206 protein-coding genes, 3 tRNA genes, 1 other RNA gene, 3 pseudogenes and 2 riboswitches (2 of these 215 cut by a window edge) are annotated in these 228,257 nt (G+C 61.8%); of the genes and pseudogenes, 124 read left to right on the forward strand and 89 right to left on the reverse strand.

Features of this window, described 5'->3' with window-relative positions; translation table 11 throughout:
- The 15 genes from rph to ACYQ47_RS32425 form a co-directional block, all read left to right on the forward strand.
- Positions 1 to 548: the 3' portion of a ribonuclease PH gene (gene rph, locus ACYQ47_RS32355; RefSeq protein WP_244827351.1), read on the forward strand. Its footprint begins 211 nt before the window's first position; only the last 548 of its 759 coding nucleotides appear in the window; its start codon lies off the left edge, out of view; it ends in the stop codon at positions 546 to 548.
- On the forward strand, positions 541 to 1,158 hold the full coding sequence (gene rdgB / locus ACYQ47_RS32360) for an RdgB/HAM1 family non-canonical purine NTP pyrophosphatase (RefSeq protein WP_250508702.1): 618 nt from the start codon (positions 541 to 543) through the stop codon (positions 1,156 to 1,158). Before rph ends, rdgB begins: the two co-directional genes overlap by 8 nt.
- Entirely contained in the window at positions 1,155 to 2,378 is a 1,224-nt protein-coding gene (gene hemW / locus ACYQ47_RS32365; protein ID WP_459908862.1) for a radical SAM family heme chaperone HemW, read from the forward strand. The genes rdgB and hemW overlap by 4 nt, the downstream gene beginning before the upstream one ends.
- 29 nt (positions 2,379 to 2,407) lie before the next feature.
- A complete protein-coding gene (locus tag ACYQ47_RS32370; RefSeq protein WP_250492020.1) occupies positions 2,408 to 3,598 on the forward strand; it encodes an MFS transporter in 1,191 nt (396 codons plus the stop codon).
- A 44-nt stretch (positions 3,599 to 3,642) separates the two neighbouring features.
- Positions 3,643 to 3,732 (forward strand) — tRNA-Ser (locus ACYQ47_RS32375).
- 241 nt (positions 3,733 to 3,973) lie between these two features.
- On the forward strand, positions 3,974 to 5,218 hold the full coding sequence (locus ACYQ47_RS32380) for a tyrosine-type recombinase/integrase (RefSeq protein WP_459908864.1): 1,245 nt from the start codon (positions 3,974 to 3,976) through the stop codon (positions 5,216 to 5,218).
- Positions 5,219 to 5,309: 91 nt separating this feature from the next.
- Positions 5,310 to 6,095 (forward strand): hypothetical protein, encoded by a 786-nt coding sequence (locus ACYQ47_RS32385; protein ID WP_044041218.1) that lies wholly within the window; start codon positions 5,310 to 5,312, stop codon positions 6,093 to 6,095.
- A gap of 135 nt (positions 6,096 to 6,230) precedes the next feature.
- A complete protein-coding gene (locus ACYQ47_RS32390) occupies positions 6,231 to 6,440 on the forward strand; it encodes a helix-turn-helix transcriptional regulator (RefSeq protein ID WP_044041217.1) in 210 nt (69 codons plus the stop codon).
- Positions 6,441 to 6,962: 522 nt separating this feature from the next.
- Positions 6,963 to 7,391, forward strand: coding sequence for a hypothetical protein (locus ACYQ47_RS32395; RefSeq protein WP_459908867.1), 429 nt, complete (start codon positions 6,963 to 6,965; stop codon positions 7,389 to 7,391).
- On the forward strand, positions 7,384 to 7,614 hold the full coding sequence (locus ACYQ47_RS32400; protein WP_044041214.1) for a hypothetical protein: 231 nt from the start codon (positions 7,384 to 7,386) through the stop codon (positions 7,612 to 7,614). Before ACYQ47_RS32395 ends, ACYQ47_RS32400 begins: the two co-directional genes overlap by 8 nt.
- Positions 7,611 to 7,841 carry a transcriptional coactivator p15/PC4 family protein gene (locus tag ACYQ47_RS32405; RefSeq protein ID WP_016344659.1) on the forward strand — a complete coding sequence of 77 codons (231 nt, stop codon included), beginning with the start codon at positions 7,611 to 7,613 and terminating at the stop codon, positions 7,839 to 7,841. The genes ACYQ47_RS32400 and ACYQ47_RS32405 overlap by 4 nt, the downstream gene beginning before the upstream one ends.
- Positions 7,838 to 8,173 (forward strand): hypothetical protein, encoded by a 336-nt coding sequence (locus ACYQ47_RS32410; protein ID WP_459908870.1) that lies wholly within the window; start codon positions 7,838 to 7,840, stop codon positions 8,171 to 8,173. Before ACYQ47_RS32405 ends, ACYQ47_RS32410 begins: the two co-directional genes overlap by 4 nt.
- Positions 8,170 to 10,965 (forward strand): DUF927 domain-containing protein, encoded by a 2,796-nt coding sequence (locus ACYQ47_RS32415; protein ID WP_459908872.1) that lies wholly within the window; start codon positions 8,170 to 8,172, stop codon positions 10,963 to 10,965. Before ACYQ47_RS32410 ends, ACYQ47_RS32415 begins: the two co-directional genes overlap by 4 nt.
- 659 nt (positions 10,966 to 11,624) lie before the next feature.
- Positions 11,625 to 12,200, forward strand: coding sequence for a LuxR C-terminal-related transcriptional regulator (locus tag ACYQ47_RS32420; protein ID WP_459908873.1), 576 nt, complete (start codon positions 11,625 to 11,627; stop codon positions 12,198 to 12,200).
- A gap of 666 nt (positions 12,201 to 12,866) precedes the next feature.
- Positions 12,867 to 14,567, forward strand: coding sequence for a DUF4435 domain-containing protein (locus tag ACYQ47_RS32425; RefSeq protein WP_459908875.1), 1,701 nt, complete (start codon positions 12,867 to 12,869; stop codon positions 14,565 to 14,567).
- Between the two features lie 415 nt (positions 14,568 to 14,982).
- Here the strand turns inward: ACYQ47_RS32425 and ACYQ47_RS32430 are convergent, their stop codons facing one another.
- The 4 genes from ACYQ47_RS32430 to ACYQ47_RS32445 all read right to left on the reverse strand — a co-directional run bounded on the left by ACYQ47_RS32430 (position 14,983) and on the right by ACYQ47_RS32445 (position 19,066).
- Positions 14,983 to 16,461 (reverse strand): YncE family protein, encoded by a 1,479-nt coding sequence (locus ACYQ47_RS32430; RefSeq protein WP_016344650.1) that lies wholly within the window; start codon positions 16,459 to 16,461, stop codon positions 14,983 to 14,985.
- Entirely contained in the window at positions 16,458 to 16,949 is a 492-nt protein-coding gene (locus ACYQ47_RS32435; protein WP_084675719.1) for a DUF305 domain-containing protein, read from the reverse strand. The genes ACYQ47_RS32430 and ACYQ47_RS32435 overlap by 4 nt, the downstream gene beginning before the upstream one ends.
- A gap of 135 nt (positions 16,950 to 17,084) precedes the next feature.
- The gene (locus ACYQ47_RS32440; protein ID WP_459908878.1) at positions 17,085 to 17,720 is read right to left on the reverse strand and encodes a uracil-DNA glycosylase; all 636 of its coding nucleotides are present in this window, start codon (positions 17,718 to 17,720) and stop codon (positions 17,085 to 17,087) included.
- Positions 17,721 to 17,815: 95 nt separating this feature from the next.
- Positions 17,816 to 19,066 (reverse strand): TDT family transporter, encoded by a 1,251-nt coding sequence (locus tag ACYQ47_RS32445; protein ID WP_459908880.1) that lies wholly within the window; start codon positions 19,064 to 19,066, stop codon positions 17,816 to 17,818.
- 11 nt (positions 19,067 to 19,077) lie between these two features.
- On the opposite strand from ACYQ47_RS32445, the gene ACYQ47_RS32450 reads away from it, so the two are divergent.
- On the forward strand, positions 19,078 to 19,986 hold the full coding sequence (locus ACYQ47_RS32450) for a LysR family transcriptional regulator (protein ID WP_044041205.1): 909 nt from the start codon (positions 19,078 to 19,080) through the stop codon (positions 19,984 to 19,986).
- Here the strand turns inward: ACYQ47_RS32450 and ACYQ47_RS32455 are convergent.
- The gene (locus ACYQ47_RS32455) at positions 19,973 to 21,055 is read right to left on the reverse strand and encodes a molybdopterin-dependent oxidoreductase (protein ID WP_044041204.1); all 1,083 of its coding nucleotides are present in this window, start codon (positions 21,053 to 21,055) and stop codon (positions 19,973 to 19,975) included. The two genes, ACYQ47_RS32450 and ACYQ47_RS32455, sit on opposite strands and share 14 nt — an antisense overlap.
- 117 nt (positions 21,056 to 21,172) lie before the next feature.
- Positions 21,173 to 21,289: riboswitch (Fluoride riboswitch) on the forward strand.
- Positions 21,290 to 21,379: 90 nt separating this feature from the next.
- Here ACYQ47_RS32455 and ACYQ47_RS32460 point away from each other — a divergent pair.
- Positions 21,380 to 22,684: a voltage-gated chloride channel family protein gene (locus ACYQ47_RS32460; RefSeq protein ID WP_459908883.1), complete on the forward strand. Its 1,305-nt coding sequence runs from the start codon at positions 21,380 to 21,382 to the stop codon at positions 22,682 to 22,684.
- Between the two features lie 462 nt (positions 22,685 to 23,146).
- Positions 23,147 to 23,374: a hypothetical protein gene (locus ACYQ47_RS32465; RefSeq protein ID WP_016344643.1), complete on the forward strand. Its 228-nt coding sequence runs from the start codon at positions 23,147 to 23,149 to the stop codon at positions 23,372 to 23,374.
- A 205-nt stretch (positions 23,375 to 23,579) separates the two neighbouring features.
- On the opposite strand, the gene ACYQ47_RS32470 is transcribed toward ACYQ47_RS32465, so the two are convergent.
- Genes ACYQ47_RS32470 through ACYQ47_RS32490 form a run of 5 tightly spaced genes read right to left on the reverse strand, consistent with a single transcriptional unit; the run spans position 23,580 to position 27,077 of the window.
- Entirely contained in the window at positions 23,580 to 24,026 is a 447-nt protein-coding gene (locus ACYQ47_RS32470; protein ID WP_044041202.1) for a YeeE/YedE family protein, read from the reverse strand.
- Position 24,027: 1 nt separating this feature from the next.
- Complete coding sequence (locus tag ACYQ47_RS32475) at positions 24,028 to 24,462, reverse strand: YeeE/YedE family protein (RefSeq protein WP_044041201.1); 435 nt, start codon at positions 24,460 to 24,462, stop codon at positions 24,028 to 24,030.
- 41 nt (positions 24,463 to 24,503) lie between these two features.
- A complete protein-coding gene (locus ACYQ47_RS32480) occupies positions 24,504 to 24,938 on the reverse strand; it encodes a protein tyrosine phosphatase family protein (RefSeq protein ID WP_084675718.1) in 435 nt (144 codons plus the stop codon).
- Between the two features lie 42 nt (positions 24,939 to 24,980).
- A complete protein-coding gene (gene ctaD, locus ACYQ47_RS32485) occupies positions 24,981 to 26,579 on the reverse strand; it encodes a cytochrome c oxidase subunit I (protein WP_044041200.1) in 1,599 nt (532 codons plus the stop codon).
- Between the two features lie 51 nt (positions 26,580 to 26,630).
- Positions 26,631 to 27,077, reverse strand: coding sequence for an FAD-dependent oxidoreductase (locus ACYQ47_RS32490; protein ID WP_232519193.1), 447 nt, complete (start codon positions 27,075 to 27,077; stop codon positions 26,631 to 26,633).
- Between the two features lie 101 nt (positions 27,078 to 27,178).
- Between ACYQ47_RS32490 and ACYQ47_RS32495 the strand changes: the two genes are divergently transcribed.
- From ACYQ47_RS32495 to ACYQ47_RS32515, 5 genes are all read left to right on the forward strand, one after another.
- On the forward strand, positions 27,179 to 27,883 hold the full coding sequence (locus ACYQ47_RS32495; protein ID WP_459908887.1) for an MBL fold metallo-hydrolase: 705 nt from the start codon (positions 27,179 to 27,181) through the stop codon (positions 27,881 to 27,883).
- A 177-nt stretch (positions 27,884 to 28,060) separates the two neighbouring features.
- Positions 28,061 to 28,399, forward strand: a complete 339-nt coding sequence (locus ACYQ47_RS32500; protein ID WP_051180293.1) for a hypothetical protein — start codon at positions 28,061 to 28,063, stop codon at positions 28,397 to 28,399.
- A gap of 1,806 nt (positions 28,400 to 30,205) precedes the next feature.
- The gene (locus ACYQ47_RS32505; RefSeq protein ID WP_459908890.1) at positions 30,206 to 30,985 is read left to right on the forward strand and encodes a YoaK family protein; all 780 of its coding nucleotides are present in this window, start codon (positions 30,206 to 30,208) and stop codon (positions 30,983 to 30,985) included.
- A gap of 528 nt (positions 30,986 to 31,513) precedes the next feature.
- Positions 31,514 to 32,101, forward strand: a complete 588-nt coding sequence (locus ACYQ47_RS32510; RefSeq protein WP_459908892.1) for a glutathione S-transferase family protein — start codon at positions 31,514 to 31,516, stop codon at positions 32,099 to 32,101.
- A gap of 200 nt (positions 32,102 to 32,301) precedes the next feature.
- Entirely contained in the window at positions 32,302 to 32,994 is a 693-nt protein-coding gene (locus tag ACYQ47_RS32515) for an SDR family NAD(P)-dependent oxidoreductase (protein WP_459908894.1), read from the forward strand.
- Positions 32,995 to 33,757: 763 nt separating this feature from the next.
- Here the strand turns inward: ACYQ47_RS32515 and ACYQ47_RS32520 are convergent.
- Together ACYQ47_RS32520 and ACYQ47_RS32525 are read right to left on the reverse strand one after the other, a co-directional pair.
- Positions 33,758 to 35,194, reverse strand: coding sequence for an MFS transporter (locus ACYQ47_RS32520; protein WP_459908896.1), 1,437 nt, complete (start codon positions 35,192 to 35,194; stop codon positions 33,758 to 33,760).
- A gap of 23 nt (positions 35,195 to 35,217) precedes the next feature.
- Positions 35,218 to 35,691, reverse strand: coding sequence for a nuclear transport factor 2 family protein (locus tag ACYQ47_RS32525; RefSeq protein WP_459908898.1), 474 nt, complete (start codon positions 35,689 to 35,691; stop codon positions 35,218 to 35,220).
- A 229-nt stretch (positions 35,692 to 35,920) separates the two neighbouring features.
- On the opposite strand from ACYQ47_RS32525, the gene ACYQ47_RS32530 reads away from it, so the two are divergent.
- Positions 35,921 to 36,547: a TetR/AcrR family transcriptional regulator gene (locus ACYQ47_RS32530; protein WP_459908900.1), complete on the forward strand. Its 627-nt coding sequence runs from the start codon at positions 35,921 to 35,923 to the stop codon at positions 36,545 to 36,547.
- 124 nt (positions 36,548 to 36,671) lie between these two features.
- Here the strand turns inward: ACYQ47_RS32530 and ACYQ47_RS32535 are convergent, their stop codons facing one another.
- Genes ACYQ47_RS32535 through ACYQ47_RS32550 form a run of 4 tightly spaced genes read right to left on the reverse strand, consistent with a single transcriptional unit; the run spans position 36,672 to position 41,759 of the window.
- Positions 36,672 to 37,160: a (2Fe-2S)-binding protein gene (locus tag ACYQ47_RS32535; protein ID WP_459908902.1), complete on the reverse strand. Its 489-nt coding sequence runs from the start codon at positions 37,158 to 37,160 to the stop codon at positions 36,672 to 36,674.
- Positions 37,157 to 38,017 carry an FAD binding domain-containing protein gene (locus ACYQ47_RS32540; RefSeq protein WP_459908904.1) on the reverse strand — a complete coding sequence of 287 codons (861 nt, stop codon included), beginning with the start codon at positions 38,015 to 38,017 and terminating at the stop codon, positions 37,157 to 37,159. The genes ACYQ47_RS32535 and ACYQ47_RS32540 overlap by 4 nt, the downstream gene beginning before the upstream one ends.
- Complete coding sequence (locus ACYQ47_RS32545) at positions 38,014 to 40,401, reverse strand: xanthine dehydrogenase family protein molybdopterin-binding subunit (protein ID WP_459908906.1); 2,388 nt, start codon at positions 40,399 to 40,401, stop codon at positions 38,014 to 38,016. Before ACYQ47_RS32545 ends, ACYQ47_RS32540 begins: the two co-directional genes overlap by 4 nt.
- A 50-nt stretch (positions 40,402 to 40,451) precedes the next feature.
- Positions 40,452 to 41,759 carry an MFS transporter gene (locus ACYQ47_RS32550; RefSeq protein ID WP_459908908.1) on the reverse strand — a complete coding sequence of 436 codons (1,308 nt, stop codon included), beginning with the start codon at positions 41,757 to 41,759 and terminating at the stop codon, positions 40,452 to 40,454.
- A 380-nt stretch (positions 41,760 to 42,139) separates the two neighbouring features.
- Here ACYQ47_RS32550 and ACYQ47_RS32555 point away from each other — a divergent pair, with 380 nt between their 5' ends.
- From ACYQ47_RS32555 to ACYQ47_RS32575, 5 genes are all read left to right on the forward strand, one after another.
- Positions 42,140 to 42,904: an enoyl-CoA hydratase/isomerase family protein gene (locus tag ACYQ47_RS32555; RefSeq protein ID WP_459908910.1), complete on the forward strand. Its 765-nt coding sequence runs from the start codon at positions 42,140 to 42,142 to the stop codon at positions 42,902 to 42,904.
- 52 nt (positions 42,905 to 42,956) lie between these two features.
- Positions 42,957 to 43,868 carry an SMP-30/gluconolactonase/LRE family protein gene (locus ACYQ47_RS32560; RefSeq protein WP_459908913.1) on the forward strand — a complete coding sequence of 304 codons (912 nt, stop codon included), beginning with the start codon at positions 42,957 to 42,959 and terminating at the stop codon, positions 43,866 to 43,868.
- Between the two features lie 96 nt (positions 43,869 to 43,964).
- Positions 43,965 to 44,792 carry a TetR/AcrR family transcriptional regulator gene (locus ACYQ47_RS32565; protein ID WP_459908915.1) on the forward strand — a complete coding sequence of 276 codons (828 nt, stop codon included), beginning with the start codon at positions 43,965 to 43,967 and terminating at the stop codon, positions 44,790 to 44,792.
- Positions 44,782 to 45,225, forward strand: coding sequence for a VOC family protein (locus ACYQ47_RS32570; protein ID WP_459908917.1), 444 nt, complete (start codon positions 44,782 to 44,784; stop codon positions 45,223 to 45,225). Before ACYQ47_RS32565 ends, ACYQ47_RS32570 begins: the two co-directional genes overlap by 11 nt.
- A 1,927-nt stretch (positions 45,226 to 47,152) precedes the next feature.
- Complete coding sequence (locus ACYQ47_RS32575; protein ID WP_250463694.1) at positions 47,153 to 47,425, forward strand: hypothetical protein; 273 nt, start codon at positions 47,153 to 47,155, stop codon at positions 47,423 to 47,425.
- Here ACYQ47_RS32575 and ACYQ47_RS32580 read toward each other — a convergent pair whose 3' ends face one another.
- Complete coding sequence (locus ACYQ47_RS32580; RefSeq protein WP_244827345.1) at positions 47,426 to 47,581, reverse strand: hypothetical protein; 156 nt, start codon at positions 47,579 to 47,581, stop codon at positions 47,426 to 47,428.
- Between the two features lie 147 nt (positions 47,582 to 47,728).
- Here ACYQ47_RS32580 and ACYQ47_RS32585 point away from each other — a divergent pair, with 147 nt between their 5' ends.
- Together ACYQ47_RS32585 and ACYQ47_RS32590 are read left to right on the forward strand one after the other, a co-directional pair.
- Positions 47,729 to 48,214: a TonB family protein gene (locus tag ACYQ47_RS32585; protein ID WP_250508699.1), complete on the forward strand. Its 486-nt coding sequence runs from the start codon at positions 47,729 to 47,731 to the stop codon at positions 48,212 to 48,214.
- 258 nt (positions 48,215 to 48,472) lie between these two features.
- Positions 48,473 to 49,777 carry an MFS transporter gene (locus ACYQ47_RS32590; protein ID WP_244827343.1) on the forward strand — a complete coding sequence of 435 codons (1,305 nt, stop codon included), beginning with the start codon at positions 48,473 to 48,475 and terminating at the stop codon, positions 49,775 to 49,777.
- A 34-nt stretch (positions 49,778 to 49,811) separates the two neighbouring features.
- Here ACYQ47_RS32590 and ACYQ47_RS32595 read toward each other — a convergent pair whose 3' ends face one another.
- Positions 49,812 to 50,963 (reverse strand): OpgC domain-containing protein, encoded by a 1,152-nt coding sequence (locus tag ACYQ47_RS32595; protein WP_250491970.1) that lies wholly within the window; start codon positions 50,961 to 50,963, stop codon positions 49,812 to 49,814.
- 252 nt (positions 50,964 to 51,215) lie between these two features.
- Here ACYQ47_RS32595 and ACYQ47_RS32600 point away from each other — a divergent pair, with 252 nt between their 5' ends.
- Positions 51,216 to 51,395, forward strand: a complete 180-nt coding sequence (locus ACYQ47_RS32600; RefSeq protein WP_244827341.1) for a hypothetical protein — start codon at positions 51,216 to 51,218, stop codon at positions 51,393 to 51,395.
- Between the two features lie 257 nt (positions 51,396 to 51,652).
- Entirely contained in the window at positions 51,653 to 53,029 is a 1,377-nt protein-coding gene (locus tag ACYQ47_RS32605) for a chloride channel protein (RefSeq protein WP_459908922.1), read from the forward strand.
- A gap of 17 nt (positions 53,030 to 53,046) precedes the next feature.
- Here the strand turns inward: ACYQ47_RS32605 and ACYQ47_RS32610 are convergent, their stop codons facing one another.
- The 6 genes from ACYQ47_RS32610 to map form a co-directional block, all read right to left on the reverse strand.
- Positions 53,047 to 53,355: a YXWGXW repeat-containing protein gene (locus ACYQ47_RS32610; protein ID WP_250491967.1), complete on the reverse strand. Its 309-nt coding sequence runs from the start codon at positions 53,353 to 53,355 to the stop codon at positions 53,047 to 53,049.
- A 268-nt stretch (positions 53,356 to 53,623) separates the two neighbouring features.
- Positions 53,624 to 53,878, reverse strand: a complete 255-nt coding sequence (gene minE, locus ACYQ47_RS32615; RefSeq protein WP_244827338.1) for a cell division topological specificity factor MinE — start codon at positions 53,876 to 53,878, stop codon at positions 53,624 to 53,626.
- Positions 53,879 to 53,887: 9 nt separating this feature from the next.
- On the reverse strand, positions 53,888 to 54,703 hold the full coding sequence (gene minD / locus ACYQ47_RS32620; protein WP_244827337.1) for a septum site-determining protein MinD: 816 nt from the start codon (positions 54,701 to 54,703) through the stop codon (positions 53,888 to 53,890).
- Between the two features lie 79 nt (positions 54,704 to 54,782).
- Complete coding sequence (gene minC, locus ACYQ47_RS32625; protein WP_244827336.1) at positions 54,783 to 55,565, reverse strand: septum site-determining protein MinC; 783 nt, start codon at positions 55,563 to 55,565, stop codon at positions 54,783 to 54,785.
- Between the two features lie 118 nt (positions 55,566 to 55,683).
- Entirely contained in the window at positions 55,684 to 56,208 is a 525-nt protein-coding gene (locus ACYQ47_RS32630) for a GNAT family N-acetyltransferase (RefSeq protein WP_244827335.1), read from the reverse strand.
- Between the two features lie 217 nt (positions 56,209 to 56,425).
- A complete protein-coding gene (map, locus tag ACYQ47_RS32635; protein WP_459909411.1) occupies positions 56,426 to 57,208 on the reverse strand; it encodes a type I methionyl aminopeptidase in 783 nt (260 codons plus the stop codon).
- Positions 57,209 to 57,452: 244 nt separating this feature from the next.
- Here map and ACYQ47_RS32640 point away from each other — a divergent pair, with 244 nt between their 5' ends.
- Positions 57,453 to 57,839: a hypothetical protein gene (locus ACYQ47_RS32640; protein WP_459908926.1), complete on the forward strand. Its 387-nt coding sequence runs from the start codon at positions 57,453 to 57,455 to the stop codon at positions 57,837 to 57,839.
- A gap of 87 nt (positions 57,840 to 57,926) precedes the next feature.
- Here ACYQ47_RS32640 and ACYQ47_RS32645 read toward each other — a convergent pair.
- The 3 genes from ACYQ47_RS32645 to ACYQ47_RS32655 all read right to left on the reverse strand — a co-directional run bounded on the left by ACYQ47_RS32645 (position 57,927) and on the right by ACYQ47_RS32655 (position 60,987).
- Positions 57,927 to 58,017, reverse strand: a tRNA-Ser gene (locus ACYQ47_RS32645).
- Positions 58,018 to 58,137: 120 nt separating this feature from the next.
- The gene (gene serS / locus ACYQ47_RS32650; RefSeq protein WP_250491964.1) at positions 58,138 to 59,436 is read right to left on the reverse strand and encodes a serine--tRNA ligase; all 1,299 of its coding nucleotides are present in this window, start codon (positions 59,434 to 59,436) and stop codon (positions 58,138 to 58,140) included.
- 234 nt (positions 59,437 to 59,670) lie between these two features.
- Positions 59,671 to 60,987, reverse strand: a complete 1,317-nt coding sequence (locus ACYQ47_RS32655) for a replication-associated recombination protein A (protein ID WP_250508696.1) — start codon at positions 60,985 to 60,987, stop codon at positions 59,671 to 59,673.
- Between the two features lie 186 nt (positions 60,988 to 61,173).
- Here ACYQ47_RS32655 and cytX point away from each other — a divergent pair, with 186 nt between their 5' ends.
- Positions 61,174 to 62,478, forward strand: coding sequence for a putative hydroxymethylpyrimidine transporter CytX (gene cytX, locus ACYQ47_RS32660; RefSeq protein ID WP_459908929.1), 1,305 nt, complete (start codon positions 61,174 to 61,176; stop codon positions 62,476 to 62,478).
- A 13-nt stretch (positions 62,479 to 62,491) separates the two neighbouring features.
- Here the strand turns inward: cytX and speB are convergent, their stop codons facing one another.
- Positions 62,492 to 63,481 carry an agmatinase gene (gene speB, locus ACYQ47_RS32665; protein WP_250463667.1) on the reverse strand — a complete coding sequence of 330 codons (990 nt, stop codon included), beginning with the start codon at positions 63,479 to 63,481 and terminating at the stop codon, positions 62,492 to 62,494.
- A 117-nt stretch (positions 63,482 to 63,598) separates the two neighbouring features.
- Between speB and ACYQ47_RS32670 the strand changes: the two genes are divergently transcribed.
- Together ACYQ47_RS32670 and ACYQ47_RS32675 are read left to right on the forward strand one after the other, a co-directional pair.
- Positions 63,599 to 64,513 carry a LysR family transcriptional regulator gene (locus tag ACYQ47_RS32670; RefSeq protein ID WP_459908932.1) on the forward strand — a complete coding sequence of 305 codons (915 nt, stop codon included), beginning with the start codon at positions 63,599 to 63,601 and terminating at the stop codon, positions 64,511 to 64,513.
- Between the two features lie 194 nt (positions 64,514 to 64,707).
- Entirely contained in the window at positions 64,708 to 65,133 is a 426-nt protein-coding gene (locus ACYQ47_RS32675; protein ID WP_250463660.1) for a hypothetical protein, read from the forward strand.
- Positions 65,134 to 65,148: 15 nt separating this feature from the next.
- Here ACYQ47_RS32675 and lolA read toward each other — a convergent pair whose 3' ends face one another.
- Together lolA and ACYQ47_RS32685 are read right to left on the reverse strand one after the other, a co-directional pair.
- Positions 65,149 to 65,820 carry an outer membrane lipoprotein chaperone LolA gene (gene lolA / locus ACYQ47_RS32680; protein ID WP_250508693.1) on the reverse strand — a complete coding sequence of 224 codons (672 nt, stop codon included), beginning with the start codon at positions 65,818 to 65,820 and terminating at the stop codon, positions 65,149 to 65,151.
- A 32-nt stretch (positions 65,821 to 65,852) separates the two neighbouring features.
- The gene (locus tag ACYQ47_RS32685; protein WP_250463655.1) at positions 65,853 to 68,162 is read right to left on the reverse strand and encodes a DNA translocase FtsK; all 2,310 of its coding nucleotides are present in this window, start codon (positions 68,160 to 68,162) and stop codon (positions 65,853 to 65,855) included.
- A gap of 372 nt (positions 68,163 to 68,534) precedes the next feature.
- On the opposite strand from ACYQ47_RS32685, the gene trxB reads away from it, so the two are divergent.
- From trxB to ACYQ47_RS32710, 5 genes are all read left to right on the forward strand, one after another.
- Positions 68,535 to 69,530, forward strand: a complete 996-nt coding sequence (gene trxB, locus ACYQ47_RS32690) for a thioredoxin-disulfide reductase (protein ID WP_250463652.1) — start codon at positions 68,535 to 68,537, stop codon at positions 69,528 to 69,530.
- 227 nt (positions 69,531 to 69,757) lie between these two features.
- Positions 69,758 to 70,549 carry a Smr/MutS family protein gene (locus tag ACYQ47_RS32695; protein ID WP_250525526.1) on the forward strand — a complete coding sequence of 264 codons (792 nt, stop codon included), beginning with the start codon at positions 69,758 to 69,760 and terminating at the stop codon, positions 70,547 to 70,549.
- Positions 70,550 to 70,552: 3 nt separating this feature from the next.
- Complete coding sequence (locus ACYQ47_RS32700) at positions 70,553 to 71,173, forward strand: trimeric intracellular cation channel family protein (protein WP_244827323.1); 621 nt, start codon at positions 70,553 to 70,555, stop codon at positions 71,171 to 71,173.
- 171 nt (positions 71,174 to 71,344) lie between these two features.
- Positions 71,345 to 71,998 (forward strand): protein-L-isoaspartate O-methyltransferase family protein, encoded by a 654-nt coding sequence (locus tag ACYQ47_RS32705; protein WP_244827322.1) that lies wholly within the window; start codon positions 71,345 to 71,347, stop codon positions 71,996 to 71,998.
- A gap of 57 nt (positions 71,999 to 72,055) precedes the next feature.
- Complete coding sequence (locus ACYQ47_RS32710) at positions 72,056 to 72,379, forward strand: rhodanese-like domain-containing protein (protein ID WP_244827321.1); 324 nt, start codon at positions 72,056 to 72,058, stop codon at positions 72,377 to 72,379.
- 91 nt (positions 72,380 to 72,470) lie between these two features.
- On the opposite strand, the gene ACYQ47_RS32715 is transcribed toward ACYQ47_RS32710, so the two are convergent.
- From ACYQ47_RS32715 to hemC, 3 genes are read right to left on the reverse strand one after another with little or no spacing between them, the layout of a single operon-like run.
- Positions 72,471 to 73,664: a heme biosynthesis protein HemY gene (locus tag ACYQ47_RS32715; protein ID WP_244827980.1), complete on the reverse strand. Its 1,194-nt coding sequence runs from the start codon at positions 73,662 to 73,664 to the stop codon at positions 72,471 to 72,473.
- A complete protein-coding gene (gene hemDX, locus ACYQ47_RS32720) occupies positions 73,664 to 75,733 on the reverse strand; it encodes a fused uroporphyrinogen-III synthase HemD/membrane protein HemX (protein WP_459908937.1) in 2,070 nt (689 codons plus the stop codon). The genes ACYQ47_RS32715 and hemDX overlap by 1 nt, the downstream gene beginning before the upstream one ends.
- Positions 75,733 to 76,779 (reverse strand): hydroxymethylbilane synthase, encoded by a 1,047-nt coding sequence (gene hemC, locus ACYQ47_RS32725; protein WP_459908939.1) that lies wholly within the window; start codon positions 76,777 to 76,779, stop codon positions 75,733 to 75,735. The genes hemDX and hemC overlap by 1 nt, the downstream gene beginning before the upstream one ends.
- A 272-nt stretch (positions 76,780 to 77,051) precedes the next feature.
- Between hemC and ppc the strand changes: the two genes are divergently transcribed.
- Complete coding sequence (gene ppc / locus ACYQ47_RS32730) at positions 77,052 to 80,132, forward strand: phosphoenolpyruvate carboxylase (RefSeq protein ID WP_459908941.1); 3,081 nt, start codon at positions 77,052 to 77,054, stop codon at positions 80,130 to 80,132.
- Between the two features lie 104 nt (positions 80,133 to 80,236).
- On the opposite strand, the gene ACYQ47_RS32735 is transcribed toward ppc, so the two are convergent.
- Positions 80,237 to 81,001 carry a class I SAM-dependent methyltransferase gene (locus tag ACYQ47_RS32735; protein ID WP_250463642.1) on the reverse strand — a complete coding sequence of 255 codons (765 nt, stop codon included), beginning with the start codon at positions 80,999 to 81,001 and terminating at the stop codon, positions 80,237 to 80,239.
- Positions 81,002 to 81,135: 134 nt separating this feature from the next.
- Between ACYQ47_RS32735 and ACYQ47_RS32740 the strand changes: the two genes are divergently transcribed.
- The 19 genes and pseudogenes from ACYQ47_RS32740 (at position 81,136) to ACYQ47_RS32830 (ending at position 97,980) form a co-directional block, all read left to right on the forward strand.
- Positions 81,136 to 81,948 (forward strand): helix-turn-helix transcriptional regulator, encoded by an 813-nt coding sequence (locus tag ACYQ47_RS32740; RefSeq protein ID WP_250508688.1) that lies wholly within the window; start codon positions 81,136 to 81,138, stop codon positions 81,946 to 81,948.
- An 86-nt stretch (positions 81,949 to 82,034) separates the two neighbouring features.
- Positions 82,035 to 83,441, forward strand: coding sequence for an argininosuccinate lyase (gene argH / locus ACYQ47_RS32745; RefSeq protein WP_244827315.1), 1,407 nt, complete (start codon positions 82,035 to 82,037; stop codon positions 83,439 to 83,441).
- A 187-nt stretch (positions 83,442 to 83,628) separates the two neighbouring features.
- Complete coding sequence (locus tag ACYQ47_RS32750; protein ID WP_459908944.1) at positions 83,629 to 84,051, forward strand: hypothetical protein; 423 nt, start codon at positions 83,629 to 83,631, stop codon at positions 84,049 to 84,051.
- A 573-nt stretch (positions 84,052 to 84,624) separates the two neighbouring features.
- A pseudogene (locus ACYQ47_RS32755) lies at positions 84,625 to 85,092 on the forward strand (carbohydrate-binding protein); the annotation flags it as partial.
- 26 nt (positions 85,093 to 85,118) lie between these two features.
- Positions 85,119 to 85,364 carry a hypothetical protein gene (locus ACYQ47_RS32760; RefSeq protein ID WP_459909444.1) on the forward strand — a complete coding sequence of 82 codons (246 nt, stop codon included), beginning with the start codon at positions 85,119 to 85,121 and terminating at the stop codon, positions 85,362 to 85,364.
- Positions 85,303 to 86,679 (forward strand): glycoside hydrolase family 18 protein, encoded by a 1,377-nt coding sequence (locus tag ACYQ47_RS32765; RefSeq protein WP_459909414.1) that lies wholly within the window; start codon positions 85,303 to 85,305, stop codon positions 86,677 to 86,679. Before ACYQ47_RS32760 ends, ACYQ47_RS32765 begins: the two co-directional genes overlap by 62 nt.
- 73 nt (positions 86,680 to 86,752) lie before the next feature.
- On the forward strand, positions 86,753 to 87,238 hold the full coding sequence (gene gspG, locus ACYQ47_RS32770; RefSeq protein ID WP_459908946.1) for a type II secretion system major pseudopilin GspG: 486 nt from the start codon (positions 86,753 to 86,755) through the stop codon (positions 87,236 to 87,238).
- A gap of 17 nt (positions 87,239 to 87,255) precedes the next feature.
- Positions 87,256 to 88,440 carry a type II secretion system F family protein gene (locus ACYQ47_RS32775; RefSeq protein WP_250508685.1) on the forward strand — a complete coding sequence of 395 codons (1,185 nt, stop codon included), beginning with the start codon at positions 87,256 to 87,258 and terminating at the stop codon, positions 88,438 to 88,440.
- A gap of 3 nt (positions 88,441 to 88,443) precedes the next feature.
- Complete coding sequence (locus tag ACYQ47_RS32780) at positions 88,444 to 90,108, forward strand: GspE/PulE family protein (RefSeq protein ID WP_250491944.1); 1,665 nt, start codon at positions 88,444 to 88,446, stop codon at positions 90,106 to 90,108.
- Between the two features lie 12 nt (positions 90,109 to 90,120).
- Positions 90,121 to 90,942, forward strand: a complete 822-nt coding sequence (locus tag ACYQ47_RS32785; protein ID WP_250463620.1) for a hypothetical protein — start codon at positions 90,121 to 90,123, stop codon at positions 90,940 to 90,942.
- Positions 90,939 to 91,520, forward strand: a complete 582-nt coding sequence (locus ACYQ47_RS32790; RefSeq protein ID WP_244827308.1) for a hypothetical protein — start codon at positions 90,939 to 90,941, stop codon at positions 91,518 to 91,520. The genes ACYQ47_RS32785 and ACYQ47_RS32790 overlap by 4 nt, the downstream gene beginning before the upstream one ends.
- A complete protein-coding gene (locus tag ACYQ47_RS32795; RefSeq protein WP_244827307.1) occupies positions 91,517 to 92,038 on the forward strand; it encodes a hypothetical protein in 522 nt (173 codons plus the stop codon). The genes ACYQ47_RS32790 and ACYQ47_RS32795 overlap by 4 nt, the downstream gene beginning before the upstream one ends.
- Positions 92,035 to 92,592: a hypothetical protein gene (locus ACYQ47_RS32800; RefSeq protein ID WP_309841819.1), complete on the forward strand. Its 558-nt coding sequence runs from the start codon at positions 92,035 to 92,037 to the stop codon at positions 92,590 to 92,592. Before ACYQ47_RS32795 ends, ACYQ47_RS32800 begins: the two co-directional genes overlap by 4 nt.
- Positions 92,589 to 94,517 carry a secretin N-terminal domain-containing protein gene (locus ACYQ47_RS32805; protein WP_250463613.1) on the forward strand — a complete coding sequence of 643 codons (1,929 nt, stop codon included), beginning with the start codon at positions 92,589 to 92,591 and terminating at the stop codon, positions 94,515 to 94,517. Before ACYQ47_RS32800 ends, ACYQ47_RS32805 begins: the two co-directional genes overlap by 4 nt.
- 22 nt (positions 94,518 to 94,539) lie before the next feature.
- Positions 94,540 to 95,007, forward strand: a complete 468-nt coding sequence (locus ACYQ47_RS32810) for a type II secretion system protein (protein WP_244827304.1) — start codon at positions 94,540 to 94,542, stop codon at positions 95,005 to 95,007.
- A gap of 5 nt (positions 95,008 to 95,012) precedes the next feature.
- The gene (locus ACYQ47_RS32815) at positions 95,013 to 95,390 is read left to right on the forward strand and encodes a type II secretion system protein (RefSeq protein WP_244827303.1); all 378 of its coding nucleotides are present in this window, start codon (positions 95,013 to 95,015) and stop codon (positions 95,388 to 95,390) included.
- Entirely contained in the window at positions 95,365 to 95,901 is a 537-nt protein-coding gene (locus ACYQ47_RS32820) for a type II secretion system protein (protein ID WP_250463611.1), read from the forward strand. The genes ACYQ47_RS32815 and ACYQ47_RS32820 overlap by 26 nt, the downstream gene beginning before the upstream one ends.
- Before the next feature lie 87 nt (positions 95,902 to 95,988).
- Positions 95,989 to 96,162 (forward strand): annotated as a pseudogene (locus ACYQ47_RS32825) (carbohydrate-binding protein); the annotation flags it as partial.
- A 222-nt stretch (positions 96,163 to 96,384) separates the two neighbouring features.
- Positions 96,385 to 97,980, forward strand: coding sequence for a glycoside hydrolase family 19 protein (locus ACYQ47_RS32830; RefSeq protein ID WP_459909416.1), 1,596 nt, complete (start codon positions 96,385 to 96,387; stop codon positions 97,978 to 97,980).
- Between the two features lie 97 nt (positions 97,981 to 98,077).
- Here ACYQ47_RS32830 and ACYQ47_RS32835 read toward each other — a convergent pair whose 3' ends face one another.
- Positions 98,078 to 98,851, reverse strand: coding sequence for a lytic transglycosylase domain-containing protein (locus tag ACYQ47_RS32835; protein WP_459908952.1), 774 nt, complete (start codon positions 98,849 to 98,851; stop codon positions 98,078 to 98,080).
- A 384-nt stretch (positions 98,852 to 99,235) separates the two neighbouring features.
- Between ACYQ47_RS32835 and ACYQ47_RS32840 the strand changes: the two genes are divergently transcribed.
- On the forward strand, positions 99,236 to 100,096 hold the full coding sequence (locus ACYQ47_RS32840) for a 2OG-Fe(II) oxygenase (protein ID WP_250508679.1): 861 nt from the start codon (positions 99,236 to 99,238) through the stop codon (positions 100,094 to 100,096).
- Positions 100,097 to 100,166: 70 nt separating this feature from the next.
- On the opposite strand, the gene ACYQ47_RS32845 is transcribed toward ACYQ47_RS32840, so the two are convergent.
- Positions 100,167 to 101,639, reverse strand: coding sequence for a lytic polysaccharide monooxygenase (locus ACYQ47_RS32845; protein ID WP_310395165.1), 1,473 nt, complete (start codon positions 101,637 to 101,639; stop codon positions 100,167 to 100,169).
- Between the two features lie 595 nt (positions 101,640 to 102,234).
- On the opposite strand from ACYQ47_RS32845, the gene ACYQ47_RS32850 reads away from it, so the two are divergent.
- The 7 genes from ACYQ47_RS32850 (at position 102,235) to ACYQ47_RS32880 (ending at position 109,637) form a co-directional block, all read left to right on the forward strand.
- A complete protein-coding gene (locus ACYQ47_RS32850; protein ID WP_250463598.1) occupies positions 102,235 to 103,164 on the forward strand; it encodes a bestrophin family protein in 930 nt (309 codons plus the stop codon).
- Positions 103,165 to 103,246: 82 nt separating this feature from the next.
- Positions 103,247 to 103,852 (forward strand): glutathione transferase GstA, encoded by a 606-nt coding sequence (gene gstA / locus ACYQ47_RS32855; protein ID WP_250491935.1) that lies wholly within the window; start codon positions 103,247 to 103,249, stop codon positions 103,850 to 103,852.
- Positions 103,853 to 104,117: 265 nt separating this feature from the next.
- Positions 104,118 to 104,624 carry a Csu type fimbrial protein gene (locus ACYQ47_RS32860; protein ID WP_244827295.1) on the forward strand — a complete coding sequence of 169 codons (507 nt, stop codon included), beginning with the start codon at positions 104,118 to 104,120 and terminating at the stop codon, positions 104,622 to 104,624.
- A gap of 256 nt (positions 104,625 to 104,880) precedes the next feature.
- Positions 104,881 to 105,387, forward strand: a complete 507-nt coding sequence (locus tag ACYQ47_RS32865) for a Csu type fimbrial protein (RefSeq protein WP_244827294.1) — start codon at positions 104,881 to 104,883, stop codon at positions 105,385 to 105,387.
- Positions 105,388 to 105,478: 91 nt separating this feature from the next.
- Entirely contained in the window at positions 105,479 to 106,204 is a 726-nt protein-coding gene (locus ACYQ47_RS32870) for a fimbrial biogenesis chaperone (RefSeq protein ID WP_250491933.1), read from the forward strand.
- A gap of 36 nt (positions 106,205 to 106,240) precedes the next feature.
- Positions 106,241 to 108,661, forward strand: coding sequence for a fimbria/pilus outer membrane usher protein (locus tag ACYQ47_RS32875; protein WP_459908957.1), 2,421 nt, complete (start codon positions 106,241 to 106,243; stop codon positions 108,659 to 108,661).
- A gap of 1 nt (position 108,662) precedes the next feature.
- Positions 108,663 to 109,637, forward strand: a complete 975-nt coding sequence (locus ACYQ47_RS32880) for a Csu type fimbrial protein (protein WP_244827290.1) — start codon at positions 108,663 to 108,665, stop codon at positions 109,635 to 109,637.
- Positions 109,638 to 109,665: 28 nt separating this feature from the next.
- Here the strand turns inward: ACYQ47_RS32880 and ACYQ47_RS32885 are convergent, their stop codons facing one another.
- The 4 genes from ACYQ47_RS32885 to apbC form a co-directional block, all read right to left on the reverse strand.
- Positions 109,666 to 111,951 carry an arginine/lysine/ornithine decarboxylase gene (locus ACYQ47_RS32885; protein WP_244827289.1) on the reverse strand — a complete coding sequence of 762 codons (2,286 nt, stop codon included), beginning with the start codon at positions 111,949 to 111,951 and terminating at the stop codon, positions 109,666 to 109,668.
- Positions 111,952 to 112,057: 106 nt separating this feature from the next.
- Entirely contained in the window at positions 112,058 to 112,627 is a 570-nt protein-coding gene (gene dcd / locus ACYQ47_RS32890; RefSeq protein WP_086972352.1) for a dCTP deaminase, read from the reverse strand.
- 192 nt (positions 112,628 to 112,819) lie between these two features.
- Entirely contained in the window at positions 112,820 to 113,359 is a 540-nt protein-coding gene (locus tag ACYQ47_RS32895; protein WP_250491930.1) for a superoxide dismutase family protein, read from the reverse strand.
- A 120-nt stretch (positions 113,360 to 113,479) separates the two neighbouring features.
- Positions 113,480 to 114,568, reverse strand: a complete 1,089-nt coding sequence (gene apbC, locus ACYQ47_RS32900) for an iron-sulfur cluster carrier protein ApbC (protein ID WP_244827287.1) — start codon at positions 114,566 to 114,568, stop codon at positions 113,480 to 113,482.
- 266 nt (positions 114,569 to 114,834) lie between these two features.
- Here apbC and ACYQ47_RS32905 point away from each other — a divergent pair, with 266 nt between their 5' ends.
- Both ACYQ47_RS32905 and metG read left to right on the forward strand, forming a co-directional pair.
- Positions 114,835 to 115,491: an OmpA family protein gene (locus ACYQ47_RS32905; protein WP_244827286.1), complete on the forward strand. Its 657-nt coding sequence runs from the start codon at positions 114,835 to 114,837 to the stop codon at positions 115,489 to 115,491.
- A gap of 328 nt (positions 115,492 to 115,819) precedes the next feature.
- Positions 115,820 to 117,976, forward strand: coding sequence for a methionine--tRNA ligase (gene metG / locus ACYQ47_RS32910; protein ID WP_459908962.1), 2,157 nt, complete (start codon positions 115,820 to 115,822; stop codon positions 117,974 to 117,976).
- A 103-nt stretch (positions 117,977 to 118,079) separates the two neighbouring features.
- On the opposite strand, the gene ACYQ47_RS32915 is transcribed toward metG, so the two are convergent.
- The 7 genes from ACYQ47_RS32915 to ACYQ47_RS32945 form a co-directional block, all read right to left on the reverse strand.
- Entirely contained in the window at positions 118,080 to 119,150 is a 1,071-nt protein-coding gene (locus ACYQ47_RS32915; RefSeq protein ID WP_459908964.1) for a fimbrial protein, read from the reverse strand.
- Positions 119,151 to 119,189: 39 nt separating this feature from the next.
- Positions 119,190 to 119,726, reverse strand: coding sequence for a fimbrial protein (locus ACYQ47_RS32920; protein WP_250491926.1), 537 nt, complete (start codon positions 119,724 to 119,726; stop codon positions 119,190 to 119,192).
- A gap of 73 nt (positions 119,727 to 119,799) precedes the next feature.
- Complete coding sequence (locus ACYQ47_RS32925) at positions 119,800 to 122,505, reverse strand: fimbria/pilus outer membrane usher protein (protein ID WP_459908967.1); 2,706 nt, start codon at positions 122,503 to 122,505, stop codon at positions 119,800 to 119,802.
- Positions 122,506 to 122,721: 216 nt separating this feature from the next.
- The gene (locus ACYQ47_RS32930; protein WP_459908969.1) at positions 122,722 to 123,465 is read right to left on the reverse strand and encodes a fimbrial biogenesis chaperone; all 744 of its coding nucleotides are present in this window, start codon (positions 123,463 to 123,465) and stop codon (positions 122,722 to 122,724) included.
- Positions 123,466 to 123,565: 100 nt separating this feature from the next.
- The gene (locus ACYQ47_RS32935; RefSeq protein WP_250508669.1) at positions 123,566 to 124,114 is read right to left on the reverse strand and encodes a fimbrial protein; all 549 of its coding nucleotides are present in this window, start codon (positions 124,112 to 124,114) and stop codon (positions 123,566 to 123,568) included.
- 354 nt (positions 124,115 to 124,468) lie between these two features.
- On the reverse strand, positions 124,469 to 128,659 hold the full coding sequence (locus tag ACYQ47_RS32940; RefSeq protein ID WP_459908972.1) for a translocation/assembly module TamB domain-containing protein: 4,191 nt from the start codon (positions 128,657 to 128,659) through the stop codon (positions 124,469 to 124,471).
- A gap of 15 nt (positions 128,660 to 128,674) precedes the next feature.
- Positions 128,675 to 130,417: an autotransporter assembly complex protein TamA gene (locus ACYQ47_RS32945; RefSeq protein WP_459909418.1), complete on the reverse strand. Its 1,743-nt coding sequence runs from the start codon at positions 130,415 to 130,417 to the stop codon at positions 128,675 to 128,677.
- Between the two features lie 488 nt (positions 130,418 to 130,905).
- On the opposite strand from ACYQ47_RS32945, the gene ACYQ47_RS32950 reads away from it, so the two are divergent.
- The 4 genes from ACYQ47_RS32950 (at position 130,906) to panD (ending at position 133,304) form a co-directional block, all read left to right on the forward strand.
- The gene (locus ACYQ47_RS32950; protein ID WP_244827978.1) at positions 130,906 to 131,094 is read left to right on the forward strand and encodes a DUF3460 family protein; all 189 of its coding nucleotides are present in this window, start codon (positions 130,906 to 130,908) and stop codon (positions 131,092 to 131,094) included.
- Positions 131,095 to 131,210: 116 nt separating this feature from the next.
- Positions 131,211 to 131,996, forward strand: a complete 786-nt coding sequence (locus tag ACYQ47_RS32955; RefSeq protein WP_309845153.1) for a segregation and condensation protein A — start codon at positions 131,211 to 131,213, stop codon at positions 131,994 to 131,996.
- Positions 131,997 to 132,062: 66 nt separating this feature from the next.
- Positions 132,063 to 132,896: a pantoate--beta-alanine ligase gene (gene panC, locus ACYQ47_RS32960; RefSeq protein WP_244827278.1), complete on the forward strand. Its 834-nt coding sequence runs from the start codon at positions 132,063 to 132,065 to the stop codon at positions 132,894 to 132,896.
- Between the two features lie 21 nt (positions 132,897 to 132,917).
- Complete coding sequence (panD, locus tag ACYQ47_RS32965) at positions 132,918 to 133,304, forward strand: aspartate 1-decarboxylase (protein ID WP_244827277.1); 387 nt, start codon at positions 132,918 to 132,920, stop codon at positions 133,302 to 133,304.
- A 51-nt stretch (positions 133,305 to 133,355) separates the two neighbouring features.
- Here the strand turns inward: panD and ACYQ47_RS32970 are convergent, their stop codons facing one another.
- The gene (locus ACYQ47_RS32970; protein ID WP_250525503.1) at positions 133,356 to 133,982 is read right to left on the reverse strand and encodes a ParA family protein; all 627 of its coding nucleotides are present in this window, start codon (positions 133,980 to 133,982) and stop codon (positions 133,356 to 133,358) included.
- Positions 133,983 to 134,175: 193 nt separating this feature from the next.
- On the opposite strand from ACYQ47_RS32970, the gene ACYQ47_RS32975 reads away from it, so the two are divergent.
- Entirely contained in the window at positions 134,176 to 134,592 is a 417-nt protein-coding gene (locus ACYQ47_RS32975) for a PaaI family thioesterase (RefSeq protein ID WP_250491921.1), read from the forward strand.
- A gap of 47 nt (positions 134,593 to 134,639) precedes the next feature.
- Here the strand turns inward: ACYQ47_RS32975 and ACYQ47_RS32980 are convergent, their stop codons facing one another.
- The 3 genes from ACYQ47_RS32980 to ACYQ47_RS32990 form a co-directional block, all read right to left on the reverse strand.
- Positions 134,640 to 136,850 (reverse strand): TonB-dependent receptor, encoded by a 2,211-nt coding sequence (locus tag ACYQ47_RS32980; protein ID WP_459908976.1) that lies wholly within the window; start codon positions 136,848 to 136,850, stop codon positions 134,640 to 134,642.
- A gap of 238 nt (positions 136,851 to 137,088) precedes the next feature.
- Positions 137,089 to 137,862: a hypothetical protein gene (locus ACYQ47_RS32985; protein WP_459908978.1), complete on the reverse strand. Its 774-nt coding sequence runs from the start codon at positions 137,860 to 137,862 to the stop codon at positions 137,089 to 137,091.
- A gap of 125 nt (positions 137,863 to 137,987) precedes the next feature.
- Positions 137,988 to 139,460 (reverse strand): cobyric acid synthase, encoded by a 1,473-nt coding sequence (locus ACYQ47_RS32990; protein ID WP_459908980.1) that lies wholly within the window; start codon positions 139,458 to 139,460, stop codon positions 137,988 to 137,990.
- A gap of 55 nt (positions 139,461 to 139,515) precedes the next feature.
- Between ACYQ47_RS32990 and cobU the strand changes: the two genes are divergently transcribed.
- From cobU to ACYQ47_RS33010, 4 genes are all read left to right on the forward strand, one after another.
- Positions 139,516 to 140,082, forward strand: a complete 567-nt coding sequence (gene cobU / locus ACYQ47_RS32995) for a bifunctional adenosylcobinamide kinase/adenosylcobinamide-phosphate guanylyltransferase (RefSeq protein WP_459908982.1) — start codon at positions 139,516 to 139,518, stop codon at positions 140,080 to 140,082.
- 6 nt (positions 140,083 to 140,088) lie between these two features.
- Complete coding sequence (cbiB, locus tag ACYQ47_RS33000) at positions 140,089 to 141,030, forward strand: adenosylcobinamide-phosphate synthase CbiB (protein WP_250463543.1); 942 nt, start codon at positions 140,089 to 140,091, stop codon at positions 141,028 to 141,030.
- Between the two features lie 53 nt (positions 141,031 to 141,083).
- Positions 141,084 to 142,088 carry a threonine-phosphate decarboxylase CobD gene (gene cobD, locus ACYQ47_RS33005; RefSeq protein WP_459908984.1) on the forward strand — a complete coding sequence of 335 codons (1,005 nt, stop codon included), beginning with the start codon at positions 141,084 to 141,086 and terminating at the stop codon, positions 142,086 to 142,088.
- A 172-nt stretch (positions 142,089 to 142,260) separates the two neighbouring features.
- Positions 142,261 to 143,190, forward strand: a complete 930-nt coding sequence (locus ACYQ47_RS33010; RefSeq protein ID WP_459909421.1) for a cobalamin-binding protein — start codon at positions 142,261 to 142,263, stop codon at positions 143,188 to 143,190.
- Positions 143,191 to 143,207: 17 nt separating this feature from the next.
- On the opposite strand, the gene cobC is transcribed toward ACYQ47_RS33010, so the two are convergent.
- The 6 genes from cobC to ACYQ47_RS33040 form a co-directional block, all read right to left on the reverse strand.
- Positions 143,208 to 143,783, reverse strand: a complete 576-nt coding sequence (cobC, locus tag ACYQ47_RS33015) for an alpha-ribazole phosphatase family protein (protein ID WP_459908986.1) — start codon at positions 143,781 to 143,783, stop codon at positions 143,208 to 143,210.
- Positions 143,768 to 144,529: an adenosylcobinamide-GDP ribazoletransferase gene (locus ACYQ47_RS33020; RefSeq protein WP_459909423.1), complete on the reverse strand. Its 762-nt coding sequence runs from the start codon at positions 144,527 to 144,529 to the stop codon at positions 143,768 to 143,770. The genes cobC and ACYQ47_RS33020 overlap by 16 nt, the downstream gene beginning before the upstream one ends.
- An 88-nt stretch (positions 144,530 to 144,617) precedes the next feature.
- On the reverse strand, positions 144,618 to 145,670 hold the full coding sequence (cobT, locus tag ACYQ47_RS33025; protein WP_250508662.1) for a nicotinate-nucleotide--dimethylbenzimidazole phosphoribosyltransferase: 1,053 nt from the start codon (positions 145,668 to 145,670) through the stop codon (positions 144,618 to 144,620).
- 10 nt (positions 145,671 to 145,680) lie between these two features.
- Positions 145,681 to 146,463, reverse strand: a complete 783-nt coding sequence (locus tag ACYQ47_RS33030; protein ID WP_459908989.1) for an ABC transporter ATP-binding protein — start codon at positions 146,461 to 146,463, stop codon at positions 145,681 to 145,683.
- A complete protein-coding gene (locus ACYQ47_RS33035) occupies positions 146,460 to 147,458 on the reverse strand; it encodes a FecCD family ABC transporter permease (RefSeq protein WP_244827975.1) in 999 nt (332 codons plus the stop codon). The genes ACYQ47_RS33030 and ACYQ47_RS33035 overlap by 4 nt, the downstream gene beginning before the upstream one ends.
- A gap of 26 nt (positions 147,459 to 147,484) precedes the next feature.
- Positions 147,485 to 149,362 carry a TonB-dependent receptor domain-containing protein gene (locus tag ACYQ47_RS33040; RefSeq protein ID WP_459908991.1) on the reverse strand — a complete coding sequence of 626 codons (1,878 nt, stop codon included), beginning with the start codon at positions 149,360 to 149,362 and terminating at the stop codon, positions 147,485 to 147,487.
- Between the two features lie 86 nt (positions 149,363 to 149,448).
- Positions 149,449 to 149,772, reverse strand: a riboswitch (cobalamin riboswitch).
- 236 nt (positions 149,773 to 150,008) lie between these two features.
- On the opposite strand from ACYQ47_RS33040, the gene ACYQ47_RS33045 reads away from it, so the two are divergent.
- The 5 genes from ACYQ47_RS33045 to ACYQ47_RS33065 all read left to right on the forward strand — a co-directional run bounded on the left by ACYQ47_RS33045 (position 150,009) and on the right by ACYQ47_RS33065 (position 152,372).
- A complete protein-coding gene (locus tag ACYQ47_RS33045; protein ID WP_244827263.1) occupies positions 150,009 to 150,395 on the forward strand; it encodes an ATPase in 387 nt (128 codons plus the stop codon).
- The gene (locus ACYQ47_RS33050) at positions 150,392 to 150,706 is read left to right on the forward strand and encodes a cell division protein ZapA (protein WP_244827262.1); all 315 of its coding nucleotides are present in this window, start codon (positions 150,392 to 150,394) and stop codon (positions 150,704 to 150,706) included. Before ACYQ47_RS33045 ends, ACYQ47_RS33050 begins: the two co-directional genes overlap by 4 nt.
- A 122-nt stretch (positions 150,707 to 150,828) precedes the next feature.
- Positions 150,829 to 151,011, forward strand: a non-coding RNA gene (gene ssrS, locus ACYQ47_RS33055) — 6S RNA.
- A 77-nt stretch (positions 151,012 to 151,088) separates the two neighbouring features.
- A complete protein-coding gene (locus ACYQ47_RS33060) occupies positions 151,089 to 151,547 on the forward strand; it encodes an EVE domain-containing protein (protein ID WP_459908994.1) in 459 nt (152 codons plus the stop codon).
- Between the two features lie 93 nt (positions 151,548 to 151,640).
- Positions 151,641 to 152,372 carry an SIMPL domain-containing protein gene (locus ACYQ47_RS33065; protein ID WP_459908996.1) on the forward strand — a complete coding sequence of 244 codons (732 nt, stop codon included), beginning with the start codon at positions 151,641 to 151,643 and terminating at the stop codon, positions 152,370 to 152,372.
- Between the two features lie 27 nt (positions 152,373 to 152,399).
- On the opposite strand, the gene lgt is transcribed toward ACYQ47_RS33065, so the two are convergent.
- The gene (gene lgt / locus ACYQ47_RS33070) at positions 152,400 to 153,296 is read right to left on the reverse strand and encodes a prolipoprotein diacylglyceryl transferase (protein WP_250525494.1); all 897 of its coding nucleotides are present in this window, start codon (positions 153,294 to 153,296) and stop codon (positions 152,400 to 152,402) included.
- 37 nt (positions 153,297 to 153,333) lie between these two features.
- A complete protein-coding gene (locus ACYQ47_RS33075; protein ID WP_459908998.1) occupies positions 153,334 to 154,269 on the reverse strand; it encodes a LysR family transcriptional regulator in 936 nt (311 codons plus the stop codon).
- A gap of 112 nt (positions 154,270 to 154,381) precedes the next feature.
- On the opposite strand from ACYQ47_RS33075, the gene ilvD reads away from it, so the two are divergent.
- The gene (gene ilvD / locus ACYQ47_RS33080; protein ID WP_459909000.1) at positions 154,382 to 156,055 is read left to right on the forward strand and encodes a dihydroxy-acid dehydratase; all 1,674 of its coding nucleotides are present in this window, start codon (positions 154,382 to 154,384) and stop codon (positions 156,053 to 156,055) included.
- Between the two features lie 100 nt (positions 156,056 to 156,155).
- On the opposite strand, the gene ACYQ47_RS33085 is transcribed toward ilvD, so the two are convergent.
- The 3 genes from ACYQ47_RS33085 to ACYQ47_RS33095 all read right to left on the reverse strand — a co-directional run bounded on the left by ACYQ47_RS33085 (position 156,156) and on the right by ACYQ47_RS33095 (position 158,533).
- Positions 156,156 to 156,494, reverse strand: coding sequence for a DUF2486 family protein (locus ACYQ47_RS33085; RefSeq protein ID WP_244827256.1), 339 nt, complete (start codon positions 156,492 to 156,494; stop codon positions 156,156 to 156,158).
- A 76-nt stretch (positions 156,495 to 156,570) separates the two neighbouring features.
- Positions 156,571 to 156,987, reverse strand: coding sequence for a DNA polymerase III subunit chi (locus ACYQ47_RS33090; protein ID WP_244827255.1), 417 nt, complete (start codon positions 156,985 to 156,987; stop codon positions 156,571 to 156,573).
- Between the two features lie 10 nt (positions 156,988 to 156,997).
- Positions 156,998 to 158,533, reverse strand: coding sequence for a leucyl aminopeptidase (locus ACYQ47_RS33095; RefSeq protein ID WP_244827254.1), 1,536 nt, complete (start codon positions 158,531 to 158,533; stop codon positions 156,998 to 157,000).
- 197 nt (positions 158,534 to 158,730) lie between these two features.
- On the opposite strand from ACYQ47_RS33095, the gene lptF reads away from it, so the two are divergent.
- From lptF to ACYQ47_RS33120, 5 genes are all read left to right on the forward strand, one after another.
- Positions 158,731 to 159,828, forward strand: a complete 1,098-nt coding sequence (gene lptF / locus ACYQ47_RS33100) for an LPS export ABC transporter permease LptF (RefSeq protein WP_244827253.1) — start codon at positions 158,731 to 158,733, stop codon at positions 159,826 to 159,828.
- A 4-nt stretch (positions 159,829 to 159,832) separates the two neighbouring features.
- Positions 159,833 to 160,981, forward strand: coding sequence for an LPS export ABC transporter permease LptG (gene lptG, locus ACYQ47_RS33105; protein WP_244827252.1), 1,149 nt, complete (start codon positions 159,833 to 159,835; stop codon positions 160,979 to 160,981).
- A 19-nt stretch (positions 160,982 to 161,000) separates the two neighbouring features.
- Positions 161,001 to 161,366, forward strand: a complete 366-nt coding sequence (locus tag ACYQ47_RS33110; protein ID WP_244827974.1) for a sirohydrochlorin chelatase — start codon at positions 161,001 to 161,003, stop codon at positions 161,364 to 161,366.
- Between the two features lie 127 nt (positions 161,367 to 161,493).
- Positions 161,494 to 162,042: a hypothetical protein gene (locus tag ACYQ47_RS33115; RefSeq protein ID WP_459909004.1), complete on the forward strand. Its 549-nt coding sequence runs from the start codon at positions 161,494 to 161,496 to the stop codon at positions 162,040 to 162,042.
- A complete protein-coding gene (locus tag ACYQ47_RS33120) occupies positions 162,039 to 162,440 on the forward strand; it encodes a hypothetical protein (protein ID WP_244827250.1) in 402 nt (133 codons plus the stop codon). The genes ACYQ47_RS33115 and ACYQ47_RS33120 overlap by 4 nt, the downstream gene beginning before the upstream one ends.
- A 78-nt stretch (positions 162,441 to 162,518) precedes the next feature.
- Here the strand turns inward: ACYQ47_RS33120 and cobA are convergent, their stop codons facing one another.
- From cobA to ACYQ47_RS33150, 6 genes are all read right to left on the reverse strand, one after another.
- On the reverse strand, positions 162,519 to 163,277 hold the full coding sequence (cobA, locus tag ACYQ47_RS33125; RefSeq protein WP_250525635.1) for a uroporphyrinogen-III C-methyltransferase: 759 nt from the start codon (positions 163,275 to 163,277) through the stop codon (positions 162,519 to 162,521).
- 10 nt (positions 163,278 to 163,287) lie between these two features.
- Positions 163,288 to 164,613, reverse strand: coding sequence for a sulfate adenylyltransferase subunit 1 (locus ACYQ47_RS33130; RefSeq protein ID WP_244827249.1), 1,326 nt, complete (start codon positions 164,611 to 164,613; stop codon positions 163,288 to 163,290).
- Positions 164,614 to 164,639: 26 nt separating this feature from the next.
- Positions 164,640 to 165,602 (reverse strand): sulfate adenylyltransferase subunit CysD, encoded by a 963-nt coding sequence (cysD, locus tag ACYQ47_RS33135; protein WP_244827248.1) that lies wholly within the window; start codon positions 165,600 to 165,602, stop codon positions 164,640 to 164,642.
- A 105-nt stretch (positions 165,603 to 165,707) separates the two neighbouring features.
- Positions 165,708 to 166,430, reverse strand: a complete 723-nt coding sequence (locus tag ACYQ47_RS33140) for a phosphoadenylyl-sulfate reductase (protein WP_459909006.1) — start codon at positions 166,428 to 166,430, stop codon at positions 165,708 to 165,710.
- Between the two features lie 3 nt (positions 166,431 to 166,433).
- Positions 166,434 to 166,973 (reverse strand): DUF934 domain-containing protein, encoded by a 540-nt coding sequence (locus ACYQ47_RS33145; protein ID WP_244827246.1) that lies wholly within the window; start codon positions 166,971 to 166,973, stop codon positions 166,434 to 166,436.
- A gap of 27 nt (positions 166,974 to 167,000) precedes the next feature.
- Positions 167,001 to 168,677, reverse strand: a complete 1,677-nt coding sequence (locus ACYQ47_RS33150; RefSeq protein ID WP_250463503.1) for a nitrite/sulfite reductase — start codon at positions 168,675 to 168,677, stop codon at positions 167,001 to 167,003.
- 254 nt (positions 168,678 to 168,931) lie between these two features.
- Here ACYQ47_RS33150 and ACYQ47_RS33155 point away from each other — a divergent pair, with 254 nt between their 5' ends.
- The 3 genes from ACYQ47_RS33155 to ACYQ47_RS33165 all read left to right on the forward strand — a co-directional run bounded on the left by ACYQ47_RS33155 (position 168,932) and on the right by ACYQ47_RS33165 (position 171,286).
- On the forward strand, positions 168,932 to 169,873 hold the full coding sequence (locus tag ACYQ47_RS33155; protein WP_250463500.1) for a CysB family HTH-type transcriptional regulator: 942 nt from the start codon (positions 168,932 to 168,934) through the stop codon (positions 169,871 to 169,873).
- A 63-nt stretch (positions 169,874 to 169,936) separates the two neighbouring features.
- Positions 169,937 to 171,097 (forward strand): ABC transporter substrate-binding protein, encoded by a 1,161-nt coding sequence (locus ACYQ47_RS33160; protein ID WP_244827243.1) that lies wholly within the window; start codon positions 169,937 to 169,939, stop codon positions 171,095 to 171,097.
- A gap of 104 nt (positions 171,098 to 171,201) precedes the next feature.
- Positions 171,202 to 171,286: transfer RNA gene (locus tag ACYQ47_RS33165), tRNA-Leu, on the forward strand.
- 210 nt (positions 171,287 to 171,496) lie between these two features.
- On the opposite strand, the gene ACYQ47_RS33170 is transcribed toward ACYQ47_RS33165, so the two are convergent.
- Positions 171,497 to 172,012, reverse strand: a complete 516-nt coding sequence (locus tag ACYQ47_RS33170) for a hypothetical protein (protein WP_459909009.1) — start codon at positions 172,010 to 172,012, stop codon at positions 171,497 to 171,499.
- 278 nt (positions 172,013 to 172,290) lie between these two features.
- On the opposite strand from ACYQ47_RS33170, the gene ACYQ47_RS33175 reads away from it, so the two are divergent.
- The 4 genes from ACYQ47_RS33175 to ACYQ47_RS33190 all read left to right on the forward strand — a co-directional run bounded on the left by ACYQ47_RS33175 (position 172,291) and on the right by ACYQ47_RS33190 (position 176,630).
- The gene (locus tag ACYQ47_RS33175) at positions 172,291 to 174,645 is read left to right on the forward strand and encodes a hypothetical protein (RefSeq protein ID WP_459909011.1); all 2,355 of its coding nucleotides are present in this window, start codon (positions 172,291 to 172,293) and stop codon (positions 174,643 to 174,645) included.
- Between the two features lie 71 nt (positions 174,646 to 174,716).
- The gene (locus tag ACYQ47_RS33180; protein WP_459909013.1) at positions 174,717 to 175,433 is read left to right on the forward strand and encodes a pseudouridine synthase; all 717 of its coding nucleotides are present in this window, start codon (positions 174,717 to 174,719) and stop codon (positions 175,431 to 175,433) included.
- A gap of 40 nt (positions 175,434 to 175,473) precedes the next feature.
- Complete coding sequence (locus ACYQ47_RS33185; RefSeq protein WP_459909015.1) at positions 175,474 to 176,331, forward strand: alpha/beta hydrolase; 858 nt, start codon at positions 175,474 to 175,476, stop codon at positions 176,329 to 176,331.
- A gap of 122 nt (positions 176,332 to 176,453) precedes the next feature.
- The gene (locus ACYQ47_RS33190; RefSeq protein WP_244827238.1) at positions 176,454 to 176,630 is read left to right on the forward strand and encodes a hypothetical protein; all 177 of its coding nucleotides are present in this window, start codon (positions 176,454 to 176,456) and stop codon (positions 176,628 to 176,630) included.
- Here the strand turns inward: ACYQ47_RS33190 and ACYQ47_RS33195 are convergent.
- A complete protein-coding gene (locus ACYQ47_RS33195) occupies positions 176,627 to 177,622 on the reverse strand; it encodes an NAD-dependent epimerase/dehydratase family protein (protein WP_459909426.1) in 996 nt (331 codons plus the stop codon). The two genes, ACYQ47_RS33190 and ACYQ47_RS33195, sit on opposite strands and share 4 nt — an antisense overlap.
- A 95-nt stretch (positions 177,623 to 177,717) precedes the next feature.
- On the opposite strand from ACYQ47_RS33195, the gene ACYQ47_RS33200 reads away from it, so the two are divergent.
- The 3 genes from ACYQ47_RS33200 (at position 177,718) to ACYQ47_RS33210 (ending at position 180,660) form a co-directional block, all read left to right on the forward strand.
- A complete protein-coding gene (locus tag ACYQ47_RS33200) occupies positions 177,718 to 178,749 on the forward strand; it encodes a CDP-6-deoxy-delta-3,4-glucoseen reductase (RefSeq protein ID WP_244827237.1) in 1,032 nt (343 codons plus the stop codon).
- Positions 178,750 to 179,056: 307 nt separating this feature from the next.
- Complete coding sequence (locus ACYQ47_RS33205; RefSeq protein WP_244827236.1) at positions 179,057 to 180,241, forward strand: acetylornithine transaminase; 1,185 nt, start codon at positions 179,057 to 179,059, stop codon at positions 180,239 to 180,241.
- Positions 180,238 to 180,660: a GNAT family acetyltransferase gene (locus ACYQ47_RS33210; protein WP_250463480.1), complete on the forward strand. Its 423-nt coding sequence runs from the start codon at positions 180,238 to 180,240 to the stop codon at positions 180,658 to 180,660. Before ACYQ47_RS33205 ends, ACYQ47_RS33210 begins: the two co-directional genes overlap by 4 nt.
- A gap of 69 nt (positions 180,661 to 180,729) precedes the next feature.
- On the opposite strand, the gene ACYQ47_RS33215 is transcribed toward ACYQ47_RS33210, so the two are convergent.
- From ACYQ47_RS33215 to ACYQ47_RS33245, 7 genes are all read right to left on the reverse strand, one after another.
- The gene (locus ACYQ47_RS33215; protein WP_409014923.1) at positions 180,730 to 181,434 is read right to left on the reverse strand and encodes an ABC transporter ATP-binding protein; all 705 of its coding nucleotides are present in this window, start codon (positions 181,432 to 181,434) and stop codon (positions 180,730 to 180,732) included.
- Positions 181,435 to 181,451: 17 nt separating this feature from the next.
- Complete coding sequence (locus tag ACYQ47_RS33220; protein WP_244827233.1) at positions 181,452 to 182,228, reverse strand: ABC transporter ATP-binding protein; 777 nt, start codon at positions 182,226 to 182,228, stop codon at positions 181,452 to 181,454.
- Between the two features lie 15 nt (positions 182,229 to 182,243).
- Entirely contained in the window at positions 182,244 to 183,413 is a 1,170-nt protein-coding gene (locus tag ACYQ47_RS33225; RefSeq protein ID WP_244827232.1) for an ABC transporter permease subunit, read from the reverse strand.
- 24 nt (positions 183,414 to 183,437) lie between these two features.
- Positions 183,438 to 184,388: a branched-chain amino acid ABC transporter permease gene (locus ACYQ47_RS33230; RefSeq protein ID WP_244827231.1), complete on the reverse strand. Its 951-nt coding sequence runs from the start codon at positions 184,386 to 184,388 to the stop codon at positions 183,438 to 183,440.
- Positions 184,389 to 184,642: 254 nt separating this feature from the next.
- Positions 184,643 to 185,872 (reverse strand): branched-chain amino acid ABC transporter substrate-binding protein, encoded by a 1,230-nt coding sequence (locus tag ACYQ47_RS33235; protein WP_309841694.1) that lies wholly within the window; start codon positions 185,870 to 185,872, stop codon positions 184,643 to 184,645.
- Between the two features lie 418 nt (positions 185,873 to 186,290).
- Positions 186,291 to 187,259: a 4-hydroxy-3-methylbut-2-enyl diphosphate reductase gene (gene ispH / locus ACYQ47_RS33240; protein WP_244827229.1), complete on the reverse strand. Its 969-nt coding sequence runs from the start codon at positions 187,257 to 187,259 to the stop codon at positions 186,291 to 186,293.
- A 2-nt stretch (positions 187,260 to 187,261) separates the two neighbouring features.
- Positions 187,262 to 187,717 (reverse strand): FKBP-type peptidyl-prolyl cis-trans isomerase, encoded by a 456-nt coding sequence (locus ACYQ47_RS33245; RefSeq protein ID WP_244827228.1) that lies wholly within the window; start codon positions 187,715 to 187,717, stop codon positions 187,262 to 187,264.
- A gap of 194 nt (positions 187,718 to 187,911) precedes the next feature.
- Here ACYQ47_RS33245 and radC point away from each other — a divergent pair, with 194 nt between their 5' ends.
- From radC to nadB, 4 genes are all read left to right on the forward strand, one after another.
- Complete coding sequence (radC, locus tag ACYQ47_RS33250) at positions 187,912 to 188,658, forward strand: RadC family protein (RefSeq protein WP_459909022.1); 747 nt, start codon at positions 187,912 to 187,914, stop codon at positions 188,656 to 188,658.
- A gap of 269 nt (positions 188,659 to 188,927) precedes the next feature.
- Positions 188,928 to 189,161: a 50S ribosomal protein L28 gene (rpmB, locus tag ACYQ47_RS33255; protein WP_008351171.1), complete on the forward strand. Its 234-nt coding sequence runs from the start codon at positions 188,928 to 188,930 to the stop codon at positions 189,159 to 189,161.
- A gap of 11 nt (positions 189,162 to 189,172) precedes the next feature.
- Positions 189,173 to 189,340: a 50S ribosomal protein L33 gene (gene rpmG / locus ACYQ47_RS33260; protein ID WP_007180630.1), complete on the forward strand. Its 168-nt coding sequence runs from the start codon at positions 189,173 to 189,175 to the stop codon at positions 189,338 to 189,340.
- A 191-nt stretch (positions 189,341 to 189,531) separates the two neighbouring features.
- The gene (nadB, locus tag ACYQ47_RS33265) at positions 189,532 to 191,130 is read left to right on the forward strand and encodes an L-aspartate oxidase (protein ID WP_250491898.1); all 1,599 of its coding nucleotides are present in this window, start codon (positions 189,532 to 189,534) and stop codon (positions 191,128 to 191,130) included.
- Between the two features lie 19 nt (positions 191,131 to 191,149).
- Here nadB and nadC read toward each other — a convergent pair whose 3' ends face one another.
- The 6 genes and pseudogenes from nadC to purN all read right to left on the reverse strand — a co-directional run bounded on the left by nadC (position 191,150) and on the right by purN (position 198,093).
- Complete coding sequence (gene nadC, locus ACYQ47_RS33270) at positions 191,150 to 192,031, reverse strand: carboxylating nicotinate-nucleotide diphosphorylase (protein WP_459909026.1); 882 nt, start codon at positions 192,029 to 192,031, stop codon at positions 191,150 to 191,152.
- A complete protein-coding gene (nadA, locus tag ACYQ47_RS33275) occupies positions 192,028 to 193,155 on the reverse strand; it encodes a quinolinate synthase NadA (RefSeq protein ID WP_459909028.1) in 1,128 nt (375 codons plus the stop codon). The genes nadC and nadA overlap by 4 nt, the downstream gene beginning before the upstream one ends.
- Positions 193,156 to 193,333: 178 nt before the next feature.
- Complete coding sequence (locus tag ACYQ47_RS33280) at positions 193,334 to 194,530, reverse strand: DesA family fatty acid desaturase (protein WP_244827223.1); 1,197 nt, start codon at positions 194,528 to 194,530, stop codon at positions 193,334 to 193,336.
- A 253-nt stretch (positions 194,531 to 194,783) separates the two neighbouring features.
- Positions 194,784 to 196,133 (reverse strand): annotated as a pseudogene (locus ACYQ47_RS33285) (mechanosensitive ion channel family protein); the annotation flags it as partial.
- Positions 196,133 to 197,446: an RsmB/NOP family class I SAM-dependent RNA methyltransferase gene (locus ACYQ47_RS33290; RefSeq protein ID WP_244827221.1), complete on the reverse strand. Its 1,314-nt coding sequence runs from the start codon at positions 197,444 to 197,446 to the stop codon at positions 196,133 to 196,135. The pseudogene ACYQ47_RS33285 and the gene ACYQ47_RS33290, both read right to left, overlap by 1 nt.
- Positions 197,443 to 198,093: a phosphoribosylglycinamide formyltransferase gene (gene purN / locus ACYQ47_RS33295; RefSeq protein ID WP_459909031.1), complete on the reverse strand. Its 651-nt coding sequence runs from the start codon at positions 198,091 to 198,093 to the stop codon at positions 197,443 to 197,445. Before purN ends, ACYQ47_RS33290 begins: the two co-directional genes overlap by 4 nt.
- Before the next feature lie 150 nt (positions 198,094 to 198,243).
- Here purN and ACYQ47_RS33300 point away from each other — a divergent pair, with 150 nt between their 5' ends.
- From ACYQ47_RS33300 to ACYQ47_RS33330, 7 genes are all read left to right on the forward strand, one after another.
- Entirely contained in the window at positions 198,244 to 199,239 is a 996-nt protein-coding gene (locus ACYQ47_RS33300; RefSeq protein WP_459909033.1) for a bifunctional riboflavin kinase/FAD synthetase, read from the forward strand.
- Between the two features lie 90 nt (positions 199,240 to 199,329).
- Positions 199,330 to 202,161 (forward strand): isoleucine--tRNA ligase, encoded by a 2,832-nt coding sequence (gene ileS, locus ACYQ47_RS33305; protein WP_250525479.1) that lies wholly within the window; start codon positions 199,330 to 199,332, stop codon positions 202,159 to 202,161.
- Positions 202,161 to 202,667 (forward strand): signal peptidase II, encoded by a 507-nt coding sequence (lspA, locus tag ACYQ47_RS33310; RefSeq protein ID WP_244827217.1) that lies wholly within the window; start codon positions 202,161 to 202,163, stop codon positions 202,665 to 202,667. Before ileS ends, lspA begins: the two co-directional genes overlap by 1 nt.
- Positions 202,668 to 202,721: 54 nt before the next feature.
- The gene (coaBC, locus tag ACYQ47_RS33315; RefSeq protein ID WP_459909036.1) at positions 202,722 to 203,939 is read left to right on the forward strand and encodes a bifunctional phosphopantothenoylcysteine decarboxylase/phosphopantothenate--cysteine ligase CoaBC; all 1,218 of its coding nucleotides are present in this window, start codon (positions 202,722 to 202,724) and stop codon (positions 203,937 to 203,939) included.
- Positions 203,940 to 203,943: 4 nt separating this feature from the next.
- A complete protein-coding gene (locus tag ACYQ47_RS33320) occupies positions 203,944 to 204,963 on the forward strand; it encodes an LLM class flavin-dependent oxidoreductase (protein WP_459909038.1) in 1,020 nt (339 codons plus the stop codon).
- Positions 204,960 to 205,406 carry a dUTP diphosphatase gene (gene dut, locus ACYQ47_RS33325; RefSeq protein WP_250463450.1) on the forward strand — a complete coding sequence of 149 codons (447 nt, stop codon included), beginning with the start codon at positions 204,960 to 204,962 and terminating at the stop codon, positions 205,404 to 205,406. Before ACYQ47_RS33320 ends, dut begins: the two co-directional genes overlap by 4 nt.
- Before the next feature lie 356 nt (positions 205,407 to 205,762).
- The gene (locus ACYQ47_RS33330) at positions 205,763 to 208,273 is read left to right on the forward strand and encodes a hypothetical protein (RefSeq protein ID WP_309841665.1); all 2,511 of its coding nucleotides are present in this window, start codon (positions 205,763 to 205,765) and stop codon (positions 208,271 to 208,273) included.
- A gap of 74 nt (positions 208,274 to 208,347) precedes the next feature.
- Here the strand turns inward: ACYQ47_RS33330 and clpA are convergent, their stop codons facing one another.
- Together clpA and clpS are read right to left on the reverse strand one after the other, a co-directional pair.
- A complete protein-coding gene (clpA, locus tag ACYQ47_RS33335) occupies positions 208,348 to 210,651 on the reverse strand; it encodes an ATP-dependent Clp protease ATP-binding subunit ClpA (protein WP_244827212.1) in 2,304 nt (767 codons plus the stop codon).
- The gene (gene clpS, locus ACYQ47_RS33340; RefSeq protein ID WP_244827211.1) at positions 210,648 to 210,962 is read right to left on the reverse strand and encodes an ATP-dependent Clp protease adapter ClpS; all 315 of its coding nucleotides are present in this window, start codon (positions 210,960 to 210,962) and stop codon (positions 210,648 to 210,650) included. Before clpS ends, clpA begins: the two co-directional genes overlap by 4 nt.
- Before the next feature lie 522 nt (positions 210,963 to 211,484).
- Between clpS and ACYQ47_RS33345 the strand changes: the two genes are divergently transcribed.
- Complete coding sequence (locus ACYQ47_RS33345) at positions 211,485 to 211,691, forward strand: cold-shock protein (protein WP_244827210.1); 207 nt, start codon at positions 211,485 to 211,487, stop codon at positions 211,689 to 211,691.
- A 160-nt stretch (positions 211,692 to 211,851) separates the two neighbouring features.
- On the opposite strand, the gene icd is transcribed toward ACYQ47_RS33345, so the two are convergent.
- Positions 211,852 to 213,108, reverse strand: coding sequence for an NADP-dependent isocitrate dehydrogenase (icd, locus tag ACYQ47_RS33350; protein ID WP_244827209.1), 1,257 nt, complete (start codon positions 213,106 to 213,108; stop codon positions 211,852 to 211,854).
- A gap of 238 nt (positions 213,109 to 213,346) precedes the next feature.
- On the opposite strand from icd, the gene ACYQ47_RS33355 reads away from it, so the two are divergent.
- From ACYQ47_RS33355 to ACYQ47_RS33400, 10 genes are all read left to right on the forward strand, one after another.
- The gene (locus tag ACYQ47_RS33355; protein WP_244827971.1) at positions 213,347 to 213,919 is read left to right on the forward strand and encodes a pseudouridine synthase; all 573 of its coding nucleotides are present in this window, start codon (positions 213,347 to 213,349) and stop codon (positions 213,917 to 213,919) included.
- 358 nt (positions 213,920 to 214,277) lie between these two features.
- Complete coding sequence (locus ACYQ47_RS33360; protein ID WP_244827208.1) at positions 214,278 to 214,481, forward strand: hypothetical protein; 204 nt, start codon at positions 214,278 to 214,280, stop codon at positions 214,479 to 214,481.
- A gap of 235 nt (positions 214,482 to 214,716) precedes the next feature.
- Positions 214,717 to 215,259, forward strand: a complete 543-nt coding sequence (locus ACYQ47_RS33365; protein ID WP_370652125.1) for a DUF192 domain-containing protein — start codon at positions 214,717 to 214,719, stop codon at positions 215,257 to 215,259.
- A 259-nt stretch (positions 215,260 to 215,518) separates the two neighbouring features.
- Entirely contained in the window at positions 215,519 to 217,624 is a 2,106-nt protein-coding gene (fusA, locus tag ACYQ47_RS33370) for an elongation factor G (protein WP_250463444.1), read from the forward strand.
- Between the two features lie 127 nt (positions 217,625 to 217,751).
- Positions 217,752 to 218,231, forward strand: a complete 480-nt coding sequence (locus ACYQ47_RS33375; RefSeq protein WP_244827205.1) for a cupin domain-containing protein — start codon at positions 217,752 to 217,754, stop codon at positions 218,229 to 218,231.
- Between the two features lie 115 nt (positions 218,232 to 218,346).
- A complete protein-coding gene (locus tag ACYQ47_RS33380; RefSeq protein ID WP_309961383.1) occupies positions 218,347 to 220,017 on the forward strand; it encodes an ABC transporter substrate-binding protein in 1,671 nt (556 codons plus the stop codon).
- Between the two features lie 15 nt (positions 220,018 to 220,032).
- Positions 220,033 to 221,064 (forward strand): ABC transporter permease, encoded by a 1,032-nt coding sequence (locus ACYQ47_RS33385; protein WP_459909043.1) that lies wholly within the window; start codon positions 220,033 to 220,035, stop codon positions 221,062 to 221,064.
- Complete coding sequence (locus ACYQ47_RS33390) at positions 221,061 to 221,918, forward strand: ABC transporter permease (protein WP_244827202.1); 858 nt, start codon at positions 221,061 to 221,063, stop codon at positions 221,916 to 221,918. The genes ACYQ47_RS33385 and ACYQ47_RS33390 overlap by 4 nt, the downstream gene beginning before the upstream one ends.
- Positions 221,915 to 224,002 carry an ABC transporter ATP-binding protein gene (locus tag ACYQ47_RS33395; protein ID WP_459909046.1) on the forward strand — a complete coding sequence of 696 codons (2,088 nt, stop codon included), beginning with the start codon at positions 221,915 to 221,917 and terminating at the stop codon, positions 224,000 to 224,002. Before ACYQ47_RS33390 ends, ACYQ47_RS33395 begins: the two co-directional genes overlap by 4 nt.
- Before the next feature lie 76 nt (positions 224,003 to 224,078).
- On the forward strand, positions 224,079 to 224,486 hold the full coding sequence (locus tag ACYQ47_RS33400; RefSeq protein WP_250491885.1) for a hypothetical protein: 408 nt from the start codon (positions 224,079 to 224,081) through the stop codon (positions 224,484 to 224,486).
- A 28-nt stretch (positions 224,487 to 224,514) separates the two neighbouring features.
- Here the strand turns inward: ACYQ47_RS33400 and ACYQ47_RS33405 are convergent, their stop codons facing one another.
- The 3 genes in view from ACYQ47_RS33405 to aspT (ACYQ47_RS33415) are tightly spaced (at most 57 nt apart) and all read right to left on the reverse strand, a layout consistent with a single transcriptional unit that may run on beyond the window.
- Positions 224,515 to 225,360, reverse strand: coding sequence for an aldo/keto reductase (locus ACYQ47_RS33405; RefSeq protein WP_459909048.1), 846 nt, complete (start codon positions 225,358 to 225,360; stop codon positions 224,515 to 224,517).
- 57 nt (positions 225,361 to 225,417) lie between these two features.
- Positions 225,418 to 227,115 (reverse strand): aspartate-alanine antiporter, encoded by a 1,698-nt coding sequence (aspT, locus tag ACYQ47_RS33410; protein ID WP_459909050.1) that lies wholly within the window; start codon positions 227,113 to 227,115, stop codon positions 225,418 to 225,420.
- Between the two features lie 13 nt (positions 227,116 to 227,128).
- Positions 227,129 to 228,257 carry the 3' portion of an aspartate-alanine antiporter gene (aspT, locus tag ACYQ47_RS33415; RefSeq protein WP_459909052.1) on the reverse strand. 554 nt of this gene lie beyond the right edge of the window, so the window shows 1,129 of its 1,683 coding nt (coding positions 555–1,683); the start codon falls outside the window, past its right edge; it ends in the stop codon at positions 227,129 to 227,131.

Here is a 228,257-nt window from a genome sequence, read left to right on the forward strand (position 1 = left end):
CCGCCGAATACGGCATGCTGCCGCGCGCCACGCATACGCGCAACGACCGCGAAGCCGCGCGCGGCAAGCAGACCGGCCGCACGCAGGAGATCCAGCGGTTGATCGGCCGCGCGCTGCGCTCCGTATTCGATCTGAACGCGCTCGGTCCGCGCACGCTGAATATCGACTGCGATGTCATCCAGGCCGACGGCGGCACGCGCACGGCGAGCATCACGGGCGCGTTCGTCGCCGCGCATGATGCCGTTACGAAGCTCGTCGCGAATGGCCGTATCGCGCAATCGCCGATCAAGGATTTCGTCGCGGCCATTTCCGTCGGCATCTATCAGGGCGCGCCCGTGCTCGACCTCGACTACGAGGAAGACTCGCAGTGCGACACCGACATGAACGTCGTGATGACGGGCGCGGGCGGTTTCGTCGAAGTTCAGGGCACGGCGGAAGGCGCACCATTTTCGCGCGACGAAATGAACGCGCTGCTCGACCTCGCGGACAGCGGCATAAAAGGCCTGATCGCGAAGCAGAAAGCTGCACTGGGGATAGAAGGTGTCTGATACGGCAACACTCGGACGCGTGGTGCTCGCGTCGAACAATGCGGGCAAGCTGCGCGAATTCGCATCGCTGCTGGATGCGGCGGGCATCGAATTGATCGCGCAGGGCGAACTCGGCGTGCCGGAAGCCGAAGAACCGCACGCCACTTTCGTCGAAAACGCGCTGGCCAAGGCGCGCCACGCCGCGACGCTCACCGGCCTGCCCGCTTTGGCCGATGACTCCGGCCTTTGCGTACGCGCGCTGAACGGCGCGCCCGGCGTGTATTCGGCGCGTTTCGCCTCGATGCACGGCGGCGTGAAAAGCGATGCGGCCAACAACGCGCACCTCGTCTCCGAACTCGCCGACAAAGCCGACCGCCGCGCCTATTACTTCTGCGTGCTCGTGCTCGTGCGTCACGCGAACGATCCGGAACCGCTCATCGCCGAAGGCCGCTGGCATGGAGAAGTCATCGACACGCCGCGCGGCGCACATGGCTTCGGCTACGATCCGCACTTCTTTTTGCCGACGCTCAACGCGACGGCTGCCGAACTCGATCCGGCACGCAAGAACGCGCTTTCGCATCGGGCGCTGGCGCTGCGTGAATTGCTGCAACATCTCAAGGAACTTGCGTGAGTTCCGGTCCGAAGACAATCAATGTCGTGCAGGCATTCACATCGCCGGGCAGCATCCGGCTCAAGTCGTTGCCGCCGCTCGCGCTTTACGTGCATTTCCCGTGGTGCGTGCGCAAGTGTCCGTATTGCGATTTCAACTCGCATGAGTGGAACGGCGATGCGTTCCCCGAGGACCGTTACCTCGACGCCTTGCGTGCCGATCTCGAAAGCGCGCTGCCGCTCGTGTGGGGACGGCAGGTACACACCATTTTCATCGGCGGCGGCACGCCGAGCCTTTTGTCCGCGAAAGGACTCGACCGGCTGCTCTCGGACGCGCGCGCCTTGTTGCCCATCGACGCCGACGCCGAGATCACGCTCGAAGCCAATCCCGGCACATTCGAAGCCGCGAAGTTCGCGCAGTTTCGCGCGAGCGGCGTGAACCGCTTGTCGATCGGCATTCAGAGTTTCGACGAAACGCATCTGAAGGCGCTCGGCCGCATTCACGATGCAACGCAGGCGCGCAAAGCCGTGGAGATCGCGTCGAAACACTTCGACAATTTCAATCTCGACCTGATGTTCGCGTTGCCGAAGCAGACGCTCGACGAATGCCGCCGCGATATCGACACCGCGATCGGCTTTGCACCGCCGCATTTGTCGCTGTATCACCTGACCATGGAGCCGAACACGCTCTTCGCGAAATACCCGCCTGCGCTGCCCGACGACGATGCCGCCGCCGACATGCAGGACTGGATTCACGAACGCACGCGCGATGCCGGCTACGAGCATTACGAAGTATCGGCGTATGCGAAGCCGCATCGGCAAAGCAAACATAACCTGAATTACTGGCGTTTCGGCGATTACCTTGGAATCGGCGCGGGCGCGCATACCAAGCTCTCGTTTCCGCAAAAAATCTTGCGGCAGGCGCGCTTCAAGCATCCGGCGACATTCATGGACCAGGCGCTTTCGCCCGGCCAGAGCGCGATTCAGGAAGAGCGCGAAGTCGGACCGCGCGATCTGCCGTTCGAATTCATGCTCAACACGCTGCGTCTGGTCGAAGGCTTTCCGGTGCATTCGTTCATCGAGCGCACGGGCTTGTCGATGTCGGCTATCGAACCCGCGCTCGTCGAAGCGGAGAAGCGCGGACTCATCACGCGCGACTTCGAACGCATTGCGCCGACCGAGTTCGGCCAGCGCTTTCTCAACGATCTACAGGAGCTGTTCTTGAAGGATTCGCAAAATTGAGCGCGCCCACGTTGGGATCGGACTCGGTGATGCGGCATCGTCCGTTTGCGCTTTTCTGGAGCGCGCGGGTGATGTCGTCGGTGGCATTTCAGATGATGTCGGTGGCGATCGGATGGCAGGTTTATTCGATCACGCATAGCGCGTTCGCGCTGGGGCTTGTCGGACTCGCGCAGTTCCTGCCGATGTTCGTGCTCACGCTCGTCGTCGGCCATGTGGCGGATCGTTACGACAGGCGCACGATCGCGTGGGTTTGTCAGGGCATCGAGGGCGTCGCGGCGCTCTGTCTGTGCGCGGGCGCGTGGCATGGCTGGCAAAGCGTTGCGCCCATTTACGCGATCGCGGCGATCACGGGCGCGGCGCGCGCGTTCGAATCGCCATCGATGGCGGCGTTGCTGCCCAATCTCGTCCAGCGTTCGCAATTGCAGCACGCGACGGCGTGGTCCACCTCGGCAAATCAGACGGCGCAGATTCTCGGCCCGGCGATGGGCGGCCTCCTCTACGGCCTCGGCGCGTTGACGGTGTATGGCGCGGTAGCCGTCGCGTTTCTCGGCGCGGCGTTTGCCGTGGCGGCGATCAGGATCGATGAAGCCGTCCGCATGCGCGCGCCGCTGTCGTTCGAGGCGCTGTTTTCGGGCATCGCCTTCATCCGCAAGAAGCCGGTGATTCTTGGCGCGTTGTCGCTCGATTTGTTCGCGGTGCTGCTCGGCGGCGCGACCGCCCTCTTGCCGGTGTTCGCGCGCGACATCCTGCATACCGGACCTTGGGGCTTGGGTGTCTTGCGCGCGGCGCCGGCCGTGGGTGCTCTTACCGGCTCGATCTGGTTGGCGCATTTTCCGTTGCGGCAGCGTGCGGGCACGGCGCTTTTCGGTGGCGTGATTGCGTTCGGCATTGCGACGATCGTGTTCGGCTTGTCGCGCAACATTTATTTGTCGCTGGTGGCGCTCGCGGCGCTGGGCGCATCGGATGTGATCAGCGTGGTCGTGCGCATGTCGCTCGTGCAGTTGCAGACGCCCGATGAGATGCGCGGACGCGTCGGCGCGATCAATTCATTGTTCATCGGGACGTCGAATCAGCTCGGCGAATTCGAATCGGGGATGACGGCGGGTTTGTTCGGCGCGGTGCCGGCGGTGCTGATCGGCGGACTCGGAACGATTGCCGTGGCGCTTCTATGGATGCAACTATTTCCCGCCTTGAAAGCGACGCGCTCGCTCGAAGGCTGATGGTTCCGAAGCGCGTTTGAGTGCGCTACAATACGCGCCTTGCTGGAGGTGTGGCCGAGCGGTTTAAGGCACCGGTCTTGAAAACCGGCGAAGGAGTGATCCTTCCGTGAGTTCGAATCTCACCGCCTCCGCCACCCCGCCTGTTTTTTCTCGTCTCGTTTCGTCGCGCTTGATCGCGCAAATCCCCGTCCAGCAAGACTTCCAGCCCAATTCAGCTCCGTCGGAGCGTCTCGACTCATTGCGTTTCGACGCGTTCAGTCGTAAATTTTATGGTGGATGGGATGGTGGAGGGCTGATGGTGGAGGGGCTGGTGGGTAGATTGCTCGCGGCTCCATCTAAGGCTCTCACAGCTTGTGGAAACTTCGACGATCGGCGATGCCAAAGAAAGCGAAGGAACTTGGACCGTTGGCGGTCAGCAGACTGAAGGAACCAGGCCGATACGCGGTGGGGGGCGTCGCTGGCTTGTACCTTGACGTCTCGGACACTGGGGCGGGCTACTGGGTGCTTCGCGTGGTTGTCGCCGGCAAGCGTCGCGAGATTGGCATCGAGGCCTACTCGCAGAAGGGGATGGGCGTCGCCGAAGCGCGCGAGAAGGCCCTCGCCCTCCGGGAGGACATCAAGCGCGGTATCGACCCTGTGATGCAGCGGAAGGAAGCGGCGAGCCAACTGCGCGCGGGCCACGCGCTGGAGATGACCTTCGAGAAGACCGCAGAGCGGTACATCGCTGCGAAGGAAGTCGAGTGGCGCAACCTTAAGCACGGCGCGCAGTGGACATATACCCTCGCCGAGTACGCTCACCCGGTCATCGGCAAAATGCAAATCCGCCATGTGACGCGCTCTCACGTACTAGAGATCCTTGAACCCATTTGGCAGTCCAAGACCGAAACTGCTAGCCGCCTGCGCGGCCGGATTGAGGCCATTCTCGACTATGCGCGCGTGAAGGGTTTCCGGGATGAAGGTGTCAACCCGGCCGCGTGGCGGGGCAACCTCGACAAGCTATTGAGCGCCCCGAAGAAGACCAAGCGCGTTCGCAATCACCCCGCCTTGTCGATCGCACAGATGGGCGCGTTTATGAAAAGGTTGCGCGCCATTGAAGGCATTAGCGCGCGGTGCCTGGAGTTCTCGATATTGACCGCGGCGCGATCCGGGGAAGCGCGGGCTGCTGACTGGCGCGAGATAGACCTCGAAAAACGTATTTGGACGGTGCCGGCCGAGAAGATGAAGGCACGGAAGGAACATCGCGTGCCCCTGCCCACGGCGGCCGTGCGGCTGCTGAAGGCAATCAAGCGCCAAGACGATGTCTGTCTCGTGTTTCCCAGCCCGCGGGCGAGCGGCGCGCTGTCTGATATGTCTCTGCTTGCGATCATGCGCCGGCAAGGTTTGGAGGCCACGCCGCACGGCTTCCGATCGACGTTCAGGGATTGGGCGAGCGAGTACACAAACTATCCTCGCGAGCTGGCCGAGGTAGCGCTCGCACATATCAAGGGCGATGCGACCGAGGCGGCCTACTGGCGCTCCGACGTGCTGCAAAAGCGCCGACGGCTGATGGATGACTGGGCCGCGTTCTGTGACAAGGTCATTGATGAAGGGACAGTCATCCCGATGAACAATCAGGCGTGAAAGTTTGCCGTGCCTAGCCCGACGAGGCGAAAACCGGGTGCCCTTCCCGGCTGGCACGTCTCCCAAATAGGGCTCTGCAACAGGGCGAGCAATGTTTGAAATCATCGGGGAGTTCGACGACCCAGACGATCGTCGGGCCGCAGATCTTGGGCTAACCGGTTTCGTTGAGAACGCGAGGAAATGGTGTTTTCCGCGCTGGCACGGGTATGCGGGCGCCGCGAACGTAAGCGAGATATTCGCGCTCTCGAAAGTGGTGGAAACGGTCGAGGATCGATGGAATTCCTTGGGCCAACAAGAAGCCGTGGAGCACGGCTGGACATATACGCCAGAGCATGGCGTCACTTCCCTCTTGCTATCTCAGATCAGGGAAGGCGATCTAGACGAGCTTCCGTCTCCATTCAGAGGCTGCACCGATCCAGTGACGGCCTTCCTTCATCAGCCGGCTGTTTTGATGATGCTGGCCGCGCAGGCATTATCAGAGATAGACCGTGCCGGCGCATGTCTCCGACAAGGCGAAGTCACGAAAGCGCTTAAGCATCTATCGAATTCGAATAGCAGCCTCGTGGTCGCGAGTGAGGCGGCTGGGCGCGAGTATGCCGCCCAAAAGGCACGCGAAGCAGCCCGGGTAGATCTGCTGGAGCGTTCGTCGAATGGGGGATTTGCCCGCGCAGAGCGTTACCAGCCAATCAAGAATTGGCTCCGTGACCAACTCGATACGGGCGCGTGGGACGGCAAGTCTTCTCGACAAACGGCAAAAGCTCTCGAGGCCTGCGCACTAGAAATTAACCTTCGACACCGATGCGGCCTGAGCGAAGACAGAGCATCCACGACCATTTATGAATGGGTCCTCGATCTGCGTAAAGAAAGGTCTGCCTAGTAGGTTTGCTTGGCAGGCGTATACGACGAGCGACTACGCGGTTACGCGCAGTCGGCGGGCGGCTATTTTCTTAGACTCTTGGGGTATTTAATCCGTACCGACCCGTGCAATTCCGCACGCTTTCGAGTCGATACGATGCTCAACATTGAAGTCCGCAACTTCGACAGCCTGCCCGCTGCGGCAGGCGTCAGAGTTCAAACCGTTGCTGCGCTCTGCTCCTGCAGCGTCTCTGCCGTCTGGAATCGTTCCAAGCGCGGCGACCTCCCGAAACCCCGCAACATCGGCGGCCACGCCTTGTGGAACGTCGGCGAGCTGCGTGCGGTCCTGCTCGGAGAGTCCGCATGACAGATAAGAAAATAGCTGGCTCGACGGCCATTCAATCAAACAACCCAAATAGAGATGCTAGATCGGAGCGCTTACAGGCGCCATCGGTTAGGTACGATTTCGCGAACAACTTGACGGACGGCGAATTGCTCGACTATCCTCCGGGAACGGTGCTCAAAACACCTCTACAAGCGGTCAAGCCACCCCGTCAGTCTGTGGCTTTTGTTTCGCCTATTGGTTTTGCGCCTATGGGCGGGAGTGCGGCTAATAAAAGACCCGCAAGGGGAATATGCCCGCCGTCTTGTAGCGGTTTTGAGCTCCTGCCCACCCGTCTCAAAAACGGGCCTAGTCTCACTACAAGGAGCAAAGCCATGCATGGCACTACTCTCGCTCGTCCTGAGCAAACGCAATCTCCGCTTCAACTTCAGATCATCAATCGCGCCCTGCGCGACGCAGCGCTCGCGCCGAGCGCGAACGACGCGCTTGACTGCTGCGCAGATGCACTCCTCGAGCTTGCCGAGCTCGCCCGTGCGGAGGTGCGCCATGACTAAGACAACACGCACCGCTATCCATCAAACACCGTCGGCAGCCGGCTTGCTCGCGTTTTTCGCAGAGCGCTTCGACATGGCGAACGCCTCGGACAGCGAACTGCAATTCCTCGCGGACTGCCTAACCGTGGCGGGCGATTCCGCGTCGTCGTTAGCCACCGTCGTATCAGCCATCGGATGCTTGATCACCAATGACCGAAGCCCTGAACTCAAACCAGTGCGCTCCGGCGCGTTACAGGAAGCCGAACACCCTCTTTTGCTCTATCGCATCGCCAGTGAAATCGAGCTCATCGGTCAGATCGTCGAGACCGCGTCTGAGGCCGAGTGCGTCCTTCGACAGCGATTGATCGACCGTCTCAAATTAGAGCGCTCTAGTCGTGCTCACAGCGATGAGTACTCCTTACAGGAGGGAAACCATGGTTAGGCACCTCGAGATGGCGGCGAAGGTTCAGCAGTTCCACGATGTCTTGCAGATGTTGCTGATCGCCATTGCAGACCTTCCTGTGAGCGACGACCACCCTGTTTACGGTGTCGTTCGCATGTTGATCGATCAGTCTGCTGGCGTCGCAGAACAGTTGCATGAATACGTGGACGCAGATTGCGTACGCCACGGTCAGTGCGCGATCGGTTCGAAGGAGGATGTATGAGTACGGTCGATCAGGACAAGGTGGTGATGGATATCCAGAAGAGCGCGACGCAGCGCATCCGGATCATTCATCGTTGGTACAAAGGCCGCGAGTACGTCGATGTCCGGCTTGTGGTCGCCAATGCAGCGGGTGAGTTCGTGCCGACGCAGAAGGGCATCATGCTGCGCCCGGAACTACTGCCGCAGATCATTCAGGGGCTGACGCTGGCCGCGCGGGAGGTCGTATGAACGAGAACTACAAACTCGGCATCCCAATCGCTGAAGGCGAGTACGCGAGCCCGACTGAGTGCGTTCTCATGTGCGGCTTCCTTGTGTTTCATGCAAAGAAGGCTGATCCCGATGTGCGCCAGTTCGCGCGCCGCGTGCTCGACGTGGTGTTTGCCGCTGCCGCCGAGAAGGGGTTTCGCCGTACCGATCTGCTTGAAACGATGATGGCGAAGGGTGTCCGATCGCCGCGCGTGGGCGTTCTCGCGGGGCAAGCGACGGCGGCGATCGGCGACAACCTTGCCTTCGCTCGTGTGATTGCCCGAGCAGGCTCGATTGCAGGAGGTAAGCAATGAGCACCGTCTTTGATGATCATCAGCGGATCCTTGAAGCACTCTCGTACATTCCGCCGGACGTTGAGCGCGACGTATGGTTTCGTGTCGCTGCATCGCTCAAGCATAGCGAGGGCGAAGCTGGCTTTGTGATGTTTGACAACTGGAGTCAGGGAAGCCCGAACTACGTGGCGGCTGACGTTCGGGATACGTGGCGCTCAATTCGTCCCGACGCCGGTATCACCATCGGCACGCTGTTCGCGATCGCGAAGAAGTACGGCTACAAGCCGCGTTCGACCGCCGCAACGGTTATCGACCCGGCAGAGGTCGAGCGCCGTCGTGTCGAGCGCGACGCACGCACGGAACAAGAGGCGCAGAAACGAACGAAGGCCCGTAAGCACGCGGCCTCGCTTGCCATCGCCGTCATTGAGAAAGCTCACCCCGCTCGCGACGATCATCCGTACCTGATGCGCAAGGGTGTCAGTGCGGTTGACACCCTGCGCGAAATGGACGCCGCGAAGCTTCAGAAGCTGATCGGCTACCGGCCGCAGTCGGGCGGCGCGCAGCTCGAGGGGCGCGTTCTCATCGCACCTGTGCAGGTCGAAAGCAGCGTCACCACCATCGAGATGATCGATGAACAGGGGCGTAAGTCGGCCTTGGCTAACGGCGAGAAGGCGGGCGGTTGTTGGTTTACCTCGTGCGCGCTCGAGCAGTGCAAGCGCATCATCATCGCCGAAGGCGTCGCCACGGCATTATCCGCTCATCTTTGCACGGGTGATGCCGCAGTGGCGGCGCTCTCGGCGGGCAACCTCACGAAGGTCGCGCAGACGATGCGCGCTGCCTATCCCGATGCTGAGATCACGGTACTGGCGGACCTCGGTAATGGACAGCAGAAGGCGGTGGAGGCGGCGCGATCCGTCGGTGGCGCCGTTGCCCTCCCGGAGTTCGGCGACAAGCGTGGTGACGACGAAACGGACTTCAACGACATGCACACACGTTTTGGAGCGGCCGCGGTGGCCAGGCAGATCTGGAAGGCTGCGAAGCCGGATGGCGGCGATGAGCCGAACCGTAGCGGTGCAGGAGCGACAACTGCCGGCGCAGGCGAACTAGAAGCGTATTACGAGCGCCGTCAAGACGGCTTGTACTTCGTGGGCGTGAAAGTCGATCGCGACAGCGGCAAGACCGTCTATCTCGCGCCTCGATGGCTTTGTGACTCGCTGGAGGCGTTGGGAAGCGGCCGCGACAGCTCAGGCCGTCAGATGCGCGTGTTGCGCTGGCGGCGCGCGGGTTGCGGCGAAGAGGTAATCGAAGCCATGCCCAATGCAGAGATTGGGGAGCGCGACGGTTGGGCGCGATTGCGTAGCGGCGGGCTGGCGGTCGCAACCGATCGCGCGGCTCGTGAGCGACTTGCGTACTGGCTTCAGACCGAGAACCGCGACGCGTGGTATGAGATCGTCAGCATGACCGGTTGGCAGCACGGCGCTTTCGTATTGCCGACCGGGGAAGTCGTTGGGCAACCCAATGCTCGCATGCACTTTAACGGCAAACCGGACAATCCGAGCGCCTATAAGGCGCGTGGCACGCTTGGCGATTGGCGAGAGCAGGTAGGTCGTCTGACACAAGGCAATGCCCTCGCTATGACGAGCGTGGCATGCGCGCTGGCCGGGCCGCTGCTTTCCATTGCCGGAGAGAAGGACGGCATTGGTTTGCATCTCTATACCAACTCGACAGCGGGTAAGAGCACCTGCGGCGATGTGGCTGCTAGCGTCTGGGGAGATCCAGACCGCAGCAAGGCGAGCTGGAATGGTACGTCCCTAGGTCTGGCGTTGATGTCGGAGTCAGCCAACGATCGCTTGTTATATCTGGACGAGATCGGCTCGGGCGATGCGCGCAAAATCGGCCCGGCGATCTACCAGATGCTCAATGGCATTTCGAAGGTACAAGGAGCGCGTGACGGCGGCACCGTCGCTTCTCGGTCGTGGAGGTTGACGCTCATTTCGACGGGCGAAGTCGCGATGAGTCAGTATCTCGCCGAAGGCGGTCTAAAGCCGCGTGGCGGGCAGGAGGTGCGCTTGCTTGATGTGCCCGCCGACGCGGGCCTGCATCGCGCATTTGACGAACTGCACGGCTACGCGAGCGCCGAAGCTTTCTCTGACGCACTGACGGCTGCTGGTCGCGCACAGCATGGCACGCTTGGGCCCGCGTTCGTGGAATGGCTTCTGCCAAGGTGGAGTGACGCGCGCGAGACGATCGCGTGCGAGCGTATCCGTATGGCGGCGATGGTGCCGCCGGATGCCGCGCCACCCGTGCGGCGCGCGACACGCAAGTTCGCCCTGCTAGCCGCTGCCTTGGTGTTGGCATCGCAGGCGGGCTTGACGGGGTGGACCGCCGAAGAATCGCAGCAGGCGGTCGATACCGTCTGGCGGCGGTGGCTTGATGTGTTCGGGACGGGCGACCGCGACGATGAGCGTTTGATCGAGCAGGTCGAAGGTCTCATCGAGCAGCATGAGCACTCGAGATTCGTTCGCCTGCCGCTTACTGAAAACATGCCCGTGGTGCATAACTCGCTGGGCTTCATCCGGGCCGACGCCGACGGCAAGATCACCGTGTACGTGCCGCCCGCAACCTTCAAAGGGGTGTTCGTCGTCGGTTATGACCTGAAGCACGCCTGCAAGGCCCTTCACAAAGCTCGCATCCTATTGCGTCCCACAGGGCGCAAGGGCTGGACGAGAAACGGTGGGCGTGGCTTGGGGCAGGTCTACGTGCTCTACCCACGTAAAAATCACGCTGATTGGAAAGCTGACGACGATCAGTAGCAGCACGCCGCGCTTCTATCTTTTGACCTCGCCACCGCGCGAGGTTTTTTTATGGCCAAACGGAACACATGAACATGAAAGCTTTGTCAGGATCACGTTAAACGCTTTCTAATGGCTTTCGACTGATTCCTCTGCCTTCACAAAATTCCCGTGTAGGGAAATCTCACTGCCAACACTGCCAACTGCCAACTACCCTATTCAAAACCTTACGTTATATAGCTTTTGCTGTTGGCAGTGTGTTGGCAGTGTTGGCAGTGTTTCGCATGACGGAATCCCTGATAGCGGGGTGTGGGCAGTCGACTGCCAACAATTGGCATCAAAGCGCTGCCCACTGCCAACAGCGAAACCCTTACCCAGTAAGGGTTTGAGGCCGCTGTTGGCAGTTTGGCAGTGTTGGCAGTGAGTTTTGTGTACCTATAGAGTGGGGGAAAACTCGACTCGATATCGACGACAGCTTATTGAAAGCAATTGCGACGGCTGTCTGAAGATCGCCTGTTCGTATCCATCCGATTGTCCGAGGCCCACGCCCTCGGTAGGCTCGTTGCTTCGTATCTATCTGCGAGGTCACGATGTCGTTAAGGGTTGTTTGCGCTGGTAGCCATCTCATAAGCGCACTGGGTACCGAGGCGGCCGTTAGGCAATGCGCAGGGGTCACAACCGTGGCCACGACCTGCTGCGGTGATACGCTGGCCAAGCTCGCGAGTGAGTGTGATGTGATTGTCGCGGACCTGCAGAGCGTCTCGTCGAGGCAAAACTCCGCTCGCGAACCTTTGTTGACCCGCATACGGGCGGGACATATTGACGTGGGTCTGGTGCTGCATTCGTGTATCAAGAATCCCGCTTACCTCGCCACGCTGTCGGCCCTGAGCGCCGTTCACGCAGTGCTGGACCGGGATGAAGTCGGCGAGCATCTGAAGTCAGCGATCGATGCCGCGTACGCCCGCCAAAAATTTGTATCGTCCACGCTTGCCAAGTACGCGGCGACGCTGCCTAGACGCGGCCAGAGTTTTCAGCCTCTAAGCGCGTGCGAAATTGACGTTCTCAAGGCGACGCTAGCCGGTCAGTCGCTAAAGGAGATCGCGTTCGCGCGCCACCGCTCTAAGCAAACCATCTGCACGCACAAAACGAACGCGATGCTTAAGCTAGGCGTGGCATCGACCGCTGAACTTTTTCGCTTATTCTCAGAAGAGGATGTCTGCATCCTCCATGACAGAGTATTGCAATCGACGGCTTAGTGGGATGTTGAACGCTTAATCCCGTGCGAGTCGGTGTAAGCGGAAAGCTTATGCAGTCACGGCGTGGCTGGAACTTATTGAAAATACGGCTAATGACGCGCTCCATGCATTTAGATGGTCGCCCAGCGGCTCGTAGATATTCTGATATTCCGCATCGTCTCAACGGGCATACCGCATAAGCCGCAACTTCTATTGATTTTGTACCCTTCAAATATCTCAAGTCGACCCTGCGGTCACACGGTCGCCTCTGAAGTGGTCAGTCGGATCGACGTTGCGCGAGTTGCAGTGCCATAAAGCGGTCGTTGGCGACCTCACCTGATCGGCCAGGAGCCGCCGGTCGAGGTCGACATCCAGTTCGACTAGCCAAGCTCTCGTTTCCTGTCGCTCAATGGCCGCTTTGCGGCGAGCAAATCACCGAGGGCACAGCCTCAATCCGGCCATGAAGAGTCGTTCACCTTCGCCGTTGCTAAGTCGCTCGTGGGACTGCTCCTTCTCAGAAACCAGCCATTCATTTTGCAGGCTGGAGGAAAATCGCCTCTTTGAGCTTTCTCGATTTGCTGATTCCATTGGGAAATCGGTAATAGGTTACGATGCCTCCGTTACAGGAAACTAAATTGATGCCCCAGAGTTTTCCTGCCCATGCGAAACAGCACAGAGGAGATACGGATGCAATCGCGGACGTTCGTCTTGCCGAAAGCCGGTGTGGCGTTTGACCAAAACAGTGAATGGCCTGCCGATAAGTGCACGGCCCTTGACGTACAAAAGTCGGTGGTGATTGTAGGCGCGAACGGTAGCGGGAAGACCCGTTTGGGCACGTGGATTGATCTATATTCGCCGCAGAAGGAATCAACGCTTCGTATGTCTGCACAAAGATCGTTGACCATGCCCGATAGCTCGCAGCTTATTTCTCTCTCGATTGCTGAGTCCGATTTAATCTACGGGTTTGGCAAGGCGACGGAGAACCAAAATCCCGCAGCATACAAATTGGTCAACCGCTGGGGCAGCAGTGGGCCGGTTCACATGCTCAACGACTTCCCTAAATTGATGGTTTACCTGTTTTCCGAGCAGGCCGACGTGAGCGCAAAGTACCTAGCTGACTCACGGCTATCTGAGAAACGAATACCCCCGCCAGTTACGAAGCTTGAACAGATCAAAAATTTGTGGGAGACGCTTTTACCCCATCGCGAACTGGTGCTTGGCGGAGCAGAACTACATACCAAGGTCGCAAACTCTGACGGCACGCCTTACAAAGCTTCTCAGATGAGCGACGGCGAGCGCGTTCTTTTCTATTTGGTTGGTCAATGTTTGGCAGCTCCAAAGAACGGAATCATCATCGTAGACGAGCCGGAAGTTCATCTGCATAAATCGCTGCAGTCGCCCTTATGGAATGCGATTGAAAACTTGCGGGCAGATTGTCTTTTCGTTTATATAACACACGACGTTGACTTTGCTGCTTCGCAGGTTGCGGCAACGAAGCTCTGGCTGAAAGGCTTCGACGGCGCGTCTTGGGACTGGGCCACAATCGACGACGTTGACGACATGCCGGAAGACCTGCTACTTGAGATCATGGGAAGTCGCAAACCGGTCGTGTTCGTCGAAGGCGACAACGGCAGCCACGACGTTGCTCTGTATCGTGCGCTTCTACCTGAGTGCCTTGTGATGCCACGAGGCAGTTGCAGTGCAGTTATCGCAGGCGTCCGTGCGCTTCGAGATAACAAGCAATTTCATCACCTCGACATAGTAGGCGTTGTAGACCGTGACCGGCGAGGCGATGAAGAAATACAGGCACTTGGAAAGGACGGCATCCATGTGCTCGACGTGGCCGAAGTCGAAAATCTCTTTTGCACCCGTGAAGTCTTAGCGCTCTGCTCGAAGCGCTTGGCAAGAGACGCACAGATCGATTTCAGTAAGATCGCCAAACTCGCCTTCGAACGTCTGAACTCGGAACTCGAGACGCAGGTTTCGATGCGCGTCGCCGCCGAGATCAAATATCGTTTGAATCTTTTCGACGTTAAGGCGAAGGGCCCGGGTTCCCTTGACAACGCGCTCAAGCAGACGGTAGCGGACATTGATGTTTCCGTTCTATATTCCGAAACAGAGGGATTGTTTGTTTCGTTGATTTCCCAAAACGACTACAACGGATTACTCAAATATTACAATCGAAAATCGTTGGCCTCGCAAATCGGAGCCACGATTGGCCTTGCAAATAAGGAGCTTCCGGCGCTCGTGTTGCGAATGGCGAGCGGTGATGGCGTGCACGCGATTCGGGAAGCCGTGCGACCGTACTTCGGCGATTTTAAGGACAAGATACCTGTGAAGCCGACTGAAGACCCTGCGGTCGTGGAGCCTTCGAGCGCAACCGTCTGACAGGAGCCCACTGCTTGGCCGACGCTACTTGCGTGCGTCCTCACGGGCTGACAGGTAGCAGACGAGACGCGCGGTCGGACGTCTCATACTAACTTGTGAGCGGCCGCTGCTGGTGCAGTGATCTGAATGGCGGCTTAGGGTCGAGAGTTCGCGTTGACGACCAGCCGTTACCGGGCAGCCAAATATTAGTGGCCGCTTTACGGCGATGAGTTCGGAGCTCGGATTGGCTCACCCCGACCCGAAGCGGACGATCAATGAGCCGTAGTATGTCTGGCGGTTTTCAAGGTGCAACGGCCATTCCCATAGTTGCCGGGATGATTTTGAACACCATTTACGCAGGGCTGGCGCGCTACCATTAATGACGATAGCGGTTGTTGCACCGCCTGCATTTGCTTGATCCGAATAGCTTCGACTTTTAATTCGACTGCACTTGAACGGCGGTGCCGATTTTTTCTGCGCCGCGCGGGGCAACGACCAGATATCTTTGCGTGCTCGTGGCACTGTTCGCTTCTGGCCGGACGATCTGACGGATTTGCCCGATCGCGTTGACGATCGCTGAACCCGCCGGGTTGCTCATGAAGTTCGCCAACGGTTCCAACTCGCCGCTTCCATCAGGGTGGTCTGAAAGCGCAATAACATAGGGTTTCTTTGGCTCCAACCCCGTGACCGACGCTTGCAATACCTGAACTAAGCCCTGATCAAACAGTGACACGCTCGTTGGCTCGGTTGTGCTTGCTGACGTAGACGAATCTCCCACCGCCATCATCGTCAGATGTGCCGCTTTGCCTGCCACACCGAGTGGCTGCGTATTCTGGGTGCCATCACCCATTCGAACGGCATTCGGTACATAGGTAACCGCTTGTGGCGCTTGTCCGATTGGCACAGTGGCAATCACCTGGTTCGTCAACGTGTCGATCGCAGTCATCGCATCGGCGTTTTCAAGACCGACGTACATGCGTGTGCCGTCGCCTGATGGCCAGATGCCGTGCGGAAGTTTTCCGACGGAGATCGTCGCGACCTGGGAGAAGTCATCAGTTTTAAACACCTTGACTTCATTGGTACCGCCAATCGTCACGTAGGCAAAAGAGCCGTTGCTATTGTGTGCGAAGTTGACGTGATTGCTGATCGGACCGGTATCGATCGTCTTGAGGATATTGAACGGTGGTCTGGCGTTAAATACCTGCGTCTTGCCAGTATCCTTCAAAGTGAACCACACCTGCTTGCCATCAGGTGTGGCCGCGATGTTCGGACAAAATGGACTGGCCTGCGTAACGTGGCCGACTATCTTATGACTCGCGACATCGATCACGACGGTCTGCGGATTAAACGACGAGCAGACATACCCGTATTTCCCGTCAGTCGAGAAGATCTGCATGCCGGGTCCTGCTGGCACGACAATGCGAGATTTCTCTTCGTAGGTCGAACCATCCAGCACGGCGATGTAATTTTCACCTCGCACCGTAACCCAAACCTCCTTGCCGTTGGGCGTGAAGAACGCCTCGTGCGGGGACCGTCCGACATACGTCACATGCTTGAGCGCGTTGGTCTCGGTATCGATGAACGAGACTGAATTGGAGCCGATCGAGACCACCGCGATCGTCTTGTGGTCCGGCGAAAAGCCCATGCCATGAACCAGCACCTGGCCTTTGTAGAGCGGGCTGAAATTGCCGGGCGACGGATCGCCGAGCTTGATCAAGCCGACTAGCGTATTACTGGCAGGATCGATGACGGAGACGGTATTAGAAAACTGCTCGGCGGCGTAGACGCGATCCTGATGGCTGATGGGTATGTCGGCGGCAGAAGCCTTTCCAGGTGCCTGCCCTGCGAGGGCAACCGGCGCAAAGACGAGCGCGACCAGGGCTGAAAGCGTCGAGACTGCGGGCATGCGGTTCATTGTGACTCCTGGTTCATTTTCATGGACATGCTGTCATGTTTAGGGGACTGCATTTTTCCTTGTGCAATATCGGACGCCCGGTCTGCGCTACCAGCTGTGCCAGTCGCTGAAGTTGATACGCTCGAACCGATCGCCAGATGCATCGCAACGATCTCTTGCTGCTGCTCAACCACAATCTCTTGCGCGATGCGGCGCAACTGCTCGTTCTTTCCATATTGCAGTTCGGCGCGCGCCATATCGATAGCGCCCTGGTGGTGCGGCGCCATCATCGCCACGAAATCATTGTCGATATTCCCACTCGGCTTGACTGCCATGTTCGCCATCATGGTCGACATCGCCGTATCGTTTTCGGATAGAAATGAAGCCTCCGCGGATGAAGCATCCGACGGTGCGTCGCCCGCAAAAGCGACAACGCTTGCGGGCAGAAAAATGAGGGCGCCAGCTAACGACAGTGTGGCGGCTAGCCAGTCCGGGGAATTCGAAGCCATCGTGCATGTTCCTGATTAGGTAAGTGGCAACGGGCGAACGCCGTTTATGGGCCGTTTATTCCCGGATATTTTCAAACAAAGGGTTTACCACTTGTGGCAAGACAAACGTCTGCGCCAGCACCGCTTGCAGCATTATCAGGACGCGGCTACGCGCGCGGCCCGCTCGAGCGTTTCGACTATGTTTGTTGCAACGTTCCGGAACCGGCACACGGCGAGAGGACTTGGATGAGGCATCGTAAGAATCACAGGAGAGCCCGGCAACTGTTTGAGCATAGAGAACGCACGTTGAGCTTTGCGACCTGCCAATACGATCACGCGCAAATCAGGCAACAGTCCGACCAACGATGGCAATTCGCCGATCCCCCGCTCAATCTCACCGATCGTCAAAGTTGCGCGTGGCCCGTCTGACGCCGGTAGCCATGGGAACACGTTCCACAACACACTCTGGCGACGAGCCAATCCCGCTTCATCGAAGAAGCGCTTGAGGTTCCGTTGCGCGGGCACCGGACTGTCCAGCGATACAAACCGCGGCCGGGATGCAAGTCTTGCCGGAGACTCGAGAAGCACAAGCACCTTGGCCTGGCAGCCGCCGTCAAGCGGATCGATATAAGGGACTTCACTGCTTCGCGCGGACAGCTCTTCGGCGAATCGGGTCAAGGGTATGATATGCGGTTGATCGAGGAGCGCGATCCGTCGCTGAAGCGCCTCCGAGTCTCGGAGCAGATCGCATGCTTCTGAAAGCGCCTTAGATCCTTCGTCGGAATCGTTCATGGAGCGCCAATGGGTGCTGGAGTCATGGAGTAAACCGAGTCGTTGAAGATCATCGCCCTGCTCCGGCTCACTCTGATCCACCCGGGACAACCGTTTCATTTCCTGGGCGTAGCAAGGCAAGGTGCTTGAAAGAGGTTGCCGTGCCACATTCCCTTGAGCGTCTTGCTCACCACGATCAGCCAGAACCCGATCAGCGCGACTGTAAGCGCCGTACCGATGACTGCAAATGGAAAGAACTGCGTGAGCCGATACAGCGCGAAGGTCGTAGCGGTGTACACGCCGATCGGAAACGTGAACCCCCACCATCCCATGTTGAACGTCATGCCTTCGCGCTGATACCGCACAGTCAGGATGACAGCGATCACGAGCCACCACACGCCCACGCCCCACAGAAGCAGGCCGCCCAGCAGTCCGAAGTCCCTAGCCACGATTGCCACTTGTTCGAGCACCGTGCCGGCGAATGCGGCAGGCGCAGCTTGACCGAGCAGCAGCAGACCAAGGCTTCCGGTCCCGATCGGACCCAGCGTGAGCCACGACGACGCCGCCATGTCACGATGCGGAAGCTTGTGAAGCGCGAGGCGCAAAAACACGATTGTCAGGATCGAAAATGCAAGAGGTACGGAAATCGCCCAAAGCACATAACCCGTTCCGACAAGCAACTGCGCGGCACTGTGCGAAAGATGCGGTGCGAGCACGCCGGCACTGGACGCAGTCACCTCAGGTGCAACGATTGGCAACAGCCAGACGGCAGTCATCTGTTCGGTCGAATGCTGCTGTGTCGTGAACATGCGATACGGCACGAGACACGCAATCGATACCGCCAAGCCTGCGTCGATCCACCACAACGCGTGCGCTACGCTCAGTGCTGCCGGGCCGAAAAGCTCGGGGCCAAACACGCTTAGACCATTCACGATGGGAATCAGCCCCATCGGGATCGCGCCCAAGAACATCGATTGCACCGGATGGTCGAGCATGGGCTTGAACGTTTCCGGAAACCGGACCAGGCGCGCCATAAAAAGAATCGAAAAAACAGTGAAGAACACGATGTCGATCATCCACAACGCCTCCGCAACCGTGTGTTGACCGGCCAAACGAAATGGCGCGGCGAGAAGGACAAGAAAGACGATCCCGGTTCCCATCGTCAACGCGAACCAGTTAGGCGTGAATTGGCGAACTATTTCACGGTGGCGAGTGACGTGCTTGAACGGTTTGAGAGCATCAAATCGTGCTATTTCCGGTGTTTTCACCTGCGTTTCGTCCATCTTGGTTGACTCCTCGTTAATCTGTATGTCAAGAATAACAAGATTGCAGATATACTTAAAATACATATAAAGCATCTTCTCCATATCAAATAGGCATGAATTTCACCCACTTACTGGCCTTTTACGAAGTCGCGCGCGCAGGCTCAATCAGCGCTGGCGCACAACGTCTGCACGTCAGTCAGCCAGCTGTAACTCGCGAGATCAGGGAGCTCGAGGAGCGTCTGGGCGTGACCCTATTCGACCGGTTGCCACGAGGCGTTGCGCTCACTCAAGTGGGCAATACGCTGCTGGAATATGCGACCCGGATATTCGCGTTGTCGGAAGCAGCGGAACGCGAGTTGACCGAACTGGCGGGATTAACTGCGGGTCAGTTGTTGATCGGGGCGAGTGCGACCGTCGGTGTTTATCTGGTGCCCGCAGTGATCGCGCAGTTTAATGTCCTTTTTCCCAAGGTAACCGTGGAGCTGACGGTGGCTAATACCGAACAGGTCGAACAGGGACTCCTGGCACACGCTTTCGGACTGGGTTTCATCGAAGGTCCCTACGATGCCGCCGTTTTCGATGCCAACGTCATCGGTGCAGATGAAATCATTGCGGTGGCTGCAGTCGGGCATCCATTGGCGAAGCGCAGATTTGCCGCACGCGAACTGGCCGACAAAGCCGTGATCCTGCGCGAACCGGGCTCCGGAACGCGGGCTGCCGTGGAAGACGCGTATAAACGAGCAGGCTTGTCGATGACGCCACTCATGTCGGTCAGCCATACCGAGGCCATCAAGCGGATGCTGTTATCAGGCCAAGCCATCGCCTATGTTTCCTCACTGAGCGTCGCCGAAGAAATCGCGCGCGGAGATCTTGTCAGGCTAAAGGTCATCGGCGTCGATATCACGCGCTTGCTGCACGTCGTGTGGTTGAAAGGCAGATCGTTTGCGCCCAGCACGGAGGCTTTCGTCAAACTATTTGATGAACAATTTCCCCCCCGCTTCAGCTCTGTTATTGTGCGGTGACGGTAATCCGATGCCACGCTGTACTTAGATAGCCTTTGAAATTCCATACATCGGCTACTTGCGATACCTGAGTCTGTCCCGCCGAGTCCCATGCGCGCACTGAGAGTTCATGCGTGCCCTCCGGCAGCGCCAGTTCGACGGTCCAGAGCGTCCAGCTCCACGGGGTGCTAGGCTCGACGTTGAGTGCGGCTTGTGTCCACGTCACACCGTCATCTGACGACACTTCCACGCGCGCTACTGATGTTCCCGTCGCCACAGCGTATCCGGCGACCCGGACAGGACCTGCGCACAATGTCGCTCCGTCGTTCGGTTCGCAAATGGCCGAGTTCAGCGGCATATCGTTGATCGTCGTCCCGTTCTCCCAATCCGCGCTGGCTTCATCGACGGAAGCGGGGAACAATTTGTACTCGCGTTGCTGCATGTGATTGTCCGAAGGTTTGTCGCGCACCTCAATCGATGCCAGCCACTTCGGACTACGCACGCCCGCGTATCCTGGAACCACTACGCGCAATGGATACCCATGCTCCGGGCTCAACACTTCGCCGTTCATTTCATAGGCAAGCAGCACATCGCCTGATAGCGCTTTGCTCGCAGGAATTGAAACACCATAGCGGAAGCGTTTGCCTTCTGCTTCGCAGTCATCGCACGCTGCAAATACCACGTGCGTTTCTCCAACGCACATGATGCCAGCCGATTCGAGCACGTCCTTGAGCCTAACGCCGGTCCAAACCGCATTGCCGATCGCCCCCGGCGCCCATGGGTCACCCGAGACGGGTTTCACCGAGAACAAATCAGCACGCCGGTTTCCAGCGCATTGCATGACCGCACTGACGGAAACGCGCTCAAAGCGGCTTTTGAGATCGTTCAGTGAGAGGCTGATCGGACGGCTTACCTGGCCTGAGACCGAAATCCGGTGGAGCGTCTCGTCAATCACCGGCACATTGCCGTGGTTGCGAACGTAGAAGTCGTCTTGAGTCGTGTGCATGCCGGCGATCAAGCGCTTGAGTTCTGGCTCTGCGTTGAGCGGCGATGTGGAATGGATCCGCTTGTCGAGCGCAGCTGGTGTCATTCGTATCTCCGGCGTTGAGTCTGCGTTTGGGAAGAGGCGTTACGGTCCTCTCCGCAGTGCAGGAAGCGCGCCCGGTTCGGAATTCCAGCTCGACAGCCCACGCCGAATTCTTTTACAATCGCTCACGGAGATGGCATTCCTCCCGCAGATCATCGCAAACCGCTGGATTGATTACGTAGCTGACTTACCCGATTGAGTCGCCTAATTAAGCCAGCTAATGATGCCTACGCGTTCCTGGGTCAGGAATCCGTAGGCACGCGCGTTCGGCGCACTTCCCTCGCGGCTTTCGCTGCCCAGGTTTGAGTTCTTCAAACTTGGAAATTCATGAAACGTTTTGTGTTTCCCGAGCAGTTCCCTATGCTGCCGCATGTGGCGCGCTGGCTTTTGCTGTCGGGTCTCGTCGGTGCCCTGGCGGGAAGCGCCTCAGCCTTGTTTCTTTGGGCGCTCGATATCGCCACGAACACTCACGTGGCGAACCCCTGGCTCATCGGGCTGCTGCCCGTCGCCGGCTTTTGTGTCGGCTGCGTTTATTTGGGGATCGGGGCCAGTGTCGAAGGCGGAAATAATCTGCTGATCGACGAGATCCACGATCCGAAGAAAATCGTTCCAAAGCGCATGGCGCCGCTGGTGTTGATCGCAACGGTGATCACTCATCTATTTGGTGGCTCGGCCGGGCGCGAAGGCACGGCTGTACAGATGGGCGGCGCACTCGCCGATCAGGTGACACACCGCTTCGGTCTTAGCCGCGAGGACCGCCGGATACTGCTGATGGGTGGCATCGCAGCAGGATTCTCGTCAGTGTTCGGCACCCCACTCGCAGGCGCCCTGTTCGGCCTCGAGGTCTTGGCGATTGGGCGTTTGCGATACGACGCCTTGCTCAGCTGCTTTATTGCGTCGATTTCCGCCGATCTGGTTACACGCGCTTGGGGAATTCATCACACCGTTTATTCGATCCCGTTCATTCCACCGGTCAGCCTGAGCGGATTGGGATACGTGATCGTGGCGGGGATGATTTTCGGGATTACGGGGATGCTGTTCGCCGACGCAACGCATGGTTTGTCGGGGTTGATCAAGCGAATCGTCAAGTACGCGCCGGCCCGTCCGTTCGTGGGTGGCATCGCCGTCGCGCTTGCTTCGTTGGTACCGGGAACATCGCCGTTTCTCGGGCTCGGCATACCGACAATCGTGGAAGCTTTTCACCGGCAGCTTCCCCTTTACACGTCAGTCGGAAAATTTGGCTTTACCGTGATCACGTTAGCGTCAGGCTTCAAGGGGGGCGAAGTCACGCCACTCTTTTACATCGGCGCGACGCTCGGCAACGCGCTCTCTCACGTTCTGGCCCTGCCCTTTCCGGTCCTCGCCGGGCTCGGTTTCGTCGCCGTATTTGCCGGCGCCGCGAATACGCCTATCGCCTCCACGGTCATGGCCATCGAGTTATTTGGGGTCGATATTGGTGTGTATGCAGGGCTTGCATGCGTGGTGGCCTATTTGTTCTCCGGGCACACGGGGATTTACCGGGCCCAACGCGTCGAGCACAGCAAACATGCTGATCTGCCACGCGGTATCCGACTATCTGAACTCGCCGCACTTCGCCGACAAAAATCAACCGCCAACACGAAGAACAAATGACACCAGACCTTCAAGCGGGTAAGCGCAACATAATGGTGCTCCGTCTTTATTTTCCGCACGCGGCGCGCGTCGCCCATAGCCGGTTGTGGCACCACCTGAGCCGGCCGTCACTAGCGAACCACCTGCTCCATCTTGCAAAGAAAAAAGACGGCGTCGACCAGGCCCTAGTGCACCACGTCGATGCAGGCTATCTGCACGGAGATACGAGAATTCGTCATTGACATGTGGAGCACTCGCACCGCAATCTGCCGCAATGCCTCGAACTTATCGACACGGAAGCTACGCTGCGCGCATTCTGCAAGACGCATCGGCAACAACTGGCATTGGCGCGCGTGCTTCTGCTCCCATGCGAAGTAATCGACGACCACGGCTTGGGACTCGATTAATGTCGGTTTTGCGTTGCTTAGTTATCGCCGAAGTTTCTCAAGTGAAAATACGATCTTGAATCAACGGAGCTTGCCCATGAAGAAGATCAACCTGTTGCATAACGATCCCGAAGTCATCGATCCGTCGGACCCGTCCTTGCGGATGCGTGGGTCGATCGAAATCGATGGCGACGACTGTGGCAAATGGGAACAACACGATGACGGCACATGGACTGCAGCGCTGATTACCGGAGATGAGACTGTTCTTCGCGCAGATGGCAAGGACTTACTTATCAGCATGATCGCCGACCATTGCCGTTGCTGAGCTCCAAGCAATCGACCGAGGCGCTTGCGACGTTGACTAAGGGAGTCGTCTACTTCGCTCGATTTGACATGATGTTCTTACCGGCGACAACGCGAAAGTCCTGCTAGGATTAGGTCGCGGTATCGGTCGTACTTTGCTCAAAGGGTGAGACGCGGGACCGCGATTGACGCCACTCTTTCTGAAGTACAGCGGTTTCCGGCAGTCATCAGCCTCCTGCAACTTTGCAGCGATTCGCCCGCTCTCGCAATGCGCTCACCTGTTTAAAAACCAACATACCAGCAAGCATTGCGACAAAAAAGATGATGGCCCCGCTCTTGGCCGTGCCAATGGCAACAACTGCAGGTCCCGGGCAAAATCCAGCCACGCCCCATCCAAGGCCAAATATTGCGCTTCCAATGAGCAGTTGACCGTCAATCCGTTGTTTGGTGGGCAGGTACTTCCGCACTTCAAGGAGTGGTTTCTCAATCCGCCGACTGACATAAAATCCGATCGAAGCAGTGGCGATCGCACCAATCATCACGAAAGCTAGTGACGGATCCCATTGGCCCGCAATGTCGAGAAAACCAAGCACTTTTTCCGGATTGGTCATGCCCGAAATAATCAACCCTAGCCCAAACAACGTCCCGAGTAAGAAAGAACTTACCTTTCGCATCCTATGCACCCCACCCATGCCGCACGATCCATACCGTTGCAAAGCCCGCGACCATAAACGTCGACGTCGCGGCCAGCGAGCGAATTGACCCACGTGAAAGGCCGCATACCCCGTGGCCGCTCGTACATCCGCTTGCCGCCCTCGTGCCAAATCCGACTAACAGGCCGCCGACGATCAAGGTCCAGGTGCTTGACCGAATGACGATAGGCGGCAGCGGAGCTACCACCATAAAAAGCGTCGCGGCAACAAGCAACCCTGCAACAAAGTAAACTCGCCATCCTTCCCGCCAACCGTCAGCAGTAAGAAGGCCACCAAGTAGACCGCTGATGCCCGCGATCCGTCCGTTAAGCAGCATAAAAAGTGCTGCAGACAGCCCGATCATCGCACCCCCGGCCAGCGATCGAAACGGCGTGAAATTTATCCAGTCGATCACCATGATTGGCAACCCTTGATCGTATGCATGTCTAAATACGCGCGCTATTTTGCGAGGATCCGACGTACGTCTTCTTCCATTTTCGTCAGCCCGTACTGCTGGCCAACTTTAATCGCATCGTCCGTGGACGAACCGTCTATCCATGCAGCACGAAGTGCAAACAAGGCCCCCACCCGATTTCCGGATCCGCAGTGCACCAGTATTGGCAGATTGGCCTTATCGCCGAGTATTCGACCAAGTTCGACTGCCGCGCTTCGTGTGAGATCGTTGGCAGTCGCGACAGGGAGATGGTGATATTTCATTCCCAGCCTTACAACCTCCGCGTGTTCGTCGAGTCCCGCATTTTCGGTGGCCGGTCTTAGATTTAAGATGGACCGAAAGCCATAGTCGCTCACGCGGGCCAACTGATCGAGGGACGGTTGTCCCCCGGTAGCAATGTCAGCCGTTGGTTGTTTGAAATTCGGTATGAGGTCGCTCATTGTCTAATACGCAGTAGTTAAGGGTTTCTGTGCTTATTGCCATCAAACAACTTCGGGCGGCTTCTCAAAGGTGTGGAACGGCGCTGGGCTTGGCACCGTCCATTCAAGTCCCTCAGCTCCGTCCCATGGTTTGTCCGGGGCGTCTAACAACTCTTTCGAACGGGCGTAGCAGGGCAGCGCCACCGCAAAGAGAAAATACACCTGCGCCAGCCCGAAGAAAAAGGCGCCAATGGTCGCGATCTGGTTGAAATCGGTAAACTGCGCCGGATAGTCGGCGTACCGTCGCGGCATGCCGGCAAGCCCCAAAAAATGCATCGGAAAGAACGTGACATTGAAGGCCACCATGGACACCCAGAAGTGAATTTTTCCACGCGTCTCGTTATACATCTTGCCCGTCCACTTGGGCGCCCAGAAATACCATCCGGCGAACAGCGAGAACAGCGACCCCGCGACCAGTACGTAATGAAAGTGCGCCACAACGTAGTAGGTCCCATGCATCTGGATATCCAACGGTGCGAGGGAAAGAATCAGTCCCGTAAAGCCGCCGACGGTGAACACGAAGATAAAGCCGATGGCGAACAGCATCGGGGTCTCAAAGGACAGCGATCCCCGCCACATGGTGGCGACCCAGTTGAACACTTTCACGCCAGTCGGAATCGCGATGAGCATGGTTGAGTACATGAAGAACAGCTGCCCGGTAACCGGCATTCCGGTCGCAAACATGTGGTGCGCCCAGACCATGAACGACAGAATCGCAATTGACGCGGTCGCATAGACCATCGACGCGTAGCCGAAAAGAGGTTTGCGAGCGAATGCCGGAATAACCTGCGACACCACGCCAAACCCTGGCAAAATCATGATGTACACCTCGGGATGGCCGAAGAACCAGAAGACGTGCTGGTAAAGCACTGGGTCTCCGCCGCCAGCGGCGTTAAAAAATGATGTGCCGAAATGCCGGTCGAACAGGAGCATGGTGACCGCGCCAGCCAGCACCGGCATGACCGCGATCAACAAGAAAGCGGTGATTAACCAGGTCCAGCAGAACATGGGCATCTTCATCATCGTCATACCTGGCGCGCGCATGTTCAGGATGGTGACGACAATGTTGATTCCACCCATGATCGATGACGCTCCCATTAGGTGGATGGCAAAGATCGTCATATCCATGCCCGGGCCCATCTGCGTAGACAACGGGGCATACATTGTCCACCCGCCTGCGGGTGCGCCACCGGGCATAAAAAAAGTGGCCGTCAGCATGATGGCTGCAACGGGCAGCAACCAAAAACTGAAGTTGTTCATTCGTGCAAACGCCATGTCGGATGCGCCGATCTCAAGCGGCACCATCCAGTTCGCAAATCCGACGAATGCCGGCATGATCGCGCCGAAAATCATCTCGAGTCCATGCATGGTCGTGAGCTGATTGAAGAATTCCGGGCGCATCAGTTGCATGCCTGGTTCGAACAGCTCGGCGCGAATTGCCAACGCCATTATCCCACCCGATAAAAACATCACGAACGAGAACAGCAGATACATCGTCCCGATGTCTTTGTGGTTTGTCGCAAAGACCCAGCGCCGCCATCCGTTTGGGATGGCGTGGCCTGCGTCGTGGCCAACTACATGATCGTGCGTGGTGGTACTCATAGCAGCTCCAGTTAACCGTACGGCTTGCCAATGTCGGATGTTCAAATTAATTTAGGCGAGCCGCGCGACGCACCGCCGCATTTCGCCTGCAATGACTGCGCGTTGATGCACAGGCACATGAGTGCCCACGAGGACGACCTGTCCGGCACTACGAATTTCAATCTTTGGACGAGGCAACTTGTAGCCGATTCTGGCGCCCCGTTCCAGCACCACCGCACTGTGCTCCGGCTCAAATGCCGTTACGCGCCCGGGAACAAGTTCAACACTTGCGGGCATACAGTCGCGCATCGACTGACGCGTCTTGTCGACGTCAAACTGGCCACCGCCAACCAATGTCCACGCTGGTTGGTAGTAGTGAAATTCAGACGGATCCACCACGACAATGTCGAGATTCTTACTTATGTGTTTCAGGCGTGCGGCAACACTTACCCCTCCCACGCCTCCCCCGACAATCACAGCGCTATAGGTAATGGAGACATTTGTATTTAAAGCCACCACGCTTCCTCCAGTTGACGTTGGCGCCCTCGACACTATATTCTATAAAGATATAAGCTTATACGAAAAAGCGGTATAGCGTTTTTTTATGGGGTTATAGGGCGATGCTTTTCCGACAGCTCTTCGACAGCACATCAAGTACGTACACCTATGTACTTGCCTCTCGAGTAGGGGGAGAAGCCCTCATCATCGATCCGGTCAGGGACCAACTTGAACAGTATCTGAAGGTCATCGAAGAGCTGGATCTGAAGCTGGTCCATGCCATCGACACTCACACACACGCGGATCACATTACCGCGCTAGGAGACCTTCGAGACATCACGCATTGCACAACCATCATGGGCGAATTATCGCAGGCCCATTGCGTCTCGCAGCACGTGCACGAAGACGAGGTCGTGCGCGTTGACGGCATCGAGCTCAGAGCCATATACACACCGGGGCATACAGACGAATCATTCAGTTTTGTTTTGAACCCGAATGCTCCGCAAGCGGTCTTCACAGGCGACGTGCTGCTTATTCGTGGAAGCGGACGTACAGACTTCCAGGGTGGAGACGCACATCGGTCGTGGGACTCGATTGTCAATAAGCTCTTCAGGCTACCTGACATGACAACGCTTTATCCTGCCCACGACTACAAGGGCTGGACGGCATCCAGTATCGGCGAGGAGAAGCACTTTAATCCACGGCTTGCCGGCAAGACGGAAAGCGAATACGTCGACATCATGAACAACTTGCATCTTCCCAACCCGAAAATGATGGACGTTGCGATCCCGGCGAATCTCGCGTGCGGCCAGCCACCAACACTTTGAAGCGTCAAGGCTAATTAACATGTACGCCTCGACTGTTTTGACCCAGGGTATTGCTGAGGCACCATGCGGTGGATTTGTCAGCTTTTCTTTGGGACTTGTCGGGGGAAATGGTTCAATTCTCGTCGTAGCAGCAAGCGTCTACATCAACATGCTCACGCGCGTGCCGGACACGTACGCTTGGGCCCCGCCTTTGCGTTCGCTGCGACCGGCGTGCTCGAGGCAACGTTGGGGTCGACAATAGGCAAGCTCGTCGATGGACAGAAATTTCATGGTGAGTCCACAGCGAGCATCTTCCAGGATACGCACCATCAGGCGTACGACGGAACACCGAACCCTAATGCGAATCTGATCGCCGCAATCCAGCGCGCAGAAGTGGAAGCGTCCGCCTGTGCGCAGGCGTTGATCGCAAACGGCTTCGCGATTGACGCACTTCTGCCCGGAGACACGCGATCGCTCTTGGCGCTCACGACCCTTACCGTTTTGGAACATGATGGATATAGCTTGATGCCACTGTAGAACTGTAGATGGCAAAAGTATGGGACCGTCATGAACGTGAAGCCTCTCGCTTTACCCCTGCATCCGCTGATTATTTATATTCAGTGTCGCGGTAGCGTTAAGTGTCGCGCAATTCTTAGGTCGCGGTGACGCGAGTATTCAAAAGGCGATCTTCACAAGCCTTTAGTTTGGGTTACTCGGTTGCTCATTTCTCGTTCGTCCTTCGTGATCCGCTTCTTTCCCTACTTCCAGGAAGATTTCTTGAAGATGTTCGATTTCGGCGACCCGTAGTTTTATCTTATCCCCGGCGCTGTCGCTGGACTTTGCGCGGCGGCACGCTTCTTCTTCTACCGTTCCCCTGCCATCCGCAAGCCTTTTATGGTTGTCTTGTCGTCAGGCGTACTTGTCTGGGGCGCAGCAAACGCCGACGCGGAATTCTCGAAGCCCCGGAATTCCTTCCAGCGATCGCGTTGATGAACCGATGAATCATCAGGGCGACTCGCAGCCCCTCACGAACGAGCAAGAGTGCCCGTCCCGCGTCTACTTATGGGCGTCATGTTGCAGCCCGTGCCAAGCGCAGGGGCCGGTACCCGCGCGAGCTCAGCTTGATCATTCAAACTTGCATAGTGTGCTCGTCAATAAGGGCGAAACGACGTAGATAATTTTCCTTTATAACGAGCTCATCGACGCGCTTGAGATCGCTGCGCGCTTTAATGCAAAGTCGCCGCAGGCCAAATAACGCCGCGCGAGAGTCGGATCTTGCGACATTAACGGTCATCCGAACGACGCCGCCCCTGCATTAGCAAACGGCGGTTGATGGCCGGTCTGAGACAGGACCTCCGCAAAATTAGCTCGCCGCAAGCCGGCGACGAAGTAAGCGCGCGCGGGAGCTCGGCTATCTAAATAACACGACGACCTCAATCGACGGCTCGTGCTCAATCATGTTTCCAACCATATTCTTTCCTCCACCGAAAAAGTTATATCGATCGGTAGGCGACATGCCGAACTCTGTCAGGGTCGACGAGTACCATAGCCGTCGTCGTTTGTAGTTGACGCAAGACGCAAGAAATTCCTTTCCAAACCATCAGGTGCGTCATGCTCCAAGAGTTTGTGCGCGCAACGTTAGTGCACCTGGAGGCAGGCCTCGGCTCGGTTGTCGATGCCCACGCACAATTGAGCAAGAAGGTGTGGTTGGTCGAAGTACCAAAGCCTGAAGTTAGTGGCGAGAAAGTGGCGAAGTGCACCCCGCAAACCCGCGTCGTTACTGAGTTTGCAAATTCCTGTGGGTCATCCGTGCAGAATCTCGCCGAAAAGATTTAGGACATGCCGCGTCGTCGCCAAAGTGAGCGCGTACACCTTCATGGAGACGTCGACCCATTGCCAACAGCGGCAGTTTTGCAATGCACCGTGCAAGGACTGTCGAGTTGTACGACGAGACGCTGGGACCCTAGGGGGAGGGGGTATCTGAGACCTGGCAGCTTTTTGACCCGGACACAGAGCGTTCTCTCACGCGCAGAAAAAATCCCCTTTAACAAAGAATGTTAAAGCCTTTAACATGGCCCTAATTACCCTAGAATCCTTTACTGGCGGGGCTTTGAGCCGATTCGGTACATGTTAAAGCGATGTTAAAACATGTTAAAGATGTTAAAGCTCGGAGTGGGTTGTCCGATGTCGCCAACAGTTCGAATTTTCAGCTTCTCGGGTACAAGATCCGCCGAACTGAAAGTTCCGTCATGAATTTTTACAGCTATCCGTGCTCTTCCGCCATGATGGGGCGTGGCATCGTCAGCGTGTGCGGTATGAGGGAGCGTCCTGCCACGAAGATACGTGTTAGCACGTGCTAATTTATCGTCGTGCTCAAAGACCATAAAGCCTTATGCCAATCGCTCTACTTCGTGGCCTTACTTCGCCCGACCGACCCTATGCTTTGTTGCTGGTGCGGCGAACGCGGGTGGCTTCCTAGCCGTTGGACAGTACACGTCTCATATGTCTGGTCTAGTGTCTTCAATCTCCGACAACGCCGTGCTAGGACAAACGACGCTCGTCCTTTCAGCTGGGTGCGCTGTGACGGCCTTTATCTTGGGCGCGGCGACATCGGCGATCCTTATTAACTGGGGACGCCACCGCCTGGCACGGAGCATTTACGCGACGCCGCTGCTGCTCGAGGCCGCGCTTCTCTCAGTTTTTGGGCTGCTGGGGTCGCATCTTGTAACGCACAGGCTGCTGGACCCTTCGCTCACCGTGGCGCTCCTCTGTTACGTCATGGGACTGCAAAACTCGACGATTACGAAAATCTCGAAAGCAGAAATCCGTACGACGCACGTGACGGGACTCACCACCGATATCGGCATAGAGATAGGAAAAGGGTTGTATTGGAATCGAGGCAGTTCCTCCGATGGATCGGGCTATGTTCGTGCCAATCGCGCGCGCCTTTCCTTGCTTGTTTCTTTACTGGCCATGTTTGTGCTGGGCGGCTTCGCTGGCGCGATCAGTTTCTCGCATATCGGCTTCCTCGCGACGCTTCCTCTAGCAAGCGTGCTCTTGATGCATACACTGGTTCCACTCTTCGACGACATTAGCGCGATCCGGCGGCGCGCTCGTTCCTAGTTTCCGTTCTGTACGGATATCCTAGGACCCGCACCGGTCGAGGTACGCACGAACACGCTTTATCAGACTATCTGAACGACTTGGCTTACGCGTCCTCGCACGTACATTCGGCGGCCCAGTTTCGACAAGGCAAAGCTTCTAGCCACTCGATCGGTGCAGGTCGGTCGTCCCGCGTTGTCTAGCAAGCCGTGAGTTCGACTCGCCTTCGCGAGCTGCTCGCATCGTCACTGACATCGCTCCTATTGCTCTATACCAGTCAGTGCGATACTGATTGAGGGGTCGATCTGTAACGCGCGGTGTGCTTGCATCAAGCTGGTGCTTGAGGCAATGTCCACTCCAGCGGGTCGATTTTCGTAACGACGCCAAAGTCGGGCAATCCTTGCGCAGAGGACGACTACTGGATCGGCGACAGCGATTTCTCCGGCATCAGAGTGGTGCTCTAACGGCAGGCGAGCGCCGCGACGATCCCGCTAATCGGGCAACTCTCGAATTTTCAATTTCGCGGCTGTAAAAATTTGACGGAAGGCGGTGCGGATTGCACTCGAAGAACTCGGACTCAGCTATACGCTGCACGCCATCAACGTTCGAAAGGGCGAGCAGAAGAGCGATGCATTTCTCGCCTTGAATGCCAACGGAAAAGTGCCTGGTCTGACCGCCGAAGACCGCGAATTCGTTCTGACCGAGTCTGCGGCCATTCTCGTTTATCTCGCCAAAAAGCACGGCAAGCTTCTCTCGCAGGACGCTGTACGCCGGGCGCGCACGTTTGAGCAGCTGTTCGCTCACGCGTCTGGACTGAGCCCGGCCTTCGGACAGGCAGGTAACTTTCTCAAATTTGCACCGGAAGTGATGCCCCACGCCATCGAGCGCTTCTCCGGCGAGGCGAATCGTCAACTGAAACTACTCGACACTATTCTTGCCGAACGGCCCTTCGTCGCGGGCGACGAATACTCCATCGCGGATATCGCCCACTTCGGATGGGTATGGCGACGAGCCTTCCCAAACGTGACACTGGACATGACGCCGCATGTGCAACGCTGGTACGACGAGATGCTTGCACGGGCGGCAGTAACGAAGGCGATCGGCAAGCTCGAACTGCTTGTGAGAAAGAACGGTTGAACGGATGCGCGCCCGCGAGGCTTCGCAGCTTCAAGAGGCGCAATCATTACTCGGCGGCATATATCTTATGACTCTCGGGCGATTGCACGCGCTGGGAGGTGTCCAACATACTTTCTGACAGCTACCCGAAGGGCCCAAGCGATAGCTTTGGATTTTAGAAATGGTTATCTCAACATCGTTACTGAAGGAGGAATCGATATATGACAAGCTCTAACAAAGCCTTGATCATTGGTTCATCACGTGGTCTTGGCCTCGCACTTGCCCAAGAGTGGCTTTCGCGAGACTGGAACGTCGTCGCTACGGTACGAAGTGGCAATACGCCGCTGCATCGCTTAGAACAGGCGTTTTCGGGGAAGATACGTATCGAGCAGATGGACGTTACCGATAGCTCTGATATTGAAGCCCTCGCGAGCCGTCTGCCTGATCACGAATTTGATGTCCTGTATGTCAATGCCGGTGTCGCCCTTGGTCCAGAAGATCGAGCAGACGAGGTTACAACCGAGGACTTCAGCCGTTTGATGGTGACAAACGCGTTGAGTCCGATCCGCATCATTGAGCGGCTGTACGACAAGGTGAAAGAACAAGGAACGATCGCAATTATGTCCTCAAGTCTTGGTAGCGTGGCACTGAACGAAAGCGGTGGATGGGAAGTCTATCGCGCCAGCAAGGCGGCTTTGAATATGCTAATGCGCTCCTTTGCCGCGCGCCACGCGAGCGCTTCACAAAGCCTCGCGCTGGTCGATCCTGGATGGGTTCGGACGGAAATGGGCGGTGCCGATGCCACCTTGAGCATTGAGGAAAGCATCCCCGGAATAGTGAATCAAATAGCCGCGTCGTCGGGCAAGGCAGGATTGCGTTACTACAACTACCTGGGCGAGACGCTTCCGTGGTAGTCCGTTTGCTGAAATGTTGTCGGTTGCTGACCTATTACGCCAGATTAACGATAGGTGATGACCGAGACAAGCGCGCACTTGCCACCACCCGCGCTTTCCTCATTATGCCGATCTGCGGATGCCCCGGAGCAAAGGCCAAGGCGCGTAATGGGTTCTGCAGACCTTCTCGGGCAAAGGCTGGCCACCGCGACATCCTAGACTCCAGTCGCGTCTGTCACCGCCTTTTCGATAATGGCTTGTCGGCACGATCGCAGCCGAGCACAGATAACCCCTGGAATAAGCAAGCGGAGCCGGATGGACAGCGCTGGATCCATGGCACGACAAAGTTCGCCACTCTGCTCTAGCCCGCCCTAAGCAGGCGCGCAAGCCTGCACGCGGGCGACGCCGCGCCTCACGGAGCAGTTAGGTGACGGCTTCGCTGACGACGAAACCTGTCCTGTCAACGCCCCGCGCGAACATATTGCCCTTCGGGTTGTCGCGCTCGATTTGCGTTCGCGCTGACCGGAGCAGCGCCAGGCGCACACCTTCCTGTGGCAGAGGAGACGTGCCATGAAGGCTACATTTCCACGAACCGTCGAGCGGCCGCCATCAGCAGGAAAGGAGCCATTCGAATGCCGACTTCGCAAGGGGGTCGACCGGCCGAGAATGGCCGACCAGCTCATGTCACAAAACCCCAGCCTCAAGCGTGTTGTCGCTTGACCAAGGTGGATTGCCCTGCATGCCGCGGTGAATTTCTGCTTGCCGCGAGTCACGAAGGCTGAACTCAACGAGGCGCGGTCCTTGCAGCGGCATGAATACTCGATCTCGAAGCGACGATAGACAGGACGGCGGAAGCGATCAGACTGCCTCCAACGCATATCATTGCGACAACCAGTGCTCTGGCGAATGAAACCGGATCTGGCGAAGTCCCTGCGACACTGAAAAAAACGCCGCCGATAACCGCGACACCTAGCGCTGCGCTGATCTGCAACGCCGAATTCGTGATGCCCGCGATCATCCCGGAACCGGTCGCCGGTGCGCGATTGATGACCGAGCGCACCAGCGTCGGCAGCGCCCAGCCCTGACCGAATCCTAAAAGTGCTACCGCCCCGATCAGGGGAAACTGAGCCGGCATCTGTCCGGGCGCGTCTGCCACGAGAGCGGCTAGAAGTGTGCAGCCGGCGACCTCGAGCATCATGCCAATGGCGGGGACGCGCTCGCCGAAGAAACGAATAGCCAGCGGTGTCGTCAATGGCCCGATGAAGGCGCCAACGCCGAATGGCAAGAAAACCAGCCCTGTCTCTAATGGGCTCATGCCAAGTGCCGCCTGAAGGTAGACGGAAAACGTCAAGAAGAAAGCTGAGACAACGTAGAAGAAGAGGACGCCCGTCAGTCCGCTCATCAGGCCAGGCCTACGGGTCAGCTCCACGCTGATCAGGGGCACGCCGCCTCGGCGGGCGTAGGCTATCTCATATTGGCAGAAGCCTGCGCCAGCAACGGGGCACGCGATGATCATCGCGCAGGCCCACCACGGCCAATCCAACTCCCGCCCTTCGACCAGGGGCACGATGAGCAAGCCCAGCGTAAGCGCGCACAGTAGCACCCCGATCCGGTCGATGGGTGCCGGGCTGTCACCACGGACGTCGGGAAGCAACGGCAGCCCGAAGATCAGAACGGCCACGACGACGGGCAAGTTGATGAGAAAGATGACTCGCCACTCTAGCTGAAAGATGTCCGCAGAGATCAAAGCTCCCCCGAGCGCCTGCGCGGCTACAGCAGCCAGTCCTACTGCGGCGCCGTAGAGGCCCAAGGCGCGCGCCCGCTCTTTCTCGGGGAACAGGGCGTGAATGGAGGCCAGTCCTTGAGGCGCCATTGCAGCAGCACTCAGGCCCTGCAGCACACGCCCGAGGATCAGCATGACGGGTGACGATGCGAGCCCACAGATCACCGATGTCAGTCCGAAGCCCGCGACGCCAATCAGGAAAATCTTCCGCCGACCGAAGAGATCGCCTAACCTTCCTCCTGTGATAAGGAAGACCGCGTAGGCCGCGGCGTATCCGGAAATGACGAGTTGCAGTTCTGCGCCGCTCGTGTTGAGGGAGCTCTGGATGGATGGCAAGGCGACGTTCACGATGAAGAAATCCAGCGGAGGCAGAAATGCTCCCACCAGCAACACCGCGAACGCCGACCATCGACGTGTAGAAGAGGTTGTCATATGCATGATCTCGGCGGCCGCGGGCCGTGTCAGTCGGGACGGCCGAAGCGTTCCGTTCCCGTGATGGGATGCCAATTCTGAAGCGGCGTGGCGTAGTGCATGGTGAAGACGCGCTCCAGAAACGCCCAGCGGCCTTCGCGTCGCTGATAGACGTCGCGGTATTGGCCGCTCACTTGAAGCGTGCCCTGATCAACGTCGTAAAAAAGACAATTCGCTGCGATCAGGCCATGGCCATCGTCACCGTCCACCGTAATCAGGGCGTTCGCCATCCAATGATGCATGTGGGGCATGCGCTCCATGTTGACGCGTGCTTGCGCCAGGATGGCCTCCAGGCCATCGGAATTGCCGTTTGCACCCAGTAGCAGTCGTGAATCGGGATGCCAGAGCGTGGCGAGCAACTCAATGTTCATGCTGTCGAACGCCTCGGCGTAGTTGGCGATCAGCGCATCGATGGCAAACCGGCTTTCGATGGCGTCAAGGCGTGCTTCGATTTCTTTGGACATTGTTTTCCGTACCGAATGATACATAAATAGAGTTAAAAAAAGGGGCTCGTATGGTGACCCCGCCTTGCTTCCGATTTAAATACCGAACGGTACAAATATAAGGGAGTGCGCAACGCCGTGTCAACCTCCCATCTTGAACATACGTTGCCATGCAAGAGAGGTCTTGGGCGCGATTTGCTCGAAGATTGTGTATCGACTAGTATGTATATTTTGACGAGCGGAGAAGTTCATGAATCAGCGGGGCCGGCCGCGCACGTTCGACCGCGATGCCGCGATCATTTCGGCGATGCATCTGTTCTGGGAACATGGCTATGAATCGACGTCTTTGTCGCAGCTGAAGGCGGCGATTGGCGGGGGCATTTCCGCGCCTAGCTTCTATGCGGCCTTCGAGTCCAAAGAGGCGCTGTACAAGGAGGCGCTGGAGCGATACATGGAGATTTACGGCAAGGTGACCCGTAGTCTCCATGACACGTCGCTTCCGCCACGGGAGGGCGTGTTCCTGGCGCTGCTTCGGTCGGCAAAAATGCAAACCGAGAGCGGCCACCCGAAAGGCTGCATGGTCGCGCTGGGCGTCGTTGGCGTCAGTTCTAACGGCAGCGAAGCCGTCACCCAATTGCTTCGTGAAGTACGCAGTCGCACGCGCGCAGGCTTTCGGGCTTGCGTAGCACGGGGCATCAAGAGTGGGGAACTGCGCAGCAGCACGGACCCGGCGGCGCTGTCCATCGCGTTCGACAGCTTTTTTCAGGGCTTGTCCGTGCTCTCCCGCGATCGCGTCCGGTATGCCGTCATCGAAAGAGCCGTGACCGACGCGATGGGGATCTGGGATGCCGCAGTGGCCCAGCCGATGCCTGAATGAGATTTGCAAAACGCAGCCTGAGGTCACCTGAGCGGCGCACATCGAGCCCATGAAGAATTTCAACTTGGGATTGAACCAGTCGACCAGGAAGACGCGCAAGCGCAAATTCCTTGACGAGATGGAATCATTCTTCATCGCGTTGTCCAGATGAGCAGCCGCCATGTGCCGCGCGATAGACTGCATTGACGATGCTCTCGTAGCCAGTGCATCGACACAGGTTGCCGCTGATGGCGCGCCGTATTTCTTCGTGACTCGGCAACGGATTCTGCTTCAGCAGATCCGCCGCTGCGACTATCATGCCGCTCGTGCAAAACCCGCACTGGAATCCGTTCTCCGCGATAAACGCCTCTTTCAGCGGCTCGATCCCTTCGATGCCTTCGATCGTGTGCACATCGTTGCCCGAAATCGACGCGGCCAGAACGAGGCATGCCTTTCGCACCTTGCCGTCGATCAGCACCGTGCACGCCCCGCAATCGCCGGTCAGACAGCCGACGCGGGTCCCTTTTGCATCCAGCGCATCGCGGATCACCTCGACGAGCAACAGCCGCGAGTCGACGTCCGCGAAACGCGGCTCGCCATTGAGCGTGAGCCGCACCTGAATCGTTTCGTTCATTCTTTCGCTCCCGCGAGTAGCGTGCGCAAATGCCGCTTTACGACACCCGGCACGATGGCGCGACGGTAAGCGCCGTCGGCTAGTTCATCGTTCCAGCCTTCGCCGACGAGATCGAGCGCCCTGCTCGCGGCTTCCTCGATGAGCGCATCGGGCGCGAGCAACGATCTCTCGTCGATCATGAAGCGGTGGTACGCCGGTCGGCGCCCTGCTGCACCAACCACGAGCCGCACGCTCGCCTTCGCGCCACGATGCAACGAGCACGCGACAGTCACGATCGGCCACGAACTCGCGCTCGCCTTGTACTTCTGGTACTGGCAGGCGATGAGCGTCGCGTCGTGCGGGACGAGAATGCCCGTGAGGAATTCATCCGCGCGCCGCACTGTACGAAACGCATCGGCGAAAAAATCACGCGCCGGCATGCAACGCTTGCCGTGGGACGAGCGCAACTCGAACACGGCCTCCAGCGCCGCAAGACAGCCCGGCGCATCGGACGATGGATTCGCGAAGCTCGCGGCTCCGCCGAGCGTTCCCTGATTGAGGATCGATGCGCCGCCCGTGACTTGCGCAGCCATCGCGGCAAGCAGCGGCGCATGGCTTGCGACAATCGGCGAGGCGAGCAGTTGCGCGTAGGTCGTCATCGCGCCGATACGCAGGTGCGTGCCGTCGAGCACGATCGAATCGAGACCGAGCGCGCTCAGACTGATGAGATGCGCAGGCCGCACGAGATTCGCCGACAGCGACGGCACCAGCATCGTGCCGCCGCCGAGCACGGACGCATCTTCGCCGAAGCGGGACAGTAAGTCCGCTGCTTCGTCGAGTTCCTTTGGCTGATGAAAATCGAAGCGATGCCCTATCACGCGCGTCGCTCCTGCAAGCAAGCAATCACGCGCGCGGGCGTTGCCGGCACGTGCGCGAGGCACGCATCGTCACCCAGCGCATTCGCCACGGCATTGCTGACGGCCGCAAGCGCGCCGCCGAGTCCCGATTCGCCCGCGCCCTTCATCCCGAGCGGATGAAACGGATTGAGCGTCACGCGATGCCCGACGCGGATCGGCGGAAGATCGTTTGCACGCGGTAGCAGGTAGCTCTTGAAGCGATCGGTGATCATGCGATTCTGCTCGTCCATCCTGATGAGTTCCCACAGCGCCACGCCGATGCCCATCACGACTGCGCCTTTGAGCTGCCCTTCCACGAGCGCGGGGTTGATCATCGCGCCGCAGTCGTGCACCACGGCATAGTCGAGTAGCTTGCTGTTGCCGGTGATCATGTCGAGTTCGAGCGCGACGGCATGTACGGAATACGAGAACGTCGGGTAAGTGGCGATGCGGCCTTGCGCGTCGGGTTCCACGCGTACATTCTTCGGCGCGAAACTGCGCGTCACTTCGAGCGGAAGCGTCACGCCGGCCGCCACGGTGAACGGACGCAGGTGCGCGCCGAGCGTGAGTTCGGCCACAGTGATCTGCGCGCCGTTCGACTGGCGACGCGCATGACCGTCGCGCAGCACGATGTCGTCGGCCGCTCCGCCGAGCATGTTGGCGGCGCACTGCGCGAGCCGGTCCCGCAGTTCGCACGCGGCAAGGTACGCGGCCGTGCCGCCGTACATTAGCGCGCGGCTGCTGGCGTTGCCGGTGCCGAGCGGCGTCACGTCGGTATCGCCTTCGATGATGCTCACCTGGTCGGCGCGCAAGCCGAGCTCGCCCGCGACCATCTGCGCGATGCCGGTGTCGCTGCCGCTGCCGGGGGACGTCACGCCTGTCAGCACCTGTACATCGCCCGACGGCATCATGCGTACCGTGGATGTCTCGTAGCCGTTGGGAAAATTTCCTGGCCGCGCGCCGCCCTCCGGCGTGAGTTCGAACGCAATGCCGATCCCGATGCGACACTCCGAATCGCGCGCGGCGCGCGCCCGTGCCTGCCATCGCGGGTACTCGAACATCGTGAGCAACTGCTCGAGGCCGCCCGGATAGTCGCCGCTGTCCACGTTCAGGCCGGATGGCAGGAGGCGCGGCAAGGCATCGCGCGCGACGAGGTTACGTCGGCGCAGTTCGACCGGATCCATGCCGGTCTGTTGCGCGAGCAGATCGATCGCGCGTTCGAGCACGAGATTGCCAATCTCCTTGCCGTAACCACGTATCGCTTGCCACGGCGGCTGGTTGGTCATGGCAAGTGAGCACTCGACGTCGCAATGCTCAATCCTATAGACGGTCGGAAACACTGCCGGCGTGACGAGCGCCATTGCCCAGCTATGACCAGCGCCGATGATCCCGACATCGACCAGAATGCGATCACGCCAGCCGATCAGCCTGCCGTTCTCATCAGCGGCAATCTCGAAGCTGTGATGCTGTGAACGCGCGCCCGCGAGCAGGGTTTCTCGCCGCTCCTCGATCCATGCCACCGGGCGCTTCGTGAGCCGGCTGAAAAGCGCGACCAGCACTTCCTCCGGATGCCCCGCCATCTTGAGCCCGAACGTGCCCCCGATACGCGGCGCGATCACACGCACCTGTGACTCCTTCACGCGCAGCGCCGTAGCGATCAGCCAGCGGCTCGTATGGGGATTCTGGAACGTGCCGGTGAGCGCGTAACGCTCGCCGCGCGCATCCCATTCGGCGACATAGCAGAGCGTTTCCATCGGCGCGCTCGTCGACGAGCCGATGGTCAGTTCACCTCGCGCGACGTGTGCCGCGCGCGCGAAGGCGGCGTCGGCGTCGCCCGAGCGAATGCGGTCGTGCACGAGCAAATTCGTGTCCCAGCCGGGCTGGACGATCCGCGCACCGTCGCGCAAGGCTTCTTGCGCGCTGACAATCGGCGTGTACGTTTCGTAGTCGATGCGAATTTTCGCGAGCGCCGCTTGCGCATCGTGAACCGATGTCGCCACGAGCGCCGCCACGGGTTGTCCGAAGTACGTCGCTTCGCCGAGCGCAAGGCAGCGGCTCTGCAGGGGACCGCGTGCGCCCTTCGCGGGCAGGTCCATCGCCGGCGGCATCGCATCGCTGAAGCGGGCCGCTTCCTCGCCCGTCAGGCCGGCGACGACGCCGGGCATCGCCAGCGCGTCGGACAAATCGATCGACAAGATCCTCGCGCACGCGTGCGCGCTGCGCAGTATGGCGAGATGGAGGGCATCGCGAGGAACGAGATCGGCACTGTAGTCGACACGTCCCGAGACGAAGCGCGCGCCATCCAGCCGCGCTACGCTCTCTCCGAGCAGGCTCCCCGGCGATGCGTCCTTAAAGATCTGTTCCATGTTTGCCGCGAGCGGGCCCGATTGCGCAGGCCTCGACGTTCGTTGGTTGATCATGCATTCGCCTGGCGGCAGGTGCGCATGCACAGCAACGCGCATGCGCCCAGTGCAAGCAGCGTAGTCATCAGATAAAGCCCGCTGCTCAGCGTGCCGCTCAGTGTCTTGAGCCAGCCCATTGCGAACGGACTAGCAAAGCCGCCTAAGAGGCCGAGGCTGTTGACGAACGCGATTGCAGCCGCAGCCGCCCACGAGCCCGCGAAATAGTCCGATGCGAGCGACCACAACAGCGGAAGCGTGACGAACACCGTGGTCGATGCGATCGTCAGCAGCACGATGGTCGCCGTCAGATCATGCGCCATCAGCGGCAGCAGCGAAAGCGCGATTGCCCCTGCGAATGCAGCCAGCGCGCCATGCCAGCGACGCTCCAGCAGCCGGTCCGAGTTTCGGCAGATCAGCACCATGCCCACGGCCGCGATCCCGTAGGGAATCGCCGAGAGCCAGCCGATACGCTCGACGCTCGTCGCGCCCGCGCTTTTTAGTACCGTCGGCAACCAGAAGCTCAGCGCATAAGTGCCGCAGATGAACGTGAAATACGCGAAGCTCATAAGGTACACCTTCGGATCGGTGACCACCTGCCGCAACTGCCCGGTATGCTTCGGCTCCGCGTCGCTCCCTTCGACACGCAATGCATGGCGCAAAGCGTCGCGCTCCGGTTCGGTCAGCCACTTCGCACGCGCGATGTCGTCCGACAGCGTGAACCACGTCACGATGCCGAGCAGCACCGCAGGAGCAGCTTCGACGATATAAAGCCACTGCCAGCCCGCGAGGCCCGCGACGCCGCCGAGCCGCGACATCGCCCAGCCCGACACCGGTCCGCCGATTGCCCCGGCGATCGGAAAGCCCGTCATAAAGAGGCCGAGAATCTGGCCACGGCGATGACGCGGAAACCACTGGCTCAGGTAGTACACCACGCCCGGAAAGAAGCCGGCCTCGAACACGCCGAGCAGAAAACGCAGCCCGTAGAACGCCGTCGGACTCGATACCATCGCCATCGCGCAGCCGGTGATGCCCCAGAGAACCATGATGCGCGTGATGGTCTTGCGTGCGCCGATGCGCTGCAAGAGCAGATTGCTCGGCACCTCAAACAGAAAATAGCCGATGAAGAAAATGCCGGCGCCCAAACCGTACACCGCATCGCTGAAGCCGAGCGCGTCCTGCATCTGGAGCTTGGCAAAACCGACATTGATGCGGTCCAGATACGCGACCACATAGCACAAGATCAGCAGCGGCACGACCCGCAGCGCGACCTTGATATACAGCGCACGATCCGCGTCGCCCGGGACCCTCGTTTCTGCAGGCATGTCTGCATGTAAAACGGCTTTTCTCGACATGATGGCCCTCTCAGTAAAGATGGACCAAACGGAATGCAAACGACGGATAGCGATTCATCAACTGTCTCCTGGTCCTGCCGGCACTCGATGTCGGCGGCGTGTGTTCTTGTCGGGGCGCGCCCAAAGGCGCTGGATCGTCCTGATCGATATTCCAAAAACTGATCGATCGAACAGTCAGCACAGTAGCGGACGAGTCAACGCTGAGTCAACGATGATTTCGCCCGGCATTTCCCTTGTTGACTGATCGATCAGTCAGGGATAGGATTGGCGCCTGTAGAGCCTTTTCGGATATTGCCAGCGACATCCCGGCACGCATCCACGCCACATCCCAACGTTCAGAGGACTCAGCCGTGACCCAATTCAACGACTACGCAGACAAGTTCGAGACTATCCGCATGACACGCACTTACGGCGTGCTGGAAATGCACTTCCACACGCACGGCGGCCCGCTCGAATGGAACCTGACCGCGCATCGCGAGTTCGAGCAGGCGTTTCTCGACGTAGGCCGCGATCGTGAAAACGACGTGGTGATCATGACCGGTACCGGCGACTCCTTCAGCGGCCCCGCGATCGCCCCAGGAATGCATCACAACCGCAATTCGATGACGCCGACGATCTACGACCCGATCTACTGGGAAGCGAAGCATCTGCTAATCAATCTGCTCAACATCGAAGCGCCGGTGATCAGCATCCTCAACGGGCCCGCCGTACGGCATGCGGAGATTCCCTTGCTGGGCGATATCGTGCTGGCATCCGATAAGGCAACCATCCAGGACACCGCGCACTTCCAGGGCGGCATGGTGCCCGGCGACGGCATGCACCTGATCATGCCGCTGCTGATGGGCCGCGCGCGGGGTCATTACTTCCTGCTCACGGGTCAAAACATCAGCGCAAGCGAGGCGCAGGAGATGGGTCTCGTGAACGAAGTCATGCCCGCCGCCGACCTGCTACCGCGCGCCCGCGAACTCGCGCAGCTGATGCTCAAGCAGCCGCGTCTCGTGAGACGCTATACGCGCACCTGCCTGAACCAGGAGTTGAAGGCGCGCTTGCATGACGTACTGGGCTACGGACTCGCGCTCGAAGGCATCGCCCGCATGAAGGAAACGGCTGCCTGAGGCGGCGCTTCGCAGCTGCATCGCCATTCACACCGAATATCAAGGAGACAACATGACTGTCAGCAGTATCACGAGACCCATCGACATGGTGGGCTCAGTTATTGACGTAGTCGATTCCACGCCTGATGTGCTGGGCGAATCGATCATCTGGGACGAGAAAACGCAATTGCTCTGGTGGGTCGACGGTATCGGTCAGGTCATCCATCGCCTTGACACTTCGAACGGCGTCAAGAAAAGCTGGCCGATGCAGGAAGAGATCGGCAGCATCGGACTGCGCGCCAAAGGCGGTCTGCTGGTGGGCATGCGTTCCGGGTTCTATTTCTTCTCGCCCGAATCCGGCGAGCTGACCGAGATCGCGCGCCCCGACGCCGAGCGGCCGAAAAACCGCTTCAACGACGGCAAGTGCGACCGGCACGGCCGCTACTGGTCCGGAACCGTGGAGGCCGCCGCCTATACGCCGCGCGGGCGCCTGTACCGGCTCGACCCGGACCTGCAGCCGAAGCTGATCATGGAGGGCATCACTTGCATCAACGGCATCAGCTTCAGCCCGGACAACCGGCTGATGTACATGACCGACTCCTTCAGTTGCCAGATCGACGTGTTCGATTACGATTCGGTCGACGGCGCCATCTATAACCGCCGGAAGTTCGCAGACGTGCCGCTCGGGCGCGGCATCTGCGACGGATCGACCGTCGATGCCGATGGCTGCTTCTGGAGCGCGAACATGGACGGCTGGTGCGTGACGCGCTACGACCCGCGCGGACGGATCGACATGGTCGTCAATCTGCCGGTGCGGCGCGTGAGCAGCCTGTGCTTCGGCGGCCCAGATCTGGATATCTTGTTCATTACCACGGCGCGCCGCCGGATGAGCGAAAAGGAACTCGCGCAGCAACCGCTCGCCGGCAATGTGCTTGCGGTGCGGCCTGGCGTGAAGGGACTGCCGGAACCGGAGTTTCTCGGCTGACGGCACGTGGGGGGGCCCGATTCTGTCCTGTCGGGCCAAGCAGCTTCACGGTATACTGACTGATCGATCAAACAGCCTGGAGAGGTCGCCTCGGAAATGAGTGCACAACGAGACAAGTCCGCGAAAGCCGCCAGTCCGGCTCAGGGGTCCGACCGCGGATCGGGCTCGCGCCTGTCGGCGATCCTGAACGCGGCGGAGCGGGTGTTCGGCCAACACGGCTATGCCGGTGCGAGCATGCGCAACATCGCAGATGAAGCCGGAGTCGCCCAAGCGCTCGTGCATTATCACTGCGCGACAAAGGACAAGCTCTACGAGGCCGTCTTCGAGCGCCGCTCGTCGGCCATCAATCTGTATCGCGGCAAGCTCCTCGACGCCCTGTTCGCGAGCGAGCAGACCGTGACGGTCGAAGACGTACTGACCATCGCCTTCACGCCGCTGTCGGACATTTTCAATGGTGACGAAGCTGCGAACCTCGCACTCTATGTTCAACTGGTCGCTTCCGTCAGCCTCGGCAGCGATGAGCGTTCACGGCGCATTCGTGAGACTTATTATGACCCGATCGCGGAACGGTTCATCGATGCACTGCATACGGTGTTGCCCGGTATCGCACGCGAACAGGCGGTATGGGCCTATTTGTTCTCAGTCGGGGCGCGGCAACAGGCGCACGCGCTCAATGGCCGCGCGAAGCACCTGGGTGCGCGGGACCGCGCGAAGAAGTCGACAGCTCACTACTCCGATCTCGTGCGCTTTGCAGCCGCCGGCATTCGCGAACTGGTACGCAATGGCGCGGAAACGATGGACACCGGCAGGGCGTCGAGCAGCAAGGCGAAGGTGACGAAGACCCCACGCGCTCGCAACGCGTCGGCAGTGTCGAGTACGGAGCCAAGATCCGACTCAAAAGGAGCAAGGTCGCATGGTAGATGACATTGGAGCGGATGCCCGGGCACAACGACTCGCCGAATTCGACAACGTCGCCATTTCCGTGACTGACATCGATCGTTCCGCGGATTGGTATGGCCGCTTGTTCGGATTTCGCCGCGGATACTCGACTTACATTGAATCCATGCAAGCGCATTTCCAGATACTCGAACGGAGCGACATGCGGATCGAACTGCTTTCGCGCGCAACAACCGTTCGCAACTCCGATGCCGATATTGTCCCCGGCCCGCATATCGACAAGACCGGCGTCAAGGCGGTCGTATTCCGCACATCCGACCTCGAAGCCGTGACATGGCACCTCGAGAGGGAAGGCGCGAGCTTCGAATGGAAGATGAAACACCTGTCCGAGGATGGCTTGCGCGCGACGATGATACGCGATCCCGACGGCACCATCATCAACATCCTGCAATATCCGTAAGCATCGAATCCCCATCAAGCCGGGTTCCCGCACGAGACCATCGCGATTCCGCACACGGACCCAAGCAGTCTCACCGACCGTCTCCGACGCATAGGGGCCTCGAACAGCCGGTCTTGTGATTAGTTGACCGGCAGGTTGTGGCCGATCGCAGGAGGTCGTCCACGGCCGCTTATCAGCACTCCACTTCGCGAATCTGGATCTGGCTGACTGACCGCTTTGAAGACGGCGGTCTGATCGGAGTGGGTCGGGTGTACGCACCGCGAGCGGCCGCCCCTAGGCAGTACAAATTTATCGACCGCTTTGCAGCGAAAAGGCTGAAGAGCGGGCGGCCGCAGCTCGGCCCGTTGCCGCCATTCGCTATTGCGCGAAGTGGCCGTTCAGTCACCCTCGACTCAGCTAGGCGCGACGACCATGCACAGCGTGTAGGCGCTCGAAGCATTCAGACCAACTGCGCTCGAAAAAGCTGCATCCAGACCACGAAGTACAGCCGAGATCAAAACCGTGAACGGCCTGTGAGTCCAGCCCGCTTGCATCATTGCCTGCATTCCGTGGCCTGCAATTCGGCATCGGTCATCGCCGCTGGACGATCGTCTCGCGGGAAGGCTGACCATCCACGGACATCGAGCTGGGGTCGGTGTTTGACTTTGAGACTGGGATTGGCGCGGGGCTGGTTATCCTCCACCCTGCAGCCTTGAGCGCTCTCGCTATCTTCTGAGCCACGTCGAAGCACTCGGGATCGTCCCGTAGATACGGGATTACAACCGGCTCGGAAGGTTGTCCTCGAAGTTCTTCAAACGGCGTGCGAGGGCACAGCGAGAGCATGAAAAGTACGCTGGGATGAAGTGCCGACTGTACCGGCATCTGCATGCTCAGCGGCACAAAGGTCAGTGCGGCGGACGACCATATCTCGTTGGCACAGTGAGCATCGCATCCGGCACCGCATCGAGCTCAAGCTGGTGTGCGCGTCGTTCACGACGACGCTGTTTTCCGGATCGCGGCCCTGCAGCCTGTTTACGCTGAACGCGAAATATGAATCTCATCTGCCAAACGGACAACATTTATACGCCGCTTGGGTAACTGTGTGAGATTTAGGGACAAACCACTCGGCAGAATGACCGCTTCTCGCGGTTGAGAACCCGTTCTTCTTTATGGTGGATGGGATGGTGGATAGGATCCATAAATCGGGCTGTAATCCTTATATTAACTCACTCTTTGGCGGACACCGCCTCCGCCAGCGCGATCTCTGAAAGCCCCGTAATTTCTGAATTACGGGGCTTTTTGTTTTTTGGCGCGCAATTGATTCATCAGCAAGCAAGAACAGCGAGATTCTCTTTCGATCATGACGAACTGGTTGCACCGACGCCGGGGAATCAAGAAATTCGAGCATCCAGAACTGCTTACCAGTCGGCATGCTCTAGCGTGCTATCGATCTTGGTTCATGGAGAAGCGCGCGTTTGATCGAGCCGCATGATCCAACACTGAAAGATCGACCAATAAGGCTTCGCGAAGGCGAATTCCCTGTGAAACCGCTCGAAACATGGCCAACTCGCCGCACTGGGTAACAAAAGCTTAAAACGAGACAACCGTCCGATACGGCTGCATGCCCAAGAGCAACAATCAATCGGATTCCTCCGATATATGAGGCATCGCCCGATCCCTATCCTTGACCTTGCTTCCTCGTCGCGTTAAACGCCTTTTCGCGATAAGGAAGCCGTTCGAAGTGTTTGACCTCGCCTCGCGCGAGGTCTTTTTTTGCCTACCGCGCACGTGCACTTGCAAACGGCAACGAGCGCCCAAACCCTATCTGCCACAATCCGCATGAACAAGGCGGCTTAATTACCATCTAACCGCCTCATCGATCGATAAAGCGGAGACAAGCCTGATGAAGCCAAGCCGTATCGCGCAAGTAACTTTGGGTTGCATCGCCATGACAGGCATAACAGCGCATGCACAGCCGCAATCCAACACTCAATGGCGTCAGGCAGAAACCTCGTTTTTCGATCTGATTCAAAACGGCTACGGAATCGTAGCCGTGACGAGCATCGCCGAACGCGCGTCCGGTTTGCCTGCGGATACTTACGTGCTGCAGAAAAACAATAGCGTTTTTCGTTGCGTCGAAACGCGCGCCGCCGAGCCAGAAACAACGAGAACCGCCGCGCCATTGCGCTGTGCGGAACTCGTCAAACCCTTCGTGGATTGATCAACCTACCGGCGCTTCGCCCTCGCCTGTTTCCTTTCCTGGGCGATCGTTTGGCGACTGCTTGCGGCCTTCGTCATCGCGTTCGGGCAGCTTGCTCTTCTCGTTGTCGCTGTGTTCGGCGGGTTGTGCTTCGGCCGGCTTCGCTTCGCTAGTCATGGCTCCTCCTGTTTGCCTTGGGTGTAAGCATCGTCAGCAAATCCTGCGCCTGTAAGAAGCGCATCCAAAAAAGCGCACGCAGAATCGCAAACACTGCGGCGCCGACACGGGCTACCATCGATCCATCGTCATCAGATGCTACTCGCGATGCCTAAAGCACCGATTCCGCCGTCAGCCACGCTCGTCGCCATCGTGCTTGCCGCGACATTGGCCGCCTGCACGATCACGCCGCCACCGAGCGTCATCGAAGCACGCTCCGCCGCAACCGCACCGTCTCGCGCATCGCTTGGCGACTACAAGGAGCGCGTCGCGCAACGTATCCTCGAACGCAATCCGTCGTACGTGCTGAAGGGCACGCCGCAAGCCATGCTGCGCTCGTTCGTGCTGGTGTCCTTCACCGTGGATCGCAACGGGCGCGTCGTCAATTCGTCGGTGTATCGCACCAACGGCGACGACGAAGCCGAAGCCACCGCGCTCGCCTCGCTGCGGCGCTCGTCGCCATTGCCCGTGCCGCCCGCACGCCTCCTGAACGGCAACGGCCAGCTCGAACTCTTCGAAGGCTGGATGTTCAACGACGACGGCCACTTCCAGTTGCAAACGTCGCATTCGCCACAAGCAACGACCATCGATTGATTGGCGCTCTCGCGGCACGCTCGTTATAATTTTTGACATCCCGGCCGGGCCCGCTTCCGGCATGGCCTTCAGACCGCGCCTACCCCTCGCGTCCGTTGAAAGTCTTTGTCCGGTTCGCGCTCTACTCCTGCGAGCCGCTCGACCGTTTTACCGCCCACCCCAACAAGCGTCTTGCGTGCGCTCTTACGCCTTGCTCGCCCATCGAGCAGGAATGCGCCACCATAAGCACCACAAAAGCGACACGACAACGGAGACACCATGTCATCACCCACGCTTTCCGCCGCCAAGCCAGGCGACGGCGCCCAAAGCACCTCGCGCGTGATCTTCGCGAGCTTCATCGGCACCGCGATCGAGTTCTACGATTTCTACGTCTATGCGACAGCCGCCGCGCTCGTCATCGGGCCGGTGTTCTTTCCACACGGATCGCCGGCCGCGCAAGCGCTTTCGGCTTTCGTCACGTTCGGCATTGCGTTCGTCGCGCGGCCTATCGGCTCGTTCATCTTCGGGCACTTCGGCGATCGCGTCGGCCGCAAATCGACGCTCGTCGCGTCGCTGCTCGTCATGGGCATTTCAACGACGCTCATCGGCTTCGTGCCCGGCTACGATTCCATCGGCAGTCTTGCGCCCGTGCTCCTGTGCATCCTGCGCTTTGGGCAAGGCATCGGGCTCGGCGGCGAATGGGGCGGCGCGGCGCTGCTTGCAACGGAATACGCGCCCAAGGGCAAGCGAGGCCTCTTCGGCATGTTCCCGCAGCTCGGGCCGTCAATCGGCTTTCTTGCTTCCAACGGCCTGTTCTTCGGCCTCGCGCTCTCACTCTCCGACGAACAGTTCCGCAGTTGGGGCTGGCGCGTGCCGTTCATCGTGAGCGCGGTGCTCGTCGGGCTCGGGCTTTACGTGCGCCTGAAAATCGCGGAGACGCCCGCATTCCGCACTGCCGTCGAGCGTCACGAGCGCGTGCGCGTTCCCATCGCCACGCTGCTCGGCCGTTATCTTGCGCCGACCTTGCTCGGCGCCTTCGCGATGGTCGTCTGCTACACGCTCTTCTACATCTCGACGGTCTTCTCGCTGTCGTACGGCGTCTCCACGCTGCATTTCTCGCGCGAAAAATTCCTCGGTCTCTTGTGTTTTGCCGTGCTGTTCATGGCAATTGCGACGCCGATCTCGGCCATCGCCAGCGACCGCTTCGGCAGACGGCCCGTGTTGATCGTCGGCTGTCTCGCGGCGATTCTCTCCGGCTTCGCAATGCTGCCTCTGCTCGGCAGCGGCAACACGGTCTACGTCGCGCTCTTTCTGACCATTGAATTGTTCTTGATGGGCGTGACTTTCGCGCCGATGGGCGCGCTCCTGCCCGAGCTGTTCCCGACGAGCGTGCGCTACACCGGCGCGGGCGTCGCGTACAACTTGGGCGGAATTCTGGGCGCATCGGTGGCGCCTTATATCGCGCAATTGCTCGCAAATCGCGGCGGACTGTCGTGGGTCGGCGGGTACGTATCGGCGGCGGCGGCGGTGAGCCTCATCGCCGTGCTGTGCATGCGCGAGACGCGCGACATCGCACTTGAATAGCGTTCGAATGACTTCGATGGCGATACCGGCGCGTTCAGCGATCGCGCTGGTTCACCGCATGTGCGGGCACCGGCTGGCCCTTGATGAGCGGCACGCGCTTGCGTTCCCGTTCGACGCGCGTGCGCTTGCGCTCGGCCCAGAAGTGTGCGAGCCATAGGAGCGTGCCGACAGCGAGCGCATCGGCGGCGAGACCGCCAATCCACTGATAGTGCGTCATGCCGATGGCGCGCAACGCCGAATCCAGCACGAGTGACACACACGTGCCCGCGATGAAGCACACGAGCCCTTGCTGCCCGATAGTCACCACGCCCGGCAATTTAGCCGCGAGCGCCTTGATCCATCCCGCATAGACCGCGCGTGCGATCACCCATGCAACGGCGGCGAAACTCACGATACGCAACGTCGCCAGGTTCTGCTTGAGGTAACCCGGCGGCGCTTGCGTTTCCAGGAAGAGCTTGAAGAATGCGAAGGTCAGTGCGATCGCGATCGCTCCGCACGTCAGCCAACGCGCAGTACGGCTTGCGTGGAAGTCGTTGCTGACAGGCTGCACGCGCGCAAGGATGCCCATCACGAACATGAGCTGCCACGCGAACGGATTGAACGACCACGCTTCGGCGTAGGTCGAGGGCAGCGCGCGCGCCAAGGGAAGAGCGGCGAGCCACACGAGCAGACTGCCGAACATGGCGATAACGGGCTTCCTCTCGGCGAGCGGAACCACGAAAGGCACCGCGAGCGCGAAGATGGAGTACATCGGCAAGACTGACGAAAGATACGGCTGCTGGCGCAAGGTCGTGATGTCGAACAAGAGCCCGACCGGACGGGCAAGGAACGTCGGCCATTCGGTGTACCGCAGCATCGGCGAATCGATCTTGAGGAGCATCAGCAATGCGCCGCCGATCAACATGAGAACCGCGGTCAGCAGATAGGCGCGATAGATCTCCCAGCTGCGCTTGAAAAAGCGTCGGCGGGCGGCTTGTGCACTACGGCGAGTCGCAAGCGCCGTGTATGCCGCCGCCGACGCATAACCGCCGAGGAAGACGAATACTTCCGCAGAATCGCAGAACGCGTATTGATGCAGCGTAAAGTGCGACAGCACGCTTCCCGATATATGGTCGACCGCGATAATGAGCAGCACGACGCCTCGAAAGAAATCGACTTCGAGAGAACGTTGGGTCGGGGAACTCATTGGACGAATGCTCCACGCACTGCGGTCGGGCGCGCGGCCAACATGGCGTTCGCGCGCATACGGGGTTTGTACCTAGCCTTAAAAGAAAATTCCCTGAATCAACGCGTATTTAAATTAACACTTGAAGACAGTCGGGAAGCTGGCGGCAAAATGACTATTTTGTTGGGTGTTGCAGTAACTATGCCAATACCTAATACTCGATAAAACGCCGGTCGCGGGAAGGAATGCCGTTTCAATCGACAGGAGGCGAAAATGCCTTTTCATCTGCAGAGTTCGCATCTCGTCGTGGTCATCGCACTGGCCTTGGTGACGGCCTTGCTCCTCGCGATGAAGTTCCGGCCGCTCACATGGCGCGGCGTCGTTTGCGAGGCGCTCATTGCGAATATCGGAGCCATCGGCGCGGTGATCGCTTTCGAGATGCTTACCGGCTGAAAACGTGTCCAGTTTTCGACTGACCAAGATTTTTCAAGCCGATTGAACTTTCGTCACGGGCAAAAGTCTTTTCAGGGGTGCCGTGCATGCGCGGCAACCTTCTCCTCTCCGCTCCCGTTATCGGGAGCGTTTCTTGGGCGCCTGGCGAAAGCCTCGCGCCTGTTCTTTTTTCTGGCTCCGGGGTCTGCTTCGTCAGGCGTAACCTGCCGCATGCTTGGGACGCTCGCTATACTCTGCCCTTTGGCCGAAGCGACCGCATGATCCGAGCGCTACGTTCTCTTTCTCTTCGCACCGCGCGACGCACACGCGGCCTGTGGCGTCGCTACGGTATCTTCTGGCTTGGCGCAATCGCCGTCGGACTGATCGCCGTCTACTATGCGCGGCTGATCGACTGGGGCTACGGACTTTTTCTCGATGCGCGCGCCGCGCACGCCTGGCTGCCGCTCGTCATCACACCGGCTGCCGCCGCGCTATGCGTTTTCGTCACGCGCAGGTTCTTTCGCGGCTCGGAAGGCAGCGGCATCCCGCAGGTCATCGCCGTACTCAACAGTCCGACTTCGGAAGCCGGCGGACGGCTGCTTACGCTCAGGATTCTCGCGAGCAAGATCGCCGTTTCGTTCATCGCGATTCTGGGCGGCTTCACCATCGGCCGTGAAGGTCCGACCGTGCAAGTCGGCGCGGCGCTCATGTTCAACATGCGGCGCTTCTACCCGCGCTCGAACTCGCTGATCGAACGGCAACTCGTGCTGGCGGGCGCGGCGGCCGGTCTGTCGGCGGCGTTCAACACGCCGCTCGCGGGCATCGTCTTCGCCATCGAGGAGCTCACGCGCAGCTTCGAAGTGCGCACGAGCGGCGTGCTGATCACGGGCATCATCATCGCGGGGATCGTGGCGCTCGGGCTCAACGGCAACTACACGTATTTCGGCACCATCGACGTCGGCACGCACTTTTCGAACATGCTGGCCGTCGCGGTGATCGTGACCGCCATCGTCACGGGCATGGCGGGCGGCGTCTTCTGCTGGCTCCTTCTGAACACGTCGAGGTGGATTCCCGCGCCCTTGCGGCATTTGCATGCGTCGCGGCCGGTCGTGTTCGCCGCGCTGTGCGGACTGGTCATCGCGATCGTCGGGCTCGTGTCGGGTGGCACGACCTTCGGCAGCGGCTACGCGGAAGCGCGCGGTCTGCTCGAAGGCCGCGAACATCTTTCGGTGTTCTACCCGCTATTGAAAATGATCTCGATGATCGGTTCGTATCTGCCGGGCATTCCGGGCGGCATCTTCGCGCCGTCGCTGTCGATTGGCGCGGGCTTCGGCAACGTGTTGCATCTGCTGTTCGGACAGATGTCGCTGCCCATGATGATCGCGCTCGCGATGGTCGGCTATCTTGCGGCCGTGACGCAATCGCCGATTACGGCGTTCGTCATCGTGATGGAGATGATCAACGGCCACGCGCTCGTCATCTCGCTGATGGCGACCGCGCTGGTGTCGAGCCGCGTGTCGCGCTTGTTCGCGCCGCCTTTATACGAGGCGCTGTCCGAGCGCTATATGGCGCCGTTGCCACAACCGGCGGCCTCGCCCGAGGTGCCGGAAGCAGACGAGGCCGTCGTCGAGAAAGACGCGGCCCCGCAAAAGTAATCAGCCTTAGGCGCCGATCAGTCCCAATGCCCTGCCACATAGCGATGCTGGCCGTGATCTTCGACCCAAACGGCCGGCACCCAGTGATGGCCGACGTGCTCGGCTTCCCAATGGCCCCCCGCCCAGACGTAGTGGCCGTGTTCCCAGTTCCAGTGGCCCTGATCCCACACGTAACCCGCGCGTGCGGGCGGCACCGGCTCATGGCGCGGCGCGGGCGGCGCGCTAGGCGCCACGATCACGATTTCGGCCGATGCCGCGGTCACGGTGAGCGCGCCAGCGACGATAAGCGCGGATGAAGCGAGCAAATGGCGAACGGAAGTTTTCATGCTTGGACCTCGTATTCCAGGACATTGAACGCGCCGGGTGGCGCGGATTTTCATGTCGGCAACGCAACCTTGCTGCCGATGTCCGTTCAATGCGCGACGTGGTCAAAAGGAAGACAAACGTCTGATTACGAGATGACCGAAGTGCAACCGAATATTGATGAAAGCTACGCGCATTTGAAGCCGCGCGCAAACGATAACATCGCCATGAAAAAAGCCAGGATCGCCCGATCCTGGCTTCATACCTTCATCTCGATACACAAGTCCGGCGTTATGCCGGCGGTATCTCGATCTTCACTTCCAGCACTTCGAGATCGTCCTGACGTTCGAGGCTCACTCGAATATCGTCGTCAGTAATCTTCACGTACTTCGAAATCACCGCAACCAGTTCCCGTTGCAACGCCGGCAGGTAATCGGCGGCGGCTTTGCCACCCGCGCGCTCGTGCGCAATGATCAACTGCAAGCGTTCCTTCGCGACCGCAGCGGACTTTTTCTTCTCGCCCAGCAAAAACGAAAGAATCGACATTGCGTCCCCTTACTTGGTGCCGAAGATACGTTGCAGCAGCCCTGGCTTTTGATAATCCGTGAAGCGCAGCGCCTTTTCCTCGCCGAGAAAACGCGACACCACGTCCTTGTACGATTCCGCAACGTCGGTGCCGTCCAAATGCACCGCGGGCAAGCCCTGGTTCGATGCATGCAGCACCGCTTCCGACTCCGGAATCACGCCGATCAGTTCGATCCGCAAGATCTCCTGGATGTCGTTCAACGACAGCATCTCACCTTCGGAGACGCGCTTCGGGTTGTAGCGCGTGATCAGCAAATGCTCCTTGACCGGGTCCTTGCCTTCGATCGCGCGCTTGGTCTTCGAAGCGAGAATGCCGAGGATACGGTCCGAGTCGCGCACGGACGACACTTCCGGGTTCGTCACGATAAGCGCTTCGTCCGCGAAGTGCATGGCCATGAGCGCACCCGACTCGATACCCGCCGGCGAGTCGCAGATGATGTACTCGAAGTCCATCTTGCTCAGTTCGTCGATCACCTTCTCCACGCCTTCGAGCGTGAGCGCGTCCTTGTCACGCGTCTGAGACGCCGGAAGGATGTAAAGGTTCTCGAGCTTCTTGTCCTTGATGAGCGCCTGATGCAGGTTCGCCTCGCCCTGGATCACATTGATGAGGTCGTACACCACGCGGCGTTCGCAACCCATGATGAGGTCGAGGTTGCGCAGACCGACGTCGAAGTCGATCACGGCCGTCTTGTGGCCGCGCAATGCGAGCGCCGATGCGAAGCTCGCGCTGGTGGTCGTCTTGCCGACGCCGCCCTTCCCCGAAGTCACCACAATGATTTTTGCCATACAAGTACCTTGTGTTCGTCAAATAGGTCCGTCGCGTTGCTTAATCGAGCGCGCGCCAAGGGGCATCGGGCGCGCGGCGTCAGGTCAGCCGCAGCGGTTCGATCATCAGTTTTTCTTCGTCCAGCCAGATCTGCACCGGCTTGCTCTGTACATCGGGCGAGAGCGGGTTCTCGGTCGTCCGGTAGATTCCCGCGATGGAGATGAGTTCCGGTTCGAGACAAGTGCAGAAGATCCGCGCGTCGTGATTGCCGTGCACGCCTGCGAGCGCGCGGCCTCGCAATGGCGCATAGATATGGATATTGCCTTCCGCGATGACCTCGGCGCCGTACGACACGAGCCCGAGCACGATGAGATCGCCCTTCGCGTAGACCTGCTGACCCGAGCGCAACGGCCGGTCGATGATGGTCGACGGCTGCGGCAGCGCGGGCGGCGGCGTGATGGCGACTGCTGCTTCGATCGCCGCGGCGGCCTCGACGTTAGGCTTGGCCTCATCGACCGAAGGCTTCGGCGCGCCACGCCGGTCGCGCGCTTCGAGGACCGGCAAGCCGCCCTCGCTTGCCCATTGAATTGCCCAGCGCTGCACCGGCAACGCGACGATGCCCACGGGCCGCATGCGCACGCTCTTCAGAAGCGTCTCGAGCTCCGCGAGCGAGACGCGCTCGCCTTCGCCGCCTTCGGCTTTCTCGGCGAGCCGGCGCACGTCGATGGCGACCACGTCGCCCGCGAAGAATTCGGGAGTCGCCTCGAAGCGCCGCGTGAGTTCAGTGCGCAGGGCATCGAGGTCTGGAGTCTTGACGACGAAGTAGAGCGTGTCGACGGAGCCGCTGCGCAGTTCGAAGAAGGGCGTTTTGTTGAGCGACATAGGAACGGCCAAAATTTTTGCGTATTTTACAGGCGTGTGGGCGCGCGGCCATACTTTTTACGGCCCGTTTCAGCTATCGGAAACGATGAGTACGCGCGAAGGAAGGGTGAAGCGAGACTTACGCGCCGGTCTCGCGCTGAACGTGGCGCACGTAGAGCAGTTCGTGCTCCTGTTCGTGCGACGACATCGTGCGGCGATCGCCCGTGGGGCCGAAGCCCAGACGTTCGTAGAAGCGCATTGCGGTGCGGTTTTCGTCGGCGATCCACGCATGCACTTCCGATGCGCCCTGCGCCGCGAGCCAGTGCGACGCGGCGTTCACGAGCAACTCGCCGCCACGCAGGTGGCGCACTGCCGGCGCGACCCAGAGCGCCGCCACGAAGGCCCGCGCCGATCCGGCTTCCTCGACATACGCATGCACGAGCCCGCAGGGATGCCCTTCCGTATACAGCAGGAAGGTCGCGACGCGAGGCGAATGCGCGTGCTCGGCGGCGGTGTCGTCGAACGATTGCGGCTCGACGCGCAGCGCATCTTCCAGCGTCTCGCCGAACGCATAGGGCGCTTCGCGCAGCGACGACGTGCGCAGCTCGCGCAATACCGCGCCCTGTTGCGAGGCGATTCGGTTGACGGTCAGTGAGGGACTCATGCGGGGCTCATGCAGGCAAATTCTCTCTGGCTCTCTGGCTTCTCTGCCTCGAAGGCGCTCGGGCCTTTCCGGTATTCGGGCCACTCGCGTAGCTTCAACCGAACGGGCGTACCCGTCAATTCTTTCTTCTCGGATAGTGCTTTACAGCGCACATGCAGACGCGCTCTCGCCGCTTACGCACCATCACGGCGCGCGCAAACGGTACCCGCGCGCTTCTTTACGGCGCGGCGTAGGCGCCTACGCCATCCGGCCAGGGCGTAAGCAACTCGAAGCCGTCTTCCGTTACCGCGACCATGTGTTCCCACTGCGCTGACAGCGAGCGGTCCTTCGTGGTCACCGTCCAGCCGTCGCGCGACTGCTGCGTGGCGGGACGGCCCGCGTTGATCATGGGCTCGATGGTGAAGACAAGGCCGGCCTTGAGCCGCAGACCCGCGCCGCGCTGGCCGTAATGCAGCACTTGCGGATCTTCGTGATACACGCGGCCGATGCCGTGACCGCAGTACTCGCGCACCACCGAAAAGCCTTCCCGGTGCGCGACCGTCTGGATTGCGTGGCCGACGTCGCCGAGCGTCGCGCCCGGACGCACTTCGCGGATGCCCGCGACCATGGCTTCGTAGGTCGTTTCGGTGAGGCGCCGCGCTTCCTTGTTCGGCGTGCCGACGTAGTACATGCGGCTCGTGTCGCCGAAGTAGCCGTCCTTGATGATGGCCACGTCGATATTGATGATGTCGCCGTCTTTCAGTTCTTTCGGGCCGGGAATGCCGTGACAGACGACATGATTCACCGACGTGCAGACCGTCTTCGGAAAGCCCATGTAGCCGACGTTCGCCGGCACGGCCTTCAGTTCATCGACGATGAAGCGGTTGCAGATGGCGTCGAGTTCGTCCGTGGTGACGCCGGGGCGCACGTGTTCCCCGATCATGGCGAGGACTTCGGCGGCCATGCGGCCGGAGATGCGTAACTTCTCGATGTCAGCGGGTGTCTTGAGCGTAATGGCCATTGGCAGATGTGTTCGTCGCGCCTGCGTGCGTGGCGCGAGAAACGCCGCTTGGGGCGCGCCGTGCACGAGGACATTGGGGCCGATGATAGCACTCTCGTGCGGCCCTCTCTCTTTGGAAAGGCGCATGCGTGCTGCGTTTCGTGGCGACACCGGGCGTTTGCGATCGCGCCATGCGGTCTTGTGATCGATGCGCGATTGTGGTCTAGTGACCCGCATTCGCACTTGAGAACCCGAGCCTGAAGATATGAACCTGCATCGCCTGAATGCTGCTCGTGCCGTTTATTCCGTCTATGCCGTTTATGCCGTTTGTACCGTTACCGCGGTCTTGTCCGTGCTGGCTGCCTGCAGTTCGACGAGTGGCCCGGAGCTGAGAGCGTCGAAGCCCGTGATTCATGTTTCATCGGCGCGGCGTGCGTCGGATATATCGGGTTGTCTCGAAGGGAGGTTGCCTTCGGTGCAGACGGTGCGCAATCAAGGAACGACGGAGCTCGTCGTCGGACCGAACGCGTGGCTCGTGACCTTGACGCCATCCGCGTATGGAACAGAGGTGAAGGTGCAGCGATCCGTGGATGACTACAGCGGGTTGCCGGAGCCCGAACTGAGGTTCGACGTAGCGCGATGCACGACTTGATGCACGACGTGATGCGAAGGCCTTGAACGAAACCGGACCCTCAACGAAAAACCCCGCAAGTCTCACGACTTGCGGGGTTTAGTATCTTGGCGGAAAGGGTGGGATTCGAACCCACGGTACAGCAAAACTGTACACTGGATTTCGAGTCCAGCGCATTCGACCACTCTGCCACCTTTCCGTCTACCAGCCTGGGCCTTAAAGGCTTTGCCGGCCTTCGCGAAGCGGGTCGTTGCCAAGCGAAGAACGAAAGTATAACGAAGTCGTTCGAGCTTTCCAAGACCCTTTTTAAAAATAAACGTCAGACCACGGCCGGCGCCTCGATACGCTCTGCGCCACGCATGTAAGGGCGCAAAACCGCGGGAATGGTCACCGAGCCGTCCGCGTTCTGGAAATTTTCCAGCACGGCAACCAGCGTGCGTCCCACCGCGAGACCCGAGCCGTTGAGCGTATGCACGAACTCCGGCTTGCCTTGCGCATTGCGAAAGCGCGCCTGCATGCGTCGCGCCTGGAAGGCCTCGGTATTCGAGCAGCTCGAAATCTCGCGATAAGTGTTTTGCGCCGGCAACCACACTTCGAGGTCGAAGGTCTTCGCCGCCGAAAAGCCCATGTCGCCCGTGCAAAGCGTGATCACGCGATACGGCAATTCGAGCTTCTGCAGAATGGTTTCGGCCTGCCCGACCATCTCGTCGAGCGCGGCGTACGAGTGCTCGGGTGCGACGACCTGCACCATCTCGACCTTATCGAATTGATGCTGGCGAATCAGGCCGCGCGTGTCGCGTCCATATGAACCCGCCTCGGAACGGAAGCACGGCGAATGCGCCGTCAGCTTCACCGGCAGCGCGCTCGCTTCGAGGATGCTGTCGCGCACGGTGTTCGTGAGTGATATCTCCGAGGTGGAGATGAGGTACTGCGTGACCGTGTTTTCGTCGCCGCCCTTCTCGACGCGGAACATGTCGTCGGCGAATTTGGGCAACTGTCCGGTACCGTAAAGAATCTCAGGATTCACGATGTACGGTGTGTACGCTTCTGTATAGCCGTGCTGTTCGGTGTGTGTGTCGATCATGAACTGCGCGAGCGCGCGATGCAGCCGCGCAATAGGCCCGCGCAAGAGCGTGAAACGCGCGCCCGAAAGCTTTGCGCCGGTTTCGAAATCGAGGCCGAGCGGCGCGCCGACATCGACGTGATCCTTGACCTCGAAATCGAACGCGCGCGGTGAACCCCAGCGGCGCAGTTCGACGTTTTGCTTCTCGTCGTTGCCCACGGGCACGCTTTCGTGAGGCAGATTCGGCACGGTCAGCATCAGGTCCGACAGACGCTTCTGCACGTTTTCGAGTTGCGTCGCCGATGCCTTCATCGTGTCGCCGATGCCGCCTACTTCCGCCATCACCGCCGACGTGTCCTCGCCACGGCCTTTCATCGCGCCGATTTGTTTGGACAGGCTATTGCGGCGCGCCTGAAGTTCTTCGGTGCGGGTCTGGATGTCGCGTCGCTCGGCTTCGAGCGCGGCGAAGGCGGCGACGTCGAGCGTGTAGCCTCGGTCGGCGAGGCGCTTCGCGACGCCGTCCAGGTCTTTACGGAGGTGTTGAATGTCGAGCATGTCGGGGATGCTTTTGTTAAGTATTCGAAAACGACGATTTTAGCGCACGCATCGGGCGCGGCCGTGGCTGGCGTTCAGGCGATCATGCGCCGCCGATATTTGCGGCAAGGCGCGCCGCCAGTAGCTGTGAAGTCTAACGCACCGGTTACAGCCGGCGCGTGCCGCTTCGATTCGCTCGATGAAACAGGCGGGCGGTGCGAGTGAAACGAAGCACCCGCCGGCGTGCAACACCCTTTACCGCTTCTTCTCATCCTTGTGCTCGCGCCGCCAGGCTTCATCGAGTTCCGCGAGACGCGACAGCTTGTCGCCGATCTTGCCTTCCAGCCCGCGCGGCGTCGGCGCATACCAGTGCGGGTCGCGCATGCCGTCCGGCAGATAGGTTTCACCGGCGGCATAGGCGTCCGGTTCGTCGTGCGCGTAGCGATACTCGTGGCCGTAGCCGAGCTCCTTCATCAACTTCGTCGGCGCGTTGCGCAGATGCACCGGCACGCCGCGCGACTGATCCTTGCCGACGAAGCGCCGTGCCTCGTTATACGCGTTGTAGCCCGCGTTCGATTTCGGCGCGACCGCCAGATAAATGAGCGCCTGCCCGAGCGCCAGTTCGCCCTCGGGCGAGCCGAGCCGCTCGTAAGTTTCGGCGGCATCGAGCGCGATGCGCGCGCCACGCGGATCGGCAAGACCGATATCTTCCCAGGCCATCCGGACGATGCGCCGCGCCAAATAACGCGCGTCCGCGCCGCCGTCGATCATGCGGCAGAACCAGTACAGCGCGGCGTCCGGATTGCTGCCGCGCACCGACTTGTGCAGCGCGCTGATCTGGTCGTAGAACGCGTCGCCGCCCTTGTCGAAACGGCGCAGATTTTCGGCGAGCGCGCTGCCGAGCAAGGCGCCATCCACGTGCGTCTGCTTCTGCTGCGCGGCCGCGCGTGCGACGATTTCCAGGTTATTCAGGAGCTTGCGGCCGTCGCCATCGGCGGAACCGATCAGCGCGTCGCGCGATTCGTCGGTGAAGGTCAGGCCGCCGAGTTCAGTGCTTGCGCGCTCCAGCAGTTCTTTCAACTCGTCGGCGTCCAGGCTTTTCAGCACGTAGACGGCGGCCCGCGACAACAGCGCGCTGTTCACCTCGAACGACGGATTTTCGGTCGTCGCGCCGACGAACACGAACAGGCCCGACTCCACGTGCGGCAAGAACGCGTCCTGCTGGCTCTTGTTGAAGCGATGCACTTCATCGACGAACACGAGCGTCTGGCGCCCGTTCGCGCGATGAATCTGCGCCGTCTCGACCGCCTCGCGGATATCTTTCACGCCCGAGAGCACCGCCGAAAGCGAGATGAACTCGGCGTTGAAGGCAGCGGCCATGAGGCGCGCGAGCGTGGTCTTGCCGACGCCGGGCGGGCCCCAGAGGATCATCGAATGCGCCTCGCCCGATTCGAACGCGACGCGCAGCGGCTTCGCCTGACCGAGCAGATGCTTCTGCCCGATCACGTCGTCGATGGTGCGGGGGCGCAGGCGTTCCGCGAGCGGGACGGTGCCACGGTTTTCTTCGAACATGTGGTTGCTGAGTGAGGTGAGGCGCCGACGGCCGGGTCACCGGACGCATTTTTGCCTATGCCGAACGGCAGAGCTAGCGCATTGCTCCGCGTGGCCGCAAAATCCGGGTCATTATGACAGCCGATGCTCGCGCGCGAGCGACGGCTTCGGACAAACCGCGAACAGACAAGATAAGGATCAAATCCGATGCAGCAAGAGGACACGTCGACTTACGCCCCGCTCATTCCCGTGCCGCCCGAACGGCGCGCCTTCGGCACCAGCGACGCCTTCGCGCTGTGGTTCTCGCTCGGCATCGGCCTGCTGGTCGCGCAGGCGGGCGCGCTGCTCGTGCCGGGTCTGTCGCTGCCGCACGCACTCGTGGCAATCGTCATCGGCACGGTGATCGGCGTGGTGCTGCTCGCGCTCGCGGGCGTGGTCGGCGCGGACACGGGGCTCGCCGCCATGTCCTCGCTGCGCCCGACGCTCGGTGTGCGCGGCGCGTCGGTGCCTGCCGTGCTCAACGCCGTTCAACTGGTCGGCTGGGGCTCGTTCGAAATCATCGTCATGCGCGATTCCGCGGACGCGCTCGCCAAACAATCTTTCAATCTGTCGATGCCGCTCGTCTGGACCGTGATCTTCGGCGTGCTCGCCACGCTACTCGCGGTGAGCGGTCCGCTGTCCTTCGTGCGGCGCTTTCTGCGTACCTGGGGCATCTGGCTTTTGCTCGCGGGCGCGGGCTGGCTTACGTGGAATCTGCTGGCCAAGCAGGATCTGGCCGCGCTGCTGGCGCGTCCTGGCACCGGCGAGCTGGCGTTCGGCGCGGGGATCGATCTGGTCGTTGCCATGCCGCTTTCGTGGCTGCCGCTGATTGCCGATTACACGCGCTTTTCTCGCAGCGCGGGCGGCTCGTTTCGCGGCACGCTGCTCGGCTACGGCATCGCGAACCTGTGGTTCTACGCGCTCGGCGCGGTGTACGGGCTGGCTGCGGGCGGCGGCGATGCGCTCCTCACCATCGCGCTCGCGCAAGCGGGTGGCGGCATTGCGCTGCTCCTGATTCTCATCGATGAAATCGACAACGCCTTCGCCGATATCCACTCCGCCGCCGTATCGACGGGCACGTTCTGGGCGCGCGTGAGCGTACCCGTGCTTTCCGCCGCGTTCGGCGCGCTCTGCACGCTGGTCGCGCTCGCCGTCGCCATGGGCAAGTATCAGAACTTCCTGCTGCTGATCGGTTCGGTGTTCGCGCCGCTCTTCGGCGTGGTGCTGGCCGATCACTTCATCGTGAGAAAACGCCGCGTCGATCTCTCCGCGCTCGGCCAGTCCGTCGGCCGCTATGGCTATTCGGGCGGCTGGCACGTGAGCGCCTTTGTCGCGTGGGCGATCGGAATCGCGGCTTATCACGCGATCAACCAGTGGCTGCCGAATCTGGGCGCGACATTGCCATCGCTTGCGTTGGGCGCCGTCTGCTACTTGCTGCTGGTTTCGACGCGGCGGGCGGCGTTGGCTTCGTAACGTCTCGCCCGATTCACGCGCGCCGCTCGACGCCCGGAAACACGCACAACAATTCGAACGCGAGATTCGCCCCGAGCAGCGCCGTGGTTCCGAATGGATCGTACGGCGGCGCAACCTCCACCAAATCCGCGCCGACGATATTCAAGCCCCACGCGCCGCGCACGATCTCCAGCGCCTGCGGCACCGTCAGACCCGCGATTTCCGGCGTGCCGGTTCCGGGCGCAAACGCCGGATCGATGCCATCGATGTCGAAGGTGATATACACCGGCCCGTCGCCCATCTGTTCGCGCACTTCGGCCATCAGCGGCGCGAGCGACTTGTTCCAGCACTCCTCCGTCTGCACGACGCGAAAGCCCTGTTCGCGGCACCAGTCGAAATCGCTCGCCTCGTAGCCTGTGCCGCGCAGGCCGATCTGCACGACGCGCCCGCAATCGAGCAAGCCCTCTTCCACCGCGCGGCGAAACGGCGTGCCGTGCGCGATCTTCTCGCCGAACATGGTGTCGTTGACGTCGGCGTGAGCGTCGATGTGAATGAGACCGACCTTGCCGTGCTTCGCGTGGATCGCCCGCAGAATCGGCAACGCGATGGTGTGATCGCCGCCAAGCGTGATCGGCTTGCAATCGTGCGCGAGGATCTCGCCATATGCGCGCTCGATGCGGTCGATCGAATCCAGCAGGTTGTACGGATTGATCGCGACATCGCCGATATCGGCCACGCGCAGCGAGTCGAACGGCGCGGCGCGCGTCGCCATGTTGTACGGGCGCAGCAGTACCGATTCGCTGCGCACCTGACGCGGGCCGAAACGCGCGCCCGTGCGATTCGACGTACCGAGGTCGAACGGCACGCCGACGAAACACACGTCGAGACCGGCGGCCGTCGGCACGTTCGGCAGACGCATCATCGTGGTGATGCCGCCGCAGCGCGGCATCTGATTGCCGGAAAGCGGTTGCGGACGTTCGGCGTTGAAGTGTTCGGCAGGCGTAAAGAGCGAAGATGTATTCATGGTGTCAAATGTTCCCGTTGAGCCAAAGATGGCGTATTAGTACCCGCTTTTGACCCAAGCTAAAATGGCGACGAAAACAACTTCACATCGATTCCTATCGATGTATAGGCGGCGCGCGTGTTCACTCATCTTTCCGACCTGGATTTGCGGCTCATACGCGTGTTTCTCGCCATCGTCGATGCAGGCGGCGTTTCCTCCGCGCAGGCCACGCTCAATGTTGGCCAGTCGACCATCAGCACGCAACTCGCGACGCTCGAAACGCGCCTCGGCTACCGGCTTTGCGAGCGCGGACGCGGCGGTTTCGCACTCACTTCGCGCGGCGAGCAATTCGTCGATGCATGCAGAGCGTTGCTCGCCGCTGTCGAAACGTTCGATTCCACCGCGCGCCATGTCGGCCGAAAACTCGTCGGCACGCTGACGCTCGGGATGATCGGCAACACGCCGGTGAGCGCGAATGCGCGCATCAGCGAGGCGATCGCGCGCTTCCGGCAGCGCGACGAATCGGTGCGCCTATCCGTGCTCGTCCGCTCGCCAGGCGAACTCGAGGAAATGCTGCTTGCCGGCCGCATTCAGATGGCGATCGGCTACTTCTGGCATCGCGTGCCGTCGCTCGAATACACGCAGATCTTTGCCGAAGATCAGTTCGCGTACTGCGCGCGCGAGCATCCGCTTTTTGCACACGCAGGCAATGTGAGTCCGGACGATGCCGCCGATCATGCGTGGGCGTGGCGAAGCTATCCGCTGCCCGAAGCAGGCGCGCTCACGCCGCGCACTATCGGCGCGGTCGCGGACAACATGGAAGCCGTCGCCATGCTCGTGTTATCCGGGCGGCATCTCGGTTATCTGCCGGAGCATTTCGCCGCGCCTTATGTGAAAGACGGCTTGCTCGCCGCGTTGAATCCCGAGTTCATGCGTTATCGCGTGGCGTTTCACATGGTCGTGCGCGCCGAGCGTGGACGCGGCTCGCGCAATGCGAAGAACGATATCGTCGATGCATTCATCGAGGACATGACCGCCGCTCACACTGCTTAGACGCAGCTAAATAAGCAGTACGCATGCTTATTCGACAAGCATCGATTTCCGCGAGCAATTAGCAAAAGCCAATCACTCGACCGACACGATTTCTCCTAATATCCAAGCTAATCGCGTTATCTCAAAAATAAGCCGAATGATCGGATTTGCTTAATCACGTCACGCGAAACACGGACTTTTCAACGGGGGAAAAGATGGACCAAGCAAAGCTGAGAGAAACACGCCGGGTGGGATTGGCAGCGGCGCTCGCCGTGATGAGCGCCTATGCGGTATCCGCCCCGGTGTACACGATGCCCGGTGGCACGATCACATTCCGGGGCGCGCTGGTGGCGCCGCCGTTCGGCGTATCGACATCGACGGCGGCAACGTCCGCAACTTTTTCGGCGACGAACCATGCGAGCGACCAGACGGTCTCGGTGCACTTCACGCCGCCGCCAACCGACGCGCCGAACGCACGCGTCGCCATTGCCGGCAGCGTGTACGCGCGCTTCGCCGATGGCGCTGGACGTCAGACCGCACGCGGCAGCGATGGCACGTTTCACGTCGGCGCGACAGGCGGCGTGCTGTCCATGTCGGCGCCATCGACAGCGCTCGTGACGGTCGTCACCGACTATCAATAAGCCGGGCGCCCAACCTTACCCGTTGATCACGTCCGCGCCTTTCGGCACGTTGAACTTGAAGGTATCGCTCTTGATCGGCGGGTTCTTCTGAATGTTCGAGAACGTAAGAAGCGTGACGTTGCCGAACACGTCGTGCAGTTCCATGGCTTGCAGATTGCCGTCCTTGAAGCCGATGCCCACGCGTTCGAACTGCGTGTCCTTCGCTCTAGGCGTGAGTTCCAGCCAGTCGATGCCGCCCTTCTCGCCCGCATCGCGCGAGGTGAAGTTCTTGTCGAGGTCGTTGCTGCCGAAAAGGATGGCGGCGGGGCTTGCGCCAAGCGCGCCGCCAAGCGTGCGAACGGTGACCTGGTTCAAGTCCTTGTCATAGACGTAGAGCTTGTCGCCGTCCGCCTGCAAAACCTGCGAGTACGGCTTTTCATACGACCAGATGAACTTGCCCGGCCGCGCGAACATGAATGTGCCGCTGGAGGTCACGCCCTTGGTCGGCGTAGTCGTGGAGCTTGCGCCGTTATTGACCTTGCCTGGCGCCTTGACTTCCTGTTGCGTGAATTCGCCGCGTGCCGCGTGGACTTGCGAAACGAAGGCCTTCAGCTGCTCCGTGCCACTCGCGTAAGTGTGCGACGCAAACAGCATCGATGCGGACAGCAGCGCCGCGCCGAATACCTTCTTCCCCGTGTGTTGCTTCATGCTTTTGTTCTCCATTCAAAACACGTCGGCGCTCAGTCGGAATCGCGCGCCGGCGTCAGAATCTCGCGGTTGCCGTTCGACGACATCGACGAAACGAGCCCGGAGTTCTCCATCTGTTCGAGCAGCCGCGCCGCCCGGTTATAGCCAATGCGCAGATGCCGCTGCACGAGCGAAATCGAAGCGCGCTTGTTCTTGATGACCACTTCCACCGCCTGATCGTAAAGCGGGTCGGACTCGCCATCGGTCGCGCCGCCTGCGCCGGGCGCGCCTTCTTCACCCTCGCCGGCCAGTCCGCCTTCGAGAATGCCTTCGATATAGTTCGGCTCGCCGTGCTCCTTGAGCTTGTCGACCACGCGATGCACTTCTTCATCCGACACGAACGCGCCATGCACGCGCACCGGCAGACCCGAGCCTGGAGGCAGATAAAGCATGTCGCCCATGCCGAGCAACGATTCCGCGCCCTGCTGATCGAGAATCGTGCGCGAATCGATCTTCGACGACACCTGGAACGCCATGCGCGTCGGCACGTTCGCCTTGATGAGGCCCGTGATGACATCGACGGACGGCCGCTGCGTCGCGAGAATCAGATGGATGCCCGCCGCGCGCGCCTTCTGCGCGATCCGCGCGATCAACTCCTCGACCTTCTTGCCGACGACCATCATCAGATCGGCCAGTTCGTCGATGACCACGACGATATGCGGCAGACGCGCGAGCGGCTCGGGTTCGTCCGGCGTGAGGCTGAACGGGTTCGGAATGGTTTCGTCGCGCTTCTTTGCTTCGTCGATCTTGCTGTTGAAGCTCGCGAGATTGCGCACGCCCATCTTGCTCATGAGCTTGTAGCGCCGCTCCATTTCCGCGACCGCCCAGTTGAGCGCGTGACCCGCCTGCCGCATGTCGGTGACGACCGGACACAGCAGATGCGGAATGCCTTCGTAGACGCTCATTTCAAGCATCTTCGGGTCGATGAGGATGAGCCGCACCTGATCCGCGCTTGCCTTGTAGAGCAGCGAAAGAATCATCGCGTTGATGCCGACGGACTTGCCCGAACCCGTGGTGCCCGCGACCAGCAAGTGCGGCATCTTGGCAAGATCGGCGCAGACCGGATTGCCGCCGATGTCCTTGCCAAGGCCCATGGTAAGGGGCGAGGCGGCGGCTGCGTAGACCTCGGAGCCGAGAATCTCGGAGAGCTTCACGGTCTGGCGGCGCTGGTTCGGCAATTCGAGCGCCATGAAGTTCTTGCCTGGAATGGTTTCGACGACGCGGATGGACACGAGCGACAACGAGCGGGCCAGATCCTTCGCGAGCCCGACGATCTGGCTGCCCTTCACGCCCGTGGCCGGTTCGATCTCGTAACGCGTCACGACCGGCCCCGGATACGCCGCGACCACGCTCACTTCCACGCCGAAGTCCTTCAGCTTCTTTTCGATGAGACGCGAGGTGTATTCCAGCGTGTCGGCAGCAATGGTTTCCTGGGTTTTCGGCGGCGCGTCGAGCAACGCGAGCGGCGGCAAGGTGGAATCGCCCGGCAGGTCCTTGAACAGCGGCACCTGCTTTTCTTTCTCCGCGCGCTCGGAGCGCGGCGGCGTGGCGACCGGCGGCACGATCACGACCGGCTCGTGATCTTCCTGCTTCACGCGCGAGCGCACGACCTTGCCTTCGCGCTTGGTCGCCGCTTCCTCGCCGAGCTTGCGGTCGCGGCCCGCTTCGCGCCGGAGTTGCGCGCCGGTGATCGCGGTGAGAATGCCGTCGCCGACTTTTTCGCACACGGACAACCACGAGAAGCGGAAATAGAGCGACAAGCCGATGGCCAGCGCGATCAGCAGAAAGAGCGTCGCCCCCGTGAAGCCGAGCGCATGGGAAACATGGCGCGCGACCATGTCGCCGACCACACCGCCCGGCGCGCGCGGCAGTGGCACCTTGAGCGACCACATGCGCAACGCCTCGATGCCATCGCTTGCGAGCAGCACGAGCACGAACGCGAATGCCTCGGCGAGCCAGGTGCGATCGCGCGGGGTGTCGTCGTCGGCGAGCGCGGGTTGCGTGATGCGCCGGTAATTCGCGACGATCCGCCTCCCGAGCAGCACGACAAACCAGTACGACGAGAGCCCGAACGCGAGCAGCAGGATATCGGACGTGTTGGCGCCGACGCGCCCAGCCCAGTTCGAAATGTGATCCACGCTGATGGCGTGCATCCAGCTCGGGTCTTTCCGGCTATAGGAAAGGAGCGCCATGACGAGAAACAGTCCGAGCGCAACCTGGAGAATCCAGCGAATCTCGGTGAAGAGCCGCGACATGCGGTGCGGCAGCGCCTGCGGGCTCGCGGAATAGGATGCTTTGGCCATTGATTCGGAGTCGCTTGTCGCGGCTTATAAAGTGCCGCATATAAGGTGGCCTATTGTAAACGCTGCATTGCGGTGAACGGCGCAAAAAGGCGTCCGTGCTTGCAACCTGTAACACTCGTCACACGCAAACGCTCGTGATTTAAGCCACGATTAAGCAACGATTTTTTCGTGATTCCTGCGACGCTCGGCTATCAAACCGATTGAAAGGTTCACTCGGAAGGCTTTTGCAACGGCCTTTATAATTGATCCCTTGCACCCAACTAGAGTTCGTCGGGGCTGCAATGGCGCGTCGCGGTCATGAGCCGCTTTTCGCGCCGGGCGTCGAAGTTGCCGCGCCACAACCCGACGGCCATCAATAACGGACCAAACGCCATGTCATCGACCAAACACGCCAAAGTGCTGATTCTCGGTTCCGGCCCCGCCGGCTATTCGGCCGCCGTCTACGCCGCGCGCGCGAATCTGTCGCCGCTGCTCATCACCGGCTTAGCTCAGGGCGGTCAGTTGATGACCACCACCGACGTCGAAAACTGGCCGGGCGATCCCACGGGCGTGCAGGGTCCGGAACTCATGCAGCGCCTCGAAGAACACGCGCGCAACTTCAACACCGAGATCGTCTTCGATCACATCCATACGGCGAAGCTCAACGAGCGTCCGCTGCGGTTGATCGGCGACTCGGGCGAGTACACGTGCGACTCGCTCATCATCGCGACGGGCGCATCGGCGCAATATCTCGGCGATCCTTCCGAAGAAGCGTTCATGGGCAAGGGCGTGTCGGCGTGCGCCACCTGCGACGGCTTCTTCTATCGCAACGGCGAAGTGGCGGTGATTGGCGGCGGCAATACGGCGGTCGAGGAAGCCATTTACCTTGCGGGCATCGCGAAGAAGGTCACGGTGATCCATCGTCGCGACAAGTTCCGCGCCGAGCCCATTCTCATCGACCGCTTGCTGGCGAAGGAAAAGGAAGGCGTCGTCGATATCAAGTGGAACCACGTGCTCGACGAAGTGCTCGGCGACGCGACCGGCGTGACCGGCCTGCGCGTGAAGAGCACCGAAACCGGCGATACCACCGATGTCAAGCTGCAAGGCGTGTTCGTCGCAATCGGTCACAAGCCGAACACCGATCTCTTCACCAACCAGCTCGAAATGAAGAACGGCTACATCATCACGAAGGGCGGCACGACGGGCGACGCAACGTCCACCAGCATCCCCGGCGTGTTCGCGGCGGGCGACGTGCAGGATCACGTGTATCGTCAGGCAATCACGAGCGCCGGAACCGGTTGTATGGCGGCACTGGATGCGCAACGTTATCTGGAAACCATCGACGAAACGCCCACGCCGCACTCGATGAGCCACGAAAAGGATCGTTGAGCGACCGCGCGCGCATCGGACCGTTAGAATGGTTGCCGGCGCGCAGCGTACTGCTCACTGAGTTCAGCCGCATCGAGGGTTGAACCAGACTGAAGAACGGGCCACGGTTCGCGCCGCCGGCCCGTTTTTATTTTCGCGAGCGCCGTTGCGTGCATGTGCATGGCGCCGCGCGTGGCACAATCGGCGCGCTGCGTTTGACCGTCCCGCGCTTATCCGTTGGCCGAACGATGCCGAAAAACCAACCTCATCCGAACGAACCGAAACTGCGGCGCGCCGCCACGCCGCAAGTCAGCGCGCCTGTCGAAGCGAAACCCGTCGATGTCGCCGAAGCGGTGAAACGCGAAGGGCTCGCCGGACTCGGATCGCTAAAAAGCGCGTTGAAGGCGCAGGCGGAGAAGCGCGAGGCCGAACGCGTCGCCGCCGTGCGTGCGGAACGCGAAACGTTGGCCGAGGCCGATGAGTTTCGCCGCGCCATCGGCGAAATCGAGCCATTGAAGACGCCGCCGCGCATCGCTATCGCCCGCGTGCCGCCGCCACCGCTTCCGCTGCAAAGCTGGCGCGACGAGGAAGCGGTCCTGCAGGAAGCGCTCTCCGACGAATACGACCCGGAAAGCCTGCTCGATATCGACGAGACGCTTTCCTACTGTCGTCCGGGCATCAGTCAGGAGGTCGTGAGGAAGTTGCGGCGCGGCGCGTGGATCGTTCAGGCGCAACTCGATCTTCACGGCATGCGCCGCGAGGAAGCGCGCGAGGCGCTTGCGGAGTTCATCCGCGAAGCCGTGAAGCGCGGGCTGCGCTGTCTGCGCGTGATTCACGGCAAGGGGCTCGGGTCCGTCGGCCGCGAGCCGGTGCTCAAGGGCAAGGTGCGCGCGTGGCTCGTGCAGAAGGTCGAAGTGATTGCGTTCTGTCAGGCGCGTCCGCACGATGGCGGCGCGGGCGCCGTGCTCGTGCTGCTGCAACCGGCGAGCGCGCCGCGACATCATCAACATCCACAAGACAAGAACCGCAAAGCGGGTTAGAACGTGCATCCCAGGCTGACTCTCGCCATTTCCATCATGGAGGCGTTCGCGATTTTCGCGTATGCATTCTCCGGTCTCATCGAGGCGCGCAAGCGCCGGCTCGACGCCGTCGGCGCCTTCCTCGTCGCCCTCGCCACGGCTTTCGGCGGCGGCACCGTACGCGACGTGCTGCTGTCACGCCGGCCGTTTTATTGGGTCGAGCATCAGGAATACGTGTTCGTCATCTTCGCGATGGCGATTTTCGCGCCCTTCTTTCTACGCGTGACGACGCGTCTGTTCGATCAGCGCGCGCTCCTCATCACCGATGCGATCGGCCTCGGACTCTTCAGCGTCTCGGGCACCTCCATCGCGCTCGATGCGCAAATGCCCGTTTTCACCGCGACGATGATGGGCGTGACCACCGGCGTGTTCGGCGGCATCATGCGCGACGTGCTGTGCAACGAGATTCCGCTGATCCTGCGCGATTCGCGGCCGTACGCAGTGTGCGCGTTTGCGGGCTGCTGGATGTATATCGGGCTCGAACAGCTTCAAGTGGACACGATCTACAACGTGCTGCTGTCTACGGCTTTCATTCTGGTCGCGCGGCTCGTCACCTTCAAATTCGATATCCGACTGCCGCATTAGTCGAACTGCATGGGCCGAGCCGCACTGGCTGCGCGCGAACGGGCGGGAAAACCCGTCTATTTGCTACAATCGCACAGTTTTCCAACCCGCCTGAAGCTGCCTGAAAGTCTGACCCGGCGGCCTTCGCGGCTACCCTTCTTGCAGAACGACGCACAACGACGCACAACGAACATGAACATCGAGCAAGCGCGTTTCAACATGATCGAGCAGCAGATTCGTCCTTGGGAAGTGCTGGACCAGGAGATTCTGAATCTGCTGTCGCTCATCAAGCGCGAGAACTTCGTTCCCGCCGCGTACCGCAATATCGCTTTCGCGGACCTCGAAATTCCGCTTCCCGGCGGCGAGCGCATGCTGTCGCCAAAGGTCGAGGCGCGGGTTCTGCAAGAACTGGCCATTCACAAGGGTGAGACGGTGCTGGAAATCGGCGCGGGCTCGGGCTATATGGCGGCGCTCCTCGCGCATCGCGGCCGCAGCGTGACCACGGTTGAAATCTCGCCGGAACTCGCCGAGTTCGCGAAGCAGAATCTTGCGGCGAACGGTGTGTCGAACGCGCATGTGGTTCACGGCGACGGCGCGCGGGGCTTGGCCGACGGCGCGCCTTATGACGTGATCTGCGTTTCGGGCGGCATGCCGGTCATGCCGCAGGAATTGCTCGAACAGTTGAAAGTGGGCGGGCGTATCGCCGCTTTCGTCGGCACGGCGCCGGTCATGAAGGCGCAGATCATCACGCGGGTCGACGAAAAGCAATTCCGCGTGTCCGATGTTTTCGAAACGCTCGTCGCGCCGCTGCAAAACGCGGTGCATCCTTCGCTATTCAGGTTCTGATTCGGTGCGTTCGGGCCGGGCGCCGCCCGGCTTTCGCCATCGTCCTTACTCGATTCCATGCAAAATCTGACCGCACCCGAACTCGCCGCGTGGCTTGCCGACACCTCGCGCCCCGCTCCCGTTTTGCTCGACGTGCGCGAGCCGTGGGAAGTGCAGACCGCGAAGCTCGACAAGATCGTGTCGATTCCCATGCGCGACATCCCCGCGCGTAGCGAAGAACTCGACGACGACGCGCAGATCGTCTGCATCTGCCACCACGGTGCGCGCAGCGCGCAGGTCGGCATGTTTCTGGAGTCGCGCGGCTTCACGAACGTGTTCAATCTGTACGGCGGCATCGACGCGTGGTCGCGTCAGGTCGATCCTTCGGTGCCAACGTATTGAATCGAGCCTGAATCCGAGCGTTCAGGCCAGCCAACGAAAAAGCCGCATGCGTTTAAAGCGCATGCGGCTTTTTTGTGTCGAAACGAAAGCGTCAGACCACGTTCATTGCCAGCGCGCTTGCGCGATAATGCTCCGCGGCCTTTTCGGTATCGCCGAGTTGCTCGTGCAGACGCGCCAGCGCGCGATGCGTCCGAATACGCAACGGCTCGTCTTCAGCCAGCTTCAGCGCCGATTCGAGAAACGCCTGCGCCTTGCCCCACAATTGCTGATGCAGGCACAGACGACCGAGCGTGAAAAGCAGGTCGGCGTCTTCGGTGCGTTCCTTTTGCCAGGCTTCGGCGCGCTGAATGAGCGGCAAGGCGTCGCCCCCGACGATGCAATCCGGATAACGGCGCAACAACCGCGCATCCCAGTTCACGGCGAGCGCGTCTTCGATAATCTTCTTCGCTTCCGCCCGACGATCCAGCGCGATCAGCAATTCGGCGGCGAGATCGGCGAGACGCGGCGACTGACGCTCCACCGGCGACAATGATTGCCACAGTTCGAGCAGCGCATCCGGATTATGCCGGCGATCGCGCAGCAGGTTTTCCGCCGCGACTTGCCGCAGCCGCACGGCGACCGCGGGATGCAGCGCCTCGCGCTTTTCCAGCATGCGCACGAGCTTCAGCACTTCGCCCCAGTTCTTCAACTGCTGCTGGGCGCGCAACGCGATCTGCTGCGCATGGATGCGCCGCCCGCCCTGCGCCTGGATCTCGGTCAGCGCGACGAGCGCGCCGTCCGCGTCGCGGCCATCGGCGCGCATGTCGGCGGTGGCCATCAGGCGCGCGTCCTGCCAGTCCGCGCCGCCGACTTGCGCGAGCCATTCGTCGCGACGCGCGTATTCATGCAGCCGATGCGCCGCGTTCGCGCCGATCAAGCCCGCCGCGCCCTTGTTGTCCTCGACACTCAACGCATCGCGCGCGGCTTTCTCGGCCTTCGAGAAGCGGCCCGCGTACAGATGGCCGATCGCATCGCGCAAGGACGCGTTCGCCTTCGCAAGCTTGCTGCGCGTGCGATACGCCGCCACGCGCGACGGCATCTTCCACACGCCACGGATCGCGCGGATCAGCGCATAGAGCGCGAGAAACAGCACGACCAGCGCCACGACAAACAGATTGAGCGACATGTCGATGCGATATGGCGGCAGCACGAGCAGAATCTGCCCGCCATTGAAGCCGCCGACCGTCGCGATGATCGCCGCAACGACGAACAACAGCGCAATCCAGATGAGTCCACGAATCGTCATCATCCGCCTCGCTTGAACTGGTGCACGGCGGCGAGGCTCGCGTCCAGGTTCGGCACGGCGACGGCCATCGACGCCTGATCGACCTGCTTCACGAGATCGCGCACGGCCTGAACCGCTTTCGACGAGGGATCGAAGTAGCGGGCAAGCGCGGCATCGGCGGCTTTCAGGTCGGACTTGAGCGTAGGCTCACTGCGCGAAAGCAGCGAAAGACGCGCGGACAACAGACGCAGCTTCACGTTCTGGCGCACGAAGTAACCCTGATCCGGCGACGTGAGCATGGCGTCCGCATTGTCGATACGCCGCACCGACACGAGACTCGACAACTGCTGCCCGATGCCGCTCGTGATCTGATACCACAGCACCTTCCAGCGCGGCACGCCGGTCGCCGCAGCAATCGACGCGCTGTCACCCGGTTCTGACGCGCGAGCGCGCGCCGGATCGATCGGCGCTTCGCCGGACAGCGGCAAGCTGTCGATGCGGTCGATCGCCGTATCTAGCTTGATCGCGAGACCCGTGAGGTCGGTGGTCGGCGTGGCCTTGAGCTTGTCCATGTCCTGCGCGACGGCCTTGCGGATCGCCACGACCTGCGGACCGTTCGTGGCGGCCAACCGCGTGTCGGCGCTTTGCAGCGCGAAGAGCGCGAGTTGCACGTTGCCGGTCAATTGCAATTGCTGGCTTGCGCTCGACAGAATCTGCTCGACTTCGGCAACCGTCCAGTCGTCGCGATTGCTCGCGAGGTCCTGATACTGCTGCTGCAACGCCTGGCTGTGCGCCTCGGCGTCATTGAGCTTGCCCTGCAACTGAATGACTTGCGTATTGAGCGCGGCGGTCGAACTCGCGGCTTCGTCGGCCTTGGCGCGCAGTTGCGCGTCTTGCGCGTTGGCTTCTTCGACGCGCTGGGCGAGCGCCTGGTTATTGCGTTCGAACTTGCGGTTGAGCGCATAGCCACCCGCGCCCGCAGCGATCGCGAGGATAACGATGACGAACCACAACAACACCGTGCCCGCGCCGCCGCGCCGCTTCTGCTGCTCGTAGGGCGTGAAAGGCGTATTGGGCGGAGGCGGTGGCACGTTGGGCTGAGGTGAAGCTTTGTTGGAATCGTTCGAATCAGTCATGCGTGATTGAGCCGTTTGGTGGGCCGGCGCGGCGGCCGGTTGCGTGTCCGGCGATGCATCCGCCGGTGCGGGCTTCGCGTGCGTTTCACGTGCTTGATTGGTGTGAGGTTCAGCCTGAATTCCAGCCGATTTGCGCGGGTAAAGCGCATCGACTGCCTGCACGATGCGCTCGTCGCCGGCGCCGGACACCGTCATCCTATCAAAACCCGCTTGCCGCGCGGCCTGCTCGATACGCGGATGCGGGCAGATCACCTGCGCGTGCCGCAGCCGCGTGATCTCGTCGGCGGTGAGATGTTCGCGCGCGAGCTCGTCGAGATTGCGCACGCCTTCGGAACTCGTCAGCAGCCACGCGTGCGGATTGCCCGCGAGCAGCGTGTGGATGCGCTCCCACTTGTGCATGGACGGTTCGGGCAGCACGCGGCGATACGCCGCCGCCTTCTCCACTTGCGCGCCCGCTTCGGTGAGGCGCTCGGCGAGCCACTCGCGCCCGCCATCGCCACGCACGATCAGCACGCGCTTGCCTTCCAGGCCGTTCTCGCCGAGCGTGGCTTCGATTGCCGTGTAGAGCGCTTCGGAATCGAAACGCGGATCGGCTTCTTCCGCCGACGGACTGATCACGCGATACGCCGGCGCGCTCACGCCTTGCCGCGCCAGCGCAGCGACGCTGCCCGGACCCACGACGGCCACCGGCACGTCCACAGGCCACGGCGCGAAAAGACGGCTGAACGCATGATCGATCGCATTCGGCGAGACGAAAACCACGAGCGCATAACGTTGCGGCCCGTAGAGTTCGTCGAGGGCCGCGCGCAAAGAAGCGTCGTCGGCGACGGGCGCGATGTCGATGAGCGGAAACTCGAGCGTCTCGAAACCGGCATCGGCGAGAAGCGCGATGAGCGCAGCCGATTGTCCCGCAGGCCGCGTGACGACGATGGTGGCGCGACGCTCGCTCGCCATCAGTGCTTGCCCGCCGTCGAAGGCGGGATCAGGTCGGGATTGGCCGCGTCGTTGCCGGGGCTTCGGTTCGGCCCGTCCGGGTGGCTGATGGTGGTCAGCGCGTTGACGATCCCCATGGCGCCCTGCGCTTCGAGATCCGCCGATACGCGCAAACCGAGTTCGAGCGCGGCGGCGAGATCGGGCGTGGCGATGCGTTCTTCCGCGCTCAAAACGCGCGTGCCATCCGGCGTCGAGACCGCGCCGCGCAAGTACAGCGAATCGTTCTCCCAATGCGCGTAAGCGGCCAACGGCACTTCACAGCTGCCACCAAGCGCACGCGACACGGCGCGCTCCGCTTCGACGGCAAGCGCGGTCGCTTCGTGATGCAAGGGCGCGAGCCACGCGACGAGATCAGCGCGATCCGCACGAATCTCGATGCCGAGCGCACCCTGCCCCGCCGCCGGCAGACTGTCGGTTTCATCCAGATATGCGCGGATGCGTCCTTCGAGACCAAGCCGTATCAGACCGGCCGCCGCGAGAATGATGGCCGCGTATTCGCCGCGATCCAGCTTGCCAAGGCGCGTGTCGAGATTGCCGCGCAGCGGCCGCACTTCGAGATGCGGATAGCGCGCGCGGATCATGGCTTCGCGGCGCAGGCTCGAGGTTCCCACCACGCTGCCCGCCGGCAACGCAGCGAGCGAATCGAAGTGCGAAGAGACGAACGCATCGCGTGGATCTTCACGTTCGAGAATCGCGCTGAGTGCGAAGCCTTCGGGGAGTTGCATCGGCACGTCTTTGAGCGAATGAACCGCGAGATCGGCGCGGCCGTCGGCGAGCGCGGCTTCCAGTTCCTTGACGAACAAACCCTTGCCGCCGACCTTCGATAACGTGCGATCGAGAATCTGATCGCCGCGCGTCGTCATTCCGAGAATTTTGACGTCGCAAGATGGATATAATTTGTGCAGCGCACACTGCACGTGCTCGGCTTGCCACATCGCCAGCCGGCTTTCCCGCGAAACGATTGTGAGGCTCGCGGGCGGTGTCGTTGAATGCGTCTCGGAATTCATTGAAGCTCGATCGAATGACGGGATGGATAAATAGACATTAGCTAACAATGGTAGCACGCAGGCCAGGGTCGACCTGAAGACACGCGGCGCGCCAGAGCCTTAGTCCGCGCGCCTTTCGAAGCGTTCAGCACGCGTTCCGGTAGCGGAAGGCAAAGCGGCTGCGGCGCGGTTGCGGCAGCTTCGCGCCGCACCTCGCGCGGCTGTGCAGAACTCGTTTCGTCGGTGATTTCGTCGCGTTACCCTGACTGCGCAGCTTCTGAGGAGAACCCGACGTGACGACTTCCGGATCGGCCCGCCCCGCGCGCCGCAACGCTCTATCGCCTGACTCTTCCGCCGACGCATCGAGCGCGGCCCATGCAACCGGCGCCTCGTCGTCAGCGATGCCAACGTCAGCGACGCCAATCATTCGCACGACGAAAGCGGCCACTGCCGTGAAGGCATCGAAGGCGAGTGTGGCTCCAAAGGCCGCGCCGGTTCCCAAGAAGGCGAGCGTCAAAACGGCCATCAATGGCGCCGAACGGCCGAAGCCGACCAGCCGCACGCGCGACGACAAGGACCGTCCGCTCTTCGAAGACATCCGCTATCTTGGCCGCCTGCTCGGCGACGTGTTGCGCGAACAGGAAGGCGACGCCGTCTTCGACCTCGTCGAAGCCATTCGTCAGACCGCCGTCAAATTTCGCCGCGAGGACGACAACGAAGCGTCGCAAGCACTGGAAAAGCGTCTGCGTGCTTTATCGCCGGAACAGACGGTCAGCGTGGTGCGCGCGTTCAGCTATTTCTCGCATCTGGCGAATATCGCGGAAGACCGGCATCACAATCGGCGGCGGCGGATTCACGCGCTCGCCGGTTCGACTTCGCAGCCGGGCACCATCGCCTACGCCATCGAGCGCATGCGCGAGCAGTCCAACGTCAGCAAGACGCGCAAGGTGCTGGAAAAGTTCTTCGATGCCGCGCTCATCGTGCCCGTGCTCACCGCGCATCCGACGGAAGTGTCGCGAAAAAGCATTCTCGATGCGCAACACGACATCGCGCGCCTGCTTGCCGAACGCGATCAGGAACTGACAGCGCGCGAACGCGCGCACAACGAAGCCGTCCTGCGGGCGCGCGTGACCTCGCTCTGGCAAACGCGCATGTTGCGCGAGTCCCGCCTTTCGGTCGCCGATGAAATCGAGAACGCGCTTTCGTACTATCGCGCGACTTTCCTGGAAGAAATTCCCGCGCTTTACGCCGATATCGAGGAAGCGCTCGCTGAACACGGCCTGCCCGCGCGGCTGCCGCCGTTCTTCCAGATGGGAAGCTGGATTGGCGGCGACCGCGACGGCAATCCGAACGTCACCGCCGCCACGCTGGAAAACGCCATCACGCGGCAAGCAACGGTCATCTTCGAACACTATCTGGAACAGGTGCACAAGCTCGGCGCGGAGTTGTCCGTGTCGAATCTGCTCGCCGGATCGAGCGAAGCCTTGCAGGCGCTCGCGGAAGCCTCGCCGGACCAGTCGCCGCATCGCACGGACGAACCATATAGGCGCGCGCTGATCGGCATCTATACGCGGATCGCGGCGAGCGCGCGCGTGCGGCTGGGTGAAGGCGTGGTCGCGGTGCGCAGCGCGGGACGCGGCGCGGCGCCAATTCGCGCGACGCCTTATGGCGATAGCTCGGAATTCACGCGCGATCTTCATGTGCTGATCGACTCGCTCGCGCAACATCATGGCGGCTCGCTTGCGCTGCTGCGGCTTGCGCCGCTCACGCGCGCTTCGGAAGTGTTCGGCTTTCATCTGGCGAGCATCGACTTGCGGCAGAGCTCGGATATCCACGAAGCGGTGATCGCGGAGTTGCTTTCGCGCGCGGGCGTCGAAGCCGACTATGCGGCGCTTTCCGAGGAAGACAAGCGCGCCGTGTTGCTCAGGGAACTCGCGCAGCCGCGTCCGCTGCGTCTTCCTTATGCCGATTACTCCGATCTCGCGAAGAGCGAACTCGGCGTGCTCGAAGGCGCACGCGTGACGCGCGAGAAGTTCGGCAAGCGCGCGGTGCGCAACTACATCATCTCGCACACGGAGACCGTGAGCGACTTGCTCGAAGTCATGTTGCTGCAGAAGGAAACCGGCGTGCTGCACGGTTGCCTCGGCAGCAAGGACAATCCCGCGCGCGATGGCGTGATGGTGATTCCGCTCTTCGAGACCATCGCCGACTTGCGCAATGCGCCAGTCATCATGGGCGAGTTCTTCAAGCTGCCGGGCATCGACGCGCTCATCGAAAATCAGGGCAACGAGCAGGAGGTCATGCTCGGCTATTCGGACAGCAACAAGGACGGCGGCTTCTTGACGTCCAACTGGGAGCTGTATCGCGCGGAACTGGCGCTCGTCGCGCTGTTCAAGCAACGCGGCACGACCTTGCGTCTCTTCCACGGCCGGGGCGGCACGGTGGGACGCGGCGGCGGCCCAACCTATCAGGCGATTCTGTCGCAGCCGCCCGGCACGGTCGATGGGCAAATCCGTCTCACCGAGCAAGGCGAAGTCATTTCGAGCAAGTTCGGCAATCCGGAAATCGGGCGGCGCAATCTGGAAACGGTGGTGGCGGCAACGCTCGAGGCATCGCTTCTGCCGCACGAGAACGCGCCCGCGCAATTGCCGCTATTCGAAGCGACGATGCAAACGCTCTCCGATTCCGCGATGGCCGCGTACCGCGCGCTCGTGTACGAAACTCCCGGCTTCACCGATTACTTCTTCGCCTCGACGCCGATCGCCGAGATTGCCGAATTGAACATCGGCAGCCGGCCGGCATCGCGCAAGCTGCAGGACCCGAAGCAACGCAAGATCGAAGATTTGCGCGCCATTCCGTGGGGCTTTTCGTGGGGCCAATGCCGCCTGCTGCTGACGGGCTGGTTCGGCTTCGGCAGCGCGGTGACGGCTTATCTCGATTCGGCCGACTCGGACGCGGAACGCGCGAAGCGCCTCGGCACCTTGCGCAAGATGCACAAGACGTGGCCGTTCTTTACGAATCTGCTTTCGAACATGGACATGGTGCTTGCGAAGACCGATCTCGCGGTGGCGTCGCGTTATGCGCAGCTCGTCGCGGACAAGAAGCTCAGGAAGCGCGTGTTCGATCGCATCGTCGCGGAGCACGAGCGGACCGGCAACGTGCTCGCGGAAATCACCGGCAAGGGCGAGCGCCTCGCTGACAATCCGCTGCTCGCGCGCTCGATCAAGAACCGTTTTCCGTACCTCGATCCGCTCAATCACTTGCAGGTGGAACTGCTCAAGCGGCATCGCGCAGGCGATCAGAACGTGCGGCTGCGGCGCGGGATTCATTTGACGATCAACGGGATTGCGGCGGGCCTGCGTAATACGGGTTGATCGATGCGCCCCGCAACGGGCATTGCATCTTTCACGTGCCACGAATCACGCCATATGTTCGTGGCACGTTTGTTTAAGTAGCCCTTGCGGCATCCGAGCGGCGCTCAGTCGCGCCGCTTGCCTTCGATCATCAACGCATCCAGCTCGAACGAGAAGTCGTCGCCGGCCTTGAAGTATTCGCGCACTTCGTCGGGCGCGGCGGCCCACATCGATTTGATCGCCGTCACGCGTTCGGGCGGCGTTCTCATGCGTGTCACCCACGAATCGAATTCCAGGCCGATACGCCAGCGCTCGGTCACGTTCGCGTCGAAGCCGGCGGTATCGAGCATGGCGATCCACTCGTCGGCGCGATAGTCGCGGATATGCGATGCATCGCGCAACAGTTCGATTGCCTGAATGTGCGTGTCGTACAGCGGATCGTCGGCGCCCGCGATATCGATGAATTTCAGCCGGCCGCCCGGCTTGAGCACGCGCCGCACTTCGGCCAGCGCGCGCGGCACGTCGCGCCAGTGATGCGCGCTCATGCGGCTCACCACCCAGTCGAACGAGGCGTCGGCGAATGGCAGCGACTCGGCGGCGCCCTGTTGCGTGCGGATCGTGGCAAGGCCGCGTTCCTTCGCGGCGGCATCGACCGTGGCCAGCATTTGCGGGGCGATGTCGTACGCCACGACCTCGCGCACGTGCGGCGCCACCGCGAAACTCGCGTGACCCGCGCCGCATCCCATGTCCAGCACGGTCGCGTTGCCGCACGTGGCGGCAAAAGTCGCGGCGAGATTTTGCAGATCGGCGCCGCTCGCGTGAACCTGGCTCGTGAGATAGGCGGCGGCGGTGCTGCCGAATGCATCGGCTACCTGGTCGTGGTGTTTCATCGGTATGACTCCGGAATGTTCTTGGGGACGCCGGGCGGTTCCTGAGCCGCCCGGCCTGCCGCTACAATAGAGCCCGCCTTGTACCAGTACAAGTGGACTGTTTATTCTGGTATCGACATTACCCGCCACGCCTCATGAAAATGACCCCGAAGACCGAATCCAGCGAAGCTGTCGATATCCCCGCACGCGCGCTCGGCGAATTCATCCGGGCGCATCGTGAACGGCTTTCGCCGCAGTCCGTCGGTTTGCCGCCGGGGCCGCGCCGCCGCACGCCGGGGCTGCGCCGCGAGGAAGTCGCCGCGTTGTGCGGCGTCAGCCCGACCTGGTACACGTGGATCGAGCAGGGCCGGCCGGTTTCCGCCTCGGCGGATGCGCTCGCGCGTATCGCCGTCGCATTGCAGTTGTCGCGGGCCGAACGCGCGTATCTCTTCGAACTGGCCGAGGAACGCGATCCCGCCGAGCCCGATCCCACCGCGCAGGACGTGCCCGCCGCGCTCTTGCAGAGCGTCGGGCTGATCGGCGCGCCGGCCTACGTGCTCGACCGCCAGTGGAATGCGCTGCGCTGGAACGCGCACGCGTCGGAACTGTTCGTCGGCTGGCTCGATGGCGAACACGACCGCAACTTGCTCGCCTACACGTTCACCTCGCCGGTGGCGCGCGCGTTGATCGTCGATTGGGACACGCGCGCGCGCCGTCTTGCCGCCGAGTTTCGCGCCGATTCCATCCGTCACCTCAACGACGCGCCCACGCGCACGCTGATCGACACGCTCGGCGCCGCCAGCGATGCCTTCGCGCGCTACTGGGCGTCGCAGGACGTGTTCGAGCGCGAAGGCGGCGAACGCGCGTTCGATCATCCGTCGCGCGGACGACTCGTGTTCAACCAGATCACCTTCAAGCCCGCGCATCGCGAAGATCTGAAGCTCGTGATCCTCGTCGGCAACGACTGAGGCAGCAGGCGCCGAATGTTAAAATCTTCGACTTCCGGCTTGCCGCTTTAGCCGCCTCATTCGCCTCAACCGCCAATCACATCACCATGACGTCCCAACTGCACAAAAAAGGCGAAGCCTGGTCGGCTCGCTTCTCCGAGCCCATGTCGGATCTCGTCAAACGCTATACGTCGTCGGTGTTCTTCGACAAGCGGCTCGCTCTCGTCGACATTCAAGGCTCGCTCGCGCACGCGTCGATGCTTGCGGCGCAGAAGATCATCGGCGCGGACGACCTCGCCGCCATCGAGCGCGGCATGGCGCAGATCAAGGGCGAAATCGAGCGCGGCGAGTTCGAGTGGAAGCTGGACCTGGAAGACGTGCACCTGAACATCGAGGCGCGGCTGACCGCGTTGATCGGCGACGCCGGCAAGCGCCTGCACACCGGCCGCTCGCGCAACGATCAGGTCGCAACCGACATTCGCCTGTGGCTGCGCGGCGAGATCGACCGTATCGGCGAACTGTTGAAGGACCTGCGAAGCGCGCTCATCGACATGGCCGAGAAGCACGCCGACACCATCATGCCGGGCTTCACGCATTTGCAGGTGGCGCAGCCCGTGACCTTCGGGCATCACCTGCTCGCTTATGTCGAAATGTTCTCGCGCGACGCCGAGCGCATGCGCGACTGCCGCACGCGCGTGAACCGCCTGCCGTTGGGTGCGGCGGCGCTCGCGGGCACGAGTTATCCGATCGACCGTCACGCGGTGGCGAAGACGCTCGGCTTCGATGGCATCTGCGCGAATTCGCTCGATGCCGTCTCCGACCGCGACTTCGCCATCGAATTCACGGCGGCCGCCGCGCTCGTCATGACGCACGTCTCGCGCTTTTCCGAAGAACTCGTGTTGTGGATGAGTCCGCGCGTCGGTTTCATCGATCTCGCGGATCGTTTCTGCACCGGCTCGTCGATCATGCCGCAAAAGAAAAACCCCGACGTGCCCGAGCTCGCGCGCGGCAAGACAGGCCGCGTGAACGGTCATTTGATGGCGCTGCTCACGCTGATGAAAGGCCAGCCCCTCGCTTATAACAAGGACAATCAGGAAGACAAGGAGCCGCTTTTCGATACCGTCGATACGGTCGCCGACACATTGCGCATTTTCGCGGAAATGGCGGCGGGCATTACCGTCAAGCCGCAGGCTATGCGCGCGGCCGCGCTGCAAGGTTTCTCGACGGCCACCGATCTCGCGGACTATCTCGTGAAGCGTGGCCTGCCCTTTCGCGACGCACACGAAGCCGTGGCGCATGCGGTGCGCATCTGCGTGGATCGCGAATGCGATATCGCCGATTTGTCGCTCGATGAAATGAAGCAGGAACTGCCGAACGTCGCGCATCTGATTGGCGACGATGTCTTCGAATATCTCACGCTCGAAGGTTCGGTCGCGAGCCGCGATCATGCGGGCGGCACCGCGCCGGATCAGGTGCGTGCGGCCGCCAAGGCGGCGCGCGCGGCGCTTGGCTGATCGAGCCGGACCATGCTTCGAATCGGACCCATTCGTGGGTCCATTTTTTTTTGGGAACGCCGGTTTTTATCACGCCGTGCGAAACACTGCATGGTTCAAATGCACGCATGAAATGGGAGCGAACCTATCCGCCTTGGCGTAGCCCGCAAGCATGATGAGAGACACTTTTTTGCCTTCGGGAATCATCATGCACAAGCGCAATTTTCGCAGTACCGCATTGGCTGCGCTCGTTGCGGCGGAAGCGCTTTCCGGCACGTCCGCCTCATATGCCGAGCGCAAAAGCTCACAACTAGAAGTCACGTTGACCATCCACAATGCCTGCTCGATTATCAGCGGTTCGGAAACGGCAGATCCGATTGAGATGCTTTCCGGTGCGAATGCCCGAACGTCCATCAAGGTGGATTGCACGGGAAAACAAACGCCCTACGGCGTTTCTGTCATGAGCGAACTGCATGCAAGCACCGCCGTCTCCAGGCAAGCAACAGCACAGGCCGCGACTGCAGCTTACGGCGATGCTCGAAAGACGATCGGCGTTGCCGCGGAACCGCAGTCGTCGGCGACAAACTCCGAGACCACGCCGTTGGTCAAGTTCGTGACCGTCGAGTTTTGATATTCGCGGGGCGCCAATCTACGCACGACACGACTTGCAAGGCAACGCTCGATTCATTGGAAAGCGATGCAATGCAGGTCGAGTGTTTTGCCCTACACGCTTCAGATGCCCAACAATCCCGATTTGAGTTTACAAAGATAAAACGACGGGTCTCGGGTGTTCATCCCGCTTCACCACATCTGCTTCATCGTCTTCGCGACTAAAGGCATCTGCTAAACGGTGCAGCTTTCTTTGTAACGCAAGCATCGTCATGGTTCGAGATTGCATTCGCAGTTTCGCCTGGATCGTTCGTATTCGCTTCGCTTCTCTCAACGAGTTCCTTGAACGAATCGACGTCATTCTCACAAGAAAAAAACGTCAAGGAAAACACGCTTCGTCCACCCTTAAAAATTTTTCCGTAGGAAACCTAATATCCGATTTTCGGCTTGCCTCGCCTTGGTCGCTGGATTATCAATGATCGCACGAGCCCTATAAGAGAGGGCTTGACGACAATTCAGTCAGCGCAAATGAGTCGCGGATCGAAACGAACCAAACAAACCGAGTAAGGAGGCCGTTCTCATGAATCGCCTTGGCATGAAGTCGAAGACTACTGCGCTGACGCTGGCTGCGCTCGTCGCTTATTCAATCAATGCGTTGGGCGCCGAATGGCAGGAAGGTGCGACCTACGCGGCGGGCGCGACCGTCACCTACAACGGGCGCACATACCAGGCTCTTCAGGCGCATACGGCTTATCCAGGCGCTGGGTGGACTCCGGCCAGCACGCCGACCTTATGGCGCGATGTGAGCGCGGCTACGCCTACGCCAGCACCATCGCCCACACCTGCGCCGACACCCGCTCCGACTCCTGCGCCAACTCCCGTACCAACCCCGACGCCGACTCCAACGCCAACACCCTCTCCCACTCCGACACCTTCGGCTTGCTTCGCTGCGTGGTCGGCATCGCAGGTTTATGCACAGACGGGTACGCGCGTCACGGCCAATGGACGCAATTACAGAAACAAGTGGTGGACCCAAGGCGATAACCCGACGCAGTCTGGGCAATACGGCGTATGGGAAGACATAGGCGCATGCTCGGGAAGTCCGACGCCGACACCGGCGCCAGCGCCAGTTCCAACGCCGACGCCGACGCCAACACCAACACCAACACCGGTTCCGACGCCAACACCAACACCGGTTCCGACTCCAACGCCGACACCGACACCAACGCCGGTTCCAACACCAGCACCGGTCCCGACTCCTACGCCGGCACCCGTGCCGACACCGGTCCCGACTCCTACGCCAACACCAACGCCCGCTCCCGCCGGCGCGCGTGAAGTCGGCGCGTACTTCGCGCAATGGGGAATCTACGACCGCAACTACAAGGTCAAGGATGTCGACACATCGGGCTCGGCGAAGCTGCTCACGTTTATCAACTACGCATTCGGCAACGTTTATCAAAAGAACGGCGGCTACGAGTGCGGCATCATCAACAAGGCAGAACCGGGTGCGACCAACGAGAACGCCCCGGACGCAGGCACCGGCGGCGATGCCTGGGCCGACTATCAAAAAGGCTTCTCGGCGAACGAATCGGTCAACGGCAAGAGCGATGCATGGGACTGGCCCTATGGCGATCCACGTCAGGGCAAGTCCGGTCCGCTCAAGGGTAACTTCAATCAGCTCAAGCTATTGAAGGACAAGTACCCCAACGTGCGCATGATCATTTCGCTCGGCGGATGGACCTGGTCGAAGTGGTTCAGCAAGGCCAGCGCTACCGATGCGCTGCGCAAGCAGCTCGTCTCGTCGTGCATCGATGTCTATATCAAGGGCAACGTGCCCTTCGATGCTGCCTCCAACGCGGGCGGAGATGGCGTCGCAGCGAACGTGTTCGACGGCATCGACATCGACTGGGAATTTCCCGGCGGCGGCGGTCAGCCCTATAACACGTACGACGTCAAGGACAAGGAGAACTACACGCTTCTCCTGACGGAATTCCGCAAGCAACTCGACGCCATGGGCGCGCAAAACGGCAAACGCTATCTGCTCACGGTCGCCATCGGCGCGGGTGGCGACAAGATCGCCAGCACCAACCCGGGCGACTACAGCAAGCCGCTCGACTGGATCAACGTGATGACTTACGACTATCACGGCGGATGGGAAAGCACCGGCCCGACGGACTTCCAGTCGCATTTGTATCCGGACCCGGCCAGCCCGAACATGGCGGGCGCTCCCGGCAACACCTATTACACCGATGCCGCCATCCAGGCCTTGCTGAAAGCGGGAGTGCCGTCGTCGAAGATCGTTCTCGGCATTCCGTTGTATGGGCGCGGCTGGACCGGCGTCACGCCGGGACCGAAGGGAGACGGGCTCTATCAGAAAGCCACCAAGACAGCGCCCGGGAAGTACGAGGCCGGCATCCAGGACTACCGGCTCTTGAAGAGCGCCGCAGGCACGGTGTACGAGCATCCGGTGACGAAGCAGTCGTACAAGTTCGACGGCACGACTTTCTGGTCCTACGACTCGCCCACCACGATCCGCGTCAAGAACGCCTACGTGAAGCAGTTCAGTCTGCGCGGTGTCTTCGGCTGGGAGCTGGACGGCGACGCCGCCAACGCGGAACTGCTGAGCGTCATGAGCGAAGTCAACAAGTGATCGGCCGCGCGACTGCGCCCGGTGCGTGACGCCGGGCGCAGACGATGCGCAGTGCAATGAATCAGGGGCAGCCATGCAGGATCGATTGACGAATGCCGCGTTCTCGACGGCCGCTGTGTCGAAAACGAAACTCTCCCGGCACAACCTCGGCTGGCGCGAGCGCGGCTTTACCTTGCTCGAGTTGCTGGTGGTGCTGCTCATCATCGCGCTCCTGGCGGGCTATGTCGGCCCGAAGCTCTTCGGTGAAGTCGGCAAGGCGCGCTCCAAGACAGCGGCGACGCAGATCAAGGGTATCGAAGACGCGCTCGATCGATACCGTCTGGACACTGGCCACTTTCCCGGCACCGACGCCGGGCTTCAGGCGTTGATGAGCAACGTCGGCAACACCTCGGGCTGGGAAGGTCCGTACATGAGCAGCGCCATTCCGAACGATCCGTGGGGCAAGCCGTACGTCTACCGCTCGCCCGGCGAGAACGGCAAGGACTACGACCTCATGACCTACGGCGCCGACGGCAAGCCCGGCGGTTCGGGCGAGGACGCGGACATCATCGGCAAATGATGGATTCGGCGGCAGTCATGCGATATCGCGTGCGGGTCGAGTCCGACGGCGGCCAGCAGGAACTGGAGCTCGATGCAGCGGACGAAACGCAACTTCGGCAGAACATGGCCGACATGGGTTTGTCGCTGATCGAAGCGACACCCGTGGAAAAGAAGTCGCGCGGTCTCTCGTTGCGCAAGCCCGTATTCGAGCGCGCGCTCTTTACGCAGGAACTGATCGCGCTTCTGGAAGCGGGCCTGAGTCTCGTCGAAACGGTCGAGACGTTGCGCGACAAAAGCAAGGAAGGCCTCAACCGGACGGTGCTGCAAGGCATCGTCACCGCGCTTTACGAAGGCGAGCCGTTGTCGCGGGCGCTCGAGCGTCAAACCGAACATTTCCCGCCGCTGTATGTCGCGACCGTGGCATCGGCGGAACAGACGGGGCATCTTTCCGAGGCGCTCAAGCGCTATCACCACTACGACGCGCGGCTCGCGGCGGTGCGCAAGAAAGTGGTGTCGGCCATGGTGTATCCGTCCATCGTGATCGCCACGGGCGCGTTCATCATCCTGTTCCTCGCGTTCTACGTGATTCCGAAGTTCAGCCAGGTGTTCGCGTCGATGAAAGACATCCCCTTCTCCGCCCGCATGATGCTCGCCTGGGGCAACCTCGTCGCCGAGCACGGCGGCGTGCTGCTCGCGGGCATCGTGGCCGCGCTCGCCGGCGCGATCATGGCGCTGCGCAACGAGAAGGTGCGCGGCAGATTGTTCGGCGCGGTGCTGCGCCTGCCCAAGCTCGCTGATTACCAACGGCTCTTCGCCCTGACACGGTTTTACCGGACGCTCGGCCTGTTGCTCGCGGGCGGCATGTCGATGGTCGCGGCGCTCGAACTTTCCGCGCAATTGCTGCCATCGCTGATGCAGTCCGCGCTTGCGCGCGCGCTCGACGAAGTGCGCGCGGGCAAGTCGCTGTCCGGCGCGTTGCCGGCCGCGAATCTCACGACGCCGGTGGCCGAGCGGCTGATCCGCGTCGGCGAGCAGAGCGGCGAGCTGGCCGGCATGGTGACGCGCTCGGCGGAATTCTGCGACGAGGAACTCGACCGCGCGATCGACACGCTGATGCGCGTGGTCGAGCCGGTGCTGATGCTGGTGGTGGGCGGCATCGTCGGGACGATCATCTTTCTGCTCTATATGCCGATTTTTCAGTTGGCCGGAAGCGTGGGATAAGACATGGAACAGACCACCGATACGCCCGCGAAGGCGAACCCCGTGCGCGACCCGCGCCCGAAGCAGCAGCAGTTCTGGGACGAAGCGGAACACGACGGCGCCGACTATCTGAAGAAGGTCACGCAGACCATCGGCCTGCGCGGCTTCGACGCCACCGCGCTCGAAACGCTCGAACCGCGCTTCGACCTCCTGCCGTTCGGCGAAGCCATGTCGCGCCGCTGTCTGCTTGCCGCCGACAGCGACGCGCGCCTGTGGTTCGTGCTTGCCGATCCTTTCGATCCGCCGCTGCGTGCCTGGGCGATGCAGCGCGTTAAGAAGCCATTCGCGTTCGCCTTCTGCGTGCCGGGCGAGCTCATGGCGTATCTCGCGCTGCACGAGTCCGCGCATCAGGCGCTGACGCAGGTCAATGTCGACAGCAAGACCGGCAACGCCGCCGCGGCGGGCGTGGAGATCACGCTCGCCACGCTTTCGGCGGACGTGCATCCCGTCATCCGGCTCGTGAATTCGTCGCTGTACGACGCGCTCAGGGCGCGCGCCTCGGACATTCATATCGAGAGCACCGCGACGGGTCTCGTCATCAAATACCGCATCGACGGCGTGCTGCAGGAAACGGCGTCCGCGCCCGGCACCGATGTCGCGGAGCAAGTGCTCTCGCGGCTCAAGGTCATGGCGGAGCTCGATATCGGCGAGCGGCGCATTCCGCAAGACGGCCGCTTCAAGGCGTTCATCAATCAGCGCGAGATCGATTTTCGTGTGTCGATCATGCCGTCGATTCACGGCGAGGACGCGGTGCTGCGCGTGCTCGACAAGCAGCGCGGCGATGCAAACAGCACGACGCTGCGTCTGGACGGACTCGGACACGACCCGGACACGGTAGCGTCGATTCGCTCGATCGCGCGCGAGCCCTACGGCCTGTTGCTCGTGACGGGCCCGACTGGTTCGGGCAAGTCGACCACGCTCTACGCCACGCTCACCGAAATCAACACGGGCGACGAGAAGATCATCACGATCGAGGACCCCGTCGAATACGAACTCGCGGGCGTGCTGCAGATTCCGATCAACGACAAGAAAGGGCTCACCTTCGCGCGCGGCCTGCGTTCGATCTTGCGGCACGATCCCGACAAGATTCTCGTGGGCGAGATCCGCGACGGCGAAACCGCTGGCATCGCCGTGCAGGCCGCGCTCACGGGACATCTGGTCCTGACCTCGGTGCACGCGAACAACGTGTTCTCCGTGCTGGATCGCTTCCTTCACATGGGCGTCGACATGCACAGCTTCGTCGATGCGCTGCTCGGCGCCGTCGCGCAACGGCTCATGCGCAAGAACTGTCCGCATTGCGTGCGCGACGACGAGGTGCCCGACGACGCCACGCTGCTTGCCTCCGCGCTCACGCGCGAGCAGGTTGCGCATTGGCGCTTTCGCCGTGGCGCGGGCTGCGAGGCATGCCGCCGGACGGGCTATCTCGGGCGTCAGCCGATTGCGGAAGTGCTGCGCATGAACGACGCGATCAAGCAGTGCTTCGTGGAACGGCGGCCGTTGATCGAACTGAAGCAACTCGCGAATCGAAGCGGTTTCGTGCCGATTCGCCAGATCGCCCTGCGCGCGGTCGCGGATGGCCGCACGACGCTCGCGGAAGTCAACCGCGTCACGATCGTCGAACCGGCATAGCGGAGACGGAACATGTCACGTTGGTCGGATCTGGTCGGAGCGATGAGCGCCGTCGCGAAGCGCCCTTCGAGGCGCACGGGCACGGCCCGCGCGGGCGCTTTCATGCCGCGCGTGACGCTATGGGTCGATGGCGAACGCGTGCGAGAGTCCGGCGTCGCGAGCAACGTGAATACCGAAGCCCTTACGACGCCGGGCGACACGGCGGCCGCGCTCAAGGCCATCGAGGCGCTCGCGCCGAAGCCCGCGCGACCTGGGCTGCACGGTCTGCGCGTGGTCGTCGGCGCGCCGTTCGTGCGCTATTACGCGCTGCCGTGGCGGCCGCATCCCAAGCCGGAGCAATGGGTGTCGATGGCGCGCATGCAGGCCGTGCAGGCGGGCGCGGGCGCCGAGCCGTGGCGCTACGCCGTCACCGATGGCGCGTGGCAACAAGGCCGCCTCGCCGCCGCGATGCCCGAGGCGCTGTGCGCGGGCATCGAGCGCTTATGCAAGACGCGACGGCTGCAATTGCTCGGTATCGAGCCGGGCTTTACCTTCTCCATGCAAAAGCATGCGCCGCACATTCGCGACGGCAACATCGCCGTCGTGGAACTGGAGCAGGCGGCAAGCGGCGCGGCCATCGCGCATATCGGCTTGCGGCGCGGCGGCGGCTGGAGCGGCTTCATCGCGCTGCCGGTGGCGGGCCCGCTCGACGACGTGCTGCGCGACGCCTTCGTGCTCGCCGCCACCGAGCCGCCCGAGCGCTGTTACGCCATCGGGCCGGGCGCAGCCGATCCCTGGGTCGCGGATGCAACGCTCGTCGAATGGCTTGCCGCGCCATGGGAGGCTTCGCCATGAAAGCGCCCGCCATCGACCTGCATCGGGCCAATCGTCCGGGCGTGGCGACCGGGCTGATTGCGCTCGCCCTCGGCGTCGTCGTGCTGTTCGTGACGATGCAGTATCGCGACAAGCTCAAGGAGCAAGGCGCCGCGCTCGATGAACGCGAAGCGTCGGTCGCGCAGGAGGAGAAACGCTTCGAGCGCATTGGCCGGGCGCATCGCGGCACGCGCAATCCCCGCGCGGACGCCTTGATGGCGCAGCAGCGCTATGCGGCGGAACCGGCGCGCAGTCTGATCGAAGGCGGTTGGCAACCGAATATCGCGATGCTCTCGCTCGATATCGTGACCGCATCGCGCACCATCAACATGCAGTTCGAGACGCGCTCGGCGCAGGAAGCGATCTCCTATGCGGACTGGCTGCAGGCGCAGCCCGCCGCCGAAAGCGTCTCGATCAAGCGGCAGAGCGAGAAGCCGGGGCCGCCTGTCAAAACCGTGGAAACCGCGCTTCAGGTGACGTGGCGCCCGTTCGCGACGCAGGCGGCAACGGGCGCGTCGGCGCCGGATGTGGCCGCGTCTTCCGCCGGAGGTTCCAGATGAGCCGCTGGCTTTGGGAACTGCGCCGCGCGCAGTGGCGGCTCGGCACCTTCGGGCTCTTTGCGCTACTGCTCCTGAGCAGCGCGGCGATCATCGCGCTGGTCGAGATCTTGCCGCTTCGCAACGACATCGCCGCACGCGAGCTCGACCTCGATGCGCGCACCGCGAAGCTGAAACAACCGCCGCCGCCCATGCCGGACGAAGCCGTGGCGCCGACGAGTCCGGAGCAGCGTTACTTCGTTTTCCTGCACAGCCTGCACGCGATCGCCGCGAAGAACGGTATCTCGATGCCGCAAATCACGTATCAGATGGCCGCGCAGGACAAGGATTCGCCCTCCCGCCGCTTTGTCGTCGAGACGTCGTTTTCGAGTCAGTATCTGCAATTTCGTACTTTCTTCTCCGAGTTGCGGACCTTGCCGGGCATTCGCTGCGAGCGGCTCACGCTGTCGCGGCCGAATATCGGCGTGACCGATCTCGAAATTCGCCTGCAATGTTCGTTCGTCGTGGAGGCGGCCAAGTGAAGCCGCTCGATATGCGAACCCTGAGAATCTCGTGGCCGATAAGCGGGCTGCTCGTCGTGACGCTCGGCTTGATCTTGTTCGTATGGTTTCGCGGGGCGCCCGACGACGAGGCGGATCGTCCTCCGGCGGTGGCCACGAAGGAGCGAGTTTCACGAGCGAGCGCGCCTGCACCGGCAAGTGCGCCGCAAGCCAACGCCGCGCCGGATACCCGCGTTGCCGCCGTGAACATCTTCCCCATGCAGAACTGGCAGCCGCCACCGCCGCCGCCTCCGCCGCCCGAATCCATCAAGCCGCCGCCACCGCCGCCCTTGCCGCCCTTGCCTTTCGTCGTCCGTTCGCTGTGGCTGGACCAGCAAGGCATCTTCTACGTCGTTCTGAGCGGCACCGGACGCGAGTTCCCGCTTTGCATCAACTGCAAGAAAACGGGTTTCCTGCGTAAGGGCGATGTGCTTCTCAACGCCTACAAGATCGAGGACATCAACCGTAAAGAAGTGAGGTTCATGTACTTGCCGTTGAAGCGCCGACAAACGCTGTCGCTCGGAGAACTGAAATGAGCCGGCTCAAAGACATTACGGTCTGGGTCCTGATTCCGCTATTGACGGCGTGCGCGGGCGAGATGCATCGCAAGGATCTGCAGAACCGTCTGGGGACCATGCCGCCCGACGCGCAGCTCGAATTGCTCGCGCAGCAGAGCGCGCAGTATCCCGACGACCTGGAAATCTACAACTGGTATGTGAGCCTGCGTCGCAAGGTTTCGTTGGAGTACTTGCAGCGCGCAAGTGTTGCGTACCGCGCGGGCGATTCGGCCCAGGCGATCGCGTGGGCGAAGAAGGCTCAGGCCGCCGCGCCCGGCGACGACGGGCCGCGCGAGATGATTGCGTGGATCGAGAAGCAGGCGCCCATCGACACCGCCGTGCAATACGCCGAAACGATCTATCAGGATCAACCGGACCAGGCGATGGCGATTCTCAACGACGTGCTCTCGAAGCAGCCCGACAACGCGCGCGCCATCCGTCTGCGCGACCTGCTGCTCGCGCCCAAGGGACAAGACCTCGAACCGAAGCTCAACAAGGACCTCAATCAGCCGATCACGGTGCAGTTCCGGGATCAGCCGCTTATCAGTATCTTCGAGCTGATGTCGAACATTACCGGACTGAACTTCACCTTCGACCGCGAAGTGCAGGCCGCCGCGCCGACGACCATCTTCGCGAGCAACACGCCCGTCAAGCAAGTGATGACGATGGTCCTGCAGGCGAACCAGCTCGCGAGCAAGGTGGTGAGCGGCAACTCGATCCTGATCTACCCGAAGCGGCCCGACAAGGAAACGGAATACAAGGACCTCGTCGTGCGCACGTTCTATCTGCAGAACTCGCAGGCGGCGCAGGTGCTCGCGGCGGTCAAGCAGATGGTCAAGACGCGCGATGCCGTGCTCGACGAACGCACCAACGCGATCATCATGCGCGACGCGCCGGACACCATCAAGGTCGCGGAGCGGATCATCCGCGCGCTCGACGTGACGCCCGCGGAAGTCGTCATCGACGCGCAGATTCTCGAAGTATCGTCATCCGATCTGCTGCAGATGGGCATTTCCTATCCGAATCGTATCGAGTTCGCGCTCATGCCGGACGGGACCAATTCCGATGCCTCGACCCGCGCGCCGGGCACGCTGACCTTGCAGCAACTGCGCAACCTGAACAGCAGCGACGTGCTCGTGAGGATCGGGCCGGTCGGTATCGACATGCTGCAGAACCAGGGCAAAACCAAGACGCTTGCGAACCCGAGCATCCGCGTGAGAAACCGCGAGAAGGCGAAGGTGCTGATCGGCGACCGTCTGCCCGTGGTCACGACGACGCTCTCCAGCAACTTCAGCTCCGAGAGCATCAACTATCAGGACGTGGGCCTCACGCTGGAAGTTGCGCCCGTGATCGTCAACTCGGACGAAGTGCAGGTGAAGTTGCGCATGGAAGTGTCGAACGTTACCGATACGATCACGACGACGACGGGACTGGTCGCCTATCAGATCGGCACTCGCACGGCCGAAACGGTGATGAGCGTGCGCAACAACGAAACGCAGCTGCTCGCGGGTCTCCTGCAGCGCAACGAGCGCGCGTCCGGCTCCGGTTTGCCAGGCCTGAGCCGCATTCCGCTGCTGGACCGGATCTTCGGCACACGCGCGAACGACCAGCATCAGACGGAGCTCGTGCTGATGCTGACGCCGCGCATCGTGCGCAATCAGGCCATGCCGGCGGGCAATGTCGTGTCCTTCGATTCGGGCACGGAGACGCGCATTTCGACGGAGCGCGACCCGGTCGGACCGAACGCAAGCGTGCGCGTTCCGCCAAGCGGCGCGGGCAGCGCGCCTGCCCTGCCTCCGCCCGTGCCGACGCCTTCCGCGCCGCCGCCCGTAATGGCGCTGCCCGCACCCACGCCGCCGCCACAGCCACCCGCCGCGACCTCGCCGCCGCCGACCCAACCCTAGACACGTGCAACCAGCCGCGACCATGGACAAGGGCTTCACGATCATCGAGTTGCTCATCACGCTCGCGATCATCGCGGTGCTGGCGATGGTCGCGGCGCCGCTCGTGCAGGTGACCGCGCAACGCAACCGCGAAGACGAATTGCGGCGCGCCCTATGGAGTATTCGCGATGCCATCGATGCTTACAAAGCCGCCGGCGATGCCGGCAAGTTCGATCGTCCGCTCGGCGAAACGGGCTATCCCGCCAAGCTCGACGTACTGGTGGACGGCGAAGTCGACAAGACCAATCCGACTCACGCGCGCATCTTCTTCCTGCGGCGTGTTCCGCGCGATCCGATGTGCGATTGCCCGAGCCGTTCGGATGAACAGACCTGGGGCAAGCGCGCTTATTCGAGTTCCGCCGATTCACCGAGCGAAGGCAACGACGTCTACGACGTCTACTCGCTTTCGGAAGGAACCGGCCTCAACGGCGTCCCTTACCGCAAGTGGTGAGCGTCATGAACAAACGAATGCTGCGCGCTTTCACGCTAATCGAATTGCTGGTCGTTCTGGCGATCATCGCGACCTTGCTCACGCTCGTCGTGCCGCGCTACTTCGGGCAGGCGGAGAAAGCCAAGGAAACCGTGCTGCAGGAGAATCTCGCCGCCATGCGTGATTCCATCGACCGCTTTCGCGGCGATCAGGGGCGCTATCCGCAATCGCTCAACGAACTGGTCGAGCGCCGCTATCTGCGTGAAGTGCCGATGGACCCGGTCGCGCAAAGCCGCACGACCTGGACGACCGAGCCGCCCAACGACGGCACGCCCGGCGTCTATAACGTGCGCAGCGGCGCAAAAGGCAAGGCCAGGGATGGCACCGACTACGGCAGCTGGTAGCGCGCGCGGGCGGCATTCGGATCGAGCGCGTCGAGCGTTTGCATCGCGCAAGCGGCAGCATGGTTTCGGCATGTTGTGGGCGCTGATGTGCGTGGCGCTCATCGGCATCTATCTGATGCAGATCGGCACCGTATGGAGCACGCAGATTCAGCGCAACCGCGAATTCGAACTGCTGAAAAAGGGCGATGCAATCCGCAACGCGATTCGTGAGTACGTCAAGGCCGACCCTGGCGGCGCTTTTCCGAAAAGCCTCGATGACCTGTTGCGCGACTCGCGCGCGTCCTTCGTGCGCCGATACCTGCGCGATGCATACACCGACCCGATGACCAACGGCGAATGGCAAACGGTGCGCGGCCCCAATGGCGAGCTGTACGGCGTGTACAGCTCATCGAAGCAAACGCCGCTGAAAACGGATGGCTTCTCCGACGAGGACGCGAGCTTCGCGTTGAAGACGAGCTACGAAGACTGGAAGTTCACGAGCTACCCGGAAATGAGCATGAATCGAAGGTAGTTTTCTTATCGGGCCGGCATGTGCAGCTGCTGGCCGTCGCGTTCCAAAAGAGGTGCTGAGATGTTGACCGTTCGTAGAAAGTTGGCGATGCTTCCAGCCGCGTTGCTATTGCATGCCGGCATCGTGTCCGCGCAGGAAGCATGGCGCGAAGGCGCGACCTATGCGGCTGGCGCCACGGTGACTTATAGCGGTCGCGTTTATCAGGCGCAGCAGGCGCATACGGCATATCCGGGCGCGGGATGGTTTCCTGCGACTACGCCGACGCTTTGGAAGGATGTGGGGGCGGCGGGGGCTCCTGCTCCTGCTCCTGCTCCTGCGCCAGTTCCGGCTCCTGTGCCTGCGCCAGCTCCAAAGCCATCACCAACACCCGCCCCAACGCCAACGCCAACGCCAACGCCAACGCCAACGCCAACGCCAACGCCAACTTCATCGTGCTTTGCAGCGTGGTCTGCTACCCAAGCTTATGCAACACCGGGTACACGCATAACTTATAACGGCCGCAACTATCGAAATAAGTGGTGGACCCAGGGAGACAACCCGGCGCAATCGGGCGCCTATGGTGCGTGGGAAGATCTCGGTGCGTGTTCTGGCGGCTCACCTTCGCCTACGCCTATGCCCGCGCCAACGCCAACGCCAACGCCTACGCCCGCGCCCACACCAACTCCGACGCCAACGCCGGCGCCCGCGCCTGTACCAGCGCCGACGCCAACACCCGTACCGACACCAACGCCGGCTCCCGCGCCCGTACCAACGCCAACGCCAACGCCAACGCCAACGCCGACGCCAACACCAGCGCCGACTCCAATCGCATCCTACAAGCCGAAGATCACCTACATCCCCGAACCCACCGGCTATCCGACCGTCGCCCAGTTCAACGCGACCGAGAAGACACTCGTCGATCAGACCAACGGGCAGATCGGCTTGATCCGCGACGCGCTGCGCGTGCTGCCCGATACCGACGTCGATGCCGTCACGCCCGGACGCGCGGCGAATCCATCGAATGTGAAGCGAGTCGAGTCGATCGTAAGCGAAGCGAAGTTCGACCAGCTCTTCCCGGTGCGCAACATCAAATACTCCTACGTCAGCTTCTTGCGCGGTATCGCCAAGTTTCCGGCGTACTGCGGCGATTACACGGACGGACGCGACGCCGCCGCCATCTGCCGCAAGCTGCTCGCCACGTCCTTCGCGCACTTCGTTCAGGAGACGGGCGCCAACTGGCCGTCGCTCACGCCGGCGCAAGTGCGCTCGGGCTATGCGGACCACAACAACGTCGTGCTCGCAAAAATGCCGCAAGACACGGCCATCTCGTTCTGGCAGCAGGCTTTATGGTTCCTTCGCGAGTCGGGCTACGAGGAAGGCTCGGCCGTTGGTGCGTATCAACAATGCGCGCCGGGCTCGCATGCGACCAACTGGATCTTCTTTCCGTGCGCGAAGAACGCGGCAGGCAAGTACCTCGACTACTTCGGGCGCGGCGCCAAGCAATTATCCTGGAACTACAACTTCGGCCCGTTCTCGCAGGCGCTATACGGCGACCCCAACGTGCTGCTCGACGACCCCGGCCGCGTCGCGGATACATGGCTGAACTTCGCCTCGGCGGTATGGTTCGCCGTGACCCCGCAGACGCCCAAGCCGCCGATGACCTGGGCGATCGACGGCACCTGGAAGCCTAATAGCGTCGACGTCGGCAACAACATGAAGCCTGGCTTCGGCGCGACGATCTACATCATCAACGGCGGCATAGAGTGCGGTCAGGGGGGCGCGGAACGCTCGCAAGTCACCAATCGCATCAACGCGTACAAGGAGTTCGCGCGTGAACTCGGCGTCACCATTCCCGCCGACGAACCGCTAGGCTGCGCGAACATGCGCGGTTTCACGGAAGGCTCGGCCGCGGCAATCAAGGCGTATCTGGACAAAGACTATGCGTGGGCCAACGGCAAGCCCGTCACCGGATGCAAGCTCGTCGATTATCAGATGCCGTTCTCGCTTCTCACGCCCGGCGACTACAAAGCCTGCACCGACTACTTCTTCCGCGGCAAGGTTCAATACAACGGGCAGATCGTGATAGACAACACGCAATAGCAACGTCCACGGGCACGCGTTCAACGGTTCGTTCTGGTTGAACGCGCGGCCTGCGAACGACGGCATCGTGCGTCCGATTCCGAAGACCGTGCCATCGTCATTTGCCGCTCTTGTAACGCTCGGTCAACTCCTTGACGCGCGAGACATAGATCTTCGTCTCGCTGTAGGGCGGCACGCCGTTGTATTTGTCGACGCTCGATTCGCCGCTGTTATAAGCCGCCAGCATGAGATCGACGTTGCCGTTGAAGCGCGTTTTCAGCCACGCCAGATAACTCACGCCACCGCGAATATTCTGCGCGGCATCGAAGGGATCGTTGACGTTGAAGCGCAGCGCCGTCGCGGGCATGAGTTGCATGAGCCCTTGTGCGCCCGCGCGTGATATCGCGTTCGTGCGATACGCCGATTCCGCATGAATCACGGCACGAACCAATGCGCTATCGACGCCGAAGGTCGAAGCAGCCGCATCGATTTCACGTTGATATGAACGCAAGTCGAGCTTCAAGGCGGGGATGCCGATGTTTTCTTCGGGCGCGCACAAGCTGCACGTCTCCATGAAGTGCAATTTGATGACCTCGACGTTTTGCGCCACGCCCACCGGCATCTTCGTGAGGTAATGCCTGACGCCGTCTTCCACGTAGGTATAGACAGGCGTGACGGCTTCGCGCCTTGCAAGACTTGCACGACGCGGTAACGCCACGCTCGATGCCAGCGCGCCCGGATCGCCCGATGCGGCGGCACGGGCTGGCGCAACGCTCGACGCCACCGGCGGATAGGCGGCTTGCCAGATCAGATTCACGCGACTGCATTTCGCGTTGTCGAGATTCTCGCTCGCATAGCGGACGGAATTATCCGCGGCCTCGCATCTCAACATGGAAGCTGCGTTCGCCTGCCTCGTCGACATCACGAGCGCGCAGGCCAGCAGCGTCGATATGGAATGACGCGTGCGGGCTCTCAAGACGAGCGCTACAGTTGAACGTGCGGACATTTCACAAGAATAGTGTGCTTCGGGCCTTCCGCCACGCTTAATCGACGAACCGAGCCAACGAACCAAACCGCCATGCAGTCAGCGTTTCGATTCATTGGCCGATTCACTTCTTTAGCACGATCTTCAATGGCGGATTGTCCAAGGATGCCGTTGTTTTACGCCAGCATTTGTGCTTCCATGAAAGCTGATTTTTTCAGCGTTCAACCGAGCGTCGGCTTGTCACGCACCGCTCGGGACGAATCGAAACTCTTGCTTTTTGATGACGTCACGATGAGCACGAATCCGCGCTTCGACGCTACATGGAAGAACTGGCTCGACGAGAATATCCGCCGTGGCTGCACGCATCAATCGCTCATCGACGCAATGGTCGCCAGCGCGTTCCATCCGAACGCCGCGCGCTCCATCATCGCGCGTCACATTGCAGGCGATACGTCGGATGACGGCGATGATCCGCCCGGCGTGTATCGATACGGCAAGCCCATGCTTCCCGATGGTCGCGTGCTGAGCGCGAGCGATTGCGAAGCGCTAAAGGTATTCACATGCGAGACGCCGGTAGTCGCGCTGTTGGCCGACGTCTTGACCGATGACGAATGCGCGAGGTTGATCGATATCGGCCGCGCGCGGGTGCAGCAGTCATCGGTCGTCGATCCCGACTCGGGCAACGAGATCACTATCGAGGAACGCAAGAGCGAAGGCGCGTTCGTCAACGCATCGACCGATACACTCGTCACCAGGATCGATCGCAGGCTCTCCGAACTCGTGCGGCAACCGATCGAGAACGGCGAGGACCTGCATATTCTGCGCTACGGCATAGGTGGCGAATATCGTCCGCATTTCGACTATTTTCCCGAAGAGCAAGCCGGCAGCCGGCACCACATGCTGCGCGGCGGACAGCGTATTGCAACCGTCATTCTTTATCTCAACGAAGTCGAACGAGGCGGCGATACCACCTTTCCGGACGTCGGCTTGCGCATTCATCCGCGTCGCGGCAGCGCGTTGTATTTCGAGTATGTCAATGACCTCGGTCAAACCGACGCGCGCACGCTACATGCCGGAACGCCTGTCGAAAAAGGCGAGAAGTGGATTGCCACCAAGTGGATTCGTCAGGGCAGGTTTCGCGCCGAAGCCTGACGCATTCAAATGAGCGATCCACGCCGCGTGTGCGCCGGAACAATCGCTCCGGCGCGACACGCTGGCACTGCTACTTGCACGCTCCTACTTTTTCCCATGCACCGTCGGAGTTGGTTGCCGGGTCGACGCCCGAACTCCACCACTTGTTGCGATAGTTCATGCCGCTCACGCTGACACTCGTTCCGGCTGTCGAGTAAGTCTTGCTCGAACTCCAGGCCGGCGCGCATGTCAACGCGGTCTGTCCGGAGCACGTCCCCATGTCCTGCCACGACTTGCCGTTACCCGCGTTGCGCGATGGCTGGTCGGAGTTCTCCCAGCGCGCGCTGTAGTTGTGCCCGCTATCCGATACCGTTTCCTTCGCCTTATAGAGCGTGCCGGCTTGCCAGGCAACCGAGCACGTCGATCCGCCCGCGCTTGGCGACGGGGCAGGGGTTGGCGTCGGGCTCGGCGTCGGTGTTGGCGTTGGCGTCGGCGCCGGGGCCGGCGTGGGAGTCGGTGTCGGAGCGGGCGTGGGCGTGGGCGTTGGCGTCGGGGCCGGCGTGGGAGTCGGTGTCGGAGCGGGCGTGGGCGTCGGCGACGGCGCAGGCGTTGGCGCGGGCGCTCCGGTGTAGTCCATCGCGAAGTTGTAGTCTTGCGCGCTATCGACGTAGATGCGGTTCGCCGACATGACCTTCTGCGGCACGATGTTCCCGCTGTTATCCACGAGACCGAGATGCACGCGCCCGGAGTCCGTGTTGATCTTCGTGGCCATTGCATACACCCAGTCGGCCGCAGCGGTCGTTTGCTGCGTCACCGTGTAACTGAGCGATTCGAGATCGTGACCGTCGTTATCGAATACCCGCAAGGTGATCTTCGTGCCGACCGGCTGATCCACCGCGGTGGTCGGGATTGGACGAACTTCGCGCCAGCTCGTTTTAGTCGAGTTGATGACCACGTCCATACACGCATAGAACGCTTCCGCGCTATCGTTGCGTTGCCAGATCGCATAAAGGATGCGTTTGCCTGTCTTGCCTGCGGGCAATTTGCATTTCAACTTGTAGCGGCCGTTGTCGAGCGTGACGCTGGTTATCTCGCAGAACGGCTTGCTGTCGAGATCGGACCATTTCAACGGTTGATTGAAGTCGTAACCATCCGCCGACATGAATATCTGGAAGTAGCGCGTCACGTGCGGCGCCGTCGCGTTCCAGACGAACTCGTAGTTGCCGCTCAGGTCGGGCGAGATCGTCGTCGTGGGCCAGTCGTTGCGACCAAGATCCAAACCGTAATAATTCGACTTGTTGGCGCTGCACAGATGCCCGTCGGGTACGAACGATTTGTGATCGCCATTGGGAAGCTGGTTGACGCCCGCCCAGTCATAAAGAAACGCTGGCCCGGCGACGGCCACCGCAGCCTTGCACGCCGCGGACGTCGGACTTTCCGGCCCTTCCTTGTAACAGGCGTAGACCCGGCTGATCGGCGTTTCCATCGTGCCGTGACTCCACGCAAGGCATGGAACGGCCAGCGGTACCAGCATTGCCAAAACCTTCTTCTTGTGACGCAACATGAGAGACACTCCTACGCTCGTTCAATAGCCAGCGTCCGCTTTGTGTACGACGAGCCGAATTGCCTCGATAAAGATTCGAAACACGTCGGCAAGCGGACTCATTTTCAGAACGTCGAGTCACTCAGTGCCTCGTTCCAGTTTCGAACGGCATTGGTGCCCGAGCTTGTTGTTTGCTTCTCCTCGATCGGCTATGCAAGATCACGCGTATCGATACGTGCGCACTCCCGGCATAGAAGAAATGAAACAGGCAACTGGAGAGGGGTCTGGTATCGCGGATTCACACGGACTGTTTTCGCATCTGGCTTCGACGCATGTTTCGCTTACGCCATCTGAAATAGTTCGCTTTACTAACTTAAACGGAATCTACTTGCCCTTCGTTTGGGTTTCATTCTAGACGCTTCAAACGATATGCGGTAGCACACGCGGACCGACATCCCGGATGTTGTCAGCGTAGCCGATGTTCGCCGTCAGGACGCGCATGCACCGCAGTGCGCGCGTCGTTTCGCTGCCGCTTTCTACGGCCCGCTTATCATGCTGATTGTTTCTGCATCAATCGACAACGACAGCGACCACGCTTCGCACAAGGTAGTCATTCATGATCATTCGCCCAAAACTGAACTGGTTCCGGTTGCTGTTCGTCTGGCGCGGCTCCGTGCTGCCCCAACTGCTGCCGAGGCTCGCGCTCATCTTCGTGCTGTCGATCTCGGCGATGTTCATGCACGATCACATTCGCAACTATCCAGTGAACCTGGGCACGCCGCCGTTTGCGCTCGTGGGCATCGCGCTGGCCGTGTTTCTCGGCTTTCGTAACAGCGCAAGTTACGAGCGCTGGTGGGAAGGCCGAAAACTGTGGGGCGAACTCTTCATCACGGCGCGCTCGCTCGCACGCCAGATTCTGTCGATGCCCGATTCGCTCGATCCTCTACAAAAGCGGCACTTCCTCGCGGCAATCGGCGGCTTTGCGCATGCGTTGCGGCATCAGTTGCGCGGCACCGATGCGCTCGCCGATCTCGCATCACGGCTGACGCCCGAATTGCACGCTCGCGTCTCGACCGCGCAATTCAAGCCGGGCATCATCCTGCTATGGTTCGGCGAATGGCTCGCACAACGCCAGCGTGACGGCACGATCGACGGCTACGCGCTCATCGCGATCGACCGTAACCTCAACGCGCTGTCGGACGTCATCGGCGGCTGCGAGCGGCTCGCGAACACACCTCTGCCCTTCTCCTATTCGGTGATGATTCACCGCACCATCTATCTGTTTTGCGTGCTGCTGCCATTCGGTCTCGTCGATGGTGCCGGTATGCTCACGCCACTGTTCGCGCTGCTCGTCGCCTATGCGTTCATGGCGCTCGAAGCAATCGCCGCACAGATCGAAGATCCGTTCGGCCTCGAAGAAAACGACCTCGCCCTGAACGCAATGTGCAATACGCTCGAAGCCGTTCTGCACGACATGTCGGCCGATCCCGCCTTCGAACGCGCGCCCAAGGCTTCTTCTTCGTCGCGGCTCTACATACTGGATTGAGACACTTAATTTCATTGTGGATCGTGCCTGGCGCAAGCGCTCTCCTTCATAATCTTTCGAGCCTTATTTATGGAGATTCGCTTTGAAACTGTTCTACAAAGCCGGGGCCTGCTCGTTGGCCTCGCATATCGCGCTCGTTGAATCCGGCCTTCCGTTCGATATCGAAGCGGTCGATCTGAAGGCGAAAGTCACCGCCAGCGGCGCGGATTTCACGAAGATCAATGCAAAGGGTTATGTTCCCGCACTCGTCCTCGACAATGGCGATGTGCTGACCGAAGGTCCCGCGATCATGCAATACATCGCCGACCAAGCGCCCGCAAAGCACCTCGCGCCGCTGAACGACGCCATGGCGCGTTATCGTCTGCAAGGCTGGCTGACGTTCATCGGCACCGAGTTGCACAAGAACTTCTCTCCGTTCTTCAATCCGTCCGCAAGCAGCGACTGGAAAGCGTCGGCAATGAGCAATCTCGAACGCCGCCTCGCCTACACCGCACAACAACTCGAAGACAAGACGTACTTGCTTGGCGACGAATTCAGCATTGGCGACGCCTATCTGTTCACGGTGCTCGGTTGGGCCAAGTTCATCGATCTGGATCTCGGCAAATGGCCGGTGCTCGTGGCGTATCGGTCGCGCGTGGGCGAGCGCGCCGGCGTGCAGGCGGCGCTGAAGGCCGAAGGGTTGATCTGAGCGCACCGCGCGGCCCGATCGCAGCAGACAGCGGCCTCCTTCGGGAGGCCGTTTCTATATCTGACCGCGCAGCGCTTCTATCTTAATAAAGCTGCAGCCTTTGATGCAGCAAGGGAAACGCAGCATAACGCCATCTCAATTGAGATTCGTCTCATTCAGTCTTAAAGCGCTCGCCTCTATGATTCATACATGTCGCGGCGATGCAGAAAAACGCAGCGCCGAATCAAAAGCTTCCCGCTTATATTTGTACTGGAGAGTCTCAAGCATGCGTAACCTGATCAAGAATGTCGCCATCATCGCTATCGTTGCAAGCACCGTTGCCGTCGCTACGCCCAGCGCCTTCGCCGGCAGCAAGACCGCAACGTTCGACGTGACGCTCAACATTCAAGACGATTGCTCGATCTCGGCGAACCCCTTGAACTTCGGCGACACCGGCGCGCTTACCGACAACGTCGATCAGTCCAGCAACCTCGCCGTGACCTGCACCACGGGCACGCCGTACAACGTCGCGCTCGATGCCGGCACGGCAACCGGTTCGCAAGTCGCGACACGCAAGCTCGCCAATGCCGGCGGCACCGCGACGGTCGACTTCAACCTGTATCGCGATGCAGCCCGCACGCAGCTCTGGGGCCAGACGACCGGCACCGACACGACAGCGGGCGTAGGTAATGGCAAAAGTCAGAGTCTCGTCGTGTACGGCCGCGTACCGTCGCAAACCACACCGGCCGCAGGCACTTATAGCTCGACTGTCACCGCAACGGTCGTGTTCTGAAGCGAGTAGATAAGCAGACGGAACGGCCTCCTTCGGGAGGCCGTTTTTGCATCTGACGGCGCAGCAATTTATCCCAATAAAGCCGCGTCTCCTGATGCAGCAAGGGAAAGGCAGCACAACGCTATCTCAAATGAGATTCGTCTCATTCAGTCTTAGAGCGCCCGTCCCTATGATTCATACATGTCGCGGCGATGCAGAAAAACGCAGCGCCGAATCGAAATCTTCCCGCTTAAATTCGTACCGGAGAGTCTCAAGCATGCGTAACCTGATCAAGAATGTCGCCATCATCGCTATCGTTGCAAGCACCGTTGCCGTCGCCACGCCCAGCGCCTTCGCCGGCAGCAAGACTGCAACGTTCGACGTGACGCTCAACGTTCAAGACGATTGCTCGATCTCGGCGAACCCCTTGAACTTCGGCGACACCGGCGCGCTTACCGACAACGTCGATCAGTCCAGCAACCTCGCCGTGACTTGCACTTCCGGAACGCCCTACAACGTCGCGCTCGATGCCGGCACGGCAGCCGGTTCGCTCATCGCAAAGCGCAAGCTCGCCAACGCCACCGGCGACGCCTCGGTCAATTTCAACCTGTATCGCGATGCAGCCCGCACCAAGCTCTGGGGCCAGCAGACCGGCATCGACACGGCTTCGGGTATAGGTAATGGCGACAGTCAGAGCCTCGTCGTGTACGGCCGCGTACCGTCGCAAACCACCCCGGCCGCAGGCACCTATAGCTCGACTGTTACCGCCACGGTCGTGTTCTGAGGCAACTCGCTTCGCTTCATGTGCAAAGCTTGCCAGAGCTCGAATAAAGCTATATCACTGGCATCGTCGGAAGTAATTCGGGAGACCGACGATGCCACGCTTTACACAACCAGCATGGGCAGCCTTTCTGCTTTTGGAATGCGCTGCCTCGCTCGCCGCGTCATTGCAGATATCTCCGGTTTCAATCCAGCTCGCTGGCCCGGAAAACGGCAAGGTCGTCACGTTACGTAACGATGGCGATGAACCGATTCACGCTCAAGTGCGAACCTTCGTCTGGGATCAGTCCGACGAAGAAGACAAACTCACGCCTACCCGCGATCTGATCGCCAGTCCGCCTATCGCCGAAGTGCCCGCGGGCGGTCAGCAAGTCATCCGCGTCATTCGCGCCAACGCCGCACCCGTTGCACAGGAACGCGCATACCGCCTGATCATCGACGAGTTGCCGCCCGACGGCGGCGACAAGCAATCGGCGGTTCAGTTTCGCTTTCGATATTCCGTACCCCTATTCATTTCGCCGCGCGGTGAGGCGAGCACGCCGAAGCTGCAATGGTCCGTCGTCGAAAGAAACGGCAAGGCGTATCTGCGAGTGCAAAACGATGGCGACATTCACGCGCAACTGAGCACTGTTTCACTTAAGACATCGGACAAGGATGTGCGCGTGTCCGGCGGTTTGCTCGGCTACGTGCTGCCAGGCCGGGTGCGCTCATGGATACTCCCCGACGCGGCCAGCGCCATGCGCGGCAAGACGGGCGAAGTCAGCGCCACGGTGAACGGCGCCAGCATGAACGGATCGTTGAGCAATCCGGCCGCGCCCTGATCGTTCGGGGTTGCCACGGGAACAGCGTGCATCGTCATGGATGGATCGACTCGCCCAAGGCTCGTGACGCGCGGTGTTCCTCTCCTGATTTCACTGGGCGTGATCTCCCAAGCGGCTGTTGCTCAAGTCGATATCACCGGCGGCTCGCCCAGCCAGGTTCCGAATATCGCGGGCTCGCCGCGCACCGCCTTGCTCGACATGCAATCGCAAGAAACGCAGTCGCTCGTGCTCGAGATCGTCGTCAACGGCACGAACCTGGGCGAGCCGTCCAACTTCGAATTGCGTCACGGCCAGCTCTATGCCGAGCGCGCCACGCTCGAAAATGCGGGCATCCGGGTCGACGACTTACATGCCGATGCAGACGGATGGATCGCCGTTTCATCGATTCCAGGCGTGCGCGCCACTTATTCCTCCGCGCGTCAGCAGGCGCTTCTTGACGTCGACCGGTCGCGTCAGATCGCGCAGCGCCTCGGCAACCGGCTTCCCGTTACACCGAAGGCAACGCCCGGCACCGGCTTCGCGCTCAACTACGACGTGACGTACACGCGCCAACTGGGCGAAATGGCGGCCGGTCAGTTCGGCGTCTGGAACGAACAGCGGCTCTTCAGTCCGGCGGGCGTATTCGACAACACCGGCACTTACCTTAACGGCGCCGGAACCAACGGCTACACGCGGCTGGACACGAACTGGGTCTATTCGAATCCGGCCAAACTCATGACGATGACGTTCGGCGACGCCATCTCCGGCTCGCTCGCGTGGACGCGCTCGGTGCGATTCGGCGGCTTCCAGATACAGCGCGATTTCAGCCTGCGCCCGGATCTCGTGACGTTTCCCCTGCCGATGTTCAGCGGATCGGCCGCGGTGCCCTCTGCCGTCGACTTGTATATCAACGGTCTGCGCCAGTACAACGGCAACGTCGCGCCTGGTCCGTTCCAGATCGCGCAGGCGCCCAGTCTGACAGGCGCGGGCACGGCGCAAGTGGTCGTGACCGATGCGCTCGGCCGTCGCGTCACGACGAGCGTGCCGCTTTATATCGACACGCATCTGCTGTCAAAAGGCCTGTCGAGCTATTCGGCGGAATTCGGCTTTCTGCGCGACGATTACACGCTGCGCTCCTGGTCGTACGAGGCATCGCCCGTCTTCAGCGGCACGGCCGCGTATGGCATCACCGACTGGCTCACACTGCAAGCCCACGCGGAAGGCGGGCAAGGTTTAAGCAACGCCGGCACGGGCGCGATCGTGCGCGCAGGCCAATTCGGCGTCTTCAATGCGGCGGCCGCGGGCAGCAAGCTGAATGGCGCGACCGGCGCGCTTTTCAGTCTTGGCTACCAGTACATCAGTCCTGCGGCTTCGCTGACGCTGCAGACCACGCACGCGACCGACAACTATCGCGATATCGCGGCCCTCGACGGCACCTCGGTGTTTCAGCATATTTACCAGGCGACCGTATCGGTCGCGTTGATGCGGTCGCAATCGGCGACAGTGAGCTACGTCGATTCCGAAGACACGTTCTCGGGACACGCGCGCGTCGTCACGCTTGCGTACAACGCGCAGATCGGCAGCCGCTGGTCGCTTTTCGCGAGCACGTATCGCGACTTTCTGCAGCGCGGAGTATGGGGCGGTTCGATTGGCATAACCATCGCGCTCGGCGGCAATACGTCGGTCAGCACGACGGTGGCGCAGTCGGGTGGACACACGACCGCCGACGTCACCGCATCGCGTCCCGCCGACTACGGTGGCGGCTGGGGTTGGTCGGTTCAAGGCGGCGCCGGTGCCGATTATCGTCATGCCTTCGCCGGAACGACTTATCGCTCGAAGTTCGGCGATTTCGAGGCGACCGCGCAGCGCTTCAACGGCACGACGGCGCTCAGCACGGACATGGCGGGCGGCATCGCGATCATGGACGGCGCCATCTTGCCGACGCGCACGGTCACCGACGCGTTCGCGCTCGTTTCGACCGATGGCGTCCCCAATGTTCCTGTCACGCAGGAGAATCGCTTTGTCGGCGTGACGAACTCGAAGGGCTATCTGCTCGTGCCGAATCTGACTTCCTATCAGCGCAATCAACTGGCGATCGACCCGCTCGCGCTGCCGCCAGACGCATCCATCGAAAGAACGAAACTGGACATCGCGCCGCAGCGGCGCTCGGGTGCGCTCGCGCACTTCGGCATGTCGCGCTATCAGGGCGCGTCGGTGAGTTTCGTCGATATTACGGGCGCGCCCTTGCCCGCCGGCGCCGTGGCGACGCTCACGAGTACGGGCGAAGCGGCGATCGTCGGCTACGACGGCGTTGCATTTTTCCGCCGTCTCGATTCAGACAACCACGTGACGATTCACGAGGCGAAAGGCGACTGTTCAGCCGGTTTCAGGCTCGACCCGCCGAAGGCCGGAGACCTGCCACAGCTCGGGCCGATCACCTGCCAGCCGGACAAGGGCAAGAGCCAAAAGGAGAAATGACATGCACGCACCCCTTCGCCGCACGCACGGCTCGTTTCGTCCCGTCAGATACGCGCTCGTGTTTCTCGTGCTCTGCGCGCTCTCTGGCGCGGCGCGCTCGCAAACCTGCACGTTTTCGGTGGGCTATACGGATTTCGGCTCCATCGATGTAACGGACACCGAACCCGCCGATATCGTCGGCGGCATTCACATTCTGTGCAGCGGCTATTCGACGGCGATGGTTCGCATGTGCCTGAACATCGGCCACACCGACTCGCGCACGCTCATTGGCCCAAGCGGCGCAACGTTGAACTACAACCTCTACGTCGATCCGGACCATCAAGGTGTGTGGGGATCGGTCACGGCGCCCGACACCGTGCCGCTGACGCTCGATCTTCCCGTTCATCCGGGCGGCAAGGTCTGGGAACATGAGCCGTTCTATGGACGCATTCCGCCTAACCAGCCCGTACCGAACGGCACGTACACCATGCCGTTCAGCGCCTCGGACACCTACTTCGTCTATGTGGGATACACCGGCACGCCACCCGATTGCAAGACGGCAACGGCGCCCTATACGAGCGGTCCGTTCACGGTTACGGCGACGGTCGGCCCGACTTGCACGATAGACGCGTCGCCCCTCGTCTTTCGGGAGGCGAGCCTGCTCGACCAACCGATCGAGTCGACGAGTTCGTTGCGGGTGACGTGCGTCTCGGGCATGCCCTTTTCGGTGGCGCTGGACCGCGGCATGACGCCCGGCGCGACGACCACCAACCGCAAGCTCGCTCGCCAGGGAGGGACAGAGACCATCGACTATCAGCTATACATCGACCCGACGCACAAGGTGCCTTGGGCCGATGGCACGAATGGCACGACGATGGCCTTCAATACCGGAACCGGCCAGCCGCAAACGCTCGTGGTCTATGGCCAGGTCCCGGCGCAGGAATCGAAACCGCCGGGAAGGTATCGCGACACCATCATGGCGCTGATCGTCTTCTAGCAACGATCAGCGCGCAGCTAGGCGCAACTCAGTCGCGCACGCAATCGACGAAGTATTCGATACGCCCGTTGATCACCTCGCCCACGAGCCCGTGGATGTCGGTATGGAAGCCTGGGAAGCGTTCGTTGAATTCGCGCGCGAAACGCAGGTAATCGACGATCGTGCGATTGAAGCGCTCGCCCGGAATCAGCAACGGAATGCCCGGCGGATACGGCGTGAGCAGAATGCTCGTCACGCGCCCTTCGAGTTCGTCGATAGGCACGCGGTCGATTTCGCGGTGCGCGAGCTTGGCGAACGCTTCGGACGGCTTCATGGCCGGCTCCATGCTCGACAGATACATCTCGGTAGTCAGACGCGCGATGTCGTTTGCGCGATAAACACTGTGAATCTGCTCGCACAGATCGCGCAGGCCGATGCGCTCATACGATGGATGCTGCGCGATGAATTCCGGCAGCACGCGCCATAGCGGCTGGTTGTTGTCGTAGTCGTCCTTGAACTGCTGGAGTTCGGTGACCATCGAGTTCCAGCGGCCCTTCGTGATGCCGATGGTAAACATGATGAAGAACGAGTAGAGCCCGGTCTTCTCCACGATAATGCCGTGCTCGGCCAGATAGCGCGTGACGATGCCGGCCGGAATGCCCGTGTCGCCAAAACTGCCGTCCACGTCGAGTCCCGGCGTGATGATGGTCGCCTTGATCGGGTCGAGCATGTTGAAGTTTTCCGCGAGCGCGCCGAAGCCGTGCCAGCGGTCGTTCGGCTTCAGCATCCAGTCTTCGCGGTCGCCTATACCCTCTTCGGCCAGCGCCTCCGGGCCCCAGACCTTAAAGAACCAGTCGTCGCCGTATTCGTCGTCGACCTTGCGCATGGCGCGGCGGAAATCGAGCGCTTCCGCAATCGATTCCTCGACGAGCGCCGTGCCGCCCGGCGCTTCCATCATCGCCGCGGCCACGTCGCATGACGCGATGATCGCGTATTGCGGGCTCGTCGACGTATGCATGAGGTACGCCTCGTTGAAACGATGCCGGTCGAAGGTGCTGTTCTCGCTGTCCTGCACGAGAATCTGCGACGCCTGCGAGATGCCCGCGAGCAGCTTGTGCGTGGAGTGCGTGGCGAACACGAGCGCGCCGGTGCGCGGCCGGCCCGCGCCGATTGCGTGCATGTCCTGATAGAACGAATGGAACTCGGCGTGCGGCAGCCAGGCTTCGTCGAAGTGCAGTGTATCGAGCAGGTCGCCGAGCAGGTCCTTGATCATCTCGACGTTGTAGATCACGCCGTCATACGTGCTTTGCGTGATCGTCAGGATGCGCGGCTTGATCTTCGGGTTCTTCGCGAGCGCCTCGCGCGCGAACGGATTCGCCTCGATCTTCTTGCGAATGTTTTCGGGCTTGAACTCGTCGCGCGGAATCGGTCCGATGATGCCGAACTGGTTGCGCGTCGGCGTGAGGAACACGGGGATCGCGCCCGTCATGGTGATGGCGTGCAGGATCGACTTGTGACAGTTGCGGTCCACGAGCACGATATCGCCCGGCGCCACGGTCGCGTGCCACACGATCTTGTTCGAGGTGGACGTGCCGTTGGTCACGAAGAAGAGATGATCCGCGCTGAAGATGCGCGCCGCGTTACGCTCGGACGCCGCGACCGGCCCGGTGTGATCGAGCAACTGGCCGAGTTCCTCGACGGCATTGCAGACGTCCGCGCGCAACATGTTCTCGCCGAAGAACTGGTGGAACATCTGTCCGAGCGGATTTTTCAGGAACGCGACGCCGCCCGAGTGTCCCGGACAATGCCACGAATACGAACCTTCTTCTGCGTACTGCACCAGTTCCTTGAAGAACGGCGGCGCGAGCGAATCCAGATACACCTTGGCTTCGCGAATGACGTGCCGTGCAACGAACTCCGGCGTGTCCTCGAACATGTGGATGAAGCCGTGCAGCTCGCGCAGGATGTCGTTCGGCAAGTGGCGCGAGGTGCGCGTCTCGCCGTACAGGAAGATCGGGATGTCCGCGTTGCGGCGGCGCACGGCGTTGATGAACGCGCGCAACGCGACGATAGCCGAAGCCAGTTCCGGCGTGTCGCCTTCCACGACGACGTTATCGGCATATGGCAGGAGTTCGTCGTCGTCGATCGACAGAATGAAGCACGACGCGCGGCTCGACTGCTGCGCGAAGGCCGCGAGGTCGCCGTAGCTCGTCAGGCCGAGCACTTCGGCGCCTTCGCGCTCGATCGCTTCGGCAAGCGCGCGAATGCCGGAACCCGAGATATTCTCGGAGCGAAAGTCTTCGTCGATGATGACGACGGGAAAGCGGAACTTCATCGTGCGAATCTCCAAATGGAACGACCGCTGCCCGAGACTGGAAGCTCGACGACAGCGGTCTTTCGACAAGCGTATGCGGTGTGCGTTTCTTTGAGAAGCGAAGGAATCAGGTTTTCGGCAGGGTAACGCCGTGCTGCCCCTGATACTTGCCGCCGCGATCCGCATACGACGTCTCGCAAATCTCGTCGCTTTCGAAAAACAGAACCTGCGCGACGCCTTCGTTCGCGTAGATTTTGGCAGGCAAAGGTGTCGTATTCGAGAATTCGAGCGTGACGTAGCCTTCCCATTCCGGCTCGAACGGCGTCACATTCACGATGATCCCGCAACGCGCGTAGGTGGACTTGCCGAGACACACGGTCAGGCACGAGCGCGGAATACGGAAATATTCGACCGTGCGGGCAAGCGCGAAGGAATTCGGCGGGATGATGCAGACATCGCCCTTGAAGTCGACGAACGATTTCTCGTCGAAGTTTTTCGGATCGACGATGGTGGAATTGATGTTCGTGAAGATCTTGAATTCGTCGGCCACGCGGATGTCGTAGCCGTAGCTCGACGTTCCGTACGACACGATCTTGCGGCCGTCTTCGGTCACGCGCACCTGATCGCGCACGAACGGCTCGATCATCTTGTGCTCTTCGGCCATGCGCCGGATCCACTTGTCGGACTTGATGCTCATAGGGACGCTACCCAGCGTTGCGGCTCGCGGTCATGCGACCGGACGCCTGCGGTGAAACGGGGCATGGCGGCAGCGATTTTGTCGCGCGCTGCGGCCAAACGGAAAGCGCGTATTTTACGCGAACGACGGGTCGTATCGGCGACGCTCGACCGTGATCGACCATTCGGATGATACTCGTGGCGTCTTCATCGATCAGCGCCGGATGACGCCGCATGCGAGCGCCGGTCCCACGTTGTGCGGACTGGCGGCGTAGGGATCGGTGGCTTCGCGATGCAGCACGATAGCGCGCGAGATGACCGAGCGCACGCCGTCGAGCGACACGTCCGTCGCCACGAAAAAGCCCGTGGCCGATCCGGTGGAATCCGCGTGAATGTTGCCGAGTTCGCCTTCGAGACGCGCGGTGGCGCGCTTGCGCTCCGCCGGCAGCGCGAAGACCGGGCTTGCATCCTGATCGTCCATGGCGATGCAGTCGCCGCGCTCGTGAACCTGCAGCGCGTGATCGCTGTCGGGCGGCATGTCGATCAGGCTATACGACACCTGAACGCCGTCCGCGCGCTCGATCAGCGTGATGGTGCCGCGCGCCGCGTTGCCAGGCGTCGGCTGAAGCACCGCGTCGGCGCGTTTCTCGTGATTCTGGAAGATGATGCCGCAGCCGCTCACGAGAACACTACAGGCGACGAGCGCCGAAGCAAGTCCGGCGTGGGCCGCCCTTCCGTCGAATCTATGTCTCATGCGATCCTCTCGGCGGCCCGCCGACACCCGGTGCATCCGCGCGGCCGCCCATAGCAGGCGACATGATACCGCGAGCCGCACCGCACAAGGCTTCGGCGAAACGCGTCCAAGCGCGCCACATCAAGTGTTCTGCACGACGATGCTCGGAAACTTCGACGTCATGTCGCGCTGACGATCGGCAATGGCAATCGCCACGCGCCGCGCAATCGCGCGATACGTCTCGGCAATCCGGCTTTCCGGCTGCGAAACGACTGTCGGCTGACCGGCATCGGTGCGTTCTCGAATCGCGATATCGAGCGGCAACTGGCCGAGAATCTCGACGCCGTATTCCTTCGCCATGCGCTCGCCGCCGCCCGCGCCGAAGATATGCTCCTCGTGCCCGCAATTCGAGCAGATATGCGTGCTCATGTTTTCGACGATGCCGAGAATGGGAATGCCGACCTTCTCGAACATCTTGAGGCCCTTCTTGGCGTCGAGCAGCGCGATGTCCTGCGGCGTGGTGACGATCACCGCGCCCGTCACCGGCACTTTCTGCGAGAGCGTCAACTGAATGTCGCCCGTGCCCGGCGGCATGTCGACGACGAGATAATCCAGGTCTTTCCAGTTGGTCTGACGCAGCAGTTGTTCGAGCGCGGAGGTGACCATCGGGCCGCGCCAGACCATCGGGTTGTCCTGCTCGATCAGAAAGCCGATGGAATTCGCCTGAATGCCATGACCGATCAGCGGATTCATCGACTGGTTGTCGGGCGACTCCGGCCGGCCGGAGATGCCGAGCATCATCGGCAAGGACGGGCCGTAGATGTCCGCGTCGAGCATGCCGACATTGGCGCCTTCCGCCGCCAGTGCGAGCGCGAGGTTCGCGGCTGTCGTGCTCTTGCCGACGCCGCCCTTGCCCGACGCCACCGCGATAATGTTCTTGACGTTCGGCAGCAGCTTTACGCCGCGCTGTACCGCGTGCGCGACGACTTGCGAGGACACATCGACGACGACGTCTTCCACGCCGGGAACCGCACGCAACGCATCCTCGACCAGTTTGGCCGTGGCCGCGAACTGCGTACGCGCCGGATAACCCAGTACGACGCTCACCGAGACCGTGCCGTTTTGTAGCGAAACGTTGCGGATACTTTTGGTATCGACGAACTTGCGGCTGGTGTTCGGATCGGTCAGTGTGGCTAGTGCGGCGTCGATCTTCGCGCGGTCGATACTCATTGCAACTCCATGGAATGGTTTGTGCTGATGCGACGGCGCATTGCAACAAACTGAGGAAAGTGAAAGTAATTGTTAGAGCCGTTGCGCCGCGTCCCCGCGCATTGCACTATTGCGCGCGGTAATTGTTTCCGGGATGCATCGCCACTGGCGACTGACGCGCTCTCATTTCTCATAATTGTAGAGGTTCGTCCGGACGCACGTCCGAAGACCCTTACGTACTGTCGGCGCGGCGCGCCGAATCGCTCGTTGATTCAAGGAGATCAAACATGAAGTTGAAGTTGATGACCCGTTTGTCGGTTTTCGTCGTTGCTGGCGCACTGGTCGCGGGCTGCGCGACGGAGCAGGGTAACAATGCGGCGGTCGGCACGGGCGTCGGGGCCGCGACCGGCGCTGGCCTCGGTGCGATTTTCGGCGGCGGCAAGGGCGCGGCAATCGGCGCGGCTGCAGGCGCGGCTGTCGGCGGTGTGACCGGCTACAACTGGCAAGCCATTCGCAACAAGATTTCCGGCGACTCGAAGGGCACCGGCACGCAGGTGACCGAGCAGCAGGACGGATCGCTCAAGGTCAACATCCCGAACTCGATCTCTTTCGACACCAACAGCTACGCGATCAAGCCGACGTTCGATCCGGTTCTGAACTCCGTCACGCAAACGTTGCAGCAGCATCCGGAGTTGATCGCCAACGTGATTGGCCATACGGATAACACCGGCACGGCGGCTTACAACCAGACGCTGTCGCAGAATCGCGCGCAAAGCGTGGCTTCCTATATCGCCACGCATGGTGTCGCCGGTCAGCGTCTCTCGTCGCAGGGCATGGGACAGAACCAGCCGATCGCCGACAATTCGACCGAAGCAGGCCGCGCGCAAAATCGTCGCGTGGAAATTTACCTGCGCGCGACGGCACAGCCGGGCCAAGTGCAATAAATTTCTGATTTATAAGGAGAATCGGCAGATCCCGGCGCAGCGTGGCAAAGCGCGCGAAGCCGCCTGAAAAAAATTTGAAACTTGGGCGCACGGCGCGTGTCTGTCCTTACGGTAGGCGCGCGGCGAGGCCGCCACCTGCCATTCTCCTCTTGTCGTTGTTGCTCCGGGGCCCGGTTTTGGACCCCGGTTTTTTTTGGTGCGATGGTTTTCGGCTGCCGCGCCCAAGTCTCCCCGCCTCCCCGTCTTCCTTCCCCTCCCTGCTAAAATCGAAAATCGCTTTTTTTTGCGTTCTTCGATCAACTTCTGCATTTCCTCCGGGCCGCGCCTTATGTCAGCACCGATTTCAGCCATCGCCACCGCCGCGCCCGCCGTCAAGAACGGCGCTCGCCAGATTCTCGTCACGTCCGCGTTGCCGTATGCGAACGGTCAGATTCATATCGGCCATATGGTCGAATACATTCAGACGGACATCTGGGTTCGGACGCTGCGCATGCATGGCCACGAGGTCTACTACGTCGGCGCCGACGATACCCACGGCACGCCCATCATGCTGCGCGCCGAAAAAGAAGGCATCACGCCGAAAGCGCTGATCGAACGCGTTTGGAAAGAGCACAAGCGCGACTTCGACAGCTTCGGCATTTCCTTCGACAACTATTATTCGACCGATGCCGAGGAAAACCGCGTCCTTTGCAACACCATCTACGCCGCGCTCCAGGAAGCGGGGTTGATCGACGCGCGCGACATCGAGCAGGCCTACGATCCGGTCAAGGAAATGTTCCTGCCGGACCGCTTCATCAAGGGCCAGTGCCCGAAGTGCGGCGCGAAGGACCAGTACGGCGACAATTGCGAGGTTTGCGGCTCGACTTATCAGCCCACCGAACTCATCAACCCGTATTCGGTGGTGTCGGGCGCGACGCCCATCCGCAAGATTTCCACGCATTATTTCTTCCGCTTGTCGGACCCGCGTTGCGAAGACTTCCTGCGCGGCTGGGTCGGCGGACTCGCGCAGCCCGAAGCCACGAACAAGATGCGCGAATGGCTCGGCGACAAGGGCGAGGCCAAGCTCGCCGACTGGGACATCTCGCGCGACGCGCCCTACTTCGGCTTTGAAATCCCCGGTGCGCCGGGCAAGTACTTCTACGTCTGGGTCGACGCCCCGGTCGGCTATTACGCGAGCTTCAAGAATCTCGCGGACCGTATCGGCCTGAATTTCGATGAATGGGTGAAGCCCGGTTCGAAGACCGAGCAGTACCACTTCATCGGCAAGGACATTCTGTATTTCCACACGCTCTTTTGGCCCGCGATGCTCGAATACTCCGGTCATCGCACGCCGACGAACGTGTTCGCGCACGGCTTTTTGACCGTCGACGGCGCGAAGATGTCGAAGTCGCGTGGCACGTTCATCACGGCGCAAAGCGTGATCGATACCGGCATCAATCCGGAATGGCTGCGCTACTACTTCGCGGCCAAGCTGAACAGCACGATGGAAGACATCGACCTCAACCTGGAAGACTTCCAGGCGCGCGTGAACAGCGATCTCGTCGGCAAATACGTGAATATCGCGAGCCGCGCGGCGGGCTTTCTTCTGAAGCGCTTCGACGGCCGCGTGCAGGACAGCGCGATGCAGCATCCGCTGCTTGCGCAACTGCGCGCCGCGATTCCGCAGATTGCGGGCTTCTACGAGTCGCGCGAATACGGCCGCGCGCTGCGCACGACCATGGATCTCGCCGATACCGTCAACGGCTACGTCGATACCGCGAAGCCCTGGGAACAGGCGAAGGACCCGGCCAACTCGGTCGCGTTGCACGAGACTTGCAGCGTGAGTCTGGAGGCGTTCCGCCTGTTGTCGCTTGCGCTGAAGCCGGTGTTGCCGAAGCTGATCGAAGCGGTCGAGGCGTTCCTCGGCATCGCGCCGCTCGTCTGGGCGGACGCGCACAAGCCGCTGTCGTCGGCCAATGCCGTGAACGCGTACAAGCATCTGACCACGCGCGTCGACCCGAAGCAGATCGAGGCCTTGCTCGCGGCGAATCGCGAGTCGTTGCAGGCGGCGCCGGAAGCGGCCGCTGCTTCTGCCGCTGCTACAAGTGCGAGTGCGGCTAAGAGCGCGGCGCCCGCCAAGAAGCAAGCGAATGAAGAGACGCCAGGCGTCATCTCCATCGACGACTTCTCGAAAATCGATCTGCGTATCGCGAAGATCGTCGATTGCAAAACGGTCGAAGGCTCCGACAAGCTCTTGCAACTGACGCTCGATATCGGCGAAGAGAAAACGCGCAATGTGTTTTCGGGTATTCGTTCGGCTTATCAGCCGCAGGATCTGATCGGCAAGCTGACCGTGATGGTCGCCAATCTCGCGCCGCGCAAGATGAAGTTCGGTCTGTCGGAAGGGATGGTGCTGGCGGCGTCCGCTGCCGACGACAAGAAGGAGCCGGGGCTCTATATTCTCGAACCGCATGGCGGGGCCACGCCGGGAATGCGGGTGCGCTGAACGACAACCGCGACGCTCGAAACAGGAACGCCCCTCTTGAGGGGCGTTTTTTTTCGGACGTCTGTCCGTGGCAAGCAACCTGAGCAGCGCTGCCCGGCGATGCCTAATGATAGGTCATGGTGAGGATCATCGACGTGTTCGCCGGACCGGGCGTCACGGTACCGGTTCGATAGTAACGCGCCTTCATCGGGATGACATAGCTGCCACCCGTGGAACTGTTATAGCCGGAGAATGCCTTGGTCGTGCTCAGCGGAAACACGGAGCCGGAGCCATCCAGTAGCTGCACGCCCACGCCCGTGGCCGACGACGAGCCATTGAGCGCCACGACGGATTGCGAACTGTTAAGCACACTGGTCGTGGGATCGATTTCATACAGGACGCCATTCATCCCCGAGGGACAATTGTTGAGGCTGATGTTGAACGGGACCGCCGCGGTAGTCGCACCGACAGACGCCATCTCCACCGGAAAATGGGTGCCGAGCGGCACCGGCACATCGGGGGTCTGGCAGGTAAGCGGGACGACCGTCACCGCCGGGACGATCAGATAAAAAGGCGTGGTGCCCGGGCTGTCCGGGACAAAATTGATCATGGAGCTTGAGCTCGCCAGCGTCTGCGCGCCCAGCACACCCGCCGCGCTCACAACGCCTGTCTTCACGAGCGCAACTGCCCAACGCCCATAGTTTTTGAGGTTGGAACCAACGGCGGTACAGGTCCAGCCCACGTAGGGCGGCCGCACGGAGGGCGACACCACGTCGAGCCAATCGGCGCCGCCACACGAACTCGGCTCGCCGTCGAACGCGATGGCCATGCCAACGCCGGGCACATTGGTCTGCAAGACCGTATAGGACGCGAGACCTGGGCCCGGTGTGCTCGCAATCGTCACGCTGCTTTTCGGCCATGCGACATTCAACTTCGAATACATGCCGGAACCGGATGTCGTCGACATGGTGCACACGTAGTTGACCATCGACGTGATGCTCCAGGGCGCCAGAATGGCGCCCACCGGCAAGTCGCGCGGCACCGAAATCGTCGCGGGGAGAATGGCCTGCACACTCTGACCTCCGCCCGTGCAAGCGTCGGCCCATGCGTCCTGCATGCCGCCTGTCAAAACCAGCGCGCTCGACAAGATGATCCAAGCATATCGTCGCAGCCGGGCAAATCCGATGCCTTTCATATCGCTATTCCGTCAAAGGGTGTCGAAGTCACGCGCGCGTCAGTTGTAGGTGAAGTTGACCGTCGCCGAGGTCGTCACCGTGCCGGCTGTCATCGTTCCAAGACGATAGAACTGCGCCACCATCGGAATGGTCATGGCGTTGGTCGCGTCCACTTGGCCGCGATTGGAGGTGTTGCCAAGCGTGACGACCGTACCGGTGGTCCCGCCCGCACTGCTCGCCTGCAGCAGTTGCACGCCGGTCTGCGTCGCGGTGCCGGTGTTCTTGAGCACGCTCGGAACGGTGTCGGACTGGCCCGATACGGCCATCGATACCGTGGTGCCCGGCGTGCAGTTGGTCAGCTTCAGGCTGAACGCCGTGGGATTCATCGTCGATCCCACGCTCGGAAAGTCGAGGATATTGGCGCTGCCCAGATTGATCGTCTGATTCGCCGAAGCGGTGTCCACCGTGCAGGACGGGGGCACGATGGTGCCGGTGAAGTTGAGCGTGGCATCCGCTCCGAATGCCGAACCGGTCGCGGTGACGGCGATGGTGACGGCGAGATTAGCCAGAAGTGATCCAAGTGTGCGCATAGTCATTCAAACGTGTTCATGTTGCCGCCGCTCGTGCGGGTCTTTGTCGATTGCAGATTCATGTCGTGGAGATACCGGCTTAGTTGCAGGCTGCATCCGCGAAGGCAGTCGATGCCGCCCGGCTCCCGTCGGCTTCGGGCAACGCGTAATGCACCTTGCAACTCTGATCAGCCGCCGAGCCCCAACGGGCGATCAGATCGCCACTCGCGGCCTTGCTATACAACATCGCGCGGCTGCCCTGCGTCACGGCGCCAACGGATTCGCCGCTCGCATCCAGCACGTCCGCGCCGAACGGCACCGGCTCGCCGTTCAGACGACGCAAGCGCATGACGATTGCGCGGCCTCGGTCTTCGGTATCGAACTTCACGAGCGACACCGCGCCGGCCGTTGGTGCAAAGTACTGCTCGGTGGTCTTGAGCTGCACGCCCATCGGCAAGCCCTTGGTGTCGATCTCCACCGCGTTCTGCGAATACGGCTGCATGCCCGCCACGGCCGCGCGGCCGGCGCCGTTCAGCCGCACGCCGGGCGAACTGGCAATGCGCGCTCCGGCGGCATCGTTCGCCTCGACTATCGCCAACGTGTCGCCGCTTTGCGGTGACAACACCAGACCGCCCCCGTACGCGACCACGGAACCGGACGCACCCGCGCCTGCCTGCGTGTATCCGTTGGCGCGGCCAACATTCGCGCGCAACTGCGCGACAGGTGAGAAATAGCCGACGTTGGCGCTAAGGCTGTCGCTGTGGCTGCCGGAATCACCCGATGTGTGGCTCGCGCTCACGCCGTAGTTCATCTCGTAGTCCTTGCCGAGCGTGCCCGTGAAGGTTTCCTGAATCTGGTTCGTGTTGTCGCGCGAGTCGTGCGAGAAGCTCGTCGTCGAATTGGCGATGTTCGTGCCCAGATCGAGGGGAACGCTCAGCGTGAGCATCACGCGGTTGTCCCAGTTCGCGGTTGACGTGTCGAGTTCGCGCGAAGCCGAAACCCCCACGCCGACGCGCCCGACGTTCGTGTTGTAGCCGACCTGGAACGCGGTATCGTTGCCATGCTTGTTCCAGTAGTTCTGCGTGTAGCCCGATGCGTAAATGGAGCCCCACTTGTCGAGGTTTTGGTTGAGCGTGAGCTGCAGGCGACCTTTCTGGATGCCGTTGCTCATGAACGCGGTGCCCTTCGACTCGAGGTCGCGCAGGTTCATGGCGTCGCGGAACCCGAGGAAGCCGCTCGTCGAATAGCGGTACGCCGCGAGCGTGACGTCGGTGTTCGTCGGCGTGAAGCTGCGCGAGAACGAAAGGCGAAGACTCTGTCCGCTCCGGCTGCCGGATTTCGGCAGATTCGCATTGGCTTGCGTCGCGTCGAAGGCGAATGCACCGACCGACGTGTTGAGCGACGCGCCGAGCGCCGCCGAAATGTAGTCTTCGGCGACGATCGAGCCGCCATACAGCGTGACCAGGTTGTTCACGCCGTGCTGCACACCAGCCTGCACGACATACGGATGGCCCGATTCGCTCGAATTGCGATACTGGCCCGCTGCCACGTTCAAGCGCCAGCGCCCCTCGCGCAGCGAATTCACGGGCGCGGCATACGGCACGGATGCAACGTGCTGGCTGCCGTCCGCTTCGGTGACGATCACCTGCAGGTCGCCGCCGTAGCCGGTCGGGTAGAGATCGTTGATCTCGAAAGGACCCGGCGCGACCGTCGTCTCGTAGATGAGATTGCCGTTTTGCTTGACCTGAACGTTCGCGTTGGTATTGGCGATACCCCGCACGATCGGTGCATAGCCGCGCTGCGATTCCGGGTACATGCGGTCGTCGGTTGCGAGTTGCACGCCGCGCACGCCGAACGAATCGAAGATCGAGCCGTCGGTGTAGGAGTCGCCGAGCGTCAACTGGCTCTTGAGCGGAATCAGCGAGCGCTGCACATTCGTCTGCAGGCTCTGTGCATGCGTGCCGCCAAACGACGATGTCGTGACGTTGCCGTTGTAGCGAAAACGCCAGGCGTCGAAGTTGAGACCCGCCGTCACGCCCAGATAACCCTGAGTGTTCGACACGCCGCCGCCATTCGAGCGATACACGTTGGCGTTGTACTGCAAGGTCGCGGCTGGCACGCCTTCGTCCCACAGCTTCGGATCGACCCAGCCGCGCGCGTTGCGGCTCATCATCGCTTGCGGCACGCTCACGTCGAGGCGCTGTTCGCCCATGTCGAAGGTGGCCGTCGCCTGCGGGATCAGGTCCGGCAGCGCCACGCCGCCGGTGCCGTTCGCGGCGTCGAGTTGCGCTAACGCCGAATCGGGCAGGCGCATGGTATCGACGCCCGCGCGCGCGAGCAGATCGCGATCGAAGACCGGGACCGCGCGATGGTCCGGCGCGCCGACATTGCGCAATGTGATGGCGGTCATGCCGAGCCACACGCCGTTCACGTACAGTGCGGCGCGGTAATTGCCGGCCAGTGCGATGTTGCCCTTGTCGAAGCGGCTGACGTCCATGACCGCTGCGCCCGCGAAGCGCAGGAAGCCCGGGTCGAACTCCACGGCCTCGGGCGCGGCCGATGCGGTCGATGCCGTCGAGGTCGATGCCGTCGATGCCGTCGATGCCGTCGATGCAACCGCACCACTCGATGCAGCCTTGACATCGGACGAGGCCTGAGCCCGATCCGGCCGCACCCCGGACGATGACGAAGTGTCCATGCGAGCCAGCGTGTTCGCATCGGCCCTGGCATGCGCCGCGGCGAAGGCGAGCATCACGGCGACGCTGGTCCGACTCAGCGAGAGAGCGAACCTCGAATTCGATTCCATGCAGCGTTCATTCATATCGAGCCGGATTCGCGGGCAACACCGCTCCCCACCGATGGGAAACATCGGCATCCGGGGCTCGCTGCCTCGCGACGATTAAGTCTTGGTGTACGTGAACGCCAGGCTATTCGCGCCCGGCGTGTGGCCGACCGATGGCGAAGGAATCGACATCCTTCGCGTCGCTCGTGAATCGGTCAGATAGCCCGCATGCAGCGCGTCTCAGTGGATCGCTGCCTCGTGCTTCGTGGGACCGCCGTAGTCGTTCAAGGTCGTGAACGAGACCTGGCCGTTCGCGGTCGCCTTACCGGACAGTGGCAACGTGAGCTCGCCACCCGGTGGCACCATGCCGCCTTCATCGAATCGGGCGGCATGTTCGCCTTCGCCCACATGAGCGTCGATGATCGTCACGTGATAAGGCGTCGGATTCGAAACCACGAGCGCGGACTTGCCACCTTGGGACGACAGCCGCCATGTGAGCTTGCCCGGTGCGTCGTCGGCGCTGCCCGGCAGACCTTGCGGGCGAAAGAAAAACTTCAGGCGCGAGCGGAACGCGAGCTGGACGTAGTTCGCGCCGGCCTGAGCTTCGGTTGGCTTCGGCGGCACTTCAAGCACGTTGAACCAGAGCAGGGTTTCGCGATCTTTCGGCAGCGCTTCGCCGGTATAGGCGATACGGACGGTCTGCGCCTTGCCCGGATCGATACGCGCAAACGGCGGCGTGAGCACGAACGGGAGATCGATCTGAGCCGGATCGACCTTGGGATCGCCCTTGTCGAGCCACACCTGCGTCAAGGCCGGCGATTTTCCCGCGTTGGACAGCTTAAGCGTCACTTCGCTATCCGTGGCGTTGTACACCACGCGCGTGCCCGCGACGACGACGGACGCATTGGCTGAGAACGGCAGGATCGCAACGAGAGCGAGCACACCCGCTGTCACTGCGCTAAAAACGACTTTTCGGAGACTCATGACATTCAACAAAATTTGCGGTGACGCGATGACTCGACCCCGCGCGCCGTGCGAGGGTTGAACGAAGACGCCGCGAGGGCGTCCTCGTTCGCGAATCGATTTACTGATAGACCATCGAGTAGGTCACCTGGCTCGTCACCGTGCCCGCGGTCGCGGCGCCCATTGGCGAGTTGTACTGCGCTGCGTATTGCAGGCTTGCGCTGCCGCTCGTGATCGCAACGTCTTGCGACTGCTGCGCGCCGTCGGCCTTGCTCACGTCGATGGCTTGCCCCGAGCCGTTGTAGTCCAGCAACTGGACTTCCACGTTGGTCGCCGTGCCGTTGTTCTTCAGGTTGCCGTCGGCCAGCGTGTTCGCGCCGTATTCCCAGAACGTGTGCACGTTGCCCGTGGCCGGCGTGCAGTTGGACAGCGCAATGTTGAAACCGGTGGCGCCCGCGGAAGAGCCGGCGTCCGTCAGTTCCGCTGCGGCAAGCGCCGGCAGCGTCACGGTGAAGTTGTTGCCCTGGGCATTGCCGCTTACCGTGCACGTGTTGGCCGTCAGCTCTCCGTTGATAGTCAGCGTGCCACCGTTACCTGCCGGTGCGGCGTGCGCGGCAGCGCCTGCCAGAGACATGGACACCGCGACCAGCGGAAGAATGATCTTCTTCATAATAAGTATTCCTTAGTCGTCACCTGAGTGACTGAGCCCGATTTGAAAATTCGTCAGGTCGCGTCGTGAACAAGATATTCATACTCGCTTCCTGACGAAAGGCTGAGTATGCTGACTCGGGCCATGCGAACGATTAGGAACACGCTTAAAACTACAAAATTCCTATATAAATCGTTGATGTAACGCATCCATATTGAGAATGTTCTTGCGGGTTTTTGCGCGCCTTGAGAACGACTCAGATCGGAGGCAAGTCTCGGGACCAGAGAAAGACATCGGTTACGGGCGCGGCGCAAAAGCAAAAAGGGGCACGCGATCGACTCGCATGCCCCTGTCCCCTTACGTCTTCAAAGCGATCTACTCCGTGGTCGACTCCACCTCGGATGCCGCCGCGGCCGACGAAGCCGCCGCCCGCTCCGACCGCGTGGGCGTCGTCGACGAAAAGAGCCGCATCCACGAATTGAAGCGCCGTGTGTAAGACAGATCGACGCCCTGGAACGTCCCGCCATACGCCGTCACCGACCAGAATCGCGACAGGCTCAGTGTCGCCTTGATCGCGTTGCTAGCCGATTGCAGACCCTGCTCGTAGCCAATCACCAGCCGCTCGTTGATGGCCTTGGCGATCATCACCACTTGCGGATCGGTCAGGCCCACTTCGCTCGAACCGATGGTGAATTCATCCAGCCCGAAGGTCTGCGCAATACGCTTGCCGCCCGTGCTGCCGAGCAACGCGAGTGCGCTCGTCATTGCGCTCTGCTGGCCGACGTTATTGCCCTGATCCGTGCCATGACCGAACAAAAGCCACGAGAGCTTTTCGTTGTCAGGCACGCTCGGTTCGGAAATGAGTTTGGCCACGGGCGCCTGCACCGTGCCCGTCACCTGCACGCCCGCCTCGACTTCCTGATTGCGCCGCATCGCGAGGACATTGATGCCGGGGTTCGCCACCGGTCCGTTGAACGTGAAGAAGCCATTCTCGATGTTGAGCTTGCGCCCGAACGCCGTGTAACTCGAACCCGGCGTCGTTACGCGCACATTGCCGACCGCGCGCAGCGGCATGTTCGGCGCGCTCGTCACACTGATGACGCCGGCAAGCCCGAGATCCGCGCCGGCGCCCTTGAAGCGAAAGCGCTGCCCCAGGTCGATGTCGATATTCGCCCGCGGCGTGAACGGTCCAACCGGTTTTTCCGTTGCGGCCACCGTCTGCTTCGTCGTGTTTTCGCCCTTGATGGTGCCATCGGGACGTTCGATGACCACGTCGTCGCCGAGCGATGGCGCGCCGGATTCCGGCAAGTCGAACAGCGCGTGATCGACGGTGAACTTGCCGTTGATCGCCATGCCGCCCTGCAATCCCGCGTTCGCGATACTCGCGCTGCCCGAAAGCGACAATTGCCGGTCGGGCGAGGCGAACAGTTCCAGCTTGTCCGCGATGATGCTCGCGGTGAGGTCCGGCTGTGCCTGATCGAGCCGCACCTTGCCCGTCGCGCGCAACGTGCCGCTCGCGCCGTGGAACTCCACCTGCTGGAAGTCCACCAGATTCTCCGACAGCGCAATGCGAATGATGCCGTCCTTCAACTGAACGCCCTGATCGACGACCGTCGCCGAAAGATTGTCGCCCGTCAGCGACCCCGACAGATTCGGCTTGGCGACGATCCCCGCGATGCTCAACTTGAGCGCAAGCTTGCCGCCCAGCAGATAGCTCGGGCCGAGCAGCCCGCCGGTGGTGCGCAGTTCGGGGATATTCGCGTTGATCGCGCCGGAGAGCGGCGCTTCGTCGACCACGGTCAGCATGCCGTCGCGATTGGCGAGCGGCGTGTGCGCGTTGGCTTCGATCACGCCGATGCGCGTCGCCTGCGCGCGCAGCGTCGCGTTGAGCGTATTGCCGTTGGAGAAATCGGCGCGCGCAGAGATGTCGTTGATGCCGAGCGCCGAGACGCCACGGGTGCCTTCCACGGTCACATCGCCGCTGCGGCGCTTGAGCTGCGCATAACCCGTCGCCGTGGCGCCGAGCGAGAAGTTCCAGTCGCCATCGAAGACGAGGTCGGTGCGGATCGGCGGCTCCTCGCCCGTCATTTCCTGACGCACGGCCAGAAGCCGCGGCACCGAGAGATTCGTCAACGTTCCGGCCGACTGGATGCGGCCGTGATCGAGCGCGAACGACTTGAGATTGAGCGCCGCGCCTTCCGCGACGAGCCGCGTCGCGCCGAGCACGAGCCTGGCCGGACCGTAGCTCACGGTCAGCGGCTGTTCGAGGTTGACCGACGGCGTGCCCTTGTTGGTGAGCTTCGTGATCGTGCCGTCCCAATGCGGGCCGTCGGCGGCATCGGTGAACTTGCCGTTCGCGCCGAGCGCGAGATTCACCGGCTGCCCCTGAACCTTGCCGGTCGCGGTCACGTCGAGCGTGTGATGCATGCGTGTGCCGTTGAGGTTCGCATCGAGCGTGGCGACTTCGATGCCCGAGGTGCTCGCATCGCGCGCTTTCAGCGTGAAGACGAGCGCGCCGTTCGAGCCATCGCGAATATCCGCGCGACCTTCCGCATGACCGAGGCGGTTCGCGCCGAACACGACGCCATCGGCCTGATAATTCGCCGCCACGTTCGGATGCGCAATCGAGCCGGTCAGATCGCCGTCCGCCTTCACCGTCCCCGCGAGACCGAAGCCGAGGCGCTCGAGTTGCGGCGCATCGACGCGAAAACGCAGCCGGTCGCCGGGCGCGCCGAAACTGCCGTTCAGATCGACATCGTTGCCCGCGACAGACAACTTGGCCGCGCTTGGCAAGAGCCGCATGCCCGCCAGTTGCACCGTGCCTTCGCCGGTGAGCGGCAAGTTGTCGTACATGCTGTCGGCGAGTTTGAAGGTCGCCTTGGTGGTGAGTTCGGGCGCGAGTCTGCCGGATGCGGCCAGCGTGCCGTTCACGCGCGCCTCGATCGCGCGCGCGGGCGCGGCGGGCTTCTTCTGCGTGCCTTTCCTGACGGGCGCGGGCTTCGGCTGAAGCAACTGCTGCGTGAGCAGAAGCGGATTGAAGTCGATGAATTTCGCCTTCAGGTCATAGCTCGAATTCGTATCTTTCTTGAGCACACCGTTCGCTTCGACGCGACCCTTGCCGACGGTCAGCTTGACTTCGTCGAGCGCGGTCTGCTTCGGGTCGAGCTTCACCTTGGCTTGCGCGCGGATCGCCGCTTTCGGATCGTTCAGGTCGGCGGCGATGGTTTGCGTATCGCCCGCGAGCACGACGCTGATCGGCCCGGAAAAATCGGTCGGACGCACGCTCGCTTCGATTGCGTTGAGGTCGAGCTTCGCCACCTTGAGGTCGAACTTGCCGTCGCCGCCCTTGAGCGAGCCGCCACCCGTCACGGTCGCTTCTTTCACGAGACGCACGTTGAGATCGGTGATGCTTTGCGCGGAGGCATCGAGCCGCACGTTGGCGTGCGCGTCGATGAGCGGCAGCAGCTTCTTGTCGATGGCGCCCGGCTTCGCGTTGACGATCGACACCGGCCCGCTCACCACGAAGCCCGGCGCGTTCTCGACCGGCTTCACTTCGGCGCTCACGGCGAGGTCGGCCAACGGCGCGCCCGGGCTGAACGCTTGCGGATTGACGTGATCGACATTGACGATGGCAAGCTTGAGCGGCACGTCGCCGAACGGCAGCGCTTCGACATGCGCGCGGCCGTTGAGCTTCATGCCGCTGGCGTCGATATCGGCAATGAGGTCTTCCAGCGAGCCCGATAATCGCGCGCCCACCTGCACCGCTTCGCCGTTTAGCTTGCCGGTGTAGCCGGCATCGCCGGAAAGCGGGAACGGACGCGCGCCGCCGTCGAGCTTCGCGGATGCCGTCACTGCGCCGAACGGCGTGTCGAGCCGCTGCACCGTCGCCTGATGATGCTGCCCGTCGCTGCCGCCGTTAAAGAGCAGGCGCGAGAATTCGGTGGTCGTCGCACCCTGATGCAACTGCAGCTTTTCCACGCTCAGGTCGCGGATGGCAAGCTGGATCGGCAGGCGCAAATCCTTCGGCAGTTCCGTTTTCGTCGACTTTTCTTTCGAAGGCGCGATGCGCGCGTCGATGGTGCCGACATGCAGATAATCGATGGTAAAGCGCAGCGGCTCGCGCGTGAGCGCCCAGCGTCCCGAAACGCTGTCGACCGCTATGTCCGTGCCCTTGCCGTCGGGACTCTTCCAGTGGACATCGCGCAGACTCACGCCGGTGGCGATAGCGCCGCCATCGAGCTTGCCGGTCAGCTGACCCTTGAGCAGCGATGTCGCCGCCTGCCACGCGTAACGCGTGCCGCGCTCGGTGTTGAGCACGAACAACACGGTGCCGATGGCAAGCACGACGATCAGAACGATGACCAGCGCGAGCACGCCCAACCAGCGCATGAAACGCCTGAAGCCGCCGCGGCGCGGCTTTTTATCGTCGCCGGACCCGCCGCTGCCGCCGTTATTACCGCCGCCCGCGTCAGCATCGGACGCAACGACGCCGCCCGCCTCATCCCAACGCGGCTCGTCCTTGCTTCCTTGTGCGCTCGATTCCGTCATGCCCTTGATATCCACCATCGCTCGTGCGCCCGTTCAGAACGCAATGCCGAGCGTCAGATACGGCTTGATGCTCTTGTTCTTGAGCCCGTAGGCCACGTCCACGTTGACCGGTCCGACCGGACTGCGCCAGCGCGCGCCGACGCCCACGCCCGGCTGGAAGACGCGCTCGCTCCAGGTATCCGTCGCCGTGCCGATGTCGAAGAACACCGCGCCGCCCCAATCGTGCGTGAACCAGTGCTGATACTCGCTGCTGCCCGTCACCATGTACTTGGTCGGCAAGATCGATCCCGCCACATTGTTGCCGATACTCAGATAGCTATAACCGCGCACCGAATTCGCGCCGCCCGCGCGAAACAGCAGGGACGCCGGCACGCCGCTCGACGGCCCGCTCGTGAACACGCCGCCGAATTCCGCGCGAAACACGAAGAGATCGTTCTTCGTGATCGGCAGATACTGCAGCGCGTTGGTGTAGAGACGCGCAAAGGTCTGATCGGTCATCAAGCCTTTCACCGCGAAGCTTGCTTCTGCGCGAATGATGTTGCCGCGACGCGGGAACAGCGGATCGTCGACATCGCGGCGCACCCACGTCCACGCGGGCACGAGCGCGCGCGCCGTCGACGGATTCGGCTCGTTCTGCGTGATGCGGTCGTCGTAGAAAGCGAGCGAATACGTCGTGTCGATGTTCTGCGTCGAACGCGAGCGCTGCACGCCCACGCGTCCGCTATAAATCTTCGTGCTCGATACGTCGGTGATGGTGTAGGAGCCGAACACCGCGTTCACCCAGCCGCGCGAATCGGGCGGCATCGCGAGTTGCACGCGGCCGTACTGCTGCGTCTGATCGAGCCGGCCGGAAATGGTGAACGGATAGGCCGCGTTGAACGTATTCAGATAACTGTAGGCGCCCTGCACGTGAAAGCCGGTATCGGTCGCATAACCCACACCGTAGCGGATGCTGTTGTACGGATATTCGCTCACCTTCAGATGCACCGGCGTTTCGAGCGGCTTGTTGACGTCGTTGTCGGCGTCGATGGCCACGCTCGCGTAATACGGCGTGTTCTGCACCTGGCGTTGCAGTTCGTTCACGCGCGAGACGTCGTAGATTTCGCCCGGATGAATCGGGTTCACGTTGTCGATGATCTTTTCCGGATAGCGCTTCGTGCCGCTGATATCGAGCTTGCCGAATGTGAAGGTCGGACCGCTGTCGAAGGTCACGGAGAGATCGGCGAGGTGCGCGCGCGGATTGATGCGCGCCTGCGAGCGCACGATTTTCGCGCCGAGATAGCGCCGCGACTGGAGCGCGCGCAACGCGGCGTTCTTGGCGTCGTCCCACGCGCCTTGCGAGAACGGATCGCCTTCGTTCACTGAAAACGCGAAACGCGCGGCATTCTCTTGAGTGCGGTCTTCGGTCGTCACGGCGCCCGTGAAATGCAGTTGCACGGAGGCGATCTTCGTTTGCGGACCTGGATCGACGCTGACGGTCACCTTGCGCTTGTCGCCATCGGTCGTCACGTCGGTGCGCACGACCGGCGTGAAATAGCCTTCGGTCGCGACGAGGTCGCGCACGTCCTTCGGCGCGGCGGTGACGAGGAACTGGAACTGGTCGTCGCTGACGTCGTCGCGCTTGGCGAAGCGCGACAGATCGAGATGGTCCTTCAGCAGCTTCTTGACGCTGCGCGGCGCGTCGATGTCGATGTCGTACTTGGCGAACGCAGGCCAAGCGGCCGCCAGGAGCGCACATGCCACGAAGCTGCGCAGGGCAGCCGGCAAGCGCTTCATTCCGGGCGACGTGGACATCGCCATGTGCGGCCGTTTCGGCGGACAGGCGCGCAACGCGCGCAGCGGATCAAACGAACGCCCCGCCAAACGTGACCTCCGGCATCTGAATGAATGAGACTGAAAGATGAACCTCGAACGCGCGGCTGCAATGCGATGAGCCGGTCACGGCGCGCAGGCGCTATTTCACCACAGCTTCGCATGGGAACCGAGCACGGATGTGCAACGGCGGCTTGCGGCGGTGTGGTTTGCCGCGTGCCGTCCGCGGACCGCTGCCGGGCGCGCTGTCGTGCGGCTTTGGACGGTCAGACGCTCGCGGGGTTCCGCGGGTTCCAATAATCGCTTACGTGGCAGCCCCAAGTCCCATGCGTTACCGCTTCACGCTTGCTGTAAAATCCCGGAGATCGAACCCAGTGCCGCGCGGCATCGGCGCCAGCAAAGGCTGCCGGGCGCGTCGTCCCTATTCACCGCATCGAGCCAACGGAAAACCGATCATGTACCAGTCGGACATCACCCAGTTCATCAATCAGTTGAAAAGCCAGAAGCCGACGCTCGAAGACGAACAGCGTCGCGGCCGCGCGCTCCTGTGGGACAAGCAGCCGGTCGACCTCGACGAACGCGAACGCCAGCAAAAGGCGCGCGTGAACCAGACGCCATACGTCTACTACCAGAACTTCTGAACGTGAGTACAGCCGGCCGCGAGCCGCAGTCGCCCCGCCGTCAGGCCCCGGACGACTCGCGAGATGAACGGGCCGCCGCGCTCGCCAAGCCTGCGACCGACTCGACGCCCGACACCATCGACGGCGTCGCTTTCGCGCATCTCTACGGCGAGCCGCTCTGGAAGCTGCCGACGGATCTATACATTCCGCCGGACGCGCTCGAAATCTTCCTCGAAGCGTTCGAAGGCCCGCTCGACCTGCTGCTCTACCTCATCCGCAAGCAAAATTTCAACGTGCTCGACATTCCGATGGCGGATGTCACCGCGCAATATCTCGGCTATGTCGATCAGATTCGCGAGTCGAATCTCGAACTCGCGTCGGAATATCTGCTGATGGCGGCCATGCTCATCGAGATCAAGTCGCGCATGCTGCTGCCGGTCAAGAAGGCCGACACCGGCGAGGACGCCGAAGACCCGCGCGCCGAACTCGTGCGCCGCTTGCTGGAATACGAGCAGATGAAGCTCGCCGCGCAACGTATCGACCAGTTGCCGCAACTCGGCCGCGACTTCCTGCGCGCGGACGTCTATATCGAGCAGGCGTCGGCGCAACGCTTCCCCGACGTCGACATGAACGACCTGCGCTCCGCCTGGGCCGATGTCATCAAGCGCGCGAAGCTCGTTCAGCATCACCGGATTTCGCGGGAAGAACTCTCGGTGCGCGAGCATATGAGCGTGATCCTGCGGCGCCTGCAGCATGCGCGCTTCATGGAGTTCTCCGAGCTATTCGATCCCACGCGCGGCGTACCGGTGGTCGTGGTGAACTTCATCGCCATGCTGGAGTTGTCGCGCGAATCGCTGATCGAAATCACTCAGGCCGAGCCTTTTGCGCCCATTTACGTGAGACTCGCGTACTCTCCCGCTTAAAAGCATTTTCTCTACCCTTGCCTCGGTGCGGCCTGTTGCTGCCGCCCGCCAGGAGACACCCGCTCGATGAAAGTCATCAGCTCAATTCACGAACTGCGCGATCAGTTGCGCGGTCAGAACCGCACCGCCTTTGTCCCGACGATGGGCAACCTCCACGAAGGCCATCTTTCGCTCATGCGGCTTGCGCGCCAGCATGGCGATCCGGTGGTCGCGAGCATCTTCGTGAACCGGCTGCAATTCGGGCCGAACGAAGACTTCGACAAATATCCGCGCACGCTGCTGGACGACATCGAAAAGCTGCAGTCGGAGAACGTCTACGTGCTGTTCGCGCCGACCGAAGTGGATATGTATCCGGAGCCGCAGCAGTATCGCGTGCATCCGCCGCATAACCTCGGCGACATTCTCGAAGGCGAATTCCGCCCCGGCTTCTTCACCGGCGTGTGCACGGTCGTGATGAAGCTGATGTCGTGCGTGCAGCCGCGCGTCGCGGTGTTCGGCAAGAAGGATTATCAGCAACTGATGATCGTGCGGCAGATGTGCCACCAGTTCGCGCTGCCCACGGAGATCATCGCCGCCGAAACGGTGCGCGAGGAAAACGGTCTCGCGCTGTCATCGCGCAATCGCTTTCTGTCGGCCGCCGAGCACGCCGAAGCGCCGCAACTCGCGCTGCAGTTGAATCGCGTGCGCGAAGCCGTGCTTTCGGGCGAGAAAGATCTGGCCGCGCTCGAACGCACGGCCATGAACGCGCTCGCCGAACGCGGCTGGAAACCCGACTACATCAGCGTGCGCAAGCGCGTCGACCTGCTCGCGCCGGGCGAAGCGGATGCGAGCGCGCCGCTCGTCGTGCTGGCGGCGGCGAAGCTCGGCAACACCCGTCTCATCGACAATCTGGAAATCTGAAGTAAAGGAACCACACGCATCATGCAGCGCACCATGCTCAAATCGAAGATTCACCGCGCGACGGTCACGCATTGCGAGCTTCACTACGAAGGCTCGTGCGCAATCGACGAGGATCTGCTCGAAGCGGCGAATCTGCTGGAGAACGAGCAGATCGACATCTGGAACGTGAACAACGGCGAGCGCCTGACCACTTATGCCATCAAGGGCGAGCGCGGCAGCGGCATGATCTCGCTGAACGGCTCGGCGGCGCGGCGCGCGCAGTTGGGCGACCTCGTGATCATTGCGGCTTTCGCGGCCGTCGACGAAAAAGAGATCGCGGCGGGCTGGAAGCCGGACCTCGTCTTCGTCGATGAAGCGAACCGCATCAAGGGCAACCGCGATCACGTGCCGACGCAGAACTGGACCTGATCGTCCGAGTTCATCCGCGACTTGGCCGGCGCTCCGCAAGGACCGCCGGCCTTATTTTTTGCTGACCCATTCGATGATGGGTTGCCACTGCTCCAGGTCCTTCTCCACGCGGCTTTTGGCGACGTCCCAGATCGTGAGTCCGTGCGCGGCGAGTTGCACGTAGTTTTGCGTGTCGCGTAAAAAGCCGAGCACGGGCAAGTCGAGACCTTCCACGAAACGATGCAGTTGTTCCGCCGAGCGCGTACGCGCGTCCACCCGCATGCCGACGACGCCGACCTGAATCGCGCCCTTTCGCACCGCCTTTTCCTTCGCGAGTTTCGACAGAAAGTCTTGCGTGGCGAGGATGTCGAACATCGACGGTTGCAGCGGCACGATCACCTTGTCGGCAATATCCAGCGCGAGCGCGAGCCGGTTGCCGTGGACTCCGGCGGGCGTATCGACGACGGCTTTTTCCAGGCCCTTGGGCGGCTTGGCGGGCGCGTCGACATCGAGATTCCATTCTTCGATTCTTGGCAGCGTGTCCGGGCGCAGCGAAAGCCACGCGTGCGAGGAGCGCTGCTTGTCCAGATCGGCGAGCGCGACCCACTCGCCGTTTGCCGCGAAACACCCGGCTAGATTGGTTGCGAGCGTGCTTTTCCCGACGCCGCCCTTCGGATTTGCCACCACGATCACGGTCATGAATTGTCCAGAAGATTGTTCGACGCGCTTGAGTTCGACGCCCTTCGCCGGTATACCCCTGCGCGCGGTTTCGTTTTAGGAACCGATACATGATTTCGAGCCGTTGATATTATCGGCAAAACGGCGCCCACGCGAAGCGCTGGCCGAACGGACTACCCTTTCCTTTTCTTCCCATCTCTTCTAAACGACCGCCATGCCCCTTCGTTCCGATGTGACGCTCGACTTTCTTCGCAACCGTCAGAAGGGCCGTCTGCCCGAGTTGCTCGGCGTGCAACTGATTTCACTCGAAGAAGGCGCGTTGACGGGCGAACTCGTCATCCGGCCGGAGTTACTCGCGCCCAATGGCTTTCTGCATGCGGCAACGGTCGTCGGCCTGGCGGATACCTGTTGCGGATACGCGTGCATCGCTCATTTACCGGAGAACGCGCAGAACTTCACGACGCTCGAATTGAAGAGCAATCACGTGTCGACGGCGCGTGAAGGGAAGATCGTCGCGCGGGCGACGGCCGTGCATGCCGGACGAAGCACGCAAGTGTGGGATGCAAGCGTCACCAATGGCGAAGGAAAGCTGATCGCCATGTTCCGGTGTACGCAGATGATTCTTTATTGAGGAAAAGCCGGACAGCGGCGCGACTGTCCCGGCTTTTCAAGTCGCGATCAGAAATCGACTTGCGCGGAAATCAGCAAGGTCCGCGGCGCGGCGTTGGTCACGTAGGTGCCCTGCTGCATCCAGTACCGGCTGCCGAACAGATTCTCGACGTTGGCGCGAAACACGACGTCCTTCTTCGCGATGCGCATTCCGTAACGCACGCCGACGTCGTAACGCGTCCACGACGGCAAGCGCAAGGTATCGCTGGAATCGTAGTACTGCGCGCCCGTATGGATGATCCGCCCGTTGACGCTCAGGCCCGGCACCCACGGCAAGTCGTAATCCGCGCCGAGGTTGAAGGCGAACTTGGGCACGCCGCCCGGATCGTTGCCGTCCTGCGTGCCGCCCGCCGTGCCCGAAACCTTCGGATCGTAGAACGTCGCGCTCGCCATCAGGCGCAGACTGCGGAACACTTCGCCGTAAGCAGCCAGTTCGAGACCGCGCACGCGCGTCTTGCCGTTGTAGCCGTAGAAATTCGTGGTGGGATCGGTGACGGCGTTGGGCTGCGAGATCTGAAACACCGAAACCGATGTCAGCACGCGGCCCCAATCCGCCTTCACGCCCGCTTCGTATTGGTTCGACTTGTACGGCGCAAACGCCTGGCCCGCGTTCGCGGTGCCCGCCGGCGCCGTGCCGCCATTCGAAAGACCCGACGTGAAGTTGCCGTACACGGAAACATTCAAAAGCGGCTTGATCACGATGCCCGCGAGCGGCGAGATCGCCTGCTGGTCGAGCGAGCTTTGCTGCGCGCCCGTGGTCGGATCGTAATTGTCCTGGCCGATCGTCTGACGACGGAAACCGCCCGTCAGCAGCACGCGGTCGTTGAAGAACGACATCGTATCGATGACCTGCTGACTGTTCAGGCGCGTCTGGCTGCTGCGCTGCATGTCGCCGCGCGGGGTATCGACGGGTGCGAGGGGCGACGGCGAATAGAGATTGGACGCCACCGCGGTCGATCCCAGCGCGTAGAAGTAGCCGATCTCCTGATTCAGGCTCGTCACGCCCGTGACCAGCGTGTGCTTGACGCCGAAGGTATCGAAGTGAAAGCGCAGGCCCGCATCGACGGTCTTGGTGCGCGTGTACTGGTCGTAATAGCCGTTATAGGCGCTGAACTCGCCCGCCGCCGTCATGCCCGCCGCATACGGGAAGTTCTGCTGCGACGTGCCGTAGTGCTCTCCCGCCGCGCCGTACACGGTCACGTACTGGTTGATGTCGTACTCGGCGCGCGTCATGACGGCCGAATCGCGCAGCTTGAGCTTCGAGCCGGGATAGAGATTGTTGTATGCCGAAGGCACGGCGGGCACGGCGGTCGCGGTGCCGAAACCGATCTGCGAGCGGTACTCGTCGGTGTTCTCGGAGACGTTGTAGGCGTCGAACGACCAGCGCAACTGTTTGCCGCGATAGTCGAGGCCGATCGCGCTGTCGCCCTGCAATTGGTTGCCGTGCGCAATGCCGGTCTGCCCGTCCTTGATCTGGCCGTTGAAGCGCACGCCCCACTGGCCTTCATCGCCGAAGCGGCGGCCGATATCGGCGGCAAATCCGAACTGGCTCTTCGATTGATACAGCGCGGTGAGCCGCGTGAGCGGGGTATCGTCGGCGCGCTTGGTGACGATGTTGATCGCGCCGCCGACGCTGCCGCCCGGTCCCATGCCGTACATGAGCGATCCCGGGCCTTGCAGCACTTCGACGCGTTCGAGCAGGTTTACCGGCACGCGCGCCGCCGAGACCATGCCGTAGAGGCCGTTGAGCGCGACATCGGTCGGCTGGACGTCGAAGCCGCGAATCTGGAACACGTCGCCGAAACCGCCGCCGCTTTGCTCCGTGCGCACCGACGCGTTGTTGACGACGAGGTCGCCAATGGTACGCGCCTGCGTGTCCTGGATCATCTGCTCGGTGTAATTCGTCGTGCTGAAAGGCTGGTCCATCACGTTCGCCGTTCCAAGCACACCGATGCTGCCGCCGCGCGCCACTTGTCCGCCTGCATAGGGCGCGGGCAGATCGCCGGGCGCCGCCGATCCCTTGACCATCACGGCGGGCAAGGTCGTCGATTGAGCAGCACCGGCGCTATCGGCCGAGGTGCCGTCCGCCGCCGGCGCGCCTTGCGCGTAAGCGCTCGCCTGCATTGCGGCGGCGGCGACCAGTCCCACGAAAAGACGTTCTACCGCCTTCGATACCGCAGTGCGGCGACTGACTTCTTGCTGGGTGACCGATCGTGACATAAGGCGTGGATATTCGAAAAAAGGTGAATTGAGCCGTCTGAGCGCGTAAATGCGAATCGTTAACAATTGTAAAGTGTCTATTAAACGGACGGTACAAAAATTGTATTTGTCGTATCAGAAACTGTTGTCGTGCTGCGACGTGTACGAGGCGTCACGGCACACTGGACGAGAAAAAGCCCGCGCGCGGCGGGCTAAATCCTAAGCAAAGAACCGGGATTTTAGGAAACCAGCAACAGGCTCACTGTCCCGACAGATAGAACGCCTGATCCCGCTGCGTCGTGACGCCGACGACGGTGAGCTGTCCGTTGACGACCGTGGCCTCCACGGGCATCGACACGTTATTGAGCGTGCAAGACGCGCCGCCCGCGAAGTTCAAGGTGCCATCGAGCAGATGCTTGCCGGTCGAGCGTGGCTTGAAGCTGCCCGTGAACGTGCAGGCGTTCTGCGTGCCCTTGGCCGTGCCGTCCGCCGCGAAGGTGATCGACGAGATCGGCGAGACGCCCGATGCGCTCGTCCAGGTGCGCGCCACGTCGTTGATGGCGATCGGCGTGTCGTACGTCGCGTTGTAGTTGCCGTTGTACGCGGTGGCGGCGGTATCGGGCGGAACATAGAGCGAGGTGGTCGCGGTGAGCGTGCTCTTCTGCGTGAAGTTGCCGCTGAGCGAGCCGGCACGGATCGCGCCTGCTTCGTGGAAACCTACCGTCGACGCGTCGCTGAACGCGCCATCGGTCGCCGTCATGATGCCTTCGATCAGCCAGACGAACGAGCCATCTCGCGAATAGATGCTGAAGTACTGACCCGATTCGAGGACGATGGTCTGCGCCGCGAACGACTGCCCGGAATTCACCGAGCCGTACCAGAAGCCTTCAGGAAGCGTATGCGACGGATTCGTTACGCACGATTTCTGCAGATTACCGAGGTCGGTCGTGCAGGTCTTGTCGTCGCCGCCGCCGCCACCGCAAGCAGCGAGGACGGGAAATACGAGCAGCATAAGCTTGGAGCGAAGTTTCATGAGAACGTGTTCTTGGTATCGGATTGAGCACAGGCCGCCGCTCGTCACGGCGTGCCGACAATCAGATAACGGACCGCTGCCGCAAAACTTGAATGCGGAAAAGCACGCCCCCCGGCAGCTCGTCCTTAAGCGAACGCCGCCAGCACCGCCTTCAGATCCAGCGCCTGCTCGAACGAATCCGCGAGCCGGTCGAGCGACGCCTCCCGCAACGCCGGATAGTCGAGCGGCGCGGCATCGTTCACGCCGGCCCACGCGAGCAACGCGGCACAGGCTTCGGGTGTATCGAAGATGCCATGCAGATACGTCGCCGCGATCTGCCCGTCTTGCGACACCGCGCCGTCGAAGCGGCCGTCGTCGAGCGCCACCGCCGGCCGCGCGAGCGCCGCGCCGCTCGTGCGTCCCATATGAATCTCGTAGCCGCGCACGGGCGCCTCCTTGCCTTCGATGACAAGCCGCCCCGTCACGTTTGCGAGCTGCTTGTCGGGCGTGAGCACGGTGGCGAGATCGAGCAGCCCCAGGCCATCGACACAACCCGCCGCGCCTTCGACGCCCGAAGGATCGTCGACCGTGCGCCCCAGCATCTGCATGCCGCCGCAGATGCCCAGCACCTTGCCGCCGTAGCGCAGATGCCGCTCGATCGCCCGCTCCCAGCCGTTCGAACGCAGCCACGCCAGATCGCGCTGCACGCTTTTCGACCCAGGCAACACGATCAAGTCGGCGGGCGGCGGCGCCATGCCCGGCCGAACGTACTCGAAATCGACTTGCGGATGCGCCCGCAGCGCATCGAAGTCCGTGTGATTGCTGATGCGCGGCAACGCCGGCACGATCACCTTCAGCGTCGATTCCGCGCCGCGCGACCGCGCCTGCGACGGCAGCATGTCCTCGGCATCGAGCGTGAGGCCATGCAGATACGGCAAGACGCCGAGAACCGGCTTGCCGGTCTGCGTTTCGAGCCATTCGAGCCCCGGTGTCAGCAAGCCGATATCGCCGCGAAACCGGTTGATGACGAAGCCGCGCACTCGTGCCCGCTCACTTTCCGAAAGACACGCGATCGTGCCGACGAGATGCGCGAACACGCCGCCGCGATCGATGTCCGCCACCAGCACGACCGGACAATCGACTCGTTCCGCGAACCCCATGTTGGCGATATCGCGATCGCGCAGATTGATTTCGGCGGGACTGCCCGCGCCTTCGACGATCACCGCGTCGAATTCGGCCGTGAGCCGCGCGTAGGACGCGAGCACGGCATCGAACGCGGTGCGCTTGTATTCGTGATACGCCCGCGCGTCCAGATTTGCATGCGCGTGACCGTGGATGATCACTTGCGCGCCTCGATCGCTCGTCGGCTTGAGCAGCACCGGATTGAAGTCGATGCGCGCGGGCACGCCCGCCGCGATTGCCTGCAGCGCCTGCGCGCGGCCGATCTCGCCGCCATCCACCGTGACCGCGCTGTTTAGCGCCATGTTCTGCGGCTTGAACGGCGCGACCTTCACGCCGCCGCGCCGGGCGAGCCGGCACAGGCCCGCGACGAGCGTGCTCTTGCCGGCATCGGAAGTCGTACCCTGAATCATCAGCGTGCCGCGCGGCGTGAAAGACATGGAATGCGGTCCTCGGGTGAAAGCCTGCATCTTAGCCCGCCGGTACAATATTGCGATGACCACGACCCACTCTCCATGCAACCTCATCTTCGTTCTCGGCGGCGCTCGTTCGGGCAAAAGCGCGCACGCCGAACGCCTTGCCAAGGAGAGCGGTTTGCCCGTGACATACATCGCGACTGCGCGCGTCGGCAGCGACGCCGAGTTCGCCGAGCGCGTGCGGCATCATCGCGAAAGACGGCCCGCGCACTGGACGCTCGTCGAAGCGCCGCTCAGTCTTGCCGATGCCGTGCGCGACGCGGACAGGCCGGGCGCGTGCGTGCTCATCGACTGCCTGACGCTCTGGCTCGCCAATCTGCTCTTCACAACCGATAACGCCGACGCGCAGAACGCGTCACTGCCGCGCGAGGCCACCGATGCCTTCGATGCCTTCGACCGCGCGCTCGCCGCCGTGCGCGGCACGGTCATCGTGGTATCGAACGAAATCGGCTTGGGCGTGGTGCCGCTCGGTTCCGTCACGCGCCTTTATGTCGATGAACTCGGCCGATTGAATCAACGCGTCGCCACCGCGAGCACGCGCACGACGCTGATGGTCGCGGGTCTGCCGATCGCGCTGAAAGGCTGACCGGCGATGCTCCTGCTTTCCTTTTACTCGATGTCCTTGCTCGCGGTGCTCGGCGTGATCGTCGATCGCATGTTCGGCGAGCCACGCACGCGGCATCCGCTCGTCGCCTTCGGGCGATATGCGACGAAGCTCGAAGCGCGCATGAACACGGGGCATCGGGCGCGGCCGGCGGGCATGCTTGCGTGGCTTGCGGCCGTCGTGCCGCCGGTGTTGGTCGCATGGGCGCTCGTGAGCGTGCTGCCGCCCGCGTATGCCGCGGCCGTGCATGTGATCTTGCTGTGGTTTGCGCTCGGCGCCAAGAGCTTGCGTCAGCACATTGCGCCGATTGCCCGCGCCCTCTCACTCGGCGACCTCGAAAGCGCGCGCAAGCTCACCTCGCGGATCGTGTCGCGCGATACCTCGCAAGCCGACGAGAACGCCCTTTCGCGTGCGGCCGTCGAATCCGCGCTCGAAAATGGCAACGATGCGATCTTCGGGGCGCTCTTCTGGTTCGTGATCGCGGGCGGGCCGGGCGCGCTCGCGTTTCGCCTCGCCAATACGCTCGACGCGATGTGGGGTTATCGCACGCCGCGTTACTTGCGCTTCGGCTGGGCGGCGGCGCGCATCGACGATGTGCTCAACTTCATTCCCGCGCGCCTCACGGCGGCGAGCTACGCGCTCGCGGGCGACACGCGCATGGCCTGGCATTGCTGGCGCACGCAGGCGCGTGCGTGGGACAGTCCGAACGCAGGGCCGGTGATGGCCTCGGGCGCCGGCAGCCTCAATGTGCTGATTGGCGGCGCGGCGGTTTATCACGGCGTGCTCGAAGCGCGTCCGACGCTCGGCGCGGGTCATGAGGCCACGCCGAGGCACGTGGTCGCGGCGTTGCGGCTCGTCGAGCGTTCGATCTTGCTGTGGCTTGCCATCCTGCTCGTCTTTGCCTTGATGAGCGCGTCCGGACATGGGTGATTCTTCTGTTTCGATTCGACGCGTCCATCACTTCGCGCCTTCCACACGCCATCATGTCTGATCCACTGCGTCCCATCCGTCACGGCGGCAATCTGCGCGAAGCCGCGCGTCGATACGGCATCGCGCTCGACGACTGGCTCGATCTTTCGACGGGCATCAACCCTTTAGGCTATCCGGTCCCGCCCATTCTGCCCGATGCCTGGCGCCGTTTGCCCGCAGACGCCGATGGTCTCGCCGAACTCGCCGCGACTCATTACGGCGCGCCGCTCGCGCTGCCCGTCGCGGGTTCGCAGGCCGCGATTCGCGCCTTGCCGTGGCTCTTGAAGAAGGGCACGGCGGCCATCGCACCGTTGACGTATGGCGAGTACGCGCCGGCGTTCGTGCGCGCGGGCCATTCGGTCGTGCCGCTCGATGTGAATGCCGACACGTTGCCGAATGCCGTCGATCACGTGATCGTCGCCAATCCGAACAACCCGACCGCCGAGCGTCTCCCGCGCCACGTCTTGCTGCATTGGCATGCGAGGCTGGCATCGCGCGGCGGTACGTTGATCGTCGATGAAGCATTCGCCGATGTCGATCCCGCCGAGTCTCTTGCCGGTCGCAGCGCGGATGCGGGGCTTGTCGTCCTGCGCTCGGTCGGCAAGTTCTTCGGGCTCGCGGGAATTCGCGCGGGCTTCGTGCTTGCCGCACCCGATGTGATCGCCTTACTCGCCGATGCGCTGGGTTCATGGACCGTCAGCGGCCCCGCGCGTCACGCGGTGCGGGCGGCTTTCGAGGATCGCGCGTGGCAACGGGAAACCCGCGAACGCTTGCAGCGCGATGGCGCACGGCTCGCGGCTCTTATCGCGCGTCATGGGTTCGACGCGCGTGCGACGCCGCTTTTTACGTCGTTCCAGACATTGGATGCGAGCGGCTTGCAGCATGCGCTTGCCACGCGCGGTATCTGGACGCGGCTCTTCGATCCGGCTGGGATGACGCCGAGTTTGCGCATCGGCTTGCCAGGCAGCGAAGGAGAATGGGCGCGGCTTGAACGAGCGATGGCGGAGGTTTGCGCGTGACGTTGAAATCTTTCTGGCGCACCTTGGCTGCGCGGATCGGCTTGCTTGGCAGTGAAGTCAATCGGGCGCAGCTTGAACGCTCGCTCCCGGAGGTCTGCGCGTGGGCTTAGAACTCGTCTTGCGCACCTTGGCTGCGCAAATCGGCTTGCTCCGGCGCGCAAGCAACCGAGGTCTGCGCGCGTTCGCCGTGCATTCGCTTCGACACGCCGTTCCGCATGTCCTTCTCGCAACGATATTGACGCTGAGCGCATCGCCCTCTTTCGCCGCTATCACCGTCACCGACGACAGCGGCGCCAGCATCACGCTCGCGACACCCGCCACGCGCGTCGTGAGTCTCGCGCCGCATGTCACCGAATTGCTGTTCGCGGCGGGCGGCGGGTCGCGTATCGTCGGCGCAGTGACGTATAGCGATTATCCGAAGGAAGCGCAGGCTATCCCGCGCGTCGGCGACAACAAGGCGCTCGATCTGGAGCGCATCGTCGCATTGCATCCGGACTTGATCGTCGTATGGCGGCATGGCAATGCGGCGCGGCAGATGGATCGGCTGCAAGCGCTCGGCATTCCGATCTTCTTCAGCGAACCGCGCCATCTCGACGATATCGCGAGCAACATCGACCGGCTCGGCGCGTTGCTCGGCACGGAAGCGAACGCACGCGCGGCGTCGGCTGCATTCACGCGCGATATCGGCGGTCTGCGGACGCGTTATGCGCAACGTCCGCCGGTCGGCGTGTTTTATCAGGTGTGGGACGACCCGCTCATGACGCTCAACCGCGACAACGTGTTCAGCGAAGTGATCGCGTTGTGCGGCGGCGTCAACGTCTTCGCCGCGAACGACACGCGCGTGCCGACCATCTCGACCGAAGCCGTGCTCGCGGCGAACCCGGAAGCCATCGTCACCGCGACGCCCGGCGCGACGACGCCGAATCGCGCATTGCCCGCACTCGATCGATGGAAGCGATGGGGTTCGCTCACCGCGGTGGCGCGCGGCAACCTCTTCGGTATCGATGGCGATCTGATCAATCGGCCGACGCCGCGCATCGCGCTGGGCGCGGCCGAGCTTTGCAGGGATCTGGAGCAAGCGCGCGGGCGTCGCGGAAAGTGACCGAAGCGGCCCTGCCCTCAGGCATTCCACCGCACCAGCAGCCACTTCCCTCTCACGCGCCTGAACTGCACGATCGCGCCGAATTCGATCGGCCATTGCAACACGCTCGCGCGCTCCATCCCGAGCATATGCGCTGTCAGCACGCGCATGACGCCAGCATGCGCGATCACATGCACCGGCCGTTCGGCACGCTCGATATCGCGCAACCAGTCCTCCACGCGCCCGGCGAACTGCACGAGACTCTCCCCGCCATGCGGCCTCGCGTGTTCGATATCCGCGGCCCAGGCATCGATCAGCGCGCGATCGATCGCATCCCACGCGCGCCCTTCCCATGCGCCGAAGTTCATCTCGGCGAGGCGCGCATCGACGTGAGGCGCGATGCCACCGCTCAACGCCGAGGCCAGCGATGCACATCGCACGAGTCCGCTCGAATGCCAGCCATCGACACACGCGGGCACGTTCAGCGACAGCATGCGCGCCTTCAGAGCGCAAGCCGATGCATTCGCATCGCGCAGCAAGGGAACATCGCTCTGGCCGTAGCACACGCCTGCATCGACGCGCACGGATGGATGCCGGATCAGTACGAGATCCATGCGAGCCCGATGAGATAAATGGCCAGTTCGAACACCTGTTGCGCGAAGCCGAGACAATCCCCCGTATAGCCGCCGATGCGCTTCACGAAGTAACGTCCCATCGCCCAGCGCAGCACCGTGAGCAACGCGAGCGTCAGGCAGGCGAATTTCCAGTCGACGACAAAGAGCCACGGCACGCCGAAGATCATCGCAATCAGAAACGAGCCCGCGCTCATGCGCTGTGCGACCGGCTTCGCCTTGCCCTCGGCGCGCACATAGTCGAGCGTGACGAGATAGCTGATGGCGAAAACGCGGCTCGCGGCGTGCGCGGCGATCAGCAACCATGCGGCAATGAGCGGCGGCGTGCTCGCAAGCGTCTGCCACTTGAGCGCCAGTGCAATGACGAGCGCAATCGCGCCGAACGCCCCGATGCGCGAGTCATGCATGATGCGCAGCACGTCATCGCGCGTATAGCCGCCGCCGAAGGCGTCGGCGCAATCGGCAAGACCGTCTTCGTGGAACGCGCCGGTCAGCACGAGCGTGGCGGCCATCGACAGCAACACGGCAACGCCCAACGGAAGCACGCGCAACGCCGCGAGCAAGACGAGCGCGGCAATACCGCCGACCATCACGCCGACGAGCGGAAAATAACGCGCCGCCGCGTTCAAATAAGCGCGCTCGAAGCCAACCCAACGCGGAACCGGCACGCGCGTGAAGTAACCGAGCGCGGTGAAGAAGTAGCGCAGTTCGTCGAGCGGACGGGTCATTGCGGCAAGCGGGTCGAGACGCCCGCGCGCCTGAACGCAGTGACGCGCCCCGACCTCGCGCAGCGCTTGCGGATGATGCTCATCGCCGTCACTCTCGCTTATCCGTGACACCCGCCGCCTCGAAGCTCGCCATCTCATCGACGAACGCCACGGCCGCGCGCAGGATCGGCAACGCGAGCGCCGCGCCCGTGCCTTCGCCAAGCCGCATGTCGAGTTGCAACAGCGGCTCCGCATGCAGATGCGCGAGCATGCCCCGATGCCCCGCCTCGTTCGACGCATGCGCGAACACGCAGTAGTCGAGCACCTCGGGTGCGATCTTCGCCGCGACGAGCAGGCCGGAAGTCGCGATGAAGCCATCGACGAGAATCGTCATGCCCGCGTCCGCCGCAGCGAGACACGCACCCGCGATCATCGCGATCTCGAAGCCGCCGAACGTCGCGAGCGTGTCGATTGCATCGCCTTCGGCCGCATGCAACGCGAGCGCCCGGCCGAGCACATCGCGCTTGTGCGCAAGGCCGCGATCGTCGAGACCCGTGCCGCGTCCGACGCATTCGCCAATGGGCACACCGCACAGACGGCTCATCAGGCACGCCGCCGCCGACGTGTTCGCAATCCCCATCTCGCCGAAGCCGATCACGTTCGTACCGAGCGCCGCATGATGCCGCACACGCGCCGCGCCGCGCGCGATGCCTTCGAGCGCGGTCTCGCGCGACATCGCCGCTTCCTTCGCGAAGTTGCGCGTGCCGAGGCCGAGCGACAGACGCTCGTAGCCGCTATCGATGGGAATCGGTGTCGCCACGCCCGCATCGACCACTTCGAGCGTCATGCCGACCGAACGCGACAGCGCGTTGATCGCCGCGCCGCCCGCCAGAAAATTCGCGACCATCTGCGCGGTCACTTCTTGCGGATAGGGACTCACGCCCTCGGCCGCGATACCGTGATCGCCCGCAAACACGATCATCGCCGGGCGCTCGATGCGCGGCTTCGTCGTGCGCTGAATCACGCCCATTTGCAGCGCGAGCGTTTCGAGCCGACCGAGGCTGCCCGGCGGCTTCGTTTTCGTATCGATGATGCGTTGCAGTTCGGCTTCGCGCGAACGGTCTGGCGCGCGGGGCGTAGGCAAGTCGTGAGCGTTTGACATCGGCAATCCTTCAGGTGCGTGCAACGGGAATGCACGGCACGAGCGCTTCGTGCTCGCCATCGCGAATCAAGGCTAGCGGATAGCCGAACGCGGCGCTCGCGCGTTCAGGCGTGAGCACGTCCGCGACGAGACCGGCGTGCGCGCCGCCCCTGCCATCGAGCAAAAGCGCGTGCGTCGAAAAGCGCCGCGCGAGATTGAGATCGTGACACGAGAAAACTACCGTGCGGCCGGACTTGCGCGCGGCGTCGGCCAGTACGTGCAGACAATCGATCTGATGATGCAGGTCCAGATGCGCGAGCGGTTCGTCGAGCAGCAAGAGCGGTGTGTTTTGGCACAGCACGGCGGCGAGCGTCACGCGTTGCCGTTCGCCGCCCGACAATGTCAGGACATCGCGCGAGGCGAACGATAGAAGACCGAGCGCATCGAGCGCGGCATGCGCGGCAGCGCGGTCTTCGGCGCTCTCCCAGCCCCAGCCCGTGACATACGGAAAGCGGTTCAGCAGCACGGTGTCGAGTACGGTCGCGCTGAAGGCATCGTGCGAGCTTTGCGGCATCAGCGAGCGCGCGCGTGCGAGATCCGCCGCGCGCCAGGATGCGAGCGCGCGGCCATCGAGCGATATCGCGCCTTCGGCCGGCTTTGTCAAACCCGCGAGCACGCCAATCAGCGTGGTCTTGCCCGCGCCGTTCGGCCCGGCTATGCACCACATCTCGCCCGCGCCGATACTTTGCGTGAGGTCTTCCACGAGCGTGCGTGCGCCCGCGCGCAAGCTGACGTGTTCGATATGCAGGGTCATCGCGGTCTCGCCAGCAGCATCCACAGGAACATCGGCACGCCGACGAGTGCGGTCACCACACCCACCGGCAATTGCGCGGGCGCGATCGCCGTGCGCGCGACGAGATCGGCGCTCATTACCGCGAGGCCGCCCGCCAGCGCCGACGCCGGCACGAGCATGCGCTGATCGTTGCCGAACGCGAGCCGCAATAGATGCGGCACGACGAGCCCAACGAAGCCGATGGTGCCCGCCGTCGTGACAGCCGCCGCTGCCGCAAGCGATGCGACGAGATACACCGACAGCCGCACGCGCGAGACAGGCACGCCGAGCGAACGCGCGGCCGTATCGCCACGCAACAGCACGTTGAGTTGCGGCGCGAGCGGCACGACGACGATCATCGCGACGACGAGCGCGATCAGCGCAGGCCACGGCGTCGCTGCGCCGTTCAGGTCGCCCGTCAGCCAGAAGATCATCCCGCGCAAGCGATTTTCCGGCGCAATGCTGAGGATCAACGTGATGAGCGCGCCCCAGCCCGCCGCTATCACGACGCCTGTCAGCAGAAGACGCGGCGAGGCATCGCGATCGCCGTGCCACAGGTCGCGTCGCGCGAGTCCGAGCACCAGCACGATGGATGCGAACGCGCCCGCGCACGCCGCCAGATCGATGCCCCACCACGGCAGCGACGCGAGCATCGCCGTGAGTGCGAAGGTCGCCGCTCCGCCGGATACGCCGAGCACGTACGGCTCGGCCAGCGGATTGCGCAACAGCACTTGCAGCAGCGCGCCGGAAAGCGCGAGCAAGGCGCCCGAAGCAAAACCCGCAAGCGCGCGCGGCAAACGCAAGGTGAGCACGATGTCATCGGCGATATCGGGCGCGGCCGCATGCGCGTGCAGCAACGCCGCGATGGCGCGCGGCAAGGGCAACGCGACGCTGCCGAGCGCGAGCGACGCCATGAACACAAGCAACGCGGCAAGCCCGAGCGCAGCCCAGATGCCTAACGCGCGTTTCGCGTTCATCGCGCGGCGCAGGTCAACGGTGTCGCTCACGACGGGCGCCAGCCGAGCGTGACATAAGCGCCGCGCCTCGGCGTGTTGTACGAATAAGCCAGTTCATAGTTCCGGTCGAAGAGGTTGTCGACACGCGCGCTCACGTACCACGACTTCGTGATGTCATAGCGCGCCGACAGATTCACGACGCCATAGCCCGCGAGCGTCGAATCGTAATCGCTGCGCGCACCGCTCACGATCCACTCGCCACCCACGCGCCAGCTTCCTATCGAGCGATGCGCGCTGAAACTCGCGAAACGCCGCGCACGGCGCGTCAGGTCCTGATTGCCGGTTTCATCGACGGGATTCTGGAACGTCACGCCCGCGCGCAAATCGGTGGCGCCGACATGCCCTGCCCACGATCCCTCGACGCCCTGCACCTTCGCGCGTCCGACGTTCTGCGCGATATAGAAGCCGCTGCCGTCCGATACGTAATCGATCAGATTCGAATAGCGCGTCTGAAACGCCGTCACGCGCAGCACGCCCACTTGGTCCGATGCGTACTGCAGCGCCGCTTCCACCGAATGACTGCGCTCGGGCTGAATGGACGGATTGCCGCTGAACGGATAGTAGAGATCGTCGAAGCTCGGCGCGCGGAACGACGCCGCGTAACTCGCGCTCGCGCGCCAGTGCGTGTCGATGTTGTACGCATAGCCCAGATAGTAGCTGTTCGCGCCGCCGAAATCGGAATACTGGTCGTGGCGCAGATTGGCCTGCACTTCGCTCGGACCGAAGCGTCCCACATAGCCCGCGTACACCGAATTCACGTGACGATCCGGCGCGCTGAACTGATCCGAATCGAGCGTCTGGTCGAGATGCTCGTAACCGAACAGGAGCTTGTGCGCCTCCGTCAGGCGAAAGTCGTTCTGCCACAGATACTGGCGATCCTCGGAATTGAAGCGGCTCGTATAGATGCCGTTCTGCTCGATGTTCGCGCGGTCCTGTCCCTGCGCGACCGTGAAATGCGTGGTCCACTGGTCCGTGATACGGCCGTTCGCAAACACCGATGTCGACCGCACGCGACTGTGCGAATCGTTGAGATCGCCGGGCAAGCCGTAGGCATCGTCAAAACTGTCGATGCCGTTCGACTGATAGAAGCGCACGCCCGCGTCCCATTTGTCGCCGAACTTGTGACGCAGCGTGGCCGCGACGCTTTCGTTCAGATAACCGTTCGCGTTCGGATTGGCGTTGGGCGCGAGCGCGGGATCGATCGACGAGAAACCATCGGTCTTCTCGCGCGATACGTTGAAGCTGAAGGTCGTGCGGCCTTCGCTATCGAGCGCGCCGGAAACTCCCGCCGCTTGTCGCTGCGTGTGATAGCTGCCGTATTCCGTCTCGAAGTAGAAGCGCGGCGGATGCGCCTCGCCGTCTTTCGTGAAGATCTGCACGACGCCGCCGATCGCGCCCGAGCCGTACAGCGCCGACACGTTGCCGTTCACGACTTCGATGCGGTCGATCTGATCCGGCATGATCTGCGCAAGCTGCGCCGAGCCGAGCGATGCGGACTCCACACGCACGCCGTCGATCAAAACGAGCGATTGCGTCGAGGACGCGCCGCGTATGAACGCGCTTGCATTCGCTCCCGGGCCGCCGTTGCGCGTCACCTGCACGCCGGGCGCAAGACCGATGACGCCGAGCGCGTCGTAGGCATTGCTATCGGCGATATCCTGGGCGTCGAAGAGCGAAGTCTGCGCGATCGTATCGGCGAGAGGTTGCGCGGTGCGCGCCGCGGTCACGACGACGGGCGCGAGCGGCGGTTGCGAGGCTTCGTCCGCGAGCGCTTCATGAGCGAGCAGCCATGTGTTGAGGGCGACGAGCGCGGCGCGTTCGATCGTTTTGCGTCTGCCCGCGTGTCGGGCAAGTGGCGATACCATGCGTGAAATGTTCCCATGCGTAGGCTGGCGCGACCTCGCTCCCCGCAAGGCCAATGCGCGACGAGCGCGCTCGAATGCGAACAGACGAACGCGCTGAACAGTTGGCCGGTATCCGGGCTGGCGACACACCGTCCCGCCTTCCCACGCATGAAGCGCAGTGGCATCGACACGTTCTTCGCCTTGCCTGCGTCGAGCGGCGGATTCTTGCGAATCAAACAGACTCACAAGCAAACTCACACGACGGCGCGGCGAAAAACGCGCAAGGGACGACTTGCAACTTGCGTTGCGGTCGCTTACCGTTGCGGGGGCAGCACAGGTTGGCGTGGCCTTGGCGGCGCCGCTTCCTGTTTCCCGTTTGACTGCGCCCGCAAAAGAATGCGGACGCGAGCACCAAAAGTGCGGCAAGTGTAGGAGCGCGATTCAGGACCGTCAAGAAACGACCCTGGCCGATCATCGCAAGACACACGGCTCACGACGAACCCAACTAGAACCCGCCGTCGCAACACATCGGCAGCGCCCGCGCTTTCCACACACGAATGCATCGCGATGCACGCATGATCGCGTGCTGTTACGTCTCGAAACGAGACAATTATCGGAAGCTCCGTTGAACCGCGCTAGAATGCGAGGTCTTTAGAGGACGCAGCACATGCTCAACGAACTCGAATCACTGTCAGGAAATATCGGCCGGCTGATCCAGATCAGCGAGCGGCACAATCAGGCGCGTCTCGCGCTTGAAGCACAAATCGAACAACTGCGTAGCGACTACGCGAACGTGCAGGCAGAGCTCGTGCAAATGCGCGAAGAGCGCGACACGCTGCAAGCCGAACGTGATTCCCTCTCGGCCAAGATCGACGACGCGCAGGTCCGCCTGAACGCGATTCTCGAAAAGTTGCCGCGCGGCAAGTCCGCGAATCATGCCGAGACGGAAAATCAGCTCGATCTCCTCGATGCCCGCTCTCACGATGTGCAAGCCGCGCACGAGCATGCGCACGCGGGAGAGCACAGCGAGCATCATCACGGAGAGAAGGCATGACGACCACGCAGATCGAAGTATCCATTCTCGGCCAGCAATATCGCCTCGCCTGTTCGCCGGAAACCGAAGGCGCGCTGCGTGAAGCGGTGGCACGGGTCGACGCCGAGATGAACAAGGTGCGCAATGCAAGCAACGTGCGCGGGCAAGACCGCATCGCGGTGATGGCCGCGCTTTCACTCGCTTCCGAATTGCTGAGGCTGCAAGAAAGCGTGCGTCATGGCGAGGCCTTCCCCGCCGAGGAAATTCGCCGCACGATGCACTCCATGAACGAACAGCTTGGTGCTGTCATCGCGCAGTATGAAGTGCAGTGACCGAAGTGCCGCGACGCCGCTCCGTGGCGAACGCTAATCGGTCGCGCGATGTCAATCGAAAAAAGAAACTGCGCAATTGGTGTCGAGAGGCTGCATTAGACATTCGATTGGTGTAGAGTGACTACTCCCTGCCTGGTTCGCCAAGGTCATATATTCCTTGAACCAATGCTACATTGGCACGGTTGTGGAAACTTGCAGCACGGGCGCGCGCGTCACTCTGTCTGATGTACCCGAAGTGTTGCTTACTGCGACCAATCTTGAACCCAGGTTCAGGATGCCGGCCTAGCGGCCGAGGTGGGGACCCTACTCCAGCGGCATCGGTTCATACCGATGCCGTTTGCTTTTGTCGAGCCCGTTTTAAAACCCCGTTGCCGAATCCATCATGCGCTACTGGCTGATGAAGTCCGAACCGGACGAAGCGAGCATCGATCATCTCGCGCACGCGCCGAAGAAAACCCTCCCGTGGACGGGCGTGCGCAACTATCAGGCGCGCAACTTCATGCGCGACCAGATGCAAGTCGGCGACGGCGTGCTCTTCTATCATTCGAGTTGCCCGGAACCGGGCATTGCGGGCATCGCCAAAGTCTGTTCCACGGCCTATCCCGATCCCACTCAGTTCGACGCCAAAAGCCTGTACTTCGACGCCAAGTCCGTGCAGGAGTCGCCGCGCTGGATGCTCGTCGATGTGCGCTTTGTCAAGAAGACGCCGTTGATTCCGCTCGCGACATTGCGCGAACACGCGGAACTCGCCGACATGCAAGTGCTGGCGCGCGGCAATCGGCTGTCGATCACGCCCGTGACCGAGGCGCAGTGGCGCTTCATAACCGAGCGTCTGGTCTAGGGCGCGCGAATCGTTCAAGGGAACTAAGGGAACGAACGAAGCGCCTAAGTGCGGTCGCGAATCACGCGATGCTCTTGCACTCGGAGTCCTTTGATGATCGACAAGAAAACCGCCGCCGCCCTCGCCTTCGTCGCGATGTCGAGCGCCGCGCTCACGCTTCCGCTTTCGGCCGCCGCTCAGTCGGTAATCACCAATCCGCAGCCATCCGGCGTGCTTTCGCTATCCGCGCAAGCCAGCGCGCAAGTGCCGCAAGATGTCGTCAACATCACGCTGTTCTACGAGCAGGAAGCGGCCGATCCATCGTCGCTCACCACCACGCTCAATCAGCGCGCCGAAGCCGCATTGCGCGAAGCAAAAGGCGTCGACAACGTGACCGCGAAAAGCGGCTCGTTCACGGTTTATCCGAGCACGGATCGCGACGGCAAGATCTCCGCGTGGCGCGGCCGCACGGAGGTCGTGCTGGAATCGCACGACTTCGCGGCGGCGTCCAAGCTCGCGGGCAAGATGAGTAACGCCATGCAAGTCGGCAGCGTCGCGTTCTCGCTGTCGCCCGAAGCGCAGCGCGCCGCCGAGCAGAAGCTCTCGACGCAGGCCATCGAGTCGTTCCGCAAGGAAGCGCAGGCCGCGAGTCAGGCGTTCGGCTACGCCAACTTCACGATCCGCGAAGTGAACGTGGGCCACAGCGGCGCGGGTCCGCGCCCGGTGATGATGATGCAGGCCCGCTCGCTTGGCGCGGACGCGAAGGTCGGCGCGCCGATGGCGCTCGAAGCCGGCACGACGACGGTGACCGTCGACGTGTCGGGTTCGGTGCAAATGGGGCGATAACTGCTGTACCGGAGAACGCGGCGTGATTTACGCCGCGTTGCCGGACACGCGTTTCTGACGTTTGTACGCCCACACCATCATGACGATGCCCGCGACGATCATTGGCAGCGAGAGCCATTGGCCCATCGAAAAGCCGAGCGCGAGGAGTCCGAGATAATCATCCGGCTCGCGCGCGAATTCCACCGTGAAGCGCGCGAGTCCATAACCGATCAGAAACAACGCCGACACTGCGCCCACCGGCCGCGGTTTGCGCGCGAAGAGGTAGATCACCGCAAACAGCACGAGCCCTTCCAGCGCGATTTCATACAACTGCGACGGATGGCGCGGCAGCATGTGATAGCGCGAGAAAATCTCCGAGAGATTGTATTGCGCATCGAGCTGCGGATGCTTCGCGAGCCAGATGGCGTCGTCGTTGGTGGAGTTTTGGAAGAGCATGGCCCAGGGCGCGGCCGGGTCGGTCACGCGGCCCCACAACTCACCGTTGATGAAGTTGCCGAGACGCCCCGCCGCCAGCCCGAGCGGCACCATCGGCGCGACAAAATCCGTCACTTGCAGCCACGTGCGCTTGCGCTGAAACGCGAACAGGACCATCGCGAGCGTCACGCCGAGAAAGCCGCCGTGAAACGACATGCCGCCTTCCCAGACCTTGAAGATATCGAGCGGATGCGCGAAGTAATAACTCGCCTTGTAGAACACCACATAGCCAATGCGGCCGCCGAGAATCGTTCCGAGCACGCCGTAAAACAGCATGTCGTCGATGTCCTTGACGGTCCAGCCTTGCGCGGCGACATGCGGCAAGCGCAGACGCAATCTGCCGATGGCAATGGCCGAAATGAACGCAACGAGATACATGAGGCCGTACCAGCGCACGGCGAGCGGTCCGAGATGGATCGCGACGGGATCGAAATTGGGATGTATGAGCATCGTGTAATGGAAGAGCCAGGCGAACTTCAAAGGCGAATCATACGGCAACGACGGCAGCAGCCTGCGCGCGCACGATCTCGATGAGCCGGCTCAACACCGGACTCACTTCGGCCGCGCGCCACACGAGCCCGGTTTCGACCACGGGCCCCGGTTCCCGCAACGGGCGATACACCACGCCCGTGCGCCGCAGATGCCGCACCGACTGCGGCACGAGCGCGACGCCCATGCCGGCGGACACGAGGCTCACGATGGTCTGCATCTGTATCGCCTCTTGTCCGATGCGCGGCGTCAAACCGGCCGCGCCGTAGCAGCCCATAATGATGTCATACAAACCCGGCGCGAGACGCCTTGGAAAGACGACGAGCGGCGCGCTGGCCAAGTCGTGCAGATCGACGGGCGTCTCCGTCCATTCGGCGGCGCCCTGCCCGCGTTCCTGCGCGGTATCCGTCGACATGGCGATGACGAGCGGCTCGCGCGCAATCGGCAGATACGAAAGCGTCATGGCGTGACGCGGCGGCAGCGGCGGAATCACGAGACCGGCATCGATACGGCCGGCCACGAGTTCGTCTATCTGAACATCGCTGGTGGCTTCCGTGAGTTGCAGACGCACGCCCGGATAACGCGCATTGAATTCGCGCAGTAACGCTGGCAAAAGGCCGTAATCCGCCGTGGAGACGAACGCGAGCGAGAGCACGCCCGCCTCGCCGCGCGAAAGCGACTGCGCGAGCGGACGCAAGGCGTCGGCGGCGGCAAGCAGGCGGCGCACCTCGGGCAACAGATCGCGGCCAACCGGCGTCAGTTCGACCGTGCGCCGCGTGCGTTCGAACAGCACGACGCCGAGCGCGTCTTCCAGCGCACGGATGGCCTGCGAGAGCGGCGGCTGCGTCATGGCGAGGCGCGCGGCGGCGCGGCCGAAGTGCATCTCCTCGGCGACGGTCACGAAGTAGCGCAGCAGGCGGAGTTCGACTGGCATCGATATGTTTTGCGACTCAATAGACCCTGAATAATATATTGGACAGATACATCGACGACACTGCATTCTTCCTGCACCACACCAAGAACCACGATCCCCTCAGGAGGCAGCCATGCCCTTCAATCGCCGCTCGAAACACATCACGCAGGGCGTCGCACGTTCGCCCAACCGCTCGATGTACTACGCCCTCGGTTACAAGGAGGAAGACTTCGACAAGCCGATGATCGGTATCGCCAACGGTCACTCCACCATCACGCCGTGCAACGCGGGTCTGCAGCGTCTCGCCGATGCCGCCGTCGAATCCATTCGGAAGTCCGACGCGAATCCGCAAATCTTCGGGACGCCGACCATTTCGGACGGCATGTCGATGGGCACCGAAGGCATGAAGTACTCGCTCGTCTCGCGCGAAGTCATCGCCGACTGTATCGAAACGGCCGTGCAGGGACAGTGGATGGACGGCGTGGTCGTGATCGGCGGCTGCGACAAGAATATGCCCGGCGGCATGATCGGCCTCGCGCGCATGAACGTGCCGGGCATCTATGTGTACGGCGGCACCATTCGGCCGGGCAACTGGAAGGGCAAGGACCTGACCATCGTGTCGTCGTTCGAGGCGGTCGGCGAGTTCACGGCCGGGCGCATGTCGGAGGAAGATTTCAAGGGTGTCGAGAAGAACGCGTGTCCGTCGACCGGTTCGTGCGGCGGCATGTACACGGCCAACACCATGAGCTCCTCGTTCGAGGCGCTCGGCATGTCGCTGCTCTATTCCTCGACGATGGCGAACCCGGATCAGGAGAAGGTCGATTCCGCCGGCGAATCGGCGCGCGTGCTCGTCGAGGCCGTGAAGAAAGATCTGAAGCCGCGCGACATCATCAACAAGAAGTCGATTGAAAACGCCGTGGCGCTCATCATGGCGACGGGCGGTTCCACCAATGCCGTACTGCACTATCTGGCTATCGCGCATGCGGCGGAAGTCGAATGGAGCATCGACGACTTCGAGCGCATGCGCAAAAAAGTGCCGGTGATCTGCGACCTGAAGCCGTCGGGCCAATATGTCGCAACCGACTTGCACAAGGCGGGCGGCATTCCGCAGGTGATGAAGATCCTGCTCGATGCGGGCATGCTGCACGGCGAGTGCATCACGATCACGGGCCGCACGCTCGCCGAGGAACTGAAGGACGTGCCGAGCAAGCCGCGCGCGGATCAGAAGGTGATTTTTCCGATCGAGCAGGCGTTGTACAAGGAAGGCCACCTTGCGATCCTGCGCGGCAATCTCGCGGAAGACGGCGCGGTGGCGAAGATCACGGGCTTGAAGAACCCGGTCATCACGGGGCCGGCGCGCGTGTTCGAAGACGAGCAAAGCGCGATGGACGCGATTCTCGCCGACAAGATCAAACCCGGCGATGTCGTCGTGCTGCGCTATCTCGGCCCGCAAGGCGGCCCCGGCATGCCGGAAATGCTCGCGCCGACGTCGGCGATCATCGGCAAGGGGTTGGGCGAAACCGTCGGCCTCATCACCGACGGGCGGTTTTCTGGTGGCACGTGGGGCATGGTCGTGGGCCACGTCGCGCCGGAAGCGTTCGCGGGCGGGACCATCGGGCTCGTGCAGGAAGGCGATTCGATCACCATCGACGCGCACAAGCTGCTGCTGCAATTGAACGTGGATGACGCGGAGATCGCGCGCCGCCGCACGCTGTGGACGAAGCCGGCGCCGCGTTACACGCGCGGCGTGCTGGCAAAGTATGCGGCGTTGGCGTTGCCGGCCAATCGCGGGGCGGTAACGGGCTGAAGTGGGTCCAGCCAGGAAGGGCGAGCGCCCGGCGTTAAAAAGCCGCTACGAATGTTATTCGTAGCGGCTTTTTTCGTTCGGAGCCGTTGGCAAGCCCCGCTCACTCTTCCCGCTGCCGCCGCAACTCCTCTTCCACCGCCGCTCCCACCCACTCGCGCAAGCGTCCATCCAGCGCCACCGCCACTTCGCGCGTGATGTCCTCGACGAGCGTCTGCGTATGTTCGCGCAGCACTTCCTCGCAGCGCGCCGCGATCAGCGCGCGGGCATCGGTGTCCAGATACTGCGTGACGCGCGCGCGCAGGCGTTCGGCGACCAGCGCGGCATCGTATTCGAATGCCGCTTCCGCCGATGCCGCGCGCGCATATTCCGGCTTGCCGGGCACGACGACATCGGTGAGAACGGGGATGGACGTATCGAAGGATTCAGGTGTTTTGGTCATGGTGTCTCCGTCCGTCGCGTGATGAGCCTGTGTTGTGCGCCAATCGTAATGCCCCGCGACGGCGCGCTATGTTCGCTCAACCGCCTTGCTTGTGCGTTTCGATGGCGTAACCGCGATCCCGATAGAACCGGAAGCGCTCGCGCCCGGACGCGAGTTCGTCGTCCTCGTTGCCGACGATCTCCACGAGCCGCTCGAAGCGCGCGAATTGCGCGGACACTGGCGCGCCGAGATTGACGAGCACCTGATGATGCGGCGCGTCATCCAGATTCGACGTGAGCACGACCGGCGTCTCGGCCGCAAGCGGGCTTTTCGCCATGCAGTGCGGCACGAATTCGAGCGGCGCAAAGGTCCACAACTGCTCGTCGAATTCGGCGAGACGGCGCGGCTCGGCAAGGACGACGAGCGCGCGCCCGCTCGCATACGCCTTGCGCGCGAGGCGGCAGGCGTAGGCGAGCGAATCGCCCACGTTGGTATGAAAGTCGATGCGCGTCACGGCCTTACGCTCACTGGCCCGCGCGATCGATCAGGAACTGCGAGAGCAGCGGCACGGGACGGCCCGTGGCGCCCTTCGCCGCGCCGCTCTTCCACGCGGTCCCGGCGATATCCAGATGCGCCCACGGATAGCTCTGCGCGAAACGCGACAGGAAGCATGCCGCTGTGATGCTGCCGCCCGGACGCCCGCCGATATTCGCGACATCCGCGAAATTCGACTTGAGCTGATCCTGATACTCGTCGTCGAGCGGCAGACGCCACGCCGGATCGACGGCTTCGCGCGAGGCATCGAGCAATTCGCCGGCGAGCGCGTCGTCCTTCGAGAACAGGCCCGTGTTGTGATGGCCGAGCGCGATGACGCAGGCGCCGGTAAGTGTCGCGATGTCGACGACGGCGGCGGGCTTGAAGCGCTCCGCGTAGGTCAGCGCGTCGCACAGAATGAGACGGCCTTCGGCGTCGGTGTTGAGCACTTCGATGGTCGTGCCGTTCATCGCGGTGACGATATCGCCCGGCTTGAGCGCGTTGCCCGCGGGCATGTTCTCGCAAGTCGGGATGACACCGACGACGTTCAGCTTGAGCCCCATCTCGGCGACCGCGCGCAGCGTGCCGAATACCGAGCCCGCGCCGCACATGTCGTACTTCATCTCGTCCATGGAATCGCCGGGCTTGATGGAAATGCCGCCCGTATCGAACGTGATGCCTTTGCCGACCAGCACGACCGGCGCGTTCTTGCCCTTCGCCTTGCCGGACTCGGTCCCGCCCGCGCCCTGATAATGGATGACGATGAATTGCGGCGGTTCCACCGAACCCTTCGCCACCGACAGGAACGAGCCCATGTTGAGCGCTTCGATCTGCTTCTGGCCGAGCACTTCGACTTTCAGCTTCCAGTCGCGGCCGAGCTTCTTCGCGGTCTGGCCGAGATAAGTCGGCGTGCAGACATTCGGCGGCAGGTTGCCGAGATCGCGCGTGAGGTCCATGCCGTTGGCGATCGCCACGCCTTGCCTGGCTGCGGCCTTCGCGGCTTTTTCATCGGCGGGATCGACACTGAAGACGATCTTCTTAAGCGAGCGCGCGCTGTTGTCGGGCTTGCTCTTCATCTGCGTGAACTTGTAGGTCAGTTCGCGCAATGCGAGGATGGCGGCGCGCACGCCCCAGTCGCCGCTGCGTTCCTGAATGGGCAACTGCGCGAGCGTAAACGTAGCCTGGACGATCTTGGCGCCGAGGATCACGCGCCACGCGGCACGTACTGCCTCGCCATATGCTTTCTGATTAAAGGCGTCCTGCTTGCCGAGTCCGACGAGCAAGATGCGCGATGCGCCAATGCCGGTGACTTCCGGAATGAGGAGCGTGGTGCCTGCGCGGCCGTTCATGTCGCCGGCCTTCACGACGCGCGAAACGAGCCCTTTGGTGGCGACATCCATGTCGCGTGCGGCGCCTGTCAACGTCTGTGCTTCGAAGATGCCGAGCACGATCACATCTGACTTCCCGGTGAGGAAACCATTTGCCTCGCCTTTGCTCCAATCACAGGCTTTTATGCTAAAGTCCATCGCGCTTATCCTCGGATAAAATCTGGGCTGAAGGATGAAAGCCGCAATTATCCGCTATTTTTTCCGCGGCGGTCACAGGCAAAGCCCGACTGACTCGGGGAACGATTGCATTGCTACTGCATCTACTTCTTGTTGTTGCAGGGCATGTTCGTTACGCCGCATCGCCGCCGGCCTTCAGCTAAATTCAGCTAAATTCAATGATCTTCGAACGCTCCCTGCAGCGCGAACTCGCGTATACGGCCGGCGCCGTATTCATGGTGCTGCTCACGATCATGCTCACGACGATGATGATCCGTATCGTCGGCTTCGCGGCATCGGGCCAGGTCGACCCGCGCGATGTCGTCGTGCTGATCGGGCTCACCGTGATCGGCTATCTCGCGGTCATGCTGATCGTGACGCTGTTCGTTTCCATCCTCTTCGTGCTGACGCGTTGGTATCGCGACTCGGAGATGGTCGTGTGGCTTGCCTCGGGCGTGAGCCAGACGCAGCTCATCAAGCCCATCGCGGTGTTTTCCACGCCGATCATCATCCTTATCGTCTTTTTCGCGTTCGTCGGCTGGCCGTGGTCGAATCAGCAGAGCAAACTCATCAAGGCGCGCTTCCAGCAACGCGATGAAGTGTCGTTGCTCGCGCCTGGCCAGTTCCGCGAATCGCCTTCGAGTCATCGCGTGTTCTTCATCGAGAAGATGTCGCCCGATCAGTCGCAAGTGGAGAACGTGTTCGTCACGAGCACCGAAGGCGGCAAGGTCAACGTCATCGTCTCGAAGAACGGACACACGGAGACGCGCCCCGACGGCGACCGCTTCATCGTGCTGGAAAACGGACGTCGTTACGATGGCGAGCCCGGCCAGCCGAATTTCCGCATCACGGAGTTCGAGCGCTACGGTGTGAAGATAATGAGTCATCAGGTCGTCAACACGCCGACCACCACCGGCATCTCCACGCCCGACCTGCTTGCCAATCCGAGCAAGGACAACCTCGCGGAATTCGCGTGGCGCCTGGGTCTGCCGCTCATCGCCATCAACCTGATGCTGCTCGCCATTCCGCTGTCTTATCAGAACCCGCGCCGCAGCCGGACCATCAATCTCGTGATGGCCGTGCTCATCTATCTGACCTATTCGAATTTGCTGAACGTGGTCCAGTCGTGGATCGAGCAGGGAAAAATGTCGTTCGGCGTGGGACTCGTGGGCCTGCATTTGCTGGTGGCGGCGCTCGTGGCGTTCATCTTCTGGCTGCGCGTGCGCAACCGGCCACTTTTCACGCTCTCGACGTTCACGCGTTCGAAGGGAGCCTGACGCAATGCGCATCTACGAACGATACTTCGCGCGCCAGATCTATCTGGCGTTCATCTTCATTTTGTTCGCTTTCTCGGGCCTGTTCTTTTTCTTCGACCTGATCAACGAACTGAACACCGTGGGGCATGGCAACTACAAGTTCACGCTCGCGATATTGCGCGTGGCCTTGCAGACGCCTTCGCGCTTCTACGAAATCATTCCGGTTGCTGCGCTCATCTCGGCCATTTATGTCTTCGCGCAGATGGCGGCGGCGTCCGAATTCACCATCTTCCGCGTGTCGGGACTCTCGACGGGCACGGCATTGCGTTCGCTCTTGAAGATCGGGATTCCGCTCGTGCTGGTGACGTATATCATCGGCGAAGTGGTTGGGCCTTACGCGGATCAGTTGTCGGAGCGCGTGCGTCTGGAGGCGCTGGGGTCGTCGGTCTCGTCGAATTTCCAGTCGGGCGTGTGGGTAAAGGACACGCTGACCGCGAAGGAGAACGGCGAGCAAGTCACGCGCTTCGTCAACGTGGGCACGTTGAACCCGGATACGACGATCGCCAACGTGCGTATCTATGAATTCGATTCGAAGTTCCGTCTCACCAATGTGCGTATAGCGCAGAGTGGCGTCTTCGAGCCGCCGGGCCACTGGAAGCTGACGGGCGTAACGGACACTCAACTGGTCGATGCGCCGCTCGCGGCCATCAACCCCAACGATGCGCTCAATCCTATCTACAACGCGAAGCAAACCACGCTGCCGGAGTACTCGCTGCGTTCCGAGCTTACGCCGCAGATTCTGTCGGTGCTGCTGGTGTCGCCGGATCGCATGTCGATGTTCAACCTGTTTCGCTATATCCAGCACTTGACGGAAAATCATCAGGACACGCAGCGTTACGAGATTGCGTTCTGGCGCAAGATTCTTTACCCGTTCGCGGTGTTCGTCATGCTGGTGCTGTCGCTGCCGTTCGCATATTTGCACACGCGGGCTGGCGTGGTCGGCGTGAAGGTGTTCGGCGGCATCATGATCGGGATGAGTTTTCAGCTATTCAATACGCTCTTCTCGCACATCGGGACCTTGAATACGTGGCCGGCTCCGATTACTGCGGCCGCGCCTGCCCTCGCCTATCTCGCGATTGGCTTGCTGGGGCTCAAGTGGGTCGAGCGGCACTGAGTTTCTTCGGGAGAAGATGATGGGCAAGCACGGCATCGTACTGTTCGGACACGGCGCACGCGATCCACGTTGGGCGGAGCCGTTCGAACGGCTTGCGTCGCGCCTGCGTGCCGGGCGCGACGAGCCGGTTGCGCTTGCGTTTCTGGAGTTGATGACGCCGGATCTGCCTTCGGCGGTGACGCAGTTGGCTGAAGAAGGTTGCGATGCCGTTACCGTGGTGCCCGTGTTCTTCGGGCAAGGCGGTCATGTGAGGCGTGACTTGCCGGCGGTAATCGAGACGTGTCGCGCGGCGCATCCCTCTGTCGCGATTCATTGCGCGACGGCGGTCGGCGAGGATGATGCGGTGCTGGATGCGGTCGCGGAGTATTGTTTGCGGCAGGTTTGAGGGCCGGTCAGACTCAAGGCTCACGTATCGTTGGCTTGCCGAGAAGTTGAAGCGCTGCATATCGCTTTCGTCTTTTACTCAATGCCTAGCATTACTGACGATGCTACGATCTCTATCGAGTTCAGGAATGCTGGCTAGCCAACTCCACCACTCAGGGCAACGGTCAACGTCAGCTTCACGAGACTGCTGCCTGCAACTCTGGCTTTCAGCGAAACATCGAGATAACCCGCATCAACTCCTTGCATGGCGCGTTACGTTTATAACTTTCGTTCGTGTCTTTATTTATGCACTGCCGTTTTGGCTGGGAAGCTTCGAGCTGACCGTTCACCAGGCGTTCAAAGAGAAAGATCCAGAGGCGTTTTTGGCGCCCGGGCTTATGCTAAGCGCAATCGCCCTGCTCACCTCACTGTGCCTTGCACGCAAGGAGCCAGCAGTTACGGCAGGAGCCGCCGAAAAGTTTCGATATCGGTGCGACGTTACGCTCGTGGCCATGGCGGCTGCCTTGGCTCTCATCGGCATGCCTTTGTGGCATCAGATACTCGGTGCGTCGCTTTCCGGGATTTATAAAGGTTGGCTGGGACTCACTCTGTTTGGCTGGAGCTCGACCAAATCGATTTCAGTGGTGTATTATTTTTTTGCAGTATCGCTGTCCGAGCTCAAACGCCTGACGACATGATAAATATTCTGACTGCGCTTCAAGGGAATTACGGCACGCTCGTCATTGCAGCTATCGCGTTCGCTGTAGTGCAAACGCTTGCCTACTTTTATCGCGAACACGTCGCCAAGTTGAGTGAAGAACAGGCAGTTGCGGAACCGGTGTCGGCCGAGGAGCTTCGGCGTCAAGTCGAGCAACTGGTTCGACAGCAAGAAGATCGGTTGAATGGACTTCACAAGGAACTTCGAAGGGAATTGCTTGCGGAATTGCAGTTAGATTTATCGAAGGCGGCACGCCGGCAAGCCGGCGGAAAATCGTTAGCGGCTTCGGTTCTCTCTAACGCCAGATCGAGTTCTGCAAGTTCGTCATCAAGCGTCTATGTCGGCGAGTTGCGGCATAAGCGTGGCCGCGCTGCCTGATAAGCACATCGCAATCGTCCGCTCCAGGCAACGCGATTGGCCCGCAACCAGGCTCGTTCCAGAGTTCAGCCGTCCGCCTCAAGCCGCCGCCTGCATCCCCTTCAGATGCACCTTCGGCTTCACCACCGCGTCGCGATCCCGAAACGCCTCGCCTATCATCAGCAAACTCGGCTGCGATGCATCGAGCCATTCCTGCGCCTCGCCTAGCGCCATGCGCGCCAGCGTAAGCGTAAGCGTGCGCTCGCGCGGCGTGCTGCACGCCTCGACGATCGCCACCGGCGTCGAACCCGGCCGTCCCGCATCGATCAACTGTTGGGCAATGTCCGGCGCGCTGTCTCGGCCCATGTAGAACACGAGCGAATCCGCCTGCGCCTGCTCGCGGATATCGTCGCTGTCGGCGGCGCGACTATGCGTCGCCAGCGCGACACTGCGCGCGACGCCTCGCAAGGTCAGCGAGCGCTTGAGCGTCGCCGCGCTGGCGAGCGCCGCCGTGATTCCCGGTACCACTTCATAGTCGATACCCGCCGCCTCCAGCGCGCGCATCTCTTCATCCGCGCGGCCGAAAAGCATCGGATCGCCGCCCTTCAGACGCACGACGAGACCGTGTTCCAAAGCGGCATCGACGATCTGCTTGCTGATGAAATGCTGCGCCGTGGAACGCTGCCCGCAACGCTTGCCGACCGCGATCTTGCGTGCGTTCGGCGCGTAGTCGAGCATCGCAGGTTCGACGAGCGCGTCGTGCAGCACCACGTCGGCCTGTTCGAGCAAACGCATGCCGCGCACGGTGATGAGATCCGCCGCGCCCGGCCCTGCTCCGATCAGATAGACCTTACCCATTTGCATGCACTCAGGCTGAGATTGCGCGAATCATACCGGCTGCGACCGTGTGATGCGTCGCCTCGTCGATCAAGACGAACGCGCCCGTGCCCTGATGCGTCTCGTACAAGTCCGCGACGAGCGGCTTCTGCAAGGTCAACGCCACGCGGCCGATATCGTTCATGGCGAGCGTATTGCGATCGACCGAATGCGACAGCGTATGCACATCCAGCACTTCCTTCACCGCGCCGATCCGCGCGAACACGGTGTTCGTCGTCTGCTTCAACAAATACTTGCGCTGCTGCGAAAGCGGCTCTTCGTCGAACCAGCACAGATCCGCTTCGAGCTTCTTCGCGGGTTCGACCGTCTGCGCTTCGCTCTCCGCGCGCGGCACGAAGGTATCGCCACGCGAGACATCGACATCCTCGGCGAGACGAATGGTCACCGTCTGGCCGGCAAACGCGCGATCCACCGGCGCAACGCCGCCCGGCACCGGCGCGATGATCTCGGCGACCGTCGCCTGGCGATTCGCCGGCAGCACGGTGATGGCGTCACCAAGACGCACTTCACCCGCTTCGACGCGGCCCATGTAGCCGCGAAAATCGTCGGCTTGAGAGCCGTCCTGACGCGCGACCCATTGCACCGGGAAACGCAGCGCCTGATCGACGGGCTGCGCGACCGGCAGCGATTCGAGCAAGTCGAGCAGCGGCTCGCCCGCATACCACGGCATGCGCTCGCTCGCGGACACGATGTTGTCGCCCTTCAACGCCGACACCGGCACGAAGCGCACATCCGCGATTCCAAGCTGACGCGCGAGCACGACGTACGCATCGCGAATTTCGTTGAAGCGCGCTTCGCTGTACTCGACCAGATCCATCTTGTTGATGGCGACAATCACGTGCTGCAAGTCGAGCAACTTGACGATCGCGCTATGGCGCTTGGTCTGCGGCAGGAGTTGAGCGTCGCCGTTGTCGAAGGTGACGCGCGTCGCATCGACGAGAATGATCGCCGCATGCGCCGTCGATGCGCCCGTCACCATATTGCGCGTGTACTGCTCGTGACCCGGCGTATCCGCGATGATGAACTTGCGCTTCGCGGTCGCGAAATAACGATACGCAACGTCGATGGTAATGCCCTGCTCGCGCTCGGCTTCGAGGCCGTCGGTCAGCAGCGACAAGTCGATCTCATCGCCCACGGTGCGCTTGTTCTTGGCGCGCGAGATGGCGGACAACTGGTCCGACAGCACGGCTTTGCTGTCGTACAGCAGGCGGCCGATCAGCGTGCTCTTGCCGTCGTCGACACTGCCCGCCGTGATGAAGCGCAACACGCCCAGGTCTTCAGCTTGATAGATGCTCATTTCGTTCGTTCCTTGGGGGCGTGGCTTCAGAAATAACCTTGCTTCTTGCGCTGTTCCATCGCGGCTTCGGAAGCCTGATCGTCCATGCGCGTGGCGCCGCGTTCGGTGATTTCCGTCACGGCCGTTTCGGCGATGATCTTTTCGACGTCGTCGGCATCGCTCGAAACCGGGCACGTGCAGCTGATGTCGCCGACCGTCCGGAAGCGCACTTGCGCCATCTCGGCGGTTTCGCCGTCGCGCACCGGAGTGAGCGGCGTCACGGGCACGAGCAGGCCGTTGCGGCGCACGATTTCGCGCTCATGCGCGTAATAGATGGACGGCAGATCGAGTTTCTCGCGCGCAATGTATTGCCACACGTCGAGTTCGGTCCAGTTGGAGATGGGGAACACGCGCAAGTGTTCGCCCGGATGCAGACGCGCGTTATAGATGCTCCAGAGTTCCGGACGCTGCGCCTTCGGGTCCCACTGGCCGAATTCGTCGCGGAACGAAAAAATACGTTCCTTCGCACGCGCCTTCTCTTCGTCGCGGCGCGCGCCGCCGATCAGCGCCGTATAGCCGTATTGCTCGATGGTTTCGAGCAGCGTCACCGCTTGCGCGGCGTTGCGCGAATCGGTTTCGCGACGCAGACGCACGGTGCCCTTCTTGATCGAATCCTCGACGTGGCCGACGACCAGTTCCGCGCCGATTTCAGCCGCGCGCCGGTCGCGAAACTCGATCACTTCGCCGAAGTTATGGCCGGTGTCGATATGGACGAGCGGAAACGGCAGCACGGTCTTGCGGCCCGCGCCGAGACCGAATGCCTTCAGCGCCAGATGCAGCACGACGACCGAGTCCTTGCCGCCCGAGAACAGAAGCGCGGGCTTGCTGCACTCCGCGACGAGTTCGCGCAGGATGTGGATCGACTCGGCTTCGAGCCAGTCGAGATGGTCCATCCGGGTCGCCTGATTGGTAATCGGGGCGGTGACGGTAGAGTCGAGCGTGGTGCTCATATGCGTCGATCCTTTTATTGGCTGCGTCATGCGTTTGTGGCGCTTTGACGCCGCGTTCAGTGACAGTGTTCGTACCGGGCGCTTCTCTTTGAGCACCTCGATGATTCAGATAGCCGAACTCGGTGCTTCTTCGACGATCTTGATGTTCGTGATGTGCAGGCCGCATTCTTTCGTATCGCGCGATTCCCACCACCAGCGGCCGGCGCGGCTATCTTCGCCGGGGCGCACGGCGCGCGTGCATGGCTCGCAGCCTATGCTCGGATAACCGCGCGCATGCAGCGGATTCACCGGCACGTCGAAGGCCTTCAAGTAGTCCCAGACATCGCTTTCGGTCCAGTCCGCGAGCGGGTTGAACTTGGCGATGCCGCGCGGCGCGTCGTGCTCTTCCTCGTGGAGTTCGGTGCGCGTCACCGACTGCTCGCGGCGCTGCCCCGTTACCCACGCCGACACATCCGAAAGCGCGCGATTGAGCGGCTCCACCTTGCGGATATGGCAGCAGCTCTTGCGTAAATCAATGCTCTCGTAGAACGCGTTGAGGCCGTGATCGCGGACGTAGGCATCGACGGCATCTTGGCGCGGATGAAACTGCTCGATGTCGTAGCCATAACGCGCCTTGACCGTGTCCAGCATGCCGAGCGTTTCTTCGTGCAGACGGCCCGTGTTCAGCGAAAAGATGCCGATATTCACCTCGCGCGACAGAATGGCGTGCGTGAGCACCATGTCTTCGGCGGCGAGGCTGCTGGCTAGCTTGACGCGCTCATGGCGCGCTGCGATCGAATCGAGCAGCGCGTCGAGGCGTGCAACCTTGGCTTGCAATTCGGGAGTCATGCCTCAGGCTCCAAGCGTCGCGAGAACCGCGCTGCGACGGCGAAACAGCGGTTCGAGATCGTCGGTCGCGCCTTGATAGCGCTCCGTGAACTCGTTGAACGCGTTGAGCGCGTCATTGATGTCCTTGTCTTCGCGCACAGCGAATGCGTCGAAGCCGCAGCGCGCGTGGAACAGCAACTGATCGCGCAGCACGTCGCCAATTGCGCGCAACTCACCCGTCCACTGATAGCGCTCGCGCAGCAAGCGGCCGATGGAGAAGCCGCGGCCATCGCGGAACACGGGAAAATCGACGGCGATCACGGCGATGTCGCCGAAATCGGCGACGAGATCGGCGGGTTCGTCGTCGGGCGCGAGCCACACGCCGAGTTCGTCCTTCGAATGCGCCGCAACGAGCGCCGCACGATGCTCCTTCCACAACGCGAACGGCACGAGCAACTTGCCGGCGGGCAGCGCATCGACTGCGGGCAGCGCGCCGTCTTCGGCGGCACGGACCACGGTGAAATCGTCATTGACGACGGAGCGGTTCTTGATAATCAAAGCCATCTGCAAAGTCCTCGGTCTCGTCGACGTTTAAGCGTGCGCCTGGCGCGATGCGTACACGCGCTCCTTGAACGGCGTCATGCCGATGCGGTTATACGTCTCGATGAAACGCTCGCCTTCCATGCGGTTGTCGACGAAGGTGTCGATCACGCTCGACACGACATCCGGCATTTCATGCGCCGAGAACGACGGGCCGATGACCTTGCCGAGATGCGCGCCGGTCGCGCCCGAGCTTTGCTCGCCGCCGAGCGTCACCTGATACCACTCCGAGCCGTCCTTATCGACGCCCAGCACGCCGATGTTGCCGACGTGGTGGTGACCGCACGCGTTGATGCAGCCCGAGATGTTGAGCGACAGGTCGCCCAGGTCGTATACATAGTCGGCGTTGCTGAAGCGCTCTTGAATGGCTTGCGCGATGGGAATGGACTTCGCATTCGCGAGCGAGCAGAAATCGCCGCCCGGGCACGCGATGATATCGGTCAGCAAACCGACGTTCGAGGTCGCGAAACCCACCGCCTTGGCGCGTTCCCACACGGCGTACAGATCGTGCTTCCTGACGTTGGCGAGAATGAGATTTTGCTCGTGCGATACGCGAATCTCACCGAAGGAGAATTCATCGGCGATAGCGGCGACATCGTCCATCTGCTGGTCGGTGGCGTCGCCCGGCGCAATGCCGGTGGGCTTGAGCGACAGCGTGACGGACGCGTAGCCCGACACCTTATGCGGACGCACATTGCGCTCGACCCAGCGCGCGAACGGCTTGCTGTCGATCAGATGCTTTTCATACGAGGCGTCGGTATCCGGCAGCTTTTCGTAGGCAGGCGGCGCGAAGTACTGCGACACGCGTGCGACTTCTTCCGCCGTGATGGTCGAAGGGCCGTCCTTCAGATGCTGCCACTCTTCCTCGACCTGCTTCGCGAACTTCTCCGGCGACAGCGCCTTCACGAGAATCTTGATACGCGCCTTATACATATTGTCGCGGCGGCCATAGCGGTTGTACACGCGCAGCACGGCTTCGCAATACGTAATGAGATGCTGCCAGGGCAAGTCTTCCTTGATGACCGCTCCGACGATCGGCGTGCGGCCGAGCCCGCCGCCCGCGAGAATGCTCGCGACGACTTCGCCCGCTTCGTTCTTCTTCAGATAGACGCCCAGATCGTGCACCTGCGTAGCCGCGCGATCTTCTTCCGAGCCGCACACCGCGATCTTGAACTTGCGCGGCAGCCATGCGAACTCGGGGTGGAACGTCGACCATTGACGCAGAATCTCGGCCCACGGACGCGGATCGACGAGTTCATCCGGCGCCACGCCCGCAAACTGATCCGCCGTGATGTTGCGGATGCAGTTACCCGACGTCTGTATGGCGTGCATTTGCACCGATGCCAGCTTGCGCAGAATCTCGGGCGTCTCTTCCAACTCGACCCAATTGAACTGGATGTTGGTACGCGTGGAAAAGTGGCCGTACCCACGATCGTGCTCGCGCGCGATGGTGGCGAGCATGCGCATCTGGTCGCTGCGCAGATTGCCGTACGGAATCGCGATGCGGTGCATGTAGGCGTGACGCTGCATGTACAGGCCGTTCTGCAGACGCAGCGGACGGAATTCCTCTTCGCTCAACTCGCCCGACAAGCGACGGCGAACCTGGTCGGCGTATTGCGCGACACGTTCGTCGACGATGCGCTGGTCGATCTGATCGTATTGGTACATTCGGGGCCCCAAGTTTTAGTTCGAACGCCTGCGTCCTAGGTTACGCGGCGCGTTGAGAATTCAGCCATTCCATATTGATTCGTCATCGCAAGCGCCGTTCCGACGCTTAATTCATTAGCTAATGACAAAAACAGATATGGATATTGGAAAAATTGGACTGATAGTAATAAACCTGCTATATATTGCAAACGACTTAAAACTTACTTTGATATGCCCTCAGGTAATAACGAAAGGGCGAAAAACGAAGGCACTACATGAATCTGCACCAGTTCCGCTTCGTCCGCGAGGCCGTGCGGCAGAACTTCAACCTGACCGAGGCCGCAAAGGCTTTATTTACCTCGCAGCCGGGCGTGTCGAAAGCGATCATCGAGCTCGAGGATGAACTCGGCGTCGAGATTTTCACACGCCACGGAAAGCGTGTCAGATCGCTGACCGAGCCGGGGCGCATCATTCTCGCATCGGTCGAAAAGATTCTGCAGGAAGTGGAAAGCCTGAAACGCGTCGGCAAGGACTACGCGGCGCAGGATCAAGGCAATCTCGTCATTGCCGCCACGCACACTCAGGCGCGCTACTCGCTGCCCTCGGCTATCGCGGAATTCAAGAAGCGCTTTCCCAAGGTGCATCTTTCGATTCTGCAAGGCAGCCCGACGCAAGTCGCGGAAATGGTCATCCACGATCAGGCGGATGTGGCTATCGCGACGGAAGCCATCGCCAACTATAAAGAACTGATTTCGCTGCCCTGCTTCCAGTGGCAGCATCTGGCCGTCATGCCGGCCGATCATCCGCTGCTGGAACGCAAGCTTCTCACGCTCGACGATCTGGTGCAGTACCCGCTCATCACTTATGAAGCGGCGTTTGCCGGCCGCAGCAAGATCAATCAGGCGTTTGCGTTGCGCAATCTCACGCCGGATATCGTGCTCGAAGCCATCGACGCCGATGTCATCAAGACTTATGTCGAACTCGGGCTCGGCGTGGGAATCATGGCGGACATCGCGTTCAATCCGGAGCGCGACAAGCATTTGCGCGCGATGCCGGTTGGCCACTTGTTCGGCACGAACGTGACGCGGCTTGCGCTCAAACAGGGCGCGTATTTGCGCAGCTATGTGTATACGCTCGTCGAACTGCTGTCGCCGTCGATGAATCGCAAGCTGATCGAGCAGGCGCTTTCGGGCGACCACGAAAGCTACGAACTCTGATCGCCACTAGTCTTGAGTAATAGAGACGCAGAAGAACCCATCACCCTCCTGGAGAGCTTTTCGATGAAGTTGTCGATGTTCACGCGCCGGCTCATGGCCGGCGTTGCCTTGTCCGCGCTGGCCGCTGCCGCGCACGCGCAACTGAAAGTAGGCGTGGACCTGTCGAGCACGGGCCCCGCCGCGACCATCGGCATCACCAGCAAGAACGCGATGTTGATGTGGCCGAAAACCATCGCCGGGCAGAACGCGGAGTACATCATCCTCGATGACGGTTCGGACCCGGGCGCGGCCGTGCGCAACATCCGCAAGCTCATCACCGAGGATCGTGTCGATGTGATCGTCGGCCCGAACATCACGCCGGCCGCGCTCGCGGCGCTCGATCCCGTGGCGGAATACCAGACACCGATGATCACGCTGATCGGTTCGGCTTCGGTGGTCGAGCCGCAGGAAGGCAAGAAGGTCTGGGCCTTCAAGATGGCGCAGACCGACCGCGCCATGGCCGACGTGATGACGCGCTACATGGCGAATCATGGCGTGAAGACGGTCGGTTTCATCGGCTTCGCGGATAGCTACGGCGACAGCTGGTTCAACGAGTTCGGCAAGTTCGCGGAGTTGCGTCACATCAAGATCGTCGCGAGCGAGCGCTTCAACCGGACCGACGCGAGCGTGACGGGGCAAATTCTCAAGCTGATGTCCGCGAAGCCCGATGCGGTGCTGATCGCGGGCGCGGGCACACCGACCGTTTTGCCGCAGCGCACGCTGGTCGAGCGCGGCTACAAGGGCGCGATCTATCAGACGCACGGCATCGCGACACCTGAGTTCATCAAGCTGGGCGGCAAGGATGTGGAAGGCACGCTCTTCCCGACGCAGCCCGTGGTCGTCGCGCGCACGCTGCCGGCCGATCATCCTTCGAAGAAAGCGGCGCTGGCGTTCGTGAGCGCTTATGAGGAAAAGTACGGCAAGAGCACCGTGACGCAATTTGCCGGCGATGCGGCGGGCGTGTACCCGCGTTTGCAGGATGCCGTGGCGCGCGCGCTCAAGACCGCGAAACCGGGTACGAAAGAATTCCGCGTGGCTTTGCGGTCGGAACTGGAGCACGCGCATGAGCTCGTCGTGCCGAATGGCGTCGTGAATACAAGCGCGACGGATCACGTCGGGCTGGATCAGCGCGCAAGCGTGATGGGCGTGATCAAGGACGGACAGTTCACTTATTTGAGTCAGTGAAGGCGTGCTTGCGGGCGGCTTGTCGAACCGGCTTGCCCACGGCGGATTTTTGCGCCATAATCGCGGACTCGATTTGCTGCTCCTCGCGAGTGGCAATTTTGAAGGCCCAGGTGGTGAAATTGGTAGACGCAGGGGACTCAAAATCCCCCGCCGCAAGGCGTGCCGGTTCGATTCCGGCCCTGGGCACCAGAAAATCATGAAGAAGCCGCTCTTTTTAGAGCGGCTTTTTTGCGTTTGGGGCGACCGATGCGGGGCTTCAGCGCTTCATACCTTCCTCGAGTTCAGCTTTTGCACGCTCTGCCATCAGCCTCCGGCGCAACCATCGCTCGTAGTAAGGCATGGTGAAATACATACCTCCGCACACTACGACCACGATTCCATATTCCTTAAAAAACCCGATCACGAGGTCCAACATTTTTCCACCTCTTCCTTGTAGCGCGTCAAATGCATGGAAATTACATAGTAGGTCAAAGCTTCCCAGATGGAATTCATGTTTAGTAATGCTTTGACATCCTCACTGAATGAAGACAGTAGCAAGTATATCCACAGAAGCACCCCGCCTAGCGAGGCGAAAATTCCCAGTTTCGCAATAAAAATTACCTGTCTGAGATGCTTTCTCAACTGCCATTCAGCAGCATTCTCAAGTAGTCCATCAGGCAACGCGGTCACCGCAAGATTCAAACTGATCCCCGACGCGACAAGCGAGATCGGGAAAAACTCGCTCTGATCCGACTGCCTCATCGCGACACGCAACAAGTATTCGATCACGCCCATGAAGATCGGCAGCAGAAGAACCAACTGCCGCGTCGTCAATTCGAAACCGCTGGATTTCATCGTCGTGCCCGCTCGTTTGCATTGACCGCCAATTTCGCCGATGCCGCGTGCATCGGGTAGTCGGCCTATCGGCCAGGACAAGATCGCTAATACCTGTTTTATGCGGCGCAACGCACATATTCAGACTACAAACTCCGCGTTTTCCCCTACACGATCATTACGCCTATGTGCGCAATCGCGTAGACGCGTTTCACCGGGAGTCGCAAAAATAGGCTCCCGCTCGGCATTCAGGACTCCGGCGCAGGGTGCATCGCGAGGATGCGTGCCTGCGCAGGCGACCGCTTTCGGCTTCCTTAGGAGTTCCGATGTCGTGACCCGCCCGCGCCATGTGTCGGGCCATAACTCCAATAGGGTGCGACATGAACCGACCAGAATATTCGCTGACGCTCGATTCGGTGATTTGCCGCCGCTGTAACGCCGTTTCGCGCGCAGAGGAAGAAACGTGCCCTTCTTGCGGGTCCGATCGGCAGGGCGCGATCTTCACGACGCGATCCGATCCTGTCGCGCCCATTGCATCCGCGGCGCCCGCAGCCGCCGCTGCCGCCGCGCCGATGCCGGGGCAACTCGACATCACCGATCTGCGCGATACCGGCTGGCTGACGCGTCTCGTTCGTCGCAGGATGGTGACGTCCTACCCGAGTCTTGCCGAGCCGGGCGACTTGCCGCCCGAGGCCGAGCGCAAACCGGCGAGGAAGGGACTGGCGGTGCTCATTGGCGGCGTGGTCGCGGGACTCGCCGCGGGCGGATACCTTTACGTGCAATCGGACGGAGGCGTCGTCACGGCGAACCGGCCGGTGATCAGCGCGGCTGGATCGATTGCAAATGGTGCGTCGGCGGCGCGCGGCGTGGGCGACGAGAAGCGTGCCGGACTCGACCAATCGAGAGCGGTCGCGGAACAGGCGCGCACGCTGGCATCGGCTGACGACGATGCGAAACGGGTTCGTGCAGATGACGCGCAAAGGCTTGCTAGTCGCGCGAATTCGGCCGATGCGAGTTCGCGTCGGGCACCCGATGCATCCTCTGCGGGCGGTTCCGTGGCGATCGCCGGCGTGACAGCGAGAGCGTCGGCGACACCGTCGGGCAATCGGCCTACGGCGACCGCAATGGCCGATCATCGTGCGACGAACGCCGGGCTTGGGAATTCGACGGTTGCGAAGCCCGCAATGGGAACGGAGCCGAAATCCGCTGCTCTGGCTCTGGCGTCGACGAGTCAGGCTCCGCAGTCCGCGACTACGCCGGTGGTGAAAACCGCATCGATCGCCGATGCGGGTGTGTCGACGGGCCCAGTGGTATCGCAAAGCAAGCCGTCGGCGGGTGGCGGCACTGTTTCCGCGCAAACGCCGGCAGCTTCCGCGCTTGGCGCATCGCAGAACAAGGCTTTGGCGTCGAATGCGGCTGGTGCTGGTGACGCCGGTGCATCGACGGTGAAACCGGCATCGCCCGGCAATGCCACGATGGCGAGCGGCTCATCGAACAAGGCCCCCGCGAACGATGCGATCGGCACACGGGAAGCAGTCGCGGCTGGTACCGATGGCAAGAAGAATGTGAACGCAGCACAACCGGCAGCGCCTTCGCTTGCCGCTCACAGCGCGCCTGGAACGGTCGCGTCGCCTGCGACGCAGACGGCGGCGAACTCGAAGCCTGAGAATGGCTCGACGTCATCGAAGCCGGCGACGCAGACCGTAGCGGGTGTCGCCACCCCGGCGGATGCTTCGCGGGGCAACGCGGCGGCATCGAAGACGGCATCGAACGGCATTGCATCGACGACTGCAAAGCCGGTGATGCAGACCGCGGCCGCTAGCGCCAACACGCCCGATACGTCGCGAAGCAACGCGACGACGACAACATCAGAAACAACCGCAAGCGGGAAGCCGGCAACGCAGACCGCAGCCGGCGCTGTCACCGCAGCGGATGCTTCGCGAAGCAACGCGACGACATTGGCAGCTTCAAAGACCGCATCGCCAAGCGCGAAGCCGGCTGCGCAGACCGCAGTCGCCAACGCGCCCGAAGCCTCCCAACACAGCCCGGCAGCCGGAAACGCAGCGCATCCCGCTCCGACCCCTCTCGCATCGACACAAGCCGCCGCGACCGTCATCGCGCAGGACGCTTCCCGCAACCACACGACCACGTCGGCCGCGAGCGCATCCGCCGCTCCATCACCGAAAACAGCGTCGATCGCCGCCAAACCCGCCGATACCCATCCGCCGCAAGAATCACCCGCCGTGGCCCGCAACATCGCCGCCGTCCAGCAGGCGCTCGCCAATCGCGACCTGGCTGCCGCCCGCCGCAACCTGCGCGTCCTCGCTTCGAGCCAATCGCGCAACCCGGAAGTTCAACAACTCGCAGCCGATGTCACCCGCCAGGAACGCGCCCGCGACAGCGCCGTGGCAAGCGCCCGCTCGTGCCCGTTGAACAAGGACCCGTCCTGCGCGGTCCGCAATGCCCGGCGCGCCGTGGCGCTCGATCCGCGCAACGCGCAAACGCAAGCAGTCCTGCGCCACGCGACGGCCGCGCAATACGAAGCGAACATCGCCTACTTCAGTCAAGGCGCGGCCATCCCGGCGCCCGCGGTGCCCGCGATGACCTTCGATGGCCGCTGGAGCGTGGGATCGCACCACGCGCCCGTGACGAGCCTCGCGGAAGACCGTTCCAACGCGACGCTCTTCGGCTGGGGCGTGCCGACGGTGGCGAAGGGTCGCGGCGACGCGCATTGAGCAACGGCGGAGACAATCGCTCGCAAGCCCCCGCCGCTTGCTAGAATCGCCGCTTCAACTCCGCCTATCCGATGGACCTCGAAACCCTCCTCTTCTCCCAAGGCTTCGGGTCGCGCCGCCAATGCCGCGGACTCGTCGCCGAAGGCCGCGTATGTATCGGTGGCGATGTTTGCGCCGATCCCCACGCGCGCATTTCCCTCACGCCATCGCCCGAATTCGAAGTGGACGGGCACGCCTGGACGTATCGCGAGAAAGCCTACATCGCGCTGAACAAGCCGCCCGGCTACGAATGTTCGCGCGATCCGCAACATCACCTGAGCATCTTTCACCTGTTGCCGCCGCAATTGATCGAGCGCGGCGTGCAGCCCGTCGGCAGGCTCGATCAGGACACCACCGGCCTGCTTCTGCTCTCCGATGACGGCGCCTTCGTGCATGCCTTCACGTCGCCCAAGCGCAAGGTGCCGAAGCTGTATCTGGCGACGACGCGTCACCCCATCGACGATGCACAACTCGCGCGCCTTGTCGAAGGCGTCCTGTTGCACGGCGAGACGAAGCCGAGCGCCGCGCTCGCGGCCACGCGACGCGACGAACATCTGCTCGAACTCACCGTGCAGGAAGGCAAATACCATCAGGTGAAGCGCATGGTCGCGGCGGCCGGCAACCGGGTGGAGAAACTGCATCGCGAGCGCGTGGGCGGTTATGCTTTGCCTGAGTCCCTGGCCGAAGGCGCATGGCGCTGGCTCGACGAGACCGATCTCGCCGTGCTGCGGGACTCACGCACGTCATAGCATCGGCTGCGCGCCGATCACTTTCAGGGTCGACGACATCATGCAACTCGCGGCGAGACGGCGCTTCATCACTCTGGCACTGGCGGCATGCGCTGCGGGCTTCGGTCCGTCGCGCGCGCGGGCAACGGCAGTCACGGCCGCGTCCGATGACGAAGAGCTCGCCGACGGCCTGCCCTACGGCCCGACTTCGCGGCAACGGCTCGACGTCTACGCGCCCGAAGAGGCCTCGCAACATGCGCGTCCGGTGATCGTGTATTTTTACGGTGGAAGCTGGCAAGCCGGCCAGCGCGCCGATTCGCGCGGCGTGGCCGACGCGCTCGCGCAACGCGGCTTCGTCGCGGTGACGCCGGATTACCGCGTGTATCCGGAAACCGTCTTCCCTGGCTTCCTTGCCGATGCCGCCGCTTCGGTGCGCTGGGCGCGCGATCACGCGCATGAGTTCGGCGGCGACCCGGAGCGCATCTTCGTGATGGGACATTCGGCGGGCGCGCATATCGCGGCGATGCTCGCCACCGACGGCCGCTATCTGCAAGCGCAAGGCATGGCGAAGGAATCGTTGCGCGGCATGATCGGGCTCGCCGGGCCGTATGTCGCCATTCCGTCCGAGCCGCACATGGGCGACATCTTTCCGGCAGCGGAGCGCGCCGAAACGCTGCCGATCGACTTCATTTCCGGCAACGAGCCGCCGATGCTTCTCGCCACCGGCACCGCCGATAACGTCGTCGATCCGCGCAACAGCGAGCGCTTCGCCGCGGCGTTGCGCGCGCACGACAATAGCGTCGAGCTCAAGCGCTATCCGGGCTACGACCACGGGCGCATCGTCGATGCCTTCACCGCGTCGGCACACGCAAATTCCCCGGTTCTGGCCGATGTCGCCGCGTTTATCGGCGCGCATTGATCCTGCAAATCGGTGTAAGCCCTGAGCGCGAGGCGTTGCACCGCAGCATGCTTTCCGGCGTCCGTATTCATATACTCAAAGCACGGACACCAGAATGACTATCAAAAAAGCAGGAGGGCATCATGTTCGCCCACACCACCGTTGCGCTGATCGCGTTCGCCGCACTGAGCGTTGTTCTTATCGGGGCATTGGCCGTTGCCATGCACATGCGGCACAAGTATTCGCCGAATCTGATCGGCGCGTTGATCGGCGCGCTGATGTGCTTCATCCTGCTCGAAACCTTGCCCGCGCTTATCTAGCGGGCCGCGCGCTCGCTTGCCGTCGCGCGCAGGAAGTCGGCCACGGTCGGATAACGCAGCGCGTAACCGAGCTCGCGCTTCAGGCGCGCGTTGGCGAGTCGTCGCGATTCGCGCATGAACGAAAGCGTGACCGGTTCGAGCTGCGTCGCGGCTTCTTCGCGCGAGATGCGCGGCACACGCGGCAGTCCGTAGGCATCGGCGACGAGATCGAAATAGTCGGCCATGCGCAGGTCCGTATCGTCGGATGCGTTGATGACTCTTTGCGGCCGCATGCGTTCGAGCGCGCGCACGAGGATGGCCGCGAGATCGTCGGCGTGAATGTGATTCGTGTAGACGTCCTCGCTCGCCAGAAGCGCCGGCATGCGCTTCTCGATGCGCGCCACGGGCAAACGATTCGCCGCATAAATTCCCGGAATCCGCACGATCGACACGTGCCAGCCGCTCGTCGCGCCTGCACGCCGCAGTTGCCGTTCCGCCGATACGCGGCGCCGGGCGCGCTCGTTCTCCGGACGCGCGGGCCGCGTTTCATCGATATGCGCGCCGGCGCAATCGCCATAGACGCCCGTCGTGCTCGCGTACACGAAGCGCGTGCCCGTCGCGAAAGGGGCGTCGGGTACAATGAACGACCTTCGGGCAATGCGCGAACCCGGTTGCATCGGGCCACGCGCGACGGAGCGGCGCGGTGCGCGCAACGCGGCGATGAGCGCACGCGTGCGGGTATCGGCGGCGCCATCGCGTTGCGGCGGCGCGAGATGCAAGACGGTCTTCGCAATACCGGCCAGGCGCCGCAGCGACCGGCGCGCGTCGAGGTCGCCGCCAATGGGCAGCGCGCCCGCGGCACGCAACTCGCCCGCGCGTTCAGGATGATGCGTAAGCGCGATCACGCGCGGCGCGGCGGCGCGGTTTTGCAGAAGCGGCAACGCGCGCATGCCGACATCGCCGCATCCGACGACAAGCACGCGCGAGCGGCGCAAAGTTCGAGTGGCGATCATGCCGAGCATTGTATCCGCGGCAGTCATTGTCGACGGCTTCATGGCTCGCGGCATCGCACGGAACACTCCTTCATGAGACAGCAAGAATTCGATCTATGGCTTTCAATGTAACGCTCCGGCAAAGCGGCCGGCAGTTTCAGGTGGAACCCGATGAACCGGTCCTGACGGCCGCTTTGCGCCAGGGTATCGGTCTGCCTTACGGGTGCAAGAACGGCGCGTGCGGCTCCTGCAAGGGGTCCGTTGTCCAGGGCGAAATCGAGCAGGCGCCGCATTCCTCGTCCGCGCTCTCGAACGACGAAAAAACGCGCGGCATGGCGCTCTTCTGCTGCGCGACCGCGCAGACCGATCTCACCATCGACGTGCGCGAAGTCGCGGGTGTCGGCGACGTGCAGGTGAAGAAGCTGCCCTGCCGCGTGAACGCGCTCGAACGCAAGGCCGACGACGTCATCGAACTGAAGCTGCAACTGCCCGCCAACGAACGTCTGCAATATCTCGCGGGGCAGTACATCGAATTCATTCTGAAGGACGGCAAACGTCGCAGCTATTCGATGGCGAGCCCGCCGCATCACGAAGGCCCGCTCGAACTGCACGTGCGTCACATGCCCGGCGGCACGTTCACGGACCACGTCTTCGGCGCGATGAAGGAACGCGACATCCTTCGCTTCGAAGGTCCGCTCGGCACGTTCTTTCTGCGCGACGAATCCGACAAGCCCATCGTGCTGCTCGCGTCGGGCACGGGCTTCGCGCCGATCAAGGCGATCATCGAGCATGCGGTGTTCAAGAACCTCAATCGCCCGATGACGCTCTACTGGGGCGGCCGTCGCAAGAAAGACCTCTACATGATGGCGCTTGCCGAGCAATGGGCGCGCGAAGTGCCGAACTTCAAGTTCGTGCCGGTGCTCTCCGAACCCGACGCCGACGACGCATGGACCGGCCGCACGGGCTTCGTTCATCGTGCTGTCATCGAAGATCTGCCAGACTTGAGCGCTCATCAGGTGTACGCGTGCGGCGCGCCGGTGATGGTGGAATCGGCGCAGCGCGACTTCACGTTGCATCATCGCTTGCCGGAAGACGAGTTCTACGCGGATTCGTTCACGAGCGCGGCGGATCTCGCGCATCCGGTCTGAATCGCCAAAGGTGCCAGCCTGCGAACCTGCGCGCGGATAAAAATTCGCGCGCACGGTTTACAGGCGGGAACTTGATAACGTATCCTTCGCGAATGAACTCGATCCTGATTCACCTTCGCGCACTTCGACGTCGCCGCTCGCCGCTTCCCTAGGGATGCCGCTGGCTCGTCACGCATTTGCGCGCAAAGGTTCGGTTTGTTCAACGCGCAAGAAATGAAGCCACGGATATCCGTGGCTTTTGTTTTTTTCGGCTCGCCGTTCTTCTCGCTTCCTTTCCTTCGTCACTGCTTTCGTGGAGCCTGCTGTCATGAATTTCAATGAGTACCCCGTCGATTCGCTGATGTACATCACGAACCGCCCCGAGATCGTGTTCACGCACGGCAAAGGCTCCTGGATTTACGACAACACCGGCAAGCGATATCTCGACTTCATTCAGGGCTGGGCTGTCAATTCGCTCGGCCATTGCAACGAAGGCATGATCGAAGCACTGGAAAAGCAGGCGCGCACGCTCATCAACCCGTCGCCCGCGTTCTACAACGCGCCGATGGCGCAGCTCGCGGGTCTGCTCACCGCCAACAGTTGCTTCGACAAGGTGTTCTTCGCCAACAGCGGCGCGGAAGCCAACGAAGGCGCGATCAAGCTCGCGCGCAAGTGGGGACGCAAGTTCAAAAACGGCGCGTATGAAATCATCACGTTCGACCACAGTTTCCATGGCCGCACGCTCGCGACGATGTCGGCAAGCGGCAAGCCGGGCTGGGACACCATCTACGCACCGCAAGTGCCGGGCTTTCCGAAGGCCGATCTGAACGACATCGCATCGGTGGAAAAGCTCATCACGGAAAAGACCGTCGCCGTGATGCTCGAACCGATTCAGGGCGAAGGCGGCGTGATTCCGGCCACGCGCGAATTCATGCAGCAATTGCGCGATCTGACGAAGCAACACAACCTGCTCTTGATCGTCGATGAAGTGCAAAGCGGATGCGGCCGCGCGGGAACGCTCTTCGCCTACGAACTGTCGGGCATCGAGCCGGACATCATGACGCTCGGCAAGGGTATTGGCGGTGGCGTGCCGCTGGCAGCGCTCCTTTCGACGGCGGCAATCGAATGTTTCGAACCGGGCGATCAGGGCGGCACCTACAACGGCAATCCGTTGATGACGGCAGTGGGTTACTCGGTGATCTCGCAACTCGTCGCGCCCGGCTTTCTCGAAGGCGTGCGCGAGCGTGGCGAATACCTGAAGTCCGAGTTGTTGAAGCTGTCGGCCGAGCGCGGCTTCAGGGGCGAGCGCGGCGAAGGTTTGTTGCGCGCGCTTCTGCTCGATAGCGACAAGGGTCCGCAGATCGTCGAAAAGGCGCGTCTGTTGCAACCCGACGGTCTGCTGCTCAACGCCGCGCGTCCGAATCTGTTGCGCTTCATGCCCGCGCTGAACGTGACGAAGGACGAGATCGACCAAATGCTGAAAATGCTGCGCACCGTGCTGGATGCGCTGTGATCATCCGTACGTTCGATGCAAGCGATCGCGAAGCCGTGATCGCCCTGTGGCGCGATGTCTTCCCCGAATACGCGGATGCATCGCGGCCGCAGCGCGATCCGGCATTGTCGATCGCCAACAAGATGAACACGCAGCCGGAGTTGTTCTTCGTCGGAACGGTCGAGGACCGCGTGGTCGGCACGGTGATGTCCGGCTACGACGGTCATCGCGGCTGGGTTTATTCGCTGGCCGTGGCGCCCGCGTTACGCCGGCGCGGCTATGGCGCAACGCTCATGCGCCATGCCGAAGAAGCGCTCGCGGCACGCGGATGCCCGAAAGTGAATCTGCAGATACTCGCGGTCAAGACCGAACTGCGCGGCTTCTATGAAAAGCTCGGGTATCGGATGGATGAAGTCGTGAGCCTCGGCAAGCGGCTATAAACGTCTCTATAAACGCGGCTATAAAAAAAGCCCTTCCGTGGAAGGGCTTTCGAACGACTCAAGCACTATTCACTCGCCGAGATACGCGGCACGCACCTTCGGATCGTCGAGCATGATCTTGGCGTCGCCGGACATGGTGACCACGCCCGAGTCCATCACATAGCCGCGATTCGCCGCCTGCAACGCCAAACGCGCGTTTTGTTCGACGAGCAACACCGTCAGCCCTTCCGACGAAATCTCGCGCACCACCTCGAAAATCTTCTCGACCATGATGGGTGAAAGACCCATCGACGGCTCATCGAGCAGAAGCAGTTTCGGACGCGACAACAACGCGCGCGCCATGGCGAGCATCTGCTGTTCGCCGCCCGACAGCGTGCCCGCATATTGCGATGCGCGCTCCTTCAGACGCGGGAAGAAGCCGAACATGCGGTCGGTGTCCTTCTGAATCTGGTCGGCGTCGTTGCGCAGATAGGCGCCCATCTGCATGTTTTCCAGGATCGACATGCGCGCGAAGATGCCGCGGCCTTCCGGCACCATGGCAAGACCGCGCTTGAGCAACTCGTGCGTCGGCACGCCACGGATCGACTGACCCATGTATTCGATGTCGCCGCCCAAATACGGCTTGAGACCGGTGATGGCCTTCATCGTCGTGGTCTTGCCGGCGCCGTTCGCGCCGATCAGCGTGACGAGTTCGCCCTGTCCGACTTCCAAGTCGACACCCTTCACCGCCTGGATACCGCCGTAGTTCACCTGCAAACCCTTGACCTTCAACATTGCGCTTGGCGTCGCCATTAATGCACCCCCGCACCCAGATATGCCTCGATCACCTTCGGGTCCTTCTGCACGTCCTGCGGCAGACCCTCGGCGATCACCTTGCCGTAATCGAGCACCGTCATGCGGTTGCACAATCCCATCACGAGTTTCACGTCGTGTTCGATCAACAGAATCGTCTTGCCGTCGCTACGGATCTTGTCGAGCAGACGCGTAAGCTCCACTTTCTCCGTCGCGTTCATGCCGGCGGCCGGTTCGTCGAGCGCAAGCAGCTTCGGATCGGTCGCCAGTGCGCGCGCGATTTCCAGACGCCGCTGGTGGCCGTACGACAGATTGCGCGACGTGTAGTCGGCGTATTGCAGCACGCCCACGTATTCGAGCAGCTCGAGCGCGCGCTCCTTGATCTCGCGCTCTTCGCGCCGCTCGGACGGCGTCTGAAACACCGCGCCGATGAGACCGTGCTTCGTGCGCACATGGCGTCCGACCATCACGTTTTCGAGCGCGGTCATGCCGCCGAAGAGCCGGATGTTCTGGAACGTGCGCGCAATGCCCGCCTTCGCCACCTGATACACCGCCGTCGGCGTATAAGCTTCGCCATCGAGCTTGAACACGCCCGAATCCGGCGTGTAAAGGCCCGTGATCACGTTGAAGAACGTGGTCTTGCCCGCGCCGTTCGGACCGATCAGACCGTAGATTTCGCCCGCCTTGATTTCGAGGCCGACATCCGACAAAGCCTGCAGCCCGCCGAAGCGCTTGTTGACGCCCTTCACGGACAGTCGCGTTTGCTTTTCGCTCATCTTTGAGTTCCCCGTTTAGGCGCGCACTGGCTTCTTGCTGCCGCGCTTCGCGATCTTCGCGATCTTGTCTTCGTGTTTCGGGGCCGGCCACAGGCCTTCCGAGCGATACAGCATGATCAGCACCATCGCGAGACCGTAGAGCAACTGGCGGATGACTTCGGTATCGACGATCTGATGACCGAAGATCGCGTTCTGCAGCGGACCCATGGTCGAGCGCAGGAATTCGGGGAACACGGCAAGCAGCACCGCGCCGAGAATCACGCCCGGGATATGGCCCATGCCGCCGAGCACCACGCACGCCAGCACGACGATCGATTCCCAGAACGTGAACGATTCCGGCGACACGAAGCCCTGGAACGCGCCGAACATCGAGCCCGACAGACCGCCGAAGGACGCGCCCATCGCGAAGGCCAGCAGCTTTACGTTACGCGTGTTGATGCCCATTGCCTTGGCGGCGATTTCGTCTTCGCGGATAGCGGCCCACGCGCGGCCGATACGCGAGTGCTGCAAGCGCGTGCACACCCAGATCACCAGCAACGCGCCGAGCACGAAGAGGTAGTAATACATGTACACGGACGGAAACTTCATGCCGAAGAACGTGTGCGTCTGCGAGAGGTTGAAGCCCGCGACGGTCACGGGATCGATACCGGTGATGCCCTTCGGACCGTTCGTGATGTTGATCGGACGATCGAGGTTGTTCATGAAGATCCGGATGATCTCCCCGAAGCCCAAGGTCACGATGGCGAGGTAGTCGCCGCGCAGACGAAGCGTCGGCGCACCGAGCAGCACACCGAAGGTCGCGGCCAGCGCCATCGCGCACGGCGCGATGATGAGGAACGGCACGTGCAGACCGCCCGGCGCGAGATGCGCGATCCACTCGAACTGCGAGGTCAGTTGCGGCGACGACAGCAGCGCTGCGACGTAAGCGCCGACCGCGTAGAACGCGATGTAGCCCAGATCAAGCAGGCCGGCGAAACCGACCACTACGTTCAGGCCCAGCGCGAGCATCACGTAGAGCATCGCGAAGTCGAGCACGCGCACCCAGTAGTTGCCGCCTGCCGCGCCGATGATCATCGGCGCCGCGATCACGAGCACCGTGGTGATGACGCCGACCACCAGCTTGCGGGTCGCGTTTTTCTCGGGAATGAGCGTCGTGGACGGCTCAATCGGTTGAATCGAAGTCATATTTTTTAGCTCCTCACGCGAGGGTTAAGCGCGATCCGCGACACGTTCGCCGAGCAGACCCGACGGACGGAACACGAGCACGATGATCAGCACGATGAAGGCGAACACGTCTTGATAGTTACTGCCGAAGACGCCGCCTGTCAGGTTGCCGATATAACCGGCGCCCAACTGTTCGATGAGACCCAGCAACACGCCCCCGACCATCGCGCCGCCCAGGTTGCCGATGCCGCCCAGCACCGCCGCCGTGAACGCCTTGAGACCGGGGATGAAGCCCATGTAGAAGTGCGCGTTGCCGTATTCGGAGGCGATCATCACGCCGGCGAGTGCGGCAAGCGCCGAGCCGATCATGAAGGTCGCGGAAATCACGAAGTTCGGGTTCACGCCCATCAGCGATGCAACGCCTGGGTTCTCGGCGATTGCGCGCATGGCGCGGCCGAGCTTGGTCTTGTGCACGAGAAGGAGCAAGCCGCCCATCACGAGGAACGCGACCACGATGATGACGATTTCGGTCATCGAGATCACCGCGCCCGGACGGGTTTCGTCGGCGGCGATGACGTTGATCGGATCGGTCGGCAGCAGCTGCGGGAACGCGAGGGGATTGCGGCCCCAGATCATCATCGCGAGCGTCTGCAAGAGAATGGACACGCCGATCGCGGTGATCAGCGGCGCGAGACGCGGCGCTTTACGAAGCGGACGGTACGCGACCTTCTCGATCGTGTAGCCCACCACCGCGCAGACCACGGCGGCAATGACAAGCGCGATGGTCAGCATGATCGGCCCGGGAATGCCCGGCGCGTGATTCTGCATCACGCCGATGGCCGACAGCGCGACCATGGCACCCACCATCAGCACGTCGCCGTGCGCGAAGTTGATGATGCCGAGAATCCCGTACACCATCGTATAGCCCAGTGCGATGATGGCGTAAATGCTGCCAAGCACCAGACCGTTGAGGACCTGCTGGATGAAAATATCCATATAACGCTCCTTAGCCCCGTGCGACCGGATTACGTCTTTATCACCGGCCGATAAACCGATGTGAAGCGAAATCTGGAGCAGCACTGCGCGTACTGATTAAAAAAACCGGTAAGGTTAATCGCCCGGGTCCCGCCTGCTGCCGGATCTGGCTGCAAACGTCTCCGAACGGTTTTCACGGAAGTCTTACTCCCATCCACTGCCACGAAGCCATGAGAACGGCGCTCAACGCGCGACGCCGCTTTCACACATCTCGCTTACTGCTTGACTACGTCCAGCACGTCCTTCCTTTTGTCCTTGAACTCGTAGAGCGTGATGGCGCCCGCCTTGAGGTCGCCTTTGTCGTCGAACGCGATATGCCCGGTCAGACCGTTGAAGTCCGTCGTGGCGATCGCCGCGAGCACCTTGGGCGCTTCGATTGAATTGGCGCGCTTCATGGCATCGACGATCACGTACATCGCGTCGTACGTGAACGGCGCATAAATCTGGACCGGCGCATGAAAGCGCGCTTCGTACTTCTGCGCGAAGTCGGCGCCCTTATCCATCTTCGAAAGCGCGAGCCCCGCTTCCGAGCAGACGATGTTCTGTACGGCGTCGCCCGCAAGTTCCACGAGCTTGCCGGTGCAGACTCCGTCGCCCGCCAGAATCTTCGCCTTGATACCGAGCGCCGCCGCTTCCTTCGCGAATGGCCCGCCCGTTACGTCCATGCCGCCGTACATCACGACATCCGGCTGGATGCGTTTGATCTTCGTGAGGATCGCCTTGAAGTTGCGCGCCTTTTCGCTCGTGGCTTCCCGGGCGGCAAGCTTCGCGCCGCCGGCCTGCGCCGTCTTCGAGAATTCATCGGCAAGGCCGCGGCCGTAGGCGCTGGCGTCGTCGACCACCACGATTCTCTTCGCGCGCAGCGTCTTGATCGCGTAATTGGCCAGCACGGGGCCTTGCAGCGCGTCGGTCGCCACGACGCGAAACGTCGTCTTGTAGCCTTGCTTCGTGTATTCGGGATTGGTCGTCGACGGCGAAATTTGCGCGATGCCCGCATCGCTGTAAATCTTCGAAGCCGGAATCGACACGCCGGAGTTCATGTGGCCGATCACCGCGACCACATGGTCGTCGACTAGACGCTGCGCGGCTTCGGTGCCCACGCGCGGATCGGCTGCATCGTCCTGGCTGTCGAGTTCGAGGCGAATGGAGCGCCCGTCGATCGTCAAACCCTGCGCGCTGATCTCTTCGAGTGCGAGCCGCGCGCCGTTTTCATTGTCCCGGCCGAGGTGTGCCTGCAATCCGGTAAGCGGCGCGGCGTGACCAATTTTGACGACCATTGCTTCGCTCGCGGCGGGGGCTGCCGCGGCCGACGCTGCGGCAGGTGCGGACACCGCGCTCGCCGCCGCTACAGGTGCGCTCGCTTCGCCTTCGCCCTTCTTGCCGCATGCTGTTGCCATTGCAACCGCAGCCGCGATGGACACGGCGTAAGCAAACTTGAATCGCATCAAATAGGTCTCCTGCGCCTTTCAAAACCGTTGCCGAGAGACCCCTCCGAGCCCAAGACGGGCGCATTGTAACGCTAAATATGAGACGAGCAATATTCTTGTGTGGCGGGGTTTTCCAGCATTGCAACCCGTTTTTTTTGACGATTTTCCGCGCAAGTCGCAACCGGGTTGCGATTCGTTTTTGTGCAGCAGTTGCACCATAACGGGAACGGGTTTATTCGGCGCTTCGAAGCGTTGACGTTTGCGCCTTTGCAGCAAGGGGAAACCCTTAAACTCTCACCGAACAAAAGTCGCCCCAAAATAGTGCTTACCGTTTGGGTCTTATGTCGGCCCGAGTAGTTCCGTTCTTGAGCAAAAGCGTTCACACAGAACGAAAAAAAAGCGCCCGTAGGCGCTTTTTTCGAAAGAACTATCTAACTCATTGCGGCAAGGTCAGCCCGCGCGGCAGCGGAAACGCGATGGTTTCCTCGATTCCCTCAAGCGAACGCACATTGCGCACACCGAGCTCACGCAAACGGGCGATTACCGCCTGCGCGAGCACTTCCGGCGCCGATGCGCCCGCCGTCACGCCGATACGCTTCTTGCCTTCCACCCAGCGCGGATCGATCTGCGTCGGCGAATCGACCATATAGGCCGGGATGCCGCGCTTCTCGGCCACTTCGCGCAGACGGCTCGAATTCGAACTGTTCGGGCTGCCCACGACGATCACCACGTCGCATTGCGGCGCGAGGAACTTCACCGCGTCCTGACGGTTTTGCGTCGCGTAGCAGATGTCCTGCTTCTTCGGCTCCTTGATGGCCGGATACTTGGTCTTCAACGCGTCGATGATGGCGAAGGCGTCGTCGACGGACAGGGTTGTCTGCGTGACATAGGCAATGCGGTCAGGATTGGGCAGATCGAGCTTCAGGACGTCTTCGATATCCTCGACGAGATGCATGCCCTCGCCCGACTGGCCCATCGTGCCTTCGACTTCCGGATGGCCTTTGTGGCCGATCATCACGATGTCGAAGCCTTCCTGGCGCATTTTCGCGACTTCCATGTGCACCTTGGTCACGAGCGGACACGTGGCGTCGAACACGCGCAAACCGCGCGCTTCGGCTTCGCCGCGCACCGCTTTCGACACGCCGTGCGCGCTGAAAATAAGCGTGGCGCCTTCGGGCACGTCGTCCAGTTCCTCGATGAAAATGGCGCCCTTCTTGCGCAGGTCCGACACCACGTAGGCGTTGTGGACGATTTCATGCCGCACGTAGATGGGCGCGCCGAACAGCTTGATGGCCCGCTCGACGATTTCGATCGCGCGATCCACGCCGGCGCAAAAGCCGCGCGGCTGCGCGAGCAGGATCTCGACGTCGGTATCGATCTCGTTGAGGCTTTCAGTCAGGCTCATGGCTACAGAATTCCGATGATTTTCACTTCGAAGGCCAGCGACTGGCCGGCGAGCGGGTGATTGAAGTCGAAAAGCGCCGACGTCTCGCCCACTTCCTTGAGCACGCCCGCGTAGCGCCCACCGTTGGGCGCGTTGAATTCGACGAGATCGCCGGGAGAAAAATCCTCACCGATCATGCTGTTTTCGCGCAGCGTCGCGAGCGACACGCGCTGCACGAGCTCCGGATTGCGCGGCCCGAACGCTTGCTCCGGCGTTAGCTGAAAGGTCGAATGGTGGCCGACCTTCATTCCCAGCAGAATCTCTTCCAGTGGCGGCGCGAGTTGGCCTGCGCCGAGCAGGAGGGTCGCGGGCTTGTCGGTGAACGTGTTGACGATGTCGGCGCCATCGGCCAGTGCGAGCCGGTAATGAAGCGTGACATGCGAACCGGGTTTCACCTCGGAGATATCGATGATGCTCATGAGTATTGGCTGTGACGGTTCAGTCGGAAGCGGGACGTGCGCCTGGCGCGATACTTCGGGCCGCGTGGCGGGGCGGAGCGCGCGCCGAAACCGCTATTGTAAGACAGAGTTGGGAAGCGCCGCGCTTCGCTCGAGCGGCGTAGGTGCGGTGTATCTCGCAAAAATACAGCCTTAAGATGGCCTCAGGGGAAGGAATGTCCGCCAATTTCGAGATTCTGATGCGTGAAATGGAAGCCGGCCCCGCGCTGCTGAAGCCCGTTTCCGTTCTGCCAATTTCCCAGTGGGACAAGACGGACAAGCCGCGCGAGCGTCTGTTGCAGTCCGGCGGCGACTCGTTGAGCGACGCCGCGTTGCTCGCCGTATTTTTGCGCACAGGATTGCCGGGCAAAACGGCAGTCGATGTGGCGCGTGCGCTGCTGCGGCGCTTTGGCTCGATTCGCGGCGTGCTCGACGCGTCCGCGCTTCAGCTCCAGGAAGAGCGCGGCGTCGGCGAGGCGCGCGCGGCCACGCTTTTGGCCGTGTCGGAACTGTGTCGACGGGCGCTCATCGAGAAGGCGCGCGAACGCATGCTGCTAAACTCGCCGGGCGCGGTGGAAGACTTTCTGCGCCTGAGAATCGGCACTCAGCCCAACGAACTTTTCCTATGTATCTATCTCGATGCGCGGCATCAACTGATCGATGCGCACGTGGAAGCGAGCGGCTCGCTCACGCGGGTGGCGGTGTATCCGCGCGAGATCGTGAAGCGTGCCTTGCATCTGAACGCGGCGGGGCTGATCGTGGCGCATAATCATCCGTCTGGCGGCGTGGAGCCTAGCGCGAACGACAAGAAGCTCACCCGCACGCTGCAAGACGCGCTGAATCTCATCGACGTGAAATTGCTCGATCACATGGTGGTCGCGGGCAATGAGATTTTTTCTTTCGCGCGTGAGGGCTGGCTTTAGGCGTGAGGGCTGGCTTTAGATTTGACCCGAAGCAGTCGAGGTTGACTAAGATAAGGACGAACGGGCTTGATATTGCTACGTTTTTCCTGCTAGAATCCACGATTCGTTTTCTCAACCCACCTGTTTCGGGCTTACGTCGTCCTCATTGGCATAACCGTGCTGCCAACTCCCCGTTCAAGGCAATCGGGCGAATTTGAGGTATCGATTGCGGGATTCCCCCAAAATCGAGCGTTTGACTTCCGGACTCAACGTGATTTAGGAGTGTCCTCATGGCACGCGTATGCCAAGTAACTGGGAAAGGCCCGATGTCGGGCAACAACGTTTCCCACGCAAACAACAAGACCAAGCGCCGTTTCCTGCCGAACCTGCAGAACCGCCGTTTCTTCGTTGAAAGCGAAAACCGCTGGGTGCGTCTGCGCGTCTCGAACGCCGGCCTGCGCCTGATCGACAAGAACGGTATTGACGCCGTGCTCGCAGACCTGCGCGCACGCGGTGAAATCTAAGGAGCACGCACATGGCCAAGGGCGCACGCGACAAGATCAAGCTGGAATCGACCGCAGGTACGGGTCACTTCTACACGACGACCAAGAACAAACGCAACATGCCGGAAAAGATGCTGATCAAGAAGTTCGATCCCGTCGTCCGCAAGCACGTTGAGTACAAGGAAACCAAGATCAAGTAAGCGCTTGATATTGAGAGCCTGACAAAGACACGAGAAGCCCCGCACACGCGGGGCTTTTTGTTTGTGCGCGCGATTTTTCTTCTTTCGCTTTCACACGTTCGCGCGCGGGTTATCCGTGCCGGTTGGGTGGAGAGCGCGTTATGCTTGCCGGCTTGCAGTCATAAAAAGCACATAGACGGAGATCGAGCAGCATGAATTTCGATGTAGCGATCGTGGGAAGCGGGCTTGCAGGCTTGAGCGTGGCGTTGAACCTGGCCGAAACGCGGCGCGTCGCGATCATCGCCAAGCGCGCGGTGAGCGTCGGCGCGAGCGACTGGGCGCAAGGCGGCATCGCGGCCGTGCTGGATTCGGCGGACAGCATCGACAATCACGTGCGCGATACGCTCGTCGCGGGCGCCGGACTTTGCGACGAAGCGGCGACGCGCTTCATCGTCGAAAACGGGCGCGCGGCAATCGAATGGCTGATCGCGGAAGGCGTGCCCTTCACGCGCGATGTCTCCGCGGAACTCGGCTTCCATCTGACGCGCGAAGGCGGCCATAGCCATCGGCGGATCATTCATGCCGCGGATGCCACCGGCCACGCAGTCGTCACGACGCTCAACGAGCGCGTGCGCAATCATCCGAACATCACGGTTCTCGAAGACCATACCGCGATAGATCTGATCACGTCCGACCGGCTCGGCTTGCCGGGGCACCGCTGTCATGGTCTCTACGCGCTGGATCTCGCGAGCGGACGAACCGTGACGATTCAAGCGCCGCACACCGTGCTCGCCACGGGCGGCGCGGGCAAGGTTTATCTGTACACGACGAATCCCGACACGGCCACCGGCGACGGCATCGCGATGGCGTGGCGCGCTGGCTGCCGCGTCGCCAACATGGAGTTCATCCAGTTTCATCCGACTTGCCTGTTCCATCCATACGCCAAGTCGTTCCTGATCTCCGAGGCCGTGCGCGGCGAAGGCGGCGTACTGCGTCTGCCCGACGGCACACGCTTCATGCCCGCGCACGACGAACGCGCCGAACTCGCGCCACGCGACATCGTCGCGCGCGCCATCGACTTCGAAATCAAGAAGCGCGGCATCGATTGCGTCTATCTCGACATCAGCCATCAGCCGCGCGCGTTTCTCGAAGAACATTTCCCGACGATCCTCGCGCGTTGCCGCGAATTCGGCATCGATATCGCGAAGGAGCCGATTCCCGTCGTGCCCGCCGCGCATTACACCTGCGGCGGCGTCGTGACGGACCTCGCGGGCCGCACGGATCGCGCGGGACTTTATGCGGTCGGCGAGACGTCGTACACAGGTCTGCATGGCGCGAACCGGCTCGCCAGCAACTCGCTGCTCGAATGTCTGGTGGTCGGGCGCGCGACGGCCGAGGCGATCGAGACGGAAGGTTATTCAGCGGGCTGCCATGCGCCGCTGCCCGACTGGGACGAAAGCCGCGTTTCCGATCCGGACGAAGAAGTCGTCGTCGCGCACAACTGGGACGAGTTGCGGCGGCTGATGTGGAATTACGTGGGCATCGTGCGCACGGACAAGCGGCTGGCGCGCGCGCAGCACCGGCTTGCGCTTTTGCGCGACGAAATCCACGAGTACTACGCGAACTTCAAGGTCAGCCGCGATTTGCTGGAACTGCGCAATCTCGTGGATGTGGCGTCGCTGATCGTGGAAAGCGCGTGCTCGCGACGCGAGAGCCGCGGGCTGCACTTCAGTCGCGACTGGCCGGCGACTTTGCCGAAAGCGCTTCCGACTGTGTTGATGCCGCCGGCGGCGAGGCGGCGCGCGGTTTAGATGTCGACGCGCAGCAAGCTTAGTCTTCGATCAAGCGCATCGAAAAATCCGTTGCCCGCACGTCCTTCGTCAATGCGCCGATAGAGACGCGGTCCACGCCCGTCTCCGCAATCGCCCGCACGGTCTCGAAATTCACGCCGCCCGAAACTTCGAGCAGCGCCCTTCCCGCCGTCACGCGCACGGCTTCGCGCATGGCGTCGAGCGTGAAGTTGTCGAGCAACACAGATTCCGCGCGATGCGCCAACGCGGTTTCAAGCTGCGCCAGCGTTTCCACTTCGATCTGAATGGGCACGCCCGCGTCGAGCGCGAGCGCGGCGTCCATTGCAGCGCCGACGCCGCCCGCCGCCGCGATGTGATTTTCCTTGATCAGAATGCCGTCATAGAGCGCGAGCCGCTGATTGGCGCCGCCACCCACGCGCACCGCGTACTTCTGCGCGAGCCGCAAGCCGGGCAGCGTCTTGCGCGTGTCGAGGATGCGCGCCCGCGTGCCTTCGATGGCATCGACATAACGGCGCGTCGCCGTTGCCACGCCCGACAGCAATTGCAGGAAATTGAGCCCGTTGCGCTCGGCGGTCAGAAGCGAACGCGCCTGGCCGTGCAGCAAGACGACCGGCGTATTCGCCGTCATGCGCTCGCCTTCGCGATACCGCCATTCGACTTCGATGCTCGGATCGACGCGACGCATCACCTCGTCGAACCACGGCGCGCCGCACAGCACCGCCTCTTCCCGCACGATGATGCGCGCCGTGCGACGTGTGTCTGCTGGCACGAGACGCCCCGTATGATCGCCGCTGCCGATGTCCTCGGCGAGCGCATCGGCGACATTGCGGGCGAGCGCGGCGTCGAACGCTTCGCCGTACTGCGCGCGGATCTCCGCAAATAAAGGCGAATGGTTCGTCATGCGGGCCCCACGTTCGAGAACAACGTTTGATCCTTCGCGAGATCGCCGCTCGCCTGCACACGCTTCTTGTGACGCGCGGCGAAGTCGAGCATGCGGTCGATCGGCACGCGCGCGCGCCCGGCAATAGCCGCATCGACGTGAATCTCGTTGTGGCCGCGCTCGAGCACATCGGCGAGATTGGCGAGGCCGTTCATCGCCATCCACGGACAATGCGCGCAGCTCTTGCACGTGGCGCTATTGCCGGCGGTCGGCGCTTCGATGAAGGTTTTGCCGGGCGCCGCGAGCCGCATCTTGTGCAGGATGCCGAGATCGGTCGCGACGATAAAGCGCTTTGCGTCGAGCTTGACGGCGGCATCGATCAGCTGCGTGGTCGAACCGACGACGTCCGCCAGTTGCACGACGCCTTCCGGCGATTCCGGATGAACGAGAACCTTCGCGTCCGGATATTCGGCGCGCAAGAGATCCAGCTCGATGCCTTTGAACTCGTCGTGCACGAGACACGAACCCTGCCACGAAAGCATGTCCGCGCCGGTCTTTTTCTGGATGTAGTTGCCGAGATGCCGGTCCGGCGCCCATAGAATCTTCTCGCCGCGCGCGTGCAGATCCGCGACGATTTCCAGTCCGATCGATGAGGTGACCATCCAGTCCGCGCGCGCCTTCACGGCCGCGCTCGTGTTCGCATACACGACGACCGTGCGGTCCGGGTGAGCATCGCAGAAAGCGGAGAATTCGTCGGGCGGACAGCCGAGGTCGAGCGAGCAGGTGGCGTCCAGATCGGGCATCAACACGCGTTTGCCGGGGCTCAGGATCTTCGATGTCTCGCCCATGAAACGCACGCCCGCGACGACCAGTGTCTTCGCGGCGTGATCGCGGCCGAAACGGGCCATTTCGAGCGAATCGGCGACGCAACCGCCCGTTTCATCGGCGAGTTCCTGGAGCTCGGAGTCCACGTAATAGTGCGCCACTAAAACCGCCTCTTCCCGATGCAACAGCGCACGGATTCGCGCCTTCAATTCGCGCTTTGCTTCGGCGGACGGCGCGTTGGGAACACGTGCCCACGCCTCGCCTACGCCGCACGTCAGGCCATGCGGCCGGTCGTATTCGACGCTCCTAATCGCTTCCATTGTTTCTGTCTCCTGTGTCCGCGCGAGTGCCGTGCCGGCGCTGACTCGTATCGATGCGCTGCCCGGCCACGCTGCAAACCCAGCGCCGCGACAAAACGCGAAATCCGCCGCCCAAAAACAAAGACCCCGCCAGAGCGGGGTCTTGTGACGTCATCAAATTTTAACGGATATCGCGATATCAGGCGTAGCGTCGCAGGCGCATCGCGAAGTCTTGCAGAGCCTTGATGCCGCTCTCTTCCGCACGGTGGCACCAGTCCTGCAATTGCACCAGCAGTTGCTCGCGCGACGCGTTGGAGCGGTCCCACATTGCCGACAGGTCCTTGCGCATTTCGATATACGTGCGCAGCTTCTGGTTGTCCGAGAACAGTTCCGGCAATTGCTTGCGCTGCGGCTCGTCGAGACCGTCTTCTTCCTTATGGACCCACTTGCGCGCACCGCGCATCAACTGATATTTCTCGCGCGCACCGGCTTCCTTCAGCTTCGACAGTTCCTGTGCGTATGCGCGCTTGAGCGCCTTGCCGTAGCGCGCCATCACTTCGTAGCGGTTCGCGAGCACGGCTTGCAGCGTGTCGTTGTCGAGCACCGACTTGCTGTCCGCCAGACGCGGTGTGGGCGCGACCTTCTTCACCTTGGCGAGACCCACAGCCGACAACATGCGGATATAGAGCCAGCCGATATCGAATTCGTACCACTTGTTCGACAGCTTCGCCGACGTGGCATACGTGTGGTGATTGTTATGCAGCTCTTCGCCGCCGATCAGGATACCGAGCGGGAAAATGTTCGTGCTGGCATCGGCCGAATTGAAGTTGCGATAACCCCACCAGTGCGCAAGACCGTTGACCACGCCAGCTGCCCAGAACGGAATCCAGATCATCTGCACGGCCCAGACCGACAGACCGACGATGCCGAACAGCGCCACGTCGATAACCATCATGATGCTGATGCCGAGGATCGGATAACGCGTGTAGAGATTGCGTTCGAGCCAGTCGTTCGGCGTGCCGTGACTGAACTTGCGCATGGTCTCTTCGTTTTTAGCTTCGACGCGATAAAGCTCGGCGCCTTCGAGCAGCACCTTCCAGATGCCGCGCGTTTGCGGGCTGTGCGGATCTTCTTCGGTTTCGCACTTCGCGTGGTGCTTGCGGTGGATCGCCGCCCATTGGCCGGTCAGCATGCCGGTGGTCGACCAGAGCCAGAAACGGAAAAAGTGACTCGCGATCGGATGCAGGTCGAGCGCACGATGCGCCTGGCAGCGATGCAGATAGATCGTGACGCCAGCGATGGTGACGTGCGTCATCGCGAGCGTGAACAAAATGATCTGCCACCAAGAAAAGTCGAGCAATCCGTTGGCGAGAAATTCGAGAGAAGAATTCAGCAAGGCAATTTACCTATCTAGCTGTGAAATTCGGAAAAAATGGCCGGTGCAAATGACGCTGAACACCGTGTTGGGCACATGAAAGAAACGCGCGCAAGTTCGATCGCATTCTACTGCATGCGTTCCAAGTCTTTGTCGTAAAGGTAGAATTTCTTGTATGGTAACAAAACGCGCAAAAACTCACGCGCCGATTTAATGCCTGTTTTCGATCCAAATCAACGGATCGAGCATCAAACCGGGGCTCCGGCCGGCCCTGCGGCGTCATGCCGCCCCTTTCGGCATTTCCTACCGTATCGACCGGTGCATTGCGCGCGTCGCCAACAATCCTTATCTCGCGTTGCGCGTAGGGGATTTCAATGCCGTTGTCACAGAATAACCGCCAAACACGACGATTTACCTGCGACTTGACGCCGCCCGTGCCCTTCGCGGCATCTTCGATCCAGAAACTCAGTTCCAGGTTGATTCCGTCAGCGCCAAAGCTGGCAAGCAACGCAGCGGGCGCAGGGTCCTGCAACACGCGGTCGACATCGTGCGTGGCCTCCACGAGTAACAGCATCGCGCGTTCCACGTCGGAGCGATAATTCACCTGCACGGCAATCTTCGCGTTGCCGCGCGTCAGAAACGACGAATGGTTCTGTACCACGTCGGTGATGAGTTTTTCGTTCGGAATCAACGTTTCGATGCCGTCGAGTCCGCGAACGACGGTATAACGCGTGCGAATCTGCGTGACCGTGCCCTGATAGTTGCTCACGTTGATCATGTCGCCAAGCCGCAGCGACCGGTCGAGCAGAATGATGAAGCCCGAGACATAGTTGCTCGCGATCTTCTGCAAGCCGAAGCCGAGCCCCACGCCGAGCGCGCCGCCGAACACGCCGAGCACCGTAATGTCGATGCCGACGATAGACAGACTCACCAATATGGCCGCGAGGATCATCAGTGCCCGCGCAACGCGGCCGAGCACGACCTTGAGATTGGCGTCGAGTGAGCGGGAGCGCATCAGCCGGTCGTCGAGCAGCGCGCCGGCCCACATCGCCACGATCAGCGTCACGCAGACCCACAACACGCCCGATGCAAGCGACAGCAACGTCATGTGCGCGTTGGCGAAATTGAAGCGCACGCTCGCCATCCAGCGCACGACGTCGTCCTGTATGCCCATTACGGTGAGCAGCATCACGACCCAGACAATGGTCGTCACGAGCTTTTCGAACAGAAAGAGGAGCGCGCCCGCCTCGTGCTCGGTGCCGTCGCGACTGAACACGCGGCGCGCGACGTAGAACATCAGATAGATGACGGTGATGCCCAACAACGGCACCAGCGCCAGCCGCAGGAACGCGGTGTGAATGAACGGCGCGAGCAACAGTTGCGCGGCCGTCACGAACACCGTGCCGAGCAGCGGAAAGAGCGCTTTGTTCAGGCTCTCCGCGCCGAAGCGCACCGCCTCGAAGCGCGACTGGCGGCGCGCATCCAGCCGCTTGCGCAACAGCCGCGCACACCACCACGCGACGACCAGCAGGCCGATCAGAACCGCAACCTGCCACAGCACCTCCGGTTCGCCGAAGTCGCGAAACAGGCGTTCGGAAAGATGCGTCAGGATGCGGTTCGGCATCAGCTTTCGGAAGGCGCTTCGTCTTCCGCCGCGGAAGCCTTTGGCGATTTTGCGTCGGGCACGCGTTCCAGCACGGCGGCGAAGAAGCCGTCGGTACCGTGCTTGTGCGGCCACAAGGACAAGAACTCGCCCGTGTCGAGGTCGATGCGCTGTTCCGCCAGCACATCGCGCGCGGGCACGACACGGAAGTTCGGATGCGCTTCCAGGAACTGCTTCACCACGCCTTCGTTTTCGGCTTCGAGCATGCTGCACGTCGCGTAGACGAGACGCCCGCCGGGTTTGACGAGGCGCGCCGCGCTCGTGAGAATCGAGAGCTGCTTGGGCGTGAGTTCCGCAACCGTCGCGGGCGATTGCCGCCACTTCAGGTCGGGATTGCGACGCAGCGTGCCCAAGCCGGAGCAGGGAGCATCGACGAGAACGCGGTCGATCTTGCCCGCGAGGCGCTTGATCTTCGCGTCGTGTTCGCTGTCGATCAGCACCGGATTCACGTTCGACAACCCGCTGCGCGCAAGACGCGGCTTGAGTTTGGCGAGACGCCGGTCGGAGACGTCGAACGCGTAGAGACGGCCGGTCGAGCGCATCATTGCGCCGAGCGCCAGCGTCTTGCCGCCCGCGCCCGCGCAGAAGTCGACGATCATCTCGCCACGGCGCGGCGCCATCAGCGAGCACAGCAACTGGCTGCCCTCGTCCTGCACTTCGATCCAGCCTTCCTGGAACGGCGCGAGGCGCGTGAGCGCGGGCTTGCCGTCCACGCGGACGCCGAACGGCGCGAACGGCATTTCGCCCGCGTCGATGCCGGCTTCGCTCAGCGCTTTCAAAACGACATCGCGGCTCGCCTTGATCGGGTTCGTGCGCAGATCGAGCGGCGCCGGATAGTTCAGCGCGGCCGCGAGTTTGGCGAGTTCCTCGGCGTCGAAACGCTTGGCCATGGCCTCGTAAATCCACTGCGGCAAGTTCGTGCGTATGCGCACCGGCAAGCTCGCGGGATCGATCTTCGATACCTGCGCGAGCCATTGGTATTCGTCGGCCGAGACGTGCGGCTTGAGCGCGGTGAGACCGGCAGTCTGCATCAGCCCGAGCAGCGCGAGACGCCGCGCCTGGTTGCCGCTGCCGCTTTCGGCCAGATGCGAAAACTCCATTTTCCGGCGCAGCACGGCGAACACCGCCTCCGCGATCACGCCGCGCTCGCTGTGACCGAGCTTCGGATGCGCGCGGAAGAAACGGCTGGTCGCGGCATCGGCGGGACCTGAAAAGCGGAGTACGTCCGCCAACAGCGTTTCGGTTTGACCAATCAAAAATCCATGCAGCCTCATGCGCCCTCCCCGGCAATGTCGGCAAAGAGCCACTGTGGCTCAGAGGAACGAAGCGCGACGCGCTTTCCCTCGATGGCAAGACGCCCTTCCACGAACCAGCGCACCGCGCGTGGGTAAATCTCATGTTCGACGGCCAGCACGCGCTCGGCGAGCGTGGCGGCGTCGTCGCCGGGCAAGACCGGCACCGCGGCTTGCGCGACAATCGGACCATGATCCAGCTCGGGCGTCACGAAATGCACGCTTGCGCCGTGCACGCGCACGCCGGCATCGAGCGCTTGCTGATGCGTGCGCAAGCCCGCGAAACTCGGCAAGAGCGACGGGTGCACATTGAGCATGCGCCCCGAATAGCGTTCGACGAAGGCATTTGTCAGAACCCGCATGAAGCCCGCGAGCACCACGCAATCCGGTTCGAAGCGATCGATTTCCCGCGCGAGCGCGCCATCGAACGCATCACGCGAGTCGAATTCGCGATGATCCACCACCACGCCTTGAATGCCGTTCTCGGCCGCGAAGCCAAGCCCGGCGGCATCCGGCCGGTTTGAAACGACCGCGCGAACCCGAGCCGGCCAGCCTTCGCGCGCGCAAGCACGCACGACGGCCTCCATGTTGCTCCCGCGTCCGGAGATCAGAATGACGATATTTTTCATTCGCGGATTTTATCATTCGGCGACGGCGAAAATCGTGCCAATCCGATTGACGAGCGCGCAGCATCCGGCCGCGCGCGCCCGTCGATGCGTGCGAGCGTTTATAATCTAACGCTTTGCGGCGCAAGCCCTGCCCACCCACCAACGTCTATCGTGAGAGTCTTTCGCGGCCTCCCCAATGCCGAAAGCCGGTCGCCTTGTGCGCTGACCATCGGCAACTTCGACGGTGTCCATCGCGGTCATCAGGCGTTGCTCGCGCGCGTGCGCGCCGCCGCGGACGCACGCGGGCTGCCGGTCTGCGTCATGACCTTCGAGCCTCACCCTCGCGAATTCTTCAATCCGGCGGGCGCGCCGCCGCGTATCGCCATGTTGCGCGACAAGCTCGAAGCGCTGCGCACGAATGGCGTGGATCGCGTGGTGGTCGAGCATTTCAATCACACGTTCGCGAGCCAGCCGCCCGACAAGTTTGTCGAAGACATCATCGTGAACGGGCTGCACGCGCGCTGGGTCATGATCGGCGACGACTTCCGCTACGGCGCCAAACGCGCGGGCGACTTCGAATCGCTCAAGGCAGCCGGGGAAAAACACGGCTTCGAAGTCGAGCAGATGGCAACCGTCGCGCATCCGAACGGCGCGCGCATTTCGTCGTCGTCGGTGCGCTCGTCGCTCGTCGCGGGCGACCTCGACGCCGCGCAACTCGCGCTTGGCCGTCCGTACGTCATCAGCGGCCACGTCGTGCATGGCGCGAAGCTTGGCCGCGATCTCGGCTTTCCCACGCTCAACGTGCCGATTGCGCACAAGCGGCCCGCGCTCGCCGGCATCTTCGTCGTGCGCGTGCATGGGCTTGCCGATGAACCCTTGCCCGCCGTCGCGAGTCTCGGCCTGCGCCCGACCGTCGACGACTCCGGCCGCGTGCTGCTCGAAGTCTTCGTGCTCGACTGGCACGGCGACGCCTACGGCAAGCTCGTGCGCGTCGAATTCCTGAAGAAGCTGCGCGACGAAGAAAAGTACGTCGACCTGGAAACGCTTTCCGTTGCCATCGCGAAGGACGTCGCCAGCGCGCGCGCCTACTTCGGTTTGCCGCCAGCAAGCGCGACGGGCAGCGGCGCGACGGGCTTCGCCATTTCGGCCACCGACCGAATTAGGTGAGCGCGCGGCGCCCTTGCGCCGCCCGCTGCCCCGTTCTCGAATCACTGCGCGCGTCGGCGACGCCGTCTCACCGAATTCACCGAGTCACACATGAGCGACAAGAAACAAAAAGCTGCTGCGAAATATCCCGTCAACCTGCTCGACACCCCGTTCCCCATGCGCGGCGATTTGCCCAAGCGCGAACCTGCGTGGGTGAAGGAATGGCAGGACGAAAAAATCTACGAGAAGATTCGCGCCGCCAGCAAGGGCCGCAAGAAGTTCATCCTGCACGACGGCCCGCCGTATGCGAACGGCGACATCCATCTGGGTCACGCGGTCAACAAAATTCTGAAGGACATGATCGTCAAGGCGCGCAATCTCGCGGGCTTCGACGCGGTCTACGTGCCGGGCTGGGATTGCCACGGCATGCCGATCGAAATCCAGATCGAAAAGCAGTTCGGCAAGTCGCTGCCGGCCACGGAAGTCATGCAGAAGGCGCGCGCTTATGCGAGCGAGCAGATCGAGAAACAGAAGGTCGGTTTCCGGCGTCTTGGCGTGCTCGGCGACTGGGACAATCCGTACAAGACCATGAACTTCGCGAACGAAGCCGGTGAAATCCGCGCGCTTGGCAAGATCATGGAAAAGGGCTACGTGTTCCGCGGCCTCAAGCCCGTGAACTGGTGTTTCGACTGCGGCTCGGCGCTGGCCGAAGCGGAAGTCGAATACAAGGACAAGACCGATCCGACCATCGACGTGCTGTTCGCGTTCGCCGAACCCGAAAAGACCGCGCAGGCGTTTGGTTTGCCCGCGTTGCCGAAGGCTGAAGGCGGCATCGTCATCTGGACGACCACACCCTGGACCATTCCCGCCAATCAGGCGCTGAACGTGCATCCGGAGATCGTCTACGCACTCGTCGATACCCCGCGCGGCCTCCTGATCCTCGCGCAAGAGCGCGTCGAGGCATGCCTGCAGAACTACGGCTTGCCGGGCGAAGTCATCGCCACGACGACCGGTGCGAAGCTCGCGAACCTGCGGTTTCATCATCCGCTCGCGGCGGCGCATCCGGGCTACAAGCGCACGGCGCCCGTGTATCTCGGTGAGTACGTGACGACAGAAAGCGGCACGGGCGTCGTGCACTCGTCGCCAGCGTACGGCGTGGAAGACTTCGTGTCGTGCAAGGCGCACGGCATGTCGGACTCCGACATCGTCAGCCCCGTCATGGGCGACGGCCGCTATATCGAATCGCTGCCGCTTTTCGGCGGACTGTCGATCTGGGACGCGAATCCGCGGATCATCGAGGCGCTCGAAGGCGCGGGCTCGCTGCTCAAGACCGAGAAGTACACGCACAGCTACATGCATTGCTGGCGCCACAAGACGCCGATCATCTATCGCGCGACCTCGCAATGGTTCGCAGGCATGGACGTGACGCCGAAGGACGGCGGCAAGACGCTGCGCGAGACCGCGCTGGAAGGCGTCGAGAACACGGCGTTCTATCCGTCGTGGGGCAAGCAGCGCCTTTACAGCATGATCGCGAATCGCCCGGACTGGACGCTTTCGCGTCAGCGTCAGTGGGGCGTGCCCATGGCGTTTTTCGTGCACAAGGAAACGGGCGAACTGCATCCGCGCACGCTCGAATTGCTCGAGGAAGTGGCGAAGCGCGTCGAGCAAGGCGGGATAGAAACATGGCAGGCGCTGGACCCGCGCGAGCTGATCGGCGACGACGCCAACATGTACGAAAAGAACCGCGACACGCTCGACGTCTGGTTCGACTCCGGCACTACTCATTGGCACGTACTGCGCGGCTCGCACAAGGACTCGCTGCAATTCCCGGCGGACCTGTATCTCGAAGGTTCGGACCAGCATCGCGGCTGGTTCCATTCGTCGTTGTTGACGGCATCCATGCTCGACGGCCGCCCGCCCTACGACGCGCTTCTCACGCACGGCTTCACGGTCGATGGCGAAGGCCGCAAGATGTCGAAGTCGCTCGGCAATGGCGTCGATCCGCACGAGGTGGCGAACCGTCTGGGCGCGGAAATCATTCGCTTGTGGATCGCGTCGACGGACTATTCCGGCGAGCTCGCGATCTCCGAGGAAATCCTGAAGCGCGTGACGGAGACGTACCGGCGTATCCGCAACACGCTGCGCTTCTTGCTCGCCAATCTGTCCGACTTCGACTTCGAGAAGAACGCGTTGCCGGTCGAAGACTGGCTCGAAATCGATCGTTACGCGATCGCGCTGTCGCGCAATCTGCAGGACGACGCGCTCGCGCATTACGAGAAATACGAGTTCCACCCGGTCGTCGCCAAGATCGCCACGTTCTGCTCGGAAGACCTGGGCGGCTTCTATCTCGACGTGCTGAAGGATCGTCTTTACACGACGAAGCCCGATTCACGCGAGCGCCGCAGCGCGCAGACGGCGCTTTATCACATCGCGCATGGCTTGCTGCGGCTCATCGCGCCGTATTTGTCGTTCACGGCGGAAGAGGCGTACAAGGTGCTCAAGCCCGGTCAGGAAACCATCTTCACCGAGGTCTATCACGCGTATCCGGAAGTGGCGAATGCGGGCGAATTGCTCGATACGTGGACGCTCATCCGCAACGCGCGCGGCGACGTGACGAAGGCGCTGGAAGAAGCGCGGACGGCCAATCTGATCGGCTCGTCGCTGCAAGCCGAGGTGCTCGTGCGCGCAAGCGGCGCGCGTTATGACGCGCTCGCCAGTCTCGGCGATGCGTTGCGCTTCGTGCTGATCACGTCATCGGCGGCGCTCGAGCGCGTGGCGAGCGAAGCGGAAGAAGGCGTGGACGTGAGCGCATCGAGCTATCTCAAGTGCGAGCGCTGCTGGCACTACTGTGCGGATGTCGGCTCGCACGCGGATCATCCGGGACTGTGCGGCCGCTGCTTCTCCAACCTTTTCGGCGCTGGCGAAACGCGGGGCGCGGCATAATGGTTCGAACGATGTCGAAACAAACTTCCGGTAGTGGCTCGCTTGCGCCGTGGCTCGGCGTCGCGCTGATCGTCATTCTGTTCGATCAGTTGACCAAGATCGCGGTGCAGAAGATTTTCGCTTACGGCGAACCGCACGCGCTCACGCCCTTCTTCAACCTGTTCCTCGTCTATAACCGCGGCGCCGCGTTCAGCTTTCTCGCGGCGGCGGGCGGCTGGCAGCGCTGGGCGTTCACGGCGCTGGGCGTGGTGGCTGCTGTCGTGATTGGCTATCTGCTCAAGAAGCACGCCGCGCAACGGCTCTTCTGCACGGCGCTCGCGCTCATCATGGGCGGCGCGATCGGCAACGTGATCGATCGTATCGCTTATGGTCACGTGATCGACTTTCTGGACTTTCACGTGCGCGCGTGGCACTGGCCCGCGTTCAACCTTGCCGACAGCGCGATTACGGTCGGCGCGGTCCTGCTCGTGTTCGACGAACTGCGGCGCGTGCGCGGTTCGCGCTGATGTTTCCGGCGCGGCTTTACAAAGAGCCGCGCGTCTCGCATCGATGGAGGCAAGTTGACTAGCGAACTCACGGGTAAGCATTTAGTGCTTGGCCTCACCGGCGGTATCGCCTGCTACAAGATCGCGGAACTCACGCGCCTCTTGATCAAGGCGGGCGCGACCGTGCAAATCGTGATGACGGAAGCGGCCACGCAGTTCATCACGCCAGTCACCATGCAGGCGTTGTCGGGCCGTCCCGTCTACACCTCGCAATGGGACGCGCGCATGCCGAACAACATGCCGCATATCGATCTTTCGCGCGAGGCGGATGCCATCGTCATCGCACCCGCATCCACCGACTTTCTCGCGAAACTCGCGCACGGCATGTGCGACGACCTGCTCTCGACCTTGTGCATTGCACGCGATTGTCCGCTGCTCGTCGTGCCCGCCATGAACAAGCAGATGTGGCAAAACCCGGCCACGCAGCGCAACGTCGCGCACATTCGCGGCGATGGCATCGAGGTGCTAGGACCGGATTCGGGCTCGCAAGCGTGCGGCGAGGTCGGTGACGGACGCATGCTCGAACCCGAAGCCACGTTCGAAGCCATCTGCGCCTTCTTCCAGCCGAAGATTCTGCGCGGTCAGCGCGTGCTCATCACGGCCGGCCCGACTTTCGAGCCGCTCGATCCCGTGCGCGGCGTCACGAACCGTTCATCAGGAAAGATGGGCTTCGCGCTCGCGCGTGCGGCGGCGCAAGCCGGCGCGGACGTGCATCTGGTGGCGGGGCCCGTTTCGCTGCCAACGCCCTGGGGCGTGTATCGGCAAGACGTGCAGACGGCCATGCAGATGCATGACGCCGTCATGCAGGCCACGCCCGATGCGGACATTTTCATCGCGGTCGCGGCGGTCGCGGACTGGCGTGTGGATCATGTCAGCGAGCACAAGATCAAGAAGGTCGCGGGTCAGCCGTTGCCATCATTCGAGTTCGTCGAGAATCCGGACATTCTTGCGTTGGTGGCCAAGCAGCCGAACCCGCCCTATTGCGTCGGCTTCGCGGCGGAAAGCGGCGATCTTGACGTTCACGGCGAAGAGAAGCGCAAGCGCAAAAACGTGCCGCTTCTGATCGGCAATCTCGGTCCGCTCACGTTCGGCCGCGACGACAACGAAGTCGTGCTCTTCGAAGCATCCGGCGCGACACCCTTGCCGCGCGCCGACAAAGCGACGCTTGCTCGCACGCTGATCGGCGAAATAGCGAAACGCGCGCCACGCGGCGGCGGCTCGATACTCTCCTAAGCCCATGACAAAGCTCTCGGTTTTAGACCAGACGCCTGTGATCCACGGTCACTCGACCGCGGATGCCATCGCGGCCACGCTCGATCTCGCGCAACTCGCGGACGACCTCGGCTACACGCGCTACTGGTGCGCGGAGCATCACGGTTTGTACGGTGTGTCGAACCCGTGTCCGGAAGTGATGCTCGCGCGTATCGGAAGTCTCACGAAACGTATCCGCATTGGCTCGGGCGGTGTCATGCTGCCCTACTACAGTTCGTTCAAGGTGGCCGAACAGTTCCTGATGCTCGAAGCGCTGTTTCCGAATCGCGTGGACTTGGGTGTCGGGCGCGCGCCGGGCGGCGACATGCGCACGGCGCAGGCGGTGGCCGCGGGTTCATACAATCGCGGCGACATTTTCCCGCAGCAAGTGGCCGAACTCGTCGCGCTTTTCAAAGGCGAACTGCCCGACGATTCACTCGCGAAAGGCGTGCTGCTTCAGCCGCAGATCGAAACGCGTCCGCAACTGTGGATGCTCGGCTCCAGTGATTTCGGCGGCTTGCTCGCCGCGCAACTCGGCATTCGCTTTGCGTTTGCGCACTTCATCAACGCGCAGTATGGGCATCGCGTGGCGGAGGCTTATCGCGAGCGTTTCACGGCCGGCCACGAGGAGAAGCCTTATCTCGCCGCAGCCGTTTTCGTGATTTGCGCCGATACCGACAAGGAAGCCGATGCGCTCGAACGCGCGGTGGATCTGCGGCGCGTGCAAATGGCTTATGGTTTGAATCAGCCTATTCCGTCGATTGCGCAGGGCATCTCGCAGGTCTACGGCGAACGCGAGCTCGCAGTGATCGCGCATGAGAAAGCGCGCAGTATCATCGGCACGCCAGAGCGCGTGACGGAAAAGCTGCATGCGCTGCAAGAGCAATTCGACGCCGATGAAGTCATCGTGCTCACAGTCGCCGGCAGCTATGCCGCGCGCACGCGGTCCTATCAACTTCTCGCCGAGGCATTCGAACTCGGCCGCCACGCTCAAAAGAACGTATGAAACTCGACGTCAAGATTCTCGATGCGCGCATGCGCGATTTCCTGCCCGCGTATGCCACGCCTGGCAGCGCGGGTCTCGACCTGCGCGCGTGTCTGGACGAGCCGATGGTCATCGAGCCGCATCAAACCGTGCTCGTGCCCACTGGCCTCGCCATTCATCTCGCGGATCCCGGTTATGCGGCGCTGATTCTGCCGCGATCAGGACTCGGTCATAAACATGGCATCGTGCTTGGCAATCTGGTCGGTCTGATCGATTCGGATTATCAAGGGCAACTGATGGTATCTACGTGGAATCGCGGGGACACTGCATTCACGTTGAACCCGATGGAACGTCTTGCGCAGTTGGTGATCGTGCCGGTGGTGCAGGCACAGTTCAATATCGTCGATGATTTCGATGCCAGCGCGCGTGGCGCGGGTGGTTTCGGTAGCACGGGCAAGCACTGAGCCGCATCGGGTCGGGCTGCAACGGCCCGATCATTCGTTTTCTATTCGAGCGCCATCCCCGGCGCGCGCCCCGATACGGTGCGCAAATCTCGGATTTCTCCCATTCTGGCATTTATTTCCGCCACCTATAAATCGGGTGTCGAACTGATTTAAAGGTGTTCGGCACCACGCCTCGATAAGCTGGCAGCGGCTATCGAGATTCTCAATATCTTGATTGTTCTAGGAGCCGACAAACAAGACACATTGCAATTAGTTCGTTGTACATACTTAAATAAAGTAAGTTCACAAAGGCTCGTTATTATTTCGTATATCGAATTGATAATGATTCCAGCCGAAATAACGAATGGAGCAAGAACATGCAGATCAAATATGATGCAGTCGTCGGTGCGGGCGCCAATGAATGGTACGGCACGATCATCGTCTCCAACCTGCGCTATGAAGACGACAGCGCGGTCACGGTCGACAACTATCTTGCGTTCAACTTTCACTCCCCAGCCAATATCGACGCTACGGCAATCACGCCAGCGTATGCCGTGTACGTGATCGGAGACATTACCGCCGACGTTTCGCAACTGGGCGACGGCACTTTCGACGCCACCGTGACGATCGACTACACCACGTCCTACACGATGCAGCCGGCGGATCAGATCACCATCGGCATCAATGGGAATCTGGTAGCCAGCCCCGACACGTGGCTCAATTCGTTCACCTTCGCGGCGGACCAGTCGCCCGATATCGAAGGAACCCTGTCAATCACGTGTCCGGCCGCGCCCGATCCCGCGCTGTCCGGTGTGCTTCCCACACTCACGCTGACTCAGGGGGACGCGGCCGTCACCGTCGTCCTTTGCTATGACCAGACGTGTACGTCCGAACTGGAACAAGGCACGTATAGCGTGATAGCCAACCCTGTTGTCACGGGCGATGAGACGGTCCTCGCTCCGTTGCTCGTGGACCAGTCGACCGTCAAGATCGTGGCGGGTCAAACCTCGTCGCTTAAAGCGAGCTTTGGTCCGGTCGAATATTACTGTTCGCTCGATCTCTCGTTTAGCGCGCTTACCGGCCTTTCGACCGAAACGCTTCATGTGACGGTGAACGACATCGAGACCGGCGCGACGCTCGCATTATTCGACACCCGGACGAACAGCGTCGTTTCGCTACGCAAGCTGCCACCCTCGGGCAGCGCACGAGTCTCGATTCAAAACGTCGCGCTCAATAATGTCGAATACTCGTTCTCGGTGCCGCTCGTCACGCTGACGAACGCACTGCAAACGTTGACGATCAGTGATTCGATGATCACCACCTCGAACGTCCCCACCACGGGCTATGTCGAGCTGCCGATCAATATCACGGCTCAGGATGCGGTCGATCATGCGATCGAGTTGCGTCTGACGGGCGGTTCCATGACCTATGTGCAGAACGTATCCGCCAAGTCGCAACAGACGGCATTCGCCGTTCCGATACAGCCAGGCAGCTATAGCACGACGGCGGGCGATTTCCTTCTCGCGGGCGTGGTCTATGTCGTCGAGGCACCGTCCTCGCTCAACGTGACGAACGACGAGAGCGCGCATCTCGATGTGAGCATTACGACCTCCGCCAATCTCACCGTGCCCGGCTTTCCGAACTATCTGTCGTTCGGCGGCTGTACCGATCTCGTGCCGAGCAATGAAGCGGATTTCGTCGCCGCGCGCGCAACTTCGATCTTCTGTTATGCCGGAACGGACGGCGCTGGCGACGCCAGCACGTATCTGACGGACGACCCTCAGACCCGCGCGACGATCTCGCTCGCCCGTTCAGTCGAGGACGACTTGGGCAATGTGCAGCCGGTGCTGCCCGTAATGGTGTCCTACACCTGCAACCTGTCGCTCGGCGACACGCCGGACCAGTTGGCGAACGCGGACGCTCACGCACACAGCTTCGCGAACTACATTCTGGCGCTCAATATCGCGAACGAGGCGATCGACAGCGCGCATCCGGTGCCGGCGGGATTCATCGTGAATCCTGACTTCCTCGGCTCATGCGAGCAGGGTAAATATGCTCCGACCTACGCAATGCCGGTACGCGCGCCGCTGCAGACCGCGCTCGATCACTGGCAGGTCACGGCCACGATTCCCGCTAACGTCACGGAGGACATCAAAGGCTACGTGCTGGCCGTGAACTGGCTGACGCGCACCATCGCGCCCAAGGTGACTTTCGGCTGGCAGATCAACCTTTGGGGTGTGGGCTACTCGGAGTGGATCTACGAGGCCGACGTCGATCCCGCGCAAATGGCGCAGCAGACGGCGAGCTATGTCCAGAGCCTTGGCGTCTACGACGAGCCGTACAAGCCCGACTTTCTGGCTATCGACCGGTACGAAGCCGACGACTTTACTCAGCGCGCCTACGAGAATGGCTACTGCTACGGCCCACGCGAATGGGATCGCTTTTTCGACTTTTGCAAGGCCGTCAGTCGTGCGCTCAAGTTGCCCGTGATGCCGTGGCAAATTCCAGCCAGCCACATACCGACCGTTGACGACCCGGTCGCGGACCCGTTCGATTCGCAGCACTGGGGCACGGGCGGAAGCTGCATTCTCGGCGATCCGGCAATCGGCTCGGATGCGAGCCACGTCAATGCAACCGTGCTTGCGCTGCCTTTCCCCGATGCGTTCACGCAATACATGGGCAACACGGTCGCGGACATGTTCACGCGCTCCGAGCCGTTCGATATCACCAACCCCCTCTACGGCGACTTTCCACTGCGTGGCATTTTCACCTTGTTGCTCGGCGGCGGCGCGACGACGGGCATCGTCACGACCATAGGCAACCCGGAACCGTGGACCAGACAGAAGCTGAATGTCTACATGGATAACCCGATCTCGCTCGATCACTAGGAATCTGGGCGAGAAGCGTAAAAAAAACGGCGCGGATTCAATCCGCGCCGTTTTTGTCTTCAACCGCAAAAAAATCAATCTACCTCGATCGCTTCCGGATTCGGATTACGCGGCGGAGCCGTGTTTTCGTCGAAGGTCAGTTGCACCTTGTCTTCCGCATCGACGTCCACCGTTACGCGACCACCGTTCAGCAGCTTGCCGAACAACAACTCGTCGGCGAGTGCGCGGCGGATGGTGTCCTGAATCAGACGCTGCATCGGTCGCGCGCCCATCAGCGGATCGAAACCGTGCTTCGCCAAATGCTTGCGCAGGGCGTCGGTAAAGACCGCGTCGACCTTCTTCTCGTGCAGCTGATCTTCCAGTTGCATGAGGAACTTGTCGACCACGCGCAGGATGATTTCCTCGTCCAGCGAACGGAAGCTGATGATCTGATCCAGCCGGTTGCGGAACTCAGGCGTAAACATCCGCTTGATGTCGGCCATTTCGTCTCCCGACTCGCGCTTCGCGGTGAAACCGATCACCGCCTTGCCCATGGCCTCGGCGCCCGCGTTCGTCGTCATGATGATGATGACATTGCGGAAGTCCGCCTTGCGGCCATTGTTGTCGGTCAAGGTGCCGTGGTCCATCACCTGCAACAGCACGTTATAGATGTCCGGATGCGCCTTCTCAATTTCGTCCAGCAGCAGCACGCAATGCGGCTTCTTCGTGACGGCCTCGGTCAGCAAACCGCCCTGGTCGAACCCGACGTAGCCCGGCGGCGCGCCGATCAACCGGCTCACCGCGTGACGCTCCATGTATTCCGACATGTCGAAGCGCAGCAACTCGATACCCAGCGTGAACGCCAGTTGTTTCGCGACTTCGGTCTTGCCGACACCGGTCGGGCCGGAAAACAGGAACGCGCCGATCGGCTTGTCCATCTTGCCAAGACCCGCACGCGCCATCTTGATCGACGCCGACAGCGCATCGATAGCCGGATCCTGACCGAACACGACCGCCTTCAGGTCGCGATCGAGCGTCTGCAGCTTGCTGCGATCGTCCTGCGACACGCTTTGCGGCGGGACGCGCGCGATCTTCGAGATGATCTCTTCGATCTCGCTCTTTCCAATAGTCTTCTTCTGCTTCGACTTCGGCAAAATGCGCTGGGCCGCGCCCGCTTCGTCGATCACGTCGATCGCCTTGTCCGGCAGATGACGATCCGTAATGAAGCGCGCCGACAGTTCAGCAGCCGCCGACAGCGCGCCCGACGAATATTTCACGCCGTGGTGCTCTTCGAAACGCGACTTCAAACCGCGCAGAATCGCAACTGTCTGCTCGACCGAAGGCTCGGTGACATCGACCTTCTGGAAACGCCGCGAAAGCGCCGCGTCCTTCTCGAAGATGCCGCGATATTCGGTGAACGTGGTCGCGCCAATGCACTTCAACTGTCCCGACGACAACGCCGGCTTCAGCAGGTTCGACGCGTCGAGCGTACCGCCCGAAGCCGCGCCAGCGCCGATCAGCGTATGAATTTCGTCGATGAACAGAATGGCGTGCGGACGCTCTTTCAGTTCCTTCAATACCGTCTTGAGACGCTGCTCGAAATCGCCGCGATACTTCGTGCCCGCCAGCAACGCGCCCATATCGAGCGAGTAGACCTGAGCGTCGGCCAGAATGTCCGGCACTTCGCCGCGCGTGATGCGCCAGGCGAGGCCTTCCGCAATCGCGGTCTTACCCACGCCCGCTTCGCCGACCAGCAGCGGATTGTTCTTGCGGCGACGGCACAGCACCTGCACCACGCGCTCGACTTCGGACTCGCGGCCGATCAGCGGATCGATCTTGCCGTCCTTCGCGCTTTGGTTGAGGTTTTGCGTGAATTGTGCGAGCGGCGTTTCCTTCTGCGCCGCGGCGTCTTCCGACTCCGGATTCGCCTCGCTGCTCGCCTTGGCCGCATCGCCGCTACTGCTCTTGGCAATACCGTGCGAAATGAAATTCACGACATCGAGACGCGTCACGCCCTGCTGTTGCAGGTAGTAGACCGCATGCGAATCCTTCTCGCCGAAGATCGCGACGAGCACATTCGCGCCGGTCACTTCCTTCTTGCCGTTCGAGGTCGATTGCACATGCATGATCGCGCGTTGAATCACGCGCTGGAAACCAAGCGTCGGCTGAGTATCGACGTCGTCCGTGCCGGGCACGGTCGGCGTGTTGTCATGAATGAAATTGCGCAGGTTCTGACGCAAATCTTCAATGTTGGCTGCGCAGGCACGCAACACCTCAGCCGCGGTCGGATTGTCCAAAAGGGCGAGCAAGAGATGCTCGACCGTAATGAACTCATGCCGCGCCTGACGTGCTTCCATAAACGCCATGTGCAGACTGACTTCCAGTTCCTGGGCAATCATGCTTCCTCCATCACGCACTGCAGCGGATGACCCGCCTGCCGTGCATGGCTAACGACTTGCTCAACTTTGGTCGACGCAATGTCTCGCGTGTAGACCCCACAAACTCCCCTGCCTTCGCGATGAACCTTCAGCATGATCTGCGTCGCAGTCTCACGATCCTTATTGAAGTATTCCTGCACGATCATCACGACGAATTCCATCGGCGTGAAGTCGTCGTTCAGCAGCACTACCTTGTACATCGCCGGCTGCTTGAGCTTCTGCTCCTGCCGCTCAAGTACCGTGCCGTCCTGCTTGTTGGGATTTGTCGCCATACACCCATTCTAAACAACACCGATTCCACCGCAATCGTCGCACCAGCGCCGGTCACCCGGTCGATATTACTGCTGGCTGCAACGCTCACAGATGGAACGTCCATTCAATCCTGCCGCTGCTTATCACGTCAGCGCGGCCCGCTTGCACCTCGTTGAAACCAGTATCGCACAGCTTCAAAAAAAACAAACTGCACGCCGGGTGCCGGGGGCCGCCGGGTTACCACACAAGTGAGACGATTATGCGACTTTTCAAGATGGCTTGCTTGGGCGGCTGCGCACACGCAATGCAGGAATTACCCTACGAATGCGACATACACAACGAGCTTAACGGCCATCTCAAAATTTCCTTGACACCCGATTTAAGAGATTCAACAATCAAACTGGCACTTTTTTCCGGGGGCCTCCGGAAACAGAAAAAGAGCCGAGGTGAGCTAGTGAGGAGGACGCGGTTCACAAAGTGGGGTGGCCGACGAGCTTTTCGAGCGTGCTCTGGTTGCGACAAGAGTTAGAGGGGATGTACGAATGTCTACTGGTACGGTCAAATGGTTTAACGACGCGAAAGGTTACGGATTCATCACGCCCGATGAAGGCGGCGAGGATCTGTTTGCACATTTCTCGGCGATTCAAATGAACGGTTTCAAGACGCTCAAGGAAGGCCAGAAGGTCTCCTTCGAGATCGTCCAGGGACCGAAGGGCAAGCAGGCTTCCAACATCCAGGACACTGTCTGAGACGCGGACTGACCGTAAGAAGCGCAAAGCCTTTGAAACCCGGCCCAGGCCGGGTTTTTTTATTGCCTGTTTCTACGCGTTTTACCAAAGACAAAACCCCAAAGACTTTAAGCCCTTGGGGTTTTAATGCAAATGCCGGTGATTCGTTGCGGCCGCGCAGTCACATATTCTCGATCATTACTTCGCCGAAACCCGAACACGAAACTTGCGTCGCGCCTTCCATGAGACGCGCGAAGTCGTAAGTAACGCGTTTGGACAGAATGGATTGTTCCATTGAATCGATGATTCGATCCGCCGCCTCGGTCCAGCCGAGATGACGCAGCATCATCTCGGCGGACAAAATTTCCGATCCCGGATTCACATAATCCTTGCCGGCGTACTTCGGCGCGGTGCCGTGAGTGGCTTCGAACATTGCAACCGAGTCCGACATATTGGCGCCCGGCGCAATGCCGATCCCGCCGACCTGCGCCGCGAGCGCATCGGAAATGTAATCGCCGTTCAAGTTCAGCGTGGCGATCACGTCGTATTCGGCGGGGCGCAAAAGAATCTGCTGAAGGAACGCATCCGCGATCACGTCCTTGACGACGATATCGCCACCCGTCTTCGGATTTTTCACCTTCATCCAAGGGCCGCCGTCGATAAGTTCCGCGCCGAACTCCTTCTGCGCGAGCGCATAGCCGTAATCGCGGAACGCGCCCTCGGTGAACTTCATGATGTTGCCCTTGTGCACGAGAGAAACCGAGCGGCGCTCGTTGTCGATGGCGTATTGAATTGCCTTGCGCACGAGCCGCTCGGTGCCCTCGCGCGACACCGGCTTGATGCCGAGCCCCGACGAGTCCGGAAAGCGGATCTTCTTCACGCCCATTTCCTCGCGCAGAAATTGGATGACCTTCTTCGCTTCCGGCGATTCGGCGGGCCACTCAACGCCCGCATAGATGTCTTCCGAGTTCTCGCGAAAGATCACCATGTCGACCTTTTCTGGCTCGCGCACGGGCGAAGGCACGCCTTTGAAGTAGCGCACCGGCCGCAGACAAACGTAGAGGTCCAGCTGCTGGCGCAGCGCGACGTTGAGCGAGCGAATGCCGCCGCCCACCGGCGTCGTGAGCGGTCCCTTGATGGACACGAGGTACTCCTTCACCACGTCGAGCGTTTCGTCCGGCAGCCAGACGTCGGGACCGTAGACGCGCGTCGCCTTCTCGCCCGCGAAGATCTCCATCCATTGAATCTTGCGCTTGCCACCGTAGGCCCGCTCGACCGCCGCATCGACCACTTTGATCATGACCGGCGTGATGTCGACGCCCGTACCGTCACCTTCGATATACGGGATGATCGGCTGATCCGGGACGTTGAGCGAGTAATCCGCGTTGACGGTGATCTTTTCACCGTCCGCCGGAACCTGGATGTGCTGATACGGCATGGTCGACTCCAAAGAAGGCCGGGCTCGAATGGAAGCTGGCGCGATAGTGCGGACGATTCGCGGACCATGAACGTCGACGGCGCCCGCGAGCATGGCCAGAACAGCATTCTAACCACGCGCGAGTACAGCCGGTCGCCGTTCGAAGCCTGGCGTCGCGCTTGCGTCGGCTCGCGTCAGGATTGGGGGCGGCTCATTATGCATTAAGATGCCGCTTCGAATTCCGCCGCGCCTTCCTCCGATGCCGCTCATCGCGCTCAATAAACCCTTCGGCACCATCTGCCAGTTTTCCGCGCACGAAACGCGTCCCTCGCTCGGCGACTGGGTAAAGACGCCGGGCGTGTACCCGGCGGGCCGGCTCGACGCCGACAGCGAAGGCCTGCTATTACTCACCGACGATGGCGCGTTGCAGGCGCGTATTGCCGAGCCGCGTCACAAGCTCGTCAAGCGTTATTGGGCGCAAGTGGAAGGCGCCCCTGACGATGCCGCGCTCGCGCATCTCGCGAAAGGCGTCGATCTGGGCGACTACGTGACGCGTCCGTGCCAATGCGCCTTCGTCGCCCAAGAAGATAGCGACGCGCTCTGGCCGCGCAATCCGCCGATCCGCTATCGCGCGGCAATCCCCACGACGTGGATCGAGCTCGCCATCACCGAGGGCAAGAACCGGCAGGTCAGGCGCATGACCGCAGCCGTGGGCTATCCGACGTTGCGGCTCGTGCGCGTGGCTGTCGGCGCACTCGATATCTTCGCGCTCGGACTCGCGCCGGGCGAATGCATCGAGGTGAATGCGCGTGCGCCGTGGCGACGCGCTTAAAGCTTTATCGACGATAAGCGTCACGTCGTGCGTTTAAATGGCGTGTCGTGTAAGCACGCGTGCAAAGCGCCGAGAAACTTTTTGCCGCGCGTTTGCAAATCTCTTTCAAACGACGTCAACCGAGTCTTCACGCGATGCGTTAAGGACCGCAGATGCCGAACAAAGCTATCCGGCATGAGCGATAAACCAATTGAATATGCTGTGTGCTCCAGGGTATTTGAAAGGTCAAAGCGCTCACAGCTGTATCGAAGACCAAATCATCGATACGACTGTCAACCGAAAGGTGGATGGCTCGTTTACCGACATGACTCCATGACCGGGTCGTTTGGTTAATCAACTCAAGCTAGAGGATTCACAAATGAACAAACTGATCGCTGCTCTCGTCGCTGGCCTGTTCGCAACGGCTGCATTCGCACAAGCATCGGCACCGGAAGCTGCTGCTCCGGCTGCTGCTTCGTCGGCACCGGCAAAGAAGGCTCACAAGTCGCACAAGAGCTCGAAGAAGCACGCGCACAAGAAGGCTGCCGCTTCGGCACCGGAAGCCGCTTCGGCAGCTCAGTAAGTTCGTTGTAAGAGGCGGTATAGCGAAGTTCGATGTTGCATTACCTGCAAAATCAATAACGAGCAATATCGCCGTCTTTACGGCGTTGAAGGGCAGATGGCCAACACGGCATCTGCCCTTTTGTTTTATCGACTCGCCTCATGGCACGCGCTTCGAGTAACATTCGCGAGTTTGCCGTGAGCCTGCCGGATTCTCGGCGCATCGATTCTTGATAAGGAGCATCGTCGTGATTCCGTTGTTTCATGCTTTGAAGTCTTCATTCGGTCCGAATCACTCAAATTGGCGTTCGCGCATTGCGAGCCGCGCGCTTGCCGCCGTGCGAGCATTAACTATTGCGTTGTTGTTGCCGTTTGCGGCAATGCCGCTTGCACAAGCGCAGACCATGCCGCCCGGTGCCAAGCAACCTTCCGATTTCCCCCGCGCAAGACTCACCGCCGGCATGTTCGTGATCGATGCCGCTGTCGCCGCCAACGACGCTGATCGCGAGCAAGGCCTCATGTATCGCACGCAGCTTGCATCGAACGAAGGCATGCTCTTCGTGTTTCAGGAAAACGCGGTCCACTGCTTCTGGATGAAGAACACGCTGATCCCGCTGTCGATCGCGTTCATTCGCGCGGATGGCACCGTCACCGACATCGACGAGATGCAAGCCGAAACCGAGAACAACCATTGCCCGCGCAACAACGGCGTTTATGCCCTCGAAATGAGCAAGGGCTGGTTCACGGCCAAAGGCATCAAGCCGGGAACGAAGATTTCGGGCTTGCCGGCCGCACAGTAATCGCGGCAACTGCTGGAAAGATAAAGAGGCGCGTCACGTGAACGCGCCTTTTTTTCGTCCATACCGGCCGCATATGGCCGTCTCCGAGCCTTTTCGATTGCCGCAGGAGCGTTCCAGCGAGTTTCCTGCAAAGACCTTGCCAACGCGCTATCCTAAAAAGATTATCGCGATGCCGTTGCGAGCCCGGACGGCAATCGTGTGGCGGCGTGCACGGAATATGCGCATGCCGCCAGGGCTTACTACTCCAAAGGAGGTTCACGTGCCCCGCAAGACTCCCATCGAGCGCTACCGGAATATCGGCATCAGCGCTCACATCGACGCCGGCAAGACCACCACCACCGAGCGCATTCTTTTCTACACCGGCGTGACGCACAAGATCGGCGAGGTGCACGACGGCGCGGCCACGATGGACTGGATGGAACAGGAGCAGGAGCGCGGCATCACGATCACGTCGGCTGCAACCACGGCCTTCTGGAAAGGCATGGCGGGCAATTATCCTGAACACCGCATCAATATCATCGATACGCCGGGACACGTCGACTTCACCATCGAAGTCGAACGCTCGATGCGCGTGCTCGATGGCGCGTGCATGGTCTACGACTCGGTCGGCGGCGTGCAGCCGCAGTCGGAAACCGTGTGGCGTCAGGCGAACAAGTACAAGGTGCCGCGCATTGCGTTCGTCAACAAGATGGACCGCGTCGGCGCGGATTTTTTCCGCGTGCAGCGGCAAATCGGCGAGCGTCTGAAGGGCGTGGCCGTGCCGATTCAAATTCCTATCGGCGCGGAAGATCACTTTCAGGGCGTGGTCGATCTCGTGAAGATGAAGGCCATTCTCTGGGACGACGACAGCCAGGGCATCAAGTTCACCTATGCGGAGATTCCCGACAACCTCAAGGAACTCGCGCACGAATGGCACGGCAAGATGGTCGAGGCCGCCGCCGAAGCCAACGAGGAACTGCTCGAGAAGTACCTCGAGAACCACGAAAGCCTGACCGAGGAAGAAATCAAGGCGGCGCTCAGGCAGCGCACCATCGCGAACGAAATCGTGCCGATGCTTTGCGGCAGCGCGTTCAAGAACAAGGGCGTGCAGGCCATGCTCGACGCGGTGATCGACTATCTGCCGTCGCCGGTGGACGTGCCCGCCATCCTTGGCCATACGGAAGACGACCAGGAAGCGGAACGCCATCCGAGCGATGACGAGCCGTTCGCCGCCCTCGCCTTCAAGATCATGACGGACCCGTTCGTCGGCCAGTTGATCTTCTTCCGCACGTATTCGGGCGTCGTGAATTCCGGCGATACGGTCTACAACCCGGTGAAGGAAAAGAAGGAACGCCTCGGCCGTATCCTGCAGATGCACGCCAACGAGCGCAAGGAAATCAAGGAAGTGCGCGCGGGCGACATCGCGGCGGCGGTCGGTCTCAAGGAAGCGACCACGGGCGACACGCTCTGCGATCCGAACCACGTCATCATCCTCGAACGGATGATCTTCCCGGAACCGGTGATCTCGCAGGCCGTCGAGCCGAAGACGAAGGCCGACCAGGAAAAGATGGGTATCGCGCTGAACCGGCTTGCGCAGGAAGATCCTTCATTCCGCGTCACGAGCGACGAGGAATCCGGTCAGACCATCATCTCCGGCATGGGCGAACTGCACCTTGAAATTCTCGTCGACCGGATGAAGCGCGAGTTCGGCGTCGAAGCGACGGTTGGCAAGCCGCAAGTGGCGTATCGCGAGACGGTGCGCAACAAGGTCACGGACGTGGAAGGCAAGTTCGTCAAGCAATCGGGCGGGCGCGGCCAATACGGCCATGCGGTCATCACGCTCGAACCGGACCCGGGTAAGGGCTACGAATTCGTCGATGCCATCAAGGGCGGCGTGATTCCGCGCGAATACATCCCGGCGGTCGACAAGGGCATTCAGGAAACGCTCAAGGCAGGCGTGCTGGCGGGCTATCCTGTCGTCGACACCAAAGTAACGCTGACCTTCGGTTCCTATCACGATGTCGACTCGAACGAAAACGCCTTCCGCATGGCAGGCTCCATCGCGTTCAAGGAAGCGATGCGCCGCGCGCGGCCGGTGCTGCTCGAACCGACCATGGCCGTCGAAGTGGAAACGCCCGAGGAGTTCATGGGCAACGTGATGGGCGATCTGTCAAGCCGTCGCGGCATCGTGCAGGGCATGGACGATATCGCGGGCGGCGGCGGCAAGATCGTGCGCGCCGAGGTGCCGCTGGCCGAGATGTTCGGCTACTCCACTTCGCTGCGTTCGCTCACGCAAGGCCGCGCGACCTACACGATGGAGTTCAAGCACTACACCGAGACGCCGTCCAACGTGTCCGAAGCGATCATCAATTCCAAAGGAAAATGATCGCCGCTTAAGACGTGTAATATCGGAAGTCCGTTGCTCGCGCGTTGTTGGTGGCGGCAACGGACTTTTTTTATCCGCAGACCAAAACGACAAACCCGACGCGATCACCACGACCATCACGACCACTATGAGCGACGCACATCACACCGATTGGCGCGAGCACGGCGTCAAGGTCATCAAGGGCGACCAGCTCGACACCAACACCGCGCAGACGCCGGGCATGAACCGCGCGGCCGCGATCAATGCGGCGCGCGTCGGTGCGCAGAAAATCTGGGCGGGCACGGTCACGATCCATCCGAATGCGAAGACCGGCGCGCATCATCATGGCGCGCTCGAAAGCGTGATCTACGTCGTGCGCGGACAGGCGCGCATGCGCTGGGGCGAACACCTCGAATTCACCGCCGAAGCCGGTCCGGGCGACTTCATCTTCGTGCCGCCTTACGTGCCGCATCAGGAAATCAACGCGAGCACCGACGATCCGCTCGAATGCGTGCTCGTGCGCAGCGACAACGAAGCCGTCGTCGTGAACCTGAATATCGATGCCGTGGAAGCGCCCGAAGAAGTCTTCTGGGTCGACCCGATCCACAAGCATCCGCACGATCATTGACATACCGGCCGCACGCCTTGGCATGCGGCCCGTTCCTTGCTTCCTCGAAACGACGCGGCAACGCTTTTCGCGTGGCCGAACGCATAACGACAACCCGCATACGGAACGACCACCGATGAAGAAATCCTCGACCGACGCACATCACCTCGACGCAGCGCGCACTCATGCGGGCGAACTGGGTAATCATGCGATCGACGAATTCAAGGCAGGCCGGCTTACGCGCCGCGAGTTATTGCGGCATGCGAGCGTGCTGGGTATCGCGCTTTCGGCTGGCGGCTTGCTTGGACTCGGCGCGACGAACGCTCGCGCTCAGGCCGCGGCCAAGCCGGGCGGCACCATTCGCGTGGCGCATCTGACGCCCGCGGGCGCCGTCGATCCGCTCACCGTCACCGATGCCTCGGGTCTCGCGCTCATCAATCAGACAGGCGAATTCCTGATCGACGACGACAGCGAAAAGCTGGCGCTCAATCCCGCGCTCGCGCTGTCGTGGTCGTCGAATGCGAAGGGCGATGTCTGGACTTTCAAACTGCGCCAGAACGTGAAGTTCCACGACGGCCAGACCATGACCGCCAAGGACGTGGCCGCAACCTTCAACCGCCTGGCCGATCCGAACGCCGGTTCGGCCGCGCTCTCGGTTCTGAAAGGCGTGCTGTCGAAGGATTCCGCGAAGGCCATCGACGATCACACCGTCGAGTTTCATCTGGACGCGCCCAACGGCAATTTCCCCTATTACGTTTCGTCCGACAACTACAACGCCGTCATTCTCCCGGCGAATTTCACGGGTTCGTACGAGAAGACCTTCATGGGCACGGGCGCGTTCAAGCTCGAAAAGTACACGCCGAAAGTTGGCGCGTCGTTCGTGCGCAATCCCGACTACTGGGGCGCAAAAGCGCTGCCGGACCGCGTGAACTTCTCGTTCTATGCGGACCATCAGGCGCAGCTTCTTGCCATGCAAGGCCGCCAGGCCGATGTCATGGGCGACTTCACCGTGCAAGGCGGCGTCTCGATCCTGAGCAATTCGCAGTTCAAGGTACTGGGCGCGAAGTCGAGCTCGCATCGGCAGATTCACATGCGCTGCGACACCGGCCCGTTCAAGGACAAGCGCGTGCGCCAGGCGCTGGCGCTGGCGATCAATCGCGAAGTCATCGTGAAAGGGTTGTTCAAGGGCCGCGCGACCGTCGGCAACGACAGCCCGTTTGCGCCCGTGTTTCCGTCGAGCGATCTTTCCGTGCCGCAGCGCCATCTCGATGTTGCGAAGGCCAAGCAACTGCTCGGCGAGGCAGGCGTGGCGAACGGCTTCGACATCACGCTCACGACCGAAAAGTACATGGAAATTCCTGACCTCGCGGTCGTCGTGCAGAACGCGGCCAAGGCCGTGGGCATCCGCATCACGCTGAAGGTCGAAAGTCAGGATCTGTATTACGGCTCGGGCACGTTCGGCAAGTCGGACTGGCTGGATTCGCCGCTCGGCATCACGGACTACGGGCATCGCGGCGTGCCGAACGTGTTCCTCAATGCGCCGCTCACGAGCGACGGCACCTGGAACGCGGCGCACTTCAAGAATCCGGCTTACGACAAACTCGTCGCGCAATTCGTGGCCTCGCTCGACGTGGCATCGCAGAAGAAAGTGTCGGGCGACATTCAGCGTCTGTTGCTCGATGAAACGCCCGTGATCATCCCGTACTTCTACGACCAGCTGATCGTCACGCGCGCCAATGTTTCGGGCGTGCGCTTCAATGCGATTTCGCAGATGTGGTTCGACCGGGCGACGGTGTCGGCGGCTTAAAGGAGGTTCGCGAGGATGAGCACGATCACGCCCTCGACCCGCATGGGGCCGGCGCGCAACGGCGGCGCGAAAGCACGCCGCGTGTTGCGCTTCGTCGGCGTGCGCGTGCTGCTTGCGCTCGTCACGCTCTGGCTCTTGTCGATGATCGTCTTCGCCGGCGGCCAGTTGCTGCCGGGCGATGTCGGCCGCGCCATTCTCGGCCCGCTCGCGGATGCGCGCGCTGTCGCCGCGCTGAATCATCAGCTCGGCGTGGACCGGCCGCTTCTCACGCAATATTCGGCGTGGATCACGCATTTCCTGCGCGGCGACATGGGCGAGTCGTATGCGTTTCGCGCGCCGGTTGCACCGTTTATCGGCGAGGCGCTGTGGAATTCGGCGAAGCTCGGCGCGCTGGCGTTCATCGTCGTGGTGCCGCTCGGCATTGCAGGCGGCGTGTATGCGGCGCTGCACGCGGGGCGCTGGATCGACCGGATCATCAGCATTGGCGGACTCACGCTGACGGTCGTGCCGGAATTCGTTTCGTCGATCGTGCTGATCCTCATCTTCGGCGTGTGGCTGCAATGGCTGCCGATAGAAGCAAGCGCCAGCGCCGATGCCGGCATTCTCACGCAATTGCAGCATCTGATCCTGCCGGTGCTGCCGCTCGTCTTCGTGTTCTTCGGCTATATCGCGCGGATGGCGCGCGCGGGCACCGTCGAAGCGCTCGATGCCGACTACACGCGCACCGCAATCCTCAAGGGCTTGCCGCGCCGTATCGTGATCTGGCGGCACGTGCTGCGCAATGCGCTTCTGCCAACCGTGACGGTTGCCGCGACGCAGCTCGGCTACATGATCGGCGGGCTGGTCGTCGTGGAGACTCTCTTCCACTATCAGGGCATCGGCTCGCTGATCTACAACGCGGCGAAGGCCAAGGACTTCCCGATGCTCGAAGCAGGCGTACTCAGCATCGGCGTGATCTACACGGCGGCGAATCTGATCGCGGATGCGCTTTACGTCGTGCTGAATCCGCGTCTGCGCACGGCGGATTCGTCGGGAGATGGGCGATGAGCACGCAAGCCCTCGCTCCCGTCAAACCGAAGCGCTTCGAGGCGCTTTTCGCGCTGTTGCGCTCGGCGACCTTCGTCGTCGGCGTGTCGATCCTGCTCTTCTGGGTGCTGTGCGCCTTGTTCGGTCAGCATGCCGTGCCGATCGATCCCTACGCTTCCGATCCCTTGAACTCGCTCGCGCCGCCTTCCGGCGATCACTGGTTCGGCACCGATCAGCTCGGCCGCGACGTGTTCGCGCGCGTGATCGTCGGGTCGCGCGACATTCTCACCATCGCGCCGCTCGCGACACTCATCGGCACGGCTGCGGGCACGGCCATCGGCCTCGTGGTCGGCTACTTCGACGGCTGGGTCGATGCCGTCGTCGGCCGCGCTATCGACGCCCTTCTCGCGCTGCCGCTCGTCATCGTCGCGCTGCTGGCGCTGGCCGCCGTGGGCGCGAGCAATACGACGGTGATTATCGTGATCGGCCTGACCTTCGCGCCGATCACCGCGCGCACGGTACGCGCCGCCGTGCTGGGCGAACGCCATCTCGACTACGTGATGGCGGCGCAGTTGCGCGGCGAGAACGCGCTTTACATCATGTTCGCGGAGATTCTTCCGAACGTGCTGCCGCCAATCATCGTCGAAGCCACCGTGCGGCTCGGCTACGCGATCTTCGCGGTCGCGACGCTATCGTTCCTGGGATTCGGCATTCAGCCGCCGTCCGCCGACTGGGGACTTGCGTTGTCCGAAAGCTATACGCTGATGGCGGGCGGCGCGTGGTGGACGGTCGTGTTCGATGCCGCCGCCATTGCCTCGCTCGTCGTCGCTGTCAACCTCGTCGCGGATGCCGTGCAAGGAGTGCTCGACCGATGAACGGACCGCCGCCATCGGCATTTCCCACGTTCGGCGCCGCCAAGGGCGAAGCGACCGACGCGCTCACCATCGTCGGACTGACGGTGGCCTACCGTTCGCGCGGACGCGAGCGCGAAGTGCTGCAGGACGTCTCCTTGCGCGTGCGGCGTGGCGAAGCGTACGGACTCGTCGGCGAATCCGGCTGCGGCAAGTCGACGGCGGCGCTCGCGGTGCTGCGCTACTTGCCGAAGAACGGCCGCGTAAAGTCAGGCCGCATCTCGATAGCCGGGCGCGATGTCTCCGCGCTGTCCGCCGACGCCCTGCGCGAAATGCGTGCCGATGCCGTCTCCATGGTCTATCAGGACCCGGGGCGCGCGTTGAATCCGTCGCTGACCGTCGCGCGGCAAGTGTCCGAAGCCTTCGAGGCTTCGGGCGCTTCTGAAAGCGACGCGCTCGAGCGCACGGTGGAGATGCTGCGGCGTGTGCGTATTGCATCGCCCGAACGGGTGATGGAAAGCTACCCGCATCAACTGTCGGGCGGCATGCAGCAGCGCGTGGTGATCGCCATGGCGCTTGCCTGCAATCCCGAACTGCTGATTCTCGATGAACCCACCACCGGTCTCGATGCCACCGTCGAAGCTGAAGTGCTCGATCTCATTGCGCAATTGCGTGAGGAACTCGGCACCGCCGTGCTGTTCATCAGCCACAATCTCGCGGTGATCGGGCGCATGTGCGAGCGCGTCGGCGTGCTGTATGCGGGCAAGCTCGTCGAGGAAGGCGCAACCGCCGATGTCTTCGCAAAGCCGCGCCATCCATACACCGTGGGCCTGTTGCGCTGTCTGCCGACGAGTGGCCGCAGCAAGGAAAACGGCCGGCTCGACACCATTCCCGGTTCGTTGCCGCTGCCGGGATCGGTGACGCAAGGGTGCATCTTCGCCGCGCGCTGCAAGCTCGCCGACGAACGGTGTCTCAAGGAAGCGCCGCCGCCGTATCGGATGAGTGCCGCGCACGGCGATCAGATGGCGCGCTGTCACTATCACGAACGCGCGGAAATGCTGCCGCGTTCGACCGACGAAACGCCCGCCGCGCCTCCACTCGATCATCGAGCGCAACCGACGCTCGCGCTCACCGCACGCAACCTGTCCAAAACCTTCCATGTCGGCGATGAAGAAGTGCGCGCCGTTCACGATGTCTCGCTCGACCTCGTGCAAGGCGAAACACTCGGACTGGTCGGCGAATCGGGCAGCGGCAAAACCACGCTCGCCAAGCTGCTGCTGGGCCTCGTCTCGCCGGACAAGGGCGCGACGCTCGAACTCGACGGCCAGCATCTGCCCGAACGCGTCACGCGGCGCAGCGACGAGCAGGTGAAGTCGCTGCAGATCGTGTTTCAGAACCCGGATTCGGCGCTCAATCGCGCGCATTCGGTGCGCCGGCTGATTGCGCGTTCGCTGTCGAAACTCGCGTCGCTGCGTGGCGAAGCGAAGGAAAAGCGCCTGCAATCGCTGACCGAAGCCGTGCGTCTGCCGGAGCGCTATCTCGGCTCGCGCACGCGCCAGTTGTCCGGCGGGTTGAAGCAACGCGTGGCGATCGCGCGTGCTTTTGCGGGCGATCCGCGCGTCGTCGTCTGCGACGAGCCGACTTCCGCGCTCGATGTCTCCGTGCAGGCCGCCATCCTCAATCTGCTGGCGGACTTGCAGCGCGAACGGCGTGTGAGCTACGTGTTTATCTCGCACGATCTGCACGTCGTGCGCTATTTGTCGGATCGGATTGCGGTGCTGTATCTCGGACGCATCATGGAGATCGGCCGCGCGGCGGATGTCTTCACGGGGCCGCAGCATCCGTACACCGAAGCATTGCTCTCGTCGGTGCCCGCGCTCGAAAGCGCGCCCGTGCAAAACGAGCGCATTCGCTTGTCGGGCGAGTTGCCTAGTGCGGCGAATCCGCCTTCGGGATGCGTGTTCCACACGCGCTGTCCGCGCAAGATCGGCGACGTCTGCGAACGCGAGGCTCCGCCTTGCCGCGATGCGGGGCACGGTCATGCCATTCACTGTCATATTCCGGTCGAGGAGCTGCGCGCGCTGCAAAGTCCCGAAAAGGTGACTTAAGCGCCGCGCGCCCGGAACCAAAGTGCGTGTTTGCGCCTCTCATCGGTTCACTCTCAAAACAACGAGGATTCAATCGATGAAACCCACTCTCTCGCTCGCTCTCGCCGCAGCTTGTGCCTTCGGTTCCGCTGCCGCTCACGCGCAGACGGCGGCGCCTGCCGCCATCGACCAGAGCTTCACTGCTTATTCGCTCGCGCAGCAATGCGCCCAGAAGGGCGACAACACCGCGCAAGGTCAGTGCGTGGGCGCCGTGCGCGGCATCGTGCGGGGTTATCAGTACGGCGTGCTGTTCCTGTCGCAACGCGCGTCGCTGCAGGATGGCGACACCAAGCGCGTGTCGCTGTGCCTGACGGATACGTCGGTGTCATCGATCGTCGATGACTTCCTCACCGATGCGAAACAGGTGAACGAAGCTGATCTCAAGCGCACGCCGGCTGAAGTGGCGGTGCTGGGGTCGGTGCATTTGCATCACGCTTGCACGTGACTTGCACGTGCTTTGCACTTGAGCCCGCTCAAAGCATCTCCAACCCGCGCTTCGCTTTTGGCGGCTTGAACTGCTGATCGATATCCGCCAGTTCATTCGCCGACAACGCAAGGTCGAGCGCCGCGCGATTCTCGCGGATATGCGCAATATCCGCGGCTTTAGGAATCGCGAAGACTTGCGGCTGTTGCAGCACCCACGCGAGCGCGACCTGAAACGCCGATACGCCGCGCGCCGCCGCGATCTTCTCCAGCGCCCCGCCCCTCGGCAGACGCGCGTGATCGACGGGGCTATACGCCATCGCCGGAATGCGGCGCTCGCGCAACCACGGCAGCAGGTCGAATTCCGGTCCACGACGCGCGACGTTATAGAGAATCTGATCGGTTGCGCAGGCATCGCCGTGATCGAGCGAAAAAAGTTCTTCCATGTCGTCGGTGTCGAAGTTGCTCACGCCCCAGTGGCGAATCTTGCCATCGCGCCTGAGTTTTTCGAAGCCCGCGATCACGCCTTCCAGATCCTCGCCGCCGCGCCAGTGCAGCAAGTAAAGATCGATGCGGTCCGTCGCCAGTCGCTTCAGGCTGCGCTCGCACGCGCTCTGCACGCCGCGTTCATTGCCGTTATGCGGATACACCTTGCTGACGATGAACAAGTCCTCGCGCCGGTCGCCGAGCGCTTCGGCGATCAGCTTTTCGCTTTCGCCATCGCCGTACATTTCGGCGGTATCGATGAGCGTCATGCCGAGTTCCACGCCCTCGCGCAATGCGGCGATCTCGGTCTTGCGGGTGTTCGGGCGTTCGCCCATCTCCCAGGTTCCCTGGCCGAGCTTTGGAATGGTTTCGCCGTTCGGCAACGTGACGGTTGGCAGTGTGTGCGCCATGGAAAGCCTCCTTGTGCTGAAGGCCGATTATGTCGCAAGGAGCACTCCAGGTCTTCGCTAGACCAGTCCGACGACGAGCGGCCCGAGCAAGGTCAGAAGCACGTTCGCAAGCGCGTAGGTGACGGCGAACGCAGCCGTCGGCACCGGGCTTTCCGCCTTGTCGAGCACGCCGCCGAACGCCGGATTCGCACTGCGCGACCCCGACAGCGCGCCCGCGAAAACCGCCGCGTTGTCGTAGCGCAGGACATATCGGCCGAACAGCATCGTGAGAAGAAGCGGAAACAGCGTGACGAATACGCCGAGCAGAAAGATGGTCACGCCGCTTTGCTTCACCGTCACGACCGCCTGCAAGCCCGAGTTCAAGCCGACCACCGCGACGAACGCGGCCAGCCCGAAGTCCTTCAGCAATTGCGATGCGGCGGGCGGCATGACGCCATACATCGGATGCTTGCCGCGCATCCAGCCGAACAGAAGGCCCGTGAGCAGACAGCCGCCGCCCGAGCCGAGCGTGATCGGTATGCCGCCCACGCGCACCACGATCAGCCCGATCAGCAGTCCCAGCACGATACCCACGCCCATGTAGATGAAGTCGGTCTTGTCGGTAAAGGGAAGCTCGTAACCGGCGGCATCGACGGCGCGCTTCGTGTCTTGCGGCGAACCGTAGACGGTGATCACATCGCCATGTTCGAGGCGCGTTTCCGGCAGCACGGGCATAGGCAAACCGGCGCGCGAAATCTCCTGGATATAGACGCCGTGCCGCATGTCGCGATCCACGGTCGCGCGCAGCGCGGCGATCGTCGTGCGGTTCATGCCGCGCTTGGTGAACACGCCCTGACGCTTCTGCATGACGACGCTGATGCCGTCGGTGTCCGCGACTTCCTCGCCGAGTTGCGCCGCCGCGCTCACCATTACTTCGCGCCGTCCGACGACGAGCACGATATCGCCTGCCGCGAGCATGACGTCGGGGCGCGCTTCGAGCGCCTTGCCGCCGCGCCGGATGCGCTCGATGGTGATCATGTCCGCTTCGGCCATTTCGAGGTCGGCCACCGTGCGGCCCGCCGCGCCGCTTGCCGCCGTCACGCGAAACGCCCGCCCGACGAGCGCGGGCAACGCGGAAACCTGGCCCGCCGCGGGCCCGGATGCGCCGCCGCCCGCAAGCTGCCGCTCGGCATCGACGGATGCTTCCTTCAGGCTCTGTCCCATGAACTTCGGCAGGATGTTCACGCAGACGATGATCGCGCCGAGCGAGCCGAAGACGTAAGTCACGGCATAGGCAATGGCGACATCGGACTGGAGCGCCTTCGCTTCGGCGGCCGGCAAGCCGAGCCGCGCGATGGCGTCGCCCGCCGTGCCGATGATCGCCGATTGCGTCAGCGCCCCGCCCGCGAGTCCGGCCGCGAGTCCCTTGTTCAATCCGAAGACCTTCGCGCAGACGATCACCGTGACGAGCGCGGAGACGGCCAGAAACACGGCCATCGCGATTTCGCGCAGCGTCTTGCGATTGAGCGAATTGAAGAACTGCGGCCCGGAGTCGTAGCCGACCGCATAGATGAACACGGCGAACATCACCGCCTTCACGCCATTGTCGATTTGCACGCCGATCTGGCTGATCGCCACTGCCGCGAGCAGCGAGCCGCCCACGCCGCCCAGCTGGAACTTGCCGAAGTTGACCTGGCCGATGAGATAACCCGCCGCGAGCGAAAGAAAGAGCGCCGTTTCGGGCGACTTCTGAAAGACGAGGTGCAGCCATTCCATGTCGATGTCCCCTTCAGCCGAGCTTGCTCGCCAGCCCGACGACGAGCGGCCCGAGCAGCGGCAGCAGCGCGTTCGAGATCGCATAGGTGATGGTGTAGCCGATCACGGGCGTCGCGTTGCCCGTCACGCCGACGAGCGCGCTGATGGCGGGCGTGCTGCACTGCTGGCCGGCGATCGCGCCGAGCAGCATCGGCACTTCGAGCTTGAGCAGCATCCTGCCGATAAAAAGCGACGCGAGCGCGGGCCCCAGTGTGATGACGATGCCCGCAAGCGGCAGCGCGATACCGAATTCGCGAATCAGCCGCAGCGCGTCGGCGCCCGCCGACAAGCCCACCGCCGCGATGAAGGTGCACAGCCCGAAGTCCTTGAGAATCTGCGCGGCAGCGGATGGCAACGAGCCGATCACCGGATAGCGCGAACGAATCCAGCCGAACAGAAGACCTGCGAGAAGACAACCGCCGCCCGTGCCGAGCGTGATGTCGATGCCGCCGACACGCGCAGAAAACCGCCCGATCGCGATGCCCGCGATCACGCCGAGCCCGAGATACACGAAGTCGGTTTTTTGGGTCGCGCGGATGATGTAGCCGAGCTTCGACGCGCCGCGCGCGACATCTTCCTTGTTGCCGACGAGCGTCAGCACATCGCCGCGATGCAGTTGCGTGCCGGGCAACGCGGGAATGGTGCTGTCCAGTCGCGTCACGGCCGCGACGAAGACGCCGCGCCCTTCGCCCGGCGCGGCGCGGGCGCGCGCCTGGGCAAGCGTGAGGCCGTGCAGCGCGCGCGCTGTGAGCATGACATCGACTTTCTCGACGTAGACATCCGAGACGCCGCCGCCGAACACTTCCTCGCCGATGGCGGGCAGTGCCTCGACGATCGCCTCGCGGCGGCCGCCGACCATCACGCGGTCGTTCGCCTTCAAGATGACCGACGGCTGCGCCTTGATGACCGAGCGGTCGCGCAACACGCGCTGCACGCTGATGTTGTTGCCGAAGCGCTTTTCAAGATCGCCGATGGACTGGCCCGCGCCCGCCGTCACTTTCAGTTCGCGTCCGGCGAGAGGCGGCGCGGCAAGCGTCTGCCCTTCGGACAGCGCGCCGTCGCCACCGAGCTTGCGCCACACGCGCTCGGCTTCATCGCGCAGA

Source organism: Caballeronia sp. HLA56 (assembly GCF_054655155.1).

What these genes read in the sequence shown, in the direction of transcription:
- ACYQ47_RS32370 (WP_250492020.1), top strand. Translation starts at nt 2,408, where the DNA reads ATGCGGCATCGTCCGTTTGCGCTTTTCTGGAGCGCGCGGGTGATGTCG.
- ACYQ47_RS32380 (WP_459908864.1), top strand. Translation starts at nt 3,974, where the DNA reads ATGCCAAAGAAAGCGAAGGAACTTGGACCGTTGGCGGTCAGCAGACTG.
- ACYQ47_RS32385 (WP_044041218.1), top strand. Translation starts at nt 5,310, where the DNA reads ATGTTTGAAATCATCGGGGAGTTCGACGACCCAGACGATCGTCGGGCC.
- ACYQ47_RS32390 (WP_044041217.1), top strand. Translation starts at nt 6,231, where the DNA reads ATGCTCAACATTGAAGTCCGCAACTTCGACAGCCTGCCCGCTGCGGCA.
- ACYQ47_RS32395 (WP_459908867.1), top strand. Translation starts at nt 6,963, where the DNA reads ATGACTAAGACAACACGCACCGCTATCCATCAAACACCGTCGGCAGCC.
- ACYQ47_RS32400 (WP_044041214.1), top strand. Translation starts at nt 7,384, where the DNA reads ATGGTTAGGCACCTCGAGATGGCGGCGAAGGTTCAGCAGTTCCACGAT.
- ACYQ47_RS32405 (WP_016344659.1), top strand. Translation starts at nt 7,611, where the DNA reads ATGAGTACGGTCGATCAGGACAAGGTGGTGATGGATATCCAGAAGAGC.
- ACYQ47_RS32410 (WP_459908870.1), top strand. Translation starts at nt 7,838, where the DNA reads ATGAACGAGAACTACAAACTCGGCATCCCAATCGCTGAAGGCGAGTAC.
- ACYQ47_RS32415 (WP_459908872.1), top strand. Translation starts at nt 8,170, where the DNA reads ATGAGCACCGTCTTTGATGATCATCAGCGGATCCTTGAAGCACTCTCG.
- ACYQ47_RS32425 (WP_459908875.1), top strand. Translation starts at nt 12,867, where the DNA reads ATGCAATCGCGGACGTTCGTCTTGCCGAAAGCCGGTGTGGCGTTTGAC.
- ACYQ47_RS32430 (WP_016344650.1), bottom strand. Translation starts at nt 16,461, where the DNA reads ATGAACCGCATGCCCGCAGTCTCGACGCTTTCAGCCCTGGTCGCGCTC.
- ACYQ47_RS32435 (WP_084675719.1), bottom strand. Translation starts at nt 16,949, where the DNA reads ATGGCTTCGAATTCCCCGGACTGGCTAGCCGCCACACTGTCGTTAGCT.
- ACYQ47_RS32440 (WP_459908878.1), bottom strand. Translation starts at nt 17,720, where the DNA reads ATGAACGATTCCGACGAAGGATCTAAGGCGCTTTCAGAAGCATGCGAT.
- ACYQ47_RS32445 (WP_459908880.1), bottom strand. Translation starts at nt 19,066, where the DNA reads ATGGAGAAGATGCTTTATATGTATTTTAAGTATATCTGCAATCTTGTT.
- ACYQ47_RS32450 (WP_044041205.1), top strand. Translation starts at nt 19,078, where the DNA reads ATGAATTTCACCCACTTACTGGCCTTTTACGAAGTCGCGCGCGCAGGC.
- ACYQ47_RS32455 (WP_044041204.1), bottom strand. Translation starts at nt 21,055, where the DNA reads ATGACACCAGCTGCGCTCGACAAGCGGATCCATTCCACATCGCCGCTC.
- ACYQ47_RS32460 (WP_459908883.1), top strand. Translation starts at nt 21,380, where the DNA reads ATGAAACGTTTTGTGTTTCCCGAGCAGTTCCCTATGCTGCCGCATGTG.
- ACYQ47_RS32465 (WP_016344643.1), top strand. Translation starts at nt 23,147, where the DNA reads ATGAAGAAGATCAACCTGTTGCATAACGATCCCGAAGTCATCGATCCG.
- ACYQ47_RS32470 (WP_044041202.1), bottom strand. Translation starts at nt 24,026, where the DNA reads ATGCGAAAGGTAAGTTCTTTCTTACTCGGGACGTTGTTTGGGCTAGGG.
- ACYQ47_RS32475 (WP_044041201.1), bottom strand. Translation starts at nt 24,462, where the DNA reads ATGGTGATCGACTGGATAAATTTCACGCCGTTTCGATCGCTGGCCGGG.
- ACYQ47_RS32480 (WP_084675718.1), bottom strand. Translation starts at nt 24,938, where the DNA reads ATGAGCGACCTCATACCGAATTTCAAACAACCAACGGCTGACATTGCT.
- ctaD (WP_044041200.1), bottom strand. Translation starts at nt 26,579, where the DNA reads ATGAGTACCACCACGCACGATCATGTAGTTGGCCACGACGCAGGCCAC.
- ACYQ47_RS32495 (WP_459908887.1), top strand. Translation starts at nt 27,179, where the DNA reads ATGCTTTTCCGACAGCTCTTCGACAGCACATCAAGTACGTACACCTAT.
- ACYQ47_RS32515 (WP_459908894.1), top strand. Translation starts at nt 32,302, where the DNA reads ATGACAAGCTCTAACAAAGCCTTGATCATTGGTTCATCACGTGGTCTT.
- ACYQ47_RS32520 (WP_459908896.1), bottom strand. Translation starts at nt 35,194, where the DNA reads ATGCATATGACAACCTCTTCTACACGTCGATGGTCGGCGTTCGCGGTG.
- ACYQ47_RS32525 (WP_459908898.1), bottom strand. Translation starts at nt 35,691, where the DNA reads ATGTCCAAAGAAATCGAAGCACGCCTTGACGCCATCGAAAGCCGGTTT.
- ACYQ47_RS32530 (WP_459908900.1), top strand. Translation starts at nt 35,921, where the DNA reads ATGAATCAGCGGGGCCGGCCGCGCACGTTCGACCGCGATGCCGCGATC.
- ACYQ47_RS32535 (WP_459908902.1), bottom strand. Translation starts at nt 37,160, where the DNA reads ATGAACGAAACGATTCAGGTGCGGCTCACGCTCAATGGCGAGCCGCGT.
- ACYQ47_RS32545 (WP_459908906.1), bottom strand. Translation starts at nt 40,401, where the DNA reads ATGGAACAGATCTTTAAGGACGCATCGCCGGGGAGCCTGCTCGGAGAG.
- ACYQ47_RS32550 (WP_459908908.1), bottom strand. Translation starts at nt 41,759, where the DNA reads ATGCCTGCAGAAACGAGGGTCCCGGGCGACGCGGATCGTGCGCTGTAT.
- ACYQ47_RS32560 (WP_459908913.1), top strand. Translation starts at nt 42,957, where the DNA reads ATGACTGTCAGCAGTATCACGAGACCCATCGACATGGTGGGCTCAGTT.
- ACYQ47_RS32565 (WP_459908915.1), top strand. Translation starts at nt 43,965, where the DNA reads ATGAGTGCACAACGAGACAAGTCCGCGAAAGCCGCCAGTCCGGCTCAG.
- ACYQ47_RS32570 (WP_459908917.1), top strand. Translation starts at nt 44,782, where the DNA reads ATGGTAGATGACATTGGAGCGGATGCCCGGGCACAACGACTCGCCGAA.
- ACYQ47_RS32575 (WP_250463694.1), top strand. Translation starts at nt 47,153, where the DNA reads ATGACAGGCATAACAGCGCATGCACAGCCGCAATCCAACACTCAATGG.
- ACYQ47_RS32580 (WP_244827345.1), bottom strand. Translation starts at nt 47,581, where the DNA reads ATGACTAGCGAAGCGAAGCCGGCCGAAGCACAACCCGCCGAACACAGC.
- ACYQ47_RS32585 (WP_250508699.1), top strand. Translation starts at nt 47,729, where the DNA reads ATGCCTAAAGCACCGATTCCGCCGTCAGCCACGCTCGTCGCCATCGTG.
- ACYQ47_RS32590 (WP_244827343.1), top strand. Translation starts at nt 48,473, where the DNA reads ATGTCATCACCCACGCTTTCCGCCGCCAAGCCAGGCGACGGCGCCCAA.
- ACYQ47_RS32595 (WP_250491970.1), bottom strand. Translation starts at nt 50,963, where the DNA reads ATGAGTTCCCCGACCCAACGTTCTCTCGAAGTCGATTTCTTTCGAGGC.
- ACYQ47_RS32600 (WP_244827341.1), top strand. Translation starts at nt 51,216, where the DNA reads ATGCCTTTTCATCTGCAGAGTTCGCATCTCGTCGTGGTCATCGCACTG.
- ACYQ47_RS32605 (WP_459908922.1), top strand. Translation starts at nt 51,653, where the DNA reads ATGATCCGAGCGCTACGTTCTCTTTCTCTTCGCACCGCGCGACGCACA.
- ACYQ47_RS32610 (WP_250491967.1), bottom strand. Translation starts at nt 53,355, where the DNA reads ATGAAAACTTCCGTTCGCCATTTGCTCGCTTCATCCGCGCTTATCGTC.
- minE (WP_244827338.1), bottom strand. Translation starts at nt 53,878, where the DNA reads ATGTCGATTCTTTCGTTTTTGCTGGGCGAGAAGAAAAAGTCCGCTGCG.
- minD (WP_244827337.1), bottom strand. Translation starts at nt 54,703, where the DNA reads ATGGCAAAAATCATTGTGGTGACTTCGGGGAAGGGCGGCGTCGGCAAG.
- minC (WP_244827336.1), bottom strand. Translation starts at nt 55,565, where the DNA reads ATGTCGCTCAACAAAACGCCCTTCTTCGAACTGCGCAGCGGCTCCGTC.
- ACYQ47_RS32630 (WP_244827335.1), bottom strand. Translation starts at nt 56,208, where the DNA reads ATGAGTCCCTCACTGACCGTCAACCGAATCGCCTCGCAACAGGGCGCG.
- map (WP_459909411.1), bottom strand. Translation starts at nt 57,208, where the DNA reads ATGGCCATTACGCTCAAGACACCCGCTGACATCGAGAAGTTACGCATC.
- ACYQ47_RS32640 (WP_459908926.1), top strand. Translation starts at nt 57,453, where the DNA reads ATGAACCTGCATCGCCTGAATGCTGCTCGTGCCGTTTATTCCGTCTAT.
- serS (WP_250491964.1), bottom strand. Translation starts at nt 59,436, where the DNA reads ATGCTCGACATTCAACACCTCCGTAAAGACCTGGACGGCGTCGCGAAG.
- ACYQ47_RS32655 (WP_250508696.1), bottom strand. Translation starts at nt 60,987, where the DNA reads ATGTTCGAAGAAAACCGTGGCACCGTCCCGCTCGCGGAACGCCTGCGC.
- cytX (WP_459908929.1), top strand. Translation starts at nt 61,174, where the DNA reads ATGCAGCAAGAGGACACGTCGACTTACGCCCCGCTCATTCCCGTGCCG.
- speB (WP_250463667.1), bottom strand. Translation starts at nt 63,481, where the DNA reads ATGAATACATCTTCGCTCTTTACGCCTGCCGAACACTTCAACGCCGAA.
- ACYQ47_RS32675 (WP_250463660.1), top strand. Translation starts at nt 64,708, where the DNA reads ATGGACCAAGCAAAGCTGAGAGAAACACGCCGGGTGGGATTGGCAGCG.
- lolA (WP_250508693.1), bottom strand. Translation starts at nt 65,820, where the DNA reads ATGAAGCAACACACGGGGAAGAAGGTATTCGGCGCGGCGCTGCTGTCC.
- ACYQ47_RS32685 (WP_250463655.1), bottom strand. Translation starts at nt 68,162, where the DNA reads ATGGCCAAAGCATCCTATTCCGCGAGCCCGCAGGCGCTGCCGCACCGC.
- trxB (WP_250463652.1), top strand. Translation starts at nt 68,535, where the DNA reads ATGTCATCGACCAAACACGCCAAAGTGCTGATTCTCGGTTCCGGCCCC.
- ACYQ47_RS32695 (WP_250525526.1), top strand. Translation starts at nt 69,758, where the DNA reads ATGCCGAAAAACCAACCTCATCCGAACGAACCGAAACTGCGGCGCGCC.
- ACYQ47_RS32705 (WP_244827322.1), top strand. Translation starts at nt 71,345, where the DNA reads ATGAACATCGAGCAAGCGCGTTTCAACATGATCGAGCAGCAGATTCGT.
- ACYQ47_RS32710 (WP_244827321.1), top strand. Translation starts at nt 72,056, where the DNA reads ATGCAAAATCTGACCGCACCCGAACTCGCCGCGTGGCTTGCCGACACC.
- ACYQ47_RS32715 (WP_244827980.1), bottom strand. Translation starts at nt 73,664, where the DNA reads ATGACGATTCGTGGACTCATCTGGATTGCGCTGTTGTTCGTCGTTGCG.
- hemDX (WP_459908937.1), bottom strand. Translation starts at nt 75,733, where the DNA reads ATGGCGAGCGAGCGTCGCGCCACCATCGTCGTCACGCGGCCTGCGGGA.
- hemC (WP_459908939.1), bottom strand. Translation starts at nt 76,779, where the DNA reads ATGAATTCCGAGACGCATTCAACGACACCGCCCGCGAGCCTCACAATC.
- ACYQ47_RS32735 (WP_250463642.1), bottom strand. Translation starts at nt 81,001, where the DNA reads ATGAAACACCACGACCAGGTAGCCGATGCATTCGGCAGCACCGCCGCC.
- ACYQ47_RS32740 (WP_250508688.1), top strand. Translation starts at nt 81,136, where the DNA reads ATGAAAATGACCCCGAAGACCGAATCCAGCGAAGCTGTCGATATCCCC.
- argH (WP_244827315.1), top strand. Translation starts at nt 82,035, where the DNA reads ATGACGTCCCAACTGCACAAAAAAGGCGAAGCCTGGTCGGCTCGCTTC.
- ACYQ47_RS32750 (WP_459908944.1), top strand. Translation starts at nt 83,629, where the DNA reads ATGCACAAGCGCAATTTTCGCAGTACCGCATTGGCTGCGCTCGTTGCG.
- ACYQ47_RS32760 (WP_459909444.1), top strand. Translation starts at nt 85,119, where the DNA reads ATGCTCGGGAAGTCCGACGCCGACACCGGCGCCAGCGCCAGTTCCAAC.
- gspG (WP_459908946.1), top strand. Translation starts at nt 86,753, where the DNA reads ATGCAGGATCGATTGACGAATGCCGCGTTCTCGACGGCCGCTGTGTCG.
- ACYQ47_RS32775 (WP_250508685.1), top strand. Translation starts at nt 87,256, where the DNA reads ATGCGATATCGCGTGCGGGTCGAGTCCGACGGCGGCCAGCAGGAACTG.
- ACYQ47_RS32780 (WP_250491944.1), top strand. Translation starts at nt 88,444, where the DNA reads ATGGAACAGACCACCGATACGCCCGCGAAGGCGAACCCCGTGCGCGAC.
- ACYQ47_RS32785 (WP_250463620.1), top strand. Translation starts at nt 90,121, where the DNA reads ATGTCACGTTGGTCGGATCTGGTCGGAGCGATGAGCGCCGTCGCGAAG.
- ACYQ47_RS32790 (WP_244827308.1), top strand. Translation starts at nt 90,939, where the DNA reads ATGAAAGCGCCCGCCATCGACCTGCATCGGGCCAATCGTCCGGGCGTG.
- ACYQ47_RS32795 (WP_244827307.1), top strand. Translation starts at nt 91,517, where the DNA reads ATGAGCCGCTGGCTTTGGGAACTGCGCCGCGCGCAGTGGCGGCTCGGC.
- ACYQ47_RS32805 (WP_250463613.1), top strand. Translation starts at nt 92,589, where the DNA reads ATGAGCCGGCTCAAAGACATTACGGTCTGGGTCCTGATTCCGCTATTG.
- ACYQ47_RS32810 (WP_244827304.1), top strand. Translation starts at nt 94,540, where the DNA reads ATGGACAAGGGCTTCACGATCATCGAGTTGCTCATCACGCTCGCGATC.
- ACYQ47_RS32815 (WP_244827303.1), top strand. Translation starts at nt 95,013, where the DNA reads ATGAACAAACGAATGCTGCGCGCTTTCACGCTAATCGAATTGCTGGTC.
- ACYQ47_RS32820 (WP_250463611.1), top strand. Translation starts at nt 95,365, where the DNA reads ATGGCACCGACTACGGCAGCTGGTAGCGCGCGCGGGCGGCATTCGGAT.
- ACYQ47_RS32835 (WP_459908952.1), bottom strand. Translation starts at nt 98,851, where the DNA reads ATGTTGAGATGCGAGGCCGCGGATAATTCCGTCCGCTATGCGAGCGAG.
- ACYQ47_RS32840 (WP_250508679.1), top strand. Translation starts at nt 99,236, where the DNA reads ATGAGCACGAATCCGCGCTTCGACGCTACATGGAAGAACTGGCTCGAC.
- ACYQ47_RS32845 (WP_310395165.1), bottom strand. Translation starts at nt 101,639, where the DNA reads ATGTTGCGTCACAAGAAGAAGGTTTTGGCAATGCTGGTACCGCTGGCC.
- ACYQ47_RS32850 (WP_250463598.1), top strand. Translation starts at nt 102,235, where the DNA reads ATGATCATTCGCCCAAAACTGAACTGGTTCCGGTTGCTGTTCGTCTGG.
- ACYQ47_RS32860 (WP_244827295.1), top strand. Translation starts at nt 104,118, where the DNA reads ATGCGTAACCTGATCAAGAATGTCGCCATCATCGCTATCGTTGCAAGC.
- ACYQ47_RS32865 (WP_244827294.1), top strand. Translation starts at nt 104,881, where the DNA reads ATGCGTAACCTGATCAAGAATGTCGCCATCATCGCTATCGTTGCAAGC.
- ACYQ47_RS32870 (WP_250491933.1), top strand. Translation starts at nt 105,479, where the DNA reads ATGCCACGCTTTACACAACCAGCATGGGCAGCCTTTCTGCTTTTGGAA.
- ACYQ47_RS32875 (WP_459908957.1), top strand. Translation starts at nt 106,241, where the DNA reads ATGGATGGATCGACTCGCCCAAGGCTCGTGACGCGCGGTGTTCCTCTC.
- ACYQ47_RS32880 (WP_244827290.1), top strand. Translation starts at nt 108,663, where the DNA reads ATGCACGCACCCCTTCGCCGCACGCACGGCTCGTTTCGTCCCGTCAGA.
- ACYQ47_RS32885 (WP_244827289.1), bottom strand. Translation starts at nt 111,951, where the DNA reads ATGAAGTTCCGCTTTCCCGTCGTCATCATCGACGAAGACTTTCGCTCC.
- dcd (WP_086972352.1), bottom strand. Translation starts at nt 112,627, where the DNA reads ATGAGCATCAAGTCCGACAAGTGGATCCGGCGCATGGCCGAAGAGCAC.
- ACYQ47_RS32895 (WP_250491930.1), bottom strand. Translation starts at nt 113,359, where the DNA reads ATGAGACATAGATTCGACGGAAGGGCGGCCCACGCCGGACTTGCTTCG.
- apbC (WP_244827287.1), bottom strand. Translation starts at nt 114,568, where the DNA reads ATGAGTATCGACCGCGCGAAGATCGACGCCGCACTAGCCACACTGACC.
- ACYQ47_RS32905 (WP_244827286.1), top strand. Translation starts at nt 114,835, where the DNA reads ATGAAGTTGAAGTTGATGACCCGTTTGTCGGTTTTCGTCGTTGCTGGC.
- metG (WP_459908962.1), top strand. Translation starts at nt 115,820, where the DNA reads ATGTCAGCACCGATTTCAGCCATCGCCACCGCCGCGCCCGCCGTCAAG.
- ACYQ47_RS32915 (WP_459908964.1), bottom strand. Translation starts at nt 119,150, where the DNA reads ATGAAAGGCATCGGATTTGCCCGGCTGCGACGATATGCTTGGATCATC.
- ACYQ47_RS32920 (WP_250491926.1), bottom strand. Translation starts at nt 119,726, where the DNA reads ATGACTATGCGCACACTTGGATCACTTCTGGCTAATCTCGCCGTCACC.
- ACYQ47_RS32925 (WP_459908967.1), bottom strand. Translation starts at nt 122,505, where the DNA reads ATGGAATCGAATTCGAGGTTCGCTCTCTCGCTGAGTCGGACCAGCGTC.
- ACYQ47_RS32930 (WP_459908969.1), bottom strand. Translation starts at nt 123,465, where the DNA reads ATGAGTCTCCGAAAAGTCGTTTTTAGCGCAGTGACAGCGGGTGTGCTC.
- ACYQ47_RS32935 (WP_250508669.1), bottom strand. Translation starts at nt 124,114, where the DNA reads ATGAAGAAGATCATTCTTCCGCTGGTCGCGGTGTCCATGTCTCTGGCA.
- ACYQ47_RS32940 (WP_459908972.1), bottom strand. Translation starts at nt 128,659, where the DNA reads ATGGTGGATATCAAGGGCATGACGGAATCGAGCGCACAAGGAAGCAAG.
- ACYQ47_RS32945 (WP_459909418.1), bottom strand. Translation starts at nt 130,417, where the DNA reads ATGAAGCGCTTGCCGGCTGCCCTGCGCAGCTTCGTGGCATGTGCGCTC.
- panC (WP_244827278.1), top strand. Translation starts at nt 132,063, where the DNA reads ATGAAAGTCATCAGCTCAATTCACGAACTGCGCGATCAGTTGCGCGGT.
- panD (WP_244827277.1), top strand. Translation starts at nt 132,918, where the DNA reads ATGCAGCGCACCATGCTCAAATCGAAGATTCACCGCGCGACGGTCACG.
- ACYQ47_RS32970 (WP_250525503.1), bottom strand. Translation starts at nt 133,982, where the DNA reads ATGACCGTGATCGTGGTGGCAAATCCGAAGGGCGGCGTCGGGAAAAGC.
- ACYQ47_RS32975 (WP_250491921.1), top strand. Translation starts at nt 134,176, where the DNA reads ATGCCCCTTCGTTCCGATGTGACGCTCGACTTTCTTCGCAACCGTCAG.
- ACYQ47_RS32980 (WP_459908976.1), bottom strand. Translation starts at nt 136,850, where the DNA reads ATGTCACGATCGGTCACCCAGCAAGAAGTCAGTCGCCGCACTGCGGTA.
- ACYQ47_RS32985 (WP_459908978.1), bottom strand. Translation starts at nt 137,862, where the DNA reads ATGAAACTTCGCTCCAAGCTTATGCTGCTCGTATTTCCCGTCCTCGCT.
- ACYQ47_RS32990 (WP_459908980.1), bottom strand. Translation starts at nt 139,460, where the DNA reads ATGTCTTTCACGCCGCGCGGCACGCTGATGATTCAGGGTACGACTTCC.
- cobU (WP_459908982.1), top strand. Translation starts at nt 139,516, where the DNA reads ATGACCACGACCCACTCTCCATGCAACCTCATCTTCGTTCTCGGCGGC.
- cbiB (WP_250463543.1), top strand. Translation starts at nt 140,089, where the DNA reads ATGCTCCTGCTTTCCTTTTACTCGATGTCCTTGCTCGCGGTGCTCGGC.
- cobD (WP_459908984.1), top strand. Translation starts at nt 141,084, where the DNA reads ATGTCTGATCCACTGCGTCCCATCCGTCACGGCGGCAATCTGCGCGAA.
- cobC (WP_459908986.1), bottom strand. Translation starts at nt 143,783, where the DNA reads ATGGATCTCGTACTGATCCGGCATCCATCCGTGCGCGTCGATGCAGGC.
- ACYQ47_RS33020 (WP_459909423.1), bottom strand. Translation starts at nt 144,529, where the DNA reads ATGACCCGTCCGCTCGACGAACTGCGCTACTTCTTCACCGCGCTCGGT.
- cobT (WP_250508662.1), bottom strand. Translation starts at nt 145,670, where the DNA reads ATGTCAAACGCTCACGACTTGCCTACGCCCCGCGCGCCAGACCGTTCG.
- ACYQ47_RS33030 (WP_459908989.1), bottom strand. Translation starts at nt 146,463, where the DNA reads ATGACCCTGCATATCGAACACGTCAGCTTGCGCGCGGGCGCACGCACG.
- ACYQ47_RS33035 (WP_244827975.1), bottom strand. Translation starts at nt 147,458, where the DNA reads ATGAACGCGAAACGCGCGTTAGGCATCTGGGCTGCGCTCGGGCTTGCC.
- ACYQ47_RS33040 (WP_459908991.1), bottom strand. Translation starts at nt 149,362, where the DNA reads ATGGTATCGCCACTTGCCCGACACGCGGGCAGACGCAAAACGATCGAA.
- ACYQ47_RS33045 (WP_244827263.1), top strand. Translation starts at nt 150,009, where the DNA reads ATGCTCAACGAACTCGAATCACTGTCAGGAAATATCGGCCGGCTGATC.
- ACYQ47_RS33050 (WP_244827262.1), top strand. Translation starts at nt 150,392, where the DNA reads ATGACGACCACGCAGATCGAAGTATCCATTCTCGGCCAGCAATATCGC.
- ACYQ47_RS33060 (WP_459908994.1), top strand. Translation starts at nt 151,089, where the DNA reads ATGCGCTACTGGCTGATGAAGTCCGAACCGGACGAAGCGAGCATCGAT.
- ACYQ47_RS33065 (WP_459908996.1), top strand. Translation starts at nt 151,641, where the DNA reads ATGATCGACAAGAAAACCGCCGCCGCCCTCGCCTTCGTCGCGATGTCG.
- lgt (WP_250525494.1), bottom strand. Translation starts at nt 153,296, where the DNA reads ATGCTCATACATCCCAATTTCGATCCCGTCGCGATCCATCTCGGACCG.
- ACYQ47_RS33075 (WP_459908998.1), bottom strand. Translation starts at nt 154,269, where the DNA reads ATGCCAGTCGAACTCCGCCTGCTGCGCTACTTCGTGACCGTCGCCGAG.
- ilvD (WP_459909000.1), top strand. Translation starts at nt 154,382, where the DNA reads ATGCCCTTCAATCGCCGCTCGAAACACATCACGCAGGGCGTCGCACGT.
- ACYQ47_RS33085 (WP_244827256.1), bottom strand. Translation starts at nt 156,494, where the DNA reads ATGACCAAAACACCTGAATCCTTCGATACGTCCATCCCCGTTCTCACC.
- ACYQ47_RS33095 (WP_244827254.1), bottom strand. Translation starts at nt 158,533, where the DNA reads ATGGACTTTAGCATAAAAGCCTGTGATTGGAGCAAAGGCGAGGCAAAT.
- lptF (WP_244827253.1), top strand. Translation starts at nt 158,731, where the DNA reads ATGATCTTCGAACGCTCCCTGCAGCGCGAACTCGCGTATACGGCCGGC.
- lptG (WP_244827252.1), top strand. Translation starts at nt 159,833, where the DNA reads ATGCGCATCTACGAACGATACTTCGCGCGCCAGATCTATCTGGCGTTC.
- ACYQ47_RS33110 (WP_244827974.1), top strand. Translation starts at nt 161,001, where the DNA reads ATGGGCAAGCACGGCATCGTACTGTTCGGACACGGCGCACGCGATCCA.
- ACYQ47_RS33115 (WP_459909004.1), top strand. Translation starts at nt 161,494, where the DNA reads ATGCTGGCTAGCCAACTCCACCACTCAGGGCAACGGTCAACGTCAGCT.
- ACYQ47_RS33120 (WP_244827250.1), top strand. Translation starts at nt 162,039, where the DNA reads ATGATAAATATTCTGACTGCGCTTCAAGGGAATTACGGCACGCTCGTC.
- cobA (WP_250525635.1), bottom strand. Translation starts at nt 163,277, where the DNA reads ATGGGTAAGGTCTATCTGATCGGAGCAGGGCCGGGCGCGGCGGATCTC.
- ACYQ47_RS33130 (WP_244827249.1), bottom strand. Translation starts at nt 164,613, where the DNA reads ATGAGCATCTATCAAGCTGAAGACCTGGGCGTGTTGCGCTTCATCACG.
- cysD (WP_244827248.1), bottom strand. Translation starts at nt 165,602, where the DNA reads ATGAGCACCACGCTCGACTCTACCGTCACCGCCCCGATTACCAATCAG.
- ACYQ47_RS33140 (WP_459909006.1), bottom strand. Translation starts at nt 166,430, where the DNA reads ATGACTCCCGAATTGCAAGCCAAGGTTGCACGCCTCGACGCGCTGCTC.
- ACYQ47_RS33145 (WP_244827246.1), bottom strand. Translation starts at nt 166,973, where the DNA reads ATGGCTTTGATTATCAAGAACCGCTCCGTCGTCAATGACGATTTCACC.
- ACYQ47_RS33150 (WP_250463503.1), bottom strand. Translation starts at nt 168,677, where the DNA reads ATGTACCAATACGATCAGATCGACCAGCGCATCGTCGACGAACGTGTC.
- ACYQ47_RS33155 (WP_250463500.1), top strand. Translation starts at nt 168,932, where the DNA reads ATGAATCTGCACCAGTTCCGCTTCGTCCGCGAGGCCGTGCGGCAGAAC.
- ACYQ47_RS33160 (WP_244827243.1), top strand. Translation starts at nt 169,937, where the DNA reads ATGAAGTTGTCGATGTTCACGCGCCGGCTCATGGCCGGCGTTGCCTTG.
- ACYQ47_RS33175 (WP_459909011.1), top strand. Translation starts at nt 172,291, where the DNA reads ATGAACCGACCAGAATATTCGCTGACGCTCGATTCGGTGATTTGCCGC.
- ACYQ47_RS33180 (WP_459909013.1), top strand. Translation starts at nt 174,717, where the DNA reads ATGGACCTCGAAACCCTCCTCTTCTCCCAAGGCTTCGGGTCGCGCCGC.
- ACYQ47_RS33185 (WP_459909015.1), top strand. Translation starts at nt 175,474, where the DNA reads ATGCAACTCGCGGCGAGACGGCGCTTCATCACTCTGGCACTGGCGGCA.
- ACYQ47_RS33190 (WP_244827238.1), top strand. Translation starts at nt 176,454, where the DNA reads ATGTTCGCCCACACCACCGTTGCGCTGATCGCGTTCGCCGCACTGAGC.
- ACYQ47_RS33195 (WP_459909426.1), bottom strand. Translation starts at nt 177,622, where the DNA reads ATGATCGCCACTCGAACTTTGCGCCGCTCGCGCGTGCTTGTCGTCGGA.
- ACYQ47_RS33200 (WP_244827237.1), top strand. Translation starts at nt 177,718, where the DNA reads ATGGCTTTCAATGTAACGCTCCGGCAAAGCGGCCGGCAGTTTCAGGTG.
- ACYQ47_RS33205 (WP_244827236.1), top strand. Translation starts at nt 179,057, where the DNA reads ATGAATTTCAATGAGTACCCCGTCGATTCGCTGATGTACATCACGAAC.
- ACYQ47_RS33215 (WP_409014923.1), bottom strand. Translation starts at nt 181,434, where the DNA reads ATGTTGAAGGTCAAGGGTTTGCAGGTGAACTACGGCGGTATCCAGGCG.
- ACYQ47_RS33220 (WP_244827233.1), bottom strand. Translation starts at nt 182,228, where the DNA reads ATGAGCGAAAAGCAAACGCGACTGTCCGTGAAGGGCGTCAACAAGCGC.
- ACYQ47_RS33225 (WP_244827232.1), bottom strand. Translation starts at nt 183,413, where the DNA reads ATGACTTCGATTCAACCGATTGAGCCGTCCACGACGCTCATTCCCGAG.
- ACYQ47_RS33230 (WP_244827231.1), bottom strand. Translation starts at nt 184,388, where the DNA reads ATGGATATTTTCATCCAGCAGGTCCTCAACGGTCTGGTGCTTGGCAGC.
- ACYQ47_RS33235 (WP_309841694.1), bottom strand. Translation starts at nt 185,872, where the DNA reads ATGCGATTCAAGTTTGCTTACGCCGTGTCCATCGCGGCTGCGGTTGCA.
- ispH (WP_244827229.1), bottom strand. Translation starts at nt 187,259, where the DNA reads ATGAGCCTGACTGAAAGCCTCAACGAGATCGATACCGACGTCGAGATC.
- ACYQ47_RS33245 (WP_244827228.1), bottom strand. Translation starts at nt 187,717, where the DNA reads ATGAGCATCATCGATATCTCCGAGGTGAAACCCGGTTCGCATGTCACG.
- radC (WP_459909022.1), top strand. Translation starts at nt 187,912, where the DNA reads ATGTCCGCCAATTTCGAGATTCTGATGCGTGAAATGGAAGCCGGCCCC.
- rpmB (WP_008351171.1), top strand. Translation starts at nt 188,928, where the DNA reads ATGGCACGCGTATGCCAAGTAACTGGGAAAGGCCCGATGTCGGGCAAC.
- rpmG (WP_007180630.1), top strand. Translation starts at nt 189,173, where the DNA reads ATGGCCAAGGGCGCACGCGACAAGATCAAGCTGGAATCGACCGCAGGT.
- nadB (WP_250491898.1), top strand. Translation starts at nt 189,532, where the DNA reads ATGAATTTCGATGTAGCGATCGTGGGAAGCGGGCTTGCAGGCTTGAGC.
- nadC (WP_459909026.1), bottom strand. Translation starts at nt 192,031, where the DNA reads ATGACGAACCATTCGCCTTTATTTGCGGAGATCCGCGCGCAGTACGGC.
- nadA (WP_459909028.1), bottom strand. Translation starts at nt 193,155, where the DNA reads ATGGAAGCGATTAGGAGCGTCGAATACGACCGGCCGCATGGCCTGACG.
- ACYQ47_RS33290 (WP_244827221.1), bottom strand. Translation starts at nt 197,446, where the DNA reads ATGAGGCTGCATGGATTTTTGATTGGTCAAACCGAAACGCTGTTGGCG.
- purN (WP_459909031.1), bottom strand. Translation starts at nt 198,093, where the DNA reads ATGAAAAATATCGTCATTCTGATCTCCGGACGCGGGAGCAACATGGAG.
- ileS (WP_250525479.1), top strand. Translation starts at nt 199,330, where the DNA reads ATGAGCGACAAGAAACAAAAAGCTGCTGCGAAATATCCCGTCAACCTG.
- lspA (WP_244827217.1), top strand. Translation starts at nt 202,161, where the DNA reads ATGGTTCGAACGATGTCGAAACAAACTTCCGGTAGTGGCTCGCTTGCG.
- ACYQ47_RS33320 (WP_459909038.1), top strand. Translation starts at nt 203,944, where the DNA reads ATGACAAAGCTCTCGGTTTTAGACCAGACGCCTGTGATCCACGGTCAC.
- dut (WP_250463450.1), top strand. Translation starts at nt 204,960, where the DNA reads ATGAAACTCGACGTCAAGATTCTCGATGCGCGCATGCGCGATTTCCTG.
- ACYQ47_RS33330 (WP_309841665.1), top strand. Translation starts at nt 205,763, where the DNA reads ATGCAGATCAAATATGATGCAGTCGTCGGTGCGGGCGCCAATGAATGG.
- clpA (WP_244827212.1), bottom strand. Translation starts at nt 210,651, where the DNA reads ATGATTGCCCAGGAACTGGAAGTCAGTCTGCACATGGCGTTTATGGAA.
- clpS (WP_244827211.1), bottom strand. Translation starts at nt 210,962, where the DNA reads ATGGCGACAAATCCCAACAAGCAGGACGGCACGGTACTTGAGCGGCAG.
- ACYQ47_RS33345 (WP_244827210.1), top strand. Translation starts at nt 211,485, where the DNA reads ATGTCTACTGGTACGGTCAAATGGTTTAACGACGCGAAAGGTTACGGA.
- icd (WP_244827209.1), bottom strand. Translation starts at nt 213,108, where the DNA reads ATGCCGTATCAGCACATCCAGGTTCCGGCGGACGGTGAAAAGATCACC.
- ACYQ47_RS33355 (WP_244827971.1), top strand. Translation starts at nt 213,347, where the DNA reads ATGCCGCTCATCGCGCTCAATAAACCCTTCGGCACCATCTGCCAGTTT.
- ACYQ47_RS33360 (WP_244827208.1), top strand. Translation starts at nt 214,278, where the DNA reads ATGAACAAACTGATCGCTGCTCTCGTCGCTGGCCTGTTCGCAACGGCT.
- ACYQ47_RS33375 (WP_244827205.1), top strand. Translation starts at nt 217,752, where the DNA reads ATGAGCGACGCACATCACACCGATTGGCGCGAGCACGGCGTCAAGGTC.
- ACYQ47_RS33380 (WP_309961383.1), top strand. Translation starts at nt 218,347, where the DNA reads ATGAAGAAATCCTCGACCGACGCACATCACCTCGACGCAGCGCGCACT.
- ACYQ47_RS33385 (WP_459909043.1), top strand. Translation starts at nt 220,033, where the DNA reads ATGAGCACGATCACGCCCTCGACCCGCATGGGGCCGGCGCGCAACGGC.
- ACYQ47_RS33390 (WP_244827202.1), top strand. Translation starts at nt 221,061, where the DNA reads ATGAGCACGCAAGCCCTCGCTCCCGTCAAACCGAAGCGCTTCGAGGCG.
- ACYQ47_RS33395 (WP_459909046.1), top strand. Translation starts at nt 221,915, where the DNA reads ATGAACGGACCGCCGCCATCGGCATTTCCCACGTTCGGCGCCGCCAAG.
- ACYQ47_RS33400 (WP_250491885.1), top strand. Translation starts at nt 224,079, where the DNA reads ATGAAACCCACTCTCTCGCTCGCTCTCGCCGCAGCTTGTGCCTTCGGT.
- ACYQ47_RS33405 (WP_459909048.1), bottom strand. Translation starts at nt 225,360, where the DNA reads ATGGCGCACACACTGCCAACCGTCACGTTGCCGAACGGCGAAACCATT.
- aspT (WP_459909050.1), bottom strand. Translation starts at nt 227,115, where the DNA reads ATGGAATGGCTGCACCTCGTCTTTCAGAAGTCGCCCGAAACGGCGCTC.